Here is a 167406-nt window from a genome sequence, read left to right on the forward strand (position 1 = left end):
GAAGCGATCATGCGCTGCTTCGGATCGTTGATGTCGGTGCTATCGTGATAGAACGCGGCGAGCGCGCCGACGGAGGCGACCATCACGGCCATCGGATGGGCATCGCGGCGGAAGCCCTGGAAGAAGCGGGCCATCTGCTCGTGCACCATCGTGTGATGGATCACGCGGTCGTCGAAATCCTTCTTCTGCGCGGCGGTCGGAAGATCCCCGTAGAGCAGCAGGTAGCAGGTCTCGAGGAAGTCGCCGTTCTCGGCGAGCTGCTCGATCGGATAGCCGCGGTATTCCAGCACGCCCGCGTCACCGTCGATATAGGTGATCTTGGACTGGCAGCTCGCGGTGGAGGTGAAGCCGGGATCGTAGGTGAACAGGCCGGACTGGCCGTAGAGCTTGCCGATATCGACGACATCAGGCCCGACGCTGCCGCTGTGGATCGGGAGATCGTAGTTCTTGTTTCCGACCGTCAGTGTGGCGGTCTTATTGCTTGCTTTTGCGTCCATCAGAGGTCCCCGATGTGTGGTGAAACGGGCCGGAGCCGGAAGGCCCCGATGACATGGCGGGGCAGGCCGGATGTTCCAGAAGGTACGGGTGAAATGGGTATATTATTGCTGTGTGCGCTGCAAGATGGCGCCGCGCATGGTCGACTTACGTCGTAGCCTGATCCTTTAGCCGGCCCAGACTTTCCTGGCGTCCCAGGACGTCCAAAACCTCAAATATACCAGGCGACGTGGTGCGGCCGGTCAGTGCCGCCCGCAAGGGCTGGGCAACAGCGCCGAGCTTGAGACTATTTTCCTCGGCAAAGGCGCGTAGTGCTGCCTCCGTGGCGGCGCCGCTCCACGTCTCGACTTTCTCCAGCGCGGAATGAAGCTGGCTGACCAGCTTGCGATTTTCCGGTGTCAGCAGAGCTGCCGCCTTGGGATCGAGCTCCAGCGGCCGGTCGGCGAAGATGAAATAGGCGCTGTCGATCAGCTCGATCAGCGTCTTGGCGCGCTCCTTCAGGGCCGGCATGGCCTTGAGCAGCTGCGCGCGCGTGGTGTCGTTTAACTTGGCCTTAAGCTCGTCGCGGCTGGGCACGACGTGGTCCAGCACGTCCTCGAACATCTTCACGAGTGATTGATCGTCGGCGTGGCGGATGTAATGGCCGTTGAGGTTTTCCAGCTTGGCGAAGTCGAAGCGGGCGGCGGCGCGGCCGACGCTGGCGAGGTCGAACGCGGCGATCATCTCCTCGGTCGAGAAGATCTCCTGGTCGCCATGGCTCCATCCGAGCCGAACCAGGTAGTTGCGGAGTGCGGCCGGGAGGTATCCCATGGCGCGGTAGGCATCGACGCCGAGCGCGCCGTGCCGCTTGGACAATTTTGAGCCGTCCGGACCGTGGATCAGGGGAATGTGGGACATGCTCGGCAGTGCCCAGCCCATCGCGTCGTAGATCTGCTTCTGGCGGGCGGCATTGATCAGATGGTCGTCGCCGCGGATGACATGGGTGACGCCCATGTCGTGGTCGTCCACGACCACCGCGAGCATGTAGGTCGGGTTGCCGTCGCCGCGCAGCAGGACGAGGTCGTCGAGGTTCTCGTTCTGCCAGACCACGCGGCCCTGGACCTGATCCTCGATCACGGTCTCGCCGGTCTGCGGCGCGCGCAGGCGGATGGTCGGCTTGATGTTGGACGATGATGGCGCCGTGGCCGGGTCGCGGTCGCGCCATAGGCCGTCATAGAGGCGGGTGCGGCCCTCCGCGCGGGCCTTCTCGCGCATGGCGGCGAGCTCCTCGGCCGTGGCGTAGCAGCGATAGGCTTTGCCGTCGGCCAGCAGCTGCTCGGCGACCTCACGGTGCCGGGCGGCGCGGCTGAACTGGTAGATGACGTCGCCATCCCAGCCGAGCTCCAGCCATTTCAGTCCATCTAGAATGGCGCCGATCGCAGCCTCGGTGGAGCGCTCCCGGTCGGTATCCTCGATCCGGAGCAGCATCTTGCCGCCGTGCTTCTTCGCATAGAGCCAGTTGAACAGCGCCGTGCGGGCGCCCCCGATATGGAGGAAGCCGGTCGGGGAGGGAGCAAAGCGTGTGACGATGGAAGAGGTGTTCATTGACCGCGCGGGATGAGGAAGGTGGTTGATGGGCGACCGTGTATCATAGGGCCGGGAGATTGTGCCAATGCTAATCCAGGTCGTTCATAGCCATCCGCTCACGGACAGCTACAACCACGTGCTGTTCCATACCATCGTCGAGACGCTGGAGCTGCGGCACGAGGTGATCGCGACCGATCTTTACCGCGAGGGTTTTTCCCCGGAGATGACCGAGGCCGAGCGGCGCAGCTACTATCAGGGCCCCTATGCGGAGGACGCAGTGGCGCGCCTCATCGCGGATGTGCGGCGCGCCGACGGCATCATCTTCTGCTTTCCGCACTGGTGGTTTTCGATGCCTGCCATGCTCAAGGGCTATTTCGACCGGGTCTGGGCGCCGGGCACGGCATTCGCCCATGACCTCAAGGGCGGGCGCATCAAGCCGCTGCTGACCAACATCCGCCTGTTCGGCGTCGTGACGAGCTACGGTTCGCCGTGGTGGTTGAGCCGGATCGTCATGCAAGACCCCGGCCGCAAGGTGCTGCTTCGGGCGTTGAAACCGATGTGCGGGCCCAACGTTCGGTCGTTCTATTTGGCGCACTACGATATGGATCGCTCCACCCCGGCATCCCGGGCCGCCTTCGTCGAGCGCGTGCGTGCCAGAATCGCCGAAGTTTGACCGGAAGGTGGGCATGGGGCTTGGCCTAGGGGCTCGAATTTGGCAGAAGGACCGCTGATTTCCCTACAGGATTTTCGTAATGACAGAACCGGTGGCTGCTGAGGTTGGGCGCGATTTCATTCGTGACATCATCCAGGCCGACCTCGATCAGGCCAAGTACAAGGAGATCGTGACCCGGTTCCCGCCGGAGCCGAACGGCTATCTCCATATCGGCCACGCCAAGTCGATCGCGCTCAATTTCGGCATCGCCCAGGAGTTTCCGGGCCGCTGCCATCTGCGCTTCGACGACACCAACCCGGTCAAGGAAGAGCAGGAATATATCGATTCCATCCAGGCCGACGTGCATTGGCTCGGCTACGACTGGGGCAAGAACCTGTTCTACGCCTCGGATTATTTCGACCGCCTGTATGAATGGGCGGAGAAGCTGATCCGCGACGGGCTTGCCTATGTCGACGACCAGTCCCAGGAGGAGATCCGGCTTGCGCGCGGCACGCTGACCGAGCCTGGCAAGAACTCGCCGTTCCGCGACCGCAGCGTGGACGAGAACCTCGACCTGTTCCGCCGCATGAAGGCTGGCGAATTCCCGAACGGCGCGCGCGTGCTGCGGGCCAGGATCGACATGTCCTCGGGCAACATCAACCTGCGCGATCCCGTGCTTTATCGCATTCTGCATGCGCACCATCCGCGCACCGGGACCAAGTGGAGCATCTATCCGAGCTACGACTATGCGCATGGCCAGTCGGACGCCATCGAAGGCATCACCCATTCGATCTGCACGCTGGAGTTCGAGGACCATCGGCCGCTCTATGACTGGTTCATCGACAAGCTGCCGGTGCCGTCCAAGCCGCACCAGTACGAAATGGCGCGGCTCAATTTGACCTACACACTGCTGTCCAAGCGCGTGCTGACCCAGCTCGTCCGCGACGGCCATGTCGCAGGCTGGGACGATCCGCGCATGCCGACCATGGCGGGCATGCGCCGTCGCGGCGTGCCGCCGGCAGCCCTTCGTGAGTTCGTCAAGCGCATCGGCGTCGCCAAGGCCAACAGCGTGGTCGACGTCGGCATGCTGGAGTTTTGTATCCGCGAGGAACTGAACCGCACGTCGCAGCGGCGCATGGGCGTGCTGCGGCCGCTCAAGGTGGTGATCGAGAACTATCCGGAAGGGCAGACCGAGGAGCTCGAGGCGATCAACCATCCTGACGATCCCTCCGCTGGCACGCGCAAGATCACGTTCGGCCGCGAGCTCTATATCGAGCAGGACGATTTCATGGAGACCCCGCCGAAGAAGTTCTTCCGCCTGTCGCCGGGCAACGAGGTGCGGCTGCGCTATGCCTATTTCGTCAAGTGCACCGGCGTGATCAAGAACGATAACGGCGAGGTGGTGGAGCTGCGCTGCACCTACGATCCCGCGACCAAGGGCGGCAACGCGCCCGACGGCCGCAAGGTCAAGGCGACCATGCACTGGCTGCCGGCGGCAACGTCCAAGCCGGCGGAGATCCGCATCTACAACCAGCTGTTCGCCAACCCGAGCCCGGACGCCTCGAACTTCGCGGCCGATCTCAATCCGCAGTCGCTGGAGATTCTGGCGGACGCGCGGATCGAGGCGTCGGTTGCCGAGAGCAACGCGACCGAGCCGATGCAGTTCGAGCGCCAGGGCTATTTCGTGCGCGACAGGGACTCGACGCCCGGCAAGCCGGTGTTTTCACGCACCATCGGCCTGCGCGATACGTTCGCAAAGGAAGTCGCGAAAGGTTGAGGCGCGAATGAGCAGTGAAGCCGACGCCATCGTTTCCGCCATCATCGCGAAATGGTGCGCCGGCTTCGCGACGCTCGATGCGACGGCGCTGTCGTCGCTTTATTCGAAGAACGCGTTCTTCTTCGGCTCCAACCCAAAACTCTATCGGGGCAGGGATGGCGTTGCCGATTACTTCAACGGCCTGCCGCGCTGGCGCAATCCGCGCGCGGTGTTTTCCGAGGTGAATGCGGCGCAGGCCGGCTCGGATCTGATCAACATGGGCGCGACCATCTCGTTCGACCTCGCGGGCGAGCGCTCCGATCTCGTTGTCAAAATGAGCTGGGTCATCATCCGCGAGGACGGCGACTGGAAGATCGTCAATCACCACGCGTCGGCGAAGGCGCCGCTGATCTGATTGGCGGTCGCCACACGGCATCGTCATTGCCGCGATAGCAACGAATGCGGGCCGGGTGCGTTGTGTGGGTCCAGAAGAGGATCCCACCATGCAGAACATCTCAGAGCATATGGAAGTCATCGGCGCTGACGGCGTTCATGTCGGCACCGTCGACAAGGTCGAGGGCCACCGCATCAAGCTGACCAAGAAGGACAGCGGCGAGGGCAGCCACAAGGGCCATCACCATTTCATCGACAAGGGGCTTGTTGCCGGTGTCGAGGGCAACAAGGTCCGGCTGTCCGCCAACGCGGACGTCGCCGTGACGATGGAAGAGGAAAAGTAGGGGCCGGCAGGTCTTGTTCTTGATCTGTACCGCTTTTCGCCCGCCTGCACGTTCCGGTAGCCTCTGTATCCGTCGCGTATCGCAAGGTGCAGGGAATGGCGGAGCCGGGTCGGCCGCAGCGTCTCTCGCAAGGGATTGCAGGAACCTGGCCGACGGGCCGGGCTGCGCTTGCCGGCGGCCTCGTGCCGGCCGGCTTTGGCCTGTGGCCCGTGCTCGTCGGCACGCTGCGCGAATGGGTGCGTGCCGAGGCCGGCGCCGGGTGGTTGTTGCCCTGGGTGCCTGTCGCGTTCGGCTGCGGAATTGCGCTCTACTTTGCCGCTGATCATGAGCCGGTGCTTTGGGTCGTTGCCGCGACAGCGGTTGCGCTCATGCTTGGCGCCATCCTGCTGCGGCGGAGCCGGCTGTTTGCGCCTGTGATCATGATCGCGGCGGTCGCGGCCGGCTTTGCGATGGCGACCTGGAAGACGGCGCGGATCGCGCACACCGTGCTGGCCAAGCCGCTGTACTCCGTGTCGCTGTCGGGCTTTGTCGAAACCCGCGACATCCGCGAGCGCACCGACCGTTTTGTGCTGCGTGTCACCGCGATGGAGGCGCAGCGCAGCGACGTCAAGCTGGAGCGCGTGCGCCTGTCGGTGCGCAAGGGGACCGCGCCGGAGGTCGGCAGCTTCGTGCAGTTGAAGGCGCGGTTGATGCCGCCGATCTCGCCGGTGCGCCCGGGCAGCTACGATTTCTCGCGCGACATGTTCTTTCAGGGCATCGGCGCGTCCGGTTTCGTGATGGGGGCGATCGCGGCGTCAGTGCCGCCAGATGCCGGCGGCTTGCGGCTGCGCTATGCCGCCTTCATGCAGGGCCTGCGCGATGCGATCGACGCGCGTATCCGCGCCACGCTCGAGGGCGACAACCGCGCGATCGCGACCGCGCTGCTGACGGGCCGGCGCGATGCCATCACCACGCCCGTGAACGACGCCATGTTCATCTCGGGCCTCGGCCATGTGCTGTCGATCTCCGGCTATCACATGGCGGTGGTCGCCGGCGTCGTGTTCTTCGCGGTGCGCGCGCTGCTCGCGCTTATTCCGGGACTGGCGGTCGGCTTCGCCATCAAGAAATGGTCGGCGGGAGCCGCACTCGTCGCAGCCGCGTTCTATCTGCTGCTGTCGGGCGCGGAGGTCGCGACGCAACGCTCGTTCTTCATGACCGCGGTGGTGCTGATCGCTGTCATGGTCGATCGCCGTGCCATCACGTTTCGCACGCTGGCGGTGGCGGCGCTGATCGTGCTGGCGGTGGCGCCGGAAGCGCTGGTGCATCCGAGTTTCCAGATGTCGTTTGCGGCAACGCTGGGCCTCGTGGCGCTGGTGCAGATCGGCATGCCGAACCTGTTCGCTTCACCCGATCATTCGGCGACCGCGCGCATTGCGATGTGGGGCGGCCGCGAGATCACGATGCTGTTTCTGGCCTCGCTGATCGCGGGGCTTGCGACCACGCCCTATGCGGCCTTCCACTTCCACCGCGTCACGCCCTACGGCGTGCTCGCCAACCTTGGCGCGATGCCCGTGGTCTCGGCGCTGGTCATGCCGATGGGATTGCTCGGACTGCTCGCGGCTCCGTTCGGGCTCGACGGCGTGTTCTGGTGGCTGATGGGGATCGGCATCGACTGGATGGTCATGGTCTCCCGCTGGGTGGCGGCATTGCCGGGCGCGATTGGCCGCCTGCCGGCTTTCGGCATCGCGCCGCTGATTGCGGCCAGCCTCGGCATCATCGTGATGGGCCTGTTGCGCACGCCCTTGCGCTGGTCAGGCGCCGTGGTGCTGCTGGTGGCGATCCTCTGGGGGCTGTCGATGCGGCAGCCCGATGTCCTGATCGCAGGCGACGGTCAGAGCGTCGCGGTACGGGGCAGGGACGGGCACCTGCATCTGATCCGGGCGAGCAAGGACAGCTTTCTGCTGAAGGAGTGGCTAGCTGCCGACGCCGATCCGCGCGACCCGGGTGGTGCGGCGCTGGCTGACGGCGTGTCGTGCGACGAGGCCGGCTGCGTGACGCCGCTCGCCGACGGGCGGCTGGTCGCGCTGGCCTTGCGCATCGACGCATTGGCGGACGATTGCAGCCGCGCCGCGCTGGTGGTGACGGCAAGGCCTGCGCCGCCGGGCTGTGCGGCGATGGTGGTCGACCGGCAGCGTCTCTCTGCCCAAGGCGCGCTCGCGCTGACACGGCATGGCGACGGCTTTGCGGTTCAGCCGGTGAAAGCCAGAGGCACTGACCGCCCGTGGTCGCCGGCGACTGCCGGCGAAGCTGATTTCGGCGCGAACCTCGCGCCGCAGGCCGCGGCGCCGCGCAACCGGGGCGCGACGCCGTCCGAGGCCGATTTGCAGGCCGAGGATTAAGCTGATCGGCTACAGGTACCAGGCCAGCACGGCGTCGAGCCCGGCGCTTCCGATCACCGGCAGGGCCACCATCTGGCTCAGCCCGGCGGCGCGGGCCTCTGCCGCGGCGATCGAGCCGTCATGCAGGAGATCGTCGTTGAGCGCGGGCATGCCGGGTGGCCCAGGCGCCGCCGATGCCTCTCACTATTCGTCGGCTAATTTGTAGTAAATCCCAGGACAACCGCGCTGGAGCTCGATCTTGCTCACAGATATGTCGCGTCGATTGTCAAAAGCAGAAAATATCTGCGAAGGCTAAACCCCGCTAAGTAAAAATCTTGATCTCTGCCACTTCGCCTTCTTTCGAACGAACTAGAAAGCTTGCCCCTTCACTGTCTTTCTCTACGAAGAACTCATAGAGGCGCAATGCGTCCTTCATGACCTCAGTGTAGGAAGGAGCCTCGACTAGATCCTTAAGCTTCTTAAGACGTTCAAATGAGCCAGGACTAAGCTCCATCTGAACTCTGCGTGTCTCTTTTTCGCTGTTCACAACAACACTCATCTATCAGCCCGTCGACTTCCCGTGCGCTTGAAGAAGTAGAAGCTGAAAATACCGCCGACGACCGGTCCTGCGGCGTTCCAGACGCTCTTAAGGCCGCTGAAGTCGTGATTGTACATTCCGTATGCTCCCGCTCCGAGGAGGAGAGCACCGATGATGCTGAGCGATGCCCATGTCAGATGGACACGAGTCCGCATCTCGTAGAATTCGACAGTAGCTTCGAACTCCCGGCCGACCGCGAGAGAGCGGGCACGTCGGGTCTTCTTCTCAGCCGGGTTCTCGGCGTCAGGCGCCGGGGTGACACCAGAAACCGACAGGTCAAATTCTTGACCAACTTTCACTTGCCGACGCATCGCCTACCCTCCTTCGGGGGCAGCGAGTCGTCAGAGTCAGCGTGTCGTGCTCAGAGTTCTCCCGTGAAGCCTGAAACTGACGCGCTCAGGGTTCAACCGATCGTTCGTCACGTTGGAAGAGCAAGACACTCTTCACAGGAGAGTAGTTCGACCCTCAGCAAAGAGGGGCCGCGGCGACCTTGCCGACGTGGCAGCCGTGCAGGATGGCGGCGGCGGCCTTGGTGTTCGCGAACCAGATGGCGATGTTCATTTGGTCTCTCCTTTCAGTGCTGACCTCTGTTGGAGGCCTCAACGGGTCGGAACCATTCCGATCCAGTGACGTTGAATTTAATGGCTAGCCCGATAATGTCAATCATCAGGGCATCAATAAATCATCAAATGATGTGCCGCTCAGGATGGTTGGACGAAGCGGCGGCGAGAATGCGATTTAGCCGTCGATGGCAAGCCACAACACCACGGTCGGGACCAGTCGGGTGAGAGCTGCAGGGCGAGAACCGAGTGAATAATGCTGCAGTTACCTACAGGTACCAGACCAGGATCGCCTCCAGCTTCGCGCTCGCGATGACCGGAAGCGCCATCATCTGGCTCAGTCCGGCTGCGACGGCTTCGGCGCCGGCGACCGAAGCGTCATGCGCGAGATCGTCATTGAGCGCGGGCATGCCGGTGGCCCAGGCGCCGCCGATACTGCCGTTGCCCTTGGCGACCGTCTTGTTCGCGTAGAGCGCGGCGAGGTCCGTCTGCGCGCTGCAATCACCGGCGCGATAGACCAGTGCTGAACGGGTCTCGTTCGGGACCCAGATCTCGAAGCGCCGCGCGATGGGCGTTGCCTGCGCCGAGAGGAAGGTCAGCACCCAGGTCCGCTCGGTGCCGGTCTGGTAGGGAATGCCGACGCCGAGATTGATTCCGACCTCGGCGGCCTCTTCCCAGCGCAGGAAACTCTTGGCGTTGTGCAGATCCCTGATGATCAGCGGCAGGCCCGCCTTCCAGGTGCGGCCGGGCAGGCCGAAGCCGCGGGGAAATTTGGTGTGGCGGGAGTTGAACTCGAACATGTCGGCGGTGCCATAGTAGCCGTCGACGAGCCCCATCTCGTGGGAGGTATCGGGATCGTTGTGCCAGAGCTCGATCGCGCCGACATGCGCCTCGTCGTCGCCGCAGAACAGCACCATCACGGCTTGCAGGAATTCACCTGAAAAGACCGGCACCGCGACGCCGCAGGTGAGGCCGGCCGCAAGCGCCTGGTCGGTCCGCTTGAAATAGGAGTTGGCGAATTTGGTGAGGATCACGGGATGGCCAGAGGCCCAGGCCTTGCCGGGAAGGCCATCGTCATATCCGAAGTGCAGGCTCTCGCTCACGGCCTTGAACGCGGACAGCCCTTCGCCATAGAGGCCACCGCCGAATTCCAGCCGCATGCGCGTGCGGTCAGGCACCCAGAGTTCAACGACGCGAATGAAGGTTTTCATCGAACGTGCCCGCCGCCTCAAGCCCAAGACAATAGTCCAGACAATAGCCAAGACACCTGCCGGGGCAGCATCGGCCATTTGCTTGCGGAACGGACGTTCAAAATTCAGGCAGGGCCGCGCAAACTTCGTGCGCCGGGGAGGTGCGGGGCTAATCCTGGCGGGTTGGATTCTCGGGGCGCAAACCACACCATCTCGCCGGCCACGGCCGGCGATGGCGACTTCAGTCCTGGTCCCGACCTGTAGCCGGGGGCGCTACGTCAGCCGATCGGCAGGCGTCGGATCGTCGGCCGGCTGTCGGCAATGATCTCAGGCTTCTGCTCGCGCTCGCCGAGCGGCTGGGTGACCGGCAATTGCAGCACGGTTGCGCGCTGACCTTCGACGAGCTGGGTCACCAGCACGTATTTGCCGTCGGGGAATTCGATCGCGTCGTGATGACGATCGGGAATGTGCGGATCGATCTTGCCGAACTTGCCGACGCGCGAATTGATCGTGCGCGTCCAGATCCAGCGATTGTCGTAACGGACGTTGTCGGCGAAAGCGAGCTCCGTTCCCGGCAGCAGACACACCGCGACGGACATGTCGGCTTCGGAGGCGAAGCCGCGCGTCGAGGTGCCGCGGAAGGTTGTCGTGACGATCGTCTCGCCGACTTCTGCGGGGCGCGTCGCGACGGCGTGCAGGCTGTAGTCACACATCGGGTGCTCCTCATTCGAAGATAGCAACCCGCGCCTCTGGTTTGGAGGCGCAGGCCTCTATCAGAGTGGAAGCCTGCAAGCGTCTGCTTGGTTGTGGGCAAATCTGCGGCTTGGGTCCGCAGGCTGCCATCACAATATCTTTTTCAGATGCACTGGGAACAAAGTCCGCTCCCGTGCATTTTGGCGTGCGTCTCCCTCAGCGACCAGCAGGCGCCGACCAGCCGGAATACTGCCAGGCCGGTTGCGAAGGCTGCGCAACGGCGTTGCGGGCATTGCGGAATTGCTCGGTCGTCGTCGTCGGCGTTGCCTTGCGGGCATGGTGCGACGATGCGGCGAAGGCTTGCGACGCCGATGCTGCGATCAGCGCCATCGTGACTGTGCTCAGGACGATCTTGCGCATGGTTGTCTCCTCGGTTTCTGAGAGGCCTTGCGAAGCGAAGTGCTTCGTGCGGCGTGCCGAGGATCTAGCGCTGGAGAGGTGGCCGGATAATCTGTGCAAAACCAGAAAGACTATCCAGCCGGAGCGGACAATCGTCCGCTCCAATTGCTCAGGCGCGGTCGTCAACCGACGCCGCGCGGACGGTTCAGTACTTCCGGTAAAGCCCGATCAGCTTGCCCTGAATCTTCACCCGGTTGGGCGGCAGGATGCGGACTTCATAGGCGGCGTTGGCGGGCTCCAGCGCGATCGAGGCGCCGCGGCGGCGGAAGCGCTTCAGCGTCGCCTCCTCGTCGTCGATCAGCGCCACCACGATGTCGCCGGTGTCGGCGCTCTCGTTGCGCTGGATCAGCGCCATGTCGCCGTCGAGGATACCGGCCTCGACCATGGAATCGCCGCGCACTTCGAGCGCGTAATGCTCGCCCGAGCCGAGCATGTCGGGCGGGACGCTGATGGTGTGGCTCCGGGTCTGCAACGCCTCGATCGGCGTGCCGGCCGCGATCCGGCCCATGACGGGCACCGCGACGGGACGCTCGCCCTCGTCAGCGGGCGGGCTGGACGTCGTACGCACCTTGCCAAGATTGCCCTCGATGACGCTTGGCGTGAAGCCGCGGCGGCTGCCGGCGGCAGCCTGAAGCTCAGGCAGCTTGATCACCTCGATCGCGCGGGCGCGGTTGGGCAGGCGCCGGATGAAGCCGCGCTCCTCGAGCGCGGTGATCAGGCGATGGATGCCCGATTTCGAGCGCAGGTCGAGCGCGTCCTTCATCTCGTCGAAGGAGGGCGGCACGCCGCTTTCCTTCAGCCGTTCGCTGATGAACCGCAGGAGCTCGTATTGTTTGCGCGTTAACATCTCGACCAAAATCCCCCGGTTGATGTCGTTCGATTCCGAGACGCTGAACTCGGCGATAAGCCGCTACATCCTCGAAACAAATCATGAACGGACACTATATGTTCGATACATGTTCCGCAACTGCTTAATTTACCGTGAACGCGACAAAGTTCGCGGAACGCGTGCGAACGAAGCGTTCAGACCGGCAGTCGCAACACCTCGCAAGGCGTACCGGCCTCGGCCTTCGGCGCGAATGGCGCGCGCACGAGAAGTGCCTGTGCCGCAGCGAGATTCGCAAGCAGCGAGGAATCCTGGTGATTGACCGGAAGGGCGATGAGCGTGCCGTCATCGCGCATGTCGAGGCGCGCGCGCAGATAGTCTTCGCGCTGGTCGTTGGCGCCGACGTCACGGCCGAGCACCGCGCGTTCACGGCGGTGATGAATCACCTGCTGGCCCGACAGCGCGCGAATCAACGGCACCATGAACAGGAAACCGCAAACGTAGGATGACACGGGATTGCCAGGCAGGCCGATCACGCGCATCGCCCCGAGCCGGCCGTTCATCATTGGCTTGCCCGGCCGCATCGCGATCTTCCAGAACGCCATCGAGATACCTTCGCCCCGGAGCGCCTGCTGGACCAGGTCGTGGTCGCCGACCGAGGCACCGCCGGTCGTGATCAGGATGTCGGCACCGCTCTCGCGGGCCTGGCGGATGCCGGCGGTGGTGGCCTCCAGCGTATCGGCAGCGACGCCGAGATCGACGGTCTCGGCGCCCTCGCTGCGGGCGAGCGCGTGCAGGGCATAGCCGTTGGAATAGACGATCTGGCCGGGGCCGGGCGTGGTGCCCGGCATTACCAGCTCATCGCCGGTGGCGAGGATCGCGACCTTCGGACGGCGGCGGACGGGCAAAAGCGGGTGGTTCATTCCGGCGGCGAGCGCCAGGTCGCGCTCGGTGAGCCTGATACCCTTGCGCAGCAGCACGTCGCCTTCCGAGAAGTCGACGCCCGCGGGGCGGATGTGCCGCCCCGTTACGGCCGCTTCCTTGATCGTGATGCGCTTGCCCTCGGCGACCGTGTCCTCCTGGATCACGACCGCATCCGCGCCTGAGGGAACGACGCCGCCGGTGAAGATCCGCACCGCTTCGCCGGCGCCGACCGAGCCCGCAAACGGCCGGCCCGCGGCGACCTCGCCGATCACGGTGAGTTGCGCGTCGATCTTCGCCGCATCGCTCGCCCGCACCGCGTAGCCATCCATCGCCGACATCGCCTCGGGCGGCTGCGTGCGCCGCGCTGCGACATCGCGCGCGAGTACGCGATGGAAGGCGTTGTCGAGGGCAACCGCTTCTTCAGCCAGCGGCTCTGCGCCGGAAAGCACCGCGGCAAGCGCGTCAGAAACCGGCATCAGGGCCACGGGTGAAAACTCCAGCTGCGCCCGTTCGGGCAAATCGGCGGCGAGAGTTCTAGCCGAGCGCGGGCGGGGAGGCAAAGCAACAGCCACGCAGCGTGATTTATCCTGCGTGATCCACGCTGTCGCGAGGGAGGGACATCAACTCCGCCGCGGCATGATCCGGAAGGCGAGATAGACCGGCAAGAGGATGGCGATGGCGAGGACAAGAATGACGAGCGCCACGGCCAGCATCGGTCAACGTCCAGGCCGGCTCGGACTGACGTCAGGCGCAGCAGGACCCTGATCCTTGTCGGGCATCGGATCCGCCTGTGATTTCAAATCGGCGGCCTTGCTGATCAGCCTGGCGGAAAGCTCAGAATCCGAGGTGGTTCTGGCGAACTTCATCAGCAGGGAGGCCTGCTTGGTAAGGTAGGTTTTGCCCAACACGTGGATACATCCGGTGTAGAATTCCCAACGGACTCAAGAGTCCGGAAGGGGGCATTCCGTTCCCGGAACTCTGTACAAAAATGCACAAAATGATTTGGTTCCACATTCTCCGGAGAATGAGTTCCCGGAACTGATCTCGCGATTAGCGCGATACGGTCAAATCCCCAGCGCTTTCAGGGCGTTGCCGACATCGCGGGGCGAGGTCACATGCACCGCGGTCAATCCGCATGCCCGCGCCCCCTCGATGTTCTCCGCCAGATCGTCGAAGAAAACGATGCGGTTGGCCGGCACGCCCATCGCGCCCACGACATGGTCGAACGCTGCTGCGTCCGGTTTGCGCAGGCCGATGCTGGACGACAGATAGAGCTCGCGGAAATGGCCGAGCACGTCGGCATACTCCTTCGAGAAATAGTCCACATGCGGCCGGTTGGTGTTGGAGAAGGCATAGATCGGCATCTGCTTCGCCGCACGCGGCAACAGCTCCGCGATGTCAGGCATCTCGCCGGCGAAGATCGCATTCCAGCCCTCCAGGAATTGAGCATCAGAGATGCCGATCCCGAGTGAATTGCGCAGCGACTGGAAATAATCCTCGTCGCTGATCTTGCCGACCTCATGCAGCCGATAGGCTTCGCTGTCGCGCACATAGCGCGTGACGATCGCTTCGGGCTTGCAACCAGCGTGTCCCGCCCAGCAGGCGATCGCCTTGGAGAAATCGATGTCGAGCACCACGCGCCCGAGATCAAACAGCAGCGCATCCGCGCTGCCGGGAGAAAGTGATGTCACCTGCGTCCTTTCAGTATCGGTAAGGCTCGTGGTCGAACAGCGGGAACGCGCTGAACACGCTCGGCGCGTTCGTTGCGGTGGCCGGATGCAGGCAGGATTTGTTGACCTCGGCGAACGAGGTTGCTCCCAGCAGGCCAAGGCAGCGCAGCACCTCGTCCTCCAGCAGCTCCAGCATCCGCGTCACGCCGGCCTCGCCGTTGGCCGCGAGAGCCCAGCATTGCAGCCGGCCGATGCCGACGAGATCGGCGCCGGCGGCGATCGCCTTGACGATGTCGGTGCCGCGGCAGAAGCCGCCGTCGACCATGATCTTGGCGCGCCCCTTCACGGCGTCGACGATCTCAGGCAGCACGTGCATGGCGCCGCGGCCATGATCGAGCTGACGGCCGCCATGGTTGGAGACGTAGATCCATTCGACGCCGTGGTCGATCGCGATCAGTGCGTCCTCGGCGGTGGCAATGCCCTTGAGGATCAGCGGGATCTTGAACTTGTCCTTGATCATCTTCACGGTCCGCCACTCCAGGCCCTTCTGGTAGTCGCCGCCGGTGGCGCGCAGGCGGCTCTCGCGAACATAGCGCTTGGCAATGTCGCGTTCGCGGCGGCTGTAATGGGCAGTGTCGACGGTCAGGCAGAAGGCAGCGTAGGTGTTCTTCACGGCCCGGCTGACGACATCGCTGACGAAGGCGTCGTCGCCGCGCACATAGAGCTGGAACAGGCGGAGCGCATCGGGCGCGGCTTCAGCGGTTTTCTCGAGCCCCGGCTCGGTGACCGAGCTCAGCATGTGTGCCGCACCAAAGGCGCCGGCGCCGCGGGCGACGCTTGCGGCGCCATGCGGATCGAAGACCTCCAGCGCCCCGACCGGGGCCAGCACCACCGGCAGGCGCATCCTGCGGCCGAACTGCTCGACCGAGCCGTCGATCTCATGCACGTCGCGCAGCACGCGCGGGCGAAAGGCGATCTCGTCCAGCGCCATGCGGTTGCGGCGCATCGTGGTCTCGGTCTCGGCGGCGCCGACGATATAATCCCAGGCGTTCTGGTTGAGGTTGGCGCGTGCCTTTTTGATGAATTCGTGCAGGTTCTGGAACGGCTCGCTGCTGGCGCCGAGTTCGACGTTCCGTTCCGGCCGGATGCGGGGCGCTTCGTTCATTGTTATCCTCCCGAGAATTTGAAGCCGTGTCTCATCGCCTAACCCGTCCGGCCAGCCAAAACCATCCTAATATCGCATAGCTGCGAAGCGTGGTCGGCCGACCGATTCCCGCCTTGTGCGGGACGGTTTCTGAACGTTGCCAAAAGTTTAGGTCAGGGCGAAGGGATTTTTGCGGTCTGCAAGCCGGCGTGGCATCCCGGCCTTGAAGAAACCAGAATGGTATTGTGAGAACCGGGCTGGATCGCCATTTAGCATGGCGGCTCCCGAGCCCCGAGCAAGAAGGCTAACTCATCCATGCGGAAATCCGTGCTGTTCCCCCTGGGCGCGCTCACCGGAGTGTGCTTGACCCTTCTGGTATCCGGTCCGCAGGGCGGACTATGGGCGGCGAGGGCGGCAGCAGGCGCGGACGATGCCTATTCCCAGCTGAACCTGTTCGGCGAAGTGTTCGAGCGGGTGAAGGCGAGCTATGTCGAGAAGCCCGACAATTCCAAGCTGATCGAAGGCGCGATCACCGGGATGGTGACCTCGCTCGATCCGCATTCGCGCTACATGAACGACAAGGCCTGGACCGAGATGCAGGAGACCACCTCCGGCGAGTTCGGCGGCCTCGGCATCGAGGTTACGATGGAGGAGGGCCTGGTCAAGGTCGTCTCGCCGATCGACGAGACCCCGGCCTCCAAGGCGGGCATCATGTCCGGCGACCTCATCAGCAAGATCGACGGCGAGAACGTGCAGGGCATGACGCTTGAGCAGGCCGTCAACAAGATGAAGGGGCCGGTCGACACCCAGACCAAGCTCACCATCGTGCGCAAGGGCGCCGACGCCCCGCTCGATGTCGCGATCAAGCGCGAGATCATCCATGTCCGCCCGGTGCGTTTCCACGTCGAGAATGGCGACATCGGCTATATCCGCGTCACCTCGTTCAACGAGCAGACCACCGACGGCCTGAAGAAGGCGATCGCCTCGATCTCCAAGGACGTTCCGCCGGAGAAGCTGGTCGGCTATGTGATGGACCTGCGCAACAATCCGGGCGGCTTGCTCGACCAGGCCGTGTCGGTGTCGAGCGCCTTCCTGCAGCGTGGCGAGGTCGTCTCGACCCGCGGCCGCAATCCGGAAGAGACCCAGCGCTTCACCGCGCATGGCGGCGACCTCACCAAGGGCAAGCCGCTGGTGGTGCTGATCAACGGTGGCTCGGCGTCGGCGTCGGAGATCGTCGGCGGCGCGCTGCATGACCACAAGCGCGCCACGATCATCGGCACGCGTTCGTTCGGCAAGGGCTCGGTGCAGACCATCATTCCGCTCGGTGCCGGCAACGGCGCGCTGGCGCTGACCACGGCGCGCTACTACACGCCGTCGGGCCGCTCGATCCAGGCCCAGGGCATCGCGCCCGACATCGAGATCCTCCAGGACGTGCCGCCCGAGCTGAAGGGCCGGATGGACACCATGGCGGAGTCGCAGATGCGCGGCCATCTGCAGGCTGCCGACGGCACCGAGCAGACCGGCTCGCAATCCTACGTTCCGCCGGAAGAGAAGGACGACAAGGCCCTGCACGCGGCCTACGACTTCCTGCACGGCCAGACCGCGAATGCGGTGGCCGCGAAGCCCGCGCCGAAGGCGGCGGTGCCGAACTAAGCCTTACGACTTCGAGACATCGATCGCCCGGGAGTGGATCACCGCTCCCGGGCGATTTCGTTTTGGGACGCTGTCTCGGCTCGGGTTCATGGCCGCAAAGGTCGCCTCGTAGAGGCCGTCGCGTTCAGCGGAGCGCCCCGCGCACAGTCGACCAGCTCTTCGTCGCGGTGATGAAGCCGCAGCTCCAGCAATGGCATGATCTCCGCGATATCGGCGTCGAGCGGCTCGGCGCGCATCGTTCGCTTGGGAGGTGGTGATCCCGCATCGTCGCGAGCGGCGGGATCACCGTCGGATCGTCATTGATCCTTCTTCGGGCCCATGTGATGCGGGACGTCCGTCTTCGGTCCGCCACCGTAATGGTGGCTGCCGCCGGAGCCGCTGGTCGACCCGCCGGTGCCCTCCTTCTTGCCCATGTGGTGCGGGACTTCGGTCTTGGGCCCGCCGGAATAGTGGTGGCCGTTCTTCTCATCGGTTGGGCTTGTCGTGCTCGTCTGCGCCACGGCGGGCAACGCGACGAACGACATGATCGCGGCAGCGACGATCAGCTTGCGGTGACTCATTTTGGTTTCTCCTGTTTGATCTTGTTGGTGTCAATCAAGTCCCGGTGGCTTGACTGAGTGGCAACCAAACCCGGAGAGGGCTTGTCCAGGTTGAGCAAAATCAAATGTCGACGCGCACGCCTGCGCGCGCCGATGCGTGGATCGTCGAGTTGCAGCAGGCGACGCGAAGTGTCGGCCTTCTTACAGAAAAAAATATGCGTCGACCGGACGAAATCGGTGGCTTGGTGGCGCCCCATCGGTCACGTGCAATGCCGAGAAGAGGCGTTGCCGGAAAGATGACGCTGCTGATCGAATGACGCGAGGACGCAGGACTCCTCAATTCATTACATGACTGGACGACAAAAAGATTTGGCAGGTGCATCGCTCGGGTTTGATGTCCGTCAAAAGCACATCAACGATGCGACCTAGCGTGCCGGCGCGCGACGAGCGGCGAGAGTATCGCGGCGCGATCGCGATCCGCAAACATCGCGCAAGAGAACCGGAAGCACGCAGTTGATTGACGAGACGATCCAGGTATCCGTCCGGCCCTTGCAAGTTGCATTTCTCTTGCGTCGCCGGCTCTGGGAGATGATCACGATCAGATCGGAGCTGGCCAAGCCACGGCGCGACGTCCGGTTGGATCTGTTTCGCGGCCTGGCGAACTGGCTGATCTTCCTCGGACACATCCCGGATTCGGTGCTCGCCTGGTTCACGACGCGAAACTACGGCTTCAGCGACGGCGCCGATCTGTTCGTGTTGATTTCGGGCTATACCGCGACCATCGTGTTCGGCTCGATGATGATGGAACGTGGCTTCGTCATCGGAGCAACCCGGTTGCTGCGCCGGGTATGGCAGCTCTATGTCGCCCACCTGCTGTTGTTCCTGGTCTATCTCACCGCCGTGCACTACATCGCGCACAGCTTTGACGATCTTCATTTGATGGATCAGTTCAACGTCGCGCCGTTGATGGACTTTCCGGTCGAGACGCTCTCCCAGGGCCTGATACTCAAATTCAAGCCGCTCAATCTCGATGTTCTGCCGCTCTATATCGTGCTGATGGCAGCGTTTCCCGTCGTGCTCTGGTTCATGCTGCGATGGCGCAACGCGATGATGATCGGCTCGCTCGGTCTTTATCTGGCGGCCCGCCACTACGGCTTGAACTTGCCGTCCTATCCGGCCGGGGTCTGGTATTTCAATCCGTTCGCCTGGCAGTTGCTGTTCGTATTCGGTGCCTGGCTGGCGTTGGGAGGGGCAGCGGCAAACCGCTGGCTGCTGTCGTCCCGCACACTAATTGTCCTGAGCGGCGGTTTCCTGCTCTTCGCGCTCGCGATGACGCTGGCTGAACGAATCCCGGGATTGCGGGACTACGTTCCTGATGGTCTCGCCGCGATCTTCATTCCGAACGACAAGACCAATCTGGGCCCATATCGCATTATCCATCTGGCGAGTCTGGTGTTCATCGTCGTCTTTCTCGTTCCAATCGACTGGCCGGGCCTGAGGTCGCCCTTCCTCCAGCCCTTGATCAGATGCGGCCAGCAATCGCTGTCCGTGTTCTGCGTCGGGCTCTTTCTGTCCTTCGTCGCGCATTTCGTGCTCGAGTCCGGATCTGAGGGAGTCTGGGCCCAGCTACTGGTCGGCGCCGCGGGCCTCTGGATCATGACGATCGTCGCCTACTACCGAACGTGGTCGAAGGGCGTCGACAGGAGCCGTTCGGCCGGCGAGGAGACGGGCGGATGATAACGTCAGAGCTGATCTTCACCGAAGAAACCCAGAGCATCATTCTGCACGGTCTGCACTGGACGGCATCGACCATTGAGCTGCTCGGCGTGGTGGTGATCGTCTGTGGAGTGCTTGCCGCAACGGTCTGGTCGCTGACGGAGATACGGCACGGCGCGCCCGCCGATGCATTTCGTTCCTATCGCGCCAATCTTGGTCGCGGCATCCTGCTTGGTCTCGAGTTTCTGATCGCCGCCGACATCATCGGCATGGTCGCGATCGTGCCGTCGTTCGACCGGCTTGGAATTCTGGCACTGATCATCGTGATCCGCACCTTTCTGAGTTTCTCGCTGCAGATCGAGATCGAGGGGCGATGGCCGTGGCGAAGGCATGACAGTGAGGTGCCGGATGCGGGACACGGCGGCCTTTGACACATCTGCGCGTAAGAGTTGGCGGCGCTTCGCGTCTATATCACCTGACCCGCACATCGCTGCCCTCATCGTCGACCTCGATGAGCAGACGACCATCCAAATCAAACCCTGGAGAATGACCATGAACTGTCCGAAAAAGTTTGTCGTGAGTGCGGCAGCCCTTGTCGTCCTCGTGCTGAGTCCGGGTGGACTGCCGTCCGCGGTCGCCGCATCCGATCTCACGCGGGTTGCGATGATGGATGACGACAAGATGCCGAAGAAGCCCGACCCGTCGGATTCCGGCAGCGGCATGAACATGGGCCAGCCGGCAGGTCAGTCGCAGAACATGAGTGGCGGCCGGATGAGCGACGACAAGATGAAGATGCCGCCGCAGGGCCAGATGCGGGACTGCCAGGGCGCCGGTTGCCAGGACAATTCCGGCATGATGCCGATGATGCAAATGATGGAGAAGATGATGCGCGGCCAGATGGGTTCGTCTGGCAGCAGCAGCGCGATGAGCGGCCCGGCTGACGTGACCGAGCGGCTCGAAGGGCGGATCGCGTTTCTGAAGGCGGAGTTGCAGATCGGCGACAAGCAGGCTGCCGATTGGAACAATGTGGCGGATGCCCTGCGGTCGAGCCGGCAGCACCTGCTGGATGCGCGCAAGATGCTCGCAATGGACGACAAGCTGGGAAGCGCCGATCGTCTTGAGCATTACGAGCGGCATCTGTCCGAGCGCCTGGAGGCCCTCAAGGCGGCTCGGCTGGCCTTCACGCGGCTCTACGCGTCGTTGAACGAGAGCCAGAAGCAGACCGCAGACACGATTCTGCTGCCTCTGATTGCGTCGTTCTGAGCGCTGGAAGCGAGTGCGGGATCATGTTCGGTCTGCTGCTTCGATGTCGACCCGGCCGGTCTGCGCTCATTGTCCTGATGAGCCAGCTTGCCGCGAATGCCGCACTCGCATCGGACCTCGGCTCCGGCGTGACGCATGGGGCCGGTCAGTTCCCTCAACGCTGGGAACTGGCGCAGGCCGCGGATGACCATGCGGCGCATCATCCCGCAGCGCCCGGCTCCGCCGGCGATGCGGCGTCGCAACCGGGCGGATCGGCATATCCGAGTGGCGGCCATGTGGCCGGCGCACCGTCCAGCGGTGCCACGCCGGGGATGATGGGAATGGACGGCATGATGGGCCGGCCGCGCAAGGAGTTTTACCCGGCACTGATGGAGATGCCGTCGCTGTCCGCCGAGCAGCGGAGCAGTCTGGAGGTCCAGGCGCGCCAGCGGATCAGCGCGGAGGCCGATCGGCTGGCGGGTGCCGAAATGGACCTGCGGCATGCAATTGCCGGAGGCGATGTCGTTGCCGCGGATCAGGCGTCGCGGCGGCTTCGCGAATCCCTGAACGCCGTTCAGAGTGGCGTGGTTGCGCTGCGTTCGCTGCACGAGGGCAAGCCGCCGCAGCAGATCGCGCAGGCCTGGTTCAAATCGCAGATGAACCTGCTGCCTCAGCGGAGCGCCACGGATGCAGATGACGGCGCACCGGCAGTCTCCTGGTTTCACGTCACGACCATGGCGCTGCTGGTGCTGTTCTCGCTTGCGATGCTTGCCATCTACGTCGCGCGCATGCGCAGGGCGAACGCGCTGGTCGACCGGCTGACGCGCGCAGCGGCCGCTCCGGTTGCTGTGGCGCCGCTCGCGTCCGCGACGGCCGCCGGCGTGTCGAACGACAGGGCCGAGGCGACAGCTTCCCGGGAGACAGATCGCCAGCCGCGGCGGGTCGAGGCGAGCCGCTCCTGGAAGGGCAAGCTGAAGGTCTGCGCGATCTATCCGGAGACGCCGAACGTGAAGACCTTCCGTCTGCAGGCACCAGACGGCGGCGCGATTCCGTTTGCGTTCCTGCCGGGACAGTTCCTGACCTACGCCATCGAGATCGACGGAAAGGTCGTCAGACGTTCCTACACGATCGCGTCGTCGGCGGCCCAGACCGCCTATGTCGAGACCACGATCAAGCGCGAGGACGGCGGGCTGCTTTCCGACTACATGCATGGTCATCTGAAAGAGGGTGACCTCATCGAGGTTACAGGCCCCTCCGGCGCCTTCACATTCACGGGTGTGGAGGCTGACAGCGTCGTCCTGATTGGTGGCGGGGTCGGCATCACGCCGCTGATGGCGGCGATCCGGTATCTCTCGGATATTGCATGGCCCGGCCAGATCTACCTCGTCTACGGCGCGCAGACGACCGAGCAATTCATCTTCCGGGACGAGCTGGAATATCTTCAGCGCAGGATGAACAATCTGCATGTCGCGGCCACGATGGTGCGGGCCGCAGGCACGTCGTGGATGGGAAGCGAGGGGCAGATCACGGCCGAGTTCCTGGCTCACGCCGTGCCCGACCTGGCCAGCCGACGGGTCCATGTGTGCGGTCCGCCCGGCATGATGGACGCGATCAGGAAGACGTTGATCGGGCTTGGCGTATCGAACGAGCAGATCAAGGCGGAGGCCTTCGGGCCTGCCCGCGGTGCCGTTCCACCTCCCGGCAAGGTCGCGGCCAAAGCGCAAGTGCCGGGGGCTGCGGCGAGCAACCGGGGGGATGCGACAGTCGGTCCTGCAACTGCCACCATTCGCTTTGCGGGATCCGACAAGGTTGTGGCGCTGCCTCCGGACAAGAGCGTCCTGGAGGTGGCCGAGAGCGCGGGCGTTTCGATCGATTATTCCTGCCGGGCCGGGGTCTGTGGCGTCTGCAAGACGCGTCTGTTGCAAGGAAACGTCACGATGGAAGTCCAGGACGCCTTGACCGCAGACGACAAGGCGAACGGTCTGATCCTCGCCTGCCAGGCGAAATCGGTCGGAGATCTGGTCGTCGAGGCCTGACATGATGGACGGGAAAGAGCGTCTGATCGCCGACGTCGTTCTGGCGGCCCTGTTGCTGTTGGTGCCGGCGTTCCTGCTGCACGCCGACAGGCGGTTCGCAGGAAGCCTGGCGGGCTTTGTCCTCGGGGTCGGTGCCGCCGTGCTGATGGTCCTCCTTCTCGTCTATCCGATGACGAAATACAGCGTGGGTCTGAAGTCCCTGGTCGCGCGATGCGTGTCGATGCCGACGCTCCTGGCGTTTCACGCCTATGCCGGAATCGCGGCGGCATTCTTCGCGCTGCTGCATACCGGTCACAAGTTTCAAAGCCCGCTTGGGATCGCCCTGGTGACCAGCATGCTGGTCGTTGTCGTCACCGGATTTGTCGGGCGCTACTACCTGCCGCAAACCGCGATGGAGCTCCGCCAGCAGCAGTCGCATCTGGCGACCTTGAGGTCGGCCTATGAGCACATTGCGGCGGCTATGCTGTCGCTCGACCGGGGGGGGCGTGATGATTCCGCCCTGCCTGCATCCGCGTTGCAGAATGTGCCTGTTCTGCAACTCGTCGATGGCATTTCCGACCTCGAATCGGCGATCGGATCGAGCGAAGCAATCAAGAAGATCTTCCTGCAGTGGATCGGGCTGCATGTCATGGCGGCGATCGTCATGTATGCGCTGCTCGCGGTGCATGTGGCGGCCGAGGTCTATTACGGGCTGCGGTGGCTCGCGTGACGATCAGGGGCGTGCTCTACGCCGTCATTGCGACACTGGCCGTCGCAAGCGCGACCGTCGTGTCGGTCGCTCTCTATCGGGGTAGCCCCGAGGTCGTTCCGGGGTGGACGAGGTTTGTGATGCCCGGACCGCTTTCCGAAAAGCATGCATTCCTGTCCGACAAATGCGAGAGCTGTCACACGCCGGTGAGGGGCGTCGATGCGGTGGCCTGTATCTCCTGTCACGCGCCGTCCGCCGGGGATCTCGCCAAGCAATCGACGGCGTTTCACGCCGCGGCGGGCAGTCAATGTTCCGGTTGCCATATCGAGCACATGGGCGAGGTGCGGCCGATCAGGATGGATCACGCCACACTGCTGCAAGTCACGAGGTCTCCCCCCGGCCCAGCATCGTTCGACCGGGGCGCTTCCGATCAATTGGCGACGGACCTGAAGACGTTTCTGGGCCTGCCAAAGTCCGACCGGCGGGAAAGGGCGGAGCTCGATTGCGCCGGCTGTCACAGCAACCGGGAGCCGCACCGCGAATTGTTCGGAGGGAATTGTGCGGAGTGCCATGGGCTTGCGTCCTGGAAGATCACCGGCTTCCTGCATCCCTCGCCAACGTCGAGGGACTGCGCCCGATGCCATCAGGCGCCGCCGAGCCACTACATGGGCCACTTCGTCATGATGGATCAGATGATCACGGGGCAGGAGCACGCATCGGTCAATCAATGCTTTCTGTGTCACAGAACCGACTCGTTCAACGACATCAAAGGCGTCGGCTGGATGAAGCATCATTGACCGGTCCGGTCGTGCGACGGAGATGAGTGTCGCATATTACAGAATCCGGCAAAAAAATTTGACGCTCATTTCGCGCTGCATCGTGCGGCCGGATAGGGCGTCGAGCCCTAAAATCCCGCGAGGTGCACGACGCTCATCGTCGATCTTGCATTGGCGGCGCAGCGCGTGCCGTTTTCTGTTGGCCGCCCTTGCAACCAGAGCTATATGTTCCGGGTCGAGGCCGTGGGTGCACAGATGATTGGCTTGAGAAGGCCAAGGCGAAGGTGGTGGGGATGGCTTGTCGCCATCGCTTATCTGCTTGCCTCGATGACACCGTCCCTCGCGATCCCGATCGCTCTCGATGCGTCGATTCCGCACGAGCATCAGGCCGATCAGCCCGCGCATAAGCATATGCACGCGCATGCGCATGAGCACGATGAAGGTGCCGGATCGGCGATGCATTCGCATGACGTTGCGATGCCTGGGGATGGCGACGACGACCAGGACCGGCCCGGCAATCGGCATGCCACCTGCTGCGGCTCGGTGCTGTGCTTCAGCGCCGTGTCGCCTCAAGCCCCCGGGATCGCGGAGTTCGTCGTGCCGCACGCGCGCTGTGAAGCACAGCCTGATGTGATGGGTGACGCAGGCGCATTCCGCCGCCACTACCGCCCCCCCATCGCCTAAAACAGCTCCCGAAGATCGAACTGCATCGCTCGAGGTTCGAGCGCGGATCGACACGTCTGCGAGGAGCGAAATGCCCCAGCAGATGACGGCGATGCGCGCCAGGCCGTCGCACATGGCGAAGCGGCAGGGCCGGGTCTCGGTCGTTGCTCGCGCGCGCTGCGCGTCGAGCGGAGGAACGCCGACATAGCGATCGCCGGCCTGTGGAAGGCACGGAGATCGCGTCAACGCCGCTGGAGCAGGATCTCTCGCAACTCTTGTTCGGGGGAATGCCGCATCCGCGGATCGCAGTCGTGACCGATTTGACGCGTTCCCGCTCAAACGAGGCGACCTGCCGAAGATCATGCAAGGACGATGCGCCATGAAATCGCCGAACGAGAGTCTGCCGGTGCGGACAGCCGGTTCCCTGGATGCGCAGGACACAATGGTTCGTGCCGCCCTCGTCGGCAGTTACGATCGCCTCCGCAGCTATCTACAGCGACGCTTTGGCGGGAAGGCGGAAGCGGAGGAGGTGCTCCAGGCGTTCATGTTGCGCGCGCTGGAGCGGTCCGGCGACATTCGTGATGCGGATTCGGTTCGAGGCTGGTTGAGCCGGGTCCTGGCGACCACCATCGCCGACTTTCACCGTCAGATGTCAAAGAGCAGAATGCGGGAGATGTCGTTCCCGCTTGAGCTCAACAATCGTCTTGCAGCCAACGAGGACGCCACGGCGAATGCCGTGGTCTGCGAGTGCCTATATACCCACCTATCCCTGCTGAAGCCGGAGCATGCCGAAGTGATCAGGAGGGTGGATCTCGCCGGTGAGCCGCGGGAGCTGGTTGCAGCCGATCTTGGCGTGACCGTGAACAATTTGACCGTCCGCCTTCATCGCGCCCGGCACGCCCTGAGGGAGCGTCTCGAGCAGACCTGCGTCGTATGTCTCGAGGAAAGCTTCTGGGAATGTCGTTGCGCCGACATCCGGGCTTCGCCCTAACCTGCCTCGCGGCGGCGGCTCTCGTTGTCGTCGCGCTGAGCGAGCCGGCTGCGATGAGCTGCGAACAGCTCCAGCACCTTGTCGGCCGGCTTTGCGGCGCTGAACAGGTAGCCCTGCATCTCGGAGCAGCCGAGCGCGCGGAGCAGGCGCTGCTGCTCCTCGGTCTCGACGCCCTCGGCCGTGGTGGTCATGCGGCGGGCGGCAGCGAGGTTGACGACGGCCTGGACAATGCTGGCGGAGCCGTCGGGGCCGGCGATGTCGCTGACGAAGCAGCGGTCGATCTTGATCTTGTCGAACGGGAAGCGGTGCAGATAGCTCAGCGAGGAATAGCCGGTGCCGAAATCGTCGAGCGCGATGCGCACGCCGATGGAACGGAGCTGGTGCAGGATCGCCAGCGCAGTGTCGTCGTCGCGGATCAGCACCGCCTCGGTGATCTCCAGCTCGAGCCGGCTCGCAGGCAGGTTGGAAGCGGCGAGCGCCGCCATGATCTTCAGCGCAAGGGTGCCGCTCTTGAACTGCACCGGCGAGACGTTGACGGCGAGGCGGATGCCGTCGGGCCAGCTCGCGGCGTCGCGGCAGGCGGTCGCCAGCACCCATTCGCCGATCTCGTTGATCAGGCCGGTGTCCTCGGCGATCGGGATGAACTCGGCCGGCGAGACCATGCCGCGCTCGGGATGACGCCAGCGCACCAGCGCCTCGCAGCCGGTGATGCGGTCGTCTTTGAGGCCGAGGCAGGGCTGGTAATAGACCTCGAGGCCGCCATGGGCGATGGCGTGGCGCAGGTCGATCTCGAGTTGCCGCCGGTCGCGGACCTTGGCGTCCATCTCCGGCTCGAAGAAGCGATAGGTGCGGCGTCCGGCGGATTTGGCGGCGTACATCGCCATGTCCGCGTTCTTCAGGATCTGGTCCAGCGCGGTGCCGTGCCCCGGCGCCAGCGCGATGCCGATGCTGGCGTCGGTGGTGAGATGATGACCCATGCAGTCGAAGGGCGTGCGGATGGCCTGGAAGACCCGGGCGACGAGATCGGTGACCTGCTCCGGCGACGTGACCGCGCTCTGCACGATCGCAAATTCGTCGCCGCCGAGCCGTGCCACGAAGTCGCCGGCGCCCGCGCAGAAGCTGAGCTTCGCCGCGACCGACTTCAGCAGCTCGTCGCCGACGAGATGGCCGAGCGCATCGTTGACGCCCTTGAACTCGTCGATGTCGATGTAGTGCACCGCGATCTCTTCGCCCTCGGCGATGGCGGCCAGCTCCGCGCGCAGATGTTCGTGAAACATGGTTCGATTGGGCAGGTCGGTCAGCGCATCGTAATGCGCGAGGTGGGTAATGCGCTCCTCGATGCGCCGGCGTTCGGTGATGTCCTCGTGCGTCGCCACCCAGCCGCCGTCCGCGAGCGGCTCGTTGAGGATCTGGATCGAGCGCCCATCGGAGGTGTCGACCACCATCGAGTTGCGAACCTGGATGTCGCGCAGCACGCGCTCGACATATTGATCGACATCGCCGGTGAACGAGCCGGTCGTCTTGCGATGCGCGATGATGTCGTGGAAGCTTGAGCCTGGCTTCACCACATCGGGCGACAGGCCGTACATCTCGATATAGCGATGGTTGCACACCACGAGCCGCTGCTCGGCGTCGAACAGCAGAAGGCCCTGGGTCATGTTGTTGACGGCGCGGTCCAGGCGCTGCTTTTCCAGCGTCAACCGTTCCCGCGAGAGACGGTGCTGCTCCAGGAGCTTGCGCACGATCGCGATCAGAACGCCGGCAATCGCAAGCGCGGACGAGGCGGCGACCGAGATCAGGATGCCGATCTGCTCGCGCCAGTCGGTCAGGGCCGCCGCGCGCGTCGTGGTGGCCATCATCAGGATCGGGAAGTGGGGCAGGGCATGCGAGGAGATCAGGCGGTCCTCGCCGTCGACCGGGCTCATGAAGCGTCCGGCGAAGTGGTCGAGCCCGAACACCCGCTGATGCGCGAACGGGCCGTTCCTGAAATTCCGTCCCATCAGTTCGCTGGAGTGCGGATAGCGCGCCAGGAGCGTGCCGTCACGATGCAACATCGAGATCGTCGCGCCTTCACCGAGCACGACGGTCTCGAAGAACTTTTCGAAATTGGCCGGTTCGATGCCGCGTCCGACCACGCCGATGAACTCGCCGTTCGGTCCCACGATCTTGCGCACGATCAGGATGGTCCAGGCGCCGGAAATGCGGCTGTGCACCGGCTCGACCAGGACGTCGGGCGCGTTGGGGTCGTATCGGAAGGTGCGGAAATAGGCGCGATCGGCGACGTTGACCTTCGGGGCCGGCCACGCCGTCGACGAGTTGATCAGATTGCCGTCGGCATCGATGACGTTGACGCCGCCCATATAGGGCAGCGCCTCGATCTTCGCGCGCAGCAGCCGGTGGATGTCCTGGCCGGAAAGGCGTTTGCGATAGTCGTCGGCGCTGGCAACGCCGATGGTGCGGACGTGGTCGACGAAATCCTTCTGGATGACCGCGAAATCCTGCAATTGCTGATCGAAATGATGGGCGAGCATCAGCACGGTGTTTTCCAGCTCGCGGCCGGAGTTGCGCAGCGCGCGCTCGCGGAAATTCTGCGCCATCAAAACCGCGCCGACGGCGATCGCGGCGATCAGGAGCGTGCCGCCCACTACCAGCCAGCGGATCGGTCCGCTGCGGACGAAGGCCTGGTCGAAAAGGCGACTGCCGTATTTCGTCATCATGTCGTTCGTTGCCGCGCACACGCCAGGATCAATTCTTGACCCTCATAACATCCGTCGGTTTACGGGAACGGTGTGGAGGCGAAGTTAGGAAGCGCGGTTAATGCGACATGAACGATCACAAACAAAATCGATCGATGTACGGGACGCCAGACGTGCAGGAATTGCCGCAAAGTTCGCGCGGCGCTGGTCAATTCCTGCCGGTCGCACGATGATCAACCAAGGCTTAACCATCTAACATGCTGGTGATCCTCAAGGTCGCATTGGCATGTGATTTGCGAACAAGCCTGCTAGCGACACAGAGTGGATACGATCATGAAAAACGTTTTGAGGAATTTCATTGCCGACGAATCCGGTGCGACCGCAATCGAATACGGCCTGATCGCCGCCGGCATCGCGCTTGCGATCATCGCCGTGGTCAACAATCTCGGCTCGACGCTGAAGCTGAAATTCGGATCGATCAGCTCGTCGCTGAAGTAATAGTTGCGGGATCAGGCGCGGTAGTGGCCGGACTTGCCGCCGAGCTTCTCGACGAGATGGATGTCCTCGATGCGCACGCCGCGCTCGACTGCCTTGATCATGTCGTAGATGGTGAGGCAGGCGACCGACACCGCCGTGAGGGCCTCCATCTCGACGCCGGTGGGACCTGTGACTTTCACACTGGCACGGACCAGGCAGCCCGGCAGCTTCGCGTCGGGCTCGATGTCGACCGTGACCTTCGACAGCGCAAGGGGATGACAGAGCGGGATCAGCTCCGAGGTGCGCTTGGCGGCCATGATGCCGGCGATGCGCGCGGTGCCGAGCACGTCGCCCTTCTTGGCGTTGCCGGAGACGATCAGGTCCAGCGTCGCCTTGGTCATGACGACGCGGCCTTCGGCAACCGCGAGCCGCTCGGTTGCCGGCTTGTCCGAGACGTCGACCATCCGCGCCTCACCGGAGGCGTCGATATGGGTCAGGGCAGCGCCGGCCCTGGTTTTTGCTGACTTGGTCGCGGATGGCTTGCGCGCCATGTCAGCGCGTGCCTGCTGCGTGCGCCGCAGTCGCGCGTGCAAGTAAATTGCGCGTGGCGGCGGTCACGTCGGCCTGCCGCATCAGGCTTTCGCCGACCAGGAAGGTCGACATGCCGACGCGCTCGAGCCGCGCAAGATCGGCCGGCGTGAAGATGCCGCTCTCGCCGACCATCAGCCGCTCCCCGGGGATCAGTGGCGCCAGCGCCTCGCTGGTGGCAAGCGTGGTCTCGAAGGAGCGCAAGTTGCGGTTGTTGACGCCGATCATCGGCGAACGCAGTTTTAGCGCGCGATCGAGCTCGGCTCGATCATGGATCTCGATCAGCACGTCCATGCCGTAAGCCAGCGCAGCGTCTTCGAGGTCCTTCGCGGTGGCGTCGTCGAGCGCCGCCATGATGATCAGGATGCAATCGGCGCCATGCGCCCGGGCTTCGATCACTTGATAGGTGTCGAACAGGAAGTCCTTGCGCAGCACCGGCAGCGAGGTCGCGGCGCGCGCGGCCACCATGAAGTCGAGATGGCCCTGGAACGAGGGCGCGTCCGTCAGCACCGAGAGGCAGGCGGCACCGCCGGCCTCATAGGCCTTGGCAAGTAGTGGCGGATCGAAATCGGCACGGATCAGCCCCTTCGAGGGAGAGGCCTTCTTGACCTCGGCGATCAGCGCGTAATCGCCGTTGGCGTGCTTGGCCCTGATCGCGCGCACGAAGCCGCGCGGGGCTGCTTGCGCCTTGGCCTTTGCCTCGACAATCGAGAGCGGCTGCGCGCGCTTGGCGGCGGCGATCTCCTCGCGCTTGTAGGCTTCGATCTTGGTCAGGATGTCCGACATGTCAGGCTCAGCCGTTGGAGATTGCGATCAGATGCTTCAGCCGCGCGTTCGCCGCGCCGCTGTCGAGCGCCTTCATGCCAATCTCTACGCCTTCCCGGAGGTCCTTGGCGCGTCCGGCCACGATCAGCGCCGCAGCTGCGTTCATCAGCGCCACGTCGCGATAGGGGCTTGGCTTGCCGCTGAGCACGCTTTGCAGCGCAATCGCATTGGCATCGGCGTCACCGCCCTTGAGCGCACCGGGCTCGCAGCGCGGCAGGCCGGCATCCTCCGGCGTCACCTCGAAGTTTTTGATCTCGCCATTGTGGAGCGCGGAGACGAAGGTCGGGCCGGTGAGGGTGATCTCGTCGAGGCCATCGGAGCCGTGCACCACCCAGGCGGATTCGGAGCCGAGGTTCTTGAGCACCTGCGCCAGCGGCTGCACCCATTGCCGCGAAAACACGCCGACCATCTGGCGCTTCACGCCGGCGGGGTTGGACAACGGGCCAAGCAGGTTGAAGATCGTGCGGGTGGCAAGCTCGACCCGGGTCGGGCCGACGTTCTTCATCGCGGGATGATGCGCGGGGGCGAACATGAAGCCGATGCCGCATTCGCGCACGCAGCGGCCGACCTGCTCCGGCCTCAGGTCGATCTTCACGCCGAGCGAAGCCAGCACGTCGGCCGCGCCCGAGCGCGACGACAGCGCGCGGTTGCCGTGCTTGGCCACCGGCACGCCGGCGCCCGAGACGATGAAGGAGGCGCAGGTCGAGACATTGACCGAGCCGGAGCCGTCGCCGCCGGTGCCGACGATGTCGATGGCGTCAGGCGGTGCCGTCACCGTCAGCATCTTGGAGCGCATCGCCGTGACCGCGCCGGTGATCTCGTCCACGGTCTCGCCGCGCACCCGCAGCGCCATCAAGAGGCCGCCCATCTGCGAGGGCGTGGCTTCGCCCGACATCATGGCGTCGAAGGCGGAGGCCGCTTCGTCACGCGACAGGCTGGCGCCGGTCGCCACTTTTCCAATGATTGATTTCAGGTCGTCCATCGCGTGCTTTCAACTCACTGGTTCGCGCCGGTCACCTGCGCGAAGGCGGCCTGATTAATGGTGGTCCCGATGTCCGTTTCAAGCTTGTTGACGTAGGACGCGACCTGTTCGTCGGTCTGCGCCCGGTCGAGGCTGTCCTTCAGCTTCTTGACCGCGTCGGAGGCGGCGTCGACCGCGGGTTCGACGATGTCGGTGACGCGGAAGACGATCACCTCGGTGCCGCCGGTCACCGGCGTCTGTCCGACGCCGTCCTTGGCGGTGCGGAAGGCCGCAGCCACGACGGCGGCGGGCACGCTGGCGGGCGTGTCGTCGCGCTTGAAGCCGCTCGCGGTCTCGACCTTGCGGCCGATTGCTGCCGCCTCGTCAGCGAGCTTGCTGCCCGCTTCGAGCTTCTGGACCATTTCGGTCGCCCTGGCCTTCAGCTTGGTCGCGATCTGGTCCTGGCGCCAGCGCGCTTCGACCTCGTCACGGACCTCGTCGAGAGTGCGGTCGCGCGCGGGCGTGATGGCGAGCACGTCGTACCAGACATAGCCGCCCTTGAAAGAGATCGAGTCGTTATCGACGCCGACATCGGTGTTGAAGGCCTGCGACACCACATCGAGGCCCTGCGGGATGCTGGCGACGGGCTGGCCATTCGGGGCGCGGCCGGAGCGATCGACCGCGTCGATGCTTACGGCGGCAAGTCCAAGCTTGTTCGCGGCGTCGATCACGCTCGATCCGCCGCCACGTTCGTCCTCCATCTTGTCGCGGAGCTCGGCGACCTTGACGCGCGCGCGCTCGGTGGCGATCTCGCGCTTGATCTCGCCGGCGAGGCTCGTGTAGTCGGCTTCGATCCCCGGCTGGATTGTGTCGACCTTGATGATCGCGGTGCCGAGGCGCCCCTGGATCGGTTGGCTGATTTCACCCACCGGAAGCGAGAAGGCGGCATCGCCGACCGCAGGATCGAGCGAGGACTTCGTCACGAGCCCGAGATCGACGTCGGACGCGCTCAGCCCGCGTTCCTTACCGAGATCCTCGAACGACAATCCGCCGGCAAGACGTTCGCGTGCGGACTGCGCTTCGGTGGCGTTGGGGAAGACGATCTGGTGGATCTGGCGCTTTTCCGGCGTACCGAGCCGGTCCTTGCGCTGCTCGAAGACCTTCTTTGCGTCCTCGTCGGAGACCTCGCTCCATTTGCCGATGTCTTCCGGCGAGACTACCACGAAGGCGATCTTGCGGTATTCGGGCGCGCGGAACTGAACCTTGTGATCCTCGAAATAAGCGGCGAGCGCCTCGGGCGAGGGCGCGTCGATCGTGCCGGCCTGCGCGGCGTCGAGCCTGACGAATTCGATCGCGCGCTGCTCGTTCTGGAAGCGCGTCAAGACGTCGAGCATCGCTTTCGGAGGCTCGAGGCCGGCGCCGATCGTGCCGGTGATCTGCCGGCGCAGCGACACCTTGCGCTGCTCGGCGACGTAGCGCTGCTCGGTGTAGCCGAAATTGCGGATCACGGCCTGGAAGCGGTTCGCATCGAAGCTGCCGCCGACACCCTTGAAGTTGGGGTCGTTCATGATGACCTGGCGGATCTGCTCGTCGGACTGGCCGAGCCCGAGCCGCCGCGCCTCTTCATCGAGCGCCGCTTCCGCGATCGTCTGCTGGAGCACCTGGCGGTCGAGGCCGAAGGCGCGCGCCTGATCGGGCGTCAGCGGACGGCCGAACTGGCGGCTGATCTGCTGCAGACGGTCGGTATAGATCTGGCGGAACTCGTTCAGCGAAATCTCGGTGCGGCCGATCTTGGCCACAGTGGACTGCCCGAAGCCCTTGAAGATGTCGGCGATGCCCCAAATGCCGAAACTGACGATCAACACGCCCATCACCACGGCCATAATGGTCTTGCCGAGCCAGTTTGATGAGGCCTTGCGCATTCCTCGAAGCATTTGGTCCAACTTGTTTGGTCAGGAGGGGATCGGGAGCGCGTCTTAATGCAGATTCCGCAAAAGCGCGTCACCAAATTGATCAATCATCATAAAGTGGCGGCTTTCCCCCCGCAACCTCAGGTCAGGCAGCCGCTTGAGGCTGCGGTTAAAAGCCCCAAAGCGTTTTCCAGCGAAGTGGACCCCGGTTTCGCGTCAGGAAAGCGCGTCAAAACAAGAATCTGGAACTGCCGCAGCAGCTCTGCTAGCGCATTTACAAACCTCATTCTGCTGGAAATTGACATGACCGACGCCATCCGCCCGCTGATTGCCGGCAACTGGAAAATGAACGGCCTGAAGGCCCAGGCTGCCGAATTCGACGCCATGCTCAACGGCGCGGCAGATGTCGCCGCCAAGGCCGATCTGCTGGTCTGCCCGCCGGTGACCCTGATTGCGGCCTTCGCTGACAAGGCGCATGGCAAGAAGGTCGGGGTGGGGGCCCAGGACTGCCACCCCAAGGCCTCCGGCGCCCATACCGGCGATATCGCCGCCGAAATGCTGGCGGATGCGGGCGCAACCGCCATCATCGTCGGCCATTCCGAGCGCCGCGCCGACCATGGTGAGGGCGATGCCCTCGTCAGGCAGAAGGCCGAAGCCGCCTGGCGCGCCGGGGTGACGGCGATCGTGTGTGTCGGCGAGACCCAAGGCCAGCGCGACGCCGGCCAGACCCTGGACATCCTGCGTGGCCAGCTCGGCGGCTCGCTTCCGGACGCCTCGACCGCCGCCAATCTGGTCGTGGCGTATGAGCCGGTCTGGGCCATTGGCACCGGCCTGACCCCCACGGCCCAGGATGTCGAGCAGATTCATGGGTTTATCCGGGAACTCCTGACCTCCCGGTTCAAGGCTGAAGGCGCCAAGATGCGCATTCTCTACGGTGGCTCGGTCAAGCCCTCGAACGCGGCGGAGCTGATGGCGGTGAAAAACGTCAATGGCGCGCTGGTCGGCGGGGCCAGCCTGAAAGCGGCCGATTTCCTTGCGATCGCCAAGGGCTGCCCTTAGCTAATCCAAAGCTTTGGTTCGGGACTGATCGGGGGTGGCAATACCCCCTCCGATCGTGTAACACCGCGCAACTTCAGGAAAACCCGCGAAGCACGATCGGCCGCCGTCTCGGCGCTGTCGGCTTGTGACGGAAGGACACTATGCAGACTGTTGTCATCGTCATCCACCTCATGATCGTCGCCGTCATGATCGGCGCCGTGCTGCTCCAGAAGTCGGAAGGCGGCGGCCTCGGCATGGGCGGCGGCGCCGGCTTCATGTCGAGCCGCGGCACCGCGAATCTCCTGTCGCGGACCACTGCGATCCTCGCCGCCGGCTTCTTCCTGACCAGCCTGTTCCTGTCCTGGCATGCGGGCTACAACCGCGCGCCCTCGTCGATCATCGGCACGCCGGCGTCCCAGGGCCAGCCGGCCGGAGGCGGCCCGATTACGCCGCCGACCTCGGGCGGTATCCTGGATTCGCTGAAGAAGGCCGACGAGCAGCAGCAGGCGCCGGCTCCGAGCGGCCCGCAGGTGCCGCGCTCGCAATAAAGCAGGGGGGCCATGCAGGGCGGTGGCTACCGTCCTGCATCAACAATCCCCATCAAGACCCTGTCACCACTCTTAGTTTTGGCTCACCCACAGGCCCGCAGATTATTTGGGGCGGCATACGAATCGCTTTGGCGAATCGAATTCGAGGGATTAGAGGTTAAGCCCCATGGCGCGGTACATATTCATCACCGGCGGCGTGGTTTCTTCGCTCGGCAAGGGTCTGGCTTCAGCGGCACTCGGTGCCCTGTTGCAAGCCCGGGGCTACAAGGTCCGCCTCCGCAAACTCGACCCCTATCTCAACCTCGATCCCGGAACGATGTCGCCGTATCAGCACGGCGAAGTGTTCGTGACCGATGACGGCGCAGAGACCGATCTCGATCTCGGTCACTACGAGCGCTTCACTGGCCGGCCTGCGACCAAGCAGGACAACATCACCACGGGGCGCATCTACCAGGACATCATCTCCAAGGAGCGGCGCGGCGATTATCTCGGCGCGACCATCCAGGTGGTTCCGCACGTCACCAACGCGATCAAGGAATTCGTCCTCTCCGGCAACGACGATTACGATTTCGTGCTGGTCGAGATCGGCGGCACCGTCGGCGACATCGAAGGCCTGCCGTTCTTCGAGGCGATCCGCCAGCTCAAGAACGAGCTGCCGCGCGATCACGCCATCTACATTCACCTCACGCTGCTGCCTTACATTCCGAGCGCCGGTGAATTGAAGACGAAGCCGACGCAGCACTCGGTGAAGGAGCTGCGCTCGATCGGCATCCAGCCCGACATCCTGCTTTGCCGTACCGATCGCGAGATCCCGAAGGAGGAGCGGCGCAAGCTCGGCCTGTTCTGCAACGTGCGCGAAAGCGCCGTGATCGAGGCGCGCGACGCCGACAGCATCTATGCCGTGCCCGAGGCCTATCACGCGGCGGGCCTCGACGACGAAGTGCTCGCCGCCTTCGGTATCGAATCGCGCATCCCGCCGGTGCTCAAGAGCTGGCATCAGATCAACGAGCGCATCCGCAATCCCGAGGGCAACGTCACCATCGCCATCGTCGGCAAATACACCGGCATGAAGGATGCGTATAAGTCGCTGATCGAGGCGCTCTCGCATGGCGGCATTGCCAACAAGGTGAAGGTCAATCTTGACTGGATCGAGAGCGAGATCTTCGAGAAGGAAGATCCCGCGCCGTTCCTCGAACACGTCAACGGCATCCTGGTGCCCGGCGGCTTCGGCCAGCGCGGCGCTGAAGGCAAGATCCGCGCGGCGCAGTTCGCGCGCGAGCGCGACGTGCCGTATTTCGGCATCTGCTTCGGCATGCAGATGGCTGTCATTGAAGCCGCGCGAAACCTCGTCGGCATCGAGGGGGCCAACTCCACCGAGTTCGGCCCGACCAAGGAACCGCTGGTCGGCCTGATGACGGAGTGGCTGCGCGGCAACGAGCTCGAGAAGCGCTCGCAGGCCGGCGACCTCGGCGGCACGATGCGGTTAGGGGCCTATCCCGCCGCGCTCAATCGCGGCAGCCGGGTCTCCCAGGTCTATGGCGGCGCGACCGAGATTTCCGAGCGCCACCGCCATCGCTACGAGGTGAACACCGCGTACAAGGACCGTCTCGAGCAGCACGGCCTGAAATTCTCAGGGCTCTCGCCCGACGGCGTGCTGCCTGAAATCGTCGAGTACGAGGATCATCCCTGGTTCATCGGCGTCCAGTTCCACCCCGAGCTGAAGTCGCGGCCGTTCGAGCCGCACCCGCTGTTCGCCTCGTTCATTCAGGCGGCGATGGTGCAGAGCCGGCTGGTGTGATGTCTCAGCGCGCGGTGGAATAGCCGCGCGCGTGATGCATCGGTTCTAACGCGACCCGCATTGACGATTCAGGCGCAACCGATCCTGTGATCAGCTTCATCTGCGGCCGCCGCGTCAGCCTGTAGACGGCGGCGGGGGGCACGTTCAGGAAGGCGCGGTCCACCAGTGTTGCGCGCAGGCCGAGACGGTCGAGCACCGGCCGCGGAATCGGGCAGCTCATGCCGTAGGTGAACTGATAGAACGCGCCGCCAGGGCGGAGATAGCTGAACGCGCCGCCGACGATGGAGACGACCTTGCGCGTCGACATGTTGAGCAGCGGCAGCCCGCTCACGACCGCGCCGACAGGGGCGCCGTCATAGAGGCGCTCTGTGGTGAGCCGCGCCGCGTCCATCCACAGCACGCGTGCGCCGGGGAAGCGCATTTGCAGCAGCTTCATGAAGTCGGAGCCGTATTCGATCAGCGTGAGGTCCTGCGGCCGGACGCCGCGCTTGAGCAGCTTGTAGGTGAACGCGCCGGTGCCGGGACCGAGCTCGAGGATCGGACCTGTCGTCGCACTGATCTCGCGCGTGATGAGATCGGCGAGCGCCGCACCCGATGGCGCGATCGCGCCGACCCGGCGCGGGGACGACATCCAGGACAGGAAGAACGAAAGAAAATCGTTGGGCATGCGCACTCCGGCATCTTGGTTTGCACCTCCTGGGATCAGAGGTGAGACGGATGCAGTGTCGGAGGAGCGCATTGCGACAGCATTGCGCTGTGGTGCGCGAATGCGGATTGAATCAGCTCTGTCGCATCGGCGGCAGCGTGATCCTGAAGCAGGCCCCGCCGTCCGGCCCATCCGCCACCGAGACGTGGCCGCCATGCAGCTGCACGATCTCGCGCACCATGTTGAGGCCGAGGCCGGCACCGCGATCGAGCGGCGTCAGCCGATAGAACGGCTCGAAGATCTGTTCGCGTTGGTCGGCTGGAATGCCGGCGCCTTCATCGGAGACCTCGATGCTCGCAGGCCTGGAGACGCGAATCCCGATCGTGCCGCTGCGCGGGCCGTGCTGGATCGCATTCTGCACGAGATTGGTCAGTGCGCGCTCCAGCGCCGCTGCGTCGCCGATCGTCTCGATCGGCGTCTCCGGCGCATCGAGCGCCAGCTCGTAGCCGGCCGCAATCGCCAGCGGCGCGAGGTCGGCGGCGACGCTTTGCGCGAGCGCAGCGAGATTGACGTTGGTGAAGGGATGGCCGCAGCGGTCGAGCCGCTGGATATCAAGCAATTGCTCGGCGAGCGTTGCGAGCCGCGCGGCATCCTCCAGCAGGCGGGTCTTGTCCGGCCCCGGGCTAAGCGATTCCAGCCGCGTGTTCAGGATCGCGATCGGCGTGCGCAGCTCGTGCGCGGCGTCGGCGACGAAGCGCTTGTGGCGGGCATAACCCTGGTCGAGCCGCGCCAGCGCGTCGTTGATCGCGGTCACCAGCGGCACGACCTCCAGCGGAATCCGCTCCACCGACAGCCGCGCGCCGCGCTGATGGATGTCGATGCGCCGCGCCTCGTCCGCCGTGGTATCGAGGCCCCTGAACGCGCGCTGCACGATCATCGGTGTCGCGATGAACGTTGCCGTTCCCATCAGGAGCAGGCTGGGCAGGGCGATGCCGAGGAATGCGAGCGACGTCATGAACAGCGCCTTGGTGCCGGTCAGCCGTCCTTGCGTCGCCGTGATGACCTGCACGTTGCCGGCTTCGGTGTCGACCCGCTTCAGCCGCGCCGCCGGCTTGCGCGGATCGTCCGCGAACATCTGCCAGCCGAGCCGCGCCTGGCTGATCTGGTCGAGGCCACTGCCGATCGCGGCGAATTCGGCCGGCACGGTGCCTTCGTTAAGCGAGCGCCCCTGCCGGTCGCGGACCAGAAACCAGAGGTCGGGTGTCTCGCTGCGCAACTGCTTCAGCTCGGCCGTCGGCCGCAAGGTCAGTCCACCTTGCGCATCACGCGCGAGCGTGCGCTGGACGACGTCGATGACGCGGTCCTCGTCGCGCTCGGCGAGCACGAAGCCGGAGGCGCACAGTCCAGCGAGGACGACTGTAACCAGCGCAATCAGAATCGCGGCCTGGAGCGAGAGCAGGCGCCAGCTCAGCCGCGAGCGCAGGCAATAGGGATCGTCGTGCTTGCTCATGTCAGCTTCTTCAGGCTGGCAGTTTCTTGAGGAGATAGCCGACGCCGCGAATGCCATGGATCTCGACGCCGGCGTCCGCTTCCGCGAGCTTTCGCCGCAGCCGTGAAACGTGCGTGTCGAGCGCGTTCGACTGGATCTCGTCGTCGAAATTGTAGACCGCTTCTTCCAGCGCCGAGCGCAGCACGGTTCGGCCCATGCGACGGATCAAGGTTTCAAGCACCAGAAGCTCCCGGCGCGGCAGCTCGAAGGGCTGGCCGTCGATGCTGGCTTCGCGATGACCGACATCAAAGGCGAGGCGGCCGGCGCGGATAAAGTCAGGGGAAAGGCCGGCGGGCCGCCGCAGCACCGCACGCAGCCGCGCGAGCAACTCCTCGACCGCGAACGGCTTGGCCAGATAGTCGTCGGCGCCGCTATCGAGCCCGGCGATGCGATCGGCGAGCTCGCCGCGCGCGGTGAGGACGATGATCGGCACGCCGTCGGCGCGCGCCCGGAGCTTCGGGATCAAAGCGAGGCCGTCGCCGTCGGGGAGCTGGCGGTCGAGCAGGACGGCGGCATGGACGTCGGCGGAAATCGCCTCCTCCGCTTCGGCGAGCGTCGGGGCATGGTCGACCACCATGTCGTAGCGCTTCAGCGCTGACGCCAGTGCGCCGGCCATCTCCGCCTCATCCTCGACGAGCAAAATCCGCATGATCCGGCACCTCGGCTTCAACCAAAGCCATTCTAGCGGCCCGATCATTGCGGCAGCATTGCGGGAGCCGGACGTGGCGCGTTGCCGGAGGCTACCTAGCCATGCGCAAAACGCCACAGGGGCGGCCGGGCAGGGCTCAAGACACCATCGTGGCCAACCGTTATAACCGCCGGGCCTGTTCAGGGAGGAGCCAAGAATGATCTACGAAATGCGCATCTATCGCTGCGTGCCCGGCCGTTTGCCGGCGCTGCTGAAGCGGTTCGAGACGGTGACGCTGAAGATTTGGGAGAAGCACGGCATCAAGCAGGCCGGGTTCTTCACCACACTGATCGGCGAATCCAACCAGGAGCTGACTTACTTCCTGGCCTGGGAGTCGCTCGCCGACCGCGAAGCGAAGTGGGGCAAGTTCATGACCGATCCGGACTGGATCAAGGGTCGCGCCGAGAGCGAAGCGGACGGCCAGATCGTCGGCAACATCGTCAGCCAGTTCCTGACGCCGACCGCCTTCTCGGCGGTGAAGTAGGGGCCGCCAGCGCAAGGGCCTCGCAGGAAGGCCCGGCGCAACCCTGATATTCTGACGGCCCGGGGCGATTGGGGTTGATCCGACCCTGATGGCGGCTATGGTCGCGCCGAAACGAGGGATTTGCCTTGAGCTCTTCGACATCAGCGGCGCCTGTCGTCACCATCGGCACGGTCAAGTTCGGCAATGATCTGCCGATCTCGATCATTGCAGGACCCTGCCAGCTCGAAAGCCGCCAGCATGCGCTGGAGGTGGCCTCCGCGCTGAAGGAGATCGCCGCCCGGCTGAACATCGGCCTCGTCTACAAGACTTCGTTCGACAAGGCCAACCGCACCAGCGCGTCGGCGGCGCGCGGCCTCGGGCTCGCGCAGTCGCTGCCGATCTTCGCCGAGATCCGTTCGTCGCTCGGCCTGCCGGTCCTGACCGACGTGCACGATGCCGCGCAATGTGCCGAGGTGGCGCAGGCGGTGGACGTGCTGCAGATTCCGGCCTTCCTGTGCCGGCAGACCGACCTGCTGCTGGCGGCAGCGGCGACCGGCAAGGTCGTCAATGTCAAGAAGGGCCAGTTCCTGGCGCCCTGGGACATGGCCAATGTCGTGGCCAAGATCACCAGCGCCAACAATCCCAACGTGCTCGTCACCGAGCGCGGAGCCTCCTTCGGCTACAACACGCTGGTCTCCGACATGCGCGCGCTGCCGATCATGGCGCGGACCACCGGCGCACCCGTCATCTTCGACGCCACCCATTCGGTGCAGCAGCCGGGCGGCAAGGGGACCTCGTCGGGCGGCGAGCGCGAATTCGTGCCGGTGCTGGCGCGTGCGGCTGTCGCGGTCGGCGTCGCCGGCGTCTTCATCGAGACCCATCCCGATCCCGATCGCGCGCCGTCCGACGGTCCCAACATGGTGCCGCTGCGCGAGTTCGCAGGGCTGATCGCCAAGCTGATGGCGTTCGACGCTCTGGCCAAGAGTACGTCAAAGAGCACCACGCGCTGATGCACCAGCCTGTGACCAGGCCGTCTTCCGACCAGAAGTTTCCGCCAGCGATCAACATCATCGCGCTCGCCGGATTCTCGGCGGCGTTGTCGACGCGCGCACTCGATCCCGTCCTGCCGCATGTCGCAGACGATTTTGCGATCAGTATCACGACCGCTGCGAGCATCGCGGCCGGCTTCGCCTTGATCTACGCACTGGTCCAGCCGGCGATCGGAGCGGCCGCCGATCTGTTCGGCAAGGCGCGGTTGATGACGTTGTGCCTCGCGCTGCTCGGCGTTGCCTGCATCCTGGGCGCGCTCGCCACCTCGTTCTCGGCCCTGTTCGCGACCCGCATCCTGGCGGGCATCGCCTCCGGCGGCGTGTTTCCCGTCGCGCTCGGCCTGACCGCCGACCTCGTTGCGCCCGCCAAGCGGCAGGTCGCGATCGGACGCACGATGGCGGGGTCGATGACCGGCAATCTGCTCGGCGCATCCGCCAGTGGGATCATCGGCGATCTCATCGGCTGGCGCGGCGTGCTGGTGATCCTTGGCGCCCTTGGCCTGATTGCGGCGGTCGCTGTCGCGGCGGGCTTTCGCGGCGCCGCGCTGACACCGCCGCCAAAGACCGACCTGAAAACCCTGCGGCAGGGCTACCGCACCATCTTCGCCAATCCGAACACACGCTACTGCTACTCCGCCGTGTTCATCGAGGGCTGCTGCGTGCTGGGCCTGTTTCCTTTCATCGCCGCGTTCCTGTTCGATCTCGGCGAGAAATCGCTGTCGATCGCGGGCATCGTGATCGCTGGTTTTGCGGTCGGCGGATTGCTCTACACCCTCACGGTGGCGCGCATCCTGCCGTGGCTCGGCGTCAAGAGCATGATGATCGCGGGCGGCGGCATCGTGGCACTCCAACTCGGTCTGCTTGCCTTCGGTCTCGGCTGGAAGCTGCAATTCGCCAGCATGCTGGCGATGGGCTGGGGCTTCTACATGATCCATGGCTGCTTGCAGGTGTTCGCCAGCGAACTGTCGATCGAGGCGCGCGCGACCGCGATGTCGCTGCACTCGTTCTTCTTCTTCATGGGCCAGACGGTCGGGCCACTCGCCTATGGTTTCGGGCTTGCGCATGTCGGCAAGGGGCCGACCCTGTTCACCAGCGCTGCGATCATGCTGGTGCTGGGTCTGGTCTGGTCCCGGCTGCTCAAGCCGCGGGCGCCGTCGGACGCACGCGCCTGACGGAAGTATCGAATTACCGATTCCCCGTAATTTCCCGTGAAAGAACGGTAGCCAAATCCTTTCAATCTTAAATCAAACCTCACCCTTCGCTCCGTAGATTGCCCGCAAGCCACGCAATGGCGGCAACATCTGTGGATCTATCGATGCAAAAGCAGCGTTCGGTCGCCCGTATCCTCGGGGCGGTGGTTGGGTCTCTCGGTCTCGTCCTCGTCGTCATCTGCGCCTATGCGCTGAAGCTCGCGGTCACCCGTTACACGGACAGCAACCGCATCGTCTCGCTCGCCGTTGCGAGCCGTGACCTGACCAACACGCTGGTGATCTTCCGCCTGGAGCGCGGTGATACGCTAAGCTATCTGGCGTCGGCGGCCCCCGCGCCCGACAGCGTCATGAGCAGCCTCGCCGGGCAGCGGGCGACCGTGCAGAAGAACTATGCGCAGGCGTTGCAGAGCCTCGCCGCCGTCGATGCGCCCGGTCTTGCCGAAAAGCTCGACAAGCTCCGCGGCATCTGGGCGCAGCTCGAGGAGCTGCGGCCGCGCGCGATCACGGCTCTGAAGCAGGAGAAGAGCGCGCGTGACGCGAACCTCCAGCCGAGCTGGGCCAAGATCAGCGACGCCTATATGGACGCGATCGGCGAAGTCACCGCCCATGTCGACGATGCGATGACGCTGATCGACCCGGTGGTCGATCGCCTCCTGATCGCCAAGCAGGCGTCCTGGCAGGCACGCGCCAATGCCGGCCAGACCATTCTCGTCCAGTTCTCCTCGATCCTCGCCAACAAGACCTGGACCGCAACCGACGGCGTCACCTTCGCCGATCTGCGCGGCCGCATCCAGCAGTCCTGGCTGGTCGTGCGCGACCTCAGCCCGAACGTGGCCTCGCCCGAATTGCTCCAGGCGATCCGCAACGCCGAGCCGGAAATCTCCGGCGCGCTCAGCGACGAGCGCAATGCGATTGCGGCCAAGCTGCTCGCCGGCGAGCCCGCCGGCGTCGCGGGCATCGACTACCGCGATCGCCAGCTGGTCGGCGCCAACAATGTCGTCATCGTCACGCAGACCGCGCTCGCCAACATGATCTCGCGCGCCGAAGACGGCGCCTCGCGTGCCCGCTTCAGCCTGATCCTGTTCGGCCTTCTGGTGCCGGCGTCGCTGGCGCTGACGATCGGCGGGCTGATGCTGATGCGCAACCGCGTGACCCGGCCGCTGACCGCGATCACCGGCGTGATGACCCGTTTCGCCGCGCATGATTTCACCGGTGTGGTGCCCGGCCTCGACCGCAACGACGAGATCGGCCGCATGGCGTCAGCGCTGCAGGTGTTCAAGGACGCTATGATCAACGCCGAGCGTCTCTCGAGCGATCAGGCGGCCGAACGCGCCGAGAAGGAGCAGCGTGCGTCCGAATTGTCCGGCCTTGTGCGGCAGTTCGAAAGCCGCGTCGGCCAGATGGTGCAGGCGCTGTCGAGCGCCTCGGGTGAGCTGGAGACGACGGCGCGCTCGATGTCGGGCACGGCGGCGGAAGCCCAGACCCAGGCCGGTTCGGCCTCGACCCTTGCCGATCAGGTCGGCAGCGGCGTGCAGACGGTTGCAGCCGCGGCCGAAGAGCTCAACGCCTCCATTCGCGAGATCAACCGCCAGGTCGAGCAGGCCAGCCGCGCCACCGAGCAGGCGGTCGTCACCGTCAAGGAGACCGACACCACCATGCGTGCGCTTGCCGATGGCGCCGACCGCATCGGCGAGGTCATCGGCCTTATCACCTCGATCGCCGGCCAGACCAACCTTCTCGCGCTGAACGCGACCATCGAAGCGGCTCGCGCCGGCGAATCCGGCCGGGGCTTTGCGGTCGTGGCGAGCGAGGTGAAGAACCTGGCCTCGCAGACGGCGAAGGCCACCGAGGAGATCAGCACCCAGATCACGGAAATCCAGGGCGCGACGCAGAAGGCGGTCGCGGCGATCGACGGCATCGTCAAGACCATCGAGGAAGTCTCGAGCATCAACCGCGTCATCGCTGCCGCCATCGAGGAGCAGAACAAGGCGACGGCCGAGATCGCAAACACCGTGCAGCACACGGCGGAGGCAACCTCGACCGTGACACGCAATATCGCAACGGTGTCGTCGGCGGCGGACGAGACCGGCCGCGCCGCGTCCGGCGTGCTCAAGGCCGCCGCCAATCTGTCGCGCCAGTCGACCTCGCTTACGTCAGAGGTGGACGGCTTCATCAGCAAGGTGCGTGCGGTGGCGTAAGACGCCGGAGACAAGCGGCCAATCGATAAGCCGTCGCGGCGTCAGGCTTGGCGGCCTTCGTCTTTTCGCGTCACAGTGCCACGCCGGGACTCGGTATACATGGCACGTGAATTGCTTCGATTTTGGGCAAATCGAGGTGTGGAATCGTGGACGCCCAGACCAGCCGTTCCAGTGCAGCCGGGAAGATCTCGACCGGATACCCCACCAGGCCACCGCTGCGGCGCTTCCTGACCGATTGCTATGAGGAATTCTGCGCCGACAAGTCCGGCGAGCTCGCCGACTACATCCCCGAACTCACGCGCGCCAACCCCGACCATTTCGGCATCGCGCTCGTCACCATCGACGGCCATGTCTACGAGGTCGGCGACAGCGCTGTGCCGTTCACGGTCCAGTCGGTCTCGAAGGCCTTCGTCTTTGCATTGGCGCTGGAGATGGTAGGTGAAGCGCGCGTCGCGGCCACCATCGGCGTCGAGCCGAGCGGCGAGGCCTTCAATTCGATCCGGCTCACCAACGACAACCGGCCCTTCAATCCGATGGTCAATGCCGGCGCCATCGCCTGCTCCGGCCTGATCTACGAGGTGGACGGGAAGGGCGCCTTCGAGCGCGTCCGGGCAAAACTCAGCCAGTTTGCCGGACGTGAGCTCGGCGTCGACGACGCCGTGCATGCCTCGGAGACCGCGACCGGCAATCGCAACCGGGCCATCGCCTGGCTGCTGCGGAACTACGCGGTGCTGCCAGATGACGTCGATGCCGTCCTCGACGTCTATTTCCGCCAATGCGCGATCCTGGTGACCGCACGCGATCTTGCGGTGATGGCGGCCACGCTCGCCAATCGCGGCATCAATCCGGTGACGGGCGTGCAGGTGATCACGCCGCATATCGTCGCCCGCACGCTCTCGGTGATGACGAGCTCGGGCATGTACGACTATGCTGGCGAGTGGACCTATCGCGTCGGCATTCCCGCCAAAAGCGGCGTCGGTGGCGGCATCGTCGCGGCGCTGCCGTCGCAGCTCGGGCTCGGCACCTTCTCGCCGCTGCTCGACAATCACTTCAACAGCGTGCGCGGCCTGAAGGTCTGCGAAGCGCTGTCGGCGCGGTTCGATCTGCACATGCTCAACCGCAACGCCGACGTCCGCACCAGCATCATGGCGGATTACGACATCTACGGCATCTCCTCGCGCCGCAGCCGCCAGCCGCGCGAGCAGCAGATCCTCGACGAGCGCCACAGCGACATCCGCGTGCTCGAGCTTGTCGGCGCGATGAACTTTGGCACCATCGACTACCTCACGCGCCGCCTCACCAGCGAGCCGCCGAACGCGCCGCTGCTGATCATCGATTTCCGCCGCGCCCCCGACATCACCGCGGCCGGCGCGGAGCTTCTGGGTGAGACGCTGACGGCGCTCGGCAATGCCGGCGTCATCACCATCCTGTCGGGTTTCGAGGAGGCCTCCGCGGTGTGGGCCGCGATCTCCGCGAGGACGGCCGATCCGCGCCGGCTGCGACGCTTCGCGTTGCTCGACGATGCCATCGAATGGGCCGAGGACCAGGTGATCTATCGCTTCGGCGGCTTCACCGATGTCAAGGAGAGCGCGCATCTCGGCGAGCAGGCGCTGCTGGCCGAGCTCGACGCCGACGAGATCGCCGCGATCGTCAAGCTGTCCACCACGCGCCATTACGCCGCCGGTCAGCGCATGATCGCCGCCGGCGAGCCCGCCAATTCGCTGTTCTTCCTCCAGAGCGGCATGGTCAGTGTGAAGCTGCGCAGCGGCGTGCGTCTGGCTTCACTCGGCCCGGGTATGGCGTTCGGCGAGATGGCGATCCTGGAGGGAAGCCGCAGCGCCGATGTCTTCGCCGACACGCCCGTCACCTGCCTCGAACTTCCGCACGACAGTTTTGCCGACTACCGCCGCGTGCATCCGGAAACATCGCTGAAGATCATGCGCAATCTCGCCGCAATTCTGGCGCGGCGGCTGGTGCTCGCAAATGCGAAGGTCGATTTGCTCAGCGCCTACTAACAGCGATCCGAGTTCGCTCGTGAACCTGCGACACCGGCTTTGCGCTTGCCAAGTTCCCGCATTGTGAAACAATGGATTTGGAGCGATCCGCTCCCAATGCATTTTCAGGGAGAGACGCGTGAGTGAGCCGCTTCATCCCGCTGCGCCCCATCATTTGCCGTCCTTCATCACTGCGCCCGGGGATACCGATGTCCTGATGGTTGTCGTTGGCATTGTCCTGATCGGGGCAATTCTTGCGGTTGGGAATTTCTATCTGCACCTGCACACGATGCCGGAGCGGATGGCGCACAAGTCGCAGAAATTCCAGTTTGAGATCGTGGCCGTGCTGGGGCTGTTGGCGCTGTTCACGCACAACCACCTGTTCTGGGTGATCGGCCTGTTCCTCGCCATGATCGATCTGCCCGACTTCAGCACGCCGCTGCGCAAGATCGCCGGATCGGTCGAGAAAATGGCCGGCGTCGCACCGGAGCAGGATCCGACCGAGCCTGCGAATGAAGCTGCCGTTGCGCAGCCTCCCGTAGCCGGCGATGGTGCCAAGAGCGAGGTGGCCAGCCATGCTTGAGCTGCTGCTGTGCTCTCTCCTCACGATATTTCCGGACTATCTCTACCGCCGTTATCGGCAGGGAAAGCGCATCGGGCACGAGATCACGCTGTTTTCGGTCTGGTTCGAACTGCGATTTGGCATCATCACCTGCCTGATGCTGACGGTCTCCCTGATCACGATGATCTTCTATTTTCATCCGTCGACCAATGTGGCGACGTTATACTACCGGACCGTTCCGATCGTCCCGGAGATCACCGGCCGGGTGGCGGAGGTTCACGTCGACTACAGCGCGCCGATCAAGAAGGGCGACGTGATTTTCAGGCTGGACAATTCCAAGCAGCAGGCGTCGCTTGAGACGGCGAAACGCAAGATCGCCGAGGTCGATGCATCGCTGCTGGCGGCGCAGGCCGATATTCTCAAGTCGGAAGGCCAGCTTCAGGAAGCCAAGAGCGCATTGCAACAGGCCAACGACGAACTCGACGTCAAGCGCGAACTACAGAAACGCAATCCAGGCATCGTGCCGCAGCGGGATATCGAAAAGCTCGAAGTGGCTGTCGCCGGCCGTCAGGGCTCGGTCGATGCCGCGACCGCGTCCAAACAGTCGGCAGCAACGCGCGTCAGCGCGCTCCTTCCGGCCGAGAAGGCAAGCGCGGAAGCGGCACTCGCCGAAGCGCAGGTCGATCTCGACAAGACCTACATTCGCGCCGGCGTGAACGGCCGTGTCGAGCAGTTCCTGCTGCGGCCGGGCGATGTCGTCAATCCCATGATACGCTCCGCGGGCGTCCTGATCCCCGAAGGCGCCGGGCAACGCGCATTGTCGGCGGGGTTCGGTCAGATCGAAGCGCAGGTCATGAAGGTCGGAATGGTGGCCGAGGCCACCTGCATTTCCAAGCCGTGGACGATCATTCCGATGGTGGTCACCGACGTGCAGGATTACATTGCCGCGGGCCAGTTCAGGGGCGGTGAGCAACTGCTCGAAGCGCAGAATACCACTCGGCCCGGTACGATTCTCGTCTTCATGGAGCCGATCTACCAGGGCGGTCTCCAGGGCGTGACGCCGGGCAGCAGTTGCATCGCCAACGCCTACACCAGCAATCACGAATTGATCTCGTCGGGGAAGGTCGGCGCGTTCAAGAGCTTTGGATTGCATGTTGTCGATGCGACGGGGCTCGTGCACGCCATGCTGTTGCGGATTCAGGCCCTGCTATTGCCGATCAAGACACTGGTGCTGAGCGGGCACTGATTGGGCTGGAAGACGCCGAAGATCAACCCGGCGCCTGGTTTGCTGGCCGTTTGCAGCTTGAAGTGGCACAGAATGCTTGCGAACAATCGACGCAGGCGACCGGCCAATAGAATCCTCCGAATCTCGCCGCCTCGCCTGAGGATTGTGCATGGTTGCCAGCGACAGTTTCGTCGCATTTCTGCGCGAGCAACTCGCTCCGCTCGGACACATCACGGTGCGGCGGATGTTCGGCAAGACCGGCGTATTCTGCGACGGAGTGATGTTCGGGATGGTGCGAGACAACACGCTCTACTTCCGTGTTGATGACGGCAACCGCGCGGAGTTGAAGGAAGCGGAATCGTTTCCGCCGTTGAATTACGCGAAAAAGGGCGGCACCATCGATCTTTCGTTCTGGCGCGCGCCGGAGAGACTGTTCGACGAACCCGATGAGCTCGTCGCATGGGCGCGATCGGCGCTGGCGGCGGCGCGTCGGGTCGCGGATCAGCGGGAGCGTAAGGTGCCAGGACGCGGCGCCAAGGGGCCCCGGAAGAAGCTGCCCCAAAACCCGACAGGCCGGCGCGCTCGCTAACCCCGCCCGCGATACGGCGCGACGCCTTGCTCCGGCACCCACAGGCCCTTCGGGACGCGGCCGGTCTGCCAGAACACGTCGATCGGAATGCCGCCGCGCGGATACCAGTAGCCGCCGATGCGGAGCCATTTCGGCTTGATCTCGGCGGCGATGCGCTTGCCGATCATCACGGTGCAGTCCTCGTGAAAGGCGCCGTGATTGCGGAAGCTCGCGATGTAGAGCTTGAGCGATTTCGACTCCAGGAGCCATGGGCCGGGCGCGTAGTCGATCATCAGATGGGCGAAATCGGGCTGGCCCGTCACCGGGCAGAGCGAGGTGAACTCGGGCACGGTGAAACGGACCAGATAATCGGTGCCTCCTTGCGGATTCGGCACGCGGTCGAGCTTGGCCTTTTCGGGTGCATCGGGCCATTCCACGGCCCGGCCGAGCTGCAGGGTGGGGGAGTTCTTCGATTTGTTGGGTTTTTTCGGCATCAGGCGGTCTCCGTGGCGCCCTCTTAGCCAAACATCGGGCGGCCGTCACCCGGCCTTTTCCACTTCGATGCATTGCGGTAGAAGCAGCGCCAACTGCCCCCTTTGTTCCCCGAAAAGAGGCTCTCATGACCGCTATCATCGACATCATCGGCCGCGAAATTCTCGATAGCCGTGGCAATCCCACCGTCGAGGTCGACGTTGTGCTGGAAGATGGTGCGCTCGGCCGCGCCGCGGTGCCATCAGGAGCCTCCACCGGCGCCCATGAGGCGGTGGAACTGCGCGACGGCGACAAGGCCCGCTATCTCGGCAAGGGCGTCACCAAGGCGGTCGGCGCCGTCAATGGCGAGATCTTCGAGGCCCTCAGCGGTCTCGACGTCGAGCAGCAGGCCCAGATCGACCAGATCATGATCGACCTCGACGGCACCGCGAACAAGAGCCGGCTCGGCGCCAACGCCATCCTCGGCGTCTCGCTCGCCTGCGCGAAGGCGGCCGCGAACTCGCTCGACATGCCGCTCTATCGTTATGTCGGCGGCACCTCGGCGCGCCTCCTGCCGGTGCCGATGATGAACATCATCAATGGCGGCGTGCATGCCGACAACCCGATCGACTTCCAGGAGTTCATGATCCTGCCCGTCGGCGCGTCCTCGTTCGCCGAGGGCCTGCGCTACGGCGCCGAAGTCTTCCACACGCTGAAATCCGAATTGAAGAAGGCCGGCCACAACACCAATGTCGGCGACGAGGGCGGTTTTGCCCCGAACCTGCCGTCGGCGGACGCAGCGCTCGAATTCGTCATGAATGCGATCGGCAAGGCCGGCTACAAGGCGGGCACCGACATCGTGCTCGGCCTCGACTGCGCCTCGACCGAGTTCTTCAAGGACGGCAAGTATGTCTATGAAGGCGAGGGCAAGACCCGCTCGATCTCCGAGCAGGCCAAGTATCTTGCCGACCTCGTCGGCCGCTATCCGATCGTCACCATCGAGGACGGCATGTCGGAAGACGACATGGACGGCTGGAAGGAGATCACCGACCTCATCGGCAAGAAGTGCCAGCTGGTCGGCGACGATCTCTTCGTCACCAACGTCAAGCGCCTCGCCGACGGCATCAAGGCCGGCCGCGCCAACTCGATCCTGATCAAGGTCAACCAGATCGGCACGCTGACCGAGACGCTGGCCGCCGTCGAGATGGCGCACAAGAATGGCTACACCTCCGTCATGTCGCACCGCTCCGGCGAGACCGAGGATTCCACCATCGCCGACCTCGCGGTCGCCACCAATTGCGGGCAGATCAAGACCGGCTCCCTTGCGCGGTCCGATCGCACCGCCAAATACAACCAGCTCCTACGCATCGAGCAGCAGCTCGGCAAGCAGGCGCTGTACGGCGGCAAGGCGGCACTGAAGGCGCTGGCATAAGCCAGCGCTCTAACAAACACAGGGGAGGATCGACATGAGCGACGGCAAGACCGGACTGCAACTGCGTTCGCTGATCAAGGCGAGCGGCGAGCTCGAAATCTCGCTGCTCGACGTGCCGACCCCCGAGCCCGCCGAGGACGAGGTCGTCGTCCGTATCGAGGCCGCGCCGATCAACCCGTCCGACCTCGGCCTGCTCGTCGGCGCCGCCGACATGAGCACGGCCAAGGCCTCCGGCACGAAGCAGGCGCCCGTCATCACCGCGAAGGTGCCTGACGGGGCGATGCGCGCGATGGGTGCGCGGCTCGACCAGTCCCTGCCGGTTGGCAATGAGGGTGCCGGAATCGTCATCAAGACCGGCGCGTCGGATGCTGCGAAGGCGCTGATGGGCAAGACCGTCGCGATGATCGGCGGTGCGATGTATGCGCAGTACCGGACGCTGAAGGCGCGGGACTGCCAGCCGCTGCCCGAGGGCACGACGGCGGCGGAGGGCGCGTCCTGGTTCGTCAATCCGCTCACCGCGCTCGGCATGACCGAGACCATGCGTCGCGAAGGCCACAAGGCGCTGGTGCACACTGCGGCCGCCTCCAATCTCGGGCAGATGCTGAACAAGATCTGCATCAAGGACGGCATCCCGCTCGTCAACATCGTGCGCAGCAAGGAGCAGGCGGAGATCCTGAAGAAGATCGGCGCCAAGCACGTCGTCGATTCCAGCGTGCCCAGCTTCCTCGACGATCTCACGGCCGCGCTGGTCGAGACCGGCGCCACCATTGCATTCGATGCCATCGGTGGCGGCAAGCTCGCCGGCGACATCCTCAACTGCATGGAAATCGCGATCAACAAGACCGCCAAGGAATACAGCCGCTACGGCTCCAGCGTGCACAAGCAGGTCTATGTCTACGGCGCGCTCGATATCCGTCCGATCGAACTGCCGCGCGGCTTCGGCATGGCCTGGGGCGTCGGCGGCTGGCTCCTGACCCCGTTCCTTCAGAAGATCGGTCCGGCCGACATCGGACGGCTGCGCCAGCGCGTCGTGAGCGAACTGAAGACCACCTTCGCCAGCCATTACACCAAGGTGGTGTCGCTTCCCGAGGCGCTCGATCCCGCCAACATTGCGGTCTACGCCAAACGCGCCACCGGCGAAAAATTCCTCATCAACCCAAATAAATAATCGTGACGTGCGACGGCACGTCACCGAAAGAAGGTCTTGCCTTCTGAGCGAAGCGGGAGATTATTCCGCCGCTATTTGAAAGCGGAAAACCGCAAAGCGCTCAGAAGGGGACCTCTCCATGACCGATCTCAATCGCCGTCATCTGCTCGCAGGCGCCGCCGCCATCGGTGCGGCCGCCGTAACCGGCCTCCGGCCGACCGCCGCCAATGCCGCAGTGCCGCAAGCCGGGACCCAGGCGCCAGGCTTCTATCGTTACAAGGTCGGCAACTATGAATGCACCTCGATCAATGACGGTGCGCGCACCTTCCCGATGCCCGACAAGTTCGTCGTCAACGCGCCGAAGGACGAGGCGCTGGCGGCGGCCGAGGCCGCCTACATGCCGAAGGGCATGGTCACGGTGCCGTTCAATCCGCAGCTCATCAACACCGGCTCCAAGCTGGTGCTGATCGATGCGGGCAATGGCGTCGCCAATCTCGAGCCCAGCAAGGGTGCGGTCGGCCGCACCCTGCAAAACCTCCAAGCTGCCGGCGTTGACCCCAAGAGCATCGACGTCGTGCTGCTGTCGCATCTGCATCCCGACCACACCAACGGCATTCGCCTGGCTGACGGCGCGCTCGCCTTCCCGAATGCGGAGATCATGGTGCCGGGCAAGGACTGGGAGTTCTGGGTCAGCGAGGAGAACGCCGCCAAGGCCGAGTCCAGCCCGATGATGAAGAACTACTTCGCCAACGTGAAGAAGACTTTTGCCGGCCTCGAGTCCAAGGTCACCAAGTACGAGTGGGGCAAGGAGGTCGCGCCGGGCATTACCTCGATCGCGACGCCCGGCCACACGCCGGGGCACACCTCGTTCGCCGTTGCGTCGGGCGATGCAAAGGTGCTGATCCAGTCCGACGTCACCAACATTCCGGAATTCTTCCTGCGTAATCCGGACTGGCACGTGGTGTTCGACACCGATGCCGCAATGGCGCAGGAGACGCGCCACAAATTCTACGACATGGCGGCAGCCGAGAAGGCGACCGTCATCGGCTTCCACTTCACCTTCCCCTCGGTCGGCCATGTCGAGAAGGACGGCGCCAAGTACCGCCTGATCCCGTCGGCCTGGAATCCGACGATCTGAGCGGGTCGCACGTTTGCATTGGAGATCAGGCCGCCTTCGGGCGGCCTGATTGTTTTGGGGCGGCCTGTCAAAACAAAATGTCGAAACAACCCCATGCACAGTAGAAATCGCAAGCGATTTCAATGGTTCGGTAAAATCGAAATAGAAGTTGTGCCGTCGGGCAAAACAGGGTTAGTATGGAAGGGTGGGCAGGCGCGACGACCGGGCTACGGTGACCGGGCCCAACCATCTGCTTTCGGGAAACTCAGCGTTTCCAAACCGGACCGGTTCATGCACTTGCATCCATCGCTCCGGATCGCTTAAGTGCCGCCCGGCACTTCCCCTCAAGGTTTCAAGGACACTCCATGGCCTACAATATCGTCGTGATCGCCGGCAGCCTGCGCAAGGACAGCTTTTCGCTGAAGATCGCCAATGCGCTGGCCAAGCTGGCGCCGGCCTCGCTCAAGCTCGAAATCGTCACCCCCGTGGGTATCTCGTTCTTCAACCAGGACCTCGAGGGTGCGCCGCCCGCCGACTGGCTGGCCTTCCGCGAAAAACTCCAGAAGTCTGACGGCGTCCTGTTCATCACCCCCGAGTACAATCGCGCGATCCCGGGCGTCCTGAAGAACGCCATCGACGTCGCCTCGCGCCCCTATGGCAAGAGCTCGTTCAACGGCAAGCCGGTCGGCATCATCTCGAACTCGCCGGGCCCGCTCGGTGGCGTCAGCGCCGCCAAGACGCTGCAGAACATCCTGCCGGGCATTTCAGGCCCGATCATGCAGCAGCCCGAGGCCTATCTGAACGCCGTCGGCGACGCGTTTGACGCGGAGGGCAATCTGGTCAAGGACTCGCTGAAGCCGGTGCTCCAGGCCTATATCGACGCCTTCGCCGCGCACGTGGCCAAGCATCACGGCTGATGCAAATTGCCTGCGGCCACACGAGAGGTCCTCATCTTGAGGAGGCCGCAAAGCGGTCGTCTCGAAGGATGGCCGCGGGCGACAGCCGGGCCTTCATGGTTCGAGACGGCGCTTCGCGCCTCCTCACCGTGAGGATTTGAGTCCGCGATCTGACAGCGGACTGCTGGCTCAAAGTTAGCACTCCCTTAACCAAGCTGCCCCATCTTCCCAGGATGGTCTCCCGCGCGCGCCTGAAATCGATCCTGACCGGCCTTGCCCTGTATGCGATGGCGGCCGCCATCGTCGGCTATTTCGGGGTCAACGCCTATACCGGCAAATACGGCCTCAACGCCCGCCAGGAGCTCGACCAGGAGATCATCGCGCTGACCAGCGAGCTGGCGCAGCTCAAGCGCGAGCGTGCCAAGAGCGAGCAGCGCGTCTCGCTGCTGCGGTCCGCGCGGATCGATCCCGACATGCTGGACGAACGGGCACGGTTCCAGCTCGACTATGTCAATCCGCATGATCTCGTTCGGATGATCCCTCAGAACTAGCGCATCCGCGCGTTTCGCAACCGGTATCGAAAGCCGGCGTCGCGGCCGACTGTCTCGTTCTCCGTCTCACACCGAAAGTCGCAGGACCGCAGCCGCGTTGCCGCCTTGACGGAACGACGCCAGCGGGGGCATGGCTTGTCCGGCGCGCTGCCCAGCAAGATTGACGGAGATCAATCCGGCCGCACCGGCACGTTCTAAATTGCCACCCGGAGGAAACGGTGATGAATGGGCAAGCCCCCCAGCATCACGCGGCTCGTGTCGAGGCCGCTATTGCATCAGGCCAGGCGGCTCGGTCCGCGCTCGTGGCCTCTTGGCGCCGTTCGTCTCGATTGCATCATCTCGACCCCTCCGGCCGGGGCCTGTCCCAGCGGCTGACCGACGCGGAACTCCGCGAGGCCCGCGAGCGCATCGCGCCGCTGCTGGCCGTCGCGCAAGGCGTGATGGACCGGCTCTATCAGGCCGTTGGCGCGGCCGGCTGCTGCGTGCTGCTGGCCGACGGCGAGGGGATTCCGGTCGATCGTCGGGGCACCCCCTCAGACGATACGACGTTCCAGTCCTGGGGCCTGTGGACCGGTGCGCTCTGGAGCGAGGAGCACGAGGGCACCAACGGCATCGGCACCTGCGTCGTCGAGCAGCGGCCGCTGACGATCGACCGCGACCAGCACTTCTTCACCCGCAATACGCTGCTGAGCTGCACCGCGGTTCCGATCTACGACCATGAGGCGGCCTTTGCCGGCGTGCTCGACGTCTCCTCCTGCCGCGCCGACCGCACCGATGCGTTCTCCAATCTGATTGCGCTTGCGGCGGTCGATGCGGCGAAGCGGATCGAGGCCGACCTGTTCCGCCGCGCCTTCGCCCATGCCCGCATCGTGTTGACGCAAGCTGCGGACGGCCAATGCGGCGGCCTCATCGCGGTGGATGCGGATGATCTCGTGATCGGCGCGACCCGGTCCGCCCGAGCGGGACTGGGGCTTGCGCCGGGGCGGGCGTTACGACCGATGCCTGCGGCCGATCTGCTTGGCGGCGATGTTGCGCGCGACCACCTCGCCGGCGGCCAGCGCGCCGTGTTGCAGCGGGCGCTGCTCCGCGCCGGCGGCAATGTTTCGGCGGCCGCCAAGGCCCTCGGCGTCAGCCGCGCCACGCTGCACAGGAAGCTGAAGCGGTTCGAACTGAACCACTGAGCCCTCGCGTCTTCCGCCCTTCAGTGTCGCCCACCACCTGTCTCAGAACTGCGACAGGTCCGCTCGTCCATCGCTCCTGGCAGGGCTGACAGCAAACGTCTCCCGCGACATCGTGGGCGCAAGTCGCGACCACGCGACGAATTGCGCAAACAGCAAACATCGGGAGTGAGCAATGAACAAGGTGGAATTCCTCGGCGTCACCCAGAATCCCTTCGCCCAACGCTACGACAATTTCATCGGCGGCAAGTTCGTCGCGCCAAAGTCCGGCAAGTACTTCGACAATGCCTCGCCGGTGAACGGCCAGATCGTCTGCAAGATTGCGCGCTCCGACGCGCAGGACGTCGAAGCCGCGCTCGATGCGGCGCATGCCGCCAAGGACGCCTGGGGCCGCACCAGCGTTGCGGAGCGTGCCGCGATCCTGAACCGGATCGCCGACCGCATGGAAGAGAATCTCGAGCGCCTCGCGATTGCCGAAACCTGGGACAACGGCAAGCCGATCCGCGAGACCCGCGCCGCCGACATCCCGCTCGCCATCGATCACTTCCGCTATTTCGCCGGCGTGGTCCGTGGCCAGGAAGGCTCGATCGGCGAAATCGACCACGACACCATCGCCTATCATTTCCATGAGCCACTCGGCGTCGTCGGCCAGATCATCCCCTGGAACTTCCCGCTGCTGATGGCCTGCTGGAAGCTCGCGCCCGCGCTCGCAGCCGGCAATTGCGTCGTGCTCAAGCCCGCCGAGCAGACCCCGGCCTCGATCATGGTCTGGGCCGAGATCGTCGGTGATCTGCTGCCGCCAGGTGTTCTCAACATCGTCAACGGCTTTGGCCTCGAAGCCGGCAAGCCGCTCGCCTCCAGCCCGCGCATCGCCAAGATCGCCTTCACCGGCGAGACGACGACGGGCCGGCTGATCATGCAATATGCCAGCCAGAACCTCATTCCCGTCACGCTGGAGCTCGGTGGCAAGTCGCCGAACATCTTCTTCAAGGACGTCACCGCCGAGGACGACGATTTCTTCGACAAGGCGATCGAGGGCTTCGTCATGTTCGCACTGAACCAGGGCGAGGTCTGCACCTGTCCGAGCCGGGCGCTGGTCCACGCCGACATCTACGACCGCTTCATGGAGCGGGCGCTGAAGCGCGTCGCCGCCATCAAGCAGGGCGACCCGCGTGCGGCCGACACCATGATCGGTGCGCAAGCCTCCGGCGAGCAGCTCGCAAAAATCCTCTCCTATATCGACATCGGCAAGCAGGAGGGCGCCAAGGTCCTGGCCGGCGGCGGTCGTGCCGAGCTCGGCGGCGATCTCTCCGGTGGCTTCTATGTCCAGCCAACGGTGTTCGAGGGCCACAACAAGATGCGCATCTTCCAGGAGGAGATCTTCGGTCCCGTCGTCTCGGTCACGACCTTCAAGACCGATGAGGAGGCGCTCGCGATCGCCAACGACACGCTGTATGGCCTCGGCGCCGGCGTCTGGAGCCGCGATGCCAACCGCTGCTATCGCTTCGGCCGGGCGATCAAGGCCGGCCGGGTCTGGACCAATTGCTACCACGCCTATCCCGCGCATGCGGCCTTCGGCGGTTACAAGCAGTCCGGCGTCGGTCGCGAGACCCACAAGATGATGCTCGATCACTACCAGCAGACCAAGAATCTGCTGGTCAGCTACAGCCCGAAGAAGCTCGGCTTCTTCTGATCGGACAGGCGAGGGCGGCGCAACCCTGTGCCGCCCGTTCCGAGCCCTCGTTCGCCCGACCCGCCGTCATCCGTCTGTCAGACAATTGAGACAAGACGAGCGCGCCGACCTCATTCGGTTCGGCGCTTGCGGCATCGGAGACGATGCCAGGCACAGACGGAGGCTCGGCCATGAAGATCAGTCATTCGCGGAAGGCACATGTTGGAGCGATGCTGCTCGGCGCGGCAGCCTTGGCATTCCTCCCGCTATCATTGGCCTGCGCACAGACCGGTTCGACGCCGGTCGGCGCGAAGCACTTCCTGACCGTTGATGGAAAGCCACCGCTGATCCTCGGACATCGCGGCGTGCCCGGGCTGGTGCCTGAAGAGACCGAGGCCTCATATGATCTCGCCGCGGCGCTCGGAACCGACGCGCTCGAAGAGGACCTGCATCTGACCAAGGACTGCGTCCTGGTGGTGCGTCACAACCCCTGGCTGGCCGACAACACCAATATCGCCGAGGTCGCGAAGACCAATGCGGCCGTGGCGGTGCGCAAGCGCACGGTATCAGGTGTGCGCGTCAAGGCCCCGTCTTCCCCCGGCGTGCCTGCTGACTACCTCACGGATCTCACCGACCCGGCCGATCCAAAATCGGTGCTGAAGTCACTGATCGTCGATGGCGAGGACCATACCAACGACTGGTCGATTACCGACTTCACCATGGCGGAGCTGAAGAGCTGGATCGGTGGCACCACCTATGATGCGGCCAACGAACGGCCAAAGGTCTTCAACGGCAAATTCCCGGTCATCAGTTTCCAGGACGTCATCGACATCGCCAAGGCCAGGAGCAAGGAGACGGCGCGTCCCATCCTCGTCTATCCCGAAACCAAGAATCCGACCTGGAACAATGCTCAGGCGATCGCCAATGGCTGCGGCGCGCCCGGAAGCCACCCGCTCGAGGACGCCCTGATCAAGATCATCAAGGACAACGGCCTCAACACCAAGGAGGCCCCCATCCTTGTTCAGAGCTTCGAGCCCGGCAGCCTGAAATATATGCGCAGCCATGGGCTGGAGACGCGGCAGGTCCAGCTCATCGATGGCAACGGCATCGACTTCAAGACCGGCAAGGTCCTGCTCAACAACATCACAAATTCGCGTCCGTTCGACTGGACGCTACAGGGCGATGCGCGCCTGTACGATGCGATGCTGACCCCCGAGGGCCTGGCGGAGATCAAGACCTATGCCGATGGCATCGGTCCGTGGAAGGCTTACATCGTTCCGCTCAAGATCGCGCCGTGGAAGGACAGCAATTCCGACGGCACGCCCTTCAAGGGATCGACGCCGGAGGCTTCGACGCAGGATGCAACCAGCCTTGTCGCCGATGCGCACAAGCTTGGCCTGTTCGTGCATGTCTTCACGTTCCGGAACGAAAGGAAATATCTGGCTGCCGACTATCGCGGCGATCCCAGCCTTGAATATCTCAAATTCTTCCGCCTCGGCGTGGATGGGGTGTTCACCGACTTCACGCATACCGGCATTGCTGCCCGTGCAGCGTATTTGCGCGAGCTGGGCTGGTGAGGCGGCACTGCGAATCGGGCACGCGCGGGGGCTCGGACCCGCGGATCAACGTGCCCGAATTTGCTTGCGTCGGCTGCTTGCAGCCCCTTCGTTGACGGGTGAGCTAAAGTTGCCTGATCAAGCCCAAAGGTTTTGCAAAGTTTCGGCCACGTTGCAGTGCGGCATAATGAAAGTCGTGCCATGTCGCCGCGGTGCTTTCCAAGGGCGTTTGACTTGGGTTAGAGAGGGCTGAAGTTTTCTCTGACCCGGAATTCCTATGGCCGCACCCAAGAAAGCCGCCGCAAGCACTGCACAGGACAAGATCGACGGCGGTTCGCCCCCGGAATTCACCAGGGAGCAGGAGCTCAAGGCGCTCCGCGACATGCTCCTGATCCGGCGGTTCGAGGAAAAGGCCGGCCAGCTCTATGGCATGGGCGCGATCGGCGGTTTCTGCCACCTCTATATCGGCCAGGAGGCCGTGGTGGTCGGCATGCAGATGGCCCTGAAGCAGGGCGATCAGGTCATCACCGGCTATCGCGATCACGGTCACATGCTCGCCACCGGCATGGAGGCCAACGGCGTCATGGCCGAGCTCACGGGACGCCGCGGCGGCTATTCCAAGGGCAAGGGCGGCTCCATGCACATGTTCAGCAAGGAGAAGCACTTTTACGGCGGTCACGGCATCGTCGGCGCCCAGGTCTCGCTCGGAACGGGTCTCGCCTTCGCCAACAACTATCGCGGCAACGGCAATGTCAGCGTCACCTATTTCGGCGACGGCGCGGCCAACCAGGGCCAGGTCTATGAGAGCTTCAACATGGCGGAGCTCTGGAAGCTGCCGGTGATCTACGTCATCGAGAACAACCGCTATGCCATGGGCACCGCGGTTTCGCGGGCATCGGCGCAGCAGGATTTCTCCAAGCGCGGTGCGTCCTTCAACATCCCCGGCCTGCAGGTCGACGGCATGGATGTCCGCGCGGTGAAGGCTGCGGGTGACGAGGCTGCCGCCTGGTGCCGCGCCGGCAAGGGGCCGATGATCCTGGAAATGCAGACCTACCGCTATCGCGGCCACTCGATGTCCGACCCCGCGAAGTACCGCACGCGCGAGGAGGTCGAGAAGGTCCGCCACGACCAGGACCCGATCGAGCAGGTGCGCAACCGCCTGTTGGCGGCGAAGGTCAGCGAGGCCGACCTCAAGGCGATCGACGCCGAGGTGCGCGACATCGTCAACGCCTCCGCCGACTTTGCCCAGCATGATCCCGAGCCGGATGCCGCCGAGCTCTGGACCGACATTTACCGCTGAACGCGCGCAAGCTTTCTTTTGGAGTCGATATGCCAATTCAAGTGCTGATGCCCGCGTTGTCGCCCACGATGGAGAAGGGCAACCTTTCCAAGTGGCTGAAAAAAGAGGGTGAGACGATCAAGTCCGGCGACGTGATCGCCGAGATCGAGACCGACAAGGCGACGATGGAGGTCGAGGCGACCGACGAGGGTACGCTCGGCAAGATCCTGATCCCCGAGGGCACCGCCGACGTCGCGGTGAACACGCCGATTGCGACCATTCTCGCCGATGGCGAGAGCGCCGCTGATCTTGCGAAGGCCCCTGCACCGGCCGCGAAGGCTGCGGAGTCTGCGCCGCCTGCCGCCGCAAAGGCTGAAGCACCCGCGCCCAAGGCCGCACCTGCGCCGCAAGCCGTTGCAGAGCCCGATCCGGAAGTGCCCGCCGGCACCGAGATGGTAACCCAAACCATCCGCGAAGCGCTGCGCGATGCCATGGCCGAAGAGATGCGCCGCGACGCCGACGTCTTCGTGATGGGTGAAGAGGTCGCCGAATATCAGGGCGCCTACAAGGTCACGCAAGGGCTGCTCCAGGAGTTCGGCGCCAAGCGCGTCATCGACACCCCGATCACCGAGCACGGCTTTGCCGGCGTCGGCGTCGGTGCTGCCATGACCGGGCTGAAGCCGATCGTCGAGTTCATGACCTTCAACTTCGCCATGCAGGCGATCGACCAGATCATCAACTCCGCGGCCAAGACGCTCTATATGTCCGGTGGCCAGATGGGCTGCTCGATCGTGTTCCGCGGGCCGAACGGCGCGGCTGCGCGCGTCGCCGCCCAGCACAGCCAGGACTACTCGGCCTGGTATTCGAGCGTTCCGGGCCTCAAGGTCGTCGCGCCGTTCTCGGCCGCCGATTACAAGGGCCTGCTCAAGGCGGCGATCCGCGATCCCAATCCGGTGATCTTCCTCGAGAACGAGGTTCTGTACGGGCACACCGGCGAAGTGCCCAAGCTCGACGATTTCGTGATCCCGATCGGCAAGGCGCGCATCGTGCGCACCGGCAGCCACGTCACCCTCATCTCCTGGTCGAACGGCATGACCTATGCGCTGAAGGCTGCCGACGAGCTCGCCAAGGAGGGCATCGAGGCCGAGGTGATCGATTTGCGTACGCTGCGGCCGATGGACACCGAGACCATCATCAACTCCGTCAAGAAGACCGGCCGCGCCGTCACGGTGGAAGAGGGCTGGGCCCAGAGCGGCGTCGGCGCCGAGATCGCAGCGCGCATCATGGAGAACGCCTTCGACTATCTGGACGCGCCTGTAACCCGCGTCTCGGGCAAGGACGTGCCGATGCCTTATGCGGCGAACCTGGAGAAGCTCGCGCTGCCCTCGGCGGCTGAAGTGGTCGAGGCTGCCAAAGCCGTCTGCTACAGGTAGACCATGGCGGGCCCGAAGGAGCAGCCATTGCCACCCGACGTCCTCGCCCGCGACGATGCGGTCGAGATCCTGCGCGTATTCGTGCTGGACGGCGGGCTGTCGATGGCGTTCCAGCGCGCCTTCGAGGAGCCCGACATGTGGGGCCTGCTGCTGGTCGATCTTGCCCGCCACGCCGCGCGCGCCTATTCGCGCGAAAGCGAGTATACCGAGGAGGACGCGTTGAACCGGATCCTCGAGATGTTCCAGGCCGAGATCGAGCGTCCCACCGACACCGGCACCACGACGCCGCGCGGGAAGGGGCACTGACAGTGACGATCGAATCCTATCACTTCGATTTCATGCTGGAGGCGATCCGCGAGGCGCAGGACTCGATTGCGCAAGGCGGCCTGCCGATCGGCGCCGTGCTGACGCGCGACAACAAGATCATCGCCCGCGGCCATAACAACCGCGTGCAGGAAAACAACGTGATTCTGCACGGCGAGATGAGCTGCCTGCGCGAGGCCGGCGCGATCTCGTTCCACGACACAATCATGTACACCACGCTGTCGCCATGCTCGATGTGTGCCGGCGCGCTCGCTTTGTTCAAGGTCAAGCTGGTGGTGATCGGGGAATCCGTCACCTTCGAGGGATCCAAGGACATTCTCGACAAGTTCGGAATCCCCTGGATCGACCTTGCCGACGACCGCTCCATCACCATGATGAAGAATTGGCGTTCCATCCCTGCCAATGAGCGCCTCTGGCAAGGCGACATCGGCAACTAAATCTGGTCCGTTCGTCTTCGCTTCTGGAGACGGCGTTTTGCAAAGTTTGTCTTGAGGTCAGCATGCCCATCAACATCCTGATGCCCGCGCTCTCGCCGACGATGGAGAAGGGCAACCTCGCCAAGTGGCTGAAGAAGGAAGGCGACAAGGTCAAATCCGGCGACGTCATCGCCGAGATCGAGACCGACAAGGCCACCATGGAGGTCGAAGCCATCGACGAGGGCACGATCGCCAAGATTCTGGTGCCCGAGGGAACGCAGGACGTTCCGGTCAATGACGTGATCGCGGTGCTCGCCGGCGAAGGCGAGGACGTGAAGGCGGCTGGCGCAGCGAAACCGAGCGCTTCAGCTGCGCCGCCGAAGGCTGCTGAAGCTCCTGCTGCTGCACCGGCTCCTGCGCCTGCTGCGCCCAAGGCCGCACCCGCGCCGCAGGCCGCAGCACCTGCTGCGCAGAGCAACGGCCATGGCGGCCGCGTGTTCTCATCGCCGCTGGCACGCCGTCTCGCCAAGGATGCCGGCATCGATGTGTCGATGGTCACGGGCACCGGCCCGCATGGCCGTGTGGTGGCGCGCGACGTCGAGCAAGCCAAGTCCGGCAAGGGCCTCAAGGCACCCGCCGCGGCGCCGTCCTCTGCGCCCTCGATCGCGCCGACCATGTCGGACAAGCAGATCCTGTCGCTGTTCGAGCCGGGCTCCTACGACGTCGTCCCGCATGACGGCATGCGCCGTACCATCGCGCAGCGCCTGACCGCCTCGATCCAGAACGTCCCGCACTTTTATCTCACCATCGACTGCGACATCGGCAAGCTGCTCGCCGCGCGCGAGGAGATCAATGCGGCTGCTCCCAAGGACAAGGAGAAGAAGCCGCTCTACAAGATCTCGGTCAACGACTTCGTCATCAAGGCGATGGCGGTCGCGCTGCAGAAGATCCCGAACTGCAATGTCAGCTGGACCGAAAGCGGCATGGTCAAGCACCACCATTCCGACGTCGGCGTCGCCGTGGCGATGCCCGGCGGCCTGATCACGCCGATCATCCGCAAGGCCGAGACCAAGACGCTCTCGACCATCTCCAACGAGATGAAGGATTTTGCCGCCCGCGCCCGCTCGCGCAAGCTGAAGCCGGAAGAGTACCAGGGCGGCACCACCGCCGTCTCCAACCTCGGCATGTTCGGCATCAGCCACTTCACCGCCGTGATCAACCCGCCGCATGCGACCATCCTGGCGGTCGGCACCAGCGAGGAACGCCCCGTGGTGCGCGGCGGCAAGATCGAGATCGCGAACATGATGAGCGTAACGCTCTCCTGCGATCACCGCGCCATCGACGGCGCGCTCGGCGCCGAGCTGATCGGCGCGTTCAAGCAGCTGATCGAAAACCCCGTCATGATGATGGTGTGAGAATTCGCGTCGTCATTGCGAGCGAAGCGAAGCAATCCAGGACGTCACCGGCAGACTGGATTGCTTCGTCGCAAGAGCTCCTCGCAATGACGGTCTCGAACATTGAGGCCGGTTGGAACGAGAACGAGCGCACAGCATGGCCGATACATCCTTCGACATCATCATCATCGGCTCCGGTCCCGGCGGTTATGTCACCGCGATCCGTGCCGCCCAGCTCGGCTTCAAGGTCGCGATCGTCGAGAAGTCGTATCTCGGCGGTATCTGCCTGAACTGGGGCTGCATCCCGACCAAGGCGCTGCTGCGATCGGCCGAGATCTACCATTACATGCAGCACGCCAAGGATTACGGCCTGTCGGCCGATAACGTCTCGTTCGATCCGAAGGCCGTGGTGCAGCGCTCGCGCGGCGTCTCCAAGCGGCTGAACGACGGCGTCGGCTTCCTGATGAAGAAGAACAAGGTCAGCGTGATCTGGGGCAACGCCACGATCGACGCGCCCGGCAAGGTCACCGTCAAGAAATCCGACGTCGAGGGTCCCAAGGGAACGCTCGGCGAGGGGGCTTACCAGGCAAAACACATCATCGTCGCGACTGGCGCGCGGCCGCGCGTGCTGCCCGGGCTTGAGCCCGACAAGAAGCTGATCTGGACCTACTTCGAAGCGATGGTCCCTGAGAAGATGCCGAAGTCGCTGCTGGTGGTCGGCTCCGGCGCGATCGGCATCGAGTTCGCATCGTTCTTCCACACCATGGGCTCCGAGGTGACCGTGGTCGAGGTGCTGCCGCAGATCCTGCCCGTCGAGGACGCCGAGATCGCCGGCCTTGCGCGCAAGCGCCTGGAGAAGCAGGGCATCAAGATCATGTCCTCGACCAAGGTGACCAAGCTGGAGAAGAAGGCCGACAGCGTCGTCGCCACCATCGACGACGGCAAGGGCAAGCCTGTCACCACCGAGTTCGAACGCGTGATCTCGGCGGTCGGCGTGGTCGGCAACATCGAGAATCTCGGCCTCGAAAAGCTGGGGGTGAAGACCGACCGCGGCTGCATCGTGATCGACGGCTACGGGAAGACCAACATCCCCGGCATCTACGCCATCGGCGACGTCGCCGGTCCTCCGATGCTCGCCCACAAGGCCGAGCATGAGGGCGTGGTCTGCGTCGAGGCCATCAAGGGCCTGCATCCGCATCCCATGGACAAGCTCCTGATCCCCGGCTGCACCTATTGCAACCCGCAGGTTGCCTCGGTCGGTCTGACCGAAGCCAAGGCCAAGGAGAACGGCCGCGAGATCCGCGTCGGCCGCTTCCCCTTTGTCGGCAATGGCAAGGCCATTGCGCTCGGTGAGGACCAGGGTCTGGTGAAGGTGATCTTCGACAAGAAGACCGGTCAGCTGCTGGGCGCCCACATGGTCGGCGCCGAGGTGACCGAGCTGATCCAGGGCTACGTCGTCGCGATGAATTTGGAGACGACGGAAGAAGAGCTGATGCACACGATATTCCCGCATCCGACCCTGTCGGAGATGATGAAGGAAGCCGTGCTGGATGCGTATGGGCGGGTGCTGAATATTTGACGATTGGACGGCGGCGCCGTCCACCGCCGTCATTGCGAGCGAAGCGAAGTAATCCAGACTGCCTCTGCGGAAGGATTCTGGATTGCTTCGCTGCGCTCGCAATGACGAGCAGAGAGAGCCGGTTGCAAAATAAGAAGGAAATCACCCCATGCACGACAACGACAACCTCACCATCGAACGCCCGACCTTCGTCACGCATCTGGAATGCGCGATGGAAGGCGATCATTATGCCGCCGACCAGGTCCACAACCTCTCCAAGGCCGGCAAGCCGCTTCTTGTGCGCTACGACCTCGCCGGTGTGAAGAAGGCGCTCACCAAGGATGCGCTCGCCCAGCGCCCGGCCGACATGTGGCGCTATCGCGAGCTGCTGCCGGTGCGCAAATGCCAGGACATCGTCTCGCTCGGCGAGGTGACGACGCCGCTGATCCGGCTGCCGAAGCTCGGGAAGAAGCTCGGCGGCGGCGAGATCATCGTCAAGGACGAGGGACGCCTGCCAACCGGCTCGTTCAAGGCGCGCGGCCTCGTCATGGCGGTGTCGATGGGCAAGGCGCTCGGGGTCAAGCACATGGCAATGCCGACCAACGGCAATGCCGGTGCTGCGCTCGCGGCCTATGCGACCTCCTGCGGCATCAAGACCACGATCTTCTGCCCGGCCGATACGCCGGAAGTGAATGTCAGCGAGATCGAGCTCCAGGGCGCGACCGTCTACCGCGTCAACGGCTATATCGACGATTGCGGCAAGATCGTCGGCGAGGGCAAGGCCAAGGTCGGCTGGTTCGACACCTCGACGCTGAAAGAGCCGTACCGCATTGAAGGCAAGAAGACGATGGGCCTGGAGCTTGCCGAGCAGCTCGGCTGGGACGTGCCCGACGTGATCTTCTATCCCACCGGCGGCGGCACCGGTCTGATCGGCATGTGGAAGGCTTTTGACGAGCTGGAGAAGATCGGCTTCATCGGAAGCAAGCGCCCGCGGATGGTCGCGGTGCAGGCTTCCGGCTGTGCGCCGATGGTGCGCGCCTATGAGGCCGGCACCGAGCACGCCACGCGCTGGGAGGACGCCCACACCATCGCATCCGGGATCCGCGTGCCGCAGGCGATCGGCGATTTTCTCATTCTGCGCGCCGTGCGCGAGAGCAAGGGCTTTGCGATTGCCGTCGACGACGACAAGATCACGGCTGCACTGAACGAGGTCGCACGCGAGGAGGGGCTGTTGCTCTGTCCCGAGGGCGCCGCGACCTACGCCGCCTACAAGGACAGCCTTGCCGACGGCCGCGTCTCGAAGGGTGACCGCGTGATGCTGTTCAACTGCGCGACCGGCCTGAAATACCCGCTGCCGCCGGTCACGCGCACGCTCGATCGCCACAAGCCGATCGACTATTCGCAGTTCTAGCGCGTCATTTCGTCTCTTCACGAACGATCTCTCTTCCCGTACGCGGGAAGAGATAAAAACAAGAATGATATCGCTGGGGAGAGTGCAATGAGGAAGGCCATCTGGGCCGGGCTGATCGGTATTCTCGCTCTCACCGGTGCCGTGCGCGCCGACGATTATCCCTCGCATCCCATCACCGTCATCGTGCCGTTCGCGGCCGGTGGCCCGTCGGACGCGATGGCGCGCGTGCTGGCCGAGCGGATGCGCGTGACGCTCGGCCAACCCCTGGTGATCGAGAACGTCACCGGCGCCGGCGGCTCGATCGGCGTCGGGCGCGCCGTGCAATCACCGCCGGACGGCTACACCATCTCCTTCGGCCACCTCGGCACCCACGTCGCCAACGGCGCCGTCTACAAGCTCAACTACGACCTCGTCGCCGATCTCGCACCCGTGGTGCTGCTGCCGAGCAACCCGATGATCGTGGTCAGCAAGAACGCGGTGCCCGCGACCTCGCTCAAGGAGCTGCTGGACTGGCTGAAATCGCGACCGTCGCCGGCGACCGCCGGAACGGCCGGCGCGGGCTCCGGCAGCCACATCGCCGGCGTCTATTTCGAGAGCGTCAGCGGCATCAAGCTGCAATACGTGCCGTATCGCGGCACCGCGCCCGCGCTGAACGATCTGATCGCGGGTCAGATCGACGTCATCGTCGACCAGACCTCCAACTCCATCAACCAGGTTCGCGCCGGCACCATCCGCGCCTACGCCGTCACCGATGACAAGCGCCTCGCGTCCGCGCCCGACATCCCGACCGCGGAGGAGGCGGGGCTGAAAGGCTTCAACATGACGCTGTGGTCAGGGATGTGGGTACCCAAGGGCACGCCGAAGGAGATCGTCACCAAGCTGAACGCGGCGGCCGTGGAAGCGCTGAACGATCCCGCGGTGAAGAAGCAGCTTGAAAGCCAGGGCCTCGAGATGACGCCGCAGGATCAGCTCACCCCCGAAGCGCTCGGCGCGCGGCAAAAGGCCGAGATCGCAAAGTGGTGGCCGATGATCAAGGCGGCGAACATCAAGGTGGAATGAGGCTGCTCGGGATGAGGGGATAGAGTGGATGCCGACGTAACCTAGTCCGCTCCCGTAAATCCCACCGGCGTCGCTACGGCGGCAGCATCCTTCGTCACCACACGCTGGTCGCTCTTGCCGGCGACCACGCCGCTGCTCTCGAACCTTGCGCGGTAGACCAGCACGTTCTCTATCACGCGCTGGACGTAGTTGCGCGTCTCCGAGAGCGGGATGCGCTCGACCCAGTCGACCGGATCGACCTTGGGATCCCGGGGATCGCCGCGCGCCTGGACCCATTCGCGCACGCGGCCGCGGCCGGCATTGTAGCCGGCGAAGGTCATGATCTGGTTGCCGCGATATTCCGATAGCAAGGCGCTGAGCTCGGCCGCGCCCATCTGCGTGTTGTAGACGGGATCGGAGACCATCTTGTCCCAGTCATAGGTCAGGCCGAAGCGCTTTGCGGTATCGCGGCCCGCTTCCGGCGTCACCTGCATCAGGCCGACCGCGTTGGCGGCCGATTTGTCGCGCTGGTCGAACGAGCTTTCGGTGCGGGCCACCGAATAGATCACGCTGGTCTCGATCGCGGGCGCGAGCTGCTTGTGCTCGGGAATGCCGATGGTCGGGAAGGCGTAATGGTCGAGCGCGAGGCCGCGCGCCAACGCCGATTTGCCGACCTCCAGCATGACGCGCGCATCGTTGCGACGGCCGGCGAGCTCGCCGAGGCCTTCGAGCGCTGCGACGTCGGTGCTCTCCTTGGCAAGATCCTCGGCGTAATAGAGCACCGTGTCGCGCTCGCCGATGCCGTAGAGCATGTCGGCAGCGCGTACGCGCTCGTCCGAGGGCGGCGTGTCGGCCGCGGCCAGCACGGGCGAGGGCGGACGCAGCTCGATGCGGTCGAGGCCTAGCCTGGCGCGGGCGAGCTGGCCGTAATAGGCGGTCGGATATCGCGCTGCCGCCTGATAGCTCTGGCGCGCGTCGGACGATGCACCCATCGCTTCCGCAGCACGGCCGCGCCAGTAATGGGCGCGCGACAGCGCGAGCGGATTGGGCGAGCCTTCGTCGATCGCTGCGAAATGCACCATCGCCATCTTGGGATCGTTAAGATAGCGCAGCGCGATCCAGCCGCACATGAAATGGTAATCGACGCGATAGACCTCCATCGCCGGCACCGCTGCCGTGCGGACCACATCATAGGCCGTTCTGAATTTGCCCTGGTCGAGCAGCTTTCGCGCCAGCAGGCGGCGCTCACGCCACCACGCATCGGTGTCCTGCGCCGCCATCGTGTCGGGCGCAGCAGCGAGGATCACCTCGGCTGCGTCGTCGATGCGATCGTTCTGGAGATGCCATTGTGCGCGGCAGAGGACATAGCCGAGATCGCGGCGGGCTTCGGCCGAAACATCCTCGAGATAGTCCTTGGCCTTGTTGGCCTTGCCGGTGACCGCGGCGCAGGCCTTGACGATCGCGAGCGCATCCTCGCCGAGCCGCTTTGCCGCGCGCCTTGCGCCGGCATAGTCCTTGGCGCCGAGCCGCTTGTCCATGCGGGCGCGATGGTCGTCGGCGGTGAGGAGATCGCGGAACACCTCGTAGGAATCTTCTTCGCTGCGTTCGGACAATTCGTCCGTGCGCCAGGCCTCGCGCGCCAGACGCGTAGCCCTGTCGCTGTCGCCTTCAGTCAGCAGCACGCGGGCGAGCGCGAACTTGCCCTTGGCGCTGGTCGGACGGTCCATCGTGAATTTGTGCACGGTGGCCGCGTCGGTCTTCTCCTGCCACAGCCGCGCCTCGGCGCGGCGGCGAAGCAGGGCGCTGCTCGGCCAGTCCGGATTGGCGGCGAGGAAGGCGGCGTAGCGCTTGAAAGGTGCCGTGCTCTCGGAATGACGCAGCATGAACCAGTCGGCGAGCTTCTGCCCGGCCGGATCGGCAATGCGCTCGCGTGCGGCAGTGGCGTCGTCGGTCTTGCCCTTGCGCGCGAGATCGATGGCGTCCTTCAGCGCGGCAAGGTCGCCGGTCAGCGGAGGCGCTGCCGGTTTGTCCGAGGCTTCGTCGTCGTCCTTCTTCGTTTTGCGCTTGGCCTCGGCATGCTTGCCGTGCTTGCCAGCCGCAGCATGGCGCTGCTTGCCGGCTTTGGCCTCATGCGTCTTCTTCGGCGCGGACGATTTGTGACTGCTCTTCGCCGCCAGCTCGGTTGGGAGAAAGGCCACAGCGGCCATGGCAACGACACACGCGAGCGAGCGTAGGCACTGGTTCATTCCGTGGTCCCCCTGCGAAACCAGTACAAACCAAAGTCCGCGACGACATGCGGCTCGAGAATCAAAGTGCATCGAAAACGATGCCACGGCATCGTTTCGCATTTGTCACGCTGTCGCAACAATGCGGCAAAATACGGATGGAGCCCGGGAACTCCTGCAACGGGGAATAGAGCAGAGGCTTTTAACCTTTGTTAACGAATAAGGCTCGCGCGACGGTTGCGCATGGCTCAGGGCGTCGCGATCGGTCAGATTGCGCGTGTTCCCGGGCCGAAATCCGGTGTATTGAGTTCCCGAGCCGTCCTTTGAGCCTTTGCCCCCGCACCCATGCCGCTTTTCAACCAGTCGATCCGGCGCAAGATCGTCGGCATCGCCCTCGGATTGATCGTCCTGATGCTGGTCACCTCGATCCTGTCGATGGTGATGTCGAGCCAGGTCGGCGTCCTCCTGGACGAGCTGACCAACCGCTACATCCCGGCCTATGGCGATCTGGCCCGCGCCAACATCCGCTCGCTTGAGCGGTCGGTGGCGCTGCGGCGGATGATCATGATGAAGATGCAGGCGTCCTCGGACGAGGAGGGCTATGCGGCGCGGTTTCACGAATTCGAAGAGGCGGATCGCAAGATCGAGGAGGAGGCCGAGGGCGCGCGCAAGCACATCAACGCGATCATCGACGATACCCGCACGCCGTCGGACAATGCCGCGCTGGCGCGGATCGAGATCCGGATCGAGACTGCCGTCACCGAGCTGCGCCGCGATATGAACGAGGACCACGCAAAGCTCCTCAAGCAGATCGACGCCAAGCAGATGGCGGAGGCCCGCGGCGCGCTGGAGCATATCGATGCCATCCGCGACCAGTTCAATCAGAAGATCGATGCGATCCGCGCCGACATGCTCAAGCAGGTTTTCGTCTCGACGTCGCAGGTGATCAGGCACCAGCGCCAGGCGATCATCGTTTCAGGCGTCGTGACCGCGCTCGCCGCAATTGTCGGCTTCGCCTTTGCACTGCTGGTCTCCGGCGGCATCACGCGCCCGGTGCGGCTGTTGCTCGCCGGTACCCGCGAGGTCGAGGCCGGCCGCTTCGACAAGACCATCGCCGTCTCGACCAAGGACGAGATCGGCGAGCTCGCCGCCGCCTTCAACCGCATGATCGAGCAGCTCCGGCACAACGAGCGCATCCGCGAGACCTTCGGCCGCTACATCGATCCCAAGGTGGTGCAGGGCCTGATCGACCGACCCGAGGTCGCAATCGACGGCCAGCGCCGGGTGATGACCATCATGTTCTCCGACATGAGCGGCTTCACCTCGATGAGCGAAGGCATGACCCCGCGCGGCCTCGTCAAGGTGATGAATCACTATTTCACGGTGATGTCGGCTCCGATCAGGAGCCACCGCGGCGTCATCGATAAATATATCGGCGACGCCATCATGGCCTATTGGGGCCCGCCCTTCATCGAGGAGGACGAGCCGGCGCTGCTCGCCTGCTTCGCCGCCATCGAGATGGCCGACCAGGTGCCGGCGCTTCAGAAGCAGTTGCCGGATCTCCTGGGCATCCGCGCCATGCCGGCGCCGTGCGACTTGCGCATCGGTATCGCCACCGGCGAGGTCCTGACCGGCAGCATCGGCTCCGAGCTGATGATGAGCTTCACCGTGATGGGCGATGCCGTGAACCTCGCCTCGCGGCTGGAAGCCGTCAACAAGGTCTATGGCACCCGCATCCTGATCGCGCAGGCGACGGCGGATGCGATCGGCTCACATCTCGAGCTGCGCGAGATCGATCGCCTGGCGGTCGCCGGCCAGAACGCGCCGCAAGCCATCTTCGAGGTGATGGGCAAGGCGGGTGCGCTGACGGGAGCGCAAGACGGCCTGAGAAAGCACTATGCCGAGGGCCTTGCCGCCTATCGCGAGCGCCGCTTCGCCGATGCCCGCGCCGCCTTCAACGCCGCGCTGGAGAGCGTCCCCGGCGACGGCCCGTCCCGTACCATGCTCGCCCGTACCGCGCAGTTTGAGGCGGACCCGCCGGCGGCCGATTGGGACGGAGCCTGGCGGATGGACAGCAAATAGCCGGGCCGCCCTAGAATAATTGATTCTATCCCATAACGATGTTGGCCGTGACCTATTTCCCGGGCTTAGGTTTAATGTCCTTGAGGCGTTTGATGGGGACACGCCGATGACAGAACTTGAGGACAGGCTGGAACGGTTCGAGACGCTCACCGCCGAATGCGAGCTGATCGCCAAGCTCGCCACCGACAGCACCAAGCGCGAATTCTATCTCAAGCTCGCCGAGCATTATTACGAGCTCGCGAACGAGACGCGGCGCGCGGTTGCGACGAGGGCGGCGGCTTAGAAGACCTGCCTAAGGCTTGACGTAAGCCTCGGACATGCAAACGGCTGCATGATGCGTGGAACCATTGCGGGGCCGCGCGGTTGAAAGCCGTTTTTAACGTTTGGCGCGCATCCTTGGTCTGGATGCGGGGGTACGCCATGTGGCTCGTTCCTCGCGATGGGAATGCCGGGGTTCGTTGCAGCGCAACGTGCCCTTGGGAACGTCGCTTTGACGTTGGCTTTTGCAGGGCGATCCCATGCGTGTTCTTGCGGTTCTCATCCTCGCGCTCATGATTGCGGCCTGCAATCAGGAGCAGGACATCACGGGCTCGACCGCAGCCTGTCCGGCCCGGAATTACAGCTCCTACAATCCCCGCGACATGAGCCAGTGCGTGGCCGCCTGCAAGGCGTGTGACCACGGCAACACGGTCACCTGCACCACGTCTTGCACGCTCAAGGGCGCACATTGAGCGACTGACCGGAGCGCGTTGCACGGATCGCAACGGCGCCATCTCCTGCCGCCATCGTCCCGGTCGACGCGACCTGCCTGCTCCGCAACGGGATCGCCGACGAAGCGTGAGCGCTGCGGAAGGCGCTCGGCCTCATGGTTCGAGACGCCCGCTTTGGCGGGCTCCTCGCCATGAGGGTCCAAGATGTTGTCGCGAAGCAAGACCTCATCCTGAGGGCTCGCGAAGCGGGCGTCTCGAAGGATGGACCGCTACGGAACCGCCTGCCACGCTCGGCGGATCAAAGGCCGGCGGTGCTTCCGCACCGGAACGAATTGCATGAGATAATCATTGAAGGCGTGGGCAAGGACGTGGAGTCCGATGGAATGGGTATGCTCGATCCCGGGCGGTTTCTGGTGTCATGCTCGCATTGCGAGGCTTGGCCGATGGCGGCCAACGTCAAGCGTGCGAGCTGGTCGGCGCAGCCGCACGAGGTTCGCTTCGTGTGCCCGCGATGCCGTCGTGAGGAGACCGCAATCGTCTCCGCCTCGGGCGAGTTGACGCCGATCCGGCGCATCGACATCCCGCCGCGCGACGTCGCTATCGCCTGGGCCCAGGCGCAGCGCGTGAGAGGGCGGACGTAAGCGGCCCGGACATTGCGCGATCCCATTTTGGAACCCGGCCTACGTCCAGGCGTTTCCGCCCCGGACATCCACGCAATCGAGGCTGGGCGAATGATCAGCGAGCATTTCGACACCCGTACACGGATCAACATGAAGCTGGCGCTGGATCGGATCTGCCGCAATCGCCCTCGCGGCGAAGACCACGGCTTCCGCAGGTCGGTTGCCGAAAACATCATTCGCTGCGCGCTCGCAGGCAGGACCGGAATCGGTCAGCTCGTCGATGCCGGTGAGCGGGCGGTGATCCGGACTTGCGCGGAGCGGGAGCACGCCTAGCTAGGGGCGGGTAAGTCGCACTGAGCGCGCACGGCGCTGCGAAGGCCAGCACATAATGTGGCCCGCGCGGCTCGAGCGCGCAGAAGAGCAGCATCGCGCTGACAGATTGCAGTCCGAAGATCGCAAGCCCGTCCATCAGCCGGCCGGCGGCTTCGACTTCTTGGTGACCCCGAGCGCGTGAAAGACGGCGGGCTCCATCACCGGCCACAGCGCCGCCGTCGCGGTCAGAACGGTCGCAACGCACATTGCAGCCAGCACCGACGATCGGATTTTCAGACCGCTCGTCCGCGATCGCCAGATGATCCAGCCCCATGCGCAGAGCACGATTGCGATCGAAAGCTTCGTCATCAGCCCGTGTGCGTGATCGAGCACGGCAATCAGGCTCCCGGCGCTGGCGAGCACGACCGCAGGCAACGTGAAGGGGAGTACGCAGCACGCCGTACAGGCTGCGGCGACAACCGCCGTCGCAACCGCTGTGCCCGCGGCCTTGCTCCCGCCCGTTTCGGTCTTGGCCGCGCAGCCGCATCCTGGCGATGTCGCGGACGGAAGAGTGCAGGACGGCCCAATAACGCTCATGTGATTCTCCTCATGCTTGTGCGTCATGGATCCGATCGCTACGCCCTCAAGCCACTTGAGGTTCAAGCGAAAAGTGAGAGCTTCCATGAGAATTGGCGTCCTCGCCAAGGCGGCCGGCCTCTCGGTCCCGACCATCCGCTATTACGAGAGCATCGGCTTGCTGGCGCCGCCAGCGCGCCAGGGCGGCCAGCGCGTCTATGGCGAAGAAGCTCTCGGGGTGATCCGCCTCATCAGGCATTGCCGCGATCTCGATTTCTCGATCGACGAGACGCGCGAACTGCTCGCGTCGGTACGGCGGCGGTTGCCGTGTAGCGAAACGAAGAGTTTTGCGGAGAAGCATCTTGGAGCGATCAGGACGAAGATCGCGGAGCTGCGCGCGCTGGAGGCGACAATGGCTGCGCTGGTCCGCGGCTGCGAGACGATATGCTGTGGCAGCGCTGCGCCGGATTGCGTGATCTTGCAGCCCGGCGAAGCCGGTGGCGGGTCATGAGATGACTTCTTGCAGGCCGATCCATCCGGTGTAGAGTCCGACGGCGACGATCAGCGCCGCCGAGACATAGGGCGCACGATGGGCGAAGCGGCTGAAGCCGTTCCAGTGGCGCTCGACATGCCGCAGGCTGAGCGCAGCCAGCACGCCCGCCGACACCATCGTGATCGCAAGTCCGATGCCGAAGCAGAGCACCAGTGCGAAACCGAGGCTGAACTGTTTCAGCTGGATGCAGAGCAGCAGCACGGTGATCGCGGCCGGGCAGGGGATCAATCCGCCGGTCAGGCCGAACAGGATGATCTGCCCGGTCGTGACGGTGCGGCCGGCAAAGCGCTTGCGGATGTCGGCGGCGTGGGCGCGCGCATGGGCGTCGTCCTCGTCGCCGAGGTCCATATGCGCGTGGTCGTGTTCCTCGAAGACGAGCTCTGCCGCGTTGCCGTCCAGTCTCACGCGGACCTTGAACGCGTGCGGCTCGGGAATGTCCTCGGTACTTTCGAGATAGTTTTCGCGTGCGACGAAGCGGAAAGACTGCTCGGCGCCGTCGGGGCGGATCGTAATCAGCACGAGGTCGGCCGGATCGATCGGCGCGCCCCGCTCGTCGCGAACACGCCAGCGTGGCGGCACGCCGTCCTCGAACACCTCGATCGACAAGGTCCGACCGTTCAGCGCGACCTGCTGCGCCTCGTCATGATGGTGGTGATCGTGTTCGGCGTGCTGGTCGCGCCAGGTCCGCCAGATCATCCATCCTGCGATGCCGATGATGATCACGGCGGAGGCCAGCTGCAGGTAGGCCTCGCTGCGCTCGCCGGACCATTGCGCGCCGAAGTAAAGCCCTGCGAGCGCGACGGCCCAGACGACGGCCGTGTGCGAGATCGTGGCCGACAGTCCGAGCAGCACCGCTTGCAGCACGGTGCCGCGAATGGCCACGATGAAGGCGGCCATCATGGTCTTGGAATGACCGGGTTCGAGGCCGTGCAGCGCGCCGAGCAGGATGGCGCTGGGCACGAACAGCCAAGCGTGTGCGCTGCTCTGCTGGAGCAGTTGAGACAGGTCGATCATGTCAGTTACTTCAAATAGGTTCGGACGACGTCGATGAGGTCGGCGGCGCCCTTGGCCTTCTCCGGATCCTTTTCGTGCGCGGGATCCACGACGTGGTGGCGGATGTGATCCTCCAGCAGCTCGGTGGTGAGGCCACTGATCGCGCCCTTGACCGAAGCCACCAGCATCAGGACATCGGCGCAGCCGATCTCGGATTCTAGGGCGCGCTCGACCGCCTCCAATTGCCCCTTGATGCGCCGGACGCGGCCGATGAGCTTCGACTTGTGTTTGACCGTATGGGACATGACCATAACATAGGGGGGTACCCTATATAAGTCAAGAATGCCGAGGCGAGGCGTCCTCGTAGCCCGTCGGGCAAAACACCTGCATTGGCGTCAATCCCCATTGGCAAAATATTCCGCTACACCGAAATTCGGAAATGGCGCATGTGTCGCCCATTCCGGCTCATCCTTGAGGGGCGATCGTACGTCGCCACGATATGCGAGCCGGGTTGCGGTGGACGCGGCAGCGTCGTGCGCGAGAGGGTGCGGGCTGGCCGGGGCCCCTGTCTCCCCGAGAGCGCTATCCGTGGCTTCTGGGGCCGCCTCTGCGCCACCACGCTGACGCGCTGCCGCTTGTCCGGGACACGAGAGGGAGTGGCAACGTGACAAGGGGCGCACCGACTCACTTGCGCGCGCGTGGCCGTTGAAGAGAAAGTTGGGAGCGCCGCACCCGCCTGGAAATCTCAAGTTGTGGATTGTCATATTTGTGAGGGTATCTTAGTAAGCCAACCCGTGTCTTCCCGGTAACGATTGTGCCGTCTGCGCAACACTCGCGGTGGATTTAACCCTCATCACGGGTCGTTCGCATCGCCGCCGCTTTTTGGCCACACCCGAACATGAATAAAATCGCTCTAATGTTTTAGGGGCAGCGGCAGTCCTTCAGCGGCGACGGGAAATCCCAGGGTCGATTCAAATCTTGGCTCTGATTTTTCGGGTCTGAAAGGGTTCGCCGGGGAAACTGGTTTGCGATGGACGCGAAGACCAACATCAAGCAGAGGCTGCCGAGCCGTCACGTGACGGAAGGCCCCTCGCGCGCGCCCCATCGCTCCTACTTCTACGCCATGGGTCTGACCACCGAGCAGATCCACCAGCCCTTCGTCGGCGTCGCCTCGTGCTGGAACGAGGCCGCGCCCTGCAACATCTCGCTGATGCGCCAGGCGCAGGCCGTGAAGAAGGGCGTCGCGTCCGCCGGCGGCACGCCGCGCGAATTCTGCACCATCACCGTGACCGACGGCATCGCCATGGGCCATGACGGCATGCGCTCCTCGCTGCCGTCGCGTGAATGCATCGCCGACTCGGTCGAGCTGACCGTCCGCGGCCACGCCTATGACGCCCTCGTTGGGCTCGCCGGCTGCGACAAGTCGCTGCCGGGCATGATGATGGCGATGGTCCGCCTCAACGTGCCCTCGATCTTCATCTATGGCGGCTCGATCCTGCCCGGCAATTTCCGCGGGCAGCAGGTCACCGTGCAGGACATGTTCGAAGCCGTCGGCAAGCACTCGGTCGGCGCCATGTCGGACGAGGACCTCGACGAGATCGAGCGCGTGGCGTGCCCCTCGGCGGGCGCCTGCGGCGCGCAGTTCACCGCCAACACCATGGCGACCGTCTCCGAGGCAATCGGCCTTGCGCTGCCTTACTCGGCCGGTGCTCCGGCACCATACGAGATCCGCGATGCCTTCTGCATGACCGCCGGCGAGAAGGTGATGGACCTGATCGCCCAGAACATTCGGCCGCGCGACATCGTCACCCTCAAGGCGCTGGAGAATGCCGCCGCCGTGGTCGCGGCCTCGGGTGGCTCGACCAATGCTGCGCTGCACCTGCCGGCGATCGCACATGAGTGCGGCATCAAGTTCGACCTGTTCGATGTCGCGGAAATCTTCAAAAAGACACCTTATGTCGCGGATTTGAAGCCGGGTGGCCGTTATGTCGCCAAAGACATGTTTGAAGTAGGTGGCATACCGCTTCTGATGAAGACGCTGCTCGACAACGGATTTCTCCACGGCGACTGCATTACGGTCACCGGTCGAACGATCGCCGAAAACCTCAAAAGCGTGAAATGGAATCCGCACCAGGACGTGGTGCACCCGGCAGACAAGCCCATCACCGTCACTGGCGGTGTGGTCGGTCTGAAGGGCAATTTGGCGCCAGAAGGTGCGATCGTGAAAGTCGCGGGAATGTCCAACCTCAAGTTTACCGGTCCGGCCAGGTGCTTCGACCGGGAGGAGGACGCGTTCGAGGCGGTCCAGAAGCGCACCTACAAAGAAGGCGAAGTCATTGTGATCCGCTACGAGGGCCCCAAGGGCGGCCCCGGCATGCGGGAAATGCTCCAGACCACCGCGGCGCTGACCGGGCAGGGCATGGGCGGCAAGATTGCGCTCATCACCGACGGTCGCTTCTCCGGCGCGACCCGCGGATTCTGCATCGGCCATGTCGGCCCGGAAGCTGCCATTGGCGGCCCGATCGGGCTGCTCGAGGACGGCGACATCATCGAGATCGACGCGGACGTCGGTACCCTTAACGTAAAATTGAGCGACCAGGAGCTTGCCCAGCGCAAGACCAAATGGAGCGCTCGCGCGACTAACCACACGACGGGCGCGCTCTGGAAATATGCTCAGCAGGTTGGACCAGCGGTCGGGGGGGCAGTGACCCATCCGGGCGGCGCGCACGAGAAACAGTGCTATGCGGACATCTAGGCGTGCCATAGTTGCGTTTGTGTTGGGGGCCAGTGCGCTGGCTGCGCCGGCGTTCGCCTTTGACGGCGCGCCGGTCAACAAGGACGCAGCCCTCCCTGTCGTGACCACCTTGCCGGGCGCCGCGCCGACCGTGCGCAGCAGGACGGCTCCGGTGGCCGCGCCCCAGGAAACCTCGCTCAGCGCCCTGCAATATGCCGCCGAGGGCGGCCATCCCATCGCGCAGTGGAAGCTCGGCCGCATGTACGCCAATGGCGACGGCGTCGCCCAGGACGATGTGCGCGCCTTCGAATATTTCAGCCGCATCGCCAACGCGCATGCCGACGACAGCCCGTCCGCGCCGCAGGCGCAGGTCGTGGCCAATGCCTTCGTTGCGCTCGGCCGTTACTATCTGAGCGGCATCCCGAACTCGAAGATCAAGGCCGATCCTGATAGGGCGCGGGAGATGTTCTCCTATGCGGCCTCCTATTTCGGCAACGCGGATGCGCAGTACGATCTCGCCCGGCTGTACCTGAAGACCCCGGACGCCTCGCGCGAAGACTTCCGCTATGGGGCGCGCTGGCTCGGCCTTGCCGCCCAGAAGGGCCAGCATGAGGCCCAGGCGCTGCTCGGCCAGATGCTGTTCAACGGCGATCGGGTGCCGAGGCAGGCCGCGCGCGGCCTGATGTGGCTGACGCTGGCGCGTGACAGCGCCGGTAGCGAAGAGACCTGGATCAAGGAAAGCTATAACCGCGCCTTCGCCAAATCCTCCGACGACGACCGCGCCATGTGCCTGCAAATGCTGGAGCAGTGGGTCCAGGGCCGCCGGGAGTAGGGTTGATCCCGTAGGGCGAGCAAAGGCGCCTTGGCGCCGTTGCCACCGCCACGGCGTGGCTCACGCCGCCTCCAGATCCAGATCCGCCCAGACCGGCACGTGGTCCGACGGCTTCTCCCAGGCCCGCACATAGCTGTCGATCCCGACATTGGCGAGCCGGTCGCTGGCCTGCGGCGACAGCAGCAGATGGTCGATCCGCAAACCGTGGTTCTTCTGCCAGGCCCCGGCCTGGTAGTCCCAGAAGGTGTAGAGCCCGGGCTCGTCAGTGACCGCGCGCAAGGCATCGGTCAGGCCGAGGCCGAGCAGGGACTGAAAGCTCTCCCGCGTCTCGGGCTTGAACAGGGCGTCCTCGGTCCAGGCGGCGGGGTTGTGGACGTCGCGGGCATGCGGGATGACGTTGAAGTCGCCTGCGAGGATCAGCGGCTCCTCGGTCTTGAGGCGCTCCTTCGAATACTCAAGAAGCCGCGACATCCATTTGAGTTTATAGGGATATTTCTCGGTCCCGACCGGGTTGCCGTTGGGCAGGTACAGGCAGGCGATGCGCAGCACGCCGCGCTTGAGCGTCACCACGCCCTCGAGGAAGCGGGCATGCGCGTCCTCATCGTCGCCCGCGAGCCCGGACTTGGTCTCGTCAAACCGGAGCTTCGAGAGCAGCGCGACGCCGTTGAACGTCTTCTGCCCGTGGGTGACGACGTTGTAGCCCAGCGCCTCGATTTCCAGCCGCGGGAACGCCTCGTCGACGCATTTGATCTCCTGGAGGCAGACGATGTCCGGCTGGCACTCCTTCAGCCAGGTCAGGAGCAGATCGATCCGCTGCCGGACCGAGTTCACGTTCCAGGTGGCTACTCTGATGGGCATGTCGGCGGGCTCCGGGCAGGGGCGATTGTTAGAACAAAATGCAAACGTGCCCGTCAAGGACGCCGCAAAATCTCCCACAAAATTAACCCGGCTTAAGCGGGCCTCAGGCCATTGATACGGAAAAGGTTCCATGGATGGGATGGCCGGTCAAAACTTCACAACGAGCTGAGCCGCGCGACGGCCTCGTCGGCGCGTTCCTGTATTGGCTCGGCGGCTTCGAGATCGAGGACGGCCTGACCGCTGATCTCAGCGAGCGCGAGCTCCGCCGCATCCGCGCCAAGCAGATCAATGCGGTGACGCAGCTGATCCCCGTGACGATGGCCGTCACCATGCTCAACGTTGCCATCGTGCTGATCCTGTTCTGGGGCAGGGGCTGGAACGACTTCCTCGCGATCTGGGGCATGACCCTCGCCGCCACCGCCTCGCTTGCGGTGCGCTCGTGGCGACGCTCCCATCAAAACCCGCCGCCGGAGGCCTCGCCCCGCGCCGCGCGACACATGCTGCGGCAGGCGTTCTTCCTCGCCGCGATCTGGGGCACGCTGCCGCTGGCGCTGTTCAGCCGCGTCGAGCCGACCAGCCAGCTTATTCTCGCCTGCCTGATGGTCGGCATGATGTCGGGGGGCGCGTTCACGCTCTCGACCTTCCCGCGCGCGGGTCTCGTCTATCTCGCGACCATGACCGTCGGCTGCGCCGGCGCGCTGTTGCTGTGCGGCGCCGGGCCGTATCTGGCGACCTCGGTGTTCCTGCTGCTGTTTGCCTTCTTCATGGCGCGCAACATCGTCTCGCAGGGCAACCTGTTCCTTGGCAATCTCAAGGCCCAGCTCGAGCTCGAACGGCAGACCGAGATCATCTCGCTGCTGCTGAAGGACTTCCAGGAAAACGCCAGCGACTGGTTGTGGCAAACCGACGCTGAAGGACATCTGGTCGACGTGCCCGAGCGTTTTGCCGCCGTCGCGCAAATGCCGCTTCCGCTGCTGAAGGGATCGCAATTCGCCGACGTGCTCGACATGCTCTGCCCCGAGGACAAGGCGGCCGCCTACAACATCGTCGGCCTGATGGAACATGCCGAGCCGTTGCACGAGATGAACCTCAGGGTCGTCGCCGGCGGCGAGGCGCGGCTGTGGTCGCTCACCGCCAAGCCGGCCTATGATCGCGATGGCCAGTTCCTCGGCTATCGCGGCTTCGGACGCGATGTAACCGAGCGCTGGCGCGCGGAGAAGGCTGAGGCCGAAAGCCGCGCCAAGTCGGACTTCCTCGCTGTCATGAGCCACGAGATCCGCACGCCGATGAACGGCGTGCTCGGGCTTGCCAGCATGCTGCTCGAAACAGAACTCGATCCGGAGCAGCGCGAGGCCGTCACCACGATCCGCGAGTCCGGCGACAATCTCCAGCGCATCCTCAACGACATCCTGGATCTGTCCAAGCTCGAGGCCGGCCGCTTCGCATTCGAGGCGATCGACTTCGTCCCGCAGGCGCTGGTCGAGACGGTCGCGACCGTCGTGCGGGCGAGCGCCAAGGGCAAGGGGCTGACGGTCGAGGTCGAGCTCGATCCGAACCTGCCGCCGACGCTGCGCGGCGACGTCGCGCGCATCCGCCAGGTGCTGCTCAACCTCGCGTCCAACGCGGTGAAATTCACCGACGAAGGCGAGGTCACGATCGCCGTGACCTGTCAGGCGCGCCGCGATCTGCTCGCGACCGTGGAATGGACCGTGACCGACAGCGGTATCGGCATTGCGCCCGAGAAGGTCGGGGAGCTGTTCAGCGACTTCGCGCAGGCTGACGCTTCCATCAGCCGCCGCTTCGGCGGCACCGGGCTTGGGCTCGCGATCTCACGGCGCATCATCGAGCAGATGGGCGGCACCATCGGCGTCACCTCGACGCCGGGCGAGGGCTCGACCTTCCGCTTCACGCTGGTATTGCCCTGGAGCCAGGCGCAGGCCTCCGATCAGGGGGACGGCCGCGACGAGGCCGACGAGCTGAAAGCGCGCATCGCCGGGCTCGATCGGCCGCTGAAGGTGCTGGTCGCCGAGGACGATGCCGTCAACCGCATGGTCGTGAGCAAGATGCTGGGGGCCTTCGACGTCGAGCTGCGCGTCGTCACCGACGGCGTCGAGGCCGTCGCGGCGGCCTCGGATGGCGACTTCGATGTCGTGCTGATGGACGTACGGATGCCCGACATGGACGGCCTTGCCGCAACCCGGGCGATCCGTGCGCAAGGCGGCCGCTTCGAATCCCAGCCGATCATCGCGCTGACCGCCAACGCCTTCCCCGAGGACGTCAAGATCTGCCGCGAGGCGGGGATGTCGGACTTCCTGGCAAAGCCCTTGCGCAAGCCCGCGCTGGTCGCGGCCTTGCTGCGTGCGTTGGACGGCCACGTGGTCGCGGAAGACGCGCCGCTTCAGCCGGAGCTGATGCCTGACGAGGTGGAGTGGACCGACGAGGAAAGGCAGATGACGGGCGCTTGAGGCCAGTCAGATTCGCTACAGTTTTCCGTAGACCCGCGCGGCGACCGCCTTCAGGTGCTCGACCGAGCCCGACTCCGGATGCGGCTTGACCGGCGCGAACAGGATCGACGCCTGCCTGCCGTTCTTCCAGACGAAGATGTTGGCGGCATTGCCGTTGCCCTTGGTGCAGGAATGCTCGCCGAACGCTTCGCTGCCGAGCTCGGGGATCGCCAAATGTTGACAGGGGCCCGGACGTTTCATCATGCCGATGGCGGTGTCGCGCGAGGTCGCGATCACCGCGACGACCATGGTGTTGGCCTCGCGATCGAACATCATGCAACTGCCCGCGCCGGTCCGCTGGACCTGCAGCGTGCTCTTGTCGAGGAAACCGTCGGCATCCCCAGGGGTGAGCCATTCACAAGTGCCGAACCGCTCGCTGGTCTTGCTCACATTGCCAATGGCGACGCGCGCGGCCTGGGTGATCGGTCCGAGCAGCGCGCCGTCGGCACGGCGGCCGATCGGATAGACGCTGATCTGCAGAATGTAATCGCCGGACAAGGCGACGACCGAGGCCTCCTGGCGCTCCGCGCCGGCGGCGCTCGTTCCGCCCTGGCCTTCTTCGCCGATCCCGGACACTGCGCTAAGCGGCATGCGCTCGCCAAGCGTCTTGACGAAGGTCGCGTACAATTCCCTGGCGTGGTCCTTGTCGGGATTGCGGAACACGGTCAACATCATCGTGTCGCCGCGCCCGCCATGATAGATGCAGCCGCGGCCGTCCTGATTTGAATTCAGCGACCATTTGAGCGCCGGCATCGCGCCGGCGAGTTCCTTGGCGCTGATGAACGGGCAGGTTTCGGCCGCGCGCGCGGGAGGCACGGGGAGGACTGCGATTGCAACGAAGAGGGTGAGGCAACAGAGCAGGCGATCGATCATGCGCATTGGATAATTGTCTTCCACTACTGGCGCGCCACGGCGAGGCCGCAGTCTGGCATGCGCTCCAAGCGGTTGCGATGGAATGCTCGATCTTGTCGCTGGAAGGTGCCTCGTGATATCTTAGGTTGCACAGGTGTTGGGGGGCGCGATGAATGAGGGGCTGTCAGCGGACAATAGCGGGGTCTCAGCGGAAGCTATCGATAGAAAGCTCAGGTCAGAAGAGATCCTTCGAGCCGAGGGCGTACCTGTCCTTGCCACATTACCCGTTATTGAGAGCGCGGCTGAGGCACTGAAACGATCAAAAGAAGAAGTCGCACTGCGCACTCTTTGCGTCCTTTTCGTTGCTGCAAAGGGCGAAGGGCTTGGGGAAGAGCTAGTTGAACAACTTCTGGAATCATACGAACTCCGGCCACATCTGACTCCCCGGGAGCTCGCTTTCGTGCTCGACAAGTCCCCCTCGCAGCACGACCGGATTCAATTCACTTGGAGGCACGAAGCCGCTTGGACTCTGCTTTGGGCGTTGGGCTTCGTGGCGCAATTAGGAAAGCCAGCTCAGATTTGCGACGTGGGATTCGCCGCTGGGACGATGGCCGAAAGGACAACCTCTCAGTTCATCGAAGACTCCGAACTTCGTCCGATCGCCGACATTCTTGATCAGGCCGATCTGATCTACAGGTACCACTGGGCTGTTAGAAATGCCCGTATTAGGGGACAGCAGGTACCGGCGGGTCTCAATCCTGGCGTGACGCAAGAAAGACACCACGCTTTGAACTGGCTTATCGGATACGATGAAGAAGCGTGGGATGGTGTCACGACTCACACATAATACTCCATCGAGTACGTGACCCCTGTTTTGCAAGACACGTCCAATTATTTTCGTAAGATACGAAGTTGATCGTGCCGGCTTACCGGCTACTGTGCATGGGGTTGTTTTTCAGATTTTGAGTCAGGTCAGATCGAGAAGCTGGTGCCGCAGCCGCAGGACGCCGTCGCGTTCGGATTGTTGACGCGGAACGAGGCGCCGATCAGGTCGTCGACGAAATCGACTTGCGAGCCCGCCAAAAACGGCTGCGAGGCGGAATCGACCAGCACCACCGCATTCGCTTGCTCGATCACGAGATCGTCGTCGGTGCGGTCCCGGTCGATGTCGAACTTATACTGGAATCCGGAGCAGCCGCCGCCTTCGACCGAGATGCGCAGCATCGCGCCTGTGCCTTCGCCCTTGAGGATCTCCCCAATCCGGCGTGCGGCGCGGTCACTGATGGTCACAGCAGTCGTCATAGCTCGTCTCCGATAGGCCCGCGGTCATACCTAGGTCACTTGCCCAATTCATTTGGTATCCCGCGTCCGGCATAGTTAAGTGCCACCATACGCAGAATCAAATGGATAGGGACTAAATTCGCCGTGTCCGTCGGAATGGCAGCCCCCCGCGCGCCCTATGCCTGCGACCCCGATCGCAGCCGCGGCCGGCTGGTCGCCGAGCCGCCGAGCCGGACCCGGAGCCCGTTCCGCCGGGATTGCGACCGGGTGATCCATTCCACCGCGTTCCGCCGGCTGAAGTACAAGACCCAGGTGTTCGTGTTCCACGAGGGCGACCACTACCGCACCCGGCTGACCCATTCGCTGGAGGTGGCCCAGATTGCCCGCGCGCTGGCCCGGCAGCTCGGGCTGGACGAGGACCTTACGGAGACGCTGGCGCTGGCCCATGATCTCGGCCATCCGCCGTTCGGGCATGCCGGCGAGCGGGCGCTGGATGCCTGCCTGAAGGATTTCGGCGGCTTCGACCACAATGCCCAGGCGCTTCGCGTGGTCGGCTCGCTGGAGCAGCGCTATCCTGAATTTGACGGGCTCAACCTGACCTGGGAGTCGCTCGAGGGCATCGTCAAGCACAACGGCCCGCTGACCGACCGCAGCGGCGCGCCGGTCGGTCACTATCGCGAGCACGGCATTCCCGTCGGCATCGCCGACTACATCAAGACCTACGATCTCGAATTGTGGAGCTTTGCTTCGCTCGAGGCACAAGTGGCTGCGATCGCCGACGACATCGCCTATGATGCCCATGACATCGACGACGGCCTGCGTGCGGGCCTGTTCCATCTCGATGATCTCAAGGTGATGCCTCTCACCGCGGAGATCATCGCCGAGACCTCTGCGCATTACCCCGACCTCGAAGACGTCAGGCGCGGCGCGGAGCTGGTGCGCGAGCTGATCTCGCACCTCATCGGCGCGGTCTATTCGGAGGCACAGAAGAACCTTGCCGCCGTGAAACCGCAATCGGCCCAGGATGTGCGCCAGCAAAGCCGGGCGCTGATCTCATTCCCCGCCGAGGTCGCCGAGGAGGAGGCCGCCATCAAGCGTTTTCTGTACCAGCACATGTACCGCCACAAGCGGGTGATGCGGGTGATGGGGGAGGCGGAACAGATCCTGTTCGATCTGTTCGCGAAATACCTGAAATCGCCGGCCGAGCTGCCGCCGGAATGGCTGCTGGGGGCCGAGGCGGATGATGAGGGCGACCGGGCGCGCCGGATCGGCAATTTCATTGCCGGAATGACCGACCGCTTCGCCCTGACCGAACACCAGCGGCTCTTTGACTCGACGCCGGATTTGCGTTAGGCGGCGGCCATGCCCGACACATCCTCAGCACCGCATTTGTTCGCCGACGTGCTCGCACGCGTGCACGCCGCCTGCCGCGCGCTCGCCGCGGACGCCAGCTGGCCGGAGGGCATCGATTTCTCGCGCGTGGTGGTCGAGCCGCCGCGCGATGCCTCCCATGGCGACATGGCGACCAACGCCGCGATGGTGCTTGCGAAAGAGGCAAAGGCAAAGCCCCGCGACCTCGCCGAGCAGATCGCCGAGCGGCTGCGCGCCGACGCGCTGATCGCCAAGGTCGACGTCGCCGGCCCGGGCTTCATCAATCTGACCTTGAAGCCCGCCGCCTGGGCCGAAGCCCTGCGGACGGTGCTGCGCGAGGGCGCCGATTACGGCCGCGTCCGCGGCGGCTCCAAGATCAACGTCGAATACGTCTCGGCCAATCCGACCGGGCCGATGCATGTCGGCCATTGCCGCGGCGCCGTGTTCGGCGACGCGCTGGCGAGCCTGCTCGAGTTCGGTGGCCACGACGTCACACGCGAATATTACATCAACGACGCCGGCGCCCAGGTCGACGTGCTCGCGCGCTCGGCGTTCCTGAGGTATCGCGAGGCACTTGGCGAGGACATCGGCGCGATTCCGGAAGGACTCTATCCGGGCGACTATCTGAAGCCGGTCGGGCAGGTGCTTGCCAAGGAGCATGGCGACAAGCTCCTCGCGATGAGCGAAGCGCAATGGCTGCCGACCGTGCGCGCCAAGGCGATCGCGATGATGATGGACGAGATCAAGGACGATCTCTCGGCCCTCAACATCCGTCACGACGTGTTCTTCTCCGAGCGCTCGCTGATCGAGACTGGCAACAACAAGGTCGCCGAGACCATCGACTTCCTCAAGGCCAAGGGCGACATCTACGAAGGCCGCCTGCCGCCGCCGAAGGGCGCGCCGGTCGAGGATTGGGAAGACCGCGAGCAGCTGCTGTTCAAGGCGACCGCCTATGGCGACGACGTCGATCGTCCGCTGATCAAGTCGGATAATTCCTACACCTACTTCGCGTCCGACATCGCCTACCACAAGAACAAGTTCGACCGTGGTTTTGCGGAGATGATCGACGTCTGGGGCGCCGACCATGGCGGCTACATCAAGCGCATGCAGGCGGCGGTGAAGGCGACGACGTCAGGCAAGGGCGCGCTCGACGTCAAGATCGTCCAGCTCGTGAAGTTGCTGCGCAATGGCGAGCCGGTCAAAATGTCGAAGCGGAGCGGGGACTTCGTCACCTTGCGTGAGGTGGTGGATGAAGTCGGCCAGGACGCCGTCCGCTTCATGATGCTCTACCGCAAGAACGACGCGGTGCTCGACTTCGACCTCGCCAAGGTCATGGAACAGTCGCGCGACAACCCCGTGTTCTACGTGCAGTACGGCCACGCCCGCGGCCACTCGATCTTCCGCAACGCGCGGGCCGAGGTGTTCCCGGACCTTCCGGAGGATGCCGGCAAGCGCATCGCCTGGCTCGGTGAGTCGGCGGTGGAACGGCTGTCGGACCCGGTCGAGCTCGATCTTCTCAAGCGCCTCGCAATATTTCCGCGCATGCTGGAAGCCGCCGCCGCGGCCCACGAGCCGCACCGGATTGCCTTTTATCTCTATGACTTAGCGAGCGAATTTCACGCACTTTGGACGAAGGGGCGCGATTTGCCCTATTTACGCTTCATTATCAATAATGATGCAGATCTTACAAAGGCGCGACTGGCCATGGTCCAGGGCGTCGTCTCTGTCCTGGCATCGGGCCTCGCCATCCTCGGCGTCCATGCCCCGGACGAGATGCGGTAGTTTGGGGCGAACTACTTAAGGGGAATTTTGGGGGTAACCGGCAGAAGCCGGATCGCTTAGACTTGGTTGAAAGTCTTGTGGGTCGAAAGCCGCGCCTTGGTCGAGGGGCGCGCGGCTTTCCCGAAGGGACGCATCATCACGATGGCCGATCGATATCAGGACAGACCGTTTCCCTCCGATGACTATGGTCGCGGTGGCGACCAGCATGGCAAGGTGGAAAATGACCCCTTGGCCGAACTCGCCCGCCTGATCGGACAGACCGATCCGTTTGCAGCTCAGGGACGGCCCAGCGCCCAACCGGCTGCGCCAGCGCCCACCCAGTCCTATCAGGGCGACGACTATTCTCAGGACGATTATCAGCAGGACTATGCCGAGCAGGCTGCGCCGCCTCCGCCCGGGCCGCCCTCATGGATGCGGCGCGCCAATGTGCAGCCGCAGCCGGCCCCCGCGCCGGAGCCTGACTATCCCGTTTCAGTCAACCCGGTTCATCCGTTGCATCGCTATTCTGCTCAGCCGACCGCGCCCGAGCCTGATTTCCACCAGCCGCAGGCCTATCAGGATCACGCCTATCAGGCGCGAGCCTACCAGGATCAGGCTTACCAGCAGCACGATCAGGCTGACCAAGGACAAGCCTATCAAGAGCCGTATCAGCAGCCCGATCCGGCGCGTTACGACGATGCGCTCTATGGCCGGCTGGAGGCGGGCGAGCAGGACTATCAGCGCGATCCTGCCTATCCCGACGATCCCTACGCATTCCAGAGCGATTATCCCGAGGCTGATCTCGACGAGCCGAAGAAGCAGCGCGGCGGCATGATAACGGTCGCGGCGATCCTGGCGCTTGCCGTGGTCGGCACCGGTGCGGCCTTCGCCTACAAGACCTATGTGGGGTCGCCCCGCAGCGGCGAGCCGCCAATCATCAAAGCGGATAACACGCCGACCAAGATCGTGCCTGCGCCCACGGATTCCTCGGCCAAGGTGCCCGATCGCATGGTCACCGGCGATGGTGCCGAGAAGATCGTGCCGCGCGAGGAGGCGCCTGTCGACGTCAACGCCAAGGCGGGTGGTCCCCGCGTCGTGTTCCCGCCGCTGAACCCGAATGCGAACCCGCCGCCGGTGGCGAGCGTTTCGCCGTCCGCGGCCCTGCCGCCAAGTGCGGGTCCGATCGCGAGCAACGGGACGCTTCCGAACAATTCGCCGCGTCCGATCCGGACCGTCGCTGTGAAGGGCGATCAGACCGATAGCGGCACGCCGCAGGCGGCTGCGGCCGCAAGACCGGCAACTCCGCCGAAGCCGGTCGCAGCACCGGCCGCTCCGCGCAACCCGCCGACCTCGGCCAATGCCAGCGCCAACCAGCCGCTCTCGCTGGCGCCGCAGCCCGCGCCTGCCGCCGAACCCCCGCAGCGGTTGGCTGCCACCACTCCCACCCAGATCGCGCCAAGCGCTGCTCCCGAGAGCCAGGGCGTCATGGTGTCGGTTTCGTCCCAGGACACCGAAGCGGCGGCCAGGGAGTCGTACCGCGTGACGCAGGGCAAGTATCCGTCGGTTCTGGGCTCCCGTTCGGCGGTGATCAGGCGGACCGAATTGTCGGATGGCAAGGTGAAGTACCGTGCGTTGGTCGGTCCCTACCGGACGCGGCAGGAAGCCAGCCAGTTCTGCAAGGAGCTGATGGCGGCCGGCGGGCAGTGCTTTATCCCGTAGTATTATCCGCCGATTCCTTGACCCCCTGACGGGGCAGGGTTAATCGGCCGTTATGAGCACGCGGGCCTTCATTACCGGCGTTTCCGGAACGGAACTGACCGCCGCCGAGCGGGAGTTTATCCGTGGCCAACGTCCATGGGGTTTCATCCTCTTCAAGCGCAATGTCGCGGCCCCTGCTCAAGTTGCTGCATTGGTTGCGGAATTGCGGTCGGTTGCAGGCGCCCCCGATGCGCCTGTCCTGATTGATCAGGAGGGCGGACGGGTGCAGCGACTTGGGCCGCCGCACTGGCCGGTCTATCCGCCCGGCGCGATTTTCTCGAACCTGTACGACATTGATTCGGCACTTGGCCTCGCCGCCGCGCGCCTCAGCGCCCGGCTGATCGCGGCCGATCTCGCCGATCTCGGCATTACCGTGGATTGCTTGCCGCTGGCTGACGTGCCGGTGGCGGGGGCCGATGCCGTCATTGGGAACCGGGCCTATGGCACGGAACCGGGCAAGGTTGCGGCGATCGCGCGCGCGGTCACCGAGGGGCTGGAGCAGGGCGGCGTGCTGCCGGTGCTCAAGCACATTCCCGGCCATGGCCGGGCCACCGCCGACACCCATTTCAAGCTGCCGACGGTCGATACGCCGCGGGCCGAGCTGGAACGGACCGACTTCGCCGCGTTCAAGCCGCTGGCCGATCTGCCGATGGCCATGACTGCACATGTTGTGTTTAGCGCGGTCGACCCCGCCCAACCGGCGACGACATCTGCGACAATGATCGCCGAGGTGATTCGCGACGCAATCGGGTTCCAAGGTTTGTTGATGAGTGATGACGTCTCGATGAACGCGCTGGCGGGAAGCATTGCCGAACGGACCCGTGCCATCTTCGCGGCTGGCTGCGACATCGCCCTGCATTGCAACGGCAACATCGAGGAGATGCGCGAGGTCGCCGGCCAGACACCTGAATTGTCCGGCAAGGCGCTGGCGCGGGCGAAAGCCGCGCTCGCCGCACGCAGGGCACCGCAACCGTTCGACCGCGTGGCCGCACGCACTGAGCTGGACGCATTGATCGCACGCGCAAACACGGCATCCGCATGACCGCAGAAATCCTATCGTTTGAAACCGGGCGGCCCGCAGAGCTCGCCGAGGATGAGCCGGCGCTGGTGGTCGACGTCGAGGGCTATGAGGGCCCGCTCGACCTGTTGCTCGCGCTTGCTCGCAACCAGAAGGTCGATCTCGCCAAGATCTCGATCCTGGCGCTGGCCGACCAATATCTCCACTTCATCGAAGCCGCGCGGAAGATCCGGCTGGAGCTGGCCGCCGATTACCTCGTGATGGCCGCCTGGCTCGCCTTCCTGAAGTCGCGCCTGCTGCTGCCGGAGCCTCCGAGCGCGGAAGGCCCGAGCGCCGAGGAGATGGCAACCGCGCTCGCCAACCGCCTGCGCCGTCTCGAAGCCATCCGCGAAGCCGCCAACCGGCTGATGAACCGTCAGCAATTGCTGCGCGATATTTTCCCGCGCGGTGAGCCCGAGCAGATCGCCGAGATCAGGCATCCGAAATACACCGCGACATTGTACGATCTGCTCACCGCCTATGCCTCGCAGCGCCAGTCGCGCGTGCTGGCAAGCGTGCATCTGGCCAAGCGCACCGTGTGGTCGCTTGCGGAGGCGCGCGCCACGCTGGAGCGGCTGGTCGGCAGCATCAGCGAGCAGGACGACTGGGGTGTGCTCGACGATTTCCTGATCCGTCACGTTGCCGATCCGACGCAGCGCGCGACGGTGTTCGCCTCGAGCTTCGCCGCCGCGCTGGAGCTCGTGCGTGAAGGCCAGCTCGAGCTGAACCAGAAACAGGCTTTTGCGCCCATCTATTTCCGGAAGGGGCGTCCTAAACCGGTCCCGGACGCAGCTCCTGCGCCCGACGCGCCGGTCGCTTAAGTGCAAGAAGGAGAATCTGCCATGGCAAGCCTGGCTGAAGTGCGGGTTGAAGAGGCCGAGCCGATGGAGAACGAGCCCCAGGCACGTCCCGAGGAATTGCGGCTGCTGGAAGCGCTGCTGTTTGCCTCGAGTGAACCGCTGGACACCGCGACGCTGGCCAAGCGCATGCCCGAGGGCGTGGACGTCAAGGCCGCGCTCGAACAGCTCCAGGCCGACTATGCCTTGCGCGGCGTCAACCTCGTGAAGGTTGCGAACAAATGGACGTTCCGCACCGCCGGCGATCTCGCCTGGCTGATGACGCGCGAGAGCCACGAGACCCGCCGCCTGTCGCGCGCCGCGATCGAGGTGCTCGCCATCATCGCCTATCACCAGCCGGTGACGCGCGCCGAGATCGAGGAGATCCGCGGCGTCGTGACGTCAAAGGGCACCCTCGACGTGCTGCTGGAGACCGGCTGGATCAAGCCGCGCGGCCGTCGCAAGACGCCGGGCCGCCCGCTGACCTTCGGAACCACCGAGGACTTCCTGTCGCAGTTCACCCTGGAACAGCTCGGCGACCTGCCGGGCCTGGAGGAGCTGAAGGGCACAGGCCTGCTGGATTCGCGCCTGCCGACCGGATTCAGCGTGCCGACCCCGTCCGATGATCCGCAGCTGCGCGAGGACGAAGATCCGCTGGAACCCGGCGAAGACCTCGATCTGGCGCTGGCGCCTGCGGTCGAGCCCGAGAGCCCGCCGGAAGGCGGCAATGAGGGCGGCGAGGGCAGTAGCGAGGACTGACGTCCCGGCCTTTTATGGCCGCCCTGCGACCAGTTAACACTAGCAAGATTACGTAGCGCCAACAGCGAATTGGCGCTGCCTTGGTCCTTGTTTTTGAGGCCTGCCGCGCCTAGGTTTCCGGGAAGATCGGCCGGGTCCCCGGCCATGCGTGTTTGGAGGGTTGCAGGATGGGTTCGCTTAGCATTTGGCACTGGATCCTGGTGATCGCAGTCGTCCTGCTGCTGTTCGGCCGCGGCAAGATTTCGGATCTGATGGGCGACGTGGCGCAGGGCATCAAGGCCTTCAAGAAGGGCATGCAGGACGACGACAAGGTCGCCGACAAGCCCGCCGAGCCGTCCAAGTCCATCGAGCACAATGCCGCGCCGACCGCGGCACGGACCGACGTCGGCAGCAAGGCCGTCTGAGCCGGAAGCAGCACGCGAGACGCGGGTAAAGCGGCCCCGATCCTGCGCGCGGGGGATTGGGCCGGCTACGGCTGGCGTGAACGGAAGACCTCATGTTCGACATCGGGTGGAGTGAACTGGTTCTGATCGGGGTCGTGGCCCTGATCGCCATCGGCCCGAAAGAGCTGCCGGGCGTGCTGCGCATGGTCGGACAGTGGATGGGCAAGGCCCGCAAGATGGCCGCCGAATTCCAGGGCCAGTTCCAGGAAGCGATGCGCGAGGCCGAGATGGCCGACCTCAAGAAGAGCTTTGACGAGGTCAAGGAAGCCGCCGCCGGCTTCACCGGTGGTGGTCTGATGACCTCGCTGCAGAAGGACGTCAGCGACGCGCTCCGCGTCGATGCGTTGGACAAGCCGGCCGAGACGCCCGCGACCACCGCTGTTGAACCGCCGACGACACCGACCACGCCTGAAGCGCCGACGCCCGAGACCTTCGTGGAAGCCGAGGCGCATACGGCGGTCAACGAGCCGCTCGCCATCACGCGCGAGGTCGAGCAGGCGCCGGTGGTTGCGCAGGACACCGCGCCATCCGAAGCGATCAAGGACGCCAAAGCGTCATGAGCGACGCCGATATCGAGGCCAGCAAGGCCCCGCTGATGGACCATTTGATCGAGCTGCGCTCGCGGCTGATCAAGGCGCTGCTCGGCTTTGGCCTTGCCTTCATCTTCTGCTTCTTCTTCGCCAAGCAGATCTACAACGTGCTGGTCTGGCCGTTCGTGTGGGTCGCGGGGCCCGAGAATTCCAAGTTCATCTACACGGCGCTGCTGGAATATTTCATCACCCAGCTCAAGCTTGCACTGTTCGGCGCCGGCTTCATCTCGTTCCCGATCGTCGCGACCCAGATTTACAAGTTCGTCGCGCCGGGCCTGTACAAGCACGAGAAGAACGCCTTCGTACCGTATCTGGTCGCGACACCTTTCTTCTTCGTGCTGGGCGCAGCGCTGGTCTACTTCGTCGTTCTGCCGATGCTGGTGCGCTTCTCGCTCGGCATGCAGCAGGCCGGCAGCGACGAGACCGCACAGATCCAGCTGCTGCCCAAGGTCGGCGAATATCTGTCGCTGATGATGTCGCTGATCTTCGCCTTCGGCATCGCCTTCCAGTTGCCGGTGATCCTGACGCTGCTCGGCCGCATCGGCATCGTCACCTCGAAAATGCTGCGTGAAAAGCGCCGCTATTTCATCGTGATCGCCTTCGTGATCGCAGCCGTGCTGACGCCGCCCGACGTGCTCAGCCAGTGCTCGCTCGCGATCCCCTTGCTGTTGCTCTACGAGGGCTCGATTATCGCGGTGGCGATGGTGGAGAAGAAGGCGGCGGCCTCGCAGGCGACCACCGGCACCGACGTCTCGACGCCGGCCAATCCGGCAGAATAGGGCGGCTAGCTCGGCTGCCATTCCCCGCGAAAGCGGGGAATCCAGTACGCCGCGGCCTCGCGGAGAATCACCCCCGTCTCAGGAATACTGGATCGCCCGCTTTCGCGGGCGATGACAGAGTGCTAGGGGAGACGCGCTGACGTACAACGTTTGCCGTTGTATGTTTACGCGCAGCCCCAGGACCACGGCCATGCACGACATCAAATCGATCCGCGACAATCCGCAAGCCTTCGACGCCGGTCTCGCCCGGCGCGGCCTGAAGCCGTTGTCGGCATCGCTGCTCGCAATCGACGAGAAGCGGCGGGCGGCGATCCTGGCCTCGGAGCAGGCGCAGGCGCGCCGCAACGCGGCCTCCAAGGAGATCGGCGACGCCAAGAAGGCGAAGGACGACGCGCGCGCCGCCAAACTGATGGCCGAGGTCGCCGAGCTCAAGACCACGATGCCGGAGCTCGAGGCCGCCGCAAAGGCTGCCGACGAGGAGCTGGCGAAAGAGTTGTCGGCGATTCCGAACATTCCGTTCGACGAAGTGCCCGATGGCGTCGACGAGCACGGCAACGTGCAGCACCATGTGTTCGGCGCCAAGCGCAATTACGGCTTCGCACCGAAGCTGCACGACGATCTCGGCACCGCGCTCGGCTACATGGATTTCGAGGCGGCGGCAAAGCTCTCCGGCGCGCGCTTCGTCGTGCTGAAGAAGGGGCTGGCGCGGCTCGAACGCGCGATCGGCCAGTTCATGCTTGACCTCCACACCAACGAGCATGGCTACACCGAGATCAACCCGCCGCTGCTGGTGCGCAACGAGGTAATGTTCGGCACCGGGCAGCTGCCGAAATTCGAGGACGATCAGTTCTGGGCGATCAGTGGCGAGCTGCTTGCAGCCCCCGATCTCGAGCGGCTGAAGACCGAGCGCCTTGGCCTCATCCCGACCGCTGAAGTCTCGCTCACCAACCTCGCGCGCGAATCCATCCTCGACGAGAAGCAATTGCCGATGCGCCTTACCGCGCTGACGCCGTGCTTCCGTGCCGAGGCGGGCGCGGCCGGGCGCGACACGCGCGGCATGATCCGCCAGCACCAGTTCACCAAGGTCGAGCTGGTCTCGATCACGACGCCCGAGGCGAGCCGCGACGAGCTGGAGCGGATGCTGTCCTGCGCCGAGCAGGTGTTGCAGAAGCTCGACCTGCATTATCGCGTGATGACGCTCTGCGCAGGAGATATGGGTTTTTCGTCGCAAAAAACCTATGACATCGAGGTGTGGATGCCCGGACAGGGCGACGGCGGCATGTTCCGCGAGATCTCGAGCTGCTCGGTCTGCGGCGACTTCCAGGCGCGCCGCATGGATGCGCGCTCGCGCGGGCCGGACGGCAAGCCGCGCTTCGTGCACACGCTGAACGGCTCCGGCACCGCGGTCGGCCGCGCGCTGATTGCGGTGATGGAGACCTATCAGCAGGAGGACGGCTCGATCGCGGTCCCCGACGTGCTCCAGCCCTATATGGGCGGCCTGAAAGTGGTTGCGCGCGACTAAAGGGGCGTTGCTCGCCTGTCACGATAGAAACGTTTGGTTGCGAAGATCGGGCGGCCGGTTATCCTGCCGGCCACCCGTCAATGCGAACCGACCGTTCATGGCCTTGCACAGCGACATCTTCTGGGTCGGCCGACAATGGGCGGTGACGGGGGCCGGCATCCAGGCCGTCGATCAGCGTCTGCGCGGCGTGCTCGACATCGAACTCGCGCGGCTTTGGGACGATAATCTCGTGCAGAGCCGGCGGGCCAAGCCCGGTGTGAACGCTGCTGACTTCGACAAGGCGCTGACGGTCGCGCGCGAACGCTTTCCCATTACACCTGTTGAGGCGCCGGCGTCGGACCCGATCGTCGCGCAACTGAAGGCGCTTGGCGTGATCGAGACGCCTGTCGTCAGCCCGGTCGTGCCGGCAATGACGCTGCGTGCCGAGGGCCGGCTCGCGCGCTTCCTGCCGCAATGGCGCATCCGCCGCTAATACGGCATCGGGCTCGAATAGGCCGGCGTCATCCGCAGCAGCGCACCGGGATCGATGGTCTGTGACCGGTGCCGTGCCGGCACGCAGCCGTGGCGTGTCGCGACCATGCCCTTGGCGCAAAGGCGATGCCGCTCCGGCTCGTCGGATGACAGTTTTGGTGGAGCCTCGTTCTCCGGCCTCACGGCCGTCGTGGCGCAAGGGCCTTCGCGCGGGCAGCGCTTCGGCACGCATTTGCCGCGCGAGAATTCGAGATCGTAGACCTGTCCGGACATCGTGACCTGGCCGTTGCACAGGCATTCGCCGGTGACGGTCATCGCACCACCCTGGCAATTCTCTGCGTCGGTCCGCACGCAGGTGCCGCCGGGATCGGTGCCTGCCGGCATCAACTGGAAGTCGGCGGGGCAGGCGCATTGGCTGGCGCTCGCCGTGCCGCCGACGCAGGTGATGGTAATCAGCGTGCGGGACGGCGCGGCTGGAGGTGGCGGTGCGTCGGCGACGCAGGCGCTGTTTGTCGCGTCGAGATGGCTGTTAGCGGGGCAGACCGGCGGGGCGGGCGTTTCGCTCCGTTCCGGCAGAGGCGGCGGGCTCGGGAGCTGCGTCTTCCCAGGCGGCGGAGCAAGAGGGGTGCCCTTGGCCACGCAGACGCCGCCACGGAACTCCTGCCAGGGGAAGCAGCGGTCCGCGGCCCCTGAATCCTGTGCCCGTACCGGAAGCGCTACGAGCGCATTCAGGCCAAGACCAACTCCAAGACAGACAAGGGCTGCAAAGCGGGTCATCGGGGGTGTCCCGTCGCTACAGAAATATCATCCGAAAATAGGGGGCGATGCTGCGCCGCGGCAATGAGCTAGATCACAGATGAGCTCTGCCGCCGGCCGGCCGTCGGGACTTTAGCCGCCGGGACTGGGCGGTTTGCCTGATCCGCCATAGCCGGATAAGACGGCCCAAACGGCTTCAGGAATCGACCTTCCGCATGCGTATTCTCTGCACCAATGACGACGGCATCCACGCTCCCGGCCTCAAGGTCGTGGAGGAGATCGCCAGGGCGCTGTCCGACGACGTCTGGGTGGTGGCGCCCGAGCTCGACCAGTCCGGCGTGTCGCATTCGCTGTCGCTGAACGACCCCTTGCGCCTGCGCGAGGTCGGCCCGCGCCATTTCGCCGTGCGCGGCACCCCGACTGACTGCGTCATCATGGGCGCACGGCATATCCTGGGCACCAAACCGCCGGATCTCGTGCTGTCCGGCGTCAACAAGGGCCGCAACGTCGCCGAGGACGTGGTCTATTCCGGCACCATCGCCGGCGCGCTGGAAGGCACCATCCTGGGGCTGCCGTCGTTCGCGCTGTCGCAGGAGTTCAGCGTCGAGACCCGCGACCGGCCGCTGTGGGACACCGCGCGCAGGTTCGGGCCCGACATCCTGCGCAAGGTGATCAAGGCCGGCATCCCCAAGGACACCGTCATCAACGTCAACTTCCCGGCCTGCGCGCCGGAGGACGTGCTCGGCATTCGCGTCACCCGCCAGGGCAAGCGCAATCTCGGCTTCCTCAGGATCGACGAGCGCAAGGACGGCCGCAACAATCCATACTTCTGGATCGGTTTTGAGCGTGCCGCGATGATGGATACGCCGGCGGAGGGCACTGATCTGGCGGCACTCCGCGAGCGCTACATTTCGGTCACGCCGCTCAGGCTTGACCGCACCAACGAAGCGTTTTCGGAAGAGCTGAGCGCGACTCTGAAATAGCGGCTAGCTGCCGCGCAGCGCGGCTTCGATGGTCTTGCCGAGCGCGTCGAGTTGAAACGGCTTCTGCAGCGCCGGCCGGTCGCGGTACTGCTCGGGCAGGCCGGACGAGCCGTAGCCGGTCGCGAAGATGAACGGGCAGCCCTTCGCCTTGATGACGTCGGCGACCGGCGAGATGACCTTGCCGTTGACGTTGACGTCGAGAATGGCGATGTCGAACTCGGTCGCCTGGGCAAGCCGCAGGGCTTCGTTGATGTCGCCGGCCTCGGCCGCGACCTTGTAGCCGAGCTCTTCCAGCATGTCCGCGACCATCATCCTGATCATCACCTCGTCTTCGACGAGGAATACAGAGCGGCCGGAAAGCCCTGTCGCGGTCATTGTCGGTGAGTCCTTGCCCATTCTCGAAAACGTTCGCAGATAACACGAATCGACGCAATGCGCGTTTCGGCGAGCGGACACCCGAAAATGGCCTTTGCGGCCAGTCCGCCGCAACCCAATTTGTGGTCAAGTACAGCCGCTAAGGGTTATCATGGGTTCCTCGGCAGGGAACAAGATTCTTGCACGGGGCCCAAGCTACGCAAGCGACGACCCGGACCAGGCAAGACGATACAAGCAGCAATGACCTCCCATCAGCACCCGCCGGAAAAAATGATGTTTCAGCTCACGCTGAGGCGTCGGGGCATTAGCGATCAGGCGGTGCTGCGGACCATGGAAGAGGTGCCGCGCGACGAATTTGTCGACGAAGCCGACCGCGAGAGCGCCTATCGCGATAGCGCGCTGCCGATCGCGTGCGGGCAGACCATCAGCCAACCTTTCGTCGTCGCCTACATGACCGAGCAGCTCCAGCTCCAGAAGCGGCACCGCGTGCTCGAGATCGGCGCCGGCTCCGGCTACCAGGCCGCGGTGTTGTCGCGGCTGGCAGGGCAGGTGCTGACGGTTGAGCGCTATCGCAAGCTGGCGGACGTCGCACGCGCGAGGATCGAGAAGCTCGGCTATCACAATGTCGAGGTGATGCTGGGCGACGGGCTCAACCTGCCCGTCAATATCGGTCCCTTCGACCGCATCATCGTCACCGCCGCAGTGGAGCAGCTTCCCGAGAACCTGGTCGAGCGGCTTGAGGTCGGCGGCATCCTGATCGCACCCGTCGGTCCGCATCAGGGCGTGCAGACCCTGATCCGTCTGACCCGGACAGAAGCCGGGATCGAGCGCAAGGAACTCGTCGAGGTCCGCTTCGTGCCGGCGCTGCCCGGCGTGGCGCGGGAGCTGTAGAATTCCGGATTGGCTGTGCCGCCAACATCTTATTGGGAGGGTTAAGCCGTTATTTACTCGCGACGTGTTTACTTAAAAGACCAGTTCTGTTGCGTACGAGTGAGTAACCATGTCTGTCGTCGCCGAGTTGCTTTACTCGCGCCGCGTACCGCAGGTCGCGGTGCTGGCGCTGATCTCCTTCAGCTTCGCAGGGTGCAGCGCCGACATGTCGTCGCGCCTGTCCCAGTCGAACTTCTCCAATCCCTTTTCCCAGGAATCGACCGGTTCGGTGCAGCAGGCACCGCCTCCGCAGCGTGAGCTGCCGCAATATTCGCGGCCGCAGACGCAGCCCGGTTACTACCAGTCGCAACCCCTGCCGCCACCCGCGGTGTCGGCACCGCAATCCTATCCCGTTGCGACAGGCGGCGGCATGTCCGGTGGCGGCCGCGGCGTCAGCTCCTACGCGCCCCCGGCGCAGCCGCATCTCGACACCACGGCCACCGTGCCGCCGCGCTCGGTCGCAGCCGCCCAGCCCGCCGGCGGGACCAAGATCATCGTCGGCACCAGCGACACGCTCGATGTGCTCGCCAAGCGCTATCACGTCACCCCGCAAGCAATCCTTGCCGCCAACGGCTACAAGGGGCCGCGCGCGCTCTCGCCCGGCCAGCAGATCATTATCCCGCATCCGGGCGCCACTGCTGCGGCGCCTGCACCTGTGATGGTTCCGGTCGCAGCGGCTCCCGCGATGGCGCCTGCGTCGAAGCCTGTAGCGGTCATGGCTGCGCCGCCGAGCTCCCACTTCGTCAATCGTGGCGACACGCTCGCCAGCATCGCCCGCAAGAACCACATCTCGTCGGCTGAACTTGCCCGTGCCAACGGCCTCGATCCCTCGGCAAAGCTCAAGCTCGGCACCAAGCTGACCGTGCCCGGTGCAAAGACCGCCGCGATCGCGGCGCCGGTTGCCGCGGCTCCGGTCTCGGCTGCTCCGGTTGCGGGGACGCTGCAGCCTGTTGCGGCTGCTCCCGCGCCCGCCACCAAGATGGCCGCCGTCGCAGCACCCGTGCAGAGTGCACGCCTGGCGCAGGCCACGACCAATGTCGAAGAGAAGGCTGCGGAGGCTCCGGCGAAGGCCGCTGAGACCACCAGCGCGCTGCCGACCTTCCGTTGGCCGGTGCGCGGCAAAGTGGTCACGAGCTACGGCGCCAAGACCAACGGCAAGTCCAATGACGGCATCAATCTCGCGGTGCCCGAGGGTACGCCGGTCAAGGCGGCGGAAGACGGCGTCGTCGCTTATTCCGGCAACGAACTGAAAGGTTACGGCAATCTGGTCCTGGTTCGGCACTCCAACGGCTACGTCACCGCATATGCCCATGCGAGTGAGCTGCTGGTGAAGCGCGGCGATACCATCAAGCGCGGTCAGGTCATTGCCAAGTCGGGTCAATCCGGGGAGGTGGCGTCGCCGCAGCTCCACTTCGAGATCCGCAAGGGATCGAGCCCGGTTGACCCGCTTCAATTCCTGAACGGGGCGTGAGGCGAGAGCCCGGGGTAGGGCGCGCCGTCACCACATACAAATTGTCATCGCCCGCCCAGTGCGCAATTGCGCACTGGAGCGGGCGATCCAGTATCCAGAGACGATTGTTGTTGAGCCGAGAAGGCGCGGCGTACTGGATTCCCCGCTTTCGCGGGGAATGACAATTGTGGGTGAGGCGATACTGCTTGCTACGTCGCCGTCAGCTTCACACCGAGCCGGCCCGCGAGCTCCTGCACGAACTGCCAGGCGACGCGGCCCGAGCGGGAGCCGCGCGTGGTCGACCATTCCAGCGCCTCGCGTTCCAGCGCCTCGTCGTCGACCTCTATGCCGAAATGGCTGCAATAGCCGCGCACCATGGCGAGATATTCGTCCTGGCTGCAGCGATGGAAGCCGAGCCACAGGCCGAAGCGATCCGACAGTGAGACTTTTTCCTCGACCGCTTCGCCGGGATTGATTGCGGTCGAGCGCTCGTTCTCGATCATCTCGCGCGCCAGCAGATGGCGGCGGTTTGACGTGGCGTAGAGGATGACGTTCTCGGGCCGACCCTCGATGCCGCCTTCGAGCACGGCCTTGAGCGACTTGTAGGAGGCATCGTTGCCGTCGAAGGAGAGATCGTCGATGAAGACGATGAAGTGGAAGCTTGCGTCGCGGAGCTTCTCCATCAGCATCGGCAGCGTTTCGATATCCTCGCGGTGGATCTCGATCAGCTTCAGCCTGTCGGAGGCCTTGCGCGCCGCGTTGATGCTGGCATGCGCCGCCTTCACCAGCGACGACTTGCCCATGCCGCGTGCGCCCCAGAGCAGGGCGTTGTTGGCGGGCAGGCCGCCCGCGAAGCGCTCGGTGTTCTCCATCAGGATGTCGCGCATCCGGTCGACGCCCTTCAGCAGGAACAGCTCGACGCGGCTGACCCGCGGCACCGCCGAGAGGCGGCCATCCGGGTGCCACACATAGGCATCGGCCCGTTCGAACGATTCTCGTTCGACAGCCGGCTTGCCCTGGGCGGCGAGGTGCGCCGCGATGGTCTCCAGCGCGCGGACGAGGCGCTCCTGGGAGAGCTCCGGGGCGGTCTTGAGGGCTGCCTTGACGGCCCCCTTGGGGCGTTTTGCCGCGACGCGAGCGGGCTTTCTGGCAGGGGTACGGGGGCCTTTGCCGGCCGGGCTTTTGCTTGGTTTTTTGGGCATGTCCGAAGTTCCTGAGAATGCAGCCTTATCGGGCCTGACGGCGCGCCGCAAGGTGGCCAAAAGGGCGGTCTGGCAGCGTTGCAATTGGGGCGGTGGCCGCTATAGTCCGCGCGAATTTGACCGAGCCGGTCGCCCAAGGGGCCTGACCGGCTTTCCCCCGTTCTCACGAGGATCGTCCGAATGTTCATTACTCCTGCGTATGCCCAGGCTGCGGGCGCCGGTGACACCAACAGCATGTTGATGTCGCTGCTGCCGTTCGCCCTGATCTTCGTGATCATGTACTTCCTGATTCTGCGTCCGCAGCAGAAGAAGGTCCGTGACCACGCCGACCTCGTGAAGAATATCCGCCGCGGCGACACCGTGGTGACCTCGGGCGGCCTCGTCGGCAAGGTCACCAAGGTCGTCGACGACGACCAGATCGAGTTCGAGATCGCCGACGGCGTGCGCGTGCGGCAGATGCGTTCGATGGTCTCCGGCGTGCGCGCCAAGGGCGAGCCGGCGAAAGAATCCAAGGATAGCGCGAAGGAAGCCGCCAAGGACGACGCCGCGTCGAAGTGAATGCTTCCGCGAGTTTCTCAAGTCTTCCTGCAAGTCTCCTGATCTGACAGGTCCAGTCGATGTTGTATTTCACGCGGTGGAAGGCGCTGGGGATTATCCTGACGGCGCTGATCGTGTGCCTCTGCGCGGTCCCGAACTTCTTCCCCGAAGCGCAGGTCAAGACCTGGCCGGCCTGGGCGCAGCGCCGGCTCGTGCTCGGCCTCGACCTTCAGGGCGGCTCCTATCTGCTGCTCGAGGTCGATTCCAACTATGTGAAGAAGGAGCGGCTGGATCAGGTCCGCGACGACGTTCGCCGCACGCTGCGCGATGCCAAGATCGGCTTCACCGGCGGCGTCACCGTCCGCAACGACGCGGCCGAAGTTCGCATCACCAAGGAAACCGATTGGCAGCCGGCGCTCGCCAAGCTGCGCGAGTTGGCCCAGCCGCTCGGCGGATTGATGGGATCCAGCGGCCAGCGCGACCTTGAAGTCACCGACGCCGGCGGCGGCGTGATCCGCCTGAGCGTCTCGCAGGCCGCGATGCTTGACCGTATGCGCAAGACCATCGAGCAGTCGATCCAGATCGTCGAGCGCCGCGTCAACGAGCTCGGCACCGTCGAGCCTGTGATCCAGCGCCAGGGCACCGACCGCATCCTGGTGCAGGTCCCCGGTCTTCAGGACCCGACCCGCCTGAAGAAGCTGCTCGGCGAGACCGCGAAGATGGAATTCCGCATGGTCGACACGACCGTGTCGCCGGACCAGGCGCAGCAGGGCAGGCTGCCGCCGGAATCCGAGTTGCTGATGAGCGCCTCGCCGCCGCCTACGCCCTATGTGGTCAAGAAGCAGGTGCTGGTCGCCGGTGGCGATTTGATCGACGCCCAGGCGACCTTCGACCAGCGTACCAGTGAGCCGGTCGTCAGCTTCAAGTTCAATACGTCGGGCGCGCGCAAGTTCTCGCAGGCTACACAAGAGAATGTCGGGCTGCCCTTCGCGATCGTGCTCGACAACAAGGTGATCTCTGCGCCCAGGATCAACGAGCCCATTACGGGCGGGCAGGGACAGATCTCGGGCAGCTTCACGGTCCAGTCGGCCAACGACCTCGCGATCCTGATGCGCGCCGGCGCGCTGCCGGCGCCGCTGACCGTGGTCGAAGAGCGCACCGTCGGTCCGGGCCTCGGCCAGGACTCGATCGAGAAGGGCGAGCTTGCGGCTTACGTCGGCTCGATCCTGGTCATCATCTTCATGCTGCTGACCTACCGTCTGTTCGGCGTGTTCGCGAACATCGCGGTGGCCATCAACGTCGCCATGATCTTCGGCCTGCTGTCGCTGCTCAACGCCACGCTGACCTTGCCCGGCATCGCCGGCATCGTGCTCACCGTCGGTATCGCCGTCGATTCCAACGTGCTGATCTATGAGCGCATCCGCGAGGAGTTGCGTGGCGGCCGCAATGCGATCTCGGCGATCGACGCCGGTTTCAAGCGGGCGCTCGCGACCATCCTCGATTCCAACATCACCACCTTCATTGCCGCCGCCGTGCTGTTCTACATCGGCACCGGTCCGGTGCGCGGCTTCGCCGTGACGCTCGGCATCGGCATCATCACCACGGTGTTCACCGCCTTCACCATGACCCGGCTGATCGTCGCCTGGTGGGTGCGGTGGAAGCGGCCGCAGAGCGTGCCGATCTAGGAGCCTGATTGTGACTCACACCGTTCTCATCGGGCTCGGCGTCCTCATCGCCATTCTCACCGTGGTCGCGGCCCTCGGCTTGCTGCCGTCGTTGCGCATCGTCCCGGACGACACGCATTTCGACTTCACGCGCTTCCGCCGCATCAGCTTTCCGATCTCGGCGGCACTGTCGATCGTCGCCATCACGCTGTTCTTCACCCATGGCCTCAATCTCGGTATCGACTTCAAGGGCGGCACGCTGCTGGAGGTGCGGGCCAAGTCCGGCGCCGCCGACATCGCAGCGATGCGCACGACGCTGGATGGCTTGCGTCTTGGCGAAGTGCAATTGCAGCAGTTCGGCGGGCCCGAGAACGTCCTGATCCGCGTTGCGGAGCAGCCGGGCGGCGATGCCGCGCAGCAGGAGGCCGTGCAGAAGGTCCGCACCGCACTCGGCGATTCTATCGAGTACCGCCGCGTCGAGGTGCTCGGTCCGCGCGTCGCCGGCGAATTGCTGGCTTACGGCATGCTCGGCCTGATGCTCGCGATCATCGCGATCCTGGTCTATCTCTGGTTCCGCTTCGAGTGGCAGTTCGCGCTCGGCGCCATGATCGCCAACGTGCACGACATCGTGCTGACGATCGGCTTCATGTCGATCAGCCAGGTCGATTTCGACCTGACCAGCATTGCCGCGCTGCTCACCATTCTGGGCTATTCGCTCAACGACACCGTGGTCATCTACGACCGCATCCGTGAAATGCTGCGGCGCTACAAGAAGATGCCGATGCCGCAGCTTCTCAACGAGTCGATCAACTCGACGCTGTCGCGCTCGATCATCACCCACTTCACCGTGACGCTGGCGCTGCTGGCCCTGCTGCTGTTCGGCGGCCATGCCATCCACAGCTTCACCGCGGTGATGATGTTCGGCGTGGTGCTGGTCGGCACCTATACCTCGATCTTCATCGCAGCCCCGATCCTGATCTATCTCGGCGTCGGCGAGCATCGCGAAGATGCGCCCGATACGGCTACGCCGGCGAAGAAAAACAAGGCATGATCCGAACCGCACGCCCTCGTACACGTTTGCGAGGGCAGTAAGCCTATTCGGACGAAGCTCATGGCCGGCGATCCCAACGCACCGCATTTCCCGCGCTCGGCGCCGATCGAGGCCTATGGCAAGGGCGGCTTCGCTTTTGCCGGCATGTCGCATCGGGGATCGCTGCTCTGCCTGCCCGACGCGATATGGGCCTGGGACGTGACCGATCCTGCCAGGATCGACCGTTATTCGCTGGATCGGGTGTTCACGGCCGCCAACAGCATCGACACGCTTCTGATCGGCACCGGAACCGGGGTGTGGCTGCCGCCGCCGCAGCTGCGGCAGGCGCTCAAAGCGGTGAGGGTGGTGGTGGATACGATGCAGACCGGTCCGGCCGTGCGTACCTACAACATCATGATCGGCGAACGGCGGCGCGTGGCCGCCGCGCTGATCGCCGTGCCATGAGCATGAGCAGCTCTGCGCCGCCGCCCGATTCCGCGGCCTTCTGCGCCGATCTCGTGCGCAGCCACGACTTTCCGCGCTATGCTGCGACCTTGTTTGTGCCCGCCGCCGAGCGTCGCGCGCTGCTGGCGCTCTATGCCTTCAATGTCGAAATCGTCCGTGTCCGTGACCAGGTGAGCCAGCCCTTGCCCGGCGAGATCCGCTTTCAATGGTGGACCGATCTGTTCTCGGGCCTCGTCCATGGCAGTGCCGAGGGCAATCCGGTGGCGGCCGAGCTGCTGCGCGCGATCCGCGATTTCGAGCTGCCGGTCGAGCCGCTGTCGCTGCTCGTCGACGAGCACCAGTTCGATCTCTACAACGATCCGATGCCGACGATGGCGGCGCTGGAAGGCTATCTGGCCGCGACCTGTTCGGCGTTGTTCGCCCTCGCGGCCCGGATCATGGCGCCGCCGTCGGAGGCGGTCGAACATCTTGCCCGCCATGCCGGGCTGACGCAGGGCATCGCGCAGGTCATCGCCAATCTGCCGCGCGATGCTGCGCACCGGCAATTGTTCCTGCCGGAGCAGGTGCTGGCGAGCCACGGCTGTCAGATGGAGGACGTGTTCGCCGGCAAGGAGACGCCGGGCTTGCGCGCCGTGCTGGAGCAACTCGCGGGCGAGGCGCAGCAGCATTTGACCACGGCCTTGTCGTTGCTGACGGAGGTGCCGGCATCGGCGCGGCCAGCGTTTCTGCCGCTGAGCCAGGTGCGGGCCGACCTCAAGCGTCTGTCGCAACCCGGGCGCAACCCGTTTACGCCGCAGCCCTCGTCGCGGCTGCGTACGCTGTGGACGCTGTGGCGGGCTTCACGTTCCCGGGAATTTACCAAATAGCGGTTGGCTTGTCGCCCGGTCCGGGCAAATGCTCTATGCTGTCCCATGGCTGACTTGTCCCAAACCACGTCCTCAGATCTCAGCGGCCTTCCGGTCGCTCCCGGCGATATTCATGCCGCCGCCGAGACCATCCGCGGCGCCGTCGTCGAGACGCCCTGTAGCTACAGCCGTACGCTGAGCAACATCTGCGGCTGCGACATCTGGCTGAAATTCGAGAATCTCCAGTTCACCTCCTCGTTCAAGGAGCGCGGTGCGCTCAACCGGCTCACCGCGTTGACGGCGGAGGAGCGCGCGCGGGGCGTGATCGCGATGTCCGCGGGCAACCACGCGCAAGGCGTTGCCTATCACGCCAAGCGGCTCGGCATTCCCGCCACCATCGTGATGCCGGTCGGCACGCCCATGGTGAAGGTCGAGAACACCAGGCACCACGGCGCCGAGGTCGTGGTGACGGGCGCGACGCTGGAAGAGGCGGCCGCGTATGCGCGGAGCCATGGCGAAGCCCGCGGCATGATCTTTGTCCATCCCTACGACGATCCACTTGTCATCGCGGGGCAGGGCACGGTTGGCCTCGAAATGCTCAAGTCCGTGCCGGAGCTGGACACGCTGGTGGTCCCGATCGGTGGCGGCGGGCTCATCAGCGGCATCGGCATTGCCGCCAAATCGGTCAAGCCGTCGCTGCGGATCCTCGGCGTCGAGGCCTGGCTCTATCCCTCGATGTACAATGCCATCCATGGCGGCACTCTGCCCGCGCGTGGCGATACGCTGGCCGAAGGCATCGCGGTGAAGTCGCCGGGCAAGATCACCACCGAAATCGTCCGCCGCCTGGTTGACGACATTGCGCTGGTCAACGAGGCCGAGCTCGAGCGCGCGGTCGCGACCCTGATCTCGATCGAGAAGACGGTCGTCGAGGGCGCCGGCGCCGCGGGCCTCGCCGCGCTGATGTCCGATCCGTCCCGTTTCGCCGGCCAGAAGGTCGGCCTGGTCCTCAGCGGCGGCAACATCGACACTCGGCTGATTGCCTCGGTGCTCACGCGCGAGCTGGCGCGCGAGGGGCGGCTGACCCAGCTGTCGCTCGATATTCCTGACAGGCCCGGGCAGCTCGCCGCCGTGGCGTCGCTGTTGGCAGAGGCCGGCGCCAACATCATCGAGGTCTCGCATCAGCGTACCTTCTCCGACCTGCCGGCCAAGGCGACGCTGCTGCAACTCGTGATCGAGACCCGCGATAGCGCGCATCTCGACGAGGTCATGGCGAGGCTCAGTGCATCCGGATTGAGCGCGCGCTGCACCTGAGCGGCGTATGCCGCTATCGTGGCGCCAGACCCGCGAGGTGACCGATCAGCCGGTCGATCTCGGTCTCCGTGTTGTAGTAATGCGGCGAGGCTCGCACGACCGGAGGCAGCGAGCGGACTTCGGCATCGATGCGGGTGCTCGCGGGATCTGAAGCCCCGATTGTGATGCCAGCCTCAGCGGCGCTGCGGACGTTGGCATCCGCCTCATACCCATCCATCGTGAAGCTGATGATCGCGCCCGGCGCGCGTCCGAGGTCGCGTATGGTGACGCCGCGAAGGGAAGCGAGGCCGCCGCGAAGACGGTCTGCGAGCGTGCGGCAGCGCTGTTCGATAGGGCCGAGACCTATATCGAGCGCATAATCGACGGCGGCCCCCAGCCCCAGCCGGGCCGCGTAATTGTTCTCCCAGGTCTCGAAGCGGCGGGCATCGTCTCGCAGCCGATATTCATCGCGCGCGACCCAGGGCGCCGCGAAATGGTCGATCATCGGCGGCTCGAGCTGTTGCAGCAGCGCACGGCGGACATAGAGAAAGCCGGTACCGCGCGGGCCGCGCAGGAATTTGCGGCCCGTGGCCGACAGCATGTCACAGCCGATGGCTTCCACGTCGGCCGCCATCTGGCCGACCGCCTGGCAGGCGTCGAGCAGGTAGGGGATGCCGTGCGCCCGCGCGATCTTGCCGACCGCGGCCGCGGGGTTGACCAGCCCGCCATTGGTCGGAACCCAGGTGATAGCAATCAGTTTCACGCGCTTGTCGATCATGCGCTCGAGCGCATGGACGTCGAGCTCGCCGCTGGCATCGCTCGGCACCACATCGATCACCGCGCCCGTACGTTTGGCAACCTGAAGGAACGCGACATAGTTGGCGGCGTATTCCGCTTCGGCGGTCAGGATGCGGTCACCCTTGCGAAATGCAAGCGCGTAGAACGCCATCTGCCAGGCAACCGTTGCGTTCTCCACGAGGGCGATCTCGTTGGGCGAAGCATTCAGCAGGCGCGCCACCGAGCCGTAGATCGCGTCGAGCCGATCGGACTGGCGATCGGCGGCGGCGTAACCTCCGATCTCGCTCTCCAGATCGATGTGGTCTTTCATCGCTGCGACGACGGCCGCCGGCATGAGGGCCGCGCCGGCATTGTGGAGATAAGCGAGGCGGGAGGCGGCCGGCGTGTCGGCCCGAATCTGGTCGATGTCGATCAACAACGCCTCCATCTATCGCGGTCAAGCGCTTGAATTAGACGCGTTAAGGAATGCGAACAAGATGCCCGGCAGCAATCAGATGCAGAGGCTGAGCAGCTTGATGTGGCAACTGCCGGATTTGGATTGGGACTTAGCTTCGGACTTGGGCTTGCTCGCGGGGGCGGCCTCGCGCTTCACGGCGACCAGCGGCTCTGAGTCCTTGCTGCCCTTGCCCTTCTTCGGCTCGTAATCGCCGGCGATCACCATCGCCCAATAGGTGCGTTTGCCGCTGGCATTTTTGGCACTCGCGATGCCGACGCGCGAGGCGTTGTGCAGCAACAGGTTCTTGCGGTGCCCCGACGAGTCGATCCACTGTCCCAGCGTCTTCTCGAAATTGTCGTAGCCGTAGGCGATGTTCTCGGCGGCGCGTCCCGCGCCGGCCGGCGCGACGCGCCGGTTGAACGGGCCGAGCGCGTCATGGCTGAGGTCATCCTTCGCCGCCATCGCGCGCGCCTGGTCCATGGCGATCCGGTCGAGGGTCGCATCGCGAACGACGCGGACCTCGCCGTGCTTGAGACGGAAGCTGGAGATCTGTTCGGCGGGGGTTTCGGCCATGGCGGGCGAGGTCGCGAGCAACAGGAGGCCGGCAAGCATGCCGCCGACCACACGATGCATCATCGTCCCCCGAGTGCCCATCACCTTGACCATACCTGCCTTGTCCAACCGCTTCTCTATCGTCAATGTGGACGCTTCAAGGCGTCGCCCGCGGGCTAGCCCGCCGGCAGGTCCGCCTCGAAATTGAAACGGTCGCGCAGGTTTTTGCGCTGTTCCAGAATGTCCTTGAGGAAGGCGCGGTCCTGGTCGTTCTTCATCATCGGCTCGATCAGGTCGAGCTGGTTCATGGCGACCAGTTGCAGGATCTCGGTGCGCGGCTTGCCGCCGGCGTCGCGCGGCAGCGCGTGCACGACCTGGATATGCTCTGGCGGCTTCGGGCCCTTCGCGGCCGAAAGCTCGTTCCGCAACTGGCCTTCGAGCGCAGCCTGATCCGCTTCGACGAACGCATAGAGCCCGACGCCGGAGCGCCGATCGGCAAAGGCCACGATCGCGGTGTCGCGCACGGCCGGATTCTTGCGAATCAGCTCCGCCAGCACCGGCGCATCGTTGACGAGCCTTCGGCCGCCGCCCTCGCGGTCGGTAAAGTTGAACAGGCCGCGCGTGATCGCGCGATAGACCTTCTTGCCTGTTGCTAGCCACAGGCTCGCGGCGAATGATTTCTTTGCGAGGATTTTTCGCTCGCGCGGGGTCAGTGCCTCCGGTGCATAGGAGCGCTTGTGCTTGAGCAGATGGCGGAGGTCTTCATAGGCGAGGATGCGATAGAGCCGGCCGCGTCGGTTGAAGCACGCCGCAAGCTGGAAATCGGTCACATAGGCGCGGCCATCGCGGCCGACCAGCCAGTTCTGTTCCTTGGCGAGATCGTTGTGGCAGATGCCGGCGCGGCGCAGCCGGCGCAGTGCCGTCTTGGCCGAGCGGAAATAGGCGAGGTCGCCATGCGGCTTGGCCAGATGCAGCGCGACGCCGTCGACGAAGCCGCGCGCCAGCGCGCGGCGGCCGGCCCACAGCAGCTCGGGGCCGACGTTCAGGCCTTTTGCCAGCACCAGCGCGTGCTTCTCGCGCGCAAACAGGTGGCTCGCCAGCAGGAATGACCACCACGGCACTTCATCCAGCCGGCGCAGCACGGCGTCGACTTCGCCACTTTCGCCGCGGAAACGGCCACGCTCGACGGTCGAGAACACGTCGCGCTTGAGCAGCACGCCCTCGGTCCAGCGCGCCGACAGTGTCGCGGCGTCGTCTTTCGGGAGACTCATGAGGCTCACGCTGCTGCGGCGATGCGCAAATGATCGGCGATCCAGCGATCGAGATCGGCGAGCGCCAGCGCACTCATTGCCTGCTTCTTGGCCACCGTCTTCTCGTTGCCGCGCAGCCGCGTGCCGTCCGGCTTCTTCGTCGGAGCACTCGCAAGCGGCGGGAACAGGCCGAAATTGATGTTCATCGGCTGGAACGAGCGCGTGCCGGGTTCGATGGTTTCGATATGACCGCCGGTGATGTGGCCGAGCAGCGATCCCAGCGCGGTCGTACCGGGTGGACTCGCCAGCGTGTCGCCGCGGGCATCAGCCGCCGCATAGAGGCCGGCGATCAGGCCGACGCTGGCGGATTCCACATAGCCTTCGCAGCCCGTCATCTGGCCGGCAAAGCGCAGCCGCGGCTGCGCGCGCAGGCGCAACTGGCCGTCGAGCAGCTTTGGCGAATTGAGGAAGGTGTTGCGGTGCAGGCCGCCAAGGCGGGCGAATTCGGCCTTCTCCAGCCCCGGAATGGTGCGGAAGATACGCTGCTGCTCGCCGTATTTCAATTTCGTCTGGAAGCCTACGATGTTGTAGAGCGTGCCGAGCTTGTTGTCCTGGCGCAGCTGCACGATCGCGTAGGCCTTCGTTGTGGGATCGTGCGGGTTGGTGAGGCCGACCGGCTTCATCGGGCCGTGGCGCAGCGTTTCGGGGCCGCGCTCCGCCATCACTTCGATCGGCAGGCAGCCGTCGAAATAGGGCGTGTTGGTCTCCCACTCCTTGAACTCGGTCTTCTCACCTGACATCAGCGCGGCGACGAAGCCGTCATACTGCTCCTTGGTCATGGGGCAGTTGATGTAGTCGGCGCCGGTACCGCCGGGTCCGACCTTGTCGTAGCGCGACTGGAACCAGGCCACCGACATGTCGATGGATTCGCGATGCACGATCGGCGCGATCGCGTCGAAGAAGGCGAGCGCGTTCTCGTCGGTGAGCTCGCGGATGGCATCGGCCAGCGGGGCGGAGGTGAGGGGGCCGGTCGCGACGATGACGTTACTCCAGTCGGGAGGCGGCAGGCCTGCGACCTCGCCGCGAGCGATCTCGATCAGGGGGTGGTCGTTCAGCGCCTTGGTGACGGCGGCCGAAAAGCCGTCGCGGTCGACCGCCAGGGCGCCACCGGCGGGCACCTGATTGGCGTCGGCGGCGCGCATGATCAGCGAGCCGAGGCGGCGCATCTCCGCATGGAGCAGGCCAACGGCGTTGTTGGCGGCGTCGTCCGAACGGAACGAATTGGAGCAGACGAGTTCGGCGAGCCCGTCGGTGCGGTGCGCCTCGGTCATGCGGTCAGGCCGCATCTCGTGCAGCACCACGGGCACGCCGGATTTGGCCACCTGCCAGGCGGCCTCGGAGCCGGCAAGGCCTGCGCCGATCACGTGCACAATATTGGATTGGGGTCCTGTCATGGGGCGGACAGGTAGCGCTTTTCGGCGACCAGTGGAATCGCCGAGATCGAGTTTTCTGCCATCAGAAACGACAACGCCCGCACGAGGCGGGCGCTATCGGTTCGTCCGGTGAGGGCTGAACGATATCAGCCCTGATACTGACCGGCGGCAACGCGCGGGATGTCCGAGCGATCGAGGCCGATATCGGCCAGTTCGCGATCGCTGAGCTGGGACAGCTCGGCAACATTGCGCTGATAGTCCCGGAAAGCCTGGATCATGCGGATGAGCGAGAGCAGCATTGGTAGTCTCCTGTAGTTCGATTCAGCCCTTGCCCGGGCGTCATCGTTGAAATGAATATAGGTGAGAGTGGTGCACTGCGAAAGTTCCGATGTTGCGATGCAGCTAAGCGAACAGCGCATGGCATCGGTAAGGAGCGATTAACCTCTTGGCAGTCCCGCCCAAGAGCTAGGCGGGAGTCATCGTAGGGAGCAGTAAAAGTCCGTGAAATCACGGGTTTAGAGCAATTCCCGCGGTTCCGATGATGGTGGAAATAAGTTACGTTCTCGTGATCCGCAAGACGATGGAGCAGCTTGTAAGCCCAAGTCTCGCATGCGCGAATCGCATGAAGCGCAAATTATAGAAGTGAATACATATTCGCACTAATGAAGAGGTTCCGCGGCTCAAGGAGATGCGCGCAGTTGCGATTCGCTTGGCGCCGGCCGGCAGGCTATCGGGGCGGCCTGCGGCGCGGCCGGATGCTTCAAGGCAATCGTCCCTAGCTTGAGCGTCAGCACATCGTTTGATGCAGTGCACACGCCAAGCGTGTGAGGCCTGATTACAAAGTTGTAATGAAAATCAGAATTTCTGCATGCGGCTCTGCGCCGCGCGCAACATCACGCAATTCTCGCGGGGAATTTATTGCGTCATGTTGCCGCAACCGGAGGAAAGTCATGTCGCAGATTCCGGCAATGTCGCTGGTCTGTCCCAAGAACAAGAGAAGGAAAGTAACATCATGACGAAGTTACTCGGGGTTATCGCAATTGCCGCCGTCGCATTCGCCGTCGCGCCAGCCCAGGCCGCCAAGCACGCCATGGGTGGCTGCAGCGGGCCCAATCTGGAGAAGACGGAGACCGCGATCGAGAACATGGCTGATGGTGACAGCAAGTGGGCCGCCGAGAAGGAGATCACGGCTGCGCAGGATGCGCTGCTCAACGGCAAGATGGGTGTGTGCGGCATGCACCTGAACAAGGCGATGCAAGCCACCATGGCCAAGTAAACGGGCAAGTAAACAGGTAGGTCAACGCAATCCAAGAGAGGGCCGGTCGCCGAGCGATCGGCCCTATACGTTTAGCCGAACGGTGTTTAGGGGGCGTGCGCGAGCTGGGTCGCGAAATAGGCGACGGTCTTGGAATAGACCTCGCTCTTGTTCCACTGCTGGAGCACTGCAAAATTCGGGGCGCCCGGCTGCCAATCCTTGCCCTTCTGCCAGCCATAACCGGCGAGATAGTTCGCGGTGGAGGCGAGCACGTCGGGCGCATTGTGCAAGAGGTCGCGCTTGCCGTTACCGTCAAAATCGACGGCGTATTTCATCCAGGACGAGGGCATGAACTGGGTCTGGCCGAGCTCGCCGGCCCAGGCACCCTTCATGTCGGCAGGGGCAAGATCGCCGCGCTGGACGATGCGCAGCGCATCCAGCAGTTCGGCGCGGAATTGCTCGGAACGCCGGCAATCATAGGCCAGCGTCGCCAGCGAGCGGATGGTTGCGAACTTGCCGGTGTTGACGCCGAAATCGGTCTCCAGCCCCCAGATCGCGACCAGCACCTCGCCGGGCACGCCGTAGGTCTGCTCGATGCGCGACAGCACGGAGCCGTATTGCTTCATCATGTTGGAGCCGCGCGTCATCCGCGGCGGCACCATTCGGCCGGAGAACTCCTCGAAGGTCTGGGTGAAGACCTTTTGCGACTTGTCGCGGTTGAGCACGCTCTGATCGAGCGTCACGCCGGTAAGCCCGGCGGCGATGGCCTGCTGCGAGATGCCCTTGGCCGCGGCGTCGGCTTTGAAGTCCGCAAGCCAGGCGTCGAAATTGCCCGATCCGCAGGCGACGGCTGCGCGCGCGGGCTCGGCGGACAGGATGGATGCGGAGAGGGCGAGGGCTGCGAGAGCAAGACGAGAAATCGTCGGGGTCATCAGATGAAATTGATTCCGTGAAGTGATCTGACCGGCGCGCGCAATCTCGGCCGGAACCGCGGCCAAAGCAAGGCGCATGACAGTCCCCGATCCTGCCCGCAGCCGGGCAGGATCGGATGTCACGTGATCGTTAAGCGTCCGTCCTGTTACGCCAGGGGAACAGGTTGGCGGGGAAGTCGGCGGCCGGCTTGCGCGGACGATGCGGCGGAGGCGGAACGGGCCGTGCACCGGGATCGGACACGATCACCTTGCGGTAGAGATGCCAGGTGGCGTGGCCGAGCAGGGGAATGACAACGGCGAGGCCGAGGAATGCCGGGATCGTGCCGAGCGCCAGCAGCACCGCCACGATCAGGCCCCAGGCCGCCATCGGCACCGGGTTCCTGGCGACGACGCGGAGCGAGGTGACCATCGCCTCGAACGCACCGGCATGGCGGTCCAGCATCAACGGGAACGACACGGCGCTGATGCAGAGCGCGGCGAGCGCGAACAGGAAGCCCGTGCCGCAGCCGACCACGATCAGCCACCAGCCCTGCTGGGTCGTCAGGACGCGCGTCAGGAAATCCGAGATCCCGGTCACGCCCTCATAGCCGAATGCGGCGACATAGATCGCCTGCGCGGTCGTAACCCAGGTCACGAAGAGAGCGAGCAGCAGCGTGCCGAGACCGAGCATCGCGCCGAACGACGGCGAGCGCAGCACCTCCATGGCATCCCAGGCGCTGGCCTCTTCATAGCGTTCGCGCCGGCTCGACAGCTCATACAGGCCAAGCGCCGCGAACGGGCCGATCAGGGCGAAGCCTGCGGCGAGCGGAAACAGCAGCGGGATCACCGAATAGCCCATTGCGACACGCGCGATGACGAGACCGAGCACCGGATAGATCACGCACAGGATGATGGCGTGGCTCGGAACCGCCTTGAAATCCTCCCAGCCGCGCTTGAGCGCGTCGTGCAGGTCGGACAGTTGAATGGTGCGGATGACAGGTCCAGCCGTATCAGTGGGCTGGGCCATCGTGGGCACATTGCCTTGGTAGAGTGTGGCCATGGTCGCTAGCTCCCTTGCCGGGCAGCCGAATCCGGCGCCGGCAAACGGCGCAAGCGGCCGCTCTTCTCTGAGTTTTCGCGATTCCAACCAGACGCGAATTCCGGACGGGCTCGCGAGTTGAACTCGAACGCTACTCCCAATTCCGAGTCCTGTCCCTCACGCTTGGGTGAGATTCGATGCCGCAGTGCAACCTCGACGATGTCATTCGGTCGTCATTTTGCCGCAGATAAGCTGATGCTGGTCGCTGGTTCGCAGAACTTCGCGGGCGCAACGCAGTAACTTGGTCTATAAGTTCCACTCGCGAAGGGCCACTCAAGGTCCTTCCAACGGATCCTTTTCGGGGAGCAGACATGAGCATTTTCGGGAAAATCGTGAGCGCGATCTTTGGCAGCCATCCGGCTTCCGCCGCGCCCGCCGGTGGCGCAGCTTCGGGCAGCGCGCCCGCCAGCGCCGCGCCAGGCGGATCGGCGCCGTCGTCTGCGCCCGCCGCCGCGCCGCTGGCGACCGTGGACGTTGCGGCTATCGTCGACAAGCTGGTCGCTGCCCAGAAAGAGAAGCTGGAATGGCGCACCTCGATCGTCGACCTCCTGAAGGCGCTCGACATCGATTCCAGCCTTGCTGCCCGTAAGGACCTGGCCAAGGAGCTCGGCTACAGCGGCGACACCAACGATTCCGCGAGCATGAACGTCTGGCTGCACAAGCAGGTGATGTCCAAGCTCGCCGCCAATGGCGGCAAGCTGCCGCCTGAGATCAAGCACTGACCGATCGCTCGGTCATCGCCAAGGGCTCGCGCTCGCGCGGGCCCTTTTGCGTTCAGGCAACGAGATCCGCATCCTCGGGATGCTTCTCGAGATAGTCCACGACGAAGCCGCAGCCGGCGATCACCTTGCGGCCGTCGCGCCGGATCAGATCCAGCGCGCCCTTGACCAGCTCGGATGCGATTCCGCGGCCGCGCAGCGCGCGCGGCGTCTCGGTGTGGGTGATGATCACGGCCGACGGCGTCAGCCGGTAATTGGCGAAGGCAAGCTCGCTGCCGACATCGAGCTCGAAGCGGCTTTTGTCCTTGTTGTCGCGTACTGATGCCGCCATCCGAAATCCTTCCGAAGCGATGCCTGCTCCCTGATCTAGGCGGCTGAACCCGCCCTTGCCAAGGTGCGACCAAGGGAGGTCGCCGCAGGGGAGATATCCGGAAAATGCGTGTCCCGCTCAGCCTTATGGTGTTGCTTGCTGTGCTGGCATCGACCGCGCCGGTCCCGGCTGCGGCCGAAGGCGGTCCGGTCTGGGAGGCCTGCGTGGGGCTGACCAGCACGCCGGACGAGCGGGTCAAGGCCTGCTCGACCGTGATCGATACGAACAGTGAGACCGGCAAGCGGCTCGCCGGCGCCTATTGCAATCGCGGCCATGGCCTCACCGAGAAGCGCGAGCTCGATGCCGCGCTGGCCGATCTGGACGAGGCGGTCAGGCTCGCTCCGGATTATGCCTGCGCCTACAACAACCGCGGTCGCGTCTACAGCTTCAAGCGCGACTATGATCGCGCCATCGCCGGCTACGACCAGGCCATCAAGCTCGATCCGTCGCTGGCGCTGGCCTTCAGCAACCGCGGCGAGTCCCGCTTCAACAAGGGCGACCTCGACGGCGCCTTTGCCGATTTCGACGCCGCGATCAAGCGCGATCCCACCTATGCCACGGCCTACGCCAATCGCGCCCTGGTCTACTATCGCAAGCACGACATGGCGCATGCGCTCTCCGACTACACCATGCGGATCAAGCTTGCGCCTGATCTGCTCGCCTTCATCGACCGCGGCAACGTCTATCGCGACAGCGAGCAGCTCGACCGTGCCGCCGCCGATTATGGCGAGGCGATCCGCGTCGCGCCGACGGATGCGCGCGGCTGGCGCAATCGCGGCATGATCCGGCTCTACCAGGGCGACAACAAGGGCGGCCTTGCCGACTACGACAAGGCGCTGCAGTACGATCCTTCCGACGTGTTCTCGTGGAACAACCGCGGACAGGCGAAGCTGCGGCTCGGCGACAAGCCGGGCGCGATCGCCGATTTCAGGAAGGCGCTGGAGTTGAAGCCGGGACTCCAGACGGCGCACGAGCAGCTGAGGAAGCTCGGGGCACTGTAATCTTCGGTCGCAATGACGGCGGTTAGGCCTTCACCAGATCCTGATAGTCAGGATGCTTCTCGATCCACGCTTTCACGAACGGGCATTGCGGGATCAGCTTCAGTCCGGCCGCGCGGACCTGGTCAAGCGCGCCTTGCACCAGCTTCGAGCCGACGCCCTTGCCGCCGAGCTCCTTCGGCACATCCGTATGCTCGAACGTGATGAATTTGCCGTCGAGTTTGTAGTGCTCGGTCGCAAGATAGCCCTCGACCTCCAGCTCGAAGCGATGTTGGGCTTTATTGTCGATGACGTCGCTCATGTCGTCTCCGGTCAGCTCTTCGGCGAGATCATCAGCATCTTGCTGCCCGGTTCAATCATTCGCCTTGGCCAGCCTGGAATCTTCTGCCTGCGGCTGCGGACGAAGGCAGCCCTGGCAGATGACGAGGGAACGATTGACCCTGGCGTCCTGCTCGGCCTCGATGCCGCGCTCCGATACGGCGGCACGCGCCGTCCGCGATGGTGCTGCGGCAGCGCGCGGCTGATTGGGATTCTCGCCGGCGCCGTCCCAGGCGTAGCGTGCCGACTTGAAGGCGGGATCGGACGCCAGATGCGCTTGCGGGCCCACGGCGCATCCGCCGAGCGCCAGCGACAACAGGAGGAAGGCGGGCGCTTTGATCATGATGCGACACTCTGTACGCGAGAACTGACCGAGGTTGCGCTGATCATGTTTAAAATTCTCTGAACGATTGCGGGCCTGCGCACGACCAACGCCAATGCGATATCTGATCCTCCTGCTCACACTGCTCGCAACCGTCGCGCGCGCCGATCATGCGAAGCCGTTCAATCCGGCCGACTATCCGGCCGGCGTGCAGAAGGCGCTGCGCTACGCCAACGAGGAATGCGAGAGCCAGGACGGCGGCGCGGTCACTTTCGCGCCGGACACGGTGCGCAAGCTCGACCTGACCGGCGACGGCCGCGACGACTACATCGTCGATTTCCGCGACACCAGATGCGGCGAGCGCGAGACCACCTATTGCGGAACGGGCGGCTGCGTCATGACCATCCTGGTGACGCTGCCGGATGGCAGCGTGCGCCCGGTGTTCGACGGCTATGTCCGCAGCTACAAGATCGTGGCGCCGCCGATGAAGCGCGGTGCCGGGCGCACCATCCGCTTCGATCTGCATGGCAGCTATTGCGGCGGCTTTGGTGCGCAGGCCTGTTCCAAGGAGAAGGCGATCACGGCGACGCCGTTTGCGTTCAAGCAACCGTAGATCTGATACGCGGCCGGCGGCCTTGCGGGGGCACGTTCGATCGCGATAAATGGGCTGCAATGAGCGGAGCGGCGAGCGCGCCGTCCGCTGTCGAAGAGGAAGCCCGATGCAGCCCCTGCGCATGTCCCGCCGCGTCATGAATCTCGCTCACATGCTGACCCAGAATGCGCGGCGGCATGGATCGCGTCCCGGCTTCGTCTGGGGGGAGAGATCCTGGACCTGGCGCGAGATCGATGCGCGGGTCTCGGCGTTAGCGGCGGCGCTCGCCGCGCGCGGCATCGCCAAGGGTGACCGCATCCTCGTCCATTCCAAGAATGGCGACGAGATGTTCTTCTCGATGTTCGCCGCGTTCCGGCTCGGTGCGGTCTGGGTGCCCACCAATTTCCGCCTGATGCCCGATGAGGTGACCTATCTCGCAGAGGCCTCCGGCGCGAAGGCGTTTCTGTGCCATGTCGATTTTCCCGAGCACGCCGCGGCCGTGAAGGGCGGTGCGCTGCAGTTCACCTGGAGCGTGGACGGCAAGGCCTCGTTCGGCGAGACGTCGGTTGCGGAGGCCATCGCTTCGCAGGCGGGCGCCGTGATCGAGAACGTCGCTGTCGAGCACGATGACCCCTGCTGGTTCTTTTTCACCTCCGGCACCACCGGCCGCTCCAAGGCCGCGGTGCTGACCCACGGCCAGATGGGTTTTGTCGTCACCAACCATCTCGCCGATCTCACGCCTGGGGTGACCGAAGACGATGCCTCGCTGGTGGTGGCGCCGCTGTCGCATGGCGCCGGCGTGCATCAGCTGGTGCAGACCGCGCGCGGCGTGCGCACCGTGCTGCTGCCGACCGAGAAGTTCGACATCGACGAGGCATTCCGCCTGATCCAAACGCACAGGGTCAGCAATCTCTTCACCGTGCCGACGATTTTGAAGATGATGGTCGAGCATCCCGCGGTCGATAAATACGATCATTCCTCGCTGCGCCACGTGATCTATGCCGGCGCACCGATGTATCGCGAAGATCAGAAGGCCGCGCTGAAGAAGCTCGGCAAGGTCATCGTGCAGTATTTTGGATTGGGTGAGGTCACCGGCAACATCACCGTGCTGCCGGCGGCGCTGCACGATCCCGAGGACGGCCCGCATGCGAAGATCGGCAGCTGCGGCTTCGAGCGCACCGGCATGCAGGTCTCGATCCAGGACGACGAGGGGCGCGAGCTCGCGGCCAACCAGAGCGGCGAGATCTGCGTGATCGGGCCTGCGGTGCTCGCCGGCTACTATGACAACCCCGAGGCCAATGCGAAGGCGTTCCGCAACGGCTGGTTCCGGACCGGCGATCTCGGACATATGGACGAGGAGGGGTTTGTCTACATCACGGGACGCGCGTCGGACATGTACATCTCCGGTGGCTCGAACATCTATCCGCGCGAGATCGAGGAGAAGATCCTGACGCATCCTTGCGTCGGCGAGGTCGCGGTGCTCGGCGTGCCCGATGCGACCTGGGGCGAGGTCGGCGTTGCCGTCTGCGTCGCGCGCGAAGGCGCGAAGCCGGTGAGTGAAGCCGAGATGGCGGCGTTCCTGTCGCCCAAGGTGCCGCGCTACAAGATGCCGAAGCGGTTCTTCTTCTGGGAGGCGCTGCCGAAGTCCGGCTACGGCAAGGTGCCGAAGCGCATGGTGCGTGACGAACTCGAGGCGCGCGGGCTGCTCGACCTCGACAAGACGAAGGCGGGCTGAGCGAAGGTCATGCGTAGCATCAAGCAACCGGGCGCGCCGGCCGCCGAGCGCATCCAATGGGTGGAGGCGAGGGGACGCGCTTTCTCGTTCACGCTTCAGGCCGGTGTGTCGCTGCTGGAGGCCGCACGCCGCGGCTTCGCGGCGGAGGGATTTGCCGGCGGTGTGCTGAATTTTGGCCAAGGCACGCTCGGGCCGTTCGCCTATGTGATGCCGGCGCTGTCGAAGACGCGTGAGAATGCCGCGTTCTACAGCGAGACCTATCGGCCCCAGGGCGTGACGCGGACCAGGCTCGGCACCATGACGCTCGGCATGCGCGACGGTGCGCCGTTCTTTCATTGCCACGGGCTCTGGACCGAGGCCGATGGCAAGCCAGGAGGCGGCCACATGCTGCCGGACGAGACTATTGTCGCCGAGCCGTTCGAGGTCGAGGCTTTTGGCGTCGATGGCGCGATGTTCACCGCGGCGCCCGATCCCGAGACCAACTTCAAGCTGTTCGGGCCGGTCGCTTCCGCGAGCACCGGTGCGCGCACGACCAGCCGGGCCTTCGCGCTGAGGCTGCGGCCCAATCAGGATTTTGCCGGCTGCCTCGAAGAGTTTTGCCGAGCGCAGGGCATTGCGCGCGCGAAGATCCATGGTGGTGTCGGCTCGACCATCGGCGCGCGCTTCACCCATGGCGGCGTGACCGAGCCGTTCGCCACGGAGCTTGCGGTGACGGCCGGGACGATTGCGCCGGGGTCTTCGGAAGCGCCCGAGGCCCAGCTCGACGTTGCCCTGATCGACTACACCGGCGGCATTGCGGAGGGGCGTCTGATCCGCGGCGACAATCCCGTGCTGATGACCATGGAGCTGGTGCTCGAGGTGCTAGGCTAGCATCGGCGAGCTGTCATCAGCGAGACTGTAGCTTGGCAATCGCCAGGTACACAGAGTCGCTTATCCCTGAGCTCGATCCCTGGAAGAGGTTGAGCAGGGGTGATTGACCCTGACCGGTGGTCTGGCTGTTTCTGATGTCGTACATGGCGGAGAAGCGGTTCAGCAGCTTCGTAAGCTTGTTGGGATCCGACAGATCCTGGATCTTCATGAAGCGGTCCACGAACTTGGCCTGTTGATCGATCGGCATCGCCGCCATTGAATCAGGCAGGTCGAAGGTGGTCCTGAACACCTCCGAGAGAGCCTTGTCGGCGAGGATGTCGTATGCCGATGTGATCTCGCCCGCCTTTCGCTGGAAATAGAGCGCCAGGCGCACGCCGGGATTGGTATCGCCCTGCTGCTGCTCCAGGCTTTGCTGAACATAGTTCGCCTGCGTTTCCTGGAATTGATCCCGCTTCTGGGGGCCCATCATCGCCAGACGCGCGACGTTGCCCTTGCTGTCGAAGTTGAACGACGCCGCGATCTCGGCAAAGCGCGGATCGCTCTCGGTGTTGGCGAAGCTCTTGGGATTGTTCAGATCGGAGGCGAAGATCTTCTTGAGATAGTCGTCGCTGACCTTCTTGGGGTCCAGGCCCTTGGCGACGAGAACGAAGTCGATCAGCTTTCGGTTTGCAAGCAGATCGGACACGCTGTCGACGCTTGCGATGGCTTCCTGATAGGCCGTCGCGTCTTTCGCGGCCTGTGTCTTGACGGCCGCTTGCTGCTGCGTGCTGGCCTGTTTCACCGCCGCGATGACGTAGTCCTTCGAAATCTGGAGGACCTCGGCCGGATCCTGGGCCACCAGGGGCGTCGTCAGATTGCCGTTTGCGTCGAAGTTGAAGGCGCGCGCGAGCTGGACGTAGCGATCATCCTTGAGCGTATAGACGTAGCTCTTGGGATCGGTGAGGTCGCTTTCGAGGACGGCCTTGATGGTGTCCTTCGAGGCTGTTGCCGGATCGAGGCCGACGGCACCCAGCGCAAAATCATAGACGGCCGGCGTCGACATGAATGCCTGCATCGAATCGATCTTGACGACAGCGTTCCTGAATTGAGTGATTGCGAAAGCTTCGCTCAGCGGGCTTGCTGCCGCATAAACGGCCGACTTGCTGTCGTCGAACCGATTTGTCGTGAGCGTGATGTTTGCAGCCGTCTGCGCAGGCACACCCGACGGAAGCGAGCCGTCGGCCGAAAACTCGAACGCGCCAGCCAGGTCTGCAAACTCGCCGATCGTCGAGATCTGGTCGGTGAGATCGGAAACGCTTTTCGTGTATGTCTCCAGATGGTATTTTTCGACCAGGATCTGGACGTTCAGCTGGGCGACGTCCGCGCCCGGTTGCTTGAGCTGCGCGGTGTAGTCGGCGATCTTCGTGTTGGTGGCGCTCACATCCGAATTGGCTTGCGTGAGCTGGGCATTGAGGCCGCTCAACTGGGACGTGAAGGTGGTGTTGACGTAGCTGTTCGGATCGGAGGGATCGCTGCTCAGGACCTGGCTGATTGTGGCGCGCGGCCACTTGCTCTCGTCGATCCCGAAGGCCGAGTAGACATAGTTGCGAAGACGGTCGTCGTTCAGCAACTGGTCCGCGTTGGTGATGCCGCCGATCTTGGCGTTGTAGTAATTCGTGTCGCTGGCTAGTGCGTCGACCTGACTCTGCTTGGTCGCCGTGTACAGTCCGATCATATCATCGGTCTGGTTATCCGATTGCGCGTCCGGCGTCGCCGTGCCCTTGAAGGAAAATGCCGCGGCAAACTCCGCGTAGCGCTTGTCTACCAGCTTGTTGACGAAGCTGTTGGGATCGTTGAGGTCGCTCTCCAGCACCTTTTTCATGAAGGCCTTGGCGTAGGCCATGTCCTCCAGGCCATAAGCCTTCGTCGCATAATGATAAAGGCGGTAGTCCTTCATCAGGTCATCGGCCGTCTTCACCTTGCCGATGTTGGCCTTGTAGTAGGCGGCTTCGCGCGCGACGTCCGTTTGCTGCCCGACCCGCGTCAGCGACTGCTGGAGATTGCGCGTGATGTAGCTGTAGCTGAAATAGGTCGTCACCATCGCGCATTCCTCGCGGCGTACTGTCCCGGACGTCCGTCAATCATTGCCGGGGTCGCGAGGTGGGAGCTGGCCTCATGCCAGCACGCTGTCCTACGTCTTCTCAGCGCGTTTCCGGTCCACAATCTCAAGTGTTAGTTCGTGCCCCGTAACGCTTGCCGTGCTTATTTCTGTTTATTTCTATATGTTTCTCAGATGCAGCTTTCGCGGGGATTGTGTTCCCTGTATGTTCCTGCCAAAGGATGAGGCGGAACGGGCTGGAAACCGGGAAATACGGTCTGGAGCCTGTGACAGTGGAGCAGACTGATCATTACCGGGTGATGCGGGAATTCTGCGACGATCCGCGTGGGTTCGTGGAGGCGACGCTGGGGGAGTAATCGAGGCACGCTACCGGCACTGGCTCTCTCCGTCGTCATCGCGAGCGCAGCGAAGCAATCCAGAATCTTTCCGCGGCGGCAGTCTGGATTGCTTCGCTGCGCTCGCAATGACGGAGAATGAAGCGGCGGCGTTGCTCCTCTCGTGTCCCGGACGCGCTGCAGCGTGAAACGCTGCTGCGCAGAGCCGGGACTCAGGAGGCTGCACGGATCGCTGACGCATGGGCCCCGGCTCTGCAGGCGCATCACTTCGTGCTGCGCTGCGTCCGGGGCACGAGACGGTTGTCGAAAGGCTGGCATAGACTCTCATCCTCGCGGCGCGTTCCGCCCGAGCTTTGCTGCATTCACCGCCCCCAAGAGGTGCCGAGGGCGCAGGGAAGGCCGGGTGCCGGCTGGCACCCGCGGTCCACTGTGCGAAGGTTGCGCTACGAGAAGCTGCACAGCGGCATACAGGTGAAGCCAAACATCCGGCCTTCCCTGCGCAGTGGGTTGACGGCTTATGTCGCGCTCTCCCCGGGGAGCGATGCACTATTGCCCCCGTCGCCTTGCGGATGGCTGATGCGCGGACCCGGTTGGGCCGTCACATCACCGCAACACTTGGCGCACAGACCCCGGGCGCCAGGACCACACGATTTTGCCGTACGCAGGCTGCACCGGTCGTGTGCGCGCCGGCAGTTGCTCACGGCGTGAACCGCCCTGCAAACCACCTTCGCGCCGACGCCGCCTGCGTCCACCGCGTCCCACCCCGCGTGTCGTGACGATCGCGATACGCCCCTCGGACCGGGCTGGGATGGCCGAAACATGCGACAATTCCGAATTCGCGTAAAGCGAATTATTTCGACGTGGATGCATTGACCCCGATCCGGCGTGTTTTGCCCGTCGGGCAACGCAAGGGATGGTGTGGACGGGGAGCGCCGCCCGTCCCAGCCGTGCCGCGAACCGGTCTCGCCACGGTCCAAAAATGCGCTACCATGGCCTCAGCGCGCCTCAAGTCGCGCAGATTCAAGGGTGAGGAAACGACATGAGGATGAGAAGCGGAACGGCGTTCGCCGGGGTGGCGGCGCTGGCGTTGGCGGGGATGGCCTTGACCACGGCATGGGCCCACGGGCCGACCCGGCAGAAGGTGCGGGAGTCCATCGAGATCAACGCAGCCCCGGCCAAGGTGTGGGCAGTGATGGGCAATTTCCAGGACATGAGCTGGCTGCCGCCCGTCACCAAGACCGAGGGCGAGAAGGGCAACGAGATCGGCGCGACGCGGAAGCTGACCCTGACCGGCGGCGCCACCGTGGACGAGGAGCTTTACAAGTTCGACGCCGCCGCGATGACCTATTCCTACCGGATCACAACGGTGGACGTGAAGGTCCTGCCGGTGACCAACTATTCCTCGACGCTGACAGTGACGCCGAGCGCCGACGGCAAGGGCGCGATGCTGGAATGGGCCGGCGCGTTCTACCGCGGCTTTCCCAACAACGATCCGCCGCCGGAGTTGAGCGACGAAGCGGCCAAGACGGCGGTCAGCGGGCTCTACAAGGCCGGCCTCGAGGCGCTGAAGAAGAAGGTCGAGAGCGGAAGCTGACGGTGCGCATCAGGGTTTTGGCGGCGCTCGCCGCCAGCCTTTGCCTTGCCGGTGCAGGCGGGGCGTCCGCCGAGGAGGCGTTCGTCACCAACCAGCTCAGCGACGATCTGATGGTTGTGGACCTCGCCACCGCGCGAGCGGTGGCAACCATCCCGATCGGCGGCAAGCCCGCGGGCGTCGCGGTCAGCGCAGACGGGCGCTTTGCCTATGTGACGAGCCCCGACGCCAAGGCGGTGACGGTGGTGGACGCCGCAACGCGGCAGGTCGCTGCCAGGATCGAGGTCGGGGGCGGGCCGCTCGGCATTGCCGTGGCGCCCGACGGCCGCACCGTCTATGTCGCCGACTGGTATGCCGCGGCGGTGCGGGTGATCGATACGGCCTCGCGCAGCGTCACCGCCAGCATTGCCGTCGGCGCCTCGCCATCGGGCCTCGCGGTGACGTCCGATGGCAAGCTGCTGCTCTCGGCGGACCGCGACGACGACAGCGTCTCCGTGGTGGACACGGCGACGCGCCAGCGCAAGGCGACGATCAAGGTCGGCACCCGTCCGTTCGGCGTCACCATCGATGCCGAAGGCAAGCGCGCCTACACCGCCAATGTCGGCTCCGACGACGTCTCGGTGGTCGACATTGCCGCTGGCTCCGAGATCGCCCGCGTGCCGGTCGGGATGCGTCCCTATGCGGTGGCGCTGGCGCAGGGGCGAGGCTTCGTCACCGATCAATATGGCGGCACCGTCAGCGTGTTCGACCTCGCGACCTTGAAGCCGGTCAAGCGCATCAATGTCGGCGACTATCCCGAAGGCATTGCCGCGACCGCCGACGGCAAGCGCGTCATCGTCGCCTGCTGGGAGAGCAACACGCTCGTCATCATCGACGCGAGCGAGCTGAAGAAGATCGGCGAGGTCAAGACCGGCGACGGTCCGCGCGCGTTCGGGGCGTTCTTGCGCAGGACGGAGTAGGGGATCGGGTAGGGCGGATTAGCGAAGCGTAATCCGCCATCTTGTGTCGACGATCGATCGGCGGATTACGCTCCGCTAATCCGCGCTACAACGCGCTGGCGATACAACACGCGTGATCTCCTCCATCCGCTCAAACGTATAGTCGGGTCCGAGCGCCCGCAGCGCCGCCGGCGCCGCATAACCCCAGCACACCGCGCCACAGGCAATCCCCACGGCCCGTGCCGCCTCGATGTCGCGGACCTCGTCGCCAATCGCGATGACACGGTCGAGGTCGACGCCAGCGCGCCGGATGACGCGACGAAACTTCGCGGGCTTGCCGAATATCGACGCGGCACAGTCGAAATACGAGAACAGTTCGGCCGTCGCGCCCAGCTTGGCGCGCGCATTGGCCTCACTGTCGGACGTCACCAGCGCCAGCTGCACGCCGTTCTCAGTCAGCGCCCGCAGCATCGCCTCGACGCCCGCAAACAGCGGAATCTCCGCCGCAGCCTCCCCCTTCAACCGCCGCGCATGCCGCGCGATCGCCGGCAGCTTCCACAAGGGCACCTCGAGGCGGCTGAGGATCTCCCGCGTCGAAGCATGCCGCAGCCCCTCGATATCCTCATCCCGCACACGGCGAAAGCCGAAGCGATCGGCGACATCGTTGATGGTGCGCAGGAACCAGGGGAAGCTATCGACGAGCGTGCCGTCGAGATCGAAGATGGCGAGGGAGTAGGGCATTCGTTATGAGAACGTTAAGCGAAGGCACGAGAAACGCAACCATCCTCGCTCGTCTATCCGGCCCGATCTTGTATATTCTGGCTCTCCGTGTCGAAAGGGTCGGTGCAAATGGGTCAAGCTGCACAAGAAGATCAGCGGCGTGCGGAATGGCATATTCTGATTGGCGTGATTGCGTTGATCGGCGTTGCCGGAGTCGGCTGGATGATTGCCAAAGTGATCGCCGCCCCCTCGACCGAGAAGGCAATGCGATCTTCGCTCGCGGAAATGAACGTGCCGGAGCTCAGCACCGCGTACACGCTGCACCCCAACAGCTGCGCGATCACCAAGACGTTCTGGAAATGGAGCGTCGTATGCGAGGACGTGCCAATCTATTTTTATCGTGATTCGAGACAGTGTGATCCCGGTCCACCAAGGACGTGCCGCACTGTGCCATCCGACCTTCAGGTGTGCGTGTCATACTACTGGGAGATTGATCTCTCCGGAAAGCCGTCGAACCCGATGGGCGATAAAGGGCGCTACGCATCAATTGGGGATCGATGCAAGGCCACTCGTTCGTTTGCTTCCGAACGCGAGGAGATGACTAAGCGTGGCATTGCGCCCAATCTCGTCGAGGTTCGGTAGTCCCGCAAGAGACAACTATATCGACTTCCACACCGTCTCCTCGGTCCAGCCGAGCTCGGCGAATTCGGCGGCCCGGAGCGGCGCTTCTCCCTCGGCGAAGAACTCGTCAAGCTGCGGCGGCGCAACGGTCGTCTCGGACAGCATGGCGTGCGCCTGCCCGCGATGATGGATCTGGTGCTGGAAGAGATGTATGAGCAGCCGGTCGCGCCGCTCAGTCTGCACGCGCGTATCGCGGTTGATCTTCACGATGTCATCGAGCCCTGCGGGCGTCAGCGCATCGCAGATGGCAATCAGGCGCTTGTCCATCGCGGCTTGCGCAGGCTTCAGCGCGGCGAGGGAAGGAAAGGGCACTTCGTTCTTCCAGGCCGCCGGTCCGAGCCAGCCGCCCTCAAGCGCATCAATGTAGAAGAGATCGATGACGTAGATGTGGTTCAGCGTACGCTGCAGGCTTGGAAAGAAGCCGGTGCGGTGGGCTTCGAATTCCGACTGAGGTAGTGCCGCGCAGGCGGTGAGCAGGCGATGGTTCGCCCAAGCATTGTTGTGGGCGAAGGCGCGATAAGTCTGCACGAGTCCAGCGGACATGTCGGTTTCCAGGATTCAGCGTGGTTCAAAGCGCGACCGACCTATCCCACGAGAAAGGCGGCGGATTACGCTTCGCTCATCCGCACTATTCGGTTTCGATCAAAGCAGCTACTCCGCCGCCTCGCTCGTCCTCCCGCGCTTCGGCTTCCTTGCCTTCTTCAGCACCGGCGCCAGAAACTTCCCCGTATAGCTCCGCGGCGCCTTGGCGATGTCCTCCGGCGGGCCCCAGGCGACGATCTCGCCGCCACCGTCGCCGCCTTCGGGGCCGAGGTCGATGACCCAGTCGGCGGTCTTGATGACTTCCAGATTGTGCTCGATGACGACCACCGTGTTGCCCTGTGCAACCAGCTCGTGCAGCACCTCCAGCAGCTTCTTGACGTCGTGGAAGTGCAAGCCGGTGGTCGGCTCGTCCAGGATGTAGAGCGTGCGGCCGGTGGCGCGCTTTGACAGTTCCTTGGCCAGCTTGACGCGCTGAGCTTCGCCGCCCGACAGCGTCGTGGCCTGCTGGCCGACATGGATGTAATCGAGGCCGACCCGGTGCAAGGTCTGAAAAGTCTCGCGCACGCGCGGCACCGCCTTGAAGAACTCGGCGGCTTCCTCGACGGTCATGTCGAGCACGTCGGCGATGCTCTTGCCCTTGAACAGGACCTCCAGCGTCTCGCGGTTGTAGCGCTTGCCCTTGCAGACGTCGCAGGTGACGTAGACGTCGGGCAGGAAGTGCATCTCGATCTTGATGACGCCGTCGCCCTGGCAGGCCTCGCAGCGGCCGCCCTTGACGTTGAAGGAGAAGCGGCCGGGTTCATAGCCACGCGCCTTGGCCTCGGGTAGGCCCGCGAACCATTCGCGGATCGGCGTGAAGGCGCCGGTATAGGTCGCCGGATTCGAGCGCGGGGTGCGGCCGATCGGCGACTGGTCGATGTCGATGATCTTATCGATGTGCTCGAGGCCCTCGATGCGGTCGTGCGGGGCGGCGCCTTCGCTGGCATTGTTCAGCTTGCGCGCGATGGCCTTGTAGAGCGTGTCGATCAGCAGCGTCGACTTGCCGCCGCCGGAGACGCCGGTGACGGCGGTGAACAGGCCGAGCGGAATCTCGGCGGTGACGTTCTTGAGGTTATTGCCGCGCGCGTTGACCACCTTGATGGTGCGGCGATGGTTCGGCGGACGCCGCTCCGGCACCTCGACCTCGAGCTCGCCGGTCAGGTACTTGCCGGTCAGCGATTTCGGGTTGCGCATGATCTCGGCGGGCGTGCCTTCGGCGATGATGTGGCCGCCATGCATGCCGGCGCCGGGACCGATGTCGAGAACGTGGTCGGCGAGGAGGATGGCGTCCTCGTCATGCTCGACCACGATCACGGTATTGCCGAGGTCGCGCAGGCGCTTGAGCGTATCGAGCAGGCGCGCATTGTCGCGCTGGTGCAGGCCGATCGAGGGCTCGTCCAGCACGTAGAGCACGCCCGTCAGGCCCGAGCCGATCTGCGAGGCCAGGCGGATGCGCTGGCTCTCGCCGCCGGACAGCGTGCCGGAGGAGCGGGACAGCGTGAGATAGTTGAGGCCGACGTCGAGCAGGAAGGTGAGGCGCTCGCGGATTTCCTTGAGGATGCGACCGGCGATCTCGTTCTGCTGCGCGTTCAGCGCCTCCGGCACGGTCTCGAACCACGCGCCGGCACCCTTCACCGACAGCTCCGAGATCTCGCCGATATGCTTGCCGCCGATCTTGACGCAGAGCGCTTCCGGCTTGAGCCGGAAACCGTTGCAGGCGCCGCAGGGCACGTCGTGGAAATACTTTGCCAGCTCCTCGCGCGCCCACTCGCTCTCGGTCTCGCGATAGCGGCGGTTGATGTTGGTGATGACGCCCTCGAACGGCTTCTTGGTGTCGTACGAACGCACGCCGTCCTCGTAGGAGAACTTGATCTCGTCCTCGCCCGAGCCATGCAGGATCGCGTCTTTCGTCTTCTTCGGCAGATCCTTCCATTTGGTGGTCAGCGTGAACTTGTAGTGCTTGCCGAGCGCCGTCAGCGTCTGCGTGTAATAGGGCGACGACGACTTGGCCCAGGGCGCGATCGCGCCCTTGCCGATGGCGAGCTCCTTGTCGGGGATGACGAGGTCTTCGTCGACATGCTGCTCGACGCCGAGGCCGCCGCAGGCGGGGCAGGCGCCGTAGGGATTGTTGAACGAGAACAGCCGCGGCTCGATCTCGGGGATGGTGAAGCCGGACACGGGGCAAGCGAACTTTTCCGAGAACAGGATGCGCTCGGGACCGCTCTTGTCGTGGATCTTTGCGGTTTTCTTTTTCTCTTCGGCGGGCGCGGCAGCAGCCGGTGCATCGGCATATTCGATGACGGCGAGGCCTTCGGCCAGCTTCAGCGCGGTCTCGAAGCTCTCGGCGAGGCGCTGGCCGATATCGGCGCGCACCACGATGCGGTCGACGACGACGTCGATGTCATGCGGGAATTTCTTGTCCAGAACAGGCGCTTCCGCCAGCTCATGGAAGGTGCCGTCGATCTTGACGCGCTGAAAGCCCTTCTTGAGCCATTCGGCGAGCTCCTTGCGGTACTCGCCCTTGCGGCCGCGCACGACGGGCGCCAGCAGATAGAGGCGGGTGCCTTCGGGCAGCGCCAGCACGCGGTCGACCATCTGCGAGACGGTCTGGCTTTCGATCGGCAGGCCGGTGGCTGGCGAATAGGGCACGCCAACGCGGGCCCAGAGCAGGCGCATGTAGTCGTAGATCTCGGTGACGGTGCCGACGGTCGAGCGCGGATTCTTCGAGGTCGTCTTCTGCTCGATCGAGATCGCCGGCGACAGGCCGTCGATCTGGTCGACATCAGGCTTCTGCATCATCTCCAGGAACTGGCGCGCATAGGCCGACAGCGATTCGACGTAGCGGCGCTGGCCCTCGGCATAGATGGTGTCGAAGGCGAGCGAGGATTTGCCGGAGCCGGAGAGGCCGGTGAACACCACCAGCTTGTCGCGGGGAATCTCGACGTCGATGTTCTTGAGGTTGTGCTCGCGCGCGCCACGGATCGTAATTGCGCGCAGGCTGGAGCCCGCGTTCTGCTGTTGGCGCTTCGCCTTGATCACTTCATCCATCCGCGTTGCCCTCAAGGAATCCCATGGGTGCGCGACCGCGCCAACAAAAAGGCGCGCTTCGCCCGGAACCGGGATCGGCGCCGATGGGGTTGTCAGCGAACGTAGGAAGAACGAGGACGGATTTCCAGAGGGAGTTGCGAATCGTCAACGGATTGTTGGCGCGCTGGCGGCAACTGGCAGCAGCGAGGATCGCGGAACTGAGGGAATGGTGCGCGCGCAAACAAAAAGGCCGGCACAAGGCCGGCCTTTCGTAACGCGATGGCGTCGTAGCGAAGATCAGTACTTCGCGACGATCGGGCCGTTGAAGTGATAGTTCACGCCGACCTGCACGGTGTGGAAGTTGAGCGTGCCGGTGGGCAGGGCGCCCGAGAAGTAGGTCTCGCCGCCGAGGCTGCGATAGAGGTACTCGCCCTTGACCGACCACTGCGGCGCGAAGAACGCTTCGACGCCGGCGCCGACGGTCCAGCCGGAGTGCCACTTGCTGTCGGAGACGCTCGCGCCACCAGCGGCGAGGGTGATCTTGTTGTCGATCCAGGCGTAACCACCGGTGCCATAGAACAGCACCTGGTTGACGGCATAGCCGATGCGGCCGCGCACGGTGCCCATGGCGTCGGTCTTCGACGTGGCGGTGATGCCGGTGAGCGCGTCGGTTGCCGAGGCGCTGACGTCAGCCCAGGCACCATCGGCCTCGACGCCGAACACGACGTTACCGGTCTGCCAGTTGTAGCCGGCGGTGCCGCCGACGAAGCCACCCTTCATCTTCGGGTCGCCCGAAGCGTTTTCCCAGGCGCCGCCACCGACGATACCGAGGTAGAAGCCGGTCCAGTTGTAGACCGAAGCCACAGCCACCGGAGCCTTGGTGTACGGGCGGGCCGCAAGATCGGCCGCCGATGCGGGGGCAGCCAAAGCGAACAAACAGGCCGAAGCCAACAAAACCTTCTTCATTTTCAACTTAATCCCAGTCCCAGTTTCTGTTGTGCCTTCCACGATTGGGAAGGGCATCGGACGCTGTGGTCCAACTGATGTCGTGCTTACACCAGTGAAGCCGCAAGTTGTGTCTCCCAAAAGCCACAACAGTCGCAAAACGTAACAATCACTGACCAATTGTTCCGAGCCCGGAAACACAGCAAAAGGCCGGCGCGAGGCCGGCCTTTGATCTCAATGATATCAGAGGGATATCAGTATTTCGCGATGAGCGGGCCGCCCCAGCGATAGTTCACGCGGATCAGGCCGATATCGACGTCCTGGCTGATGCGATCAGAGCGTGTGGCGGCGCCGAGCGGGGCCGCAAGGAAGTTGCCGGAGCCGCTGAATCCGATGGTGCGGGTGCCGAGGAAGATGTGATCGTACTCGAAGCCGACCGTCCAGTTCGGCGCGAATCCGAACTCGACGCCGGCGCCCACGGTACCGCCCCAGCGGGTCTCGTTGGCCCGGTCGAATTCGAGGCCGGTGACGACATCGTAGCTCCGGTAGCGATCGCTCACGACGGCGCCGCCGCCCTTCACGTAGAGCAGCACGTTATTCCAGGCGTAGCCGACCTGGCCGGTGATCAAACCGAAGGCGTTGATCTTGGAGCGGTCGCGAAGACCCGTGCCGACGAACGTGGTGCTGATGTTGTCGCCGGAGAAGTCGGCCCAGTTGCCCTGGCCTTCGAGACCGAACACCCAATTCGCCGATTGCCAGCGATAACCGACCTGGCCACCGACCGTGCCGCCGGTGGCGTTGTGGCAGCCTTCGCCAACCAGAGTGCCGGTGACGGGCGTGACAAAATCCCAGCATTTGTGGCTCGAGCCACCGCCGCCGTTGATGCCGATGTAGAAGCCGCTCCAGTCGTAGATGGTGGCGACCATCGGCGCCGGAGCCTTGGTGTAGGGCCGCGCGGCGAGATCCGCCGCGCTCGCGGGAGCCGGCAGGCCCAATGCCACAACACCGATTGCACCAATCAAAATCTTATTCATTGCAGTCTCCCCAGTTTCGGTCCGCTTCTTGAAGTCCCCGAAGCGGCCAATCAGGCGCGACGCCCATATGAACTTAATTCCAATGCAAACGTAGCTTAACGGGTGAGCAGAGTCCGTCGCTGAAAAGCAACAGTCGCGCGACAAGTGAAGTGTGCCTAACTTGATGAATGTTAAGTGCTTTTTGTCATTTATTGGAACCGGAAAAGGTTCCGTCCAGTACCGTGCATAGGGGCGGCATGCAGGCACCGTTCGCTCCAATATCCCGCATTATTCCGGGCAGGAACAAATCTGGAACAAACGCCAGTCCAGTGCTATATATGGGGATAACCCGAGGGCCGGTGGGCTGATCGGTCCTCGCAAGCGTATAGGGTCGCCCCAGAGAGGTTGCAGAGGACCGCGGGGCGCGGCCCGGCCTTATGAATTCAGTGGGATTTGGAGTGGAGAGCGGCGATGGCGGGAAGCGTCAACAAGGTCATTCTGGTTGGAAATCTCGGCAAGGATCCTGAAATCCGCCGTACCCAGGACGGGCGGCCGATTGCGAATTTGAGCATCGCGACCTCGGAGACCTGGCGCGACAAGAACAGCGGCGAGCGCAAGGAAAAGACCGAGTGGCATCGCGTCGTGATCTTCAATGAAGGGCTCTGCAAGGTCGCCGAGCAGTACCTGAAGAAGGGCGCCAAGGTTTACATCGAGGGCGCGCTCCAGACCCGGAAGTGGACCGATCAGGCGGGCGTCGAGAAGTACTCCACCGAGGTCGTGCTCCAGGGCTTCAACTCGACCCTGACGATGCTCGACGGCCGCAGCGGCGGCGGAGGCGGCAGCTTCGGCGACGAGCCGGGCGGCGATTTCGGCTCCTCCGGTCCCGTCAGCAGCGCACCGCGTCGTGCGGTAGCCGCCGGCGGCGGTGGTGGCCGCAACAGCGACATGGACGACGACATCCCGTTCTGAGGCGGGCGGGGCGCTTCGCCCCTGATGTCACCTTGCTCGCGCAGAGCCGCAGGATTTCTTACCAATTGGCGGGTAAAGCTCGGTTTTTCCGAGCTTGCCTCACGTGCTGCCTCAAGTCTTTGTCCGGCCGCGATGTGAATGGTATTAACTTTATGTTAATCCTACTCACATGGGTCGGTTGTCGGTCGGAGGAAGCCTCACGTGAGCCTTGCGATCAGCCTTACGATCAGCTTTGCGCCGCTGCTTGAGGTCGCGCCGGCGATCCCGCTGCACGCCTTTGCCGCCATGGCCGCCTTCGTGCTCGGCCTCGTCCAGTTTGCCGCCCCCAAGGGCACGCTGCCGCACCGGACGATCGGCTGGATCTGGGTGGCGCTGATGGCGATGGTGGCGGCCTCGTCGTTCTGGATCCACCAGATCCGCCTGCTTGGGCCGTTCAGTCCGATCCATCTGCTCTCGATCTTCACGCTGGTGATGCTGCCGCTCGCGGTGTGGCGGGCGCACACCCATCGCGTCGCCGATCATCGCCGCGCCATGATCCTCCTGTTCGCGGGGGCGTTGGTCGTGGCGGGCCTGTTCACGCTGGTGCCCGGGCGCATCATGCACCGGGTGATTTTCGGGGCCTGAGACGGGGTTCCCGGCGGCTCATTCCGGCCCGGTTCGAAGCGATCGCGCTGAGGGCGTAAGTCTCTGGAAAAACAGTCGGAAAAAGCGCTTCCCCGGACCTTGCAAAGGTGGTTATCAGGGGCGCGATGCGCTATATGATTCCCAGATAAAAATTCATCGGATTCCCCCTTGGCTGACGACGACGACAAGCCCGGCGACCAGCCGGCGCAACCCTCGGATATTCGCCCCGTCTCCATCTTCGAGGAGATGAAGAAGTCGTATCTCGACTACGCCATGAGCGTGATCGTGGCGCGTGCGTTGCCTGATGCCCGGGACGGCCTGAAGCCGGTGCATCGCCGCATCCTGTTCTCGATGAACGAGCAGGGGCACACGCCCGACAAGAAGTACGTCAAGTCAGCCCGCGTGGTCGGCGACGTCATCGGTAAGTATCACCCGCACGGCGACCAGTCGATCTACGACGCCATGGTCCGCATGGCGCAGGACTTCTCGATGCGCGTGCCGTTGATCGACGGCCAGGGCAATTTCGGCTCGGTCGACGGCGATCCCCCGGCTGCCTATCGTTACACCGAAGCGCGCCTGACCAAGGCGGCGCTGGCCCTGCTGGCCGACATCGACAAGGACACCGTCGACTTCCAGCCGAACTACGACAACAACGAGACCGAGCCATCGGTCCTGCCGGCCAAGTTCCCGAACCTGCTCGTCAACGGTGCCGGCGGCATCGCGGTGGGCATGGCCACCAACATCCCGCCGCACAATCTCGGCGAGGTCATCGACGCCTGCGTCGCGCTGATCGACAACCCTGCGCTCACCATCGAAGAGCTCATCAACATCGTGCCGGGACCGGATTTCCCGACCGGCGGCGTCATTCTCGGACGCGCGGGCATCCGCGCCGCCTATCACCTCGGCCGCGGCTCGATCGTCATGCGCGGCAAGGTCGCGATCGAGACCATCCGCAAGGAGCGCGAGGCGATCATCATCACCGAGATCCCGTACCAGGTGAACAAGGCGACGATGGTCGAGCGCATCGCCGAGCTGGTCAAGGAAAAGAAGATCGAGGGCATCGGCGATTTGCGCGATGAATCCGACCGCGATGGCTACCGCGTCGTCATCGAATTGAAGCGCGATGCCGTGCCTGACGTGGTGCTGAATCAGCTCTACAGATTCACGCCGCTGCAAACGAGCTTCGGCGTCAACATGGTGGCGCTCGACAGCGGCCGTCCGCGGATCATGCATCTGAAGGACCTGCTGGCCATCTTCGCCGACTTCCGTGAGCGGGTCGTCACGCGGCGCACCAAGTATTTGCTGGCCAAGGCGCGCGATCGCGCCCACATCCTGGTCGGTCTCGCCATCGCGGTCGCCAATATCGACGAGATGATCCGCGTCATCCGCACCTCGCCAGACCCGACCACTGCGCGCGACACCCTGATGTCGCGCGACTGGCCGGCCCGCGACGTCGAGGACATGCTGACGCTGATCGACGATCCGCGTCACCGCATCAGCGCGGACGGCACGATCCGGCTCTCGATGGAGCAGGCAAGGGCCATTCTCGATCTGCGCCTTCAGCGCCTCACCGCACTCGGCCGCGACGAAATCCGCGACGAGCTCGACAAGCTCGCCGGCGAGATCGCCGATTATCTCGACATCCTGCGCTCGCGCGAGCGCGTGCTGGGCATCATCAAGACCGAGCTTGCCGAGGTGAAGGCCGAGTTCGCCACCCCGCGCAGGACCGTCATCATCGAGCAGGAAGGCGAGGTCGAGGACGAGGACCTGATCCAGCGCGAGGATATGGTCGTCACCGTCTCCCACGCCGGCTACGTCAAGCGCGTGCCGCTGTCGGCCTACCGGGCGCAGCGCCGCGGCGGCAAGGGCCGCGCCGGCATGCAGACCCGCGACGAGGATTTCGTCAGCCGCCTGTTCGTGGCCTCTACGCACACGCCGGTCTTGTTCTTCTCGTCCCGCGGCCAGGTCTACAAGGAGAAGGTCTGGCGGCTGCCGATGGCTGCTCCCAACGCGCGCGGCAAGGCGCTGATCAACATCCTGCCGCTGGAGCAGGGCGAGCGCATCACCACGATCATGCCGTTGCCGGAGGACGAATCCACCTGGGGCAACCTCGACGTGATGTTCGCCACGACCGGCGGCAACGTCCGGCGCAACAAGCTGTCCGACTTCGTCGACGTCCGCCGCCCCGGAATCATTGCGATGAAGCTCGACGAGAATGAAGCGATCGTCGACGTGCAGATCTGCACCGAGCGCGACGACGTGCTGCTGACCGGCGCCGGCGGCCAGTGCATCCGCTTCCCCGTCACCGACGTGCGCGTGTTCACCGGGCGCACCTCGATGGGCGTGCGCGGCATTGCGCTTGGCGAGGGCGACAAGGTGATCTCGCTGGCGATCCTGCGCCACGTCGAGACCACGTCCGACGAGCGCTCGGCCTATTTGAAGATGCGCCGCGCGGTCGCCGGCGAAGCTGCGTCCGAGGAACCGGCGGCGGACGCGGAAGCCGAGGAGACCTCCGGCAGCTTCCAGCTCCCGCAGGAGCGCTATGTCGAGATGTCGGCGGCCGAGCAGGTCGTGCTCACCGTCTCCGTCAACGGCTATGGCAAGCGGACCTCGTCCTACGAGTACCGCACCACGGGCCGTGGCGGCAAAGGCATCGTCGCCATGAGCGTCAACAACCGCAACGGCAATCTGGTGGCGTCCTTCCCCGTCGAAGATGCTGATCAAATCATGCTGGTCACCGACAAGGGCCAGCTGATCCGCTGCCCGGTCGAAGGTATCCGCATCGCCGGCCGCTCGACCCAGGGCGTGATCGTGTTCGACACCGCCGAGGACGAGCACGTGGTCTCGGTCGAGCACATCACGGAAGAGGCGGAGAGTGGGAACGGCAACGGTGAGGCCAACGGGGAGTAACGCCCCGTCCTAGACGGCGTTCGCCAATTCGCGCGTCAGATCGGCAAGCGCATTATGCTTGCCGATCTGCGCCATCCAGCACCAGAGTTCCAGTGTGCAATACATGCGGTAAAGATCGAGCGTCTGCTGCCAGTCGGCGCGCGCGATTGGACCGTAGCCTGCGAGCAATCCATCGCGCTTGGGCGCGTCTTTCGCAGTGAAATAGTACAGCGCCTTGGCGATATCCATCAGCGGATCGCCTGACGTCGCGTTCTCGAAATCGACGATGCCCGTGAGGTGCGGCGCGCCCTGCGACGCCACCAGCACGTTGCCGGCATGGAAATCGTAATGGCAGAGGCGAGGGGCCGCGGCTGCTTCGAACAGATGCTGCCGATCCGCGACGCTGCCCCGCAGGCGTGCCGCCAGTGCGGGATCACCGCCGCGCGAGCCAAACTCCGTCAGCTTCCTCTCGAACTGCGCGGACATGTAGGCGTGGTTGCTCGGATGCGCGGTCCAGACCCCGTTGGGGCCGATATAGCCAAAGCTGTCGAGCGCGACGTCATTGATCCCGCGCAGCGCTGCGCCCATCTCGGCGTAGACCGCAAACAGTTCTGCCTCCGACAGTGCCGCCTCGCGCCGGCCGAGCACCGTGCCGTCGAGCCTGGTCATCAGCACATAGTTCAAGTCGATCGCCGATCGCGTGTCGTCGGCGACCAGGATTTTGGGAATGGCCGTGCCAAGATTCTGCAGGAGGCCTAGCACATAGACCTCCTTCGCCATCTTCCACTGCAGCGATTCAGGGTAGATCTTGAGGATGCAGGCCGGCGCATCCGCCAGCGCGATCTCGAGCACGGTGCTGATCTCCCCGCCATGCAGCTCGGTGACACCAAGCACCGAAGCATGCGGTGACATTCGGCGGATGATCGATTGCACCTGATCGACCGAGACCGCCAGCCGAGGTTTCAGGATGAGAGGCGTCTCGTCACTCATTTTTTGGTGCGGACCTGTAGCCCGGATGGAGCGAAGCGAAATCCGGGGCTCTCACGCTTGGCAGGAAACCCGGATTGCGCTGCGCTCCATCCGGGCTACGAACTGCCCTAAATCTCCAGCTCCGTGCCGAACTCCACGACCTGCTTGGTCGGCACGCCGAAGAACGCGGCCGAGCGTTCGGCGTTGCGTTGCAGGAAGGCGAACACGGTTTCGCGCCAGACCCACATGCCTGGGACGTCCTCGCGCGGGATGATGGTCTCGCGGCCGACGTAATAGGTGATGTCGGAGAGGTCAATGCCGGGCAGCTTGCCCTGCCGGCAGGTCAACGTCAGCCCCTCATAGATCGTCGGGTTCTGCATGAAGCCGTAATGCAGGATCACACGGGTGATGCCGGGGATGATCTCGACCACCTCGGCGCGCTCCTCGTCGGCAATGTGCGGCGCTTCCTCGATCAGGACGGTGACGAGGATGATGCGCTCATGCAGGACGTGGTTATGCTTGACGAACTGGGTCAGCGCCAGCGGCACGCCCTTTGGCGCGGATGCCAGGAACACCGCTGTGCCCGGCAGCCTGGCGCTGCACTTGTTCACCGCGGTTTCGATCAAATCCTCCTCGGGCTGGCGCAGCTTGGCGCGCGCTGCCTCGACCAGCTTCACGCCGCTGCGCCAGGTCAGCATCATGAAGGCGACGAGGCCCGCGAGCAGCAGCGGAAACCAGCCGCCCTCGAACAGCTTGACCGAATTGGCCGAGAAGAAGATCACGTCGATGACGAAGAAAAATCCGTTCACGGCGACCACCAGCCAGGGCGAATAGCCCCACTGAATCGCGACCAGGGCGGCGAGCAGCGTGGTGATCGCCATCAAGAGCGACACCGCGATGCCATAGGCGCCGGCGAGCGCATCCGAGGTGCCGAAGCTCAGCACCGCCCCCAACGTGGCGGCGGCGAGCAGCCAGTTCACCAGCGGTACGTAGATCTGGCCCATCGCGTCGCTCTGGGTGTGGCGGATCTGCATGCGCGGCAGGAAGCCGAGCTGGATCGATTGCTGGGTCAGCGAGAACACGCCGGAGATGATCGCCTGCGAGGCGATCACGGTGGCCACCGCCGAGAACGCCACGAGCGGGTAGTGCAAGGCGTCGGGGCAGAGCTGGAAGAACGGATTCTCGATCATCGTGGGATCGGTGATCAAGAGTGCAGCCTGGCCAAAATAGTTCAGCACCAGCGCTGGCAGGCAGATTGCGAACCAGGCAAGCCGGATCGGCAGGCGGCCGAAATGGCCCATGTCGGCATACATCGCCTCGCCACCTGTTACCGCCAGGAAGGCGGCGCCGAGGATTGCGAAGGAGACGTGAAAATCCTGGTGGATCAGGAAGTCGAAGGCATAGAGCGGGCTGAGCGCCGCCAGCACTGCGGGGGCCTTGACGATGCCGTGGATGCCGAGCGCGGCAAGCACGATGAACCAGGCCAGCATCACCGGTCCGAAGATACGGCCGATGAAGCCGGTGCCCTGCTTTTGCATCATGAACAGGCCGATCAGGATGACGACGGTCACGGGCACCACGGCGGGCGCGAGCGAGGGCGCATCGACCTTCAGACCTTCGATGGCCGAGAGCACCGAGATCGCCGGCGTGATGGCGCCGTCGCCATAGAGAAGGGCGGCGCCGACGAGGCCGACCACCAGAAGGTGGGCGCGCCAGGTGCCGGGTTGGGCGTTACGCGCATGGAGCAACGCCAGCAGGGCGACGATGCCGCCTTCACCGCGGTTATCCGCGCGCAGGATCAGCAGCGCATATTTCAGCGAGATGATCAGCAGCAGGGCCCAGAGGATCAGCGAGGCAACGCCCAGGACAGCTTCGGGCGTCACCGTCGCGCCGTGGGCAGCCGCCTTGGCGGCTTCTTTCAGGGCATAGAGCGGGCTGGTGCCGATATCGCCATAGACCACCCCGAGGGCGCCCATGGTCATGGCAAGCGGCAGTGGATCGGGATGATGGCCGGAAGCGACTGCGGGCGTACTGGACAATGGCAACCCCCCGATGGGATCGCGCCCGCCGGGCCATTCCGACGGGCGCGAGCATCACACAGTCTGCGACGGGGCGCCGCAAATATCCATGGGGTTTATACCGGCGAGCTCCCTGACGCGGAGCTGACAGATCCGACTACGGGGTCCGGTCGGCCGTCACGAGGCGCGCCACGCGGACGTCGGCCTTGGTGCCGGCACGGCGCAGGCAGGATGCCTCGAAATTCGGCCAGGCCTGCTGCGAGCAATCACGGCCGACGGCGCGGATGTCGAGTCGGTCGCTCTTGGCCAGCGGCTGCGGCACGCTGGCTTCGACGGTCGGGGCAAAGCCGGGCAGGAGGGTAAGGGCTGCGGCAACACACGCAGAGATGGCGATCGCTGAAAGAGCCTTGATCATTGACAGTCCCCTGTGATGCGGCCGCTACGCCCAGTGTGCGGCCCGTCTTCGTTGGGTGGATTAGTAACCATGGCCAGTTTCCGGACGTCTTCGCGGATACGGGAAATGGTTTCGTTCGCGGTCCGTTTTGTTTCGTGGCTGCCCCGAGGACGAAACAAAACGGCCGCCGCCGACACGGATGGGCGGGACATTTTCCGGGAAACGGACGGGGAACCTGGCCGGCTTGCCGGGCCGGGCCGGGCGCGGTAGGAGGGAGCCATGCCGCGCATCGCCTTCTACCCAGGTTCCTTCGATCCCATCACCAACGGCCATCTGGACGTGGTCCGGCATGCCGTTCCCCTGTGCGACAGGCTGGTGGTCGCGGTCGGCCTCCATCCCGGCAAGAAGCCGCTGTTCTCGACCGAGGAGCGCCTGAAGATGCTTCTGGACGTCTGCGGGCCGGTCGCGGCCCAGGCCGGCTGCGTGCTCGAAACTGCGACATTTGACGATCTGTCGGTGACCGCCGCGCGCAGGCATGGCGCGACCATCATGATTCGCGGCCTGCGGGACGGCACCGACCTTGATTACGAGATGCAGCTCGCCGGCATGAACGAAGCCATGGCGCCGGAGGTGCACACGGTCTTTCTGCCGGCTTCTCCGATGGTCCGCCCGATCACCGCCACTTTGGTGCGTCAGATCGCGGGCATGGGCGGAGATGTCTCGACCTTTGTGCCGCCGCTCGTAGCCAGCCTGCTCAAGGCCAAATTCGCCTGAAAACGGCGCGCTGTTTCATCTCACCTGATCCGGAGTTCTCATGATCCGTCGTCTCGCAATTCTTGCCACGATTTTTGCCGCGCTCTTCAGTGCGGTCCCGGCGGTGGCGCAGCAACTGCCTGCGAATCTCGACAAGGCCAACGCGCTCGTCATCGACACCACCAAGGGCCGCATCGTCATCAAGCTGCGCACGGATCTCGCGCCGCAGCACGCCGAGCGCCTCAAGACGCTCGCGCGTGAGGGCTATTACAACAACGTGCCGTTCCACCGCGTGATGGACGGCTTCATGGCGCAGACCGGCGACGGCGAGAAATTCAACGGCACCGGCGGCTCGAAATATCCGAACCTGAAGCAGGAATTCTCCAAGGTGCATTTCGCACGCGGCATCGTCGGCATGGCCCGGCGCGGCGACAGCGTCGACACCGCAAACTCGCAGTTCTTCATCATGTTCGCCGACGGCGGCAGCCTCGACGGCCAGTACACCGTGATCGGTGAGGTCGTGCAGGGCATGGACGTCGTGGACAAGCTGAAGAAGGCGCCGGCCGGCTCGCCCGGCGGCACCGTCACCGATCCCGACAAGATGGTGAAGGTGCAGGTCGCCTCCGACATCAAGTAGGACGAGACCATGGCGCGCTGCGGCAACAGGCTTTTGCTGGCTGCCGCTGTGCTGCTGTTCGGCGCCTCCTGTGCGGCCGCCGAGGATGGCCAGGTCAACACCATCCAGGAGATCTTCCAGCACCTGCGGACCTGCTGGAAACCGCCGCCGCCTGCGAGGGCTCGCCCACTCGACATCACCGTCGTCGTGAGCTTTAACCGGTCCGGCGACATTCTGGGCCATCCGAGGATTTCCTATGAATCCGCGGAGGCCTCCGACAATGACCGGCTGCAATACCGGATCGCGGTGATGGAGGCGTTGCAACGCTGCACGCCGATGCCATTTACCGATGCAATGGCCGGCGCCGCCGCAGGGCGTCCATTCGCGATCCAGTTCCGTAGCCGCAGAACTTCACCTGACAAGACTTCACCTCCAACGCAAGAGAGACGAGCATGAGCGCCACTGAGAACACATTGATCCTCGAGACCACGCAGGGCCCGGTCACCATCGAGATGCGGCCTGATCTGGCGCCCGGCCATGTCGCGCGCATCAAGGAACTGGTCCGCGAGGGTTTTTACGACGGCATCGTGTTCCACCGCGTGATCGACGGCTTCATGGCGCAGACCGGCTGCCCGCACGGCACCGGCACCGGCGGCTCCGGCAAGAAGCTGAAGGCCGAGTTCAACAAGGAGCCGCACGTGCGCGGCACCACCTCGATGGCGCGCGCGGCGAGCCCCGATTCCGGCGACAGCCAGTTCTTCATCTGCTTCGACGACGCCCGCTTCCTCGACAACCAGTACACGGTGTGGGGCAAGGTCACCGAGGGCATGGAGAACGTCGACAAGATCAAGCGTGGCGAGCCGGTGCAGAACCCCGACAAGATCGTCAAGGCGCGGATGGCCGCTGACGCGGAATAAGTGCTCCGCCCTCATCCTGAGGAGCGCGGAACGCGCGTCTCGAAGGATGAAGGCCCTGCTGCTGCAGCCCGGCCTTCATGGTTCGAGACGGCGCTACGCGCCTCCTCACCATGAGGGTCTGACTGTATGGCGCTGAACCCGACATGCGCACCGATCTCTTCGATTTCGATCTGCCCGCCGAGCGCATCGCGTTGCGCCCGGCGAGCCCGCGCGACTCCGCGAAGATGCTGGTCGTGGAGAATGGTGCGCTGCGCGACCGGATCATCTCCGAGCTACCGCAATGGCTGAAGCCGGGTGACCAGCTCGTCGTCAACGACACCAAGGTGATCGCGGCACAGCTCAGGGGCCGCCGCATTGGCCGCGAGACCGAGCCGAAGATCGAGGCAACCCTGATCAAGCGCCTCGACGGCTCGCGCTGGCAGGCTCTGGTGAAGCCGGCGAAGAAGCTTATCGCCGGCGACCGCATCCGCTTTGGCAATGAAGGCAAGGTCTGCCTGCTCGGCCATCTCGACGCCGAGGTCGAGGCCAAGGGCAGCGAGGGCGAGGTGACGTTGTCATTCTCGTTCCATGGCCCCGCGCTCGACCAGGCCATCGCCGATCTCGGCAGTCCGCCGCTGCCGCCCTACATCGCCTCAAAACGCACGCCCGACGACCAGGATCTCGCCGACTACCAGACCATGTTTGCGGCGAACGAGGGCGCCGTCGCCGCTCCTACCGCGGGACTGCATTTCACCCCGGCGCTGGAGCAGGCGCTGAGCGACCGCGGCGTCGGCATCAACCGTGTCACGCTGCATGTCGGGGCAGGGACGTTCCTGCCGGTCAAGGTGGACGACACCGACGGCCACAAGATGCATGCGGAGTGGGGCACGATCTCGGCCGAGACGGCGGAACGGCTCAACACCGCCCGGAAGAATGGCGGCCGTATCATCGCGGTTGGCACCACCTCATTGCGGCTGCTCGAAAGCGCCGCCAGCGAGGACGGCATGATCCAGCCCTTCGCAGCCGAGACGTCGATCTTCATCACGCCCGGCTATCGCTTCCGCGCCGTCGACATTTTGATGACGAATTTCCACCTGCCGAAGTCGACGCTGTTCATGCTGGTGTCGGCGTTTGCCGGGCTGGAGACGATGCAGCAGGCGTACGCGCACGCGATCGCGGAAGGGTATCGGTTCTATTCGTACGGGGATGCGTGTTTGTTGTTTCGGGCGGTTCCGTAGGGTGGGTTAGCCGAAGGCGTAACCCACCACTTCTGTTTCCGCGGAGGCGAAAGAGGTGGGTTACGCCGAGCAGATGCGTTTCGCGCATCTGCAGGGCTAACCCACCCTACGCACCTTCCGCTACGCCATCACCCGCTGCGGCAGCAGCTCTGCGATCTGGACCGCGTTCAGCGCGGCGCCCTTGAGCAGCTGATCGGCCGCCACGAACATCGAGATCGAATGTCCGGAGGGATCGCTCAGGTCCTTGCGGATGCGGCCGACCAGGACGTCGTCCTGGCCCGAGGCGTCGATCGGCATCGGGAAGTAGTTCTTCACGCGGTCGTCGACGATCTTGACGCCGGGCGCCTGCGCCATGATGGCGCGGACCTGGTCCTCGGTGATCGGCTTCTCGCACTCGAAGGTGATGGCCTCGCAATGCGCGCGCAGCACCGGCACGCGGACGCAGGTGACGCCGATCGCGATCCTCTCGTCCTCGAAGATCTTGCGGGTCTCCTTGATGACCTTGGTCTCTTCGTCGTTGTAGCCGGTCTCGGGGTCTACGGCCGTGTTGTGGTTGAAGAGATTGAAGGCGTAGGGGTGCGGCATCACCTTGGGCGTATAGACCTGCCCGTTGAGATTGGCGCGGGTGGACTCGACGAGTTCGTCCATCGCGGCGGCGCCGGCGCCGGAGGCGGCCTGATAAGTCGAGATGATGACACGCTTGATGCGGTTCTTCTGGTGGATCGGCCAGAGCGGCACCAGCGCGGTGATCGCGGCGCAGTTCGGGTTGGCGATGATGCCCTTGTGGTCGCGGATGCGGTTGCCGTTCACCTCGGGGATCACCAGCGGCACGTTCGGGTCCATGCGGAAGGCGGAGGAGTTGTCGACCACGACGGCGCCGGCCTTGACCGCAACAGGCGCAAACTTCTTGGAGATGCCGCTGCCGGCGGAGAACAGCGCAATGTCGACGCCTTCGAAGGCGCGCTCGGTCAGCTCCTCGATGACGACGTCCTTGCCCCGGAACGACACCGTCTTGCCGGCCGAGCGGGCGCTGGCGAGCGCCTTGAGCTTGCCGACGCGAAAGCCGCGCTTGTCCATGGTGGCGATGAATTCGGCGCCCACCGCACCGGTGACGCCGACAATCGCGACGACGGGATCGTTACTCACTTTGTCCTCCATTGAGTTGCAGACAACAAAAAAGCCCCGGACCATCATGGGCGGGGCTTCGGTAGAGCTGATTGCGTTTTAGTCGACGACTACAAGCGCACGCCTCCCCGGGCCCCGAAGGCCGTGGTGGTTTTGGTCGTGCGTTTGGTGGTCATGAACATGGCGGCGACTTATGAGGGAGAGTTTTGCGTCCGTCAATGGCTTTTCGGCGGGATTGTGGCCGCCGCTATTTCGCCCGGGCGCCCGGCGGCTCCAGGATGACCTCCTTGAGGTCGTCGCCGCTGATGACGACAATGGAAAAGTTCAGCCGGCCGCCTTCACGCACCAGCCCGCCGCTGATCGCCTTGCCCGAGGCCGCGCGCTCGGCGACATGCACGGCGTCAGCAAGGCGGTGCCTGATCGCACCGAGCGCTGCGAGGTTGCTGCGATCGTCGCCGTCGAGCTCGGCGAGGGGGAGGGCGGCTTCGCCGCCAATAAGTTCGCCGGTCGTGGCATTGATGGTGTGACGCCAGATCCGGTCGTTATGCAGGGTCTTCACCCGGTAGACCGGCACGCCGGAGCCGCCGTCAAAGCTCACATCCGCCGTCGTGGCGCCGGCGTGACGCGCTTCCGCAATCGCCATCGCCTGGCTGATCGAGATCGAGGACGAGCGGAATCGTTCGATCTCGCGGCTGACCGCTTGGCGGTCCGCCTCGGCATCACCATCTGTGTCGCTGTGAAGCGCAGTCGGCGTGCCTGCGGTCACGGCCGCTCCTGCGGGCGCTGCGAGGAGCAGCGCCGGCAAGGCGATCGCAAGCAGTTGCGAGGTCCATCGTTTGGCTGTCGTCATGCTCGAAACCCTCGGCCAGCGAGTGTGCCGGATGATCGTAAAGAATTCGCGGCCGACCTTGGGCATCGGCCGGCCGCGGAGCGTCACGGCGGGCTGTACCCGTCGCGGCGATCTTAGCGATACGGACCTCTTTTGGGGCTGGTGAAAAAAGCGGTCCGTCTCACCTATAACGAAACAATACCGTATCGTTTTATTTTGGTCAATGACGAGGGCGCGTTCTCCCGGGGGATAGATCGCAACCTCACGGAATTGTCAGCGGGACGAGCGTCGGCGCGGCGTGCTCTTGGAGGTGTCCTTCGGGGCGCCCCTGGGGACGTCCTGGACGCGATCGGCCGGGCCCAGCGCACCGGCCAGAAACAGCTTGATCGCGATCCGCATCCGCCTTTCCGCGGACTTCAATTCCAGCGCCGTTCCGAACGTCGCCATGCGGTGGGTGTGACCGACGACGACGTCGAGGAACACTTCGGCCGCGATGGTGGTGTCGTCGACGTCGAGCGCGCCTTGCGCCACCAGATGGTCGAAGAAGCGCGCCGTGGTGGCGACGGCCTTGAGCCAGCCTTCCTCCATGCCGAGCTTGGCGACGTCGGGGAAGTTGATGGCCTGCGACGTCATCATGCGGCTGAACGCGACGGCATCGGGTCCGCAGGTGAAGCTCAGCATCTCGCGCCCGATCTCGACCAGCCGCTGCTCGACGGGGATGTCCGTGGCGCTGGAGAGCTGTGTCTCGGCGGCTGCCGACAGCGGCGCAAGCCAGCGCGCGATCTCGCGCCTCAGCACGGCCGCAAACAGGCCGCGCTTGTCGCCATAGCGGGAATAGACGGTCGGCTTGCTTACGCGCGCTGCTTCCGCGACCGCATCGAGCGAGGTCGCGTCAAAGCCTCGATCGAGGAACAGGCGGGTGGCGACCTCGATCAGTCGCTGGTCGCGCTCGATGGCGGCGGTCTTGGTCGGCCGGCCGCCGCGCGATTTCGGTACTTCGCGCCGTGGCGCTGCCGGTCTTGTCCTGGTCGCAGTCAATCCCATGCCCAATGATTCCTGCGCGGTCGTGACAATGGTCATTGCTCTATAACGCGCAGCGGTCGGGGCGTCATCGCGAATCTGGCCGAATTGGCCTTATCGTCAACGGTCTCGGAACGATGCCGTTCCGTCACTTGGACCTCACGGAAGCGTCGAGGTCCAGGCCTGGCCCGCCGCCGCCTTCTCATATCCGTGCTGATACAGCGCCCGCATATAGGCGGTGTCAAACCCTTCCGACGGCGGCGCCGGATAATCGCGCGCGATGTAGGAGAGGTGGAAGCCCAGATGGTTGCGCTTGGCGAAATCATAGGTCGAGAAGATGATCGAGCGGGTCTGTGACTGCGTGATCGCCGACAGGCTGCGCGAGGCGACGTCGATGGTGCTGTTGGACACCAGCTCGAAATTGCGTTCGATCTTCTTGTTGACGAGGATGTAGATGTCCATCTTCGCCGTGCCCGGCAGGCGGCTGCCCTGGAACAGCAAAGCTTCCGGCAGCGTCAGCACGGGCGACGTTACGCCGCCGTCGACATGCATCTCCTGAAACCTGCGGCCCTGGCCCTCGGCGTCGATCATGATCGGCGGAAACACCAGCGGAATGCTGGCGGAGGCCGCCATGACGTCGCGAAACAGCTTGAGCGCTTCGGGCGTGCCGACCGCGGCGATCTTGCCCATGTCCCAGATGGCGGTGCGCTGGGTGTCGAGATCGGTGGTCACGATCAGCAGCCGTCGGCCCCTGGCGCTTTCGCGCGCGACCTGCGCCATGATCTCCGGCCCGACATAGCGGGCGACGAGCTCGCGCAGCCGCGTATTGCCGAACAGGCCGGAGCCGAACAGCACGCGCATGATGCTGGGATCGTTCAGCAGGCTCTCTGCGATGCCGCTGGTGTAGACCTCTTTCAGCGTGTCGTCATATTGCCGTCCAAGGAACGCAAAGGGCGCGATCAGGCCGCCGGTGCTGACGCCGGAGACCACCGAGAAGTGCGGGCGGGTGCCCGCGGCACTCCAGCCATTGAGCACGCCGACGCCGTAGGCGCCGTCAGCGCCGCCGCCGGAGAGCGCGAGGTAGGACTTGTTCGCGGTGCTGGTGTCTTTCTCGAAGCTGAATTTGGTGATCGGCTCGTCGGCGTAGCGCCTGAGGCCGTCGATATCGAGCACGCGCGATGTACTGGCCTCGGCAGCCGTGTAGGGCGTCCGGGGCAGGGAGGTGCAGGCGCCGAGCACCAGGGTACAGGTCAGCACCAGGCATCCGATCAGGTGGGCGGCTGTCTGCCTGATCCGGCCACGCAAGGGGCCGGACATTTCGGTCGAACATGAAGTGGGGGGCATTGTCGGTGGCTGGCGATCACGCATCTACAGCCGCCGGCAAATTCGCCAACGGCATTTCGTCCAGACCCCGCGGTAAAACTACACGGTATCGTTTTATTTGGCAAGCCGCGGCGGCCATCAAGCCCGCGTCAAATGTGTCCCAGTCTGACGCATCGCGAGGCCCGAACGGGTTGATCGGCCCCGCCTGACACGCAATAAGCACCGCATGAATCTTCCCAATCATTTCGAGCTGCTCGGCACCGATGGTGCCGCGCGCACCGGGTGCCTGACGACGCCGCATGGCGTGGTGCGGACGCCGGCCTTCATGCCGGTCGGCACCGCCGGCGCCATGAAGGGCATGCACTGGCGCGAGGTGCGTGATGCCGGCGCCGACATCGTGCTCGGCAACACCTATCATTTGATGCTGCGCCCAGGAGCCGAGCGGATCGCTGCGCTCGGCGGCCTCCAGACATTCACCGGCTGGAACGGGCCGATGCTGACGGATTCCGGCGGCTTCCAGGTGATGTCGCTGGCCGACCTGCGCAAGGTCACCGAGCACGCCGTCACCTTCCGCTCGCATATCGACGGCGCCAAGGTCGAGCTGTCGCCGGAGCGCTCGATCGAGGTGCAGCGCTTGCTCGGCTCCGACATCGCCATGCAGATGGACGAATGCGTGCGGCTGCCCGCCGAACGCGACGACATCGATCGCGCGATGCGGCTGTCGCTGCGCTGGGCCGAGCGGAGCAAGCGCGCCTTCGAGAGCGCGCCCGACGGCTACATGCTGTTCGGCATCGTGCAGGGTGGCGACATCCCTCAGCTTCGTCACGCCAGCGCGCAAGGCCTCGTCGAGATCGGCTTCCACGGCTATGCGATCGGCGGCCTCGCTGTCGGCGAGCCGCAGGCCGTGATGCTGGCGATGATCGACGAGACCGCACCGCTGCTGCCGCAAGAGCGGCCGCGCTACCTGATGGGCGTCGGCACGCCCGACGACATCCTCGAGGCGGTGAAGCGCGGCATCGACATGTTCGATTGCGTGATGCCGACGCGCAATGGCCGCCACGGCGTCGCCTTCACGCGATTCGGCCAGGTGAATCTGCGCAATGCGCGGCACGCGGACGATCCGCGTCCGCTCGATGAAGAGAGTTCTTGGCCGTCAGCGCGCAACTATGCGCGCGCCTATCTGCATCATCTCGTCAAGGCGGGCGAGACGCTGGGGGCGATGCTGCTGTCTGAAATCAATATCGCTTACTACCAGTTCCTGATGCAGGGCATCAGGGACGCGATCGCACACGGAACGTTCGAGGAGTTCTATCGGCGTACGCGTGAGGACTGGGCGAGGGGCGACATCGCCCCGCGCTGAAGCGCGACGGGTGTCAGTTACAGACGATCCGTTGCTTGACGGCGTGCTTGGTCACGAAGCCGTAGCCGCAATTGTCGCAGGTCCAGAGATAGCTGATCACGTGGTCCGAGACGTAGGCGGATGCTTCGGCGGCGACCATGGAGTCGGCGCAGACAGGACAGGTGGGTAACTCGCTGCAACGCGGATCGCGGTTCGCTACGACGGTCGACAACACTTCAGCGACTGCTGACATCGTGGTGACCTCCCTGCTTTGAGACGTAAGTCTAACATAAGCAGAATCAGTTGACGAGGTCGCAACACAAATGCGTTGGTTTTCTTATAATTACAGCTCACGCGATTTTGCGATGCAGCGTATTTAACATGTGCCGCATTGTCGCTTGCGTGTCGCCGCAAGCTGTCCGTAACTGCGTATGAGCTGCGATAGAAGCGCAAATTGTCGTCACAGGGAGTTCATCATGGACGCGTCGTCCAAGACGGGTGCAGCGCACCAACCCGGCCGCGGCCGGATCTATGACTCGATCGTCGAGGCTTTTGGCGACACGCCGATCGTTCGCTTGCGCCGCCTGCCGGGCATGCACGGCGTGAACGCGACGATTTTGGCAAAACTTGAATATTTCAATCCGGCCGCAAGCGTGAAGGACCGCATCGGCGCGGCCATGATCATCGCCATGGAGAAGGCCGGCATCGTCAAGCCCGACACCGTCCTGATCGAGCCGACCTCCGGCAATACCGGCATCGCGCTCGCCTTCGTGGCGGCCTCGCGCGGCTACCGGCTCAAGCTGGTGATGCCGGAATCCATGTCGATCGAGCGGCGCAAGATGCTGGCCTTTCTCGGCGCAGAGCTGGTGCTGACGCCGGCCGCGCAGGGCATGAAGGGTGCGATCGCCGCCGCCGAGGAGCTTGTGAAGACGACGCCGAATTCGGTCATGCCGCAGCAGTTCAAGAACCTCGCCAATCCCGAGGTGCACCGCCGTACCACCGCGGAGGAGATCTGGAACGATACCGGCGGCAACATCGATTTCTTTGTTGCCGGCGTAGGTACCGGCGGCACCATCACCGGCGTCGGCCAGGTGCTCAAGCCGCGCAAGCCGTCCCTGCGGGTCGTCGCGGTCGAGCCGGAGGAAAGCCCGGTGCTGTCGGGTGGCCAGCACACGCCGCACAAGATCCAGGGCATCGGCGCGGGCTTCGTGCCTGACATCCTCGATCGCGCGGTGATCGACGAGATCGTGAAGATCAACTCGACGACCGCGATCGAGACCTCACGGTCGCTGGCGCGGCACGAGGGCATTCCCGGTGGCATCTCCTCGGGCGCCGCGATCGCCGCGGCCCTCCAGATCGGCAAGCGGCCGGAAGCTGCGGGAAAAACCATCCTGGCTATAGTGCCGTCCTTCTCCGAGCGGTATCTTTCGACGGCTCTGTTTGAGGGAATCTAGGACATGGCGGATCAACCACCGAGGCGGCCGCGGACGTTGGGCGACGCGCGGACCGAGGCTGAGGCAGCGTTCAAGAAGGTGACCGCCAAGGTCGTCGTGGCGCCGCCGAAGCAGAACGTGGCGCCGGGGATCAAGGAGCAGGTCACGCTCCGCATCGATCAGGACGTGCTGGAGTTCTTCCAGGAGGGTGGCCCCGGCTGGCAGGACCGCATCAACGAGGCGCTGCGGAAGGTGGCGGGGAAGTAGCTCCGCTCCCCGGATTGGGGGCGGAAAGCCGGCTCGCCCAAGACTTCAGAGGACCTGCGACAGGAACCGTTGCGTCCGCTCGTCCTTGGCCGCCGTAAACAAGGTTTCCGGCGGCCCGTGCTCGACGATCACACCGCGGTCGGTGAAGTAGACGTGATCGGCGACCTCGCGGGCGAAGTTCATTTCGTGGGTGACGAGGATGCATGTCATCCCATCCTCGGCGAGCTCCCGGATTGTGACCAGGACCTCCTTGACCGTTTCCGGATCGAGAGCGGCGGTGACTTCGTCGAACAGCATGATGTCCGGTCGCATCGCCAGCGAACGGGCGATGGCGACGCGCTGCTGCTGTCCGCCGGAGAGTTCGCCGGGATAGGTGTCCTCCTTGCCTGCGAGCCGCACCTTGGCAAGCAGTGCCCGGGCGCGCGCTTCGACCTCGGCGCGTTTCTGGCCGAGGACATGGATCGGCGCCATCATCACGTTCTGGAGCGCGGTCTTGTGCGGGAAGAGGTTGTACTGCTGAAACACCATCCCGACCTTGCGGCGCAGCGCCAGCTTGTCGAGCCTGGGATCGGTGACCTCGATGCCTTCGATCTGAATGCTGCCGGACGAGATCGGCTGAAGGGCATTGATACAGCGGATCAGCGTGGATTTGCCTGATCCGGACGGGCCGATGATACAGATCACCTCGCCCTTTCTGACCGACAGGCTGATGCCTTTCAGGACCTCGAGCGCGCCGAATGACTTTCTGACGTCCACGCATTGAACGATGGGCTGATCAGGAGTCCAGCTCGTAGCCATGCTCAGGTCCTCAGCGTACGCGGAACCGACGCTCGAGACGAGCGGTCCAGAGGTTGATCGGATAACAGTAGAGGAAGAAGCACAGCAGCGCGAAGCCGTAGAGCGGCGCGAACAACTCCGGCCTGCCGCCCTCTGCGGCGTGGACCTGCGCTGTCAGCGTGAGCATTTCCGAGACGCCCACGATCGATGCCAGCACCGTCGCCATCGCGACCAGCGCATAGATGTTCATCCAGGGCGGCAGCATGCGCTTGATGCATTGTGGCAGCATGATCAGCCACATGGTCTGGCGGCGCGTGAAGGAGAGTGATTCCGCGGCCTCCCACTGCGTCGACGGAATGGAGCGGACGGCACCGCGCACGACCTCGGCGACATTCGCCATGACGGGCAGGGCGAAGCCCACGGTCGCCTTGATCCAGTCCGGCAGGGGGATGGTCGTTTTGAAGACGGTGACCTGGAAGGGCACCAGGAACATCACGAAGAACAGGAGCACCAGCCAGGGCGCATTGCGGAAGAATTGCGTGACGAGCCAGCTGACGGCGGCGAGCAGCCTGGACTCCGACAACAGGGCCAGCCCCAGGCCAAGGCCGGCAACGGTCCCCAGCAGCATGGCCATCAGGGAGATCGCGATGTTGAAGACGAACCCGCGCAGCAGCAGCGGTGACCATTTCACGATGACCTGAAACGGCGACAGCATGGTCGGTCCAGCCTGCGCCCACGCGGTGGATGCGGCCATGATGGCGCAGAAACAGAGGATCGCAGCGGGCAGCGGGCCGATCCGAACGGACATCCGGGCCGGCGCAGGACGATACGGCAGAAGGACGGCGAGCCGGTGCTCGGACTCGGCGGTCTTCATCGCGCATATCCGGGGATGTGCATCGCCCGCTCCCAGCGATGCATCAGCCAGACGAGGACACCGACAAGAATGCCATAGGTCGCCAGCAACACGACCATCATCTCGAAAACGTTCTGCGATTCCGACCAGATCTGCTTGACCGCATACAGCGTTTCAGGGACGGCGATCGCGTAGGCGAGGGTGGTCGTCTTGAGCAGGTTGACGAGGTTGTTGTTCAGGGCGGGTAGGCAGACCCGAATGGCCAGCGGAAGGACGATATGGATGTAGGCCTTGAGGCGCGTGTATCCGAGCGCCTCCGCGGCTTCCAGCGTCGTCCTCGGTACCGCCTCGATGCCGGAGCGGAAGATTTCCACGTTGAAGGCGCCAGCGAACAGTGACAGCGAAATGATGGCCCACTGGACGTTGCTCAGCAGCGGCACGCGCATGCCCGCCGCCTCGACGGCCGGAAGCATGGTGCCGAGGCCGAAATAGAAAAAGAAGATCTGGACCAGCGGGGGCGTGTTGCGGAACACCACCACGAAAGCGTTGACGGGCAGCCGCAACAACACCGACGGACTGCCTTGCAGCAAGGCGCCCACCGCGCCGATGATCAGGCTCAGCAGGATGGTCGTGACACTCAGAAGCAGCGTCATCTTGAGGCCGCCGAAATAGCGGTCCCAGTCATACGCATCGTAGAACACGGAGAAATTAAGCCCCGTCGTCTCGTAGAGCCGCTGAAACCAGTCGCCGATTGCTTGCATATTGCGCGACACCGAAGTGTTGAGGCGATGCCTCGTATCAGTGCATTGGCTTGACCTGTTCGAAGCGCAAGGTGGACCTGGCGCCCCGGTTTACGCGTCTACTTGTCCTTGTATTGCTCGTGCATGGAGAGCGAATACTCGGTTGGCGTAATGCCCCACTTCTTTTCCGCTGCCACGATGAAGCCGGTCTTCATCCAGTCCTTTGTCGTATCTTCGAGCAGCTTCTGAAGACTGGCATTATCGAGCGCAACAGCGATCATCCACGGCGAAGGCAGAACGCCTTTCAGGGGCAGGTCGTAGTCCGTCTTCCACTCGTCCTCCAGCAGCTTGCCTTGCAGGAAGGTCTGATCGTAGACGTAGCCGATGCAGTTGCCCTGCTTCATCGCGAACAGGGGCTTCTCCGAGCCGTCAAACGCGACAATTTCGGGGCCGTAGGATTTGGCGACGTCCTTGTTGTACCAGGCCCCCGACGTTGCACAGACGGGCTTTCCCTTGAGGTCAGCCCAGTCCTTGATGCCGGCCTTCTTGTTGAGAAGGATGTTCACATAGTCTGAATAATACAGCGGCTCGATGGCTTGAACGACGCGGCGACGTTCCGGCCTGTCCGACATGGTCGCGATCAGCAGGTCGATCTTTCCCTGCTGAAGAAATTCGATCCTGTTCGAGGCTGCGACTGGAACGAGCTCGAGTTTGACGCCGAGGCGCTTGGCAATGTCGGCGGCGAGGTCCGGCTCGATGCCGACCACGTTTCCCGTGGGATCACGATATCCGAAAGGTTTGTAGTCAGCCTTGACGCCGACGTTCAACGTGCCGCGCTGCTTGATGGCGTCGACGCCATCGGCGGCTTGAGCGCTGCCAAGCATTAGCAGCGCCGTCGCGCCTGCCATCATGGAACGGAGCATATTTCTCATCGGTGACACCTCCAGGATTGCAATCACGACATGCGCCGCGCGTACTCTTTTGCGTTACAAGGTTCGTGCCAAACGTCACGAAAAACGGGACACGGAGAATGGAGCAAGGTTGATCGAGCTTCGACCATCGACCATCATCTCGGCGACGACGTTTCCGATCCCGGCCGAGTGCTTGAAGCCGTGACCGGAGCACGCCGAGACGACAAAGACTCTGTCCTGATCAGGATGCCGGTCGATGATGAATCCCCGATCGGGTGTTGTCGTGTAGAGGCAGGCGGCCGCCTGCGCGGCACGGGGCGTGGCGCCCGCGAGCCGCCCCTTGACGTGCATCCGGTACATCTTGGCCGACTCCGCCGGATCAACGTTGCGATCGACGGTATCGGCCGTTGTGCTGGTCTCGTACTGCTCGGTCGCCACCTTGACGCGACGCTCGCCTGGCAGTGGCGGGAAGCCGTAGAAGTAGTCGACATCTGTCGCGCCATGCATCCAGATAAACGCAGGCGCGTTGGCGCGATACGCGCTCATGTCCTCAAGCTCGTACCAATGGAGGACCTGACGTTTCACCGTGAGCACACGGTCAAACGGAGCGCCGAGCAGGCGAGCGTTCCAGGCGCCTGCCGACACCACCACCTGGGCCGCCTCGAACGTGCCTGAGGAGGTCTCCACCCGAACGGCGGAGCCTCTCTGGGCGATGGAGAGAACTTCAACTCCCGTGCGTATCGTTGCGCCAAGCTGCTCGGCGCGAGTCAGTTGCGCCTTGATGCAACGCTCTGGAAAAACGTAGCCCCCGCCGGGTTCGTAATAGGCCTTCTCGTTGCCCTCGAGGTTCAGGAATTGCGGGAAGCGGCGAGCGACCTCCCGCCCGTCGATCACCTCATGCGCGATGCCGAAGTCACGGGCTGCCGCAATCGAACGTGCGACGAAATCCGGCTTGCCATGGTGCGACGTTTCGCCGACACCGGGCGCCATGACGATGACGCCGCACGGGTTCAGCAGCTCGGCGGATGTCTCGGCTTCGAGCTCACGCCAGATCCGGTGAGTATCCAACACCAGGGGCACGTAATCGCGGCCTTCGCCGACCGCCTGCCGGGTGATGCGGGTTTCGCCGTGGCTGGACCCCATCGTGTGCGGCGGGGCAAAGCGATCAAGACCGATCGCCTTCACCCCTCGCTTGGCCAGTTGATAGAGCGCCGCGCTGCCCATGGCACCGAGGCCGATCACCAGAATATCCGCTTTCTCGCGCATCGATCGGGACTGCTTAATTGTTAGGACAGCACGAAGTCTGCTTTCAAATGCGGCTCTGCGACAAGGATAATTCATGAAATGAAGAAAGTTTGCATATTGAAATGACTTTTGCTTAAGTCATTCAGATGCAGTCACCTATTCCAGACCTGCGAAGCCTGCAGATCGTCGCCGCCGTCGCAGACTCCGGCAGCATGCTGGAAGCGTCCCGCCAATTCGGGATGACACAATCCGCCGTGTCTCAGGCGGTCCGGCGTGCCGAAGCCGCGGTCGGCGTCGCGTTCTTCAACCGGACCCGCAGGCCGCTCACGCCGACCCGGGCGGGGCGCATCCTCGCAAGCCGAGTTCTCGATCTGAACCGCGACTTTGATGCGCTTCTCGGCGCGCTCCGGGTCGCGGCGGAACAGTCTGAACGGGTTGATCTGAGGCTCGGCCTCGTCGACTCCTATGCTGCCACGGTCGGCGCGCACCTCGTCAAAGAACTCATGACGGGTGAGATCGCACTGAGTCTGTCCGTATGGTCGGGCCTCGCTCATTCACATGCCGAGGCGCTGATGAATCGCAAGATCGACGCCGCGATCACATGCGACGCGATGGATGACCTGTATGATGTCGAACGCTTCCCATTCTATCGCGAGCCAAATCTGCTGGTGGTACCGCGCGGCATGGAGGCCGAATTTGCCGGCCTTGATCTGCGGGAGATCCTCGCTCGACATCGCCTGGTTCGGTACAGCGAGCGTTCCTATGCAGGGGCTCAGGTCGAGCGCCATCTGAGCCGCCTGGGCATTCGCCCGCCGCGGGCTTTCGAGTTTGACACCTCGGACAGTCTGGTCGCCATGGTTGCGACCGGCATGGGCGTGGCGATCACCACGCCGCTATGTCTGTTGCAAGGGCTTGCTCACGCGGCGCAAGTCAGCGCTCTGCCTTTGCCGGGCCCTGGATTCTTTCGTGAGCTGCTTCTGGTGACCCGCCGTGGAGATCTCTCATCCCTGGCGCCGCGCATCGCAGAGATGGCGCGAATGAGCATCACGACGCAGGCGATGCCGCGGATCCGGACGCTCGTGCCCTGGTTCACCCAGGACTATTAGCAACGAAAGAGACCGGCTTGCGCCGGGCTTTTCCATCTGTAGCCTGGCTTTGTGCTTCAGCGACGGAACATGCCGCCCATCATGCCGCCGACGACACCGCCGACGAAGGCTGCGCCGGCATCGCCGCCGCCATTGTGGCGGGGTGCCGGTGCGCTCTGGGCCTGGGCCGGCGCACGGCGGGCCGGTTTCGCGCTGTCGTCGCTCGCGGTGGCAGGCGCCGCCGCCACGATCTCGGAGAGCAGGGCCTTGTGCTGGAGCTTGTTGAGGTAGCCCGTCGAGGGATAGCCACGGGCGGCCTGCCAGCGCTTCAGCACTGTGCGGGTCTCGTCGCTGAACGCGCCGGTGACCTTGGTGTCGAAGCCGAGCCCGGTGAGGCGGCGCTGCACGTCGCGGCGCTGGCCCTTGTCGAGGCCGATCTGGTCCTCGGTGAGCTGGCTTGCATCATCGGTGAAGGTCGCGGGATCAACGCCTGCGTTCAAATTGCGGGTCGTCGTCGACGGACCGCTCTTGATCGCGGCGAGCCGCGCCAGCGCCAGCGCCTTGAACTGGCCGTTCGGATAGGCGGAGAGATAAGCGTTGAGCTCCTCCGGCTTGTTGGACTCCTTCACGGAGCGCCAGTATTCGAGCTCGACACCGTCAGAGCTACCGGCGCTCGCCGCCGGCACGCTGCCGGACGCGGCGGTCGGTGCCGCGTTGGCGACCTGGGTTGTCGGGGCCTGGTTGAGATAGACAGCGCCGATCAGGTTGGTATGGCCCCACGGCAGCTGGCCCTTGTGGGTCTCCTCGTTGACCTGGGCGCGCACCGACGTCATCGCCTGCTGGATCTCGACGCCGGGCTTGGTGATGTTGTCGATCAGCGCGCGGGTGAACGGGCTGTTGTTGCCTTCCTGGCCGTCGAGCGCGGTCTGGCCCGGGCCGGTGGCGAACGCGATCAGCGTGCCTTCGCCGGACTTCATCTCGGCAAGACCGCTCTGCACGTTGACGCTGCGGGTCGCCGAGTTCGACTTGATCTTGGCGGCAAACGGATTGTCGCGGCAGGCATCGAGGAAGACGAGCTTGACCTTGGCGTCGCCCATGGTCTGGTCGAGCGTCAGGTCGATGTTGATGGCGGCGCCCAGCTTGACGTCCATCTCGGACTTGATGTCGGCGTCGACAGGCAGGAGATAGTTGGAGCCGCCGACGGCGATGCCGTGGCCGGCATAGTAGAACACCGCGACATCGGAGCCCTGCGCCTTGCGGCCGAAGTCGAGCAGCTTCTCCGTCATCTGGTCGCGCGTGAGGTTGGATCCTTCGATCACTTCGAAGCCGACATTGCGCAATGTCGAAGCCATCGCCTTGGCGTCGATCGGCGGGTTCGGCAATTGTGCGACGTTCTTGTAAGCGCCGTTACCAACGACGAAGGCGACGCGGCGATCGGCCTGTGCGGCGCTGACCGACAGCGCCATGCACATCAGCGAAGCGAGGAGGGTGAGAGTGCGCATCTGAAATCCCCAACAGAATCGAATTGCAGGCAGCAACAAATTGGCCACGAACTTACACGACACGCCCGGTTTCGCGCCAGCGAAACGACAGTTCGCCCAACCCATTGCCTCATGGCCGAATGTGCACGGTGGAATGCCCCTCCAACGTGATCCAAATCACGTTCGACCATTTTGTTTGTCGCATGAGGCCGTGCGTGGGTTCATTGCGTGCGTGCGGGCGGGAACCGGGGCCGCCGGCTTCAGATTCAGCAGGTTGCCGAACAGGATCAGCGCCGCACCGAGCACAGTCCAGGCGTCGAGCCGCTCGGAATACAGCAGCCAGCCGACAGTCGCGGTCAGCGGAACCCGCAGGAAGTCCATGGGAACCACCACCGTCGCGTCGGCATAGCGCATCGCGCTGGCGAGACAATAATGTGCGAACGTGCCGCAGACCGAGATCACCAGGACCCAACCCCAGACATAAGTGGGGGGCCAGGCCCAGACATAGAGCGTCGGCAGGACTCCTGCGACCGACTGCACCACCAGCATCCAGAACAGGACCGCCAGCGCACTCTCGGTACGGGTGAGCGATTTGACCAGGGCCATGGACACGCCGAAACCAACGGCAGCGCCGAGCGCGATCAGCTGGCCCTGATTGATCTCGCCGGTCGCGGGCCGCACGATGACGATCACGCCGACGAGGCCGAGCGCGATCGCGGCGATCTTCCACGATGTCATGCGCTCGGACAGGAAGCTGGCGGCGAGGATCGCGGTCCAGATCGGCATCGTGAACTCGATCGCGACCACTTGGCCGATCGGAATCAGCGTCAGCGCAAAGAACCAGCCGAGCTGCGAGACGTAGTGGATCAGATTGCGTGCGATGTGCTGGGGCAAGCGCGTCGTCTTGAGTGTTACGAAGCCGCCGGAGCGCCGGATCATCGGATAGAGCATGCAGAGGCCGAGCAGCGAGCGCACTTCCATCACCTGGAAGACGTTCATCTCGCGCACAGCCTCGCGTCCCGCGACCGCCATCACCAGCGTCAGTGACAGCCATCCGGTCATCCACAATGCAGCCATCGTCTTGGACGGTGTCGTGGTCATGAGGCGGGATGCTGAGGCGAAATCTGAAGGGGTGGCCGGTATCGGCGACATCGACGTCGTTTGCAACGGCCAAATCTGCGGATGCAGCGATGCAAGGCGGCGTGCTAAGGCTTCATCGAACAACGAGAAAATCGGGAGTCTTCGCTCATGCACATCTTGCAGCCGGCCGAATGGAAAAAACCGCGCGGCTTTTCCCATGGCGTCGTGATGGAGGGGCCGGGCCGCTGGGTGGTGCTGGCCGGGCAGACCGGTGGCGATGAGACCGGCAACTATGCTCCCGACATGGCGGCGCAGGTCGGGGCCGCTCTGAAACGGATCATCAAGCTCCTGGGCGAAGCCGGCGCCGGTCCGGAACACATTGTCCGCCTGACCTGGTATCTCACCAGCCGCAGTGAATATGAGGCCGCCGGTGCCGGCATCGGTGCGGCCTGGAAGGAGACGCTCGGACGCAATTTTCCGCCGTCGACACTGCTCTATATCGGCGGTCTCGTGGACGAGCGCGCCAAGGTCGAGATCGAGGTCACCGCGTTCGTTCCGGGCGCATGAAAAAGCCCCGGCGGGATCGCCGGGGCTCTTGTCGTGTCACCGTGCCGTCGTCTTACTTCGACAGCGAGATGTTGGCGCCGCGGAACTGGCTGTCCGCGCGCATCGTGACGTTCTGCTTGTTGCCACTCGTCTTCAGCGCGATGTTGGCGTTGAAGCCGGCGGTGGAGGCGACCAGCTCGTAGCTTCCGCCGCCGCCGCGGCCCTGGAGCGAGCCCGAGATGTTGCGGCTGGCCTCGGACCAGCTGCCGGTGATGGCGCTGCCCTCGGCCTTGACGTTGGCGCCGAGGTTGAACTTGTAGGCGTCGCTGGCGCAGGTCAGCGACATTTCCATGGTCGGTCCGATCGGGGTGTATTTGGCCCGGCAGCGGATCCGCTCGGTCGAGCCGTCATCAAGCGTCACGGTGCCGGAGCCGCTCCAGCTGCCCGCCAGCGGGGCAAACGGGCCGGATTGGGCGTTGCTCTCGGTGTTCGCGACCGCTGCTGCAAACAAAACGGCGGTCGCAATCAGCAGCCGCCGGCTCATGACACTGGTCTCGAATTGCTTATTGGCGCGATGCTTCCCACCGCCCGCTGCACGGTATGCCTGCAGATGCTCCATTCCACTTCCCCGATCCGGCGTTGCCGCTGAGTTGACCGTTGGCATATGCACCATTGATCGAAACTTTCACAAGTCCCCCACTGCCGATGGTGCCGGAAACGTTAGCGCCGGGCGCCGTGATCTTGCCGTCGGCAACTGTCAGCATGGAGCTCGCGGTCGGCTCGCAGGTGCCGCTCTTGGTGACGATGGTGACCTGCCAGTTGCCGTCATAGGGGGTCTGGGCGAGGGTGGGGCCGGCGAGGATGCCGGTAAAAACTGAAGCGGCACAGAACGCCGCGATGCGATCAAAACGCATGAATTCCGTCCTTGAATATGTCTGAGATGCTGTCACTTATTCGGACGAAATGTGACGGAAATTTGTTGCGATGCCAAATCGAAAATTGTTCCTGTGGAAACAATGGTTTATTTGGGTTTCCGGCTGCAATTTTCGAAGCAAAATCAATGCGGCTTCGCGTTAATCGTTAATCTCAGGAGAGACTCGGTGCCGAGGTCGCGAACTGCTCGTCCTGCGTCTTGGACGGCAGCGCCTTGTGGACCTTGGCATAATCGATCACGTCGGCGAGCAGCTTGAGCCCGAGCGGGGCCAGCGCACGCTCCCACAGTTCCCGCGCCGTCTCGCCCTTTTTCACGAAGCACCATTCCTGGGCGGCAATCGCGCCAGCGTCCATGCGGTCGGCGAGATGGTAGATGGTGCCGCCGGCGATCGGATCGCCTTCCTTGATGGTCCATTCCACGGCGGCCTTGCCGCGGTGACGCGGCAGCAGCGAGGGATGGTAGCCGATCCCGCCCAGCTTGGCCGCGGCCAGTGCATCTTTGCCGATCCGGGCGTGGCTGTGCGCGGTGATGATCAGGTCGGTGTCGGGGGCGATCTCGGAGGCCACCACCAGCTTGGGATCGGCCTGAACCACCACCTCGATGCCGGCCGCCTTGGCGGTTGCGGCGAGGCGATCCTCGGCATCGGCCACCACGACCCGCACGATCGAGACGCCGTGCTCCCGGAGCATGTTCAGGGTGGTCACGCCGAAATGGCGGGAGCCGACAAGGGTGATGCGCATGGGTGTCCGATCCGTCTCGCAACTGCGTCATCCCCCGATAACACGTCGGTACGCCCTGTCACCATCCCCGGACCGTTTACGCCGGTTATCAACAACGCGCCGGGCGCAGGACACGACGATTCCGCGATTGCGCGGCCGGCCGTTCCGGTGCTTCCATGCGTGCATTGCACCGTCTCGGGAGCGAGCGCATGCGCAGCGCGTGGTTTTTCCTTCTCGTCGCACTGATTGTGGCCACTCCGGCGCGCGCCGGTGGGCCTTATCCGGCGGTGCCTCCGGAGATCGGTGTGGCGCCCTTCATCGGCCCGACCTGGGATGCCTATCGCTGTGCTGAAGGGGTGCCCCACAATTTCTACCACCGGGCTTACTACGGCGAGGAGCCGCCGGCGATTTATCGCAGCTACGCCTACAGGCCGTACTACCGCTACAGCGCCTACCGCAGGCTGCCGCGCAAGTATTTTTGCGTCACGGACTAGCGTTGCCGTGCTGCCACGGTCGGCAGCAAATAATGGATGCACCGGTTCCTCTGTTTCATTTTTAACAGAGGAATCTGTTGTGTGCGGTTAGAACCTGCACCAACCGGGGCTGGCCAAATTTCATTCCGGATCCGTTTTCGAACCCGGCTTTGGCCGCTGGCGTCATTGCCAGCGGCTTTTTCATGCTCGGCTATCACGAAATCATCAGACGGTAATACGTTCTCAACTTGCTTGTCGTATCGACGAATCCGTCGCGGATTTGTATTGCGTACCGCGACACCGAAAATGCCCCGCCGGCGTGGGTGCGCCGCGCGGGCATTTTTGCGGGGACCAATTTCATGCCGAGCGCGATTGAGCAGATCGTGGACGCCTATGTGCGTCTGAAGAACCGTCGTGGGCTCGACGAGCTGATGATGCACAGGCAGCGGCTCGCGGTCGATCTGAAGAGCAGGTCCGGCTACGATTTCAGCCTGCCGATCAGCAAGATCGACGAGGAGATCGCGATCATCGAAGCGGGTCTCAGCCGGCTGAAGGCTGACTCCGGGGATCTCGGTACGACACGCCCGATCTGATGCGCTAGTCGCGCCGGCCGCCGTCGATGACGGTGAACAATGGGCGCGCCGGGGTCGGCTCCACCAGCAACTCCTCCACAAGCGCAGTCGCTGCGTCGACATATTTGCGGGTCGGCTTGTCGAGCTCGCGTTTTGCCTCGTCGTCGAGTGCGACCTTGGCGGCTTCGACCAGCTTGCGCATCCGCGCCGCATGGTCGTCGCCCGCCGTCAGCGTCGCGCGCGCCAGCGAGCGCAGCACGAACAGCTCGCCCTCGAGGCGGAGCAGACGGTCGTTGAGCCTGGTGAGGACGGCGTTGAGGTCGGCCATGTCAGGTGTTCGTCACAAAGGATCCGTCCTGATCTAGCGGCGATCGGTGAACGGAGTGCAAACGCGATTGGCGCAATTGGGCTGATCTTCGGCGTACCGCGGTGCCGCCGATGTGACCAGTCGTGACATGCGCATGCGTAGCACCGCGTGGTTCCCGCACCACATGACGGCTTGGGTGGACGTTGGAGTCCTTGTTATGCGGTCCGTCCTGTTTCTCTTCCTTTTGATGTCGGCATGCGCGCCGGCGGCCGCGGCGCCCGCCCGTCACGCTCACGCGCGTCACCCCGTCGTTGTTCGGCCCGCCGAGGACGCACCTGTGCCACCCGGCTGGTACAAGTTTCCCGGCCATCCGCCGATTCCGCCGTCGGAGAACAGGAACCTCGATCCGTCCAATTTCGGCGGCGCCTGACTCACGCCGCGGTTCTGGCGAGATAGTCGCGCGCGAAGGCGATATACCAGTCGAGGCAGGTGGGGTTGGCCATCGCTTCCTTGTTGATGACCTTTTCGACGGGTTGGCCGAGCAGCAGCTTCTTGATCGGCAGCTCCTGCTTCTTGCCCGAGAGCGTGCGCGGGACCTCGGCGACGGCAAAAATCTCGTTCGGCAGGAATCTGCGGGAGAGGCTGGTCTCGATCGCCTTGTTGATCTTCGCGCGCATCGTGCCGTCGAAGGTGACGCCGTCGCGCAGCACCACGAACAGCGGCATGTAGCTGTCGCGGCCGAGATATTCGAGGTCGACGACGAGGCTGTCGAGCACCTCCGGCAACGCCTCGATCGCGGAATAGAGCTCGCTCGTGCCCATGCGCAGGCCGTGCCGGTTGATGGTGGCATCGCTGCGGCCATAGATGATGCAGGAGCCGTCCGGATTGACCTTGAGCCAGTCGCCGTGCCGCCACACCGGCCCGCGGCCGCTGCCGTCGAAATTATCCGGATAGGTCTCGAAATAGCTGGCGCGATAGCGCGCGCCGTCCTTGTCGTTCCAGAAGTAGAGCGGCATCGACGGCATTGGCTCGGTGCAGACGAGTTCGCCGACCTCATCCGTGACGGCGCGTCCCTGCTCGCTGAAGGCCTCGACGGCCGCACCGAGCAGGCGGCACTGCATCGCGCCCGGCGTCTGCGGCAGCTCGCGGTTGCCGCCGATAAAGGCGCCGGCGAAATCGGTGCCGCCGGAGATGTTCGCCCACCAGATGTCGGCCTGCGCCTTGCTGCCATTGGTCTTCGACAGCGCCGCAAAGCGGTCGTTGAACCAGGCTTGCGTGTCGGCGCTGAGCGGCGAGCCGGTCGAGCCGAGGCAGCGCAGCCGCGACAGATCGCCGGCGGCGGCAAGAGTGATTTCGGCCTTGGCGCAATTGGCGAAGAACGCCGCGCCCGCGCCGAAGAAGGTCGATTTCGACTGCGACACGAAACGCCACAGCGTGGTCCAGTCCGGCTTGTCCTTGGCTCCGCCGGGGCTGCCGTCGAAGATGCAGCAGGTGGTGCCGCTGAGCAGGCCGCCGACTTGCGAATTCCACATGATCCAGCCGGTCGAAGAGTACCAGTGATAGCGCTCACCGAACGAATTCTCGTGGTAGGAGCAGCCGAGATCGTTGTGCAGGCCGAGCAGCGCCAGCACCACGATGACGATGCCACCATGGCCGTGCACGATCGGTTTCGGCAGGCCGGTGGTGCCGCTGGAATAGACGATCCAGAGCGGATGATCGAACGGCAGCCACATCGGCTCGAATGCGTCGATGGCCGCATCCGTCCTTGCGGTAATGTCGGAGAGCAGGGCGTCCTGCGCCGTGACCGTGGCAGCCTCACTGTGCAGGATGACCTGCTCGACGCTCGGAAGCGATCGCCGCAGCTCGGCGACGACATCGCGCCGGTCATGCCGGCGGCCGGCATAGGTGACGGCATCGCAGGCGATCAGCACCTTTGGCTCGATCTGCTTGAAACGGTCGATCACCGCGGGCGCCGCCATGTCGGGCGCGCAGACGCTCCAGACCGCGCCGATGCTGGCGCTCGCAAGAAAACAGATGATGGTCTCGGGGATGTTGGGAAGGTACGCCGCGACGCGGTCGCCGGGCTTGATGCCTTTCTCCTTCAGATGCAGCGCGAGCGCCGCCGCCTTGCGCCGCAGTTCCGGCCAGCTGGTCTCGCGCAGCTTGCCGTCCTCGCCGCTGCTCACGATCGCGGGCAAGCCGGCGGCGTGGGCAGCGTCGACGTGCCTGAACACCTGCCGCGCGTAGTTCACCTGCGCGCCCGGAAACCAGACCGCGCCCGGCATCTTGCGCTCGGTGATGACAGCCGCAAACGGCGTCGGCGATTGCAGATCGTAATAGTCCCAGATGCTGCGCCAGAATGCATCGAGATCGCGGACCGACCATTGCCGCATGTCTTCGTAGGTCGCGAAGGTGAGGCCGCGCTGCTCGGCGAGCCAGTTGCGATAGAGGGCGATCTGGGGAACGAAAGCGGTCATTGCGTGTCGGCTTTTATTGCGGGGAGGGGAGTGTAACGGGTCTTGCAGCGCGGCTGAAGCGCCAGTTTTCGCAGGAAGGTCGGTGCTTCAGCGTCATCATTGCGAGCCACCGGGTCCGCGCAAAGCGCGGCCCGATGACAGGCTCCGCGAAGCAATCCAGAATCCCTCCGCGGTGACAGCCTGGATTGCCTCGCGGCGCTCGCAATGACGGAGTGTTGTGCACTGGTTTCGCTTGTTCAACGCGCATCCCGAACCGCAGACACGCATTTGCATTCTCGCGGCATGTTTCGCCCGAGTCTTGCGTCGTCCTTTTGCCCTCATCGAAACAAGGGCGCAGGGAAGGCCGGGCGCCGGCGGCACCCGCGATCCGTGCGCTGGAGAAATGCACACGGGGTGGACCACAGGCTCAGCCGATGCTCGGCCTTCCCTGCGCGATGGTTTACGGCGTACTTCGTGCTCTCCCCGGGGAGCGATGCACTATTGCCCCCGTCGTCCTGCGGATGGCTGACGCGCGCGCCCGGTTGGACATCACACATCACCACAGGACTTGACGCACAGACCCCGGGCGTCAGGACCACACGACTTGGCCGTCCGCGCACATCTTCGCTGGGACTTCGAGCGCTGGCGTGTGCTCACGCCCGAAGCCATGCGAAGACGCTGTCGGCGCCGTGTCGTCGGCACGAGAGCTCTTGCTCACGGTTTCCCGCCCTGCAATGCCGCTCGCGCCCGGCGCCGTCGCGTCCATCGCTCCCAGGCCCGCGGTTCGTGACGATCGCGATCCGCCCCTTGTCTCGGGCCAGGGTGTTTCGTTTGTACGATAAATCCGAATTTCGGTAAAGTGGAATATGTTTGCCGGAGAGGATTGACAAGCGAGGTGGAGAATTCGTGCAGGTTGTTTGCCCGACGGGCAAGGTGTCGCTTCGAACGCTATCGATGCGCCGTGGTTTCCACACCGTCGTTGCGAGCGTAGCGAAGCAATCCAGACTGATCCCGTGGAGGGATTCTGGATTGCTTCGTCGCTTCGCTCCTCGCAATTGTGCAAGTCCACTAATTCGCTGATCGAGAGATTTCGGTTTTGGCGGCGGCAAAATCTTTTGGAGACTTGCCGCCGA

The 167406-nt window shown here is 64.4% G+C and carries 166 protein-coding genes (1 of these 166 cut by a window edge); 97 read left to right on the plus strand and 69 right to left on the minus strand.

Annotated elements, in window-relative coordinates; all coding sequences use genetic code 11:
- A protein-coding gene (gene gltA, locus AC1RR3_RS26525) for a citrate synthase (RefSeq protein ID WP_492826163.1) crosses the window boundary here: on the minus strand, positions 1 to 497 show its 5' end (the start). 808 nt of this gene lie to the left of the window's left edge; the window shows 497 of its 1305 coding nt (coding positions 1-497); it begins with the start codon at positions 495 to 497; the stop codon falls past the left edge of the window.
- Between the two features lie 145 nt (positions 498 to 642).
- Positions 643 to 2079, minus strand: coding sequence for a glutamate--tRNA ligase (gene gltX, locus AC1RR3_RS26530; RefSeq protein WP_492826165.1), 1437 nt, complete (start codon positions 2077 to 2079; stop codon positions 643 to 645).
- A gap of 67 nt (positions 2080 to 2146) precedes the next feature.
- On the opposite strand from gltX, the gene AC1RR3_RS26535 reads away from it, so the two are divergent.
- The 5 genes from AC1RR3_RS26535 to AC1RR3_RS26555 all read left to right on the plus strand — a co-directional run bounded on the left by AC1RR3_RS26535 (position 2147) and on the right by AC1RR3_RS26555 (position 7584).
- Positions 2147 to 2734, plus strand: a complete 588-nt coding sequence (locus tag AC1RR3_RS26535) for an NAD(P)H-dependent oxidoreductase (protein ID WP_492826167.1) — start codon at positions 2147 to 2149, stop codon at positions 2732 to 2734.
- Between the two features lie 79 nt (positions 2735 to 2813).
- Positions 2814 to 4490 (plus strand): glutamine--tRNA ligase/YqeY domain fusion protein, encoded by a 1677-nt coding sequence (locus tag AC1RR3_RS26540; protein ID WP_492826169.1) that lies wholly within the window; start codon positions 2814 to 2816, stop codon positions 4488 to 4490.
- Between the two features lie 7 nt (positions 4491 to 4497).
- Positions 4498 to 4884: a nuclear transport factor 2 family protein gene (locus tag AC1RR3_RS26545; RefSeq protein ID WP_492826171.1), complete on the plus strand. Its 387-nt coding sequence runs from the start codon at positions 4498 to 4500 to the stop codon at positions 4882 to 4884.
- An 88-nt stretch (positions 4885 to 4972) separates the two neighbouring features.
- On the plus strand, positions 4973 to 5206 hold the full coding sequence (locus AC1RR3_RS26550) for a DUF2171 domain-containing protein (protein WP_492826172.1): 234 nt from the start codon (positions 4973 to 4975) through the stop codon (positions 5204 to 5206).
- A gap of 95 nt (positions 5207 to 5301) precedes the next feature.
- Positions 5302 to 7584, plus strand: coding sequence for a ComEC/Rec2 family competence protein (locus AC1RR3_RS26555; protein ID WP_492826174.1), 2283 nt, complete (start codon positions 5302 to 5304; stop codon positions 7582 to 7584).
- Positions 7585 to 7593: 9 nt separating this feature from the next.
- On the opposite strand, the gene AC1RR3_RS26560 is transcribed toward AC1RR3_RS26555, so the two are convergent.
- From AC1RR3_RS26560 to AC1RR3_RS26610, 11 genes are all read right to left on the minus strand, one after another.
- Entirely contained in the window at positions 7594 to 7734 is a 141-nt protein-coding gene (locus tag AC1RR3_RS26560) for a hypothetical protein (protein ID WP_492826175.1), read from the minus strand.
- A gap of 151 nt (positions 7735 to 7885) precedes the next feature.
- On the minus strand, positions 7886 to 8122 hold the full coding sequence (locus AC1RR3_RS26565) for a ribbon-helix-helix protein, CopG family (protein WP_492826177.1): 237 nt from the start codon (positions 8120 to 8122) through the stop codon (positions 7886 to 7888).
- Complete coding sequence (locus tag AC1RR3_RS26570; protein ID WP_492826179.1) at positions 8119 to 8472, minus strand: hypothetical protein; 354 nt, start codon at positions 8470 to 8472, stop codon at positions 8119 to 8121. Before AC1RR3_RS26570 ends, AC1RR3_RS26565 begins: the two co-directional genes overlap by 4 nt.
- A 518-nt stretch (positions 8473 to 8990) precedes the next feature.
- Positions 8991 to 9932, minus strand: a complete 942-nt coding sequence (locus AC1RR3_RS26575) for a GAF domain-containing protein (RefSeq protein ID WP_492826181.1) — start codon at positions 9930 to 9932, stop codon at positions 8991 to 8993.
- 257 nt (positions 9933 to 10189) lie between these two features.
- Entirely contained in the window at positions 10190 to 10624 is a 435-nt protein-coding gene (locus tag AC1RR3_RS26580; RefSeq protein WP_492826183.1) for a hypothetical protein, read from the minus strand.
- A 196-nt stretch (positions 10625 to 10820) separates the two neighbouring features.
- Entirely contained in the window at positions 10821 to 11024 is a 204-nt protein-coding gene (locus AC1RR3_RS26585; protein ID WP_492826185.1) for a hypothetical protein, read from the minus strand.
- 184 nt (positions 11025 to 11208) lie between these two features.
- Positions 11209 to 11910, minus strand: coding sequence for a transcriptional repressor LexA (gene lexA, locus AC1RR3_RS26590; RefSeq protein ID WP_014494969.1), 702 nt, complete (start codon positions 11908 to 11910; stop codon positions 11209 to 11211).
- 176 nt (positions 11911 to 12086) lie between these two features.
- Complete coding sequence (locus AC1RR3_RS26595; RefSeq protein ID WP_492826188.1) at positions 12087 to 13298, minus strand: molybdopterin molybdotransferase MoeA; 1212 nt, start codon at positions 13296 to 13298, stop codon at positions 12087 to 12089.
- Positions 13299 to 13529: 231 nt separating this feature from the next.
- Positions 13530 to 13721 (minus strand): hypothetical protein, encoded by a 192-nt coding sequence (locus AC1RR3_RS26600; protein WP_492826190.1) that lies wholly within the window; start codon positions 13719 to 13721, stop codon positions 13530 to 13532.
- 156 nt (positions 13722 to 13877) lie between these two features.
- Positions 13878 to 14504, minus strand: a complete 627-nt coding sequence (locus tag AC1RR3_RS26605; RefSeq protein WP_492826192.1) for an HAD-IA family hydrolase — start codon at positions 14502 to 14504, stop codon at positions 13878 to 13880.
- Positions 14505 to 14514: 10 nt separating this feature from the next.
- Positions 14515 to 15648, minus strand: coding sequence for an alpha-hydroxy acid oxidase (locus AC1RR3_RS26610; RefSeq protein ID WP_492826194.1), 1134 nt, complete (start codon positions 15646 to 15648; stop codon positions 14515 to 14517).
- A gap of 294 nt (positions 15649 to 15942) precedes the next feature.
- On the opposite strand from AC1RR3_RS26610, the gene AC1RR3_RS26615 reads away from it, so the two are divergent.
- On the plus strand, positions 15943 to 17280 hold the full coding sequence (locus AC1RR3_RS26615; RefSeq protein WP_492826195.1) for a S41 family peptidase: 1338 nt from the start codon (positions 15943 to 15945) through the stop codon (positions 17278 to 17280).
- A 296-nt stretch (positions 17281 to 17576) separates the two neighbouring features.
- Here AC1RR3_RS26615 and AC1RR3_RS26620 read toward each other — a convergent pair whose 3' ends face one another.
- A complete protein-coding gene (locus AC1RR3_RS26620; RefSeq protein WP_492826197.1) occupies positions 17577 to 17840 on the minus strand; it encodes a hypothetical protein in 264 nt (87 codons plus the stop codon).
- Positions 17841 to 17944: 104 nt separating this feature from the next.
- Here AC1RR3_RS26620 and AC1RR3_RS26625 point away from each other — a divergent pair, with 104 nt between their 5' ends.
- The 9 genes from AC1RR3_RS26625 to AC1RR3_RS26665 all read left to right on the plus strand — a co-directional run bounded on the left by AC1RR3_RS26625 (position 17945) and on the right by AC1RR3_RS26665 (position 25931).
- Entirely contained in the window at positions 17945 to 18136 is a 192-nt protein-coding gene (locus AC1RR3_RS26625; RefSeq protein WP_492826199.1) for a hypothetical protein, read from the plus strand.
- 271 nt (positions 18137 to 18407) lie between these two features.
- Entirely contained in the window at positions 18408 to 19556 is a 1149-nt protein-coding gene (locus tag AC1RR3_RS26630) for an OpgC domain-containing protein (protein WP_492826201.1), read from the plus strand.
- Positions 19553 to 19966 carry a DUF1622 domain-containing protein gene (locus tag AC1RR3_RS26635; RefSeq protein WP_492826203.1) on the plus strand — a complete coding sequence of 138 codons (414 nt, stop codon included), beginning with the start codon at positions 19553 to 19555 and terminating at the stop codon, positions 19964 to 19966. The genes AC1RR3_RS26630 and AC1RR3_RS26635 overlap by 4 nt, the downstream gene beginning before the upstream one ends.
- Positions 19944 to 20798: a Spy/CpxP family protein refolding chaperone gene (locus AC1RR3_RS26640; RefSeq protein WP_492826205.1), complete on the plus strand. Its 855-nt coding sequence runs from the start codon at positions 19944 to 19946 to the stop codon at positions 20796 to 20798. The genes AC1RR3_RS26635 and AC1RR3_RS26640 overlap by 23 nt, the downstream gene beginning before the upstream one ends.
- Positions 20799 to 20821: 23 nt before the next feature.
- Positions 20822 to 22813: a 2Fe-2S iron-sulfur cluster-binding protein gene (locus AC1RR3_RS26645; RefSeq protein WP_492826207.1), complete on the plus strand. Its 1992-nt coding sequence runs from the start codon at positions 20822 to 20824 to the stop codon at positions 22811 to 22813.
- Between the two features lies 1 nt (position 22814).
- Positions 22815 to 23522, plus strand: coding sequence for an iron reductase (locus AC1RR3_RS26650; RefSeq protein ID WP_492826209.1), 708 nt, complete (start codon positions 22815 to 22817; stop codon positions 23520 to 23522).
- Complete coding sequence (locus AC1RR3_RS26655; protein ID WP_492826211.1) at positions 23519 to 24298, plus strand: class III cytochrome C family protein; 780 nt, start codon at positions 23519 to 23521, stop codon at positions 24296 to 24298. Before AC1RR3_RS26650 ends, AC1RR3_RS26655 begins: the two co-directional genes overlap by 4 nt.
- 150 nt (positions 24299 to 24448) lie before the next feature.
- A complete protein-coding gene (locus AC1RR3_RS26660) occupies positions 24449 to 24961 on the plus strand; it encodes a hypothetical protein (RefSeq protein WP_492826213.1) in 513 nt (170 codons plus the stop codon).
- 358 nt (positions 24962 to 25319) lie between these two features.
- Complete coding sequence (locus AC1RR3_RS26665; protein ID WP_492826215.1) at positions 25320 to 25931, plus strand: RNA polymerase sigma factor; 612 nt, start codon at positions 25320 to 25322, stop codon at positions 25929 to 25931.
- Here the strand turns inward: AC1RR3_RS26665 and AC1RR3_RS26670 are convergent.
- Positions 25928 to 28648, minus strand: a complete 2721-nt coding sequence (locus AC1RR3_RS26670) for a bifunctional diguanylate cyclase/phosphodiesterase (protein ID WP_492826216.1) — start codon at positions 28646 to 28648, stop codon at positions 25928 to 25930. The two genes, AC1RR3_RS26665 and AC1RR3_RS26670, sit on opposite strands and share 4 nt — an antisense overlap.
- Before the next feature lie 312 nt (positions 28649 to 28960).
- Between AC1RR3_RS26670 and AC1RR3_RS26675 the strand changes: the two genes are divergently transcribed.
- Entirely contained in the window at positions 28961 to 29125 is a 165-nt protein-coding gene (locus AC1RR3_RS26675; protein ID WP_492826218.1) for a Flp family type IVb pilin, read from the plus strand.
- Between the two features lie 11 nt (positions 29126 to 29136).
- On the opposite strand, the gene moaC is transcribed toward AC1RR3_RS26675, so the two are convergent.
- Genes moaC through AC1RR3_RS26695 form a run of 4 tightly spaced genes read right to left on the minus strand, consistent with a single transcriptional unit; the run spans position 29137 to position 33412 of the window.
- Positions 29137 to 29655: a cyclic pyranopterin monophosphate synthase MoaC gene (gene moaC, locus AC1RR3_RS26680; RefSeq protein WP_492826220.1), complete on the minus strand. Its 519-nt coding sequence runs from the start codon at positions 29653 to 29655 to the stop codon at positions 29137 to 29139.
- Between the two features lies 1 nt (position 29656).
- A complete protein-coding gene (gene trpC / locus AC1RR3_RS26685) occupies positions 29657 to 30478 on the minus strand; it encodes an indole-3-glycerol phosphate synthase TrpC (protein ID WP_492826222.1) in 822 nt (273 codons plus the stop codon).
- A gap of 7 nt (positions 30479 to 30485) precedes the next feature.
- Positions 30486 to 31499, minus strand: coding sequence for an anthranilate phosphoribosyltransferase (gene trpD / locus AC1RR3_RS26690; RefSeq protein ID WP_492826224.1), 1014 nt, complete (start codon positions 31497 to 31499; stop codon positions 30486 to 30488).
- Positions 31500 to 31513: 14 nt separating this feature from the next.
- On the minus strand, positions 31514 to 33412 hold the full coding sequence (locus tag AC1RR3_RS26695) for a peptidylprolyl isomerase (protein WP_492826225.1): 1899 nt from the start codon (positions 33410 to 33412) through the stop codon (positions 31514 to 31516).
- A 279-nt stretch (positions 33413 to 33691) separates the two neighbouring features.
- On the opposite strand from AC1RR3_RS26695, the gene tpiA reads away from it, so the two are divergent.
- From tpiA to pyrG, 3 genes are all read left to right on the plus strand, one after another.
- Complete coding sequence (gene tpiA / locus AC1RR3_RS26700) at positions 33692 to 34447, plus strand: triose-phosphate isomerase (protein WP_492826455.1); 756 nt, start codon at positions 33692 to 33694, stop codon at positions 34445 to 34447.
- Between the two features lie 140 nt (positions 34448 to 34587).
- Entirely contained in the window at positions 34588 to 34974 is a 387-nt protein-coding gene (secG, locus tag AC1RR3_RS26705; RefSeq protein ID WP_492826226.1) for a preprotein translocase subunit SecG, read from the plus strand.
- Positions 34975 to 35140: 166 nt separating this feature from the next.
- Positions 35141 to 36772 (plus strand): CTP synthase, encoded by a 1632-nt coding sequence (pyrG, locus tag AC1RR3_RS26710; protein WP_492826227.1) that lies wholly within the window; start codon positions 35141 to 35143, stop codon positions 36770 to 36772.
- A gap of 4 nt (positions 36773 to 36776) precedes the next feature.
- Here pyrG and AC1RR3_RS26715 read toward each other — a convergent pair whose 3' ends face one another.
- From AC1RR3_RS26715 to AC1RR3_RS26725, 3 genes are all read right to left on the minus strand, one after another.
- A complete protein-coding gene (locus AC1RR3_RS26715) occupies positions 36777 to 37439 on the minus strand; it encodes a class I SAM-dependent methyltransferase (protein WP_492826228.1) in 663 nt (220 codons plus the stop codon).
- 112 nt (positions 37440 to 37551) lie between these two features.
- A complete protein-coding gene (locus tag AC1RR3_RS26720; RefSeq protein ID WP_492826229.1) occupies positions 37552 to 38928 on the minus strand; it encodes a sensor histidine kinase in 1377 nt (458 codons plus the stop codon).
- A 10-nt stretch (positions 38929 to 38938) separates the two neighbouring features.
- Positions 38939 to 39616: a response regulator gene (locus tag AC1RR3_RS26725; protein WP_492826230.1), complete on the minus strand. Its 678-nt coding sequence runs from the start codon at positions 39614 to 39616 to the stop codon at positions 38939 to 38941.
- Positions 39617 to 39812: 196 nt separating this feature from the next.
- Between AC1RR3_RS26725 and AC1RR3_RS26730 the strand changes: the two genes are divergently transcribed.
- From AC1RR3_RS26730 to AC1RR3_RS26765, 8 genes are all read left to right on the plus strand, one after another.
- On the plus strand, positions 39813 to 40139 hold the full coding sequence (locus AC1RR3_RS26730) for an NIPSNAP family protein (protein WP_492826232.1): 327 nt from the start codon (positions 39813 to 39815) through the stop codon (positions 40137 to 40139).
- Positions 40140 to 40264: 125 nt separating this feature from the next.
- The gene (gene kdsA / locus AC1RR3_RS26735; RefSeq protein ID WP_492826234.1) at positions 40265 to 41128 is read left to right on the plus strand and encodes a 3-deoxy-8-phosphooctulonate synthase; all 864 of its coding nucleotides are present in this window, start codon (positions 40265 to 40267) and stop codon (positions 41126 to 41128) included.
- Entirely contained in the window at positions 41128 to 42339 is a 1212-nt protein-coding gene (locus AC1RR3_RS26740; RefSeq protein WP_492826235.1) for an MFS transporter, read from the plus strand. Before kdsA ends, AC1RR3_RS26740 begins: the two co-directional genes overlap by 1 nt.
- Positions 42340 to 42482: 143 nt before the next feature.
- Positions 42483 to 44576, plus strand: a complete 2094-nt coding sequence (locus AC1RR3_RS26745; protein ID WP_492826237.1) for a methyl-accepting chemotaxis protein — start codon at positions 42483 to 42485, stop codon at positions 44574 to 44576.
- A 146-nt stretch (positions 44577 to 44722) separates the two neighbouring features.
- On the plus strand, positions 44723 to 46591 hold the full coding sequence (gene glsA / locus AC1RR3_RS26750; protein ID WP_492826239.1) for a glutaminase A: 1869 nt from the start codon (positions 44723 to 44725) through the stop codon (positions 46589 to 46591).
- A gap of 118 nt (positions 46592 to 46709) precedes the next feature.
- Positions 46710 to 47153: a hypothetical protein gene (locus AC1RR3_RS26755; RefSeq protein WP_492826241.1), complete on the plus strand. Its 444-nt coding sequence runs from the start codon at positions 46710 to 46712 to the stop codon at positions 47151 to 47153.
- Entirely contained in the window at positions 47146 to 48378 is a 1233-nt protein-coding gene (locus AC1RR3_RS26760) for an HlyD family secretion protein (RefSeq protein ID WP_492826242.1), read from the plus strand. Before AC1RR3_RS26755 ends, AC1RR3_RS26760 begins: the two co-directional genes overlap by 8 nt.
- A 148-nt stretch (positions 48379 to 48526) precedes the next feature.
- Complete coding sequence (locus tag AC1RR3_RS26765) at positions 48527 to 48946, plus strand: TfoX/Sxy family protein (RefSeq protein WP_492826244.1); 420 nt, start codon at positions 48527 to 48529, stop codon at positions 48944 to 48946.
- Here the strand turns inward: AC1RR3_RS26765 and queF are convergent.
- Complete coding sequence (gene queF / locus AC1RR3_RS26770) at positions 48943 to 49419, minus strand: preQ(1) synthase (RefSeq protein WP_492826246.1); 477 nt, start codon at positions 49417 to 49419, stop codon at positions 48943 to 48945. The two genes, AC1RR3_RS26765 and queF, sit on opposite strands and share 4 nt — an antisense overlap.
- Positions 49420 to 49544: 125 nt before the next feature.
- Here queF and eno point away from each other — a divergent pair, with 125 nt between their 5' ends.
- From eno to AC1RR3_RS26850, 16 genes are all read left to right on the plus strand, one after another.
- Entirely contained in the window at positions 49545 to 50828 is a 1284-nt protein-coding gene (gene eno, locus AC1RR3_RS26775; RefSeq protein ID WP_492826248.1) for a phosphopyruvate hydratase, read from the plus strand.
- 34 nt (positions 50829 to 50862) lie between these two features.
- Positions 50863 to 51996 (plus strand): zinc-binding dehydrogenase, encoded by a 1134-nt coding sequence (locus AC1RR3_RS26780; protein WP_492826250.1) that lies wholly within the window; start codon positions 50863 to 50865, stop codon positions 51994 to 51996.
- Between the two features lie 118 nt (positions 51997 to 52114).
- Positions 52115 to 53113, plus strand: a complete 999-nt coding sequence (locus tag AC1RR3_RS26785; RefSeq protein ID WP_492826252.1) for an MBL fold metallo-hydrolase — start codon at positions 52115 to 52117, stop codon at positions 53111 to 53113.
- A gap of 344 nt (positions 53114 to 53457) precedes the next feature.
- Positions 53458 to 54009 carry an NADPH-dependent FMN reductase gene (locus tag AC1RR3_RS26790; RefSeq protein ID WP_492826254.1) on the plus strand — a complete coding sequence of 184 codons (552 nt, stop codon included), beginning with the start codon at positions 53458 to 53460 and terminating at the stop codon, positions 54007 to 54009.
- Positions 54010 to 54221: 212 nt separating this feature from the next.
- On the plus strand, positions 54222 to 54539 hold the full coding sequence (locus AC1RR3_RS26795; RefSeq protein WP_492826256.1) for an FtsB family cell division protein: 318 nt from the start codon (positions 54222 to 54224) through the stop codon (positions 54537 to 54539).
- 221 nt (positions 54540 to 54760) lie between these two features.
- Positions 54761 to 55720 (plus strand): GAF domain-containing protein, encoded by a 960-nt coding sequence (locus AC1RR3_RS26800; protein WP_492826258.1) that lies wholly within the window; start codon positions 54761 to 54763, stop codon positions 55718 to 55720.
- A gap of 172 nt (positions 55721 to 55892) precedes the next feature.
- On the plus strand, positions 55893 to 57410 hold the full coding sequence (adh, locus tag AC1RR3_RS26805) for an aldehyde dehydrogenase (protein ID WP_492826260.1): 1518 nt from the start codon (positions 55893 to 55895) through the stop codon (positions 57408 to 57410).
- A 170-nt stretch (positions 57411 to 57580) separates the two neighbouring features.
- Positions 57581 to 58966, plus strand: coding sequence for a glycerophosphodiester phosphodiesterase family protein (locus AC1RR3_RS26810; RefSeq protein WP_492826261.1), 1386 nt, complete (start codon positions 57581 to 57583; stop codon positions 58964 to 58966).
- Positions 58967 to 59222: 256 nt separating this feature from the next.
- The gene (gene pdhA / locus AC1RR3_RS26815; protein ID WP_492826262.1) at positions 59223 to 60245 is read left to right on the plus strand and encodes a pyruvate dehydrogenase (acetyl-transferring) E1 component subunit alpha; all 1023 of its coding nucleotides are present in this window, start codon (positions 59223 to 59225) and stop codon (positions 60243 to 60245) included.
- Positions 60246 to 60274: 29 nt separating this feature from the next.
- Entirely contained in the window at positions 60275 to 61657 is a 1383-nt protein-coding gene (locus tag AC1RR3_RS26820; protein WP_492826264.1) for a pyruvate dehydrogenase complex E1 component subunit beta, read from the plus strand.
- Positions 61658 to 61660: 3 nt separating this feature from the next.
- Positions 61661 to 61963 carry a DUF5076 domain-containing protein gene (locus tag AC1RR3_RS26825; protein ID WP_200467631.1) on the plus strand — a complete coding sequence of 101 codons (303 nt, stop codon included), beginning with the start codon at positions 61661 to 61663 and terminating at the stop codon, positions 61961 to 61963.
- A 2-nt stretch (positions 61964 to 61965) separates the two neighbouring features.
- A complete protein-coding gene (locus AC1RR3_RS26830; protein ID WP_492826266.1) occupies positions 61966 to 62418 on the plus strand; it encodes a nucleoside deaminase in 453 nt (150 codons plus the stop codon).
- A gap of 62 nt (positions 62419 to 62480) precedes the next feature.
- Positions 62481 to 63812 (plus strand): pyruvate dehydrogenase complex dihydrolipoamide acetyltransferase, encoded by a 1332-nt coding sequence (locus AC1RR3_RS26835; protein ID WP_492826268.1) that lies wholly within the window; start codon positions 62481 to 62483, stop codon positions 63810 to 63812.
- A gap of 136 nt (positions 63813 to 63948) precedes the next feature.
- Positions 63949 to 65370 (plus strand): dihydrolipoyl dehydrogenase, encoded by a 1422-nt coding sequence (gene lpdA / locus AC1RR3_RS26840; protein ID WP_492826270.1) that lies wholly within the window; start codon positions 63949 to 63951, stop codon positions 65368 to 65370.
- Positions 65371 to 65518: 148 nt separating this feature from the next.
- On the plus strand, positions 65519 to 66760 hold the full coding sequence (locus tag AC1RR3_RS26845) for a threonine synthase (RefSeq protein ID WP_492826272.1): 1242 nt from the start codon (positions 65519 to 65521) through the stop codon (positions 66758 to 66760).
- Between the two features lie 87 nt (positions 66761 to 66847).
- Entirely contained in the window at positions 66848 to 67819 is a 972-nt protein-coding gene (locus AC1RR3_RS26850) for a tripartite tricarboxylate transporter substrate binding protein BugD (RefSeq protein WP_492826274.1), read from the plus strand.
- Positions 67820 to 67860: 41 nt separating this feature from the next.
- Here AC1RR3_RS26850 and AC1RR3_RS26855 read toward each other — a convergent pair whose 3' ends face one another.
- Positions 67861 to 70044: a lytic transglycosylase domain-containing protein gene (locus AC1RR3_RS26855; RefSeq protein ID WP_492826276.1), complete on the minus strand. Its 2184-nt coding sequence runs from the start codon at positions 70042 to 70044 to the stop codon at positions 67861 to 67863.
- A gap of 324 nt (positions 70045 to 70368) precedes the next feature.
- Between AC1RR3_RS26855 and AC1RR3_RS26860 the strand changes: the two genes are divergently transcribed.
- The 5 genes from AC1RR3_RS26860 to AC1RR3_RS26880 all read left to right on the plus strand — a co-directional run bounded on the left by AC1RR3_RS26860 (position 70369) and on the right by AC1RR3_RS26880 (position 73768).
- A complete protein-coding gene (locus tag AC1RR3_RS26860) occupies positions 70369 to 72105 on the plus strand; it encodes an adenylate/guanylate cyclase domain-containing protein (protein ID WP_492826278.1) in 1737 nt (578 codons plus the stop codon).
- A gap of 106 nt (positions 72106 to 72211) precedes the next feature.
- Positions 72212 to 72388: a hypothetical protein gene (locus tag AC1RR3_RS26865; RefSeq protein WP_492826280.1), complete on the plus strand. Its 177-nt coding sequence runs from the start codon at positions 72212 to 72214 to the stop codon at positions 72386 to 72388.
- A gap of 235 nt (positions 72389 to 72623) precedes the next feature.
- Positions 72624 to 72836: a hypothetical protein gene (locus AC1RR3_RS26870; protein ID WP_492826281.1), complete on the plus strand. Its 213-nt coding sequence runs from the start codon at positions 72624 to 72626 to the stop codon at positions 72834 to 72836.
- Positions 72837 to 73198: 362 nt separating this feature from the next.
- Positions 73199 to 73456 (plus strand): hypothetical protein, encoded by a 258-nt coding sequence (locus tag AC1RR3_RS26875; RefSeq protein WP_492826283.1) that lies wholly within the window; start codon positions 73199 to 73201, stop codon positions 73454 to 73456.
- A 90-nt stretch (positions 73457 to 73546) separates the two neighbouring features.
- Positions 73547 to 73768, plus strand: coding sequence for a hypothetical protein (locus AC1RR3_RS26880; protein ID WP_492826285.1), 222 nt, complete (start codon positions 73547 to 73549; stop codon positions 73766 to 73768).
- 135 nt (positions 73769 to 73903) lie between these two features.
- Here the strand turns inward: AC1RR3_RS26880 and AC1RR3_RS26885 are convergent, their stop codons facing one another.
- Positions 73904 to 74344: a hypothetical protein gene (locus AC1RR3_RS26885; protein WP_492826287.1), complete on the minus strand. Its 441-nt coding sequence runs from the start codon at positions 74342 to 74344 to the stop codon at positions 73904 to 73906.
- Between the two features lie 85 nt (positions 74345 to 74429).
- Here AC1RR3_RS26885 and AC1RR3_RS26890 point away from each other — a divergent pair, with 85 nt between their 5' ends.
- The gene (locus AC1RR3_RS26890) at positions 74430 to 74834 is read left to right on the plus strand and encodes a MerR family transcriptional regulator (RefSeq protein ID WP_492826289.1); all 405 of its coding nucleotides are present in this window, start codon (positions 74430 to 74432) and stop codon (positions 74832 to 74834) included.
- Here the strand turns inward: AC1RR3_RS26890 and AC1RR3_RS26895 are convergent.
- Positions 74829 to 75890, minus strand: coding sequence for a nickel/cobalt efflux transporter (locus AC1RR3_RS26895; protein WP_492826291.1), 1062 nt, complete (start codon positions 75888 to 75890; stop codon positions 74829 to 74831). The two genes, AC1RR3_RS26890 and AC1RR3_RS26895, sit on opposite strands and share 6 nt — an antisense overlap.
- A gap of 5 nt (positions 75891 to 75895) precedes the next feature.
- Positions 75896 to 76174: a metal/formaldehyde-sensitive transcriptional repressor gene (locus AC1RR3_RS26900; protein WP_492826293.1), complete on the minus strand. Its 279-nt coding sequence runs from the start codon at positions 76172 to 76174 to the stop codon at positions 75896 to 75898.
- A gap of 725 nt (positions 76175 to 76899) precedes the next feature.
- On the opposite strand from AC1RR3_RS26900, the gene ilvD reads away from it, so the two are divergent.
- Together ilvD and AC1RR3_RS26910 are read left to right on the plus strand one after the other, a co-directional pair.
- Positions 76900 to 78624, plus strand: coding sequence for a dihydroxy-acid dehydratase (gene ilvD, locus AC1RR3_RS26905; protein WP_492826295.1), 1725 nt, complete (start codon positions 76900 to 76902; stop codon positions 78622 to 78624).
- Complete coding sequence (locus AC1RR3_RS26910) at positions 78611 to 79435, plus strand: tetratricopeptide repeat protein (protein WP_492826297.1); 825 nt, start codon at positions 78611 to 78613, stop codon at positions 79433 to 79435. The genes ilvD and AC1RR3_RS26910 overlap by 14 nt, the downstream gene beginning before the upstream one ends.
- Before the next feature lie 60 nt (positions 79436 to 79495).
- On the opposite strand, the gene xth is transcribed toward AC1RR3_RS26910, so the two are convergent.
- Positions 79496 to 80293: an exodeoxyribonuclease III gene (gene xth / locus AC1RR3_RS26915; protein WP_492826299.1), complete on the minus strand. Its 798-nt coding sequence runs from the start codon at positions 80291 to 80293 to the stop codon at positions 79496 to 79498.
- A gap of 134 nt (positions 80294 to 80427) precedes the next feature.
- On the opposite strand from xth, the gene AC1RR3_RS26920 reads away from it, so the two are divergent.
- Positions 80428 to 82758 carry an ATP-binding protein gene (locus tag AC1RR3_RS26920; RefSeq protein ID WP_492826301.1) on the plus strand — a complete coding sequence of 777 codons (2331 nt, stop codon included), beginning with the start codon at positions 80428 to 80430 and terminating at the stop codon, positions 82756 to 82758.
- A gap of 15 nt (positions 82759 to 82773) precedes the next feature.
- Here AC1RR3_RS26920 and AC1RR3_RS26925 read toward each other — a convergent pair whose 3' ends face one another.
- A complete protein-coding gene (locus AC1RR3_RS26925) occupies positions 82774 to 83676 on the minus strand; it encodes a hypothetical protein (protein WP_492826302.1) in 903 nt (300 codons plus the stop codon).
- 142 nt (positions 83677 to 83818) lie between these two features.
- On the opposite strand from AC1RR3_RS26925, the gene AC1RR3_RS26930 reads away from it, so the two are divergent.
- The gene (locus tag AC1RR3_RS26930; protein WP_492826304.1) at positions 83819 to 84496 is read left to right on the plus strand and encodes a DUF4272 domain-containing protein; all 678 of its coding nucleotides are present in this window, start codon (positions 83819 to 83821) and stop codon (positions 84494 to 84496) included.
- 125 nt (positions 84497 to 84621) lie between these two features.
- Here AC1RR3_RS26930 and erpA read toward each other — a convergent pair whose 3' ends face one another.
- Entirely contained in the window at positions 84622 to 84951 is a 330-nt protein-coding gene (gene erpA, locus AC1RR3_RS26935; RefSeq protein ID WP_148753764.1) for an iron-sulfur cluster insertion protein ErpA, read from the minus strand.
- 123 nt (positions 84952 to 85074) lie between these two features.
- On the opposite strand from erpA, the gene AC1RR3_RS26940 reads away from it, so the two are divergent.
- From AC1RR3_RS26940 to AC1RR3_RS26990, 11 genes are all read left to right on the plus strand, one after another.
- Positions 85075 to 86283, plus strand: a complete 1209-nt coding sequence (locus AC1RR3_RS26940; RefSeq protein ID WP_492826306.1) for a deoxyguanosinetriphosphate triphosphohydrolase — start codon at positions 85075 to 85077, stop codon at positions 86281 to 86283.
- Between the two features lie 9 nt (positions 86284 to 86292).
- Positions 86293 to 88083, plus strand: coding sequence for an arginine--tRNA ligase (gene argS, locus AC1RR3_RS26945; RefSeq protein ID WP_492826308.1), 1791 nt, complete (start codon positions 86293 to 86295; stop codon positions 88081 to 88083).
- 141 nt (positions 88084 to 88224) lie between these two features.
- Complete coding sequence (locus AC1RR3_RS26950; RefSeq protein WP_492826310.1) at positions 88225 to 89781, plus strand: SPOR domain-containing protein; 1557 nt, start codon at positions 88225 to 88227, stop codon at positions 89779 to 89781.
- Positions 89782 to 89833: 52 nt separating this feature from the next.
- Complete coding sequence (gene nagZ, locus AC1RR3_RS26955) at positions 89834 to 90862, plus strand: beta-N-acetylhexosaminidase (protein ID WP_492826312.1); 1029 nt, start codon at positions 89834 to 89836, stop codon at positions 90860 to 90862.
- Entirely contained in the window at positions 90859 to 91698 is an 840-nt protein-coding gene (locus AC1RR3_RS26960) for a segregation and condensation protein A (RefSeq protein ID WP_492826313.1), read from the plus strand. The genes nagZ and AC1RR3_RS26960 overlap by 4 nt, the downstream gene beginning before the upstream one ends.
- Positions 91699 to 91719: 21 nt before the next feature.
- Entirely contained in the window at positions 91720 to 92472 is a 753-nt protein-coding gene (scpB, locus tag AC1RR3_RS26965) for an SMC-Scp complex subunit ScpB (protein WP_492826315.1), read from the plus strand.
- Between the two features lie 167 nt (positions 92473 to 92639).
- Positions 92640 to 92876 (plus strand): twin-arginine translocase TatA/TatE family subunit, encoded by a 237-nt coding sequence (locus AC1RR3_RS26970; RefSeq protein WP_008134998.1) that lies wholly within the window; start codon positions 92640 to 92642, stop codon positions 92874 to 92876.
- A gap of 92 nt (positions 92877 to 92968) precedes the next feature.
- Positions 92969 to 93475 carry a Sec-independent protein translocase protein TatB gene (tatB, locus tag AC1RR3_RS26975; RefSeq protein ID WP_492826318.1) on the plus strand — a complete coding sequence of 169 codons (507 nt, stop codon included), beginning with the start codon at positions 92969 to 92971 and terminating at the stop codon, positions 93473 to 93475.
- Positions 93472 to 94284 (plus strand): twin-arginine translocase subunit TatC, encoded by an 813-nt coding sequence (gene tatC, locus AC1RR3_RS26980; RefSeq protein WP_492826320.1) that lies wholly within the window; start codon positions 93472 to 93474, stop codon positions 94282 to 94284. Before tatB ends, tatC begins: the two co-directional genes overlap by 4 nt.
- 190 nt (positions 94285 to 94474) lie before the next feature.
- Positions 94475 to 95806 (plus strand): serine--tRNA ligase, encoded by a 1332-nt coding sequence (gene serS, locus AC1RR3_RS26985; protein WP_492826322.1) that lies wholly within the window; start codon positions 94475 to 94477, stop codon positions 95804 to 95806.
- A gap of 97 nt (positions 95807 to 95903) precedes the next feature.
- Positions 95904 to 96278: a hypothetical protein gene (locus AC1RR3_RS26990; protein WP_492826324.1), complete on the plus strand. Its 375-nt coding sequence runs from the start codon at positions 95904 to 95906 to the stop codon at positions 96276 to 96278.
- Here the strand turns inward: AC1RR3_RS26990 and AC1RR3_RS26995 are convergent.
- On the minus strand, positions 96275 to 97054 hold the full coding sequence (locus AC1RR3_RS26995) for a hypothetical protein (protein WP_492826326.1): 780 nt from the start codon (positions 97052 to 97054) through the stop codon (positions 96275 to 96277). The genes AC1RR3_RS26990 and AC1RR3_RS26995 overlap by 4 nt on opposite strands.
- A 194-nt stretch (positions 97055 to 97248) precedes the next feature.
- Between AC1RR3_RS26995 and surE the strand changes: the two genes are divergently transcribed.
- On the plus strand, positions 97249 to 98016 hold the full coding sequence (surE, locus tag AC1RR3_RS27000; protein WP_492826328.1) for a 5'/3'-nucleotidase SurE: 768 nt from the start codon (positions 97249 to 97251) through the stop codon (positions 98014 to 98016).
- Between the two features lie 3 nt (positions 98017 to 98019).
- On the opposite strand, the gene AC1RR3_RS27005 is transcribed toward surE, so the two are convergent.
- Entirely contained in the window at positions 98020 to 98391 is a 372-nt protein-coding gene (locus tag AC1RR3_RS27005) for a response regulator (protein WP_492826330.1), read from the minus strand.
- A 240-nt stretch (positions 98392 to 98631) separates the two neighbouring features.
- On the opposite strand from AC1RR3_RS27005, the gene AC1RR3_RS27010 reads away from it, so the two are divergent.
- Both AC1RR3_RS27010 and AC1RR3_RS27015 read left to right on the plus strand, forming a co-directional pair.
- On the plus strand, positions 98632 to 99282 hold the full coding sequence (locus tag AC1RR3_RS27010; RefSeq protein ID WP_492826332.1) for a protein-L-isoaspartate(D-aspartate) O-methyltransferase: 651 nt from the start codon (positions 98632 to 98634) through the stop codon (positions 99280 to 99282).
- 109 nt (positions 99283 to 99391) lie between these two features.
- The gene (locus AC1RR3_RS27015; protein ID WP_492826334.1) at positions 99392 to 100792 is read left to right on the plus strand and encodes a peptidoglycan DD-metalloendopeptidase family protein; all 1401 of its coding nucleotides are present in this window, start codon (positions 99392 to 99394) and stop codon (positions 100790 to 100792) included.
- A gap of 188 nt (positions 100793 to 100980) precedes the next feature.
- On the opposite strand, the gene AC1RR3_RS27020 is transcribed toward AC1RR3_RS27015, so the two are convergent.
- A complete protein-coding gene (locus AC1RR3_RS27020) occupies positions 100981 to 101973 on the minus strand; it encodes an ATP-binding protein (protein WP_492826336.1) in 993 nt (330 codons plus the stop codon).
- Positions 101974 to 102153: 180 nt separating this feature from the next.
- Between AC1RR3_RS27020 and yajC the strand changes: the two genes are divergently transcribed.
- The 6 genes from yajC to AC1RR3_RS27050 are packed head-to-tail and all read left to right on the plus strand — an operon-like array spanning position 102154 to position 107825.
- On the plus strand, positions 102154 to 102531 hold the full coding sequence (yajC, locus tag AC1RR3_RS27025; RefSeq protein WP_441236377.1) for a preprotein translocase subunit YajC: 378 nt from the start codon (positions 102154 to 102156) through the stop codon (positions 102529 to 102531).
- A 59-nt stretch (positions 102532 to 102590) separates the two neighbouring features.
- Complete coding sequence (gene secD / locus AC1RR3_RS27030; RefSeq protein ID WP_492826338.1) at positions 102591 to 104195, plus strand: protein translocase subunit SecD; 1605 nt, start codon at positions 102591 to 102593, stop codon at positions 104193 to 104195.
- 10 nt (positions 104196 to 104205) lie between these two features.
- Positions 104206 to 105225 carry a protein translocase subunit SecF gene (secF, locus tag AC1RR3_RS27035; protein WP_492826340.1) on the plus strand — a complete coding sequence of 340 codons (1020 nt, stop codon included), beginning with the start codon at positions 104206 to 104208 and terminating at the stop codon, positions 105223 to 105225.
- A 60-nt stretch (positions 105226 to 105285) separates the two neighbouring features.
- A complete protein-coding gene (locus AC1RR3_RS27040; RefSeq protein WP_492826342.1) occupies positions 105286 to 105669 on the plus strand; it encodes an Mth938-like domain-containing protein in 384 nt (127 codons plus the stop codon).
- Between the two features lie 2 nt (positions 105670 to 105671).
- Entirely contained in the window at positions 105672 to 106535 is an 864-nt protein-coding gene (locus AC1RR3_RS27045; RefSeq protein ID WP_492826457.1) for a phytoene/squalene synthase family protein, read from the plus strand.
- 45 nt (positions 106536 to 106580) lie between these two features.
- Entirely contained in the window at positions 106581 to 107825 is a 1245-nt protein-coding gene (locus AC1RR3_RS27050; RefSeq protein ID WP_492826343.1) for a threonine ammonia-lyase, read from the plus strand.
- 13 nt (positions 107826 to 107838) lie between these two features.
- On the opposite strand, the gene AC1RR3_RS27055 is transcribed toward AC1RR3_RS27050, so the two are convergent.
- The 5 genes from AC1RR3_RS27055 to AC1RR3_RS27075 all read right to left on the minus strand — a co-directional run bounded on the left by AC1RR3_RS27055 (position 107839) and on the right by AC1RR3_RS27075 (position 112572).
- The gene (locus AC1RR3_RS27055; protein ID WP_492826345.1) at positions 107839 to 109017 is read right to left on the minus strand and encodes an aminotransferase class V-fold PLP-dependent enzyme; all 1179 of its coding nucleotides are present in this window, start codon (positions 109015 to 109017) and stop codon (positions 107839 to 107841) included.
- 75 nt (positions 109018 to 109092) lie between these two features.
- Positions 109093 to 109671, minus strand: a complete 579-nt coding sequence (locus AC1RR3_RS27060; RefSeq protein WP_492826459.1) for a CAP domain-containing protein — start codon at positions 109669 to 109671, stop codon at positions 109093 to 109095.
- A 95-nt stretch (positions 109672 to 109766) separates the two neighbouring features.
- The gene (locus AC1RR3_RS27065) at positions 109767 to 110861 is read right to left on the minus strand and encodes a serine/threonine protein kinase (protein WP_492826347.1); all 1095 of its coding nucleotides are present in this window, start codon (positions 110859 to 110861) and stop codon (positions 109767 to 109769) included.
- A 5-nt stretch (positions 110862 to 110866) separates the two neighbouring features.
- Positions 110867 to 112294 (minus strand): methylenetetrahydrofolate--tRNA-(uracil(54)-C(5))-methyltransferase (FADH(2)-oxidizing) TrmFO, encoded by a 1428-nt coding sequence (gene trmFO, locus AC1RR3_RS27070; protein ID WP_492826349.1) that lies wholly within the window; start codon positions 112292 to 112294, stop codon positions 110867 to 110869.
- A 125-nt stretch (positions 112295 to 112419) separates the two neighbouring features.
- Positions 112420 to 112572, minus strand: coding sequence for a DUF1127 domain-containing protein (locus tag AC1RR3_RS27075; protein ID WP_007590701.1), 153 nt, complete (start codon positions 112570 to 112572; stop codon positions 112420 to 112422).
- 569 nt (positions 112573 to 113141) lie between these two features.
- Between AC1RR3_RS27075 and AC1RR3_RS27080 the strand changes: the two genes are divergently transcribed.
- Positions 113142 to 113549 carry a hypothetical protein gene (locus tag AC1RR3_RS27080; RefSeq protein WP_492826355.1) on the plus strand — a complete coding sequence of 136 codons (408 nt, stop codon included), beginning with the start codon at positions 113142 to 113144 and terminating at the stop codon, positions 113547 to 113549.
- A gap of 86 nt (positions 113550 to 113635) precedes the next feature.
- Here AC1RR3_RS27080 and AC1RR3_RS27085 read toward each other — a convergent pair whose 3' ends face one another.
- Both AC1RR3_RS27085 and AC1RR3_RS27090 read right to left on the minus strand, forming a co-directional pair.
- Positions 113636 to 114460, minus strand: a complete 825-nt coding sequence (locus AC1RR3_RS27085; RefSeq protein WP_492826357.1) for a lytic murein transglycosylase — start codon at positions 114458 to 114460, stop codon at positions 113636 to 113638.
- A gap of 130 nt (positions 114461 to 114590) precedes the next feature.
- On the minus strand, positions 114591 to 115499 hold the full coding sequence (locus tag AC1RR3_RS27090; protein WP_492826359.1) for a DUF2189 domain-containing protein: 909 nt from the start codon (positions 115497 to 115499) through the stop codon (positions 114591 to 114593).
- 350 nt (positions 115500 to 115849) lie between these two features.
- Between AC1RR3_RS27090 and AC1RR3_RS27095 the strand changes: the two genes are divergently transcribed.
- On the plus strand, positions 115850 to 116260 hold the full coding sequence (locus AC1RR3_RS27095; RefSeq protein ID WP_492826361.1) for a DUF3597 domain-containing protein: 411 nt from the start codon (positions 115850 to 115852) through the stop codon (positions 116258 to 116260).
- Positions 116261 to 116312: 52 nt separating this feature from the next.
- On the opposite strand, the gene AC1RR3_RS27100 is transcribed toward AC1RR3_RS27095, so the two are convergent.
- On the minus strand, positions 116313 to 116588 hold the full coding sequence (locus tag AC1RR3_RS27100; RefSeq protein WP_492826363.1) for a GNAT family N-acetyltransferase: 276 nt from the start codon (positions 116586 to 116588) through the stop codon (positions 116313 to 116315).
- A 104-nt stretch (positions 116589 to 116692) separates the two neighbouring features.
- Here AC1RR3_RS27100 and AC1RR3_RS27105 point away from each other — a divergent pair, with 104 nt between their 5' ends.
- Positions 116693 to 117628 carry a tetratricopeptide repeat protein gene (locus AC1RR3_RS27105; protein ID WP_492826365.1) on the plus strand — a complete coding sequence of 312 codons (936 nt, stop codon included), beginning with the start codon at positions 116693 to 116695 and terminating at the stop codon, positions 117626 to 117628.
- A gap of 22 nt (positions 117629 to 117650) precedes the next feature.
- On the opposite strand, the gene AC1RR3_RS27110 is transcribed toward AC1RR3_RS27105, so the two are convergent.
- Positions 117651 to 117926, minus strand: a complete 276-nt coding sequence (locus tag AC1RR3_RS27110; RefSeq protein WP_492826366.1) for a GNAT family N-acetyltransferase — start codon at positions 117924 to 117926, stop codon at positions 117651 to 117653.
- Positions 117927 to 117977: 51 nt separating this feature from the next.
- Positions 117978 to 118286 carry a hypothetical protein gene (locus tag AC1RR3_RS27115; RefSeq protein WP_492826368.1) on the minus strand — a complete coding sequence of 103 codons (309 nt, stop codon included), beginning with the start codon at positions 118284 to 118286 and terminating at the stop codon, positions 117978 to 117980.
- A gap of 94 nt (positions 118287 to 118380) precedes the next feature.
- Between AC1RR3_RS27115 and AC1RR3_RS27120 the strand changes: the two genes are divergently transcribed.
- The 3 genes from AC1RR3_RS27120 to AC1RR3_RS27130 all read left to right on the plus strand — a co-directional run bounded on the left by AC1RR3_RS27120 (position 118381) and on the right by AC1RR3_RS27130 (position 121462).
- Positions 118381 to 118878: a hypothetical protein gene (locus AC1RR3_RS27120; RefSeq protein WP_492826370.1), complete on the plus strand. Its 498-nt coding sequence runs from the start codon at positions 118381 to 118383 to the stop codon at positions 118876 to 118878.
- A 106-nt stretch (positions 118879 to 118984) separates the two neighbouring features.
- The gene (locus tag AC1RR3_RS27125; RefSeq protein WP_492826372.1) at positions 118985 to 120592 is read left to right on the plus strand and encodes an acyl-CoA synthetase; all 1608 of its coding nucleotides are present in this window, start codon (positions 118985 to 118987) and stop codon (positions 120590 to 120592) included.
- Between the two features lie 9 nt (positions 120593 to 120601).
- Positions 120602 to 121462 (plus strand): PCC domain-containing protein, encoded by an 861-nt coding sequence (locus AC1RR3_RS27130; protein WP_492826374.1) that lies wholly within the window; start codon positions 120602 to 120604, stop codon positions 121460 to 121462.
- Between the two features lie 16 nt (positions 121463 to 121478).
- On the opposite strand, the gene AC1RR3_RS27135 is transcribed toward AC1RR3_RS27130, so the two are convergent.
- Positions 121479 to 123542, minus strand: coding sequence for a DUF1217 domain-containing protein (locus AC1RR3_RS27135; protein ID WP_492826376.1), 2064 nt, complete (start codon positions 123540 to 123542; stop codon positions 121479 to 121481).
- Positions 123543 to 124934: 1392 nt separating this feature from the next.
- On the opposite strand from AC1RR3_RS27135, the gene AC1RR3_RS27140 reads away from it, so the two are divergent.
- Positions 124935 to 125489: an SRPBCC family protein gene (locus tag AC1RR3_RS27140; protein WP_492826377.1), complete on the plus strand. Its 555-nt coding sequence runs from the start codon at positions 124935 to 124937 to the stop codon at positions 125487 to 125489.
- 2 nt (positions 125490 to 125491) lie between these two features.
- Positions 125492 to 126445, plus strand: coding sequence for a YVTN family beta-propeller repeat protein (locus tag AC1RR3_RS27145; RefSeq protein ID WP_492826379.1), 954 nt, complete (start codon positions 125492 to 125494; stop codon positions 126443 to 126445).
- A gap of 75 nt (positions 126446 to 126520) precedes the next feature.
- Here AC1RR3_RS27145 and AC1RR3_RS27150 read toward each other — a convergent pair whose 3' ends face one another.
- Positions 126521 to 127165 carry an HAD family hydrolase gene (locus AC1RR3_RS27150; RefSeq protein WP_492826381.1) on the minus strand — a complete coding sequence of 215 codons (645 nt, stop codon included), beginning with the start codon at positions 127163 to 127165 and terminating at the stop codon, positions 126521 to 126523.
- Between the two features lie 108 nt (positions 127166 to 127273).
- On the opposite strand from AC1RR3_RS27150, the gene AC1RR3_RS27155 reads away from it, so the two are divergent.
- Entirely contained in the window at positions 127274 to 127786 is a 513-nt protein-coding gene (locus AC1RR3_RS27155) for a hypothetical protein (RefSeq protein ID WP_492826383.1), read from the plus strand.
- A gap of 15 nt (positions 127787 to 127801) precedes the next feature.
- Here AC1RR3_RS27155 and AC1RR3_RS27160 read toward each other — a convergent pair whose 3' ends face one another.
- The 4 genes from AC1RR3_RS27160 to AC1RR3_RS27175 all read right to left on the minus strand — a co-directional run bounded on the left by AC1RR3_RS27160 (position 127802) and on the right by AC1RR3_RS27175 (position 133413).
- A complete protein-coding gene (locus tag AC1RR3_RS27160) occupies positions 127802 to 128368 on the minus strand; it encodes a DinB family protein (protein ID WP_492826384.1) in 567 nt (188 codons plus the stop codon).
- A gap of 108 nt (positions 128369 to 128476) precedes the next feature.
- Complete coding sequence (uvrA, locus tag AC1RR3_RS27165) at positions 128477 to 131455, minus strand: excinuclease ABC subunit UvrA (protein ID WP_492826386.1); 2979 nt, start codon at positions 131453 to 131455, stop codon at positions 128477 to 128479.
- A gap of 276 nt (positions 131456 to 131731) precedes the next feature.
- Positions 131732 to 132400 (minus strand): outer membrane protein, encoded by a 669-nt coding sequence (locus tag AC1RR3_RS27170; RefSeq protein WP_492826387.1) that lies wholly within the window; start codon positions 132398 to 132400, stop codon positions 131732 to 131734.
- Between the two features lie 233 nt (positions 132401 to 132633).
- A complete protein-coding gene (locus AC1RR3_RS27175) occupies positions 132634 to 133413 on the minus strand; it encodes an outer membrane protein (protein ID WP_492826389.1) in 780 nt (259 codons plus the stop codon).
- 450 nt (positions 133414 to 133863) lie between these two features.
- Here AC1RR3_RS27175 and AC1RR3_RS27180 point away from each other — a divergent pair, with 450 nt between their 5' ends.
- The 3 genes from AC1RR3_RS27180 (at position 133864) to gyrA (ending at position 137895) form a co-directional block, all read left to right on the plus strand.
- Positions 133864 to 134361 (plus strand): single-stranded DNA-binding protein, encoded by a 498-nt coding sequence (locus tag AC1RR3_RS27180; protein ID WP_015685949.1) that lies wholly within the window; start codon positions 133864 to 133866, stop codon positions 134359 to 134361.
- Positions 134362 to 134586: 225 nt separating this feature from the next.
- Positions 134587 to 134985 carry a DUF2306 domain-containing protein gene (locus AC1RR3_RS27185; RefSeq protein WP_492826461.1) on the plus strand — a complete coding sequence of 133 codons (399 nt, stop codon included), beginning with the start codon at positions 134587 to 134589 and terminating at the stop codon, positions 134983 to 134985.
- 168 nt (positions 134986 to 135153) lie between these two features.
- On the plus strand, positions 135154 to 137895 hold the full coding sequence (gyrA, locus tag AC1RR3_RS27190; protein ID WP_492826392.1) for a DNA gyrase subunit A: 2742 nt from the start codon (positions 135154 to 135156) through the stop codon (positions 137893 to 137895).
- A 9-nt stretch (positions 137896 to 137904) separates the two neighbouring features.
- Here gyrA and AC1RR3_RS27195 read toward each other — a convergent pair whose 3' ends face one another.
- From AC1RR3_RS27195 to AC1RR3_RS27205, 3 genes are all read right to left on the minus strand, one after another.
- A complete protein-coding gene (locus tag AC1RR3_RS27195) occupies positions 137905 to 138864 on the minus strand; it encodes a phosphotransferase family protein (protein WP_492826394.1) in 960 nt (319 codons plus the stop codon).
- Positions 138865 to 138971: 107 nt separating this feature from the next.
- Positions 138972 to 140825 carry a potassium transporter Kup gene (locus AC1RR3_RS27200; RefSeq protein WP_492826462.1) on the minus strand — a complete coding sequence of 618 codons (1854 nt, stop codon included), beginning with the start codon at positions 140823 to 140825 and terminating at the stop codon, positions 138972 to 138974.
- Positions 140826 to 141018: 193 nt separating this feature from the next.
- Positions 141019 to 141276, minus strand: a complete 258-nt coding sequence (locus AC1RR3_RS27205; RefSeq protein ID WP_492826396.1) for a hypothetical protein — start codon at positions 141274 to 141276, stop codon at positions 141019 to 141021.
- Positions 141277 to 141534: 258 nt separating this feature from the next.
- Here AC1RR3_RS27205 and coaD point away from each other — a divergent pair, with 258 nt between their 5' ends.
- The 5 genes from coaD to queA all read left to right on the plus strand — a co-directional run bounded on the left by coaD (position 141535) and on the right by queA (position 144758).
- Complete coding sequence (gene coaD / locus AC1RR3_RS27210; RefSeq protein WP_492826398.1) at positions 141535 to 142029, plus strand: pantetheine-phosphate adenylyltransferase; 495 nt, start codon at positions 141535 to 141537, stop codon at positions 142027 to 142029.
- 40 nt (positions 142030 to 142069) lie between these two features.
- Positions 142070 to 142645 (plus strand): peptidylprolyl isomerase, encoded by a 576-nt coding sequence (locus AC1RR3_RS27215; protein ID WP_492826400.1) that lies wholly within the window; start codon positions 142070 to 142072, stop codon positions 142643 to 142645.
- A 9-nt stretch (positions 142646 to 142654) separates the two neighbouring features.
- A complete protein-coding gene (locus AC1RR3_RS27220) occupies positions 142655 to 143080 on the plus strand; it encodes a UCP034077 family protein (RefSeq protein ID WP_492826402.1) in 426 nt (141 codons plus the stop codon).
- Positions 143077 to 143541, plus strand: a complete 465-nt coding sequence (locus tag AC1RR3_RS27225; RefSeq protein WP_195804425.1) for a peptidylprolyl isomerase — start codon at positions 143077 to 143079, stop codon at positions 143539 to 143541. The genes AC1RR3_RS27220 and AC1RR3_RS27225 overlap by 4 nt, the downstream gene beginning before the upstream one ends.
- A 143-nt stretch (positions 143542 to 143684) precedes the next feature.
- Positions 143685 to 144758, plus strand: a complete 1074-nt coding sequence (queA, locus tag AC1RR3_RS27230; protein WP_492826405.1) for a tRNA preQ1(34) S-adenosylmethionine ribosyltransferase-isomerase QueA — start codon at positions 143685 to 143687, stop codon at positions 144756 to 144758.
- Between the two features lie 120 nt (positions 144759 to 144878).
- Here queA and AC1RR3_RS27235 read toward each other — a convergent pair whose 3' ends face one another.
- The 4 genes from AC1RR3_RS27235 to AC1RR3_RS27250 form a co-directional block, all read right to left on the minus strand.
- Positions 144879 to 145916, minus strand: a complete 1038-nt coding sequence (locus AC1RR3_RS27235; RefSeq protein ID WP_492826407.1) for an aspartate-semialdehyde dehydrogenase — start codon at positions 145914 to 145916, stop codon at positions 144879 to 144881.
- Between the two features lie 214 nt (positions 145917 to 146130).
- Positions 146131 to 146733 carry a PepSY domain-containing protein gene (locus AC1RR3_RS27240; RefSeq protein WP_492826409.1) on the minus strand — a complete coding sequence of 201 codons (603 nt, stop codon included), beginning with the start codon at positions 146731 to 146733 and terminating at the stop codon, positions 146131 to 146133.
- Positions 146734 to 146985: 252 nt separating this feature from the next.
- Positions 146986 to 147756 (minus strand): TetR/AcrR family transcriptional regulator, encoded by a 771-nt coding sequence (locus AC1RR3_RS27245; protein ID WP_492826464.1) that lies wholly within the window; start codon positions 147754 to 147756, stop codon positions 146986 to 146988.
- Between the two features lie 135 nt (positions 147757 to 147891).
- Entirely contained in the window at positions 147892 to 149049 is a 1158-nt protein-coding gene (locus AC1RR3_RS27250; RefSeq protein WP_492826411.1) for a patatin-like phospholipase family protein, read from the minus strand.
- Between the two features lie 232 nt (positions 149050 to 149281).
- Here AC1RR3_RS27250 and tgt point away from each other — a divergent pair, with 232 nt between their 5' ends.
- Complete coding sequence (tgt, locus tag AC1RR3_RS27255; protein ID WP_492826412.1) at positions 149282 to 150415, plus strand: tRNA guanosine(34) transglycosylase Tgt; 1134 nt, start codon at positions 149282 to 149284, stop codon at positions 150413 to 150415.
- A 13-nt stretch (positions 150416 to 150428) separates the two neighbouring features.
- Here the strand turns inward: tgt and AC1RR3_RS27260 are convergent, their stop codons facing one another.
- The gene (locus AC1RR3_RS27260; protein WP_492826414.1) at positions 150429 to 150647 is read right to left on the minus strand and encodes a hypothetical protein; all 219 of its coding nucleotides are present in this window, start codon (positions 150645 to 150647) and stop codon (positions 150429 to 150431) included.
- A gap of 223 nt (positions 150648 to 150870) precedes the next feature.
- On the opposite strand from AC1RR3_RS27260, the gene cysK reads away from it, so the two are divergent.
- Both cysK and AC1RR3_RS27270 read left to right on the plus strand, forming a co-directional pair.
- The gene (gene cysK / locus AC1RR3_RS27265; RefSeq protein ID WP_492826416.1) at positions 150871 to 151848 is read left to right on the plus strand and encodes a cysteine synthase A; all 978 of its coding nucleotides are present in this window, start codon (positions 150871 to 150873) and stop codon (positions 151846 to 151848) included.
- Between the two features lie 3 nt (positions 151849 to 151851).
- On the plus strand, positions 151852 to 152094 hold the full coding sequence (locus AC1RR3_RS27270) for a BrnA antitoxin family protein (RefSeq protein ID WP_492826418.1): 243 nt from the start codon (positions 151852 to 151854) through the stop codon (positions 152092 to 152094).
- Positions 152095 to 152139: 45 nt separating this feature from the next.
- On the opposite strand, the gene AC1RR3_RS27275 is transcribed toward AC1RR3_RS27270, so the two are convergent.
- From AC1RR3_RS27275 to solA, 5 genes are all read right to left on the minus strand, one after another.
- Positions 152140 to 152892, minus strand: coding sequence for an amino acid ABC transporter ATP-binding protein (locus AC1RR3_RS27275; RefSeq protein ID WP_492826420.1), 753 nt, complete (start codon positions 152890 to 152892; stop codon positions 152140 to 152142).
- A gap of 10 nt (positions 152893 to 152902) precedes the next feature.
- Positions 152903 to 153745 carry an amino acid ABC transporter permease gene (locus tag AC1RR3_RS27280; RefSeq protein ID WP_492826422.1) on the minus strand — a complete coding sequence of 281 codons (843 nt, stop codon included), beginning with the start codon at positions 153743 to 153745 and terminating at the stop codon, positions 152903 to 152905.
- On the minus strand, positions 153742 to 154485 hold the full coding sequence (locus tag AC1RR3_RS27285) for an amino acid ABC transporter permease (RefSeq protein WP_492826424.1): 744 nt from the start codon (positions 154483 to 154485) through the stop codon (positions 153742 to 153744). Before AC1RR3_RS27285 ends, AC1RR3_RS27280 begins: the two co-directional genes overlap by 4 nt.
- A gap of 98 nt (positions 154486 to 154583) precedes the next feature.
- On the minus strand, positions 154584 to 155396 hold the full coding sequence (locus tag AC1RR3_RS27290) for a transporter substrate-binding domain-containing protein (RefSeq protein WP_492826426.1): 813 nt from the start codon (positions 155394 to 155396) through the stop codon (positions 154584 to 154586).
- 75 nt (positions 155397 to 155471) lie between these two features.
- Positions 155472 to 156641: an N-methyl-L-tryptophan oxidase gene (gene solA / locus AC1RR3_RS27295; RefSeq protein ID WP_492826428.1), complete on the minus strand. Its 1170-nt coding sequence runs from the start codon at positions 156639 to 156641 to the stop codon at positions 155472 to 155474.
- A 125-nt stretch (positions 156642 to 156766) separates the two neighbouring features.
- Between solA and AC1RR3_RS27300 the strand changes: the two genes are divergently transcribed.
- Complete coding sequence (locus AC1RR3_RS27300; protein ID WP_492826430.1) at positions 156767 to 157726, plus strand: LysR family transcriptional regulator; 960 nt, start codon at positions 156767 to 156769, stop codon at positions 157724 to 157726.
- Between the two features lie 56 nt (positions 157727 to 157782).
- Here AC1RR3_RS27300 and AC1RR3_RS27305 read toward each other — a convergent pair whose 3' ends face one another.
- Positions 157783 to 159207: a caspase family protein gene (locus AC1RR3_RS27305; RefSeq protein ID WP_492826432.1), complete on the minus strand. Its 1425-nt coding sequence runs from the start codon at positions 159205 to 159207 to the stop codon at positions 157783 to 157785.
- Between the two features lie 156 nt (positions 159208 to 159363).
- Positions 159364 to 160287 carry a DMT family transporter gene (locus AC1RR3_RS27310; RefSeq protein ID WP_492826433.1) on the minus strand — a complete coding sequence of 308 codons (924 nt, stop codon included), beginning with the start codon at positions 160285 to 160287 and terminating at the stop codon, positions 159364 to 159366.
- A gap of 147 nt (positions 160288 to 160434) precedes the next feature.
- Between AC1RR3_RS27310 and AC1RR3_RS27315 the strand changes: the two genes are divergently transcribed.
- Complete coding sequence (locus AC1RR3_RS27315; protein WP_492826435.1) at positions 160435 to 160833, plus strand: RidA family protein; 399 nt, start codon at positions 160435 to 160437, stop codon at positions 160831 to 160833.
- Positions 160834 to 160885: 52 nt separating this feature from the next.
- Here the strand turns inward: AC1RR3_RS27315 and AC1RR3_RS27320 are convergent, their stop codons facing one another.
- The 3 genes from AC1RR3_RS27320 to AC1RR3_RS27330 form a co-directional block, all read right to left on the minus strand.
- Positions 160886 to 161431, minus strand: a complete 546-nt coding sequence (locus AC1RR3_RS27320) for a hypothetical protein (RefSeq protein ID WP_492826437.1) — start codon at positions 161429 to 161431, stop codon at positions 160886 to 160888.
- A complete protein-coding gene (locus tag AC1RR3_RS27325; protein ID WP_492826439.1) occupies positions 161376 to 161726 on the minus strand; it encodes a hypothetical protein in 351 nt (116 codons plus the stop codon). Before AC1RR3_RS27325 ends, AC1RR3_RS27320 begins: the two co-directional genes overlap by 56 nt.
- A 172-nt stretch (positions 161727 to 161898) precedes the next feature.
- Positions 161899 to 162486 (minus strand): formyltransferase family protein, encoded by a 588-nt coding sequence (locus AC1RR3_RS27330; protein ID WP_492826441.1) that lies wholly within the window; start codon positions 162484 to 162486, stop codon positions 161899 to 161901.
- Positions 162487 to 162674: 188 nt separating this feature from the next.
- Between AC1RR3_RS27330 and AC1RR3_RS27335 the strand changes: the two genes are divergently transcribed.
- Positions 162675 to 162959, plus strand: coding sequence for a hypothetical protein (locus tag AC1RR3_RS27335; protein WP_492826443.1), 285 nt, complete (start codon positions 162675 to 162677; stop codon positions 162957 to 162959).
- Positions 162960 to 163297: 338 nt separating this feature from the next.
- Positions 163298 to 163531, plus strand: a complete 234-nt coding sequence (locus AC1RR3_RS27340; protein ID WP_492826445.1) for a hypothetical protein — start codon at positions 163298 to 163300, stop codon at positions 163529 to 163531.
- A 4-nt stretch (positions 163532 to 163535) separates the two neighbouring features.
- Here AC1RR3_RS27340 and AC1RR3_RS27345 read toward each other — a convergent pair whose 3' ends face one another.
- On the minus strand, positions 163536 to 163838 hold the full coding sequence (locus AC1RR3_RS27345; RefSeq protein WP_011087444.1) for a hypothetical protein: 303 nt from the start codon (positions 163836 to 163838) through the stop codon (positions 163536 to 163538).
- A gap of 410 nt (positions 163839 to 164248) precedes the next feature.
- Positions 164249 to 166294: an acetoacetate--CoA ligase gene (locus AC1RR3_RS27350; protein ID WP_492826447.1), complete on the minus strand. Its 2046-nt coding sequence runs from the start codon at positions 166292 to 166294 to the stop codon at positions 164249 to 164251.
- Positions 166295 to 167406: the final 1112 nt, after the last annotated feature.

This window comes from Bradyrhizobium sp. GW821-FHT13H05 (assembly GCF_058804065.1).

Bases quoted from the DNA above. Each gene is read 5' to 3' on its own strand.
- secG (WP_492826226.1), top strand. From the start codon at position 34,588: ATGCAGACTGTTGTCATCGTCATCCACCTCATGATCGTCGCCGTCATG.
- AC1RR3_RS27085 (WP_492826357.1), bottom strand. From the start codon at position 114,460: ATGACCCCGACGATTTCTCGTCTTGCTCTCGCAGCCCTCGCCCTCTCC.
- AC1RR3_RS27245 (WP_492826464.1), bottom strand. From the start codon at position 147,756: ATGGGATTGACTGCGACCAGGACAAGACCGGCAGCGCCACGGCGCGAA.
- AC1RR3_RS26620 (WP_492826197.1), bottom strand. From the start codon at position 17,840: ATGAGTCACCGCAAGCTGATCGTCGCTGCCGCGATCATGTCGTTCGTC.
- solA (WP_492826428.1), bottom strand. From the start codon at position 156,641: ATGCGCGAGAAAGCGGATATTCTGGTGATCGGCCTCGGTGCCATGGGC.
- AC1RR3_RS26635 (WP_492826203.1), top strand. From the start codon at position 19,553: ATGATAACGTCAGAGCTGATCTTCACCGAAGAAACCCAGAGCATCATT.
- AC1RR3_RS27215 (WP_492826400.1), top strand. From the start codon at position 142,070: ATGATCCGTCGTCTCGCAATTCTTGCCACGATTTTTGCCGCGCTCTTC.
- AC1RR3_RS26640 (WP_492826205.1), top strand. From the start codon at position 19,944: ATGCGGGACACGGCGGCCTTTGACACATCTGCGCGTAAGAGTTGGCGG.
- AC1RR3_RS27120 (WP_492826370.1), top strand. From the start codon at position 118,381: ATGCGATATCTGATCCTCCTGCTCACACTGCTCGCAACCGTCGCGCGC.
- AC1RR3_RS26870 (WP_492826281.1), top strand. From the start codon at position 72,624: ATGCGTGTTCTTGCGGTTCTCATCCTCGCGCTCATGATTGCGGCCTGC.
- AC1RR3_RS26800 (WP_492826258.1), top strand. From the start codon at position 54,761: ATGAATGGGCAAGCCCCCCAGCATCACGCGGCTCGTGTCGAGGCCGCT.
- AC1RR3_RS27150 (WP_492826381.1), bottom strand. From the start codon at position 127,165: ATGCCCTACTCCCTCGCCATCTTCGATCTCGACGGCACGCTCGTCGAT.
- AC1RR3_RS26850 (WP_492826274.1), top strand. From the start codon at position 66,848: ATGAGGAAGGCCATCTGGGCCGGGCTGATCGGTATTCTCGCTCTCACC.
- AC1RR3_RS27275 (WP_492826420.1), bottom strand. From the start codon at position 152,892: ATGGCTACGAGCTGGACTCCTGATCAGCCCATCGTTCAATGCGTGGAC.
- AC1RR3_RS27285 (WP_492826424.1), bottom strand. From the start codon at position 154,485: ATGCAAGCAATCGGCGACTGGTTTCAGCGGCTCTACGAGACGACGGGG.
- AC1RR3_RS26845 (WP_492826272.1), top strand. From the start codon at position 65,519: ATGCACGACAACGACAACCTCACCATCGAACGCCCGACCTTCGTCACG.
- AC1RR3_RS26950 (WP_492826310.1), top strand. From the start codon at position 88,225: ATGGCCGATCGATATCAGGACAGACCGTTTCCCTCCGATGACTATGGT.
- moaC (WP_492826220.1), bottom strand. From the start codon at position 29,655: ATGGCGCGCAAGCCATCCGCGACCAAGTCAGCAAAAACCAGGGCCGGC.
- AC1RR3_RS27065 (WP_492826347.1), bottom strand. From the start codon at position 110,861: ATGAGTCTCCCGAAAGACGACGCCGCGACACTGTCGGCGCGCTGGACC.
- AC1RR3_RS27195 (WP_492826394.1), bottom strand. From the start codon at position 138,864: ATGAGTGACGAGACGCCTCTCATCCTGAAACCTCGGCTGGCGGTCTCG.
- secD (WP_492826338.1), top strand. From the start codon at position 102,591: ATGTTGTATTTCACGCGGTGGAAGGCGCTGGGGATTATCCTGACGGCG.
- AC1RR3_RS26585 (WP_492826185.1), bottom strand. From the start codon at position 11,024: ATGCGCAAGATCGTCCTGAGCACAGTCACGATGGCGCTGATCGCAGCA.
- AC1RR3_RS27280 (WP_492826422.1), bottom strand. From the start codon at position 153,745: ATGAAGACCGCCGAGTCCGAGCACCGGCTCGCCGTCCTTCTGCCGTAT.
- AC1RR3_RS27325 (WP_492826439.1), bottom strand. From the start codon at position 161,726: ATGCGTTTTGATCGCATCGCGGCGTTCTGTGCCGCTTCAGTTTTTACC.
- AC1RR3_RS27075 (WP_007590701.1), bottom strand. From the start codon at position 112,572: ATGCTGCTCTCGCTCATCCGCATGATCCAGGCTTTCCGGGACTATCAG.
- AC1RR3_RS26535 (WP_492826167.1), top strand. From the start codon at position 2,147: ATGCTAATCCAGGTCGTTCATAGCCATCCGCTCACGGACAGCTACAAC.
- surE (WP_492826328.1), top strand. From the start codon at position 97,249: ATGCGTATTCTCTGCACCAATGACGACGGCATCCACGCTCCCGGCCTC.
- gltX (WP_492826165.1), bottom strand. From the start codon at position 2,079: ATGAACACCTCTTCCATCGTCACACGCTTTGCTCCCTCCCCGACCGGC.
- AC1RR3_RS26890 (WP_492826289.1), top strand. From the start codon at position 74,430: ATGAGAATTGGCGTCCTCGCCAAGGCGGCCGGCCTCTCGGTCCCGACC.
- AC1RR3_RS26855 (WP_492826276.1), bottom strand. From the start codon at position 70,044: ATGAACCAGTGCCTACGCTCGCTCGCGTGTGTCGTTGCCATGGCCGCT.
- AC1RR3_RS26860 (WP_492826278.1), top strand. From the start codon at position 70,369: ATGCCGCTTTTCAACCAGTCGATCCGGCGCAAGATCGTCGGCATCGCC.
- AC1RR3_RS26910 (WP_492826297.1), top strand. From the start codon at position 78,611: ATGCGGACATCTAGGCGTGCCATAGTTGCGTTTGTGTTGGGGGCCAGT.
- AC1RR3_RS26550 (WP_492826172.1), top strand. From the start codon at position 4,973: ATGCAGAACATCTCAGAGCATATGGAAGTCATCGGCGCTGACGGCGTT.
- AC1RR3_RS26810 (WP_492826261.1), top strand. From the start codon at position 57,581: ATGAAGATCAGTCATTCGCGGAAGGCACATGTTGGAGCGATGCTGCTC.
- coaD (WP_492826398.1), top strand. From the start codon at position 141,535: ATGCCGCGCATCGCCTTCTACCCAGGTTCCTTCGATCCCATCACCAAC.
- AC1RR3_RS27180 (WP_015685949.1), top strand. From the start codon at position 133,864: ATGGCGGGAAGCGTCAACAAGGTCATTCTGGTTGGAAATCTCGGCAAG.
- AC1RR3_RS27095 (WP_492826361.1), top strand. From the start codon at position 115,850: ATGAGCATTTTCGGGAAAATCGTGAGCGCGATCTTTGGCAGCCATCCG.
- AC1RR3_RS26670 (WP_492826216.1), bottom strand. From the start codon at position 28,648: ATGATGACGAAATACGGCAGTCGCCTTTTCGACCAGGCCTTCGTCCGC.
- AC1RR3_RS26995 (WP_492826326.1), bottom strand. From the start codon at position 97,054: ATGACCCGCTTTGCAGCCCTTGTCTGTCTTGGAGTTGGTCTTGGCCTG.
- AC1RR3_RS27350 (WP_492826447.1), bottom strand. From the start codon at position 166,294: ATGACCGCTTTCGTTCCCCAGATCGCCCTCTATCGCAACTGGCTCGCC.
- AC1RR3_RS26555 (WP_492826174.1), top strand. From the start codon at position 5,302: ATGGCGGAGCCGGGTCGGCCGCAGCGTCTCTCGCAAGGGATTGCAGGA.
- AC1RR3_RS27105 (WP_492826365.1), top strand. From the start codon at position 116,693: ATGCGTGTCCCGCTCAGCCTTATGGTGTTGCTTGCTGTGCTGGCATCG.
- serS (WP_492826322.1), top strand. From the start codon at position 94,475: ATGCACGACATCAAATCGATCCGCGACAATCCGCAAGCCTTCGACGCC.
- AC1RR3_RS27315 (WP_492826435.1), top strand. From the start codon at position 160,435: ATGCACATCTTGCAGCCGGCCGAATGGAAAAAACCGCGCGGCTTTTCC.
- AC1RR3_RS26820 (WP_492826264.1), top strand. From the start codon at position 60,275: ATGCCAATTCAAGTGCTGATGCCCGCGTTGTCGCCCACGATGGAGAAG.
- AC1RR3_RS27135 (WP_492826376.1), bottom strand. From the start codon at position 123,542: ATGGTGACGACCTATTTCAGCTACAGCTACATCACGCGCAATCTCCAG.
- AC1RR3_RS26540 (WP_492826169.1), top strand. From the start codon at position 2,814: ATGACAGAACCGGTGGCTGCTGAGGTTGGGCGCGATTTCATTCGTGAC.
- AC1RR3_RS27300 (WP_492826430.1), top strand. From the start codon at position 156,767: ATGCAGTCACCTATTCCAGACCTGCGAAGCCTGCAGATCGTCGCCGCC.
- AC1RR3_RS26745 (WP_492826237.1), top strand. From the start codon at position 42,483: ATGCAAAAGCAGCGTTCGGTCGCCCGTATCCTCGGGGCGGTGGTTGGG.
- AC1RR3_RS26885 (WP_492826287.1), bottom strand. From the start codon at position 74,344: ATGAGCGTTATTGGGCCGTCCTGCACTCTTCCGTCCGCGACATCGCCA.
- AC1RR3_RS27015 (WP_492826334.1), top strand. From the start codon at position 99,392: ATGTCTGTCGTCGCCGAGTTGCTTTACTCGCGCCGCGTACCGCAGGTC.
- AC1RR3_RS27090 (WP_492826359.1), bottom strand. From the start codon at position 115,499: ATGGCCACACTCTACCAAGGCAATGTGCCCACGATGGCCCAGCCCACT.
- AC1RR3_RS26930 (WP_492826304.1), top strand. From the start codon at position 83,819: ATGAATGAGGGGCTGTCAGCGGACAATAGCGGGGTCTCAGCGGAAGCT.
- AC1RR3_RS26960 (WP_492826313.1), top strand. From the start codon at position 90,859: ATGACCGCAGAAATCCTATCGTTTGAAACCGGGCGGCCCGCAGAGCTC.
- AC1RR3_RS27270 (WP_492826418.1), top strand. From the start codon at position 151,852: ATGGCGGATCAACCACCGAGGCGGCCGCGGACGTTGGGCGACGCGCGG.
- AC1RR3_RS27290 (WP_492826426.1), bottom strand. From the start codon at position 155,396: ATGAGAAATATGCTCCGTTCCATGATGGCAGGCGCGACGGCGCTGCTA.
- AC1RR3_RS26615 (WP_492826195.1), top strand. From the start codon at position 15,943: ATGCGGAAATCCGTGCTGTTCCCCCTGGGCGCGCTCACCGGAGTGTGC.
- AC1RR3_RS27050 (WP_492826343.1), top strand. From the start codon at position 106,581: ATGGCTGACTTGTCCCAAACCACGTCCTCAGATCTCAGCGGCCTTCCG.
- xth (WP_492826299.1), bottom strand. From the start codon at position 80,293: ATGCCCATCAGAGTAGCCACCTGGAACGTGAACTCGGTCCGGCAGCGG.
- tpiA (WP_492826455.1), top strand. From the start codon at position 33,692: ATGACCGACGCCATCCGCCCGCTGATTGCCGGCAACTGGAAAATGAAC.
- pdhA (WP_492826262.1), top strand. From the start codon at position 59,223: ATGGCCGCACCCAAGAAAGCCGCCGCAAGCACTGCACAGGACAAGATC.
- tatB (WP_492826318.1), top strand. From the start codon at position 92,969: ATGTTCGACATCGGGTGGAGTGAACTGGTTCTGATCGGGGTCGTGGCC.
- AC1RR3_RS26625 (WP_492826199.1), top strand. From the start codon at position 17,945: ATGTCGACGCGCACGCCTGCGCGCGCCGATGCGTGGATCGTCGAGTTG.
- uvrA (WP_492826386.1), bottom strand. From the start codon at position 131,455: ATGGATGAAGTGATCAAGGCGAAGCGCCAACAGCAGAACGCGGGCTCC.
- AC1RR3_RS26730 (WP_492826232.1), top strand. From the start codon at position 39,813: ATGATCTACGAAATGCGCATCTATCGCTGCGTGCCCGGCCGTTTGCCG.
- trpC (WP_492826222.1), bottom strand. From the start codon at position 30,478: ATGTCGGACATCCTGACCAAGATCGAAGCCTACAAGCGCGAGGAGATC.
- AC1RR3_RS26795 (WP_492826256.1), top strand. From the start codon at position 54,222: ATGGTCTCCCGCGCGCGCCTGAAATCGATCCTGACCGGCCTTGCCCTG.
- AC1RR3_RS27200 (WP_492826462.1), bottom strand. From the start codon at position 140,825: ATGACCATGGGCGCCCTCGGGGTGGTCTATGGCGATATCGGCACCAGC.
- AC1RR3_RS27310 (WP_492826433.1), bottom strand. From the start codon at position 160,287: ATGACCACGACACCGTCCAAGACGATGGCTGCATTGTGGATGACCGGA.
- AC1RR3_RS26580 (WP_492826183.1), bottom strand. From the start codon at position 10,624: ATGTGTGACTACAGCCTGCACGCCGTCGCGACGCGCCCCGCAGAAGTC.
- AC1RR3_RS26610 (WP_492826194.1), bottom strand. From the start codon at position 15,648: ATGAACGAAGCGCCCCGCATCCGGCCGGAACGGAACGTCGAACTCGGC.
- tatC (WP_492826320.1), top strand. From the start codon at position 93,472: ATGAGCGACGCCGATATCGAGGCCAGCAAGGCCCCGCTGATGGACCAT.
- AC1RR3_RS26760 (WP_492826242.1), top strand. From the start codon at position 47,146: ATGCTTGAGCTGCTGCTGTGCTCTCTCCTCACGATATTTCCGGACTAT.
- yajC (WP_441236377.1), top strand. From the start codon at position 102,154: ATGTTCATTACTCCTGCGTATGCCCAGGCTGCGGGCGCCGGTGACACC.
- queF (WP_492826246.1), bottom strand. From the start codon at position 49,419: ATGCCGAAAAAACCCAACAAATCGAAGAACTCCCCCACCCTGCAGCTC.
- AC1RR3_RS26720 (WP_492826229.1), bottom strand. From the start codon at position 38,928: ATGAGCAAGCACGACGATCCCTATTGCCTGCGCTCGCGGCTGAGCTGG.
- AC1RR3_RS26575 (WP_492826181.1), bottom strand. From the start codon at position 9,932: ATGAAAACCTTCATTCGCGTCGTTGAACTCTGGGTGCCTGACCGCACG.
- AC1RR3_RS27125 (WP_492826372.1), top strand. From the start codon at position 118,985: ATGCAGCCCCTGCGCATGTCCCGCCGCGTCATGAATCTCGCTCACATG.
- AC1RR3_RS27260 (WP_492826414.1), bottom strand. From the start codon at position 150,647: ATGTCAGCAGTCGCTGAAGTGTTGTCGACCGTCGTAGCGAACCGCGAT.
- AC1RR3_RS26900 (WP_492826293.1), bottom strand. From the start codon at position 76,174: ATGTCCCATACGGTCAAACACAAGTCGAAGCTCATCGGCCGCGTCCGG.
- AC1RR3_RS27345 (WP_011087444.1), bottom strand. From the start codon at position 163,838: ATGGCCGACCTCAACGCCGTCCTCACCAGGCTCAACGACCGTCTGCTC.
- AC1RR3_RS26785 (WP_492826252.1), top strand. From the start codon at position 52,115: ATGACCGATCTCAATCGCCGTCATCTGCTCGCAGGCGCCGCCGCCATC.
- AC1RR3_RS26560 (WP_492826175.1), bottom strand. From the start codon at position 7,734: ATGCCCGCGCTCAACGACGATCTCCTGCATGACGGCTCGATCGCCGCG.
- AC1RR3_RS26765 (WP_492826244.1), top strand. From the start codon at position 48,527: ATGGTTGCCAGCGACAGTTTCGTCGCATTTCTGCGCGAGCAACTCGCT.
- AC1RR3_RS27205 (WP_492826396.1), bottom strand. From the start codon at position 141,276: ATGATCAAGGCTCTTTCAGCGATCGCCATCTCTGCGTGTGTTGCCGCA.
- AC1RR3_RS27060 (WP_492826459.1), bottom strand. From the start codon at position 109,671: ATGCATCGTGTGGTCGGCGGCATGCTTGCCGGCCTCCTGTTGCTCGCG.
- AC1RR3_RS27225 (WP_195804425.1), top strand. From the start codon at position 143,077: ATGAGCGCCACTGAGAACACATTGATCCTCGAGACCACGCAGGGCCCG.
- AC1RR3_RS26970 (WP_008134998.1), top strand. From the start codon at position 92,640: ATGGGTTCGCTTAGCATTTGGCACTGGATCCTGGTGATCGCAGTCGTC.
- AC1RR3_RS26835 (WP_492826268.1), top strand. From the start codon at position 62,481: ATGCCCATCAACATCCTGATGCCCGCGCTCTCGCCGACGATGGAGAAG.
- pyrG (WP_492826227.1), top strand. From the start codon at position 35,141: ATGGCGCGGTACATATTCATCACCGGCGGCGTGGTTTCTTCGCTCGGC.
- AC1RR3_RS27005 (WP_492826330.1), bottom strand. From the start codon at position 98,391: ATGACCGCGACAGGGCTTTCCGGCCGCTCTGTATTCCTCGTCGAAGAC.
- AC1RR3_RS26780 (WP_492826250.1), top strand. From the start codon at position 50,863: ATGAGCGACGGCAAGACCGGACTGCAACTGCGTTCGCTGATCAAGGCG.
- trmFO (WP_492826349.1), bottom strand. From the start codon at position 112,294: ATGACAGGACCCCAATCCAATATTGTGCACGTGATCGGCGCAGGCCTT.
- AC1RR3_RS27250 (WP_492826411.1), bottom strand. From the start codon at position 149,049: ATGTCCGGCCCCTTGCGTGGCCGGATCAGGCAGACAGCCGCCCACCTG.
- queA (WP_492826405.1), top strand. From the start codon at position 143,685: ATGCGCACCGATCTCTTCGATTTCGATCTGCCCGCCGAGCGCATCGCG.
- AC1RR3_RS26725 (WP_492826230.1), bottom strand. From the start codon at position 39,616: ATGCGGATTTTGCTCGTCGAGGATGAGGCGGAGATGGCCGGCGCACTG.
- AC1RR3_RS26715 (WP_492826228.1), bottom strand. From the start codon at position 37,439: ATGCCCAACGATTTTCTTTCGTTCTTCCTGTCCTGGATGTCGTCCCCG.
- lpdA (WP_492826270.1), top strand. From the start codon at position 63,949: ATGGCCGATACATCCTTCGACATCATCATCATCGGCTCCGGTCCCGGC.
- cysK (WP_492826416.1), top strand. From the start codon at position 150,871: ATGGACGCGTCGTCCAAGACGGGTGCAGCGCACCAACCCGGCCGCGGC.
- AC1RR3_RS26630 (WP_492826201.1), top strand. From the start codon at position 18,408: ATGATCACGATCAGATCGGAGCTGGCCAAGCCACGGCGCGACGTCCGG.
- AC1RR3_RS27040 (WP_492826342.1), top strand. From the start codon at position 105,286: ATGGCCGGCGATCCCAACGCACCGCATTTCCCGCGCTCGGCGCCGATC.
- AC1RR3_RS27080 (WP_492826355.1), top strand. From the start codon at position 113,142: ATGCGGCTCTGCGCCGCGCGCAACATCACGCAATTCTCGCGGGGAATT.
- AC1RR3_RS26570 (WP_492826179.1), bottom strand. From the start codon at position 8,472: ATGCGTCGGCAAGTGAAAGTTGGTCAAGAATTTGACCTGTCGGTTTCT.
- AC1RR3_RS27155 (WP_492826383.1), top strand. From the start codon at position 127,274: ATGGGTCAAGCTGCACAAGAAGATCAGCGGCGTGCGGAATGGCATATT.
- AC1RR3_RS26645 (WP_492826207.1), top strand. From the start codon at position 20,822: ATGTTCGGTCTGCTGCTTCGATGTCGACCCGGCCGGTCTGCGCTCATT.
- AC1RR3_RS26865 (WP_492826280.1), top strand. From the start codon at position 72,212: ATGACAGAACTTGAGGACAGGCTGGAACGGTTCGAGACGCTCACCGCC.
- AC1RR3_RS26675 (WP_492826218.1), top strand. From the start codon at position 28,961: ATGAAAAACGTTTTGAGGAATTTCATTGCCGACGAATCCGGTGCGACC.
- nagZ (WP_492826312.1), top strand. From the start codon at position 89,834: ATGAGCACGCGGGCCTTCATTACCGGCGTTTCCGGAACGGAACTGACC.
- erpA (WP_148753764.1), bottom strand. From the start codon at position 84,951: ATGACGACTGCTGTGACCATCAGTGACCGCGCCGCACGCCGGATTGGG.
- AC1RR3_RS27235 (WP_492826407.1), bottom strand. From the start codon at position 145,916: ATGGAGGACAAAGTGAGTAACGATCCCGTCGTCGCGATTGTCGGCGTC.
- AC1RR3_RS27335 (WP_492826443.1), top strand. From the start codon at position 162,675: ATGCGCAGCGCGTGGTTTTTCCTTCTCGTCGCACTGATTGTGGCCACT.
- AC1RR3_RS27340 (WP_492826445.1), top strand. From the start codon at position 163,298: ATGCCGAGCGCGATTGAGCAGATCGTGGACGCCTATGTGCGTCTGAAG.
- AC1RR3_RS27320 (WP_492826437.1), bottom strand. From the start codon at position 161,431: ATGGAGCATCTGCAGGCATACCGTGCAGCGGGCGGTGGGAAGCATCGC.
- AC1RR3_RS27305 (WP_492826432.1), bottom strand. From the start codon at position 159,207: ATGCGCACTCTCACCCTCCTCGCTTCGCTGATGTGCATGGCGCTGTCG.
- eno (WP_492826248.1), top strand. From the start codon at position 49,545: ATGACCGCTATCATCGACATCATCGGCCGCGAAATTCTCGATAGCCGT.
- AC1RR3_RS27100 (WP_492826363.1), bottom strand. From the start codon at position 116,588: ATGGCGGCATCAGTACGCGACAACAAGGACAAAAGCCGCTTCGAGCTC.
- AC1RR3_RS27175 (WP_492826389.1), bottom strand. From the start codon at position 133,413: ATGAATAAGATTTTGATTGGTGCAATCGGTGTTGTGGCATTGGGCCTG.
- tgt (WP_492826412.1), top strand. From the start codon at position 149,282: ATGAATCTTCCCAATCATTTCGAGCTGCTCGGCACCGATGGTGCCGCG.
- AC1RR3_RS26875 (WP_492826283.1), top strand. From the start codon at position 73,199: ATGGGTATGCTCGATCCCGGGCGGTTTCTGGTGTCATGCTCGCATTGC.
- AC1RR3_RS26895 (WP_492826291.1), bottom strand. From the start codon at position 75,890: ATGATCGACCTGTCTCAACTGCTCCAGCAGAGCAGCGCACACGCTTGG.
- ilvD (WP_492826295.1), top strand. From the start codon at position 76,900: ATGGACGCGAAGACCAACATCAAGCAGAGGCTGCCGAGCCGTCACGTG.
- adh (WP_492826260.1), top strand. From the start codon at position 55,893: ATGAACAAGGTGGAATTCCTCGGCGTCACCCAGAATCCCTTCGCCCAA.
- lexA (WP_014494969.1), bottom strand. From the start codon at position 11,910: ATGTTAACGCGCAAACAATACGAGCTCCTGCGGTTCATCAGCGAACGG.
- AC1RR3_RS26880 (WP_492826285.1), top strand. From the start codon at position 73,547: ATGATCAGCGAGCATTTCGACACCCGTACACGGATCAACATGAAGCTG.
- AC1RR3_RS27160 (WP_492826384.1), bottom strand. From the start codon at position 128,368: ATGTCCGCTGGACTCGTGCAGACTTATCGCGCCTTCGCCCACAACAAT.
- AC1RR3_RS27220 (WP_492826402.1), top strand. From the start codon at position 142,655: ATGGCGCGCTGCGGCAACAGGCTTTTGCTGGCTGCCGCTGTGCTGCTG.
- AC1RR3_RS26665 (WP_492826215.1), top strand. From the start codon at position 25,320: ATGAAATCGCCGAACGAGAGTCTGCCGGTGCGGACAGCCGGTTCCCTG.
- AC1RR3_RS26545 (WP_492826171.1), top strand. From the start codon at position 4,498: ATGAGCAGTGAAGCCGACGCCATCGTTTCCGCCATCATCGCGAAATGG.
- scpB (WP_492826315.1), top strand. From the start codon at position 91,720: ATGGCAAGCCTGGCTGAAGTGCGGGTTGAAGAGGCCGAGCCGATGGAG.
- AC1RR3_RS27010 (WP_492826332.1), top strand. From the start codon at position 98,632: ATGACCTCCCATCAGCACCCGCCGGAAAAAATGATGTTTCAGCTCACG.
- AC1RR3_RS27110 (WP_492826366.1), bottom strand. From the start codon at position 117,926: ATGAGCGACGTCATCGACAATAAAGCCCAACATCGCTTCGAGCTGGAG.
- AC1RR3_RS27170 (WP_492826387.1), bottom strand. From the start codon at position 132,400: ATGAAGAAGGTTTTGTTGGCTTCGGCCTGTTTGTTCGCTTTGGCTGCC.
- AC1RR3_RS27130 (WP_492826374.1), top strand. From the start codon at position 120,602: ATGCGTAGCATCAAGCAACCGGGCGCGCCGGCCGCCGAGCGCATCCAA.
- AC1RR3_RS26695 (WP_492826225.1), bottom strand. From the start codon at position 33,412: ATGCTTCGAGGAATGCGCAAGGCCTCATCAAACTGGCTCGGCAAGACC.
- AC1RR3_RS26990 (WP_492826324.1), top strand. From the start codon at position 95,904: ATGGCCTTGCACAGCGACATCTTCTGGGTCGGCCGACAATGGGCGGTG.
- AC1RR3_RS26920 (WP_492826301.1), top strand. From the start codon at position 80,428: ATGGGATGGCCGGTCAAAACTTCACAACGAGCTGAGCCGCGCGACGGC.
- argS (WP_492826308.1), top strand. From the start codon at position 86,293: ATGCCCGACACATCCTCAGCACCGCATTTGTTCGCCGACGTGCTCGCA.
- trpD (WP_492826224.1), bottom strand. From the start codon at position 31,499: ATGGACGACCTGAAATCAATCATTGGAAAAGTGGCGACCGGCGCCAGC.
- AC1RR3_RS26565 (WP_492826177.1), bottom strand. From the start codon at position 8,122: ATGAGTGTTGTTGTGAACAGCGAAAAAGAGACACGCAGAGTTCAGATG.
- AC1RR3_RS26650 (WP_492826209.1), top strand. From the start codon at position 22,815: ATGATGGACGGGAAAGAGCGTCTGATCGCCGACGTCGTTCTGGCGGCC.
- AC1RR3_RS26790 (WP_492826254.1), top strand. From the start codon at position 53,458: ATGGCCTACAATATCGTCGTGATCGCCGGCAGCCTGCGCAAGGACAGC.
- AC1RR3_RS26825 (WP_200467631.1), top strand. From the start codon at position 61,661: ATGGCGGGCCCGAAGGAGCAGCCATTGCCACCCGACGTCCTCGCCCGC.
- AC1RR3_RS27240 (WP_492826409.1), bottom strand. From the start codon at position 146,733: ATGACGACAGCCAAACGATGGACCTCGCAACTGCTTGCGATCGCCTTG.
- AC1RR3_RS27020 (WP_492826336.1), bottom strand. From the start codon at position 101,973: ATGCCCAAAAAACCAAGCAAAAGCCCGGCCGGCAAAGGCCCCCGTACC.
- AC1RR3_RS27045 (WP_492826457.1), top strand. From the start codon at position 105,672: ATGAGCAGCTCTGCGCCGCCGCCCGATTCCGCGGCCTTCTGCGCCGAT.
- AC1RR3_RS27330 (WP_492826441.1), bottom strand. From the start codon at position 162,486: ATGCGCATCACCCTTGTCGGCTCCCGCCATTTCGGCGTGACCACCCTG.
- AC1RR3_RS27115 (WP_492826368.1), bottom strand. From the start codon at position 118,286: ATGATCAAAGCGCCCGCCTTCCTCCTGTTGTCGCTGGCGCTCGGCGGA.
- AC1RR3_RS26740 (WP_492826235.1), top strand. From the start codon at position 41,128: ATGCACCAGCCTGTGACCAGGCCGTCTTCCGACCAGAAGTTTCCGCCA.
- AC1RR3_RS26925 (WP_492826302.1), bottom strand. From the start codon at position 83,676: ATGCGCATGATCGATCGCCTGCTCTGTTGCCTCACCCTCTTCGTTGCA.
- AC1RR3_RS27140 (WP_492826377.1), top strand. From the start codon at position 124,935: ATGAGGATGAGAAGCGGAACGGCGTTCGCCGGGGTGGCGGCGCTGGCG.